This window comes from Pseudoclavibacter sp. Z016 (genome assembly GCF_002931215.1).
Classification (GTDB): Bacteria; Actinomycetota; Actinomycetes; order Actinomycetales; family Microbacteriaceae; genus Pseudoclavibacter.
Genome location: NZ_PSTU01000013.1, coordinates 55815 through 286500, shown reverse-complemented (window position 1 = coordinate 286500; position 230686 = coordinate 55815). Strand labels below are relative to the sequence as shown.

218 protein-coding genes, 1 tRNA gene, 2 pseudogenes and 2 riboswitches (2 of these 223 only partly in view) are annotated in these 230686 nt (G+C 66.8%); of the genes and pseudogenes, 165 read left to right on the top strand and 56 right to left on the bottom strand.

What is annotated here, in order from left to right; translation table 11 throughout:
- Positions 1–163: the beginning of a pentapeptide repeat-containing protein gene (locus C5B99_RS13170; RefSeq protein ID WP_104341462.1), read on the bottom strand. The gene continues 530 nt to the left of window position 1, outside the view; the window shows 163 of its 693 coding nt (coding positions 1–163); the start codon lies at positions 161–163; its stop codon lies off the left edge, out of view.
- A 77-nt stretch (positions 164–240) separates the two neighbouring features.
- A complete protein-coding gene (locus C5B99_RS13165) occupies positions 241–5154 on the bottom strand; it encodes a DEAD/DEAH box helicase (protein ID WP_104242776.1) in 4914 nt (1637 codons plus the stop codon).
- Between the two features lie 126 nt (positions 5155–5280).
- Here C5B99_RS13165 and C5B99_RS13160 point away from each other — a divergent pair, with 126 nt between their 5' ends.
- The gene (locus C5B99_RS13160) at positions 5281–5460 is read left to right on the top strand and encodes a PspC domain-containing protein (RefSeq protein WP_068479399.1); all 180 of its coding nucleotides are present in this window, start codon (positions 5281–5283) and stop codon (positions 5458–5460) included.
- Between the two features lie 13 nt (positions 5461–5473).
- On the opposite strand, the gene C5B99_RS13155 is transcribed toward C5B99_RS13160, so the two are convergent.
- Positions 5474–6172 carry an alpha/beta hydrolase gene (locus tag C5B99_RS13155; RefSeq protein WP_181065016.1) on the bottom strand — a complete coding sequence of 233 codons (699 nt, stop codon included), beginning with the start codon at positions 6170–6172 and terminating at the stop codon, positions 5474–5476.
- 31 nt (positions 6173–6203) lie between these two features.
- Here C5B99_RS13155 and C5B99_RS13150 point away from each other — a divergent pair, with 31 nt between their 5' ends.
- From C5B99_RS13150 to C5B99_RS13085, 14 genes are all read left to right on the top strand, one after another.
- Positions 6204–6740 carry a DUF4916 domain-containing protein gene (locus C5B99_RS13150; protein WP_104242772.1) on the top strand — a complete coding sequence of 179 codons (537 nt, stop codon included), beginning with the start codon at positions 6204–6206 and terminating at the stop codon, positions 6738–6740.
- Between the two features lie 36 nt (positions 6741–6776).
- Complete coding sequence (locus C5B99_RS13145) at positions 6777–7319, top strand: EVE domain-containing protein (RefSeq protein ID WP_104242770.1); 543 nt, start codon at positions 6777–6779, stop codon at positions 7317–7319.
- A gap of 132 nt (positions 7320–7451) precedes the next feature.
- Positions 7452–8126: a GntR family transcriptional regulator gene (locus C5B99_RS13140; protein ID WP_104242768.1), complete on the top strand. Its 675-nt coding sequence runs from the start codon at positions 7452–7454 to the stop codon at positions 8124–8126.
- Between the two features lie 150 nt (positions 8127–8276).
- Positions 8277–9476, top strand: a complete 1200-nt coding sequence (locus tag C5B99_RS13135) for a branched-chain amino acid ABC transporter substrate-binding protein (protein ID WP_104242766.1) — start codon at positions 8277–8279, stop codon at positions 9474–9476.
- A 57-nt stretch (positions 9477–9533) separates the two neighbouring features.
- Complete coding sequence (locus tag C5B99_RS13130; RefSeq protein ID WP_104242764.1) at positions 9534–10424, top strand: branched-chain amino acid ABC transporter permease; 891 nt, start codon at positions 9534–9536, stop codon at positions 10422–10424.
- 4 nt (positions 10425–10428) lie between these two features.
- Entirely contained in the window at positions 10429–11559 is a 1131-nt protein-coding gene (locus tag C5B99_RS13125) for a branched-chain amino acid ABC transporter permease (RefSeq protein WP_104242762.1), read from the top strand.
- On the top strand, positions 11556–12518 hold the full coding sequence (locus C5B99_RS13120; RefSeq protein WP_104242760.1) for an ABC transporter ATP-binding protein: 963 nt from the start codon (positions 11556–11558) through the stop codon (positions 12516–12518). Before C5B99_RS13125 ends, C5B99_RS13120 begins: the two co-directional genes overlap by 4 nt.
- Positions 12515–13225, top strand: a complete 711-nt coding sequence (locus C5B99_RS13115) for an ABC transporter ATP-binding protein (RefSeq protein WP_104242758.1) — start codon at positions 12515–12517, stop codon at positions 13223–13225. The genes C5B99_RS13120 and C5B99_RS13115 overlap by 4 nt, the downstream gene beginning before the upstream one ends.
- A gap of 106 nt (positions 13226–13331) precedes the next feature.
- Positions 13332–14516, top strand: coding sequence for an FAD-binding oxidoreductase (locus tag C5B99_RS13110; protein ID WP_104242756.1), 1185 nt, complete (start codon positions 13332–13334; stop codon positions 14514–14516).
- On the top strand, positions 14513–14773 hold the full coding sequence (locus tag C5B99_RS13105) for a (2Fe-2S)-binding protein (RefSeq protein ID WP_104242754.1): 261 nt from the start codon (positions 14513–14515) through the stop codon (positions 14771–14773). Before C5B99_RS13110 ends, C5B99_RS13105 begins: the two co-directional genes overlap by 4 nt.
- Complete coding sequence (locus C5B99_RS19775; protein WP_104242752.1) at positions 14770–16221, top strand: FAD/NAD(P)-binding oxidoreductase; 1452 nt, start codon at positions 14770–14772, stop codon at positions 16219–16221. The genes C5B99_RS13105 and C5B99_RS19775 overlap by 4 nt, the downstream gene beginning before the upstream one ends.
- Positions 16218–17159 carry a dihydrodipicolinate synthase family protein gene (locus C5B99_RS13095; RefSeq protein WP_104242750.1) on the top strand — a complete coding sequence of 314 codons (942 nt, stop codon included), beginning with the start codon at positions 16218–16220 and terminating at the stop codon, positions 17157–17159. Before C5B99_RS19775 ends, C5B99_RS13095 begins: the two co-directional genes overlap by 4 nt.
- A 206-nt stretch (positions 17160–17365) precedes the next feature.
- Positions 17366–18373, top strand: coding sequence for a proline racemase family protein (locus C5B99_RS13090; protein WP_104242748.1), 1008 nt, complete (start codon positions 17366–17368; stop codon positions 18371–18373).
- 13 nt (positions 18374–18386) lie between these two features.
- On the top strand, positions 18387–19904 hold the full coding sequence (locus C5B99_RS13085; RefSeq protein ID WP_104242819.1) for an aldehyde dehydrogenase family protein: 1518 nt from the start codon (positions 18387–18389) through the stop codon (positions 19902–19904).
- On the opposite strand, the gene C5B99_RS13080 is transcribed toward C5B99_RS13085, so the two are convergent.
- The 6 genes from C5B99_RS13080 to C5B99_RS13055 all read right to left on the bottom strand — a co-directional run bounded on the left by C5B99_RS13080 (position 19895) and on the right by C5B99_RS13055 (position 25496).
- Positions 19895–21280: an NtaA/DmoA family FMN-dependent monooxygenase gene (locus C5B99_RS13080; RefSeq protein WP_258063315.1), complete on the bottom strand. Its 1386-nt coding sequence runs from the start codon at positions 21278–21280 to the stop codon at positions 19895–19897. The two genes, C5B99_RS13085 and C5B99_RS13080, sit on opposite strands and share 10 nt — an antisense overlap.
- Positions 21273–22037 (bottom strand): energy-coupling factor transporter transmembrane protein EcfT, encoded by a 765-nt coding sequence (locus C5B99_RS13075; RefSeq protein WP_104242744.1) that lies wholly within the window; start codon positions 22035–22037, stop codon positions 21273–21275. Before C5B99_RS13075 ends, C5B99_RS13080 begins: the two co-directional genes overlap by 8 nt.
- Positions 22034–23743 carry an ABC transporter ATP-binding protein gene (locus C5B99_RS13070; RefSeq protein WP_181065015.1) on the bottom strand — a complete coding sequence of 570 codons (1710 nt, stop codon included), beginning with the start codon at positions 23741–23743 and terminating at the stop codon, positions 22034–22036. Before C5B99_RS13070 ends, C5B99_RS13075 begins: the two co-directional genes overlap by 4 nt.
- Positions 23733–24323, bottom strand: coding sequence for an ECF transporter S component (locus C5B99_RS13065; RefSeq protein WP_104242740.1), 591 nt, complete (start codon positions 24321–24323; stop codon positions 23733–23735). The genes C5B99_RS13070 and C5B99_RS13065 overlap by 11 nt, the downstream gene beginning before the upstream one ends.
- On the bottom strand, positions 24320–24994 hold the full coding sequence (locus tag C5B99_RS13060; protein WP_104242738.1) for a YkoF family thiamine/hydroxymethylpyrimidine-binding protein: 675 nt from the start codon (positions 24992–24994) through the stop codon (positions 24320–24322). The genes C5B99_RS13065 and C5B99_RS13060 overlap by 4 nt, the downstream gene beginning before the upstream one ends.
- Before the next feature lie 25 nt (positions 24995–25019).
- Positions 25020–25129, bottom strand: a riboswitch (TPP riboswitch).
- Positions 25130–25154: 25 nt separating this feature from the next.
- Complete coding sequence (locus C5B99_RS13055) at positions 25155–25496, bottom strand: VOC family protein (RefSeq protein WP_104242817.1); 342 nt, start codon at positions 25494–25496, stop codon at positions 25155–25157.
- 121 nt (positions 25497–25617) lie between these two features.
- Here C5B99_RS13055 and C5B99_RS13050 point away from each other — a divergent pair, with 121 nt between their 5' ends.
- Positions 25618–26811, top strand: coding sequence for an LLM class flavin-dependent oxidoreductase (locus C5B99_RS13050; RefSeq protein WP_104242736.1), 1194 nt, complete (start codon positions 25618–25620; stop codon positions 26809–26811).
- 24 nt (positions 26812–26835) lie between these two features.
- The gene (locus tag C5B99_RS13045) at positions 26836–28203 is read left to right on the top strand and encodes an NtaA/DmoA family FMN-dependent monooxygenase (RefSeq protein WP_308471592.1); all 1368 of its coding nucleotides are present in this window, start codon (positions 26836–26838) and stop codon (positions 28201–28203) included.
- 95 nt (positions 28204–28298) lie between these two features.
- On the opposite strand, the gene C5B99_RS13040 is transcribed toward C5B99_RS13045, so the two are convergent.
- Together C5B99_RS13040 and C5B99_RS13035 are read right to left on the bottom strand one after the other, a co-directional pair.
- Positions 28299–29303 carry a RimK family alpha-L-glutamate ligase gene (locus C5B99_RS13040; protein ID WP_104242732.1) on the bottom strand — a complete coding sequence of 335 codons (1005 nt, stop codon included), beginning with the start codon at positions 29301–29303 and terminating at the stop codon, positions 28299–28301.
- A complete protein-coding gene (locus C5B99_RS13035; RefSeq protein WP_258063307.1) occupies positions 29300–30712 on the bottom strand; it encodes a M20 family metallopeptidase in 1413 nt (470 codons plus the stop codon). The genes C5B99_RS13040 and C5B99_RS13035 overlap by 4 nt, the downstream gene beginning before the upstream one ends.
- Before the next feature lie 135 nt (positions 30713–30847).
- Between C5B99_RS13035 and C5B99_RS19700 the strand changes: the two genes are divergently transcribed.
- The gene (locus C5B99_RS19700; RefSeq protein WP_228496627.1) at positions 30848–31141 is read left to right on the top strand and encodes a hypothetical protein; all 294 of its coding nucleotides are present in this window, start codon (positions 30848–30850) and stop codon (positions 31139–31141) included.
- Here the strand turns inward: C5B99_RS19700 and C5B99_RS13030 are convergent.
- On the bottom strand, positions 31104–32150 hold the full coding sequence (locus C5B99_RS13030; RefSeq protein WP_104242728.1) for an NADP-dependent oxidoreductase: 1047 nt from the start codon (positions 32148–32150) through the stop codon (positions 31104–31106). The two genes, C5B99_RS19700 and C5B99_RS13030, sit on opposite strands and share 38 nt — an antisense overlap.
- A gap of 110 nt (positions 32151–32260) precedes the next feature.
- On the opposite strand from C5B99_RS13030, the gene C5B99_RS13025 reads away from it, so the two are divergent.
- Positions 32261–32839, top strand: coding sequence for a TetR/AcrR family transcriptional regulator (locus tag C5B99_RS13025; RefSeq protein WP_104242726.1), 579 nt, complete (start codon positions 32261–32263; stop codon positions 32837–32839).
- Here the strand turns inward: C5B99_RS13025 and C5B99_RS13020 are convergent.
- Complete coding sequence (locus tag C5B99_RS13020; protein ID WP_258063302.1) at positions 32836–33630, bottom strand: alpha/beta hydrolase; 795 nt, start codon at positions 33628–33630, stop codon at positions 32836–32838. The genes C5B99_RS13025 and C5B99_RS13020 overlap by 4 nt on opposite strands.
- 16 nt (positions 33631–33646) lie before the next feature.
- The gene (locus C5B99_RS13015; RefSeq protein ID WP_104242812.1) at positions 33647–34150 is read right to left on the bottom strand and encodes a GNAT family N-acetyltransferase; all 504 of its coding nucleotides are present in this window, start codon (positions 34148–34150) and stop codon (positions 33647–33649) included.
- Between the two features lie 188 nt (positions 34151–34338).
- Between C5B99_RS13015 and C5B99_RS13010 the strand changes: the two genes are divergently transcribed.
- A complete protein-coding gene (locus C5B99_RS13010) occupies positions 34339–34557 on the top strand; it encodes a hypothetical protein (protein WP_104242724.1) in 219 nt (72 codons plus the stop codon).
- A 34-nt stretch (positions 34558–34591) separates the two neighbouring features.
- Here C5B99_RS13010 and C5B99_RS13005 read toward each other — a convergent pair whose 3' ends face one another.
- The 3 genes from C5B99_RS13005 to C5B99_RS12995 form a co-directional block, all read right to left on the bottom strand.
- Positions 34592–36142 (bottom strand): HNH endonuclease signature motif containing protein, encoded by a 1551-nt coding sequence (locus C5B99_RS13005; protein ID WP_104242722.1) that lies wholly within the window; start codon positions 36140–36142, stop codon positions 34592–34594.
- A gap of 94 nt (positions 36143–36236) precedes the next feature.
- Positions 36237–36752, bottom strand: a complete 516-nt coding sequence (locus tag C5B99_RS13000; RefSeq protein ID WP_104242720.1) for a hypothetical protein — start codon at positions 36750–36752, stop codon at positions 36237–36239.
- 41 nt (positions 36753–36793) lie between these two features.
- The gene (locus tag C5B99_RS12995; protein WP_374953471.1) at positions 36794–37834 is read right to left on the bottom strand and encodes a threonine aldolase family protein; all 1041 of its coding nucleotides are present in this window, start codon (positions 37832–37834) and stop codon (positions 36794–36796) included.
- Positions 37835–37902: 68 nt separating this feature from the next.
- Here C5B99_RS12995 and C5B99_RS12990 point away from each other — a divergent pair, with 68 nt between their 5' ends.
- A complete protein-coding gene (locus C5B99_RS12990; protein ID WP_104242716.1) occupies positions 37903–38931 on the top strand; it encodes a pirin family protein in 1029 nt (342 codons plus the stop codon).
- A gap of 20 nt (positions 38932–38951) precedes the next feature.
- Here C5B99_RS12990 and C5B99_RS12985 read toward each other — a convergent pair whose 3' ends face one another.
- The 4 genes from C5B99_RS12985 to C5B99_RS12970 form a co-directional block, all read right to left on the bottom strand.
- The gene (locus C5B99_RS12985; RefSeq protein WP_104242714.1) at positions 38952–40157 is read right to left on the bottom strand and encodes a mechanosensitive ion channel family protein; all 1206 of its coding nucleotides are present in this window, start codon (positions 40155–40157) and stop codon (positions 38952–38954) included.
- Between the two features lie 136 nt (positions 40158–40293).
- On the bottom strand, positions 40294–40767 hold the full coding sequence (locus tag C5B99_RS12980; protein ID WP_104242712.1) for a SprT-like domain-containing protein: 474 nt from the start codon (positions 40765–40767) through the stop codon (positions 40294–40296).
- Positions 40768–40778: 11 nt separating this feature from the next.
- Positions 40779–41351, bottom strand: a complete 573-nt coding sequence (locus tag C5B99_RS12975; protein ID WP_104242710.1) for a hypothetical protein — start codon at positions 41349–41351, stop codon at positions 40779–40781.
- An 86-nt stretch (positions 41352–41437) separates the two neighbouring features.
- On the bottom strand, positions 41438–42334 hold the full coding sequence (locus tag C5B99_RS12970) for a spermidine synthase (RefSeq protein ID WP_258063301.1): 897 nt from the start codon (positions 42332–42334) through the stop codon (positions 41438–41440).
- An 84-nt stretch (positions 42335–42418) separates the two neighbouring features.
- On the opposite strand from C5B99_RS12970, the gene C5B99_RS12965 reads away from it, so the two are divergent.
- Together C5B99_RS12965 and C5B99_RS12960 are read left to right on the top strand one after the other, a co-directional pair.
- Complete coding sequence (locus C5B99_RS12965) at positions 42419–42883, top strand: Fur family transcriptional regulator (RefSeq protein WP_104242706.1); 465 nt, start codon at positions 42419–42421, stop codon at positions 42881–42883.
- 53 nt (positions 42884–42936) lie between these two features.
- Complete coding sequence (locus C5B99_RS12960; RefSeq protein WP_104242704.1) at positions 42937–44433, top strand: catalase; 1497 nt, start codon at positions 42937–42939, stop codon at positions 44431–44433.
- A 76-nt stretch (positions 44434–44509) separates the two neighbouring features.
- Here the strand turns inward: C5B99_RS12960 and C5B99_RS12955 are convergent, their stop codons facing one another.
- From C5B99_RS12955 to C5B99_RS12945, 3 genes are all read right to left on the bottom strand, one after another.
- On the bottom strand, positions 44510–45331 hold the full coding sequence (locus tag C5B99_RS12955) for a hypothetical protein (RefSeq protein WP_104242702.1): 822 nt from the start codon (positions 45329–45331) through the stop codon (positions 44510–44512).
- Between the two features lie 278 nt (positions 45332–45609).
- Positions 45610–47772: a lamin tail domain-containing protein gene (locus tag C5B99_RS19350; protein ID WP_181065014.1), complete on the bottom strand. Its 2163-nt coding sequence runs from the start codon at positions 47770–47772 to the stop codon at positions 45610–45612.
- Positions 47773–47949: 177 nt separating this feature from the next.
- Positions 47950–48237 carry a DUF1540 domain-containing protein gene (locus C5B99_RS12945; RefSeq protein ID WP_104242700.1) on the bottom strand — a complete coding sequence of 96 codons (288 nt, stop codon included), beginning with the start codon at positions 48235–48237 and terminating at the stop codon, positions 47950–47952.
- A 439-nt stretch (positions 48238–48676) separates the two neighbouring features.
- Here C5B99_RS12945 and C5B99_RS12940 point away from each other — a divergent pair, with 439 nt between their 5' ends.
- The 52 genes and pseudogenes from C5B99_RS12940 (at position 48677) to C5B99_RS12690 (ending at position 94476) form a co-directional block, all read left to right on the top strand.
- Positions 48677–52165, top strand: a complete 3489-nt coding sequence (locus C5B99_RS12940; RefSeq protein WP_104242698.1) for a DNA-directed RNA polymerase subunit beta — start codon at positions 48677–48679, stop codon at positions 52163–52165.
- Positions 52166–52213: 48 nt separating this feature from the next.
- Positions 52214–56092: a DNA-directed RNA polymerase subunit beta' gene (locus tag C5B99_RS12935; RefSeq protein ID WP_104242696.1), complete on the top strand. Its 3879-nt coding sequence runs from the start codon at positions 52214–52216 to the stop codon at positions 56090–56092.
- Positions 56093–56218: 126 nt separating this feature from the next.
- On the top strand, positions 56219–58009 hold the full coding sequence (locus C5B99_RS12930; RefSeq protein ID WP_104242694.1) for a hypothetical protein: 1791 nt from the start codon (positions 56219–56221) through the stop codon (positions 58007–58009).
- Positions 58006–58497: a hypothetical protein gene (locus tag C5B99_RS12925; protein ID WP_104242692.1), complete on the top strand. Its 492-nt coding sequence runs from the start codon at positions 58006–58008 to the stop codon at positions 58495–58497. The genes C5B99_RS12930 and C5B99_RS12925 overlap by 4 nt, the downstream gene beginning before the upstream one ends.
- 19 nt (positions 58498–58516) lie before the next feature.
- Positions 58517–59035, top strand: coding sequence for a hypothetical protein (locus C5B99_RS12920; RefSeq protein WP_104242690.1), 519 nt, complete (start codon positions 58517–58519; stop codon positions 59033–59035).
- Between the two features lie 261 nt (positions 59036–59296).
- The gene (rpsL, locus tag C5B99_RS12915; RefSeq protein ID WP_068479306.1) at positions 59297–59671 is read left to right on the top strand and encodes a 30S ribosomal protein S12; all 375 of its coding nucleotides are present in this window, start codon (positions 59297–59299) and stop codon (positions 59669–59671) included.
- Entirely contained in the window at positions 59671–60141 is a 471-nt protein-coding gene (rpsG, locus tag C5B99_RS12910) for a 30S ribosomal protein S7 (RefSeq protein ID WP_068479304.1), read from the top strand. The genes rpsL and rpsG overlap by 1 nt, the downstream gene beginning before the upstream one ends.
- 54 nt (positions 60142–60195) lie before the next feature.
- A complete protein-coding gene (gene fusA / locus C5B99_RS12905; protein ID WP_104242688.1) occupies positions 60196–62310 on the top strand; it encodes an elongation factor G in 2115 nt (704 codons plus the stop codon).
- A gap of 121 nt (positions 62311–62431) precedes the next feature.
- Positions 62432–63625 carry an elongation factor Tu gene (gene tuf, locus C5B99_RS12900; RefSeq protein WP_104242686.1) on the top strand — a complete coding sequence of 398 codons (1194 nt, stop codon included), beginning with the start codon at positions 62432–62434 and terminating at the stop codon, positions 63623–63625.
- 207 nt (positions 63626–63832) lie between these two features.
- The gene (locus C5B99_RS12895; RefSeq protein WP_104242684.1) at positions 63833–65947 is read left to right on the top strand and encodes an acyltransferase family protein; all 2115 of its coding nucleotides are present in this window, start codon (positions 63833–63835) and stop codon (positions 65945–65947) included.
- A gap of 369 nt (positions 65948–66316) precedes the next feature.
- On the top strand, positions 66317–66625 hold the full coding sequence (gene rpsJ, locus C5B99_RS12890) for a 30S ribosomal protein S10 (RefSeq protein ID WP_068479296.1): 309 nt from the start codon (positions 66317–66319) through the stop codon (positions 66623–66625).
- Between the two features lie 8 nt (positions 66626–66633).
- Entirely contained in the window at positions 66634–67287 is a 654-nt protein-coding gene (gene rplC / locus C5B99_RS12885; RefSeq protein WP_104242682.1) for a 50S ribosomal protein L3, read from the top strand.
- A gap of 6 nt (positions 67288–67293) precedes the next feature.
- Positions 67294–67941, top strand: coding sequence for a 50S ribosomal protein L4 (rplD, locus tag C5B99_RS12880; protein ID WP_104242680.1), 648 nt, complete (start codon positions 67294–67296; stop codon positions 67939–67941).
- Positions 67938–68237, top strand: coding sequence for a 50S ribosomal protein L23 (gene rplW, locus C5B99_RS12875; protein ID WP_068479290.1), 300 nt, complete (start codon positions 67938–67940; stop codon positions 68235–68237). The genes rplD and rplW overlap by 4 nt, the downstream gene beginning before the upstream one ends.
- 25 nt (positions 68238–68262) lie before the next feature.
- Complete coding sequence (gene rplB, locus C5B99_RS12870; RefSeq protein WP_068479288.1) at positions 68263–69102, top strand: 50S ribosomal protein L2; 840 nt, start codon at positions 68263–68265, stop codon at positions 69100–69102.
- An 11-nt stretch (positions 69103–69113) separates the two neighbouring features.
- Entirely contained in the window at positions 69114–69395 is a 282-nt protein-coding gene (gene rpsS / locus C5B99_RS12865) for a 30S ribosomal protein S19 (RefSeq protein WP_068479286.1), read from the top strand.
- A gap of 24 nt (positions 69396–69419) precedes the next feature.
- Positions 69420–69803 (top strand): 50S ribosomal protein L22, encoded by a 384-nt coding sequence (gene rplV / locus C5B99_RS12860; protein ID WP_104242678.1) that lies wholly within the window; start codon positions 69420–69422, stop codon positions 69801–69803.
- Positions 69803–70561 carry a 30S ribosomal protein S3 gene (gene rpsC / locus C5B99_RS12855; protein ID WP_104242676.1) on the top strand — a complete coding sequence of 253 codons (759 nt, stop codon included), beginning with the start codon at positions 69803–69805 and terminating at the stop codon, positions 70559–70561. The genes rplV and rpsC overlap by 1 nt, the downstream gene beginning before the upstream one ends.
- A gap of 2 nt (positions 70562–70563) precedes the next feature.
- Positions 70564–70980, top strand: coding sequence for a 50S ribosomal protein L16 (gene rplP, locus C5B99_RS12850; protein ID WP_068479279.1), 417 nt, complete (start codon positions 70564–70566; stop codon positions 70978–70980).
- Between the two features lie 2 nt (positions 70981–70982).
- Complete coding sequence (gene rpmC / locus C5B99_RS12845; protein WP_104242674.1) at positions 70983–71312, top strand: 50S ribosomal protein L29; 330 nt, start codon at positions 70983–70985, stop codon at positions 71310–71312.
- On the top strand, positions 71312–71608 hold the full coding sequence (gene rpsQ, locus C5B99_RS12840) for a 30S ribosomal protein S17 (RefSeq protein ID WP_104242672.1): 297 nt from the start codon (positions 71312–71314) through the stop codon (positions 71606–71608). Before rpmC ends, rpsQ begins: the two co-directional genes overlap by 1 nt.
- Before the next feature lie 39 nt (positions 71609–71647).
- Complete coding sequence (gene rplN, locus C5B99_RS12835) at positions 71648–72016, top strand: 50S ribosomal protein L14 (protein WP_068479273.1); 369 nt, start codon at positions 71648–71650, stop codon at positions 72014–72016.
- A gap of 3 nt (positions 72017–72019) precedes the next feature.
- Positions 72020–72364, top strand: a pseudogene (gene rplX, locus C5B99_RS12830) (50S ribosomal protein L24); the annotation flags it as partial.
- A 125-nt stretch (positions 72365–72489) separates the two neighbouring features.
- Positions 72490–73077 (top strand): 50S ribosomal protein L5, encoded by a 588-nt coding sequence (rplE, locus tag C5B99_RS12825; RefSeq protein ID WP_104242668.1) that lies wholly within the window; start codon positions 72490–72492, stop codon positions 73075–73077.
- A gap of 125 nt (positions 73078–73202) precedes the next feature.
- Complete coding sequence (gene rpsH / locus C5B99_RS12820) at positions 73203–73601, top strand: 30S ribosomal protein S8 (protein ID WP_068479267.1); 399 nt, start codon at positions 73203–73205, stop codon at positions 73599–73601.
- 6 nt (positions 73602–73607) lie between these two features.
- A complete protein-coding gene (gene rplF / locus C5B99_RS12815) occupies positions 73608–74144 on the top strand; it encodes a 50S ribosomal protein L6 (protein ID WP_104242666.1) in 537 nt (178 codons plus the stop codon).
- Between the two features lie 2 nt (positions 74145–74146).
- Entirely contained in the window at positions 74147–74518 is a 372-nt protein-coding gene (gene rplR, locus C5B99_RS12810) for a 50S ribosomal protein L18 (RefSeq protein WP_104242664.1), read from the top strand.
- Positions 74519–74550: 32 nt separating this feature from the next.
- The gene (gene rpsE, locus C5B99_RS12805; protein ID WP_104242810.1) at positions 74551–75228 is read left to right on the top strand and encodes a 30S ribosomal protein S5; all 678 of its coding nucleotides are present in this window, start codon (positions 74551–74553) and stop codon (positions 75226–75228) included.
- Positions 75228–75416, top strand: a complete 189-nt coding sequence (gene rpmD, locus C5B99_RS12800; RefSeq protein ID WP_104242663.1) for a 50S ribosomal protein L30 — start codon at positions 75228–75230, stop codon at positions 75414–75416. Before rpsE ends, rpmD begins: the two co-directional genes overlap by 1 nt.
- Entirely contained in the window at positions 75413–75886 is a 474-nt protein-coding gene (gene rplO, locus C5B99_RS12795; protein WP_104242661.1) for a 50S ribosomal protein L15, read from the top strand. Before rpmD ends, rplO begins: the two co-directional genes overlap by 4 nt.
- 72 nt (positions 75887–75958) lie before the next feature.
- Positions 75959–77317 carry a preprotein translocase subunit SecY gene (gene secY, locus C5B99_RS12790; RefSeq protein ID WP_104242659.1) on the top strand — a complete coding sequence of 453 codons (1359 nt, stop codon included), beginning with the start codon at positions 75959–75961 and terminating at the stop codon, positions 77315–77317.
- The gene (locus tag C5B99_RS12785) at positions 77314–77937 is read left to right on the top strand and encodes an adenylate kinase (protein WP_104242657.1); all 624 of its coding nucleotides are present in this window, start codon (positions 77314–77316) and stop codon (positions 77935–77937) included. Before secY ends, C5B99_RS12785 begins: the two co-directional genes overlap by 4 nt.
- 210 nt (positions 77938–78147) lie before the next feature.
- Complete coding sequence (locus C5B99_RS12780) at positions 78148–79320, top strand: acyl-CoA dehydrogenase family protein (RefSeq protein WP_104242655.1); 1173 nt, start codon at positions 78148–78150, stop codon at positions 79318–79320.
- An 8-nt stretch (positions 79321–79328) separates the two neighbouring features.
- The gene (locus C5B99_RS12775; protein ID WP_181065013.1) at positions 79329–80480 is read left to right on the top strand and encodes a CaiB/BaiF CoA-transferase family protein; all 1152 of its coding nucleotides are present in this window, start codon (positions 79329–79331) and stop codon (positions 80478–80480) included.
- A 139-nt stretch (positions 80481–80619) separates the two neighbouring features.
- Entirely contained in the window at positions 80620–81537 is a 918-nt protein-coding gene (locus tag C5B99_RS12770) for a hypothetical protein (protein WP_146082008.1), read from the top strand.
- 9 nt (positions 81538–81546) lie between these two features.
- A complete protein-coding gene (locus C5B99_RS12765; protein WP_146082007.1) occupies positions 81547–82506 on the top strand; it encodes a hypothetical protein in 960 nt (319 codons plus the stop codon).
- Positions 82507–82550: 44 nt separating this feature from the next.
- On the top strand, positions 82551–83390 hold the full coding sequence (gene map, locus C5B99_RS12760; RefSeq protein WP_104242649.1) for a type I methionyl aminopeptidase: 840 nt from the start codon (positions 82551–82553) through the stop codon (positions 83388–83390).
- A 150-nt stretch (positions 83391–83540) separates the two neighbouring features.
- A complete protein-coding gene (gene infA / locus C5B99_RS12755; RefSeq protein ID WP_066056559.1) occupies positions 83541–83762 on the top strand; it encodes a translation initiation factor IF-1 in 222 nt (73 codons plus the stop codon).
- A 69-nt stretch (positions 83763–83831) separates the two neighbouring features.
- Positions 83832–83945 (top strand): 50S ribosomal protein L36, encoded by a 114-nt coding sequence (rpmJ, locus tag C5B99_RS12750; protein ID WP_008361054.1) that lies wholly within the window; start codon positions 83832–83834, stop codon positions 83943–83945.
- A 191-nt stretch (positions 83946–84136) separates the two neighbouring features.
- Positions 84137–84511 carry a 30S ribosomal protein S13 gene (gene rpsM / locus C5B99_RS12745; protein WP_068479246.1) on the top strand — a complete coding sequence of 125 codons (375 nt, stop codon included), beginning with the start codon at positions 84137–84139 and terminating at the stop codon, positions 84509–84511.
- A gap of 42 nt (positions 84512–84553) precedes the next feature.
- A complete protein-coding gene (gene rpsK / locus C5B99_RS12740; protein WP_068479244.1) occupies positions 84554–84952 on the top strand; it encodes a 30S ribosomal protein S11 in 399 nt (132 codons plus the stop codon).
- A 149-nt stretch (positions 84953–85101) separates the two neighbouring features.
- Positions 85102–86097, top strand: a complete 996-nt coding sequence (locus C5B99_RS12735; RefSeq protein ID WP_104242647.1) for a DNA-directed RNA polymerase subunit alpha — start codon at positions 85102–85104, stop codon at positions 86095–86097.
- A gap of 45 nt (positions 86098–86142) precedes the next feature.
- Complete coding sequence (gene rplQ / locus C5B99_RS12730; protein ID WP_104242645.1) at positions 86143–86706, top strand: 50S ribosomal protein L17; 564 nt, start codon at positions 86143–86145, stop codon at positions 86704–86706.
- A 98-nt stretch (positions 86707–86804) separates the two neighbouring features.
- The gene (locus C5B99_RS12725) at positions 86805–87728 is read left to right on the top strand and encodes a tRNA pseudouridine(38-40) synthase TruA (protein WP_104242643.1); all 924 of its coding nucleotides are present in this window, start codon (positions 86805–86807) and stop codon (positions 87726–87728) included.
- A 35-nt stretch (positions 87729–87763) separates the two neighbouring features.
- A complete protein-coding gene (locus C5B99_RS12720; RefSeq protein WP_104242641.1) occupies positions 87764–88093 on the top strand; it encodes a hypothetical protein in 330 nt (109 codons plus the stop codon).
- A gap of 193 nt (positions 88094–88286) precedes the next feature.
- Positions 88287–88730, top strand: a complete 444-nt coding sequence (rplM, locus tag C5B99_RS12715; protein ID WP_104242639.1) for a 50S ribosomal protein L13 — start codon at positions 88287–88289, stop codon at positions 88728–88730.
- Between the two features lie 26 nt (positions 88731–88756).
- The gene (gene rpsI, locus C5B99_RS12710) at positions 88757–89242 is read left to right on the top strand and encodes a 30S ribosomal protein S9 (RefSeq protein WP_104242637.1); all 486 of its coding nucleotides are present in this window, start codon (positions 88757–88759) and stop codon (positions 89240–89242) included.
- A 15-nt stretch (positions 89243–89257) separates the two neighbouring features.
- Positions 89258–90622 carry a phosphoglucosamine mutase gene (gene glmM, locus C5B99_RS12705; RefSeq protein WP_104242635.1) on the top strand — a complete coding sequence of 455 codons (1365 nt, stop codon included), beginning with the start codon at positions 89258–89260 and terminating at the stop codon, positions 90620–90622.
- Positions 90623–90915: 293 nt separating this feature from the next.
- Positions 90916–91173: an HPr family phosphocarrier protein gene (locus tag C5B99_RS12700; protein ID WP_104242633.1), complete on the top strand. Its 258-nt coding sequence runs from the start codon at positions 90916–90918 to the stop codon at positions 91171–91173.
- A gap of 106 nt (positions 91174–91279) precedes the next feature.
- Complete coding sequence (locus C5B99_RS12695; RefSeq protein WP_181062982.1) at positions 91280–92827, top strand: PTS mannitol transporter subunit IICB; 1548 nt, start codon at positions 91280–91282, stop codon at positions 92825–92827.
- A 75-nt stretch (positions 92828–92902) separates the two neighbouring features.
- The gene (locus C5B99_RS19345; RefSeq protein ID WP_181059421.1) at positions 92903–93340 is read left to right on the top strand and encodes a PTS sugar transporter subunit IIA; all 438 of its coding nucleotides are present in this window, start codon (positions 92903–92905) and stop codon (positions 93338–93340) included.
- Positions 93337–94476 carry a mannitol-1-phosphate 5-dehydrogenase gene (locus C5B99_RS12690; RefSeq protein WP_104242631.1) on the top strand — a complete coding sequence of 380 codons (1140 nt, stop codon included), beginning with the start codon at positions 93337–93339 and terminating at the stop codon, positions 94474–94476. The genes C5B99_RS19345 and C5B99_RS12690 overlap by 4 nt, the downstream gene beginning before the upstream one ends.
- 159 nt (positions 94477–94635) lie before the next feature.
- Here C5B99_RS12690 and coaA read toward each other — a convergent pair whose 3' ends face one another.
- A complete protein-coding gene (coaA, locus tag C5B99_RS12685; RefSeq protein ID WP_104242628.1) occupies positions 94636–95586 on the bottom strand; it encodes a type I pantothenate kinase in 951 nt (316 codons plus the stop codon).
- Positions 95587–95646: 60 nt separating this feature from the next.
- Here coaA and glmS point away from each other — a divergent pair, with 60 nt between their 5' ends.
- From glmS to C5B99_RS12635, 10 genes are all read left to right on the top strand, one after another.
- Positions 95647–97497 (top strand): glutamine--fructose-6-phosphate transaminase (isomerizing), encoded by a 1851-nt coding sequence (gene glmS / locus C5B99_RS12680; protein WP_104242626.1) that lies wholly within the window; start codon positions 95647–95649, stop codon positions 97495–97497.
- A 6-nt stretch (positions 97498–97503) separates the two neighbouring features.
- Positions 97504–97878 carry a holo-ACP synthase gene (locus C5B99_RS12675; protein WP_104242624.1) on the top strand — a complete coding sequence of 125 codons (375 nt, stop codon included), beginning with the start codon at positions 97504–97506 and terminating at the stop codon, positions 97876–97878.
- A complete protein-coding gene (locus tag C5B99_RS12670) occupies positions 97875–99770 on the top strand; it encodes an alanine racemase (RefSeq protein WP_104242622.1) in 1896 nt (631 codons plus the stop codon). Before C5B99_RS12675 ends, C5B99_RS12670 begins: the two co-directional genes overlap by 4 nt.
- Complete coding sequence (gene tsaE, locus C5B99_RS12665) at positions 99754–100338, top strand: tRNA (adenosine(37)-N6)-threonylcarbamoyltransferase complex ATPase subunit type 1 TsaE (protein ID WP_104242620.1); 585 nt, start codon at positions 99754–99756, stop codon at positions 100336–100338. The genes C5B99_RS12670 and tsaE overlap by 17 nt, the downstream gene beginning before the upstream one ends.
- Before the next feature lie 10 nt (positions 100339–100348).
- Positions 100349–100957: a tRNA (adenosine(37)-N6)-threonylcarbamoyltransferase complex dimerization subunit type 1 TsaB gene (gene tsaB, locus C5B99_RS12660; protein ID WP_104242618.1), complete on the top strand. Its 609-nt coding sequence runs from the start codon at positions 100349–100351 to the stop codon at positions 100955–100957.
- Positions 100957–102537 (top strand): tRNA (adenosine(37)-N6)-threonylcarbamoyltransferase complex transferase subunit TsaD, encoded by a 1581-nt coding sequence (tsaD, locus tag C5B99_RS12655; protein WP_181065012.1) that lies wholly within the window; start codon positions 100957–100959, stop codon positions 102535–102537. Before tsaB ends, tsaD begins: the two co-directional genes overlap by 1 nt.
- Positions 102534–103070, top strand: coding sequence for a hypothetical protein (locus C5B99_RS12650; protein WP_104242616.1), 537 nt, complete (start codon positions 102534–102536; stop codon positions 103068–103070). The genes tsaD and C5B99_RS12650 overlap by 4 nt, the downstream gene beginning before the upstream one ends.
- A 142-nt stretch (positions 103071–103212) precedes the next feature.
- Complete coding sequence (locus C5B99_RS19340) at positions 103213–103836, top strand: DUF4190 domain-containing protein (RefSeq protein ID WP_104242614.1); 624 nt, start codon at positions 103213–103215, stop codon at positions 103834–103836.
- Between the two features lie 156 nt (positions 103837–103992).
- Positions 103993–104811: a DUF4190 domain-containing protein gene (locus C5B99_RS12640; RefSeq protein WP_104242612.1), complete on the top strand. Its 819-nt coding sequence runs from the start codon at positions 103993–103995 to the stop codon at positions 104809–104811.
- Positions 104812–104912: 101 nt separating this feature from the next.
- Complete coding sequence (locus tag C5B99_RS12635) at positions 104913–105644, top strand: hypothetical protein (RefSeq protein ID WP_104242610.1); 732 nt, start codon at positions 104913–104915, stop codon at positions 105642–105644.
- Between the two features lie 30 nt (positions 105645–105674).
- Here C5B99_RS12635 and C5B99_RS12630 read toward each other — a convergent pair whose 3' ends face one another.
- Positions 105675–106865, bottom strand: a complete 1191-nt coding sequence (locus C5B99_RS12630; protein ID WP_104242805.1) for a class I SAM-dependent methyltransferase — start codon at positions 106863–106865, stop codon at positions 105675–105677.
- A 138-nt stretch (positions 106866–107003) separates the two neighbouring features.
- On the opposite strand from C5B99_RS12630, the gene groES reads away from it, so the two are divergent.
- The 9 genes from groES to C5B99_RS12585 all read left to right on the top strand — a co-directional run bounded on the left by groES (position 107004) and on the right by C5B99_RS12585 (position 117556).
- The gene (gene groES / locus C5B99_RS12625; RefSeq protein WP_068479200.1) at positions 107004–107297 is read left to right on the top strand and encodes a co-chaperone GroES; all 294 of its coding nucleotides are present in this window, start codon (positions 107004–107006) and stop codon (positions 107295–107297) included.
- A 133-nt stretch (positions 107298–107430) separates the two neighbouring features.
- The gene (gene rarD / locus C5B99_RS12620) at positions 107431–108369 is read left to right on the top strand and encodes an EamA family transporter RarD (RefSeq protein WP_258063279.1); all 939 of its coding nucleotides are present in this window, start codon (positions 107431–107433) and stop codon (positions 108367–108369) included.
- 117 nt (positions 108370–108486) lie between these two features.
- A complete protein-coding gene (gene guaB / locus C5B99_RS12615; RefSeq protein WP_104242608.1) occupies positions 108487–109992 on the top strand; it encodes an IMP dehydrogenase in 1506 nt (501 codons plus the stop codon).
- Between the two features lie 81 nt (positions 109993–110073).
- Complete coding sequence (locus C5B99_RS12610) at positions 110074–111198, top strand: GuaB3 family IMP dehydrogenase-related protein (protein ID WP_104242606.1); 1125 nt, start codon at positions 110074–110076, stop codon at positions 111196–111198.
- A gap of 89 nt (positions 111199–111287) precedes the next feature.
- Positions 111288–113132 carry a glycerol-3-phosphate dehydrogenase/oxidase gene (locus tag C5B99_RS12605; protein WP_104242604.1) on the top strand — a complete coding sequence of 615 codons (1845 nt, stop codon included), beginning with the start codon at positions 111288–111290 and terminating at the stop codon, positions 113130–113132.
- A complete protein-coding gene (locus C5B99_RS12600) occupies positions 113132–114082 on the top strand; it encodes an SURF1 family protein (protein ID WP_104242602.1) in 951 nt (316 codons plus the stop codon). The genes C5B99_RS12605 and C5B99_RS12600 overlap by 1 nt, the downstream gene beginning before the upstream one ends.
- Before the next feature lie 5 nt (positions 114083–114087).
- A complete protein-coding gene (locus tag C5B99_RS12595; protein WP_104242600.1) occupies positions 114088–114627 on the top strand; it encodes a DUF3817 domain-containing protein in 540 nt (179 codons plus the stop codon).
- Positions 114628–114681: 54 nt separating this feature from the next.
- On the top strand, positions 114682–116271 hold the full coding sequence (gene guaA / locus C5B99_RS12590) for a glutamine-hydrolyzing GMP synthase (RefSeq protein WP_104242598.1): 1590 nt from the start codon (positions 114682–114684) through the stop codon (positions 116269–116271).
- A gap of 394 nt (positions 116272–116665) precedes the next feature.
- Positions 116666–117556 (top strand): hypothetical protein, encoded by an 891-nt coding sequence (locus C5B99_RS12585; protein WP_228496624.1) that lies wholly within the window; start codon positions 116666–116668, stop codon positions 117554–117556.
- Between the two features lie 74 nt (positions 117557–117630).
- On the opposite strand, the gene C5B99_RS12580 is transcribed toward C5B99_RS12585, so the two are convergent.
- Together C5B99_RS12580 and C5B99_RS12575 are read right to left on the bottom strand one after the other, a co-directional pair.
- Positions 117631–118509 carry a Bax inhibitor-1/YccA family protein gene (locus C5B99_RS12580; RefSeq protein WP_104242596.1) on the bottom strand — a complete coding sequence of 293 codons (879 nt, stop codon included), beginning with the start codon at positions 118507–118509 and terminating at the stop codon, positions 117631–117633.
- Between the two features lie 108 nt (positions 118510–118617).
- Entirely contained in the window at positions 118618–119037 is a 420-nt protein-coding gene (locus tag C5B99_RS12575; RefSeq protein WP_104242594.1) for a DUF3054 domain-containing protein, read from the bottom strand.
- A gap of 38 nt (positions 119038–119075) precedes the next feature.
- Here C5B99_RS12575 and C5B99_RS12570 point away from each other — a divergent pair, with 38 nt between their 5' ends.
- Entirely contained in the window at positions 119076–120101 is a 1026-nt protein-coding gene (locus C5B99_RS12570; RefSeq protein ID WP_104242592.1) for a glycerophosphodiester phosphodiesterase family protein, read from the top strand.
- A 122-nt stretch (positions 120102–120223) separates the two neighbouring features.
- Here the strand turns inward: C5B99_RS12570 and C5B99_RS12565 are convergent, their stop codons facing one another.
- The gene (locus tag C5B99_RS12565) at positions 120224–121180 is read right to left on the bottom strand and encodes an aldo/keto reductase (RefSeq protein WP_104242590.1); all 957 of its coding nucleotides are present in this window, start codon (positions 121178–121180) and stop codon (positions 120224–120226) included.
- A gap of 58 nt (positions 121181–121238) precedes the next feature.
- Between C5B99_RS12565 and C5B99_RS12560 the strand changes: the two genes are divergently transcribed.
- From C5B99_RS12560 to C5B99_RS12540, 5 genes are all read left to right on the top strand, one after another.
- Positions 121239–123698: an ATP-dependent helicase gene (locus tag C5B99_RS12560; protein WP_104242799.1), complete on the top strand. Its 2460-nt coding sequence runs from the start codon at positions 121239–121241 to the stop codon at positions 123696–123698.
- A 165-nt stretch (positions 123699–123863) separates the two neighbouring features.
- Entirely contained in the window at positions 123864–125033 is a 1170-nt protein-coding gene (sucC, locus tag C5B99_RS12555) for an ADP-forming succinate--CoA ligase subunit beta (RefSeq protein ID WP_104242588.1), read from the top strand.
- 32 nt (positions 125034–125065) lie between these two features.
- Complete coding sequence (sucD, locus tag C5B99_RS12550; protein WP_068479974.1) at positions 125066–125950, top strand: succinate--CoA ligase subunit alpha; 885 nt, start codon at positions 125066–125068, stop codon at positions 125948–125950.
- Between the two features lie 170 nt (positions 125951–126120).
- Complete coding sequence (locus C5B99_RS12545) at positions 126121–127986, top strand: ABC transporter ATP-binding protein (RefSeq protein ID WP_146082006.1); 1866 nt, start codon at positions 126121–126123, stop codon at positions 127984–127986.
- Entirely contained in the window at positions 127983–129803 is a 1821-nt protein-coding gene (locus C5B99_RS12540) for an ABC transporter ATP-binding protein (RefSeq protein WP_104242584.1), read from the top strand. Before C5B99_RS12545 ends, C5B99_RS12540 begins: the two co-directional genes overlap by 4 nt.
- Before the next feature lie 79 nt (positions 129804–129882).
- Here C5B99_RS12540 and C5B99_RS12535 read toward each other — a convergent pair whose 3' ends face one another.
- On the bottom strand, positions 129883–130215 hold the full coding sequence (locus tag C5B99_RS12535) for a chorismate mutase (RefSeq protein ID WP_104242582.1): 333 nt from the start codon (positions 130213–130215) through the stop codon (positions 129883–129885).
- A gap of 32 nt (positions 130216–130247) precedes the next feature.
- Between C5B99_RS12535 and C5B99_RS12530 the strand changes: the two genes are divergently transcribed.
- The 4 genes from C5B99_RS12530 (at position 130248) to C5B99_RS19695 (ending at position 135535) form a co-directional block, all read left to right on the top strand.
- A complete protein-coding gene (locus C5B99_RS12530) occupies positions 130248–131864 on the top strand; it encodes a DUF6350 family protein (protein WP_104242579.1) in 1617 nt (538 codons plus the stop codon).
- Between the two features lie 50 nt (positions 131865–131914).
- Entirely contained in the window at positions 131915–132523 is a 609-nt protein-coding gene (gene purN, locus C5B99_RS12525) for a phosphoribosylglycinamide formyltransferase (protein ID WP_104242578.1), read from the top strand.
- The gene (gene purH / locus C5B99_RS12520; protein WP_104242576.1) at positions 132520–134166 is read left to right on the top strand and encodes a bifunctional phosphoribosylaminoimidazolecarboxamide formyltransferase/IMP cyclohydrolase; all 1647 of its coding nucleotides are present in this window, start codon (positions 132520–132522) and stop codon (positions 134164–134166) included. Before purN ends, purH begins: the two co-directional genes overlap by 4 nt.
- 67 nt (positions 134167–134233) lie before the next feature.
- Positions 134234–135535 carry a dimethylarginine dimethylaminohydrolase family protein gene (locus C5B99_RS19695; RefSeq protein ID WP_258063274.1) on the top strand — a complete coding sequence of 434 codons (1302 nt, stop codon included), beginning with the start codon at positions 134234–134236 and terminating at the stop codon, positions 135533–135535.
- A 118-nt stretch (positions 135536–135653) separates the two neighbouring features.
- Here C5B99_RS19695 and C5B99_RS12510 read toward each other — a convergent pair whose 3' ends face one another.
- Entirely contained in the window at positions 135654–136130 is a 477-nt protein-coding gene (locus C5B99_RS12510) for a GNAT family N-acetyltransferase (RefSeq protein WP_104242574.1), read from the bottom strand.
- 86 nt (positions 136131–136216) lie between these two features.
- Here C5B99_RS12510 and C5B99_RS12505 point away from each other — a divergent pair, with 86 nt between their 5' ends.
- The 4 genes from C5B99_RS12505 (at position 136217) to C5B99_RS12490 (ending at position 142500) form a co-directional block, all read left to right on the top strand.
- Positions 136217–137434, top strand: a complete 1218-nt coding sequence (locus tag C5B99_RS12505) for an NADP-dependent isocitrate dehydrogenase (RefSeq protein WP_104242572.1) — start codon at positions 136217–136219, stop codon at positions 137432–137434.
- Positions 137435–137531: 97 nt separating this feature from the next.
- Positions 137532–138530 (top strand): malate dehydrogenase, encoded by a 999-nt coding sequence (locus C5B99_RS12500; protein WP_104242570.1) that lies wholly within the window; start codon positions 137532–137534, stop codon positions 138528–138530.
- Between the two features lie 16 nt (positions 138531–138546).
- Positions 138547–140325 carry a chromosome partitioning protein gene (locus tag C5B99_RS12495; protein WP_104242568.1) on the top strand — a complete coding sequence of 593 codons (1779 nt, stop codon included), beginning with the start codon at positions 138547–138549 and terminating at the stop codon, positions 140323–140325.
- Positions 140326–140349: 24 nt separating this feature from the next.
- Positions 140350–142500: an anthranilate synthase component I gene (locus C5B99_RS12490; RefSeq protein WP_258063272.1), complete on the top strand. Its 2151-nt coding sequence runs from the start codon at positions 140350–140352 to the stop codon at positions 142498–142500.
- Between the two features lie 212 nt (positions 142501–142712).
- Here C5B99_RS12490 and C5B99_RS12485 read toward each other — a convergent pair whose 3' ends face one another.
- Positions 142713–143609 carry a DUF559 domain-containing protein gene (locus C5B99_RS12485; RefSeq protein ID WP_181065011.1) on the bottom strand — a complete coding sequence of 299 codons (897 nt, stop codon included), beginning with the start codon at positions 143607–143609 and terminating at the stop codon, positions 142713–142715.
- A gap of 307 nt (positions 143610–143916) precedes the next feature.
- Positions 143917–144774 carry a formyltetrahydrofolate deformylase gene (purU, locus tag C5B99_RS12480; RefSeq protein ID WP_374953203.1) on the bottom strand — a complete coding sequence of 286 codons (858 nt, stop codon included), beginning with the start codon at positions 144772–144774 and terminating at the stop codon, positions 143917–143919.
- Between the two features lie 146 nt (positions 144775–144920).
- Here purU and C5B99_RS12475 point away from each other — a divergent pair, with 146 nt between their 5' ends.
- Positions 144921–146180: an MFS transporter gene (locus tag C5B99_RS12475; protein ID WP_181065010.1), complete on the top strand. Its 1260-nt coding sequence runs from the start codon at positions 144921–144923 to the stop codon at positions 146178–146180.
- Here the strand turns inward: C5B99_RS12475 and C5B99_RS12470 are convergent.
- A complete protein-coding gene (locus C5B99_RS12470) occupies positions 146095–147075 on the bottom strand; it encodes a LysR family transcriptional regulator (protein WP_104242791.1) in 981 nt (326 codons plus the stop codon). The two genes, C5B99_RS12475 and C5B99_RS12470, sit on opposite strands and share 86 nt — an antisense overlap.
- Before the next feature lie 83 nt (positions 147076–147158).
- On the opposite strand from C5B99_RS12470, the gene C5B99_RS12465 reads away from it, so the two are divergent.
- The 5 genes from C5B99_RS12465 (at position 147159) to C5B99_RS12445 (ending at position 154790) form a co-directional block, all read left to right on the top strand.
- Positions 147159–150632, top strand: a complete 3474-nt coding sequence (locus C5B99_RS12465) for a proline dehydrogenase family protein (protein ID WP_104242562.1) — start codon at positions 147159–147161, stop codon at positions 150630–150632.
- 314 nt (positions 150633–150946) lie between these two features.
- Positions 150947–151741: an AraC family transcriptional regulator gene (locus C5B99_RS12460; RefSeq protein ID WP_146082005.1), complete on the top strand. Its 795-nt coding sequence runs from the start codon at positions 150947–150949 to the stop codon at positions 151739–151741.
- Positions 151742–151843: 102 nt separating this feature from the next.
- A complete protein-coding gene (locus tag C5B99_RS12455) occupies positions 151844–152473 on the top strand; it encodes a Pr6Pr family membrane protein (protein WP_104242558.1) in 630 nt (209 codons plus the stop codon).
- 3 nt (positions 152474–152476) lie between these two features.
- Positions 152477–152561, top strand: a riboswitch (ZMP/ZTP riboswitch).
- A 49-nt stretch (positions 152562–152610) separates the two neighbouring features.
- Positions 152611–153906, top strand: a complete 1296-nt coding sequence (gene glyA, locus C5B99_RS12450) for a serine hydroxymethyltransferase (protein ID WP_104242556.1) — start codon at positions 152611–152613, stop codon at positions 153904–153906.
- Entirely contained in the window at positions 153903–154790 is an 888-nt protein-coding gene (locus tag C5B99_RS12445; protein WP_104242554.1) for a bifunctional methylenetetrahydrofolate dehydrogenase/methenyltetrahydrofolate cyclohydrolase, read from the top strand. The genes glyA and C5B99_RS12445 overlap by 4 nt, the downstream gene beginning before the upstream one ends.
- Before the next feature lie 151 nt (positions 154791–154941).
- Here the strand turns inward: C5B99_RS12445 and C5B99_RS12440 are convergent, their stop codons facing one another.
- On the bottom strand, positions 154942–155991 hold the full coding sequence (locus tag C5B99_RS12440) for a MauE/DoxX family redox-associated membrane protein (protein WP_104242552.1): 1050 nt from the start codon (positions 155989–155991) through the stop codon (positions 154942–154944).
- Between the two features lie 77 nt (positions 155992–156068).
- Between C5B99_RS12440 and C5B99_RS12435 the strand changes: the two genes are divergently transcribed.
- Positions 156069–157211 carry an acyltransferase family protein gene (locus C5B99_RS12435; RefSeq protein ID WP_104242550.1) on the top strand — a complete coding sequence of 381 codons (1143 nt, stop codon included), beginning with the start codon at positions 156069–156071 and terminating at the stop codon, positions 157209–157211.
- On the opposite strand, the gene C5B99_RS12430 is transcribed toward C5B99_RS12435, so the two are convergent.
- On the bottom strand, positions 157126–157557 hold the full coding sequence (locus tag C5B99_RS12430) for a DUF1801 domain-containing protein (protein WP_104242548.1): 432 nt from the start codon (positions 157555–157557) through the stop codon (positions 157126–157128). The two genes, C5B99_RS12435 and C5B99_RS12430, sit on opposite strands and share 86 nt — an antisense overlap.
- Positions 157558–157664: 107 nt before the next feature.
- On the opposite strand from C5B99_RS12430, the gene C5B99_RS12425 reads away from it, so the two are divergent.
- Positions 157665–157737: transfer RNA gene (locus C5B99_RS12425), tRNA-Lys, on the top strand.
- Here C5B99_RS12425 and C5B99_RS19830 read toward each other — a convergent pair.
- The gene (locus tag C5B99_RS19830; RefSeq protein ID WP_374953446.1) at positions 157699–158016 is read right to left on the bottom strand and encodes a helix-turn-helix domain-containing protein; all 318 of its coding nucleotides are present in this window, start codon (positions 158014–158016) and stop codon (positions 157699–157701) included. The two genes, C5B99_RS12425 and C5B99_RS19830, sit on opposite strands and share 39 nt — an antisense overlap.
- 94 nt (positions 158017–158110) lie before the next feature.
- On the opposite strand from C5B99_RS19830, the gene C5B99_RS12420 reads away from it, so the two are divergent.
- From C5B99_RS12420 to C5B99_RS12345, 15 genes are all read left to right on the top strand, one after another.
- Positions 158111–158311: a helix-turn-helix domain-containing protein gene (locus tag C5B99_RS12420; protein ID WP_104242546.1), complete on the top strand. Its 201-nt coding sequence runs from the start codon at positions 158111–158113 to the stop codon at positions 158309–158311.
- 127 nt (positions 158312–158438) lie between these two features.
- Positions 158439–159368, top strand: a complete 930-nt coding sequence (locus C5B99_RS12415) for a DUF2637 domain-containing protein (RefSeq protein ID WP_146082004.1) — start codon at positions 158439–158441, stop codon at positions 159366–159368.
- Between the two features lie 54 nt (positions 159369–159422).
- On the top strand, positions 159423–160373 hold the full coding sequence (locus C5B99_RS12410; RefSeq protein WP_146082003.1) for a hypothetical protein: 951 nt from the start codon (positions 159423–159425) through the stop codon (positions 160371–160373).
- 47 nt (positions 160374–160420) lie between these two features.
- Positions 160421–161719, top strand: a complete 1299-nt coding sequence (locus C5B99_RS19040; protein WP_146082002.1) for a hypothetical protein — start codon at positions 160421–160423, stop codon at positions 161717–161719.
- Positions 161716–162504, top strand: a complete 789-nt coding sequence (locus tag C5B99_RS12395; RefSeq protein ID WP_181065008.1) for a sigma factor — start codon at positions 161716–161718, stop codon at positions 162502–162504. Before C5B99_RS19040 ends, C5B99_RS12395 begins: the two co-directional genes overlap by 4 nt.
- Positions 162501–163307, top strand: coding sequence for a hypothetical protein (locus tag C5B99_RS12390; protein WP_104242534.1), 807 nt, complete (start codon positions 162501–162503; stop codon positions 163305–163307). The genes C5B99_RS12395 and C5B99_RS12390 overlap by 4 nt, the downstream gene beginning before the upstream one ends.
- Positions 163304–164026, top strand: coding sequence for a hypothetical protein (locus C5B99_RS12385; protein WP_104242532.1), 723 nt, complete (start codon positions 163304–163306; stop codon positions 164024–164026). The genes C5B99_RS12390 and C5B99_RS12385 overlap by 4 nt, the downstream gene beginning before the upstream one ends.
- A gap of 45 nt (positions 164027–164071) precedes the next feature.
- Positions 164072–164413, top strand: coding sequence for a hypothetical protein (locus tag C5B99_RS12380; RefSeq protein WP_104242530.1), 342 nt, complete (start codon positions 164072–164074; stop codon positions 164411–164413).
- Between the two features lie 34 nt (positions 164414–164447).
- Positions 164448–165695, top strand: coding sequence for a hypothetical protein (locus tag C5B99_RS12375; protein ID WP_104242528.1), 1248 nt, complete (start codon positions 164448–164450; stop codon positions 165693–165695).
- Between the two features lie 36 nt (positions 165696–165731).
- The gene (locus C5B99_RS12370) at positions 165732–167231 is read left to right on the top strand and encodes an SCO6880 family protein (protein ID WP_104242526.1); all 1500 of its coding nucleotides are present in this window, start codon (positions 165732–165734) and stop codon (positions 167229–167231) included.
- Positions 167228–168781, top strand: coding sequence for a hypothetical protein (locus C5B99_RS12365; RefSeq protein ID WP_146082001.1), 1554 nt, complete (start codon positions 167228–167230; stop codon positions 168779–168781). The genes C5B99_RS12370 and C5B99_RS12365 overlap by 4 nt, the downstream gene beginning before the upstream one ends.
- Positions 168778–169035: a hypothetical protein gene (locus C5B99_RS12360; RefSeq protein WP_104242522.1), complete on the top strand. Its 258-nt coding sequence runs from the start codon at positions 168778–168780 to the stop codon at positions 169033–169035. The genes C5B99_RS12365 and C5B99_RS12360 overlap by 4 nt, the downstream gene beginning before the upstream one ends.
- The gene (locus C5B99_RS12355) at positions 169032–170840 is read left to right on the top strand and encodes a type IV secretory system conjugative DNA transfer family protein (RefSeq protein WP_104242520.1); all 1809 of its coding nucleotides are present in this window, start codon (positions 169032–169034) and stop codon (positions 170838–170840) included. The genes C5B99_RS12360 and C5B99_RS12355 overlap by 4 nt, the downstream gene beginning before the upstream one ends.
- 2 nt (positions 170841–170842) lie before the next feature.
- The gene (locus C5B99_RS12350) at positions 170843–171235 is read left to right on the top strand and encodes a hypothetical protein (RefSeq protein ID WP_104242518.1); all 393 of its coding nucleotides are present in this window, start codon (positions 170843–170845) and stop codon (positions 171233–171235) included.
- Complete coding sequence (locus tag C5B99_RS12345; RefSeq protein ID WP_104242516.1) at positions 171232–171762, top strand: hypothetical protein; 531 nt, start codon at positions 171232–171234, stop codon at positions 171760–171762. Before C5B99_RS12350 ends, C5B99_RS12345 begins: the two co-directional genes overlap by 4 nt.
- 116 nt (positions 171763–171878) lie before the next feature.
- Here the strand turns inward: C5B99_RS12345 and C5B99_RS19035 are convergent, their stop codons facing one another.
- The gene (locus C5B99_RS19035) at positions 171879–174734 is read right to left on the bottom strand and encodes an NACHT domain-containing NTPase (RefSeq protein WP_146082000.1); all 2856 of its coding nucleotides are present in this window, start codon (positions 174732–174734) and stop codon (positions 171879–171881) included.
- 543 nt (positions 174735–175277) lie between these two features.
- Between C5B99_RS19035 and C5B99_RS12330 the strand changes: the two genes are divergently transcribed.
- The 3 genes from C5B99_RS12330 to C5B99_RS12320 are packed head-to-tail and all read left to right on the top strand — an operon-like array spanning position 175278 to position 177253.
- Entirely contained in the window at positions 175278–175700 is a 423-nt protein-coding gene (locus C5B99_RS12330) for a single-stranded DNA-binding protein (RefSeq protein ID WP_104242510.1), read from the top strand.
- 9 nt (positions 175701–175709) lie between these two features.
- Positions 175710–176117, top strand: coding sequence for a glutaredoxin domain-containing protein (locus C5B99_RS12325; RefSeq protein ID WP_104242789.1), 408 nt, complete (start codon positions 175710–175712; stop codon positions 176115–176117).
- Between the two features lie 11 nt (positions 176118–176128).
- On the top strand, positions 176129–177253 hold the full coding sequence (locus C5B99_RS12320; RefSeq protein WP_104242508.1) for a hypothetical protein: 1125 nt from the start codon (positions 176129–176131) through the stop codon (positions 177251–177253).
- A 654-nt stretch (positions 177254–177907) separates the two neighbouring features.
- On the opposite strand, the gene C5B99_RS12315 is transcribed toward C5B99_RS12320, so the two are convergent.
- The 3 genes from C5B99_RS12315 to C5B99_RS12305 form a co-directional block, all read right to left on the bottom strand.
- Positions 177908–178606, bottom strand: coding sequence for an RraA family protein (locus C5B99_RS12315; protein ID WP_104242506.1), 699 nt, complete (start codon positions 178604–178606; stop codon positions 177908–177910).
- Complete coding sequence (locus C5B99_RS12310) at positions 178606–179007, bottom strand: PaaI family thioesterase (protein ID WP_258063259.1); 402 nt, start codon at positions 179005–179007, stop codon at positions 178606–178608. Before C5B99_RS12310 ends, C5B99_RS12315 begins: the two co-directional genes overlap by 1 nt.
- A gap of 99 nt (positions 179008–179106) precedes the next feature.
- Positions 179107–179730: a LysE family translocator gene (locus C5B99_RS12305; protein ID WP_104242787.1), complete on the bottom strand. Its 624-nt coding sequence runs from the start codon at positions 179728–179730 to the stop codon at positions 179107–179109.
- 108 nt (positions 179731–179838) lie between these two features.
- Between C5B99_RS12305 and C5B99_RS12300 the strand changes: the two genes are divergently transcribed.
- Positions 179839–180294 carry an Lrp/AsnC family transcriptional regulator gene (locus C5B99_RS12300; RefSeq protein WP_104242501.1) on the top strand — a complete coding sequence of 152 codons (456 nt, stop codon included), beginning with the start codon at positions 179839–179841 and terminating at the stop codon, positions 180292–180294.
- Positions 180295–180351: 57 nt separating this feature from the next.
- Here the strand turns inward: C5B99_RS12300 and C5B99_RS12295 are convergent, their stop codons facing one another.
- Positions 180352–180786: a MerR family transcriptional regulator gene (locus C5B99_RS12295; RefSeq protein WP_104242499.1), complete on the bottom strand. Its 435-nt coding sequence runs from the start codon at positions 180784–180786 to the stop codon at positions 180352–180354.
- A gap of 97 nt (positions 180787–180883) precedes the next feature.
- On the opposite strand from C5B99_RS12295, the gene C5B99_RS12290 reads away from it, so the two are divergent.
- The 3 genes and pseudogenes from C5B99_RS12290 to C5B99_RS12280 all read left to right on the top strand — a co-directional run bounded on the left by C5B99_RS12290 (position 180884) and on the right by C5B99_RS12280 (position 184073).
- Complete coding sequence (locus tag C5B99_RS12290; protein WP_258063258.1) at positions 180884–181864, top strand: arsenic resistance protein; 981 nt, start codon at positions 180884–180886, stop codon at positions 181862–181864.
- Between the two features lie 228 nt (positions 181865–182092).
- Positions 182093–182314 (top strand): annotated as a pseudogene (locus C5B99_RS19690) (recombinase family protein); the annotation flags it as partial.
- Positions 182315–182975: 661 nt separating this feature from the next.
- Positions 182976–184073 (top strand): hypothetical protein, encoded by a 1098-nt coding sequence (locus C5B99_RS12280; RefSeq protein ID WP_104242495.1) that lies wholly within the window; start codon positions 182976–182978, stop codon positions 184071–184073.
- A 139-nt stretch (positions 184074–184212) separates the two neighbouring features.
- Here C5B99_RS12280 and mobF read toward each other — a convergent pair whose 3' ends face one another.
- Positions 184213–187428 carry a MobF family relaxase gene (gene mobF / locus C5B99_RS12275; protein WP_181065007.1) on the bottom strand — a complete coding sequence of 1072 codons (3216 nt, stop codon included), beginning with the start codon at positions 187426–187428 and terminating at the stop codon, positions 184213–184215.
- Between the two features lie 291 nt (positions 187429–187719).
- Between mobF and C5B99_RS12270 the strand changes: the two genes are divergently transcribed.
- The 4 genes from C5B99_RS12270 to C5B99_RS12255 all read left to right on the top strand — a co-directional run bounded on the left by C5B99_RS12270 (position 187720) and on the right by C5B99_RS12255 (position 192076).
- Complete coding sequence (locus C5B99_RS12270) at positions 187720–188217, top strand: hypothetical protein (RefSeq protein ID WP_104242491.1); 498 nt, start codon at positions 187720–187722, stop codon at positions 188215–188217.
- Positions 188218–189153: 936 nt separating this feature from the next.
- Positions 189154–190092 carry an ABC-three component system protein gene (locus C5B99_RS12265; protein ID WP_104242489.1) on the top strand — a complete coding sequence of 313 codons (939 nt, stop codon included), beginning with the start codon at positions 189154–189156 and terminating at the stop codon, positions 190090–190092.
- A complete protein-coding gene (locus C5B99_RS12260) occupies positions 190089–190337 on the top strand; it encodes an ABC-three component system middle component 6 (protein WP_104242487.1) in 249 nt (82 codons plus the stop codon). The genes C5B99_RS12265 and C5B99_RS12260 overlap by 4 nt, the downstream gene beginning before the upstream one ends.
- Before the next feature lie 323 nt (positions 190338–190660).
- On the top strand, positions 190661–192076 hold the full coding sequence (locus C5B99_RS12255) for an ABC-three component system protein (RefSeq protein ID WP_258063248.1): 1416 nt from the start codon (positions 190661–190663) through the stop codon (positions 192074–192076).
- A 418-nt stretch (positions 192077–192494) separates the two neighbouring features.
- On the opposite strand, the gene C5B99_RS12250 is transcribed toward C5B99_RS12255, so the two are convergent.
- Entirely contained in the window at positions 192495–192911 is a 417-nt protein-coding gene (locus C5B99_RS12250; protein WP_104242483.1) for a hypothetical protein, read from the bottom strand.
- Positions 192912–193039: 128 nt separating this feature from the next.
- On the opposite strand from C5B99_RS12250, the gene C5B99_RS12245 reads away from it, so the two are divergent.
- From C5B99_RS12245 to C5B99_RS12235, 3 genes are all read left to right on the top strand, one after another.
- A complete protein-coding gene (locus C5B99_RS12245; protein ID WP_146081999.1) occupies positions 193040–193579 on the top strand; it encodes an LPXTG cell wall anchor domain-containing protein in 540 nt (179 codons plus the stop codon).
- 77 nt (positions 193580–193656) lie between these two features.
- Positions 193657–195432, top strand: a complete 1776-nt coding sequence (locus tag C5B99_RS12240) for a hypothetical protein (protein WP_146081998.1) — start codon at positions 193657–193659, stop codon at positions 195430–195432.
- A gap of 95 nt (positions 195433–195527) precedes the next feature.
- Positions 195528–196181, top strand: coding sequence for a hypothetical protein (locus tag C5B99_RS12235; RefSeq protein ID WP_104242477.1), 654 nt, complete (start codon positions 195528–195530; stop codon positions 196179–196181).
- A gap of 1829 nt (positions 196182–198010) precedes the next feature.
- Here C5B99_RS12235 and C5B99_RS12225 read toward each other — a convergent pair.
- The 5 genes from C5B99_RS12225 to C5B99_RS12205 are packed head-to-tail and all read right to left on the bottom strand — an operon-like array spanning position 198011 to position 202871.
- A complete protein-coding gene (locus C5B99_RS12225; protein ID WP_146081997.1) occupies positions 198011–198784 on the bottom strand; it encodes a GntR family transcriptional regulator in 774 nt (257 codons plus the stop codon).
- Entirely contained in the window at positions 198781–199764 is a 984-nt protein-coding gene (locus tag C5B99_RS12220; RefSeq protein ID WP_104242471.1) for an FUSC family protein, read from the bottom strand. Before C5B99_RS12220 ends, C5B99_RS12225 begins: the two co-directional genes overlap by 4 nt.
- The gene (locus C5B99_RS12215; protein WP_104242469.1) at positions 199761–200492 is read right to left on the bottom strand and encodes a creatininase family protein; all 732 of its coding nucleotides are present in this window, start codon (positions 200490–200492) and stop codon (positions 199761–199763) included. Before C5B99_RS12215 ends, C5B99_RS12220 begins: the two co-directional genes overlap by 4 nt.
- A complete protein-coding gene (locus C5B99_RS12210) occupies positions 200489–201463 on the bottom strand; it encodes an aldo/keto reductase (protein WP_104242467.1) in 975 nt (324 codons plus the stop codon). Before C5B99_RS12210 ends, C5B99_RS12215 begins: the two co-directional genes overlap by 4 nt.
- A 46-nt stretch (positions 201464–201509) precedes the next feature.
- Entirely contained in the window at positions 201510–202871 is a 1362-nt protein-coding gene (locus tag C5B99_RS12205) for a cytochrome P450 (RefSeq protein WP_181065006.1), read from the bottom strand.
- Positions 202872–203302: 431 nt separating this feature from the next.
- Here C5B99_RS12205 and C5B99_RS12200 point away from each other — a divergent pair, with 431 nt between their 5' ends.
- The 5 genes from C5B99_RS12200 (at position 203303) to C5B99_RS12175 (ending at position 208241) form a co-directional block, all read left to right on the top strand.
- Positions 203303–204535 carry an FAD-dependent oxidoreductase gene (locus tag C5B99_RS12200; RefSeq protein ID WP_181065005.1) on the top strand — a complete coding sequence of 411 codons (1233 nt, stop codon included), beginning with the start codon at positions 203303–203305 and terminating at the stop codon, positions 204533–204535.
- On the top strand, positions 204532–204978 hold the full coding sequence (locus C5B99_RS12195; protein ID WP_104242461.1) for a flavodoxin domain-containing protein: 447 nt from the start codon (positions 204532–204534) through the stop codon (positions 204976–204978). The genes C5B99_RS12200 and C5B99_RS12195 overlap by 4 nt, the downstream gene beginning before the upstream one ends.
- 77 nt (positions 204979–205055) lie before the next feature.
- On the top strand, positions 205056–206504 hold the full coding sequence (locus C5B99_RS12190) for a sugar porter family MFS transporter (RefSeq protein ID WP_104242459.1): 1449 nt from the start codon (positions 205056–205058) through the stop codon (positions 206502–206504).
- Between the two features lie 102 nt (positions 206505–206606).
- Positions 206607–207371 (top strand): GntR family transcriptional regulator, encoded by a 765-nt coding sequence (locus tag C5B99_RS12185; RefSeq protein ID WP_181065004.1) that lies wholly within the window; start codon positions 206607–206609, stop codon positions 207369–207371.
- Between the two features lie 573 nt (positions 207372–207944).
- Positions 207945–208241: a hypothetical protein gene (locus tag C5B99_RS12175; RefSeq protein WP_104242453.1), complete on the top strand. Its 297-nt coding sequence runs from the start codon at positions 207945–207947 to the stop codon at positions 208239–208241.
- A 246-nt stretch (positions 208242–208487) separates the two neighbouring features.
- Here the strand turns inward: C5B99_RS12175 and C5B99_RS12170 are convergent, their stop codons facing one another.
- The 3 genes from C5B99_RS12170 to C5B99_RS12160 form a co-directional block, all read right to left on the bottom strand.
- Positions 208488–209147, bottom strand: a complete 660-nt coding sequence (locus C5B99_RS12170; RefSeq protein ID WP_258063243.1) for an IS30 family transposase — start codon at positions 209145–209147, stop codon at positions 208488–208490.
- On the bottom strand, positions 209123–209677 hold the full coding sequence (locus C5B99_RS12165) for a hypothetical protein (RefSeq protein ID WP_146081996.1): 555 nt from the start codon (positions 209675–209677) through the stop codon (positions 209123–209125). Before C5B99_RS12165 ends, C5B99_RS12170 begins: the two co-directional genes overlap by 25 nt.
- 67 nt (positions 209678–209744) lie before the next feature.
- Positions 209745–210704, bottom strand: coding sequence for a tyrosine-type recombinase/integrase (locus C5B99_RS12160; protein ID WP_104242449.1), 960 nt, complete (start codon positions 210702–210704; stop codon positions 209745–209747).
- Between the two features lie 501 nt (positions 210705–211205).
- Here C5B99_RS12160 and C5B99_RS12155 point away from each other — a divergent pair.
- From C5B99_RS12155 to rsgA, 8 genes are all read left to right on the top strand, one after another.
- Positions 211206–211577, top strand: coding sequence for a hypothetical protein (locus C5B99_RS12155; RefSeq protein WP_104242447.1), 372 nt, complete (start codon positions 211206–211208; stop codon positions 211575–211577).
- A 44-nt stretch (positions 211578–211621) separates the two neighbouring features.
- A complete protein-coding gene (locus tag C5B99_RS12150) occupies positions 211622–211885 on the top strand; it encodes a hypothetical protein (protein WP_146080572.1) in 264 nt (87 codons plus the stop codon).
- A gap of 131 nt (positions 211886–212016) precedes the next feature.
- The gene (locus C5B99_RS12145) at positions 212017–212313 is read left to right on the top strand and encodes a hypothetical protein (RefSeq protein WP_104242443.1); all 297 of its coding nucleotides are present in this window, start codon (positions 212017–212019) and stop codon (positions 212311–212313) included.
- Positions 212314–212919: 606 nt separating this feature from the next.
- Positions 212920–214065: a hypothetical protein gene (locus tag C5B99_RS12140; protein ID WP_146081995.1), complete on the top strand. Its 1146-nt coding sequence runs from the start codon at positions 212920–212922 to the stop codon at positions 214063–214065.
- A 21-nt stretch (positions 214066–214086) separates the two neighbouring features.
- Positions 214087–215028: an ABC transporter ATP-binding protein gene (locus tag C5B99_RS12135; RefSeq protein WP_104242439.1), complete on the top strand. Its 942-nt coding sequence runs from the start codon at positions 214087–214089 to the stop codon at positions 215026–215028.
- Positions 215029–215035: 7 nt separating this feature from the next.
- Complete coding sequence (locus C5B99_RS12130) at positions 215036–215779, top strand: ABC transporter permease (RefSeq protein ID WP_181065003.1); 744 nt, start codon at positions 215036–215038, stop codon at positions 215777–215779.
- On the top strand, positions 215779–216534 hold the full coding sequence (locus C5B99_RS12125) for an ABC transporter permease (protein ID WP_104242436.1): 756 nt from the start codon (positions 215779–215781) through the stop codon (positions 216532–216534). Before C5B99_RS12130 ends, C5B99_RS12125 begins: the two co-directional genes overlap by 1 nt.
- Entirely contained in the window at positions 216528–217544 is a 1017-nt protein-coding gene (rsgA, locus tag C5B99_RS12120) for a ribosome small subunit-dependent GTPase A (RefSeq protein WP_181065002.1), read from the top strand. Before C5B99_RS12125 ends, rsgA begins: the two co-directional genes overlap by 7 nt.
- Positions 217545–217735: 191 nt before the next feature.
- On the opposite strand, the gene C5B99_RS12115 is transcribed toward rsgA, so the two are convergent.
- Together C5B99_RS12115 and C5B99_RS12110 are read right to left on the bottom strand one after the other, a co-directional pair.
- A complete protein-coding gene (locus C5B99_RS12115) occupies positions 217736–217921 on the bottom strand; it encodes a hypothetical protein (protein WP_104242433.1) in 186 nt (61 codons plus the stop codon).
- A 1953-nt stretch (positions 217922–219874) separates the two neighbouring features.
- Positions 219875–220492 carry a LuxR C-terminal-related transcriptional regulator gene (locus C5B99_RS12110; protein WP_104242431.1) on the bottom strand — a complete coding sequence of 206 codons (618 nt, stop codon included), beginning with the start codon at positions 220490–220492 and terminating at the stop codon, positions 219875–219877.
- Between the two features lie 811 nt (positions 220493–221303).
- On the opposite strand from C5B99_RS12110, the gene C5B99_RS12100 reads away from it, so the two are divergent.
- The 6 genes from C5B99_RS12100 (at position 221304) to C5B99_RS12080 (ending at position 226705) form a co-directional block, all read left to right on the top strand.
- The gene (locus tag C5B99_RS12100; RefSeq protein WP_104242427.1) at positions 221304–221981 is read left to right on the top strand and encodes a hypothetical protein; all 678 of its coding nucleotides are present in this window, start codon (positions 221304–221306) and stop codon (positions 221979–221981) included.
- A 433-nt stretch (positions 221982–222414) separates the two neighbouring features.
- Entirely contained in the window at positions 222415–223395 is a 981-nt protein-coding gene (locus C5B99_RS12095) for an AraC family transcriptional regulator (protein ID WP_104242425.1), read from the top strand.
- Positions 223396–223618: 223 nt separating this feature from the next.
- Positions 223619–224329, top strand: a complete 711-nt coding sequence (locus C5B99_RS12090; RefSeq protein ID WP_104242423.1) for a hypothetical protein — start codon at positions 223619–223621, stop codon at positions 224327–224329.
- A 296-nt stretch (positions 224330–224625) separates the two neighbouring features.
- Positions 224626–225201 carry a hypothetical protein gene (locus C5B99_RS12085; protein ID WP_104242421.1) on the top strand — a complete coding sequence of 192 codons (576 nt, stop codon included), beginning with the start codon at positions 224626–224628 and terminating at the stop codon, positions 225199–225201.
- 203 nt (positions 225202–225404) lie between these two features.
- A complete protein-coding gene (locus C5B99_RS19335) occupies positions 225405–225578 on the top strand; it encodes a hypothetical protein (protein WP_181065001.1) in 174 nt (57 codons plus the stop codon).
- A gap of 233 nt (positions 225579–225811) precedes the next feature.
- Positions 225812–226705: an AraC family transcriptional regulator gene (locus C5B99_RS12080; protein ID WP_104242419.1), complete on the top strand. Its 894-nt coding sequence runs from the start codon at positions 225812–225814 to the stop codon at positions 226703–226705.
- Positions 226706–226755: 50 nt separating this feature from the next.
- On the opposite strand, the gene C5B99_RS19825 is transcribed toward C5B99_RS12080, so the two are convergent.
- Positions 226756–227439, bottom strand: a complete 684-nt coding sequence (locus C5B99_RS19825; protein WP_104242418.1) for a HEAT repeat domain-containing protein — start codon at positions 227437–227439, stop codon at positions 226756–226758.
- A 158-nt stretch (positions 227440–227597) separates the two neighbouring features.
- Positions 227598–229295, bottom strand: a complete 1698-nt coding sequence (locus tag C5B99_RS12070; RefSeq protein WP_104242416.1) for a ribonuclease J — start codon at positions 229293–229295, stop codon at positions 227598–227600.
- Positions 229296–230379: 1084 nt separating this feature from the next.
- Between C5B99_RS12070 and C5B99_RS19500 the strand changes: the two genes are divergently transcribed.
- On the top strand, positions 230380–230686 hold the 5' portion of the coding sequence (locus C5B99_RS19500; protein WP_104307116.1) for a hypothetical protein. The gene runs 47 nt beyond the window's last position; the window shows 307 of its 354 coding nt (coding positions 1–307); the start codon lies at positions 230380–230382; its stop codon lies off the right edge, out of view.

Below are 230686 nucleotides of genomic sequence, written 5' to 3'. Positions count from 1 at the left end.
CGAGCTCCTCGCCGCGCACCTCGGTGAAGTGCTGCAGCTCGTGCACCCGCGCCGTCGCGAAGTCCGCGGCGCTGGCATCGTCGAGTTCCGGCAGGTACGGGGCCTCGATCCTCGGCTCGGTGCCGCCTGCCCTGTTTCCTCGTCGTCCGCGTGCTGTCGCCACTGTGCCGCCTCTGCTGTCGGTTCTGCTTCTGGTCTGGTCTGGTCTGGTCTTGCTCTCGATGCGCGTCGCGGCGTGGCTCACTGGCCAGGCCGCATGCGCAGGCCGCGGGTGGTGAGCGAGAACCCGCCCTCCTGCAGCATGCTCGCGAGGGGCGTCTCGAGTACGAACGTGCCATCGACCCGTTCGATCACCAGGTTCGGGATGCGCGCCCGCCGGACCGTGTCGGCAAGGGACCTCGCTGCCGCCCGCAGAACGTCGTCGGAGTCGGTGAAGGTGAGGAGCGTCTTGCCGCCGCGTTCGACATAGAGCGCAAGGGCGCCGTCGACCATCGTCACGAGCCCACCAGCCTTCCTGCCGGGGCGGTGCTTGGTCTGCGAGTCCTCGTCGCTCGGCCACGCGAGCGCCGCCCCGTAGGGATTGGCGGGGTCGGTCGCGGCGAGCGTGAGCGTCTCGAACTGCTTCTCGGCGTCGAGCTCCTGCGTGAAGCCGCGGAGGCGATCGACGGCGCCGACGGTCGAGAACTGGGCGGCGCCGAGCTTCTCGATGAAGTAGCCGCGTCTGGCCTTCCCAGACTCCTCGAAGCGCGCGAGGACTCGGTAGACGAGCGCGAACCCGCCGAGGACCTCCTCCGCCATGACGCTGCCGCGGGTCACGATGCCGTAGCGGTCGAGCAGCAGGTCGCCGATGGCCAGGCCACGCTCGGTGGCGTCGCTCACGCCCTGCAGGCCGAGGGTCCAGCGGCCGCTCGTGTGGGGCTGCGAGGGCGCTGGCCGCTGGGAGGCGAAGGCGGAGGCGGTGGGGCTTCCGGCGGAGTCGCTCGGCGCCATGGCGACGCGGCCACGGTAGAGCCTGCCGCGTGCGGCTCGGCTGGGCGCTCGATGCGCTGAGGTGCTCGCCGAGCCGGGACCGCCGGAGATCAGCGCTCGGAGGGGCGAGAGCGTGTCGTTGGTCACGCGTCCCTGCCAGACGAGCGCCCAGAGGGCGTCGGAGAGTTCGCGGTCGCTGGTCGACTCGGGTTCGAGCATGAGCCGCACGTGCCGCGACAGCTGGGGGAAGAATCCCGGGCCGGAACCGGCAAGGGCGTCGAGGATGTGCCTGCCGCGCGCATCCGGTTCGCCCTCTGGCTGGTCGGGGAGCGTGAGGTGGGCCGTATCGGCGAGGTGCAGGCTGATCCAGCCGTCGCTCGAGCCGATCGCGCCGTGCCCGCGCCAGAGGACCTCGCCCGCCGTCGTGAGCTCATCGAGCATGCTCGGGTGGTAGTCGCGCACCCTGGCGGGGAGGATGAGGCTCTCGAGCGCCGAGGCGGGGACGGGCACGCCCGCGAGCTGGTCGATGACGGTGATCAGGCCGTCGATTCCACGCAGCTCGCCGCCGACGTGCTGCCAAGCCGGCAGGAACCGGGCGAACGCGGAGTGCTCGACGGGCTCTATCTCGCTGCGGAGCGCGGCGAGGGAGCGGGAGCGGAGGCGCTTGAGCACGGTCTCGTCGACCCACTCCGAGCCTTCACGGTCTGGTCGGAACTCGCCCTCGACCACACGACGGGCGAGCTCGAGTCTCGTGAGCGCCTCGCGCACGACCGCCTGGCCCGTGCCGTAGCGCTCGGCGACCTCGGCGACCGAGAACGGGCCGTGCGAGCGGGCGTAGCGGGAGACGAGGTCGCCGACCGGGTCATCCACCGGGTCGATGAACGCGACGGGGACGCCGATGGGGAGCGCGACGCCGAGGGCATCACGCAGGCGGCTGGCATCCTCGATCGCGGCGATGCGGTCGACTCCCGCGATACGAACCCGCAGCGCGCGCTTCGCCGTCACGAGCGCCGAGACGTGCTCTTCGGCGACGGCGGCGGTGGCTGTGGGCACGTGCTCGTCGGCGGGCTCGTCGCCGTCGCCGTCAGCGTCAGCCTGACCGTCAACGCCACCATCGGTGCCGAGGTCTTCGCCGCGCAGGCGCTCCGCGATCTCGTCGACGCTGAGCGGGCCGAGCACGCGCAGGAGGTCGGCCACCCCTTCGGCGTCGCGCGCGAGGCGGTCGGGGGCCGTGCGCTGCAGCTCGGCCTCGAGCCTCGAGATGACCTTCGCGTCGAGCAGCTCCCGCAGCTCGACCCTGCCGAGGAGGTCGGCCAGGAGGCTCGTGTCGAGCGCGAGTGCGGCAGCTCGTCGTTCGGCGAGCGGGCTGTCGCCTTCGTACATGAACGCGCCGACGTAGCCGAAGAGCAGCGTCCGCGCGAAGGGCGACGCCTGCTCGGTGGTCACATCGACGAGGCGCACCTCGCGGCCGGCGACGCGCTTCGCGAGATCGACGAGCGCGTCGAGGTCGTAGACGTCGTGCAGGACTTCGCGCACGGCCTCCAGGATGATCGGGAAGGTCGGATACTGCTTGGCGACGTCGAGCAGCTGGGCGGCCTTCTGCCGCTGCTGCCAGAGCGGCGAGCGCTTTCCTGGGTTGAGACGCGGCAGGAGCAGCGCACGGGCCGCCGCCTCCCGGAAGCGCGACGCGAACAGGGCCGAGCCGCCCACCTCGCGAGCCACGATCTGCTCGATCTCGTCGGCCTCCAGGGCGAACAGCTCTGCGCCGGGCGGTTCGGCGTCGCCTTCCGGAATTCGCACGATGATGCCGTCGTCGCTTGCGACGACGCCGCCGTCGAGGCCGTAGCGGTCGCGGATGCGCGCCGCCACGATGAGGCCCCACGGGGAGTGCACGGGGGAGCCGTAGGGGGAGTGCAGGATGATGCGCCAGTCGCCGAGCTCGTCGCGCGTGCGCTCCACGATGAGCGTGTGGTCGCTCGGGACCTGGCCGGTCGCGTCCTGCTGCTCGCGCACGTAGGCGACGGCGTTCTGCACGGCGTTGTCGTCCATGAGGGCGGCGAGTGCATCGGGCACCTGCCCCTTGGCGGCGATCTCCCTGGTGATGGCGCCGATGGCCTGGCCGAGCTCGGAGGGTCGCCCGAGCGCGTCGCCGACCCAGAAGGGCAGTCGTCCCGGCTGGCCGTAGGCCGGGGTCACGAGCACTCGGTCGAAGGTGATCTCGGCGATGCGCCAGCTGGTCGCCCCGAGCGCGAAGATGTCGCCGACGCGCGATTCGTAGACCATCTCCTCGTCGAGCTCGCCGACGCGACGCGGCCCTCGCTGCGCGTCGGCGTCTTCGGAACCGGCGAGGAACACCCCGAAGAGGCCCCGGTCGGGGATGGTCCCTCCAGAGGTGACGGCGAGCCTCGCCGCTCCGGGTCTTCCGGTGAGGGTGCCCTGGTCGCGGTCCCAGACGAGGCGTGGCCTCAGCTCGGAGAACTGGTCGGATGGGTACTTGCCGGACAGCAGGTCGAGGGTCGCCTCGAAGAGGGGTCGCGACAGGGACGCGAACGGCGCCGAGCGCCGGACCAGGTCGAACCACTCCTCGACGTCGAGGTCTTCGATGGCCGCTGCGGCGATCGTCTGCTGGGCGAGCACATCGAGGGGGTTGGCGAGCACCCGCATCCGCTCGATCTGTCCGGTGACCATGCGCGATGCGAGCACGGAGGAGTGCAGGACATCGGCGCGGTGCTTGGGGAAGATCGTGCCCTCGGAGGTCTCGCCGACCTGGTGGCCGGCTCGGCCAACGCGCTGGAGTCCGCTCGCGACCGAGGGAGGCGACTCGACCTGGACGACGAGGTCGACGTCTCCCATGTCGATGCCGAGTTCCAGGCTGGAGGTGGCGACGACGCAGCGGAGGGTGCCGCTCTTGAGGGCGTTCTCGACCTCGGCGCGAGACTCCTTCGACACGGAGCCGTGGTGGGCGCGTGCGAAGGAGAGCGGGGCGCCGGACGACTGGCCCGCCTGCCCCATGGATACTGCAGGCGGTCGCTGCGGCGCTGCCTTCGGGCTCGCGCTGTGATCGCCGGAGGACCAGCGCACGCCGGGGGCTGCGGCGCTGTAGGGGTCTGCTGCCTCCGTCGTGTCGGCCGCCGGGGCATCGGCCGACGCGCGCTCGTCGGCGATCTCGTTGAGTCGGGCCGTGAGCCGTTCGGCGAGGCGCCTCGAGTTGACGAACACGATCGTGGAGCGGTGCGACTCGACGAGGTCGGCGATGGCCTCCTCGATGTGCGGCCACACCGAGCCTGAGGCCTCTGCGTCGGCTGCGGGGTCGCGCAGTGAGCCGGCGGCGGCCCCAGCCTCGAAGTCCGCGAACGGGTCTGCATCTGCGATGGCTCCGGATGCGTCGGCCGAGGTCGGAGTCGCGGCCCCGGCTCGGGTCATGCCGATGTCGCTGAGGTCTTCGACGGGAACTCGCACCTCGAGCTTGAACGTCTTCGTGCTCGGCGGGGCGACGACCTTGACCGGTGCGTTGCCGGCCAGGAAGCGGGACATCTCGTCGAGGGGCCGAACCGTCGCGGACAGGCCGATGCGCTGCGCCGGCTTGTCGAGGAGCGCGTCGAGGCGCTCCAGTGTGAGGGCCATGTGCGCGCCGCGCTTGCTCGAGGCGACGGCGTGCACCTCGTCGATGATGACCGTCGTCACACCGGTGAGCGTCTTCCGCGCCTGAGACGTGAGCATGAGATAGAGCGACTCGGGCGTCGTGATGAGGATGTCGGGTGGGTTGCGGAGCTGCTGTCTGCGCTCGGTGGAGCTCGTGTCTCCTGAGCGCACCCCGACGCGGATGTCCGGTGCCACCGAGCCGAGCCGCCTGGCGGTCTGCGTGATGCCGACGAGCGGCGAGTGCAGGTTGCGCTCGACGTCGACGCCGAGTGCCTTCAGCGGGGACAGGTAGACCACGCGCGTGCGCCGCTCGGCCTTCGCCTGCTCGCTCTCGGCGCCGCGCTCGGCCGCGAGCTGGTCGATCGCCCAGAGGAACGCGCTCAGTGTCTTGCCGGAGCCGGTCGGCGCCACGACCAGGGTGTGGTGCCCGTCGGCGATCTCGCGCCAGGATGCCTCCTGGACCGCGGTCGGGCTCACGAATGCGCCGCGGAACCACTCCCGTGTCGCGGGGGAGAACGCGTCGAGTGCGGTCGTCTCAGGCATGACGACAACAGAACCACACACCACCGACATCAGCCTCCAGGAGGACCGGATCAACCTCCCGGGGGACGATCATCCAGCCGGCATGCGCGAAGCTGGATGCACCACGTTCTGAAGGAGTGATCTCACATGAAGCGTCTTGTTCGCCCCCGTAGCGGCCGCGTCATCGCCGGAGTCTGCGCGGGTATCGCGCAGCGATTCGGCTGGTCGCCGTTTGTCGTCCGCCTGCTGACCGTCCTGTCGGTCCTCATCCCGGGCCCGCAGGTCATCATCTACCTGGCGCTCTGGTTGCTCATCCCGAACGACTAAGGCGCTGGGGGAGCTACCCGAGCACACGCTCGAGGAACCCCGCCATCCGCACGAGCTCCTTCTCGGAGACCGCGTGACCGAGGCCCGCCTCGACGTAGATCTCTGCGTCGGCGTGGGCCTCGAGCCATGCTGCCGTGTGCTCGACCGCGAGCGAGGGGATGACCGTGTCGGCGTCGCCCCGCCCCCAGAAGACTGGCGGCCGGGCATCCGCGAGCTCGGCGTCCCCCGGAACGGTGCCGACGGCGACGAGGCCAGAGAGCAGCAGCGCTCCTCGGAATGCCGCGGGTCGCTGACGGAGCGCCTGCATGGCGACGATGCCGCCCTGCGAGTAGCCGAGCAGCGCGAGTGGCGCGCCCGAGTCGAGGACGCCGAGCGTGTCCAGGAGTGAGATGACGGCTGCCGCAGCGTCGTTCGCGCCCTGCTCGAGAGTGATCTGGGCGTCGGCGTCGACCGCGACCTCGCCCGTCATCGGGTCGGCGAAGCGCAGCGGGAACCACTCGCGGCCGCCCTCCGGCTGCGGGTGCGGGGCGGGCACGGAGACGTACCTGAAGCCCTTGGGCATCTGCCCGGTGAGGCTGAGGATGTCCGTTCCGTCTGCGCCGTAGCCGTGCAGTCCGACGACGAGCGGGAGCGTGCTCGTGGCCGCCGTCTCGGTGTCGCCGCCCCGCCAGAGGAGCGTCTTGGGATCGATACCTGTGGATGCTGTGCTCACCCGGGAAACATACATGGTCCACAATGGGGTCATGACGGTGCGCACTCCTGATCCTGAGTCCGGCTGGATGAACGACGACGAGCTCGCGCTCGTGCGGCGTCGCGTGCCGATGCTGTATGTCGAGGCCATCCCGGTGCGTGTCGACGCCTCGGGCAAGGTCGAGCACCTCGGCGTGCTGCTTCGGGCTGACAACGAGGGCGTCATGACGCGCTCGTTCGTCTCTGGGCGCGTGCAGTACGGGGAGTCGATTCGGGGCGCCCTCCTTCGGCACCTGGAGAAGGATCTCGGCACGATGGCGTTCCCGGCTCTGCCGCAGGCGCTCGCCCCCTTCACGGTGGCGGAGTTCTCGCCGATGCCCGGTTCCGGGCTGTTCGACTCGCGTCAGCATGCGGTTGCGCTCGAGTTCATCGTTCCGGTCGCCGGGGAATGCAACCCTCGCCAGGACGCGCTCGAGATCACGTGGCTGACTCCGCAGCAGGCACTCGATCCCGACCTCCTCGAGGAGCTCGAGGGTGGCCGCGGCCAGGTGCTTCGCACCGCGATCGGCCACCTCGGCCTCTGGCCCTAGGGGCGCCAGAGCCTCCAGTCCTTCGACCATCTGACCGTGGCCATCCGCTACTGGCTTGTCGTGCAGCCCTTTGATCGCGCCCTCGCGATGGTCGAGGGCGGTTTCGTGCAGGCACCGTGGGGTGCGCGCGAGGGGGTCGAGCAGATGCGCGTGTCCGATGGCGTGGCTCTCTACTGTCCGCGCAAGGTGAACCCGGACGGGGAGCCGCTTCGCAGCGTGGTGCAGGCGGGCTACGTGCTCGACGACGAGCCGTACCGCGCTGGCGGGAGGGGGTCGTCGCCGTGGCGCAGGGAGGTGCAGTGGATGCGTGAGGCGCGTCCTGCGCTCATCCGGCCGCTGCGCGATCTGCTGGATCTGACGCGGAACGACAAGTACTGGGGTGAGCGGCTGCGCGCGGGCTGGCTCGAGCTCTCTCGTCGGGACTTCGAGATCTTCGAGGACGCGGTCCGTCGGCCGTCTCCGGAGCCGAGTGCGCTCGGGATGGGGCTCATCCGTGAGACCGGTCTCGCGCAGTCGGAACCGTCCGGGGAGCAGCGAGATCGGGACCCAGGCGAGGATCCGTACGCAATCCGCTTCTGAGCGTCGGCGGACAGATTCGCCGAAGGCCGTGCTTTGCGGACGCATGTGACACATTATTGAGTGGAAGTGATGAACACCCCTGAGGTGTGCTTACGCTTTCCGACCAGAGCGAGCCTTACGAGCGGAGTGCCCATGATCGACGCGTTGGACTTCAAGCCGGCGGCGCAGCAGTCGAACCTGCGCGCCACCATCGAGGACTCCGTCGCCGCCGCGATCGTCTCGGGAGGGCTCGCGGCGGGCGAGCTCGTCTCCGTTCCAGCGCTCGCGGCTCGCTTCGAGGTGTCGGCGACTCCCGTGCGGGAGGCGATGCTGAACCTCGAGAAGCTGGGGTTCGTGGAGCCCGTCCGCAACAAGGGGTTCCGGGTGACGCACGTCTCCGTCGAGGAGCTGCGACAGATCGTCGAGGTGCGGCAGATGCTCGAGGTGCCGATCGTGCGCGAGCTGGCCGTCGAGTTCCCAGAGGCTCCTCGCGCCGAGCTGCGCGAGCTCGCGACCCAGATCGACGCGGCGTCCGCGGCGGGGGACCTTCCCCTGTACCTGGCGGTCGACATCGAGTTCCACGCGAAGCTCCTCGGGCTGTCCGGCAATGAGCGTCTCGTGTCGATCGTGACCGCGCTGCGCAGGCAGACGAGGCTGACGGGGCTGACCGAGATGCTCGGTTCCCAGGAGCTCACGGCATCGTCGCGTGAGCACGCGGATCTGCTGGTGCTGCTCGAGGCTGGCAAGGCGGATGAGGCTGCGGAGCTCATGCATCGGCACATCGGCCATGTCGTCGGCTGGTGGGCTGGGCTACCCGAAGAGGCTTAGCAAACCCTCCACACAGCGAAACACTTTGTAACAACTCTGTTTCAAGGCTGTGGAGGGGCCTTCTGCCGACCTCCGCCGAACAGTAATGTGTGACATCCCATCACCGGAGATGGTCCGGCGATTCTGACGTCTGTTCGGAAGGAACTCACCATGACTGCACGTCGTTCCACCAGCCCTCGGGGTGCTGGCATCTGGAAGAGAGTGCTCCTCCCAGGAGCTCTGCTCGCCACGGCCGCACTCGCCCTCACCGGATGCTCCGGGGGTGTCGCCGGAGGCGGAGACGCCGCGTCGGAAGACGGACCCATCAAGCTGGGCCTCGCGGCACCCTTCTCTGGGTCGGAATCGGCCTTCGGCCCGTACATGGAGAACGGCGCCCAGATGGCGATCGACGAGCTCAACGAGGCCGGCGGAGTCCTCGGCCGGCAGCTGGAGCTGGTCACCGCCGACGATGCGTGCGACGCGACAAGCGCGACCGCCGCAGCGAACAAGCTCGTCACCGACGGTGTCGTCGCCTCGGTCGGCGGCTACTGCTCAGGCGCCACGCTCCCGACGCTGCCGATCTTCAACACGGCAGAGATCCCCATGGTGATCCCGGCTGCCAACTCGAACCAGCTCGTCGCAGCCGGCCTCGACAACGTGTTCCTCATCAACGGCACGGGGACGCAGCAGGCTCAGGCGATGCTGAAGTACGCCGAGAAGCAGGGCGTGAAGACGCTGGCGCTCGTCGACGACAACACGGACTACTCGACGGACCTCGCGAAGTCGGCCTCCGAGCAGGCGAAGGAGCTCGGCATCGAGGTCGTGCTCGAGGAGTCGGTCAACGCCGGCGAGTCCGACTATGCGGCCAACGTCAACAAGGTCGTCTCGGCGAACCCCGACATGATGTATTGGACCGGCTACTACCAGGAGGGTGGCCTGATCACCCAGCAGCTGCGATCGGCCGGCTACACGGGCAAGATCATGGTCGCGGACGGATCGGTCGACGCGAAGTTCGCTGAGATCGCCGGCAGCGCCTCCGAGGGTGTGCTCGGCACGTTCACGCAGACCCCCGACATGCTCGAGGGTGCAACCGAGTGGATCGACGCCTACACCGAGAAGTTCGGCGCAGCGCCAGGACCCTACTCGACGCAGAGCTACGACGCCGTCCGCGTCGTCTCCCAGGCGATCGAGGACGCCGGCACCACCGAGGGCCCCGCGGTCATCGAGGCGCTCGGTGCCCTGGACGGCTTCGACATCTTCTCTGGCCCCCTCACCTTCACGGATGAGGGAACGCTCAGCGAGGGCGGCTTCGCCATCGTCACCGTCGGACCCGACGGCACCTTCATCCTCGAGGATGACCTGAAGAGCTAGTCAGCCACGGCGGGCGGGGAGGGAACTCCCCGCCCGCTTCTGCAGTCAGGAACCACTGTGATTCAACTCATCATCGACGGGCTCTTCGTCGGATCCTTCTACGCGCTCGTCGCACTCGGCTACAGCATGGTGTACGGCATCATCAAGCTGCTCAACTTCGCGCACGGCGACGTCTACATGGTCGGCGCGTTCGCCGGCCTCACCATCTTCTCGGCGTTCTCCGGACTCGCAGGCGGCGGCATCCTGTCGATCCTGCTGGTCATGCTCCTCGCGATGATCTTCACGGGCATCCTCGGCGTGACCATCGAGCGGGTCGCCTACCGCCCGCTGCGTTCGAGCCCCAGGCTCGCGGTGCTCATCACCGCGGTCGGCATGTCGTTCATCCTCGAGTACGGAGTGCGCCAGATCTTCGGCCCGGACCCCAAGGTCTACCCGACGCGTCTCGAAGGGGAGACGCTCGACCTGCTCGGCGGCCGCATCACGATGCCGCAGATCGTCATGATGCTCGTCGCGGCGGCGCTCATGTTCGCGCTCAACACGTACATCATGCGCTCCCGAGACGGCCGCGCCATGCGGGCCATCGCGCTCGACCCCACGGCCGCGCAGCTCATGGGCGTCAACGTCAACAAGGTCATCTCGCGCACCTTCTTCATCGGCTCGGCCCTCGCGGGCGCGGCCGGCGTCATGGCCGGCGCCTACTACGGCACCATCGACTTCCTCGCTGGCTTCGTCATCGGGTTGAAGGCGTTCACGGCGGCCGTCATCGGCGGCATCGGCAGCCTCTACGGCGCCATGCTCGGCGGCCTCGTGCTCGGTCTGCTCGAGGCGTTCGGCACCCATTGGCTCGGCGGGGAGTGGCGTGACGTCTTCTCGTTCGCGTGCCTGATCCTCTTCCTGTCCTTCAGACCGACCGGCATCCTCGGTGCACGCGTCGTGGAACGGATGTGATCCCATGACCGACATCAGACTCCAGGCGCCCGCGCCCACCGTCGAGCGGCCCACGCCGCGCAAGGGCATCCTGAACCCGAAGACGTTCATGAACCTCGTCGGGCTCGTGCTGTTCCTCTTCGCGTTCCTGCTGCCGTTCATCAACGCGACGCCGTACGTCATCTCCATCGGCACCTCCGCGATGATCTACATCATGCTCGCGATGGGCCTCAACATCGTCGTCGGCTACGCCGGTCTCCTGGACCTCGGCTACTACGCCTTCTTCGCCGTCGGTGCGTACACGGCCGGCGTCCTCAACACGCTGCTCGACATGCCCCTCATCGCGACGGTCCCGTTCGTGATCGTCGCGTGCATCCTCGCCGGGCTCATCATCGGCGGGCCGACCCTGCGACTGCGCAGCGACTATCTCGCGATCGTGACCCTCGGGTTCGGTGAGATCATCCGTCTCACCGCCAACAATCTCGAGGTCACGGGAGGCCCATCCGGCATCTCCGGCATCGACACGTTCGAGTTCTTCGGCTGGTCGTTCGCGGACGGCCTCACGATCGGCGGCATCGAGTTCAACGGCAAGATCCTGCTGTACTTCCTCTGCGTCATCATCGCCGGTGGTGCCGCGATCATCGCCGCCTCGAGGCTGGGCAAGGGCAAGATGGGTCGCGCCTGGCGCGCCATCAAGGATGACGAGGACGCCGCCGAGGCGATGGGCGTCAACACGTACACCACGAAGCTCGGCGCGTACGTGCTCGGCGCCGTCTTCGGCGGACTCGCGGGTGTGCTGATGGCAGCGCACCAGACGGCGATCAGCCCGACCTCCTTCGTGTTCCTCAACTCGGCCCTGCTGCTCATGGCGGTCGTGCTCGGCGGCATGGGCTCCATCCCGGGTGTCATCGTCGGCGCGCTGCTCGTGTCGCTGCTGCCCGAGATCCTGCGCGAGTTCTCCGACTGGCGCTTCCTGGTGTTCGGCGTGCTGCTCGTGATCATGATGATCTTCCGGCCGCAGGGCATCTGGCCGGCGACGGCGATCCTGCCGTTCCTCAAGTCGCGAGCCAAGGGCGAGGCGCCGTCTCCGAAGGACGGCTTCTCCGCGCACGAGGCGCCCGACGCCAACATCGACCTCTCGAAGGAGCAGGCATGAGCCAGGTTTCAGGCACGGGTGACGTGTACGGCACGGCGCCCATCGACGTGCCGAAGACGGAGTCGGTGACCGCGGTCGCCGAGGAGTTCAGGCGGGCGCATCAAGGGGAGCCGTTGCTCTCGGTCCGTGATCTTCGGCTGCAGTTCGGCGGTGTGAAGGCGGTCGACGGAACGTCGTTCGATGCGTACGCGGGTGAGATCATCTCGGTGATCGGGCCGAACGGGGCTGGCAAGACGAGTGCGTTCAACTGCATCACCGGCTTCTACCGGCCGACGTCTGGCTCGATCACCTTCGACGGCGAGAGCATCATGCGCAAGCAGCCGTCGACGATCACGCGCCTCGGGTTGAGCCGCACCTTCCAGAACGTCCGCATGTTCCGGGACATGTCGGTCATCGACAACGTGAAGACGGCGATGCACGCGCGCATCCGTCAGAACGTGTTCCAGACGATGCTGCACACGTTCGGCTACAAGAAGGTCGAGGCCCAGGCGCTCGAGGATGCGCGCGGCTGGCTCGACTTCGTCGGCTACTCGCTCGACGACGAGCTGCTGGCGTCGCAGCTGCCGTACGGCGAGCAGCGCCGAGTGGAGATCGCGCGGGCGCTCGCCACGCAGCCCAAGCTGCTGCTGCTCGATGAGCCTGCTGCTGGCCTCAACCACAACGAGAAGCAGGAGCTCATCGCGCTGATCCGCAAGATCAGGGACCTCGGCGTCGGAATCGTGCTCATCGAGCACGACATGGGTCTCGTGATGGAGATCTCGGAGCGCGTGATCGTGCTCAACTTCGGACGAGAGATCGCCGATGGTCTGCCCGCGGACGTCAAGAACGACCCTCGGGTCATCGAGGCGTACCTCGGCGTCGAGGATCCTGAGGACGAGCACGAGTCTGAGGACGAGCACGAGGGCGTGCCAGACGGCGGGCCCGAGAACCAGCGAGTGGACGAGGGGGACCGGTCATGAGCGTCGAGCTCGAGATCAAGGATGTGGATCTCTTCTACGGGCGCGTGCAGGCGCTTCGTGGGCTGTCGATCGAGGTCAACGAGGGTGAGGTCGTCTCGCTGCTCGGCAACAACGGCGCGGGTAAGACGAGCACGCTCACGATGCTCTCCGGGTTGGCCAGAGCGAAGCGCGGGACGATCATGTGGCGCGGCAAGGACATCTCGAATGCGAAGCCGTGGGACCTCGTACGCGACGGGCTCATCCACGTGCCTGAGGGCAGGCGCATCTTCTCGACGATGTCGGTGCACGAGAACCTCCTGCTCGGTGGCTACCAGGTGAAGGACCAGAAGGTCGTCGCTGAGCGTGTCGAGGAGTGCTACGAGCTCATGCCGCGGCTCCTCGAGCGACGCGCTCAGCAGGGCGGCACCCTGTCGGGCGGTGAGCAGCAGATGGTGGCGATCGCGCGAGCGTATGTCGGCGGCCCGAAGCTGATGCTGCTCGACGAGCCGTCGATGGGGCTCGCCCCGCTGGTCGTGAAGCAGGTCATGGAGCTCATCGGGCGCATCAACGAGCGCGGTGCCACTGTGCTGCTCGTCGAGCAGAACGCTCGCGCCGCGCTCAAGGTGGCGCATCGTGCCTACGTCATCGAGCATGGCCGCGTGACGCTCTCGGGCCTCGCTGCCGACTTGGCGAAGGACAAGGCGGTCATCGAGGCGTACCTGGGCTGAGCGCGCTCGCGGAGCTGGTAGCCCCCGCTGGCCCGTCCCGGATGAGGGGCGGGCCAGGCTTGCACCCATACATGGTGTGTGACATATTACTGACAGGAGGTGCGAGATGGTCAGGTACGACGTCGTGATCATCGGCGGTGGCATCATCGGAGCGGCCTGCGCTGCCGAGCTCGCCGGCCGTGGCCGGCGAGTCGCGCTCGTCGAGCGCGGCCGCGTCGCGAGCGGCACAAGCGCTCATTGCGAAGGCAACCTGCTCGTCTCCGACAAGGGGCCAGGCGCCGAGCTCGAGCTCTCGAAGCTCGCCAACGCAGCCTGGTCGACGCTCGCCGGAACCTTCCGCGACGAGCTCGGCCACGACTTCCCCGACATCGAGTTCGAGGCCAAGGGTGGCCTCGTCGTCGCGACGACCGACGGGGGAGCGGCCGCCCTCCTGGACTTCGCGTCCACGCAGCGCCACGCGCAGGTCGCTGCGGAGCCCGTCACGCACGCCGAGGCTCGAGAGCTCGAGCCGTGGATCACCGAGCGGATGACCGCAGCCGTCTGGTACCCGGGCGACAGCCAGGTGCAGCCCACCATCGCAACCGAAGCGCTCGTAGCCCTCGCCAGGGCGCGCGGGGCGAGCATCCTCGAGCATCACGACGTGGTGGGCGCGATCCGCGAGGCGGGCCGCATCGTCGGCGTCCGCACCTCGGCCGGCGACGTCCGCGGCGCCGAGATCGTCGTCGCCGCCGGCCCGTGGTCCGGCGAGGTCTCCGCGACCCTCGGCGTGCCCCTCCCCGTTCGTCCGCGCCGCGGAGTCGTCCTGGTCACGTCGAAGATGCCCCAGCGCGTCTTCCACAAGGTGTACGACGCGGACTACGTCGGTGCCGTCGGGTCCGGCGACGCGGTTCTCATGACCTCGAGCGTCGTCGAGTCGACTCCGGGTGGCACGGTGCTCATCGGCTCGAGTCGCGAGCAGATCGGATTCGACGACGCGTTCCGCGCGAACGTGCTCAGCCAGCTGGCGGTGAAGGCGATCTCGATCTTCCCCTTCCTGGCCCAGACGGCCGTCATCCGCAGCTACTCGGGCTTCCGCCCCTTCATGCCGGACCACCTGCCGCTCATCGGCCAGGATGCGCGCCTGCCCGGCCTCTGGCACGCCACCGGCCACGAGGGGGCCGGCATCGGCCTCTCGCTGCCCACGGCGTCGCTGATCGGGGATCTCATGGACGGCAGATCGACGCAGATCGATGCAGCCCTGTTCTCACCGACCCGCCCGACGCTCGCCCGAGAGCTGGAGGCGGTCGCATGAGCGAGCGCGCCGACAAGCCCGTGCGCATCACCGTCGACGGTGAGACGGTCGAGGGTCTCGAGGGGCAGAGCATCGCGGGCGTGCTGCTCGGCTCCGGCCGCGTCTCCTGGCGCGAGACCGCCGTCGCGGGAAAACCGCGCGGCCTGTTCTGCGGCATCGGCGTGTGCTTCGACTGCCTCGTCACGGTGGACGGCGTGCCGGACGTTCGAGCGTGCCAGAGGCGCGCGTGCGAGGGGGATGAGGTGAGCTCCCAATGAGATCGACGCGGACTGAGCAGTCGACGCCACGCCATGTCGCCGTCGTCGGGGGTGGCCCCGCAGGCCTCGCGGCCGCGCTGGCCGCAGCGGAGGCCGGGGCGCGCGTGACGCTCATCGAGTCGAGTCGGGAGCTCGGCGGCCAGTACTGGCGCCATCTGCCGGAGGAGCGCGACGGCGAGGGGCAGGCTGCCATGCACCACGGCTGGTCGACGTTCCTGGACCTCGACCGACGTGTCCGCTCGCACGCCCGGATCACGGTGCTCGGCGAGACGAGCGTGTGGGCCGTCGGGCTGCCCGCGCTGGAGCTGCTCACCGGCATGTCCGATGCGGCCGACCGTGTTCGATCGACCCTCGAGCCCGATGCGGTTGTCGTCGCGACGGGTGCTCACGACCGCACCCTCCCGTTTCCCGGCTGGGACCTCCCCGGCGTCTACACCGGGGGTGCTGCTCAGGCCTTCGCGAAGAGCGAGCGCATCGCGGTCGGCGACGCCGTCGTGGTGGCCGGCGCGGGTCCGTTCCTTCTCCCCGTCGCGGCCTCGCTCGCCCAGGTCGGCTCCAAGGTCGTTGAGGTCGTCGAAGCCAACCGCATCCCGCGTCTCGCTTCGGGCTGGCTGCCCAAGCCGTGGCAGCTCGCGGGCGCCCCTGGCAAGGTGCAGGAGCTCTTCGGCTACGTCGCCGGTCAGCTGCGGCACCGGATCCCGTACCGAGTCGGCGAAGCGGTCGTCGAGGCGCACGGGGAGGGGCGCGTCGAGCGCGTCACGATCATGAGCGTGGACGCTCAGTGGCGGCCCATCGCCGGCAGCGAGCGAGAGGTCGCGTGCGACGCCGTCTGCGTGACGCACGGCTTCACCCCGCGGCTCGAGGTGGCGATCGCGGCCGGCTGCGCGCTCGACGACAGCCGGTTCGTGATCATCGACGAGTCCTGCGCCACGAGCACCTCCGACGTCTACGCGGCGGGCGAGGTGACGGGCATCGGCGGTGTCGACCTCTCCCTCGCCGAGGGGCGCGTGGCCGGGCACTGCGCAGCGGGTGGTGCGTCCAGCGACCCTCAGATCAGCGGCGCCCAGCGCAAGCGCGCGATCTTCGGGTCGTTCGCGGCGCGCATCGAGGCGGCGCACGGCGTGCGGCCGGGCTGGCAGGAGTGGCTGCGCGAGGACACCATCGTGTGCCGCTGCGAAGAGGTGACCGCCGGTCAGCTGCGGCGGAAGGCCGCCGCCACGCACTCGCACAGTCTGCGCTCCCAGAAGCTCGCCACTCGTGCCGGTCTCGGCATCTGCCAGGCCCGCATCTGCGGCCGCAGCGCCGAGGAGCTCATCGAGACGGTGCTCGGGCGTGGTCTCGACGAGGGCATCGTCGACCGTCGCCCCATCCAGACCCCCATCCGGCTCGCTGAGCTGGCAGGAACCTCAGAAGAACAGCATCCCCTGACAGGAAGGCAACACCCATGACCGAAGCAGCCTCAACCCACCTCGACCTCGGCGGAGTCGTCGTCGCGACGGCCCTTCCCTACAAGGAGGACGCCTCTGCTCCCGCCGGCCTGGCCGTCGACTTCGAGGCGTACGCCGAGCACTGCAACTGGCTCATCGAGAACGGCTGCCGGGGCGTCGGCCCCAACGGCTCGCTCGGCGAGTACTCGTCCCTCACCGATGAGGAGCGCCGCAAGGTCGTGCAGGTCGCCGTCGAGGCTGTTGGCGACCGCGGCATCGTCGTCGCGGGCGTGCACGGTCCAGGTTGGCACCAGGCGCAGCACTGGGCTCAGCTCGCCAAGGAAGACGGCGCCCACGGCGTGCTCTGCCTCCCGCCCACCATGTACCGGTCGGCGGATGCGGATGTCATCGAGCACTTCGCGAAGGTCGCCGAAGTGGGGCTGCCCGTCATGATCTACAACAACCCGCTCGACACGAAGGTCGACCTCCGCCCGGAGCTCGTCGCGGAGATCGCGAAGATCGACGGCATCGTCGCCGTCAAGGAGTTCTCCGGCGACGTCCGACGCGCCTTCGAGATCCAGGAGGCCTGCGAGGCGGCCGGTTCGACGATCGACGTCATCGCGGGCAGCGACGACGTGCTCTTCGAGCTCATGATCGACGGTGCCACCGGCTGGTTCGCCGGCTACCCCAACGTCTTCCCCGCCGAGGCCGTGGCGATCTACGACCACATGGCAGCGGGCCGCTACGTCGAGGCGCGTGAGATCTACAAGAGCCTCATCGCGGCGTTCCGCTGGGACTCCCGTGTCGAGTTCGTTCAGGCCATCAAGCTCGGCATGGACATGGTCGGCCGCAACGGCGGGCCGTGCCGCCCGCCCCGCGCTGCGCTGACGCCGGAGATGGAGGCGCGCGTGCGTGCCGACACGCAGCGCGCCCTCGACGCGCTCGCCACCCTCAAGTAGGGTCGCAGCAGACACGGGGGTCGCTTTCCTGGCCCCTCTGCCGTCTGCTTGCGGGGGCTCTTCCCGCACCAATGCGACGCAATCCGGCAATAGCGCTGGTTGCGTCTGGCCCGCGGGGCGATCCCCCCTCATCCCGCTGGGCCGGCCGCCCGGGGCGTCCCCCCGCCCTGGGCGGCCCCTCACTCACGAACTTGAGGTCTTTTCGCATGCGAGCATCACGAGTCATCTCCGCCGTCGATTCCCACACCGAGGGCATGCCGACCAGGGTCGTCACGGGTGGGGTCGGGGTCATCCCCGGCGCCACGATGAACGAGAAGCGGCTGTACGTGCAGGAGCATCGCGACGACCTGCGGACGTTCCTGATGCGGGAGCCCCGCGGGCACTCGGCGATGAGCGGCAGCATCCTCCAGCCGTCCACTCGCCCGGACGCCGACTTCGGCGTCCTGTATATCGAGGTCTCCGGTCTGCTGCCCATGTGCGGACACGGGACGATCGGCACGGCGACGGTGCTGGTCGAGACGGGCATGGTGGAGGTCCACGAGCCGGAGACCGTGATCCGTCTCGATACTCCGGCGGGTCTCGTGATCGCTCGCGTCGAAGTGAGCGAAGGACGCGCTGTTAGCGTTACCATCGAGAATGTGCCCAGCTTCTGCGAACGCCTCGACGCCGTCGTCCCGGTGCCGGAACTCGGCATCGACGCGCTTCGCTACTCGCTGGCGTTCGGCGGGAACTACTACGCCATGGTCGACCTCGACGACGTCGACCTGCCCTTCGACCGGGCCCGCAAAGACGACATCATGCGCGCCGGTCTCGCGATCATGGACGCCATCAACACCCACGACGCGCCCAAGCATCCGACCATCGAGGGTGTCGACCACGTGCACCACGTCGAGTTCATCGCACCCGGCTCCACCGCCGCCCACTCGCGCCACGCGATGGCGATCTACCCTGGCTGGTTCGACCGCTCGCCCTGCGGCACCGGCACCTCCGCGCGCATGGCCGAGCTGCATGCCAGAGGTGAGCTCCCGCTGCACACCGACTTCGTCAACGAGTCGTTCATCGGCACGAGCTTCACCGGCCAGCTCATCGACGAAGTCCAGGTCGGCGACAAGCCGGCCGTGATCCCGACCATCACCGGCCGCGCGTGGATCACCGGCATGGGCCAGTACATGCTCGACCCGACAGACCCCTTCCCGGCAGGATTCGAATTCTAGATTGGACTCATCGATGAGCACACCCACCCCGCATACCAGCGACGTCGAGCTCGAGCAGATCCTCGCGGCAGCCGCCGTGGCCGCCCCCCTCTGGGCGGCGACCCCACCGACCCAGCGCGCCACCGCCCTCATCGCGGTCGCCGACGCGCTCGACGCAGCGGCGGGGGAGCTCATCCCCATCGGCATGCGGGAGACGGGGCTCGCGCAGGCGCGGCTCACGGGCGAGCTGAAGCGCACGACCGTGCAGCTCCGCCTCTTCGCCGACGTCATCCGCGACGGCTCGTACCTCGATGTCCGCCTCGACGAGGCCGACCCGGACTTCGTGCTCGGCCCGCGGCCCGACGTGCGGCGGATGCTCGTGCCGGTGGGAGTCGCCGTCAACTTCTCCGCATCGAATTTCCCCTTCGCCTTCTCCGTGGCCGGTGGCGACTCCGCCGCCGCGCTCGCGGCGGGATGCGCGCTCATCGTGAAGGGGCACTCGGGGCACCCGGAGCTGTCCGTGGCCACGGCCCGCGTCGTCGAGGGAGCCCTTCGCGAGTCCGGCGCCCCCGATGGCGTCTTCGCGCTCGTGATCGGCCAGCAGTCCGGGGTCACCGTGCTCGAGGACAACCGCGTCGACGTCGGGACCTTCACCGGCTCGATCCGCGTGGGCCGCCTGCTCGCCGACAAGGCCGCGGCCCGCCCCCGCCCCATCCAGTTCTACGGCGAGCTCGGCAGCGTCAACCCCGTCTTCGTGACCGGTGCTGCGCTCGCGGAGCGCGGCGAGGAGATCGCTGCGGGCTACGCGGCCTCGGTCGCCGGTTCGGCAGGTCAGCTGTGCACGAAGCCCGGCTTCCTCTGGGTTCCCGCGACGGATGCGGCCGCCGAGCTGCAGCTGCGCGTCTCGCAGGCGGCAGAGCAGGCCCCCGAGCACCGGCTCCTCAACCCGAGCATCGGCCGCGCGTACCTCGAACGTCGGGCGGCCGTGCTCGACGCGGACGGTGTGCGGGTCGTCGCCGAAGGTGCTGTGCGCAGCGATGACGACGGCAACGTGTGGGCGACGCCGACGATCGTGGCCGTGCCGGCGAGCAAGCTCGCGGCGGGCGACGAGACCCTGCTCGACGAGGTCTTCGGGCCGTTCTCGGTCATCGTCGAGTACGAGGACGAGACGTCGCTCGCGCCGAGTCTCGACGAGCTCTACGTCGGCAACCTCACGGGCACGGTGCACGCCGCCGCCGGCGAGCAGTCGCCAGCGCTCTCCGCGCTCGTCGCGGGGCTCGCGAGGAAGACGGGGCGAGTGCTCTTCGGCGGCTGGCCGACCGGCGTTGCCGTCACGCCCGCCATGCAGCACGGCGGGCCGTACCCGGCGACGTCGAACGACACCTCCACGTCGGTCGGCACCGCATCCATCTCCCGCTTCCTGCGCGGTGTCGCCTACCAGGGTGCGCCGCAGGAGGCGCTCCCGGAGCCGCTGCAGGACGCGAACCCGTGGGGTGTGCCGCAGCAGCGGGCCGCCGCGGGTCAGTCGGCCACCTGGGGCGCTCAGGGGTGAGCTCTCGGGGGTGACTGAGCTCTCGGGGCGTCCTTGGCGGCCAGGCGCGAACGCAGCGTCGGCGCCGAGGGCGCTGCGGCAGGTTCGCTGAGGCGGCCGCGCCTGCGCAGCTCGGGAACCACGTGCTCGACGAAGTCCTCGAGCGAGCCGGGCAGGAGGGCCGGGGTCACGACGAAGCCGTCAGCCGCCCCGGCATCCTGCCACTCGCACAGCTCGTCGGCGATGTCGGCGCCGCTGCCGAGCGGGGACGGCGTGAGCTGGTCGAGCGACTGGCGCAGGGCGAGGTCGCGGACGGTGAGGCCCTCCCTTGCGGAGACGGCCGCGAGCATGTCCTCGAAGCCATCGCTTCCCGTCGCGCCCCGGTGCGCGGCGAGGAAGCCTTCGGCGTCCCCGTCGAGTCGCAGTGTCGCGGCGTCAGCGTGCATGAGCCGCGCAAGCGAGCGCACGGCCGAGGCTTCGTCGATGTGCGCGAGGAGCGAGTCGCGGACGCCGACTGCATCGATACGCGTCGATCCAGCGATCGGCTGGATCGCAGCGCACACGCGGAGCTCGTCCGGATCACGCCCCGCGAGTCTGGCCCGCTCGCGAAGCTCGGTGCGCACCGCCCGGTTGCCGTCGATGCCGTCGGCCGCGACGAAGACCAGCTCCGCCCACTTCGCGGCGAACTGCATGCCGCGCGGCGAGGCCCCCGCCTGCATGAGCACCGGATGTCCTTGGGGGCTCCTCGGGAGGCTCAGCGGGCCGGGTGCCGCCGCACGTTCGCGCGGCGCCGGAGTGCGCGACACGAGGCTCGGGTCGGCGAACACGCCGCTCCGGGCGTCCTGCACCAGCGCAGCCGGATCCCACGTGCCCATGAGCTCGAGCACCTGCGCCACGACGCGGTCGGCGCGGTCGTAGCGCTGCCCCTTCGGTGGGATGCGGTCGAGGCCGAGGTTGCGCGCCTCGGCATCCGTCGTCGAGGTCACGATGTTCCAGGCCACGCGCCCCGCGGAGAGGTGGTCGAGGCTCGAGAGCGTCCGCGCTATGGCGTACGGCGGCAGGAACGTGGTCGACACGGTCGCCCCGAGTCCGATGCTCCGCGTCGCCCCGATGACGGCGCTCAGCACGGTGATGGGGTCGAGCGTCACGGCTCCCTTGCCGCCGCTGGCGAGGGTCGTCGCGACGTCGCCGAGGGCGTCTTCCGGGATCGCGAGCGCGTCTGGCAGGAACATGAGGTCGAAGCCGCCGCCCTCGAGGAGTCGCGCGATCTCGATGTACGAGCTGGCGCGCAGCCAGTCGCCGTTCGAGTCCGGGTGGCGCCAAGCGGCAGCGTAGCGCTGGGTCGGCGGGTTGACCATCCCGACGAGCGTGAGCCGACGCGTGCTGTTCTCAGACAAGCGACAGCCCCGTTCCCGCGGCGATGCCGAGCGTGGCCGCGAGTGCGAACGCGCAGAGTACGACGATGGCGAGTGCTGCGTCGCGGGCATCGAGCGCGACCGGGCGCCAGACGGTGCGGGGACCCGCTCCGAGGCCTCGCGACTCGAGGGCCTGGGCGATGCGCTCAGCGGAGCGGATCGAGACGACGAGCAGCGAGAACGCGGCAGCGCCGAACGCGGTGATCCCGGTGCGCGGCGTGCCGTCTCGTCCGAGCGGCGCCCGGACGGCCTGCGCGGCGCGGATGCTCTGCCACTCGCTCGGCAGGAGCTGCAGGAGGCGGAATCCGGCGAGCAGGGCGTACGCGAAGCGGGGGCTGAGCCTGGCGTGCTGTGTGAGGCTCGTCATGAGGTCACGGGGTGGAGTGCTCGCGATGAACGCGATCGACAGCATGCCGATGACCGTCGTGCGCAGCGCCAGGGCGAACCCGATGGCGAGGCCCTCGCTGGTCACCCGAACCGGCAGGCCTTCGAGGATCTCGCTCCCTGGACGGCTGAGCGCGTTGACCATGACCAGGCCGACCCCGAACGCGACGAAGGGGACGGATGCGGCGAGCAGTCTTCCCGGGGTGAGCCTCGTCGTCGTCAGCACGGCGATGATCGCGAGCACGGTCAGCAGGCCAAGGGTCAGCGGGTTCAGGATGAACAGCGTCGCGAGCGAGCAGGCGAACAGCACCGCGAGCTTGACGGTGGGGTTGCGGCGCTCGAGCGCGGGGCTCATGCCGCGACCCGTGTCGCGGCGTCGTCGAGCTCGCGCAGGATCGCGCGCGCCCGCTCGGCGGGGAAGCGCCGCGCCTGGAGCCAGCTCAGCAGCGGCGATCGCTCGAGGCCCGCTGCGGCGAGGAGGCCCTCGTCCTCGAGGAGCTCGAACGGCGTCGTCTCGGCGATGAGCCCGCCTTCGGCGAGGACCAGCACCCGGTCGGCGTACGTGCAGACGGCGCGCAGCTCGTGGCTGGAGAAGAGCACGCCGCAGCCGCTGCGCGCGGTGCGATCGAGGGCGTGCATCGCGGCGATGCTCGAACGGCGGTCGAGGCCGAAGCTGGGCTCGTCGGCGAGGAGGAACGGCCGGTCGTGGGCGAGCATGGCGGCGATGCTCACCCGCCGCTGCTGCCCGCCCGAGAGGCGGAATGGGCTGTGGTCAAGGTGCGCCGAGAGGTCGAAGCGGGTGACCAGCTCGGCGATGCGCCCCGCGTCATCCGCTCCGAGGCCGTGCTCGATCTCGCGCCGCACGGTCGGCTGGGAGAACTGGTGCTCCGGGTTCTGGAAGATGAGGCCGGGGCGGGGGCCGTGCACCTGGCCAGAGCGGGGCCGAGCGAGACCCGCGAGCGTTCGCAGCAGGCTCGACTTCCCGCATCCGTTGCGGCCGAGGAGCGCCACGACCTCGCCCGCTCTGAGCTGGAAGTTCACGCCTTGGAGGATCGCCTCCGAGGCGTTCTTGGCACGAGTGCGCTTCGGCGCCCCGCCAGCGACGACGTCGAGGCTGTCGACGCTGAGGGCCTCCGCCTCGCGGCTCGGTGCCGAGGGCGCCGTTGCAGCTGTCCGGGTCTCGGCGCGCGCCCCGAGCGCGGCGACCCGGTCCGCGACCTCGTCGTTCGCGAGTCCGCCCTCGAGGCCTGTGAGCGCGGCGAGTTCCGCGTCGAGCGGCAGCCAGCATCCGGCCTCCTGCAGGGTCGCCGCGTGCTCGACCAGGACCCGCGCGGTCGGGCCGTCGTGCGCGATGACGCCACCGCGCGCGATCACGACCGTGCGTCCCGGGAGTCCCGCGATGCCGCGCGCTCCCGCGTACTCGTCCAGCCGGTGCTCGACGAGCACGATCGTGGATGCTCGTGCAGAGGCCGCGTCGACCGCCTTGCGCACCGACGAGATTCCCGCAGGGTCGAGCATCGAGGTGGGCTCGTCGAGCACCAGGACACGGGGCTCCGTGACGATGGCCGCGGCGAGGGCCACGCGCTGGGTCTCACCGCCCGAGAGCGTCGCCGTGCGACGGTCGGCGAGCATCCCCGCGCCGACGAGGTCGAGGGCCGCGCGCACTGCTGGCCCCATCGCCTCGGGCACCCAGGCGTGGTTCTCGAGCGGGAACGCGATCTCGTCGGCGACGTCGGGGAGGCACACCGAGGAGCTCGGGTTCTGCGCGACGACGGAGAGGTGCCGGGAGAGGCGCGGCACGTCCGACTCCTGCGTCTCCACCCCGCAGATGCGGATGCGCCCGCTGACCTGGGCGGGGACGGTATGGGGGATGACCCCGCTGAGCGCCTGCAGCAGCGTCGACTTGCCCGCCCCAGACGGCCCGATGACGAGCACGTGCTCGCCCGGCGCCACGCGCAGATCCACTGGCCCGAGCCCGTCTCCAGAGGAGTGGATCGCCTCGAAGCCGACCGCCTCGATGTCGACCGCCTCGATATCGGCGCTCGAGCTGTCAGGCCGCACGGCGCACGGCGAGCGGCTTCGAGTCCTGCACGATCGCGAAGTTGTCGAGCACGCCGGTGCGCACGAGCGAATCGACGATGAGCTTCGCGAGGAGGCCGCCGAGGATGATGCCGGAGGCGAGCTGGATGCCGAAGCGCAGGAACAGGATCTCCTGGCCGTACCAGCCTGAGCGGAACGCCGAGTAGAAGAACACGAGGCCGGCGCCGAGCGCGCCGGAGATCGCATACCGCAGCCAGCCGTACTTCCGGTACCGGCCGAGCGCGAACGGCAGCTCACTGCCGATGCCCTGGATGGCGGCGGCGACGAAGAGCAGGGGGCCGACGGCCGAGCCGAGGAACACGACCTCGATGACGGAGGCGAGCACCTCCGCGATGACGCCGACGAAAGGCCGGCGGATGATGGCGATCGCGATGGGCGCGACGAGCAGCCAGCCGCCAAAGAGGAAGTGCTGGGCGAGGTCGCCAGCCGGCCCCATCGCGATGGAGAGCGCAGTCCACGCCTGCACGAGCGCCCAGTACAGGAAGCCGAAGACCGTGCCGAGCACGACCATGAGCACGATGTCCCGCAGCTTGAGGCTCATGCGCGAGCCTCGGCTCCCGAGTCGATTGCCGAGTCAACTGCTGTGTCTGCCTGGCTGCTTGCGTGGCTGGGGCTGTTCAGCGAGATCGTGAGGTGGCTCGTCACATGCTGCACGTGCGCTCCGACCCCCGCCCAAGCGACCGCGACCGTCTCGAGCACGCGCCCGAGGTCGCCGCTGAGCTTCGTCACGAAATGCTCGGAGGCCACGAACGTGCCGCTCGCCTTCGCCGTCTCGATGGCCGCGTAGATCTCGCGCATGTGGTCGGGCGTCCGCTCTGCCGAGCCCGCATCCTCGAGGGGGTAGAGCGCCCACTCCGCGCTCGCGAAGCTCCCAGACCTCCGTCCGCGGGGCGCGTCCACTCGCCTGGGGCCGGCGCCTCCCGGCAGATCGCAGACGGCCTCGCCGGGGCAGCCGCGAGACAGCAGCACCTGGATGGAGGCGTGCAGTCCCGTCGCCGCGATGTGCTGCGAGAGGTCGGTGAGCCAGCGCAGCAGTGACTGCTCGTCGCCGCCCGCGTAGGTGCTCACGTCGCCCGTCTCGAGCACGAGGCCGGAAGAGTCGGCGGCGTCGAGTGCGGCGAGGATCACGTCGACGTAGCGGTCGGACATGACCGAGACGGTGACTCGTGCGCCCACCCCGAATGCGAGCGGGTCTTGGGTGATGGTTTCCATGTGCGTGCCTTCCGTCGGAGCGTGACGGCACGGGTGAGTTGACTCCCTTCGCTGGCATTACCCAGATCAGGTTCAACGGTCGGAGTTCGAGTACTCCCTCTCAGCCCGACTCATCGGGCTCCCGTGCACGGCCACACTGTAGCCCCGGCGCCGTCCGCGCCTAGCTTCCCGCGCTCGTGAAGACCACGTGATTGCCTTCCGGGTCGAGCACCTGGAGGATCTGGAAGTGAGTGGCGTCTTCGATTCCACCGTGCTCGATCCTGGCCGCGTCGAGCCGTTCGGCGACACCGGCGAGGTCGTCCTCGGTGAACACCACCGTGGATCTGCCCGAGCGGCTCGAGTCGGCCCAGAGCTGCAGGCCGGCCTCGCTTGTGAAGTGCCACTCCAGAAGGCCCGGCATCGGATTCTCGTCGGGGCCGCGCCCGAAGAGCCTGCCGTAATATTCCGTAGCCTGAGCCAGGTCGGACACGGTGATCTGCGCAAGTACGCCCTTGATAGCCATGCCCCGATGATGCTCGACGTCGGTGCGAGGAGCCTCCACGAACATGTCGCCACGTTGCGACGCGTAACGGGGCGCGTCAGGTGCCGTGGCCTCGCCGCGTGGCGCCACCTAGCGTCAGATCATGACGAACCCACACCGAATCCACCTCGGCGTCGCACTCGATGGCGCCGGCATCCACCCGGCCGCCTGGCGGGAGCCGAGCGCCCGTCCGGACGAGCTCTTCACGCCCGACTACTGGGTGGGGCTCGTCCAGCTCGCCGAGCAGGGGCTCCTCGACTTCGCGACCATCGAGGACTCGCTGGCGCTGCAGTCGTCCGAGCGGCTGCACGACGACGATCGCACCGACGAGGTCCGGGGACGACTGGATGCGCTGCTCATCGCCTCGCGGGTAGCCCCCGTGACCCACAGCATCGGTCTCATCCCGACGGTCACGACCACGCACACCGAGCCCTTCCACGTCTCCAAGGCTGTCGCGACGCTCGACTACACGAGCGAGGGCCGCGCCGGCTGGCAGGCTCGACTCTCGATCGGGTCGGACCACACGCACTTCGGGCGCCGCGACCCGGCGGAGTTCCTGGAGACCCTCGAGCGTGCTTCGACCGCGGACATCGGCGACCTCTTCGCCGAGGCCAACGACTTCGTGGAGGTCGTGCGCAGGCTCTGGGACAGCTGGGAGGACGACGCGGAGATCCGCGACGCCTCCACGGACCGCTTCCTCGACGCCGCGAAGGTGCACCGCGTCGAGTTCGAGGGCAGATGGTTCAGCGTGCGCGGCCCGTCGATCACGCCGCGGCCGCCGCAGGGGCAGCCCGTGGTCGCCTCCCTCGGGCACGCCCAGGTGCCGTACGAGTTCGCCGCCGCGAGCTCCGATCTGCTCTTCGTCACCCCGTCGGATGTCGCCTCGGCCGTGAGCATCCTGTCGGAGGTGCGGGCCGCCGAGCAGAACGTGGGCCGTGCCGGCGAGCCGCTCTCCGTCTACGTCGACGTGGCGGTATTCCTCGACGGGCCCGAGGAGACCGGGGCTGCTCGTCTCGCTCGCCTCGACGCGAAGGGCCGCACGCTGGAGCAGCCGCCCGCGGTGTTCGCCGGTTCGGCCTCCGAGCTCGTCGAGCACTTCGAGACGCTCTCGGCGCTCGGCTACGACGGCTTCCGCCTGCACCCCGGGGTCGTGACGGACGATCTTCCCCGCATCGTCGCCGACGTCGTTCCCCTCCTCCAGCAGAAGGGGCTCTTCCGGGAGCGCTACGAAGCGCGTTCCCTGCGGGGCCTCCTCGGCCTGCCGACCACCGTCCCGAACCGCTACGCCGCCGTCTAGGCCCGACTCGATCAGGAGATCATCGTGACCAAGAAGCAGATCATCCTCGCCGCCTACGTCGGCGGAGTCAACGAGCACACCCTCTGGGAGCACCCGGATGCCGGGAGCCAGATCGAGTTCTCGACGTTCAAGCACGCCGCCCAGAAGGCCGAGGCGGGGAAGTTCGACTACTTCTTCCTCGCCGAGGGGCTCGCGCTGCGCTCGCGGCGCGGCGAGATCTTCGACCACGACATCGCGGGTCGCCCCGATACCATTCCCGTGCTTGCCGCCATCGCCGCGGTCACCGAGCACATCGGGCTCGTGGGCACGATCAACGCCACCTTCAACGAGCCGTTCGAGCTCGCGCGCCAGTTCGCCAGCCTCGATCATCTGTCCGGCGGGCGGGCGGGCTGGAACGTGGTCACGTCGTTCGACGCGTTCACCGGTGCCAACTTCCGACGCGGCGGCTTCCTTCCGCACGCCGAACGCTACGAGCGGGCAGAGCAGACGGTCAACACGGTCAGGGAGCTGTGGGATTCCTGGTCGGCGGATGCGATCGTCGCCGACAAGGAGTCTGGCCAGTTCCTGGACTCCGCCGACGAGGGACGCTTCGACGTCTCGACGAGTCAGTTCGATATCAGCGGTCGCTTCACGGTTCCCCGCAGTCCGCAGGGCAGGCCGATCATCGTGCAGGCAGGCATCTCGCCGCAGGGTCGCGACTTCGCGGCCGCCAACGCCGACGTCATCTTCTCCCCGTACTCGCGCCTCGAGGAGGCACGAGACTTCTACGCCGACATCAAGGGTCGGGTCGAGGGCTTCGGCCGCAACCGGGACGACCTCAAGATCCTCCCGCAGTCGAGCTTCGTGCTCGGCGACACCCTCGAGGAGGCGCAGGAGAAGGCGCGCTGGGTGACGGAGCAGCAGCTGAGCCCGCGCACCATCCAGGTGCGCCTCGAGCAGGTCTGGAACCGGGACTTCTCGGAGATCGACTTCGATGGTCCGCTGCCCGACTTCGACCCGGATGGGGAGAGCGCGCCGATCATCGAGGGCCGCGCCTTCACCTATGGCGACCGCCTCGCGACCGTGCGCAGGTGGCGCGAGAAGGCGGCGGAGAACGGCTGGAGCATCCGCGAGTTCGCGCGCCACGAGCTCGGCGGTGTGCGGTACGTCGGAACGGCGTCCCAGGTCGCCGAGGAGATCGACGACTTCGTGCAGAACGAGGGCTCGGACGGGCTGGTCATCGGCTCGCATCTCACGCCGGGCGGCATCGACGAGTTCGTGGACCACGTCGTGCCGATCCTCCAGGAGCGCGGCTCGCTTCGCGAGGAGTACACGGGGACGACGCTGCGGGAGAACCTCGGCATCCCCGTGCCCGAGCGAGGAACGCGCGCACCTTCGGCCTTCGCGCACTGACCCGGAACCCGCCCGAGGAGAAGAGGTGGGCGTCGGAGTTGAGCTCCGACGCCCACCTCTTCGCTGTCCGGCTGCGTGCGCGACGCTGCGTTCGACTACGAGTTCGGGTAGGTCTCGCGGAGGATGCGCCCGAGGAGGGCGGCGATGGCGCCCGGCCCGGATCCTTCGGCGACGCGCTCGACGTCGGCGTTGTAGTTGGTGTTCGTGTTGATGTCGTACACCACCTGACGGCCGTCCTCGGTCTCGATGAACTCGATGCCGGCGATCTCGAGGCCGATCTCCTTCGTGAACGCGATGAGGCGCTCGACGATCTCGTCGTGCCCGCCCTGTCGGAGCGAGAAGATCGAGGTGCCTGGCTCTGGCGCGAGCTCAGCACCTGGGGGCACGACCGGGCGCCCAGTGTCTGGGTCGATCGCGCAGGCATCCGCCGGGCAGAGCTGGAACCCGCCGTGGATGGTGTCTGCCGCGATCGAGTAGATGTGTTCGCCGCCGACGATCTCGACGCGGGTGATGAACCCGCCTGCCGGTCGCAGGTACTCCTGCAGGAGGGTGATGCCGTCGAGCGGCTCCTCGAACTCGGGGGAGTCGAGGTAGCTCTCGAAGTCGGCGAACGCGTCGAAGCGGCGCACGCCGAGGCCCTTGCCGCCCTGGTTGTGCTTCGTGATGAAGGGTGTCGGGAACTCCCTCGCCGCGTCCCGCAGTCCCTGCTTGCCGATGACGGCGACCGTGCGGGGTGTGTCGATGCCGGCGCGGCGCAGCAGCGTCAGCTGGTCGACCTTGCTGACCTCGAGCTCGATGGCCCGCCGGCCGTTGACGGTGCGCCGGCCGGCAGCCTCCACCCAGTTGAGCACCGAGCGTGCGTAGTCCTTCGAGAGTGCGTGGTCTCGGGTGTGCGACGAGGCGCTGATGCGGGACCAGAAGATGCCCTCTGGCGGGAGCGCGTCGATGTCGAGCACGCCCTCGACGAGCCGCCACTCGACGACCGGGACACCGGCCGCGTCGAAGGCGGCCTGGAACGGCGGCCACCATTCGGGGTTCTCGTGCAGGGCGTAGACGACAGGGCCAGCAGCTGCGGGCTGGGGGGAGGGGGATGCGCTCATGAGAAGAACCCTTCGACATCGAGTGCGCCGCCGGCCGCGTCGAAGTCGGCGCGTGCGGCGGCACGGAGGTTGGAGTCGGCGAGGAAATCGGCGGCCACGAGTGCGAGGCCGGTGCTCGCATCGGCGATGGCCGTGCTCGCCGCGTCGCTGGTCGCGTACTGAGCGAACTCACGTGTGTGCAGGCTCACATCCGGTGGGCTGATGGCGATGACGGGGTGGATGCCCGGCACGCGAACGCTCACGTTGCCGAAATCGGTGGAGGCGGCGAGGTGCGATGGCACGGACGCCTTCGTGAGGACGCGTCGGCCCCGCGCCTCCTGGTGCACCGCCCACCGCTCGGAGAGGGGCGTGTTGTAGCGCAGCGGCATCGTGAACGGCTGCGGGTCCCACTCGACCTCGACGCCCGTGCCGGTCGCGAGGGCGATGCCGTTGGCGATGTCCTCGAGGCGCAGGCTCAGCTCCTTCAAGGTCTCCGCCGCGTTCGAGCGGACGTAGTACTCGAGCTCCGCGAACTCCGGCACGACGTTGGGGCGCTGCCCGCCGTCGAGGATGACGCCGTGGATGCGGTCGCCGGGGTAGAGGTGCTGCCGGATGAGGCCCGTGGCCTGGTAGTTGAGGTTGGCGGCGTCGAGCGCGTTCCGGCCCTGGAACGGCGAGGCTGAGGCGTGTGCCGGGACGCCGTAGTAGCGCACACGCAGGATGCGTCGCCCGATGAATGGCTGGTCGGTGACGTCGTAGCCGAACGGGTGGATCATGATGGCGGCGTCGACGTCGTCGAATGCGCCGGCCCTCGCCATGATCTCCTTCCCGTTGCCGCCCTCTTCCGCGGGCGTGCCGTAGAGCACGATCCGGCCCGCGGGGAGTTCGTGGCGGCGGCTCGCCTCGACGAGCGAGAGGAAGGCGCCGACAGCGGAGGCGGCGATGATGTTGTGCCCGCAGCCGTGCCCGACGCCGGGCAGGGCGTCGTACTCGGCGAGGATCGCGACCGTCGGCGCCTCCGTCGAATCTGGTTTCGCTTCGCCGACGACGAGCTCCGCGACGAGCGCCGTGTCGAGCCCGAAGGCTCCCAGCTGTGCCGTGATGCCGTGCTCTGCGAGCAGTTCGGCGATGTCGGCGACGCTCTGCGTCTCCTCGAAGCCCTCCTCGGCGTATTCGAAGATGCGGTGGGAGAGCTCGACCAGCTCAGGCTGCAGGGAATCAGCGGCCGCGCGGATGGCTGACGTGTCCTCGATGGAGGCTCCGTCGTGCGGTGAGGTGATGGGCGGCGCGGCGGCCGCGGCGAGGGCGGTCTCTGCGGCCACGAGATCGAGGTAGGTGCTGCTGGGAGTCGTGGGAGATGCGCCCACCCGGATTCCGCGGGTCGCCCCTGTTGCTCGGGGTGCGCTGGTCGGGTCTGCTGCTTCGCTCACGTGGTGTGCTCCTTGCCGCCGGCAGCCCCGGGTGGGCCGTCCGCATCCATCGTGCCTCGATTCTCCGGGAGCGTGGTGGGCCGTGTCGGGGTCGCCGTCGTGGGCCGTAACGTGAAGCTGGATTACAGTGGCAGCGTGATGTTCATCCTCGGTGCCGTGCTGCTCGGGCTCAGCCTCGCGCTCACGACCTGGGCGCACTTCCTTGTCGGACGGGCGGGTGCCGGGCGCAGGCTGCCTATCTTCAAGGACCCGCCGGGGACGCCGAAGCTCGCGAGCTGGCTGCGCATGGGCGGGGCCCTCCTGGCCGTCGTCGCCGCCGGTCAGCTGTGGCACGTCATCGGGCTCTTCGCGATGCTTCCCGTCATTCTCGTTCTGTTCGTGCCGGGGCTCGTCATGCATACACGGCACGAGCGCGCGCTTCGCCGCTGAGATCCACGATCATCTTGCCCGTGTTGGCGCCGCGCATCATGTCGAGGAACGCCTGCACGGTGCTGTCCAGGCCGACGACGACCGTCTCGTCGTAGGCGATCTCGCCCGCCCGCAGCCACTCGACCATCCGCGGCTGGAACTCCCCGGCGAGGTGGCCGTAGCCTCCGACAGTGAAGCCCTCCAACCGCAGGGCTTGCTTGATGAGGTTGGCCATGTTGTCCGGACCCGCTGGCTTCTCGCGCTCGTTGTAGCTCGAGATGGCACCGCACAGCGCCGCTCGGCCGCCCCGGTTGAAGACGTCGAGGGCCGCCTCGAGGTGGTCGCCTCCCACGTTGTCGAAGTACACGTCGATACCGTCTGGCGCCGCCTCCGCGAGCTGCTCCCGCACGGGCCGTTCCTTGTAGTTGAAGGCGGCGTCGAAGCCGTACTTCTCCGTGAGGAGGGCCACCTTCTCGTCGGAGCCCGCTGAGCCGATGATGCGGCCGGCGCCGAGCTTGCGGGCGATCTGTCCGACCGCGGTGCCGACGGCACCCGCCGCACCCGATACGAAGACCGTCTCGCCCTCCTTGAGGCCCGCGATCGCGGTGAGGCCGACGTAGGCGGTGAGGCCGGTCATGCCGAGCATCGAGAGGTAGAGCGACAGCGGGACGCCGGGAATCTCGTCGACGACGCGGAACGACGCCGCGTCCTCCTGGGCGATGTCGCGCCACCCGAATGCGTGGAGCACGTGCGCCCCGACCGGGACCTCGTCACTGGCCGACTCGACCACGACGCCGACCGCGCCGCCGGTGAGCGTCTCGCCCAGGGCGTAGGGGGCGACGTAGCTCGGCGCGTCGGTCATGCGGCCGCGCATGTACGGATCGACCGAGAGGAAGAGGTTCTCGACGCGCACCTGACCTGGCTGCAGCTCGGCGTACTCGACCGTGACCGTGCGGAAGTCCGTTTCCTTGGGCCACCCCTTCGGGCGGGAGGCGAGCTGGATCTGCGTGCTGATGGCGGTTGAGGTCATCACGTCAGACAATCACAGCATTCTGACCAGACCGGTCGATGACTACATTCGTAGTGGATGCACTACGCCCGTAGTTTCTGTGTCGAGATCTCTGCGTCTAGAGTTCGGGGGTGCCCTCCACGCGTGATCGTTCGCTGACCGCCGCCCTCGAGCTCCTCGCATCTGGCGGGATGCGTGCGCTCACGCACGCGCGGGTCGACGCCGAGGCGGTGCTCCCGAGGGGGTCGACGTCGAATCACTTCAGGACACGTCAGGCGCTCATCGAGGGCGTCATCGGTCGCTTGGAGCGCAGCGACTACGCCGAGTGGCTGCTGAGCTACGAGTGGGGCGAGCCGAGCGTGGAGCGATTCTGCGCGGCGATCTGCGCTGGGGTGGACGACATGACGGGCGTCGGCCGCACGCAGACGCTCGCCAGGTACGCCCTGGTCCTCGAGGGAACCCACAACGCGGTGGTCGCCGAGGCGATCCGGGTGGGCCGCGATCGCCTGCGGGGCTGGGCGGCGGGTGCCATCGCAGGTCTCGGCGTCGACGATGCCGAGGCCCGTGCGTCTGCGCTGTTCGCGTTCATCGACGGGGTCGTCCTGCACCGGCTCTCCCTGCTAGAGGAGGACCTCCCCGACGCGTCCGTCGACGTGCAGCCGACCGTGCGGCGGATGCTCGCTTCGCCTGACGCCGTGCCTTCCGCCTAGGGCTGGAGCTCTGCCGCCCAGGCTGAGGTCGCCGCGGCGATCTGTTGGCGCCCGTCCTCGTCGGGGATCGTCGCGGTTCCGTCGCCGGACTGCGGGCCGTAGTTGCCGAACATCGCGTGGTTCGCGCCCTCGATCTCCAGGGTCTCGGCGTCGGCGGGGAGCAGGCCGCGTGCGTCCGCTGCCTTCTGCGGGGTGCTGAGCCCATCGGCGCTTCCTGTGATGCTGAGCACGTCGAGCGATTCGTCGTCGGCGAGGTCGTTGGCGCAGTAGCTGCCGAACAGCAGCAGGCCGGCGACGTCCGGCGACTCGGCGAGCTGGCAGGCGCGGACTCCGCCGAGGGAGTGCCCACCGACGGACCAGGTGGTGACCTCGGGGGCGGCGGTCGTGTAGTCGTCGAGCGTGCGGGTGTCGAAGAACGCGAGGTTGAGGAGCGGCTGCGGGATGACGACGGTCATGTTGTCGTCGGTGACCAGGCTCGAGAGCTTCGCGGCGTAGGCCGACGGCTCGACCTTGGCTCCGGGGATGAACACGAGTCCGGTGTCGCTTGGCTCCTCGCTCGGGCTCAGCACGAGGGAGCCGTCGACCTCGGTGACCGAGATAGCTGGGTTGTTCGTGACCGATGCGAGGGGTTCCGGTTCGGCTGCCATGACCCCGACGTTCGCCCAGATCAGGAATGCTGCGATGGCGACGACGAAGACCGCGGCGATGATCGAGAAGGTCCAGATCAGCGCGCGTCGCAGCCGGCTGCGTCTGCGTCGCGGTGGCTGCTGGTTCGGGGGAGTTGCTGGCACCCGCCGAGGATATCGCTCAGCTGTGGGAGGGGTGCTCGACGAGGGTGGTGCGGCCGACGGGCTTCTCGAACGCGAAGACGGGGAGGTCGAATTCCGGGATGCGTCGCTCGCCGCCTTCGAAGCCCGACGCTCGGTAGAGGGCGACTGCTTCGGGCTGCCGAGAGCCGGTGGTGAGGAAGATGCGGGTATAGCCGAGGTCTCCGGCTGCTGCGTCGAGTTCTCGCAGGACCCGCTGGGCGAATCCGCGGCGGCGGTGCGTGTCGCGTGTCCACATGCGCTTGACCTCTGCGGTGGTGGAGTCGTATCGGCGGATGGCGCCGGCGGCGACGAGGAGGTCACCCTCGAGGATGCCGATGAAGGCGCCGTCGGGGGACGTGAAGTCGGTGACGGGGTACGCGGTGATGTCGTCTGTGTAGAACTCCCGGTACCTGGTTCGGTACTCCGCGTCGAGGATGTCGAGCACTTCCGAGACCTCGGCGGAGGCGATGTCGAGGTGGCGGACGGTGAGCGCGTTTGTCATGCGCACATGTTGCTCCGCCTCCGGGCGTCTCGCTCTTCGTTCGGCCCCCAGGTGACGCCGTGTTTCGCCCCGCGAAGCGAGGTGTCGTCTCGTGTGCCCGTCTTGCGCAGGTTGCTGTTCCCCTGGACCGGGGATTCCTACGCTGACGGGACGACCTATCCAACCGGTGCCGCACGAGAGAGCAGATCATGAGCATCACACTCCGCATGACGCACGGCCAGTTGACCGACCAGCGCACGGCGGGCGGACGCACGACCGACGCACGCGCGTCTGATGGACATGCGGCCGGCGCTCCCTTGTTCGTTGTTCGTCTGCAGCAGGCGCTCTCGCGGGTCTTCCTCTCGGAGCGCGCAGGGGTTGGGGAGCAGAGGCTTCTGCTCCGCGGCGTCGGTATCGAAGAGGTCTAGCTCGGGGAATGAGGAGGTCTCGCTCGGTGAGGCCTCAGACCGGCGGAGGGTCGGTGCCCGCGTCGCGTTCTCGCCGGGCGCTGCTGCCCCGCTCGACGTCCGGTCCTGTACCTGTGCCTGTGCCTGATCCTGCGTCTGTCTCTGTCTCTGTCTCTGTCTCTGTCCCTGTCCCAGGCGCAGGCGCTGACCTTGACCTTGCATCCGCCTCACTCGTTGCCTTCGGCGGGCTGGTGCTTCCGGCATCCGCCGACGGCACGAAGCGAACGCCTTGCCTGTCGGGTCTGTCTGTCAGGACTTTTCCGCTTGGTGTCGTCCACTGGAGGACTCCGCCTTCGAGCTGCAGAACCGACCACGGCGTTGCGTGCCTCATGACGTGGTGGAACACGCAGAGGTGCTCCAAGTTGTTCGTGCAGGTTGCACCGCCGTGCTCCCACTCATGGGTGTGGTCGATGTGGCACCCGCGTGCTGGGAGTCGGCAGCCGGGGAATCGGCAGTGCACGTCGCGCGCCGCGAGGAATCGCCGCATCGCCGCTGTTGGCTTGTAGGTGTCGACGGCCTGGACGGTGCCCGTGATCGGGTGGGTGAGAATTCTCGTGAACATGGGGGCGTTGGCCGCGAGACGCTTGGCTTCGTCGAGCGGTACCGGTGTGAGGCCGTCGAGCAGAGCCGGAGGGTGGCCGGGGTCGCGTTCGTCGGCGAGCAGCGTGGTCGTGGGGATGACCAGGTGCACCTTCGCCTGGACCCCGGATGCCAGGGGTGCGGAGTTCGGTTCGCTCGTGAGGAGCTGGTCGCAGATGAGGTCGGCGCTGACCTCGCCGAGGGTGCGCTCGTCGGCGGCGCCGTGCGGCACCTCTCCCGTTGCTTGAGCCTTCTGCGCCCGTGATCGAGCTCGCAGGACGAGTGTCGCCTGCTTTCTGACTCTGTCCCGGACGGCGGTGAGGAGAAGGAGTGAGCCGCCGACGTGGAGCACTCCGTGTCCGTCACCGGAGTCGGTCACGGACACGAAGCCCTTCATGCGCGTCACCTTGCGCCGCTCGGCGAGTGGGACCCGCGTGAGTTCCTCTGCGATGCGGGCGGTCAGCCGCTTCAGTGCCGCGTCCGTCAGGATCTGGGTGCTTACCTCGCGGAGTGCGAGGTCGACGTAGCGGGCACGCAGGGCGGTCTGCTCGGCTTCGACCTCGTGGGTGACGAGGAGCCCTGAGCTGACGATGGCATCGAGGTGGCGACCGGAGATGCGCCCGTCGGCCACGGCGTCCACTGCGGCCGGAAATTCACGCACGGCGTTCCACGAACCGGCGAGCTGCCTCATGACGAAGCCGTGCTTCGCCTGCACCTCGATCGAGATCTCTGCCGAGATCGACCGGACGTGCATGCCCATCTCGGGATGCCCTTCGGCGAGGTCGAGGAGGTAGCCGAAGTTGTACGCACGAGCTTCGAGCAGGATCTGCTCGGCGTCGATCGCACGCTTGGCGGATTCGATGCGGGCGGTCTCGGACAGGATGGTGGCGCGTTCAGCGGCGACGGAAGCCGGATCGTTGACATCGAAATGCCACCGCTCCTCGAACTTCGCCGCCGCTTGGTACATGGCTCGATCGTAGCATCACTCGAATGTAGATTCGAGGAATTGTGCATAACATTCGAAGCGAGATCGCTGCGATCGACGCGTCCTCAGGCCTGCCTCAGGGCAGCTGCCTCGCGACGAAGCCGAGCGCGGCGGCCGTGTCGACGATCTCGGTGACGGACTCGCGCGGTACGACGACCAGCGGGTGGGCGTCGCCGTCCTCCTCGAGGAACACGAGTGCGAGCCCCACGGGCGCGAGGAGCGCATCAGCTGCGGCGGCTGCCGTCGGCACGTCGCCGTCCACGTCGCCGACCTCATCGGTGTCGAGGCCGAGGCGGACGATCAGCGGAACTCCGGCCAGGGCGTCTGCGAGCTCCATGCCTGTGTCCTCGGCGTGGAGGTAGGCCAGCGCTCCGCAGTCGTCGAGGGCGTCGATGAGCGCGCCCCAGGCCTCATCCGCGCCGTCGTCCTCCTCGACGCCGCTCTCGTCTCGGTCGTCGCCGGACTGGTCCTCGCCCTGGTCCTCGTCCTCGTCCCGAGAGTCGCCCTCGAGAGCCTGCTGGACGCTCGGCCAGATCTCGGGGTCGTCGTCGATGAGCGTGCAGAGGCGTTGCCAGGCGGTGTAGTCAGTCACGGCCCCGAGGGTACCTGCCCACCCGGGGCCGCGCGGCTGGCCTACGCTCCCGCGACTGCCGCGATGAGGGCATCCACGTCGTGCTCGGTGGTGTCCCAGGAGCAGAGGAAGCGGACGAGGCCGCGAGACGCGTCCCAGGTGTGGAACGCGTAGCTCTCGCTGACGCGCTCGGCGACCTCGCCGGGGAGAATGGCGAAGACGCCGTTCGCCTGGCGGGGGAGTGGCACTGAGCAGCCGTGGACGCCCTCGATGCCGGTGGCGAGGCGCGCGGCCATGGCGTTGGCGTGCTCCGCGTTCTCGCGCCACAGCTCGTCGCGGAACAGCGCGAGGAGCTGGGCGGAGATGAAGCGCATCTTCGATGACAGCTGCAGGTCGATCTTGCGGGCCTCTTCGGTGCCGTAGACGGCTTCCGGGTTGACGACGACAACCGCTTCGGCGGCCAGCGCGCCGTTCTTGGTGCCGCCCAGGCTGATGACGTCGGCCCCGGCCGCGCTGGAGACCTCGGCGAGCGTGCAGCCGAAGTGGGCGGCGGCGTTCGAGAGGCGCGCGCCGTCGACGTGCAGCCACATGCCGCTCGCGTGGGCGACGTCGGCGAGCGCCCGAACCTCATCTGGCGAGTAGGCGGTGCCGACCTCGGTCGCCTGGCTGATGCTCACGGCGAGGGGCGTGGCCCGGTGCACGTCGCGGCGCACGGCTGCGGCCCGCTCGATGTCCGCCGGAACGAGCTTGCCGTCCGCCGTCTCGACGGTGAGGAGCTTCACCCCGCCGACGCGCTCGGGGGCGGCGTTCTCGTCGGTGTTGATGTGCGCTGAAGCCGGGCATACGACGCCGCCCCAGCGCGGCACCATCGACTGCAGTGCGACGACGTTGGCACCGGAGCCGTTGAAGACCGGCAGGCCGATCGCCTCCGCGCCGAAGAGGTCCTTGCACAGCGCCTGGAGTGCCGCCGAGTAGGGGTCGCCCCCGTAGGCGCCGACATGCCCGCCGTTGGCGGTGACGAGCGCATCCAGGACCTGCGGGTGAGCGCCCGCGGCGTTGTCGCTCGTGAAGGTGCGGAGGTGGGGGTCGTGCAGCTGCGTGATCACCGATCCATTCTTCCGCACGTGCCACATCGATGAGAACTCATGGGTTCGCGTCTACGCTCTGAGCTATGAGCAACGCGGAGGCCAACCCCATCGAGGCACAGCTGCAGGCCGCCTACGAGACCGGGCAGGTGGTGGCCGGTATCGAGCTGCTCCTGCCGCGTGAGGTGCCGCTTGGTGGCCCGCGCTCGCTGCCTGTCCTGCGCTCGCTGCCCAACAAGTTCCGCCACTTCATCGGCGCCTGGTGCTTCATCGACCACTACGGCCCCGTGGACGTGCCGTCGGGTGCTGGCATGGATGTGCCCCCGCACCCGCACACGGGGCTGCAGACTGTCAGCTGGCTGTTCTCCGGCGAGGTCGTGCACCGGGACTCCATCGGCAGTTTCCATGAGGTCGAGCCCGGTGGCGTCAACGTGATGACCGCCGGGCGTGGCATCACCCACTCGGAGGTGTCCGCTGATCGCCCTGATCGGGCCCGCGTGCTGCATGGCGTGCAGCTCTGGGTGGCCCTGCCAGCTGCGCAGCGGGATATCGCGCCGGCCTTCGTCGGCCTGGACCGATGCCCATCGCTGCGACTGCCATCTCCCACGACGGCTGGGACCCCCGTCGAGGCGACCATCTTCATGGGGGAGTTCGCGGGCCTCCGCTCGCCTGCGCCCAGCTTCCCGCCGCTTGTCGGCGTCGAGCTCGCCTTCTCCGGTTGCGCGGAGGCGCAGCTCGACCTCGAGCCCAGCTACGAGCACGGCATCCTCGCGTGCTCTCCCGGCATCACGGTCGACGACGTCGAGCTTCCCGTCGGAGCCGTGGGCTACCTGCCCACCGGCACCGACCGCGCGATCGTGGGCGCGAGTGATGGCGGGCGCGCCCTGCTGCTCGGTGGAGCGCCCTTCGAGGAGAAGATCGTCATGTTCTGGAACTTCGTCGGTTCCTCCCACGACGACGTCGCGGCAGCTCGCGACGAGTGGCAGCGGAGCAGGTCGAGTGCCGGCACTGATGCCCGTTTCGGCCGCGTCGACAGCCACGAGGGCAGGACGCTCGCCGCTCCGACGCTCCCGAACGTCCGGCTCAGCCCGCGCGGGCGAACCCGCGAGGACTGAGCCGGCCCTGAGCGGGACCGCTACCGCGCGCGGTCCTCGGGGTCGATGATGGGGATGGCGTTCGTGAACACCGATGCCCGCTCCTGCGCCTGGACGCTCCCGGTGAAGAGCCCGGACCCGCCGGCGCTGTCGTCGTCGTTTCTGGTGTCCTCCGCCTGCGATGCCCGCGATGCGGCATCGCCAGGACCTGCCGACTCGGTGATGAGCACACGCTGCACGGGCAGCGCCGACGGCATGGTGCGCTGCATCCACGTCACCATGGCCTCGCGCACGAAGCAGCGCAGGTCGAAGAGGGTGGGCGCATCCACCGCGGTGACGAGGATGCGGATGCGGACGAGCCCGCCCGTCGCCTCGGTCACCTGGAGGACCTGCGCCCGCCCATCCCAGAGGTCGGTCTGCGTGAGCACCTCGGCGAGGCGCTCTCGCATGAGCGCCGGGGAGACGCGCCAGTCCACGTCGAGCTCCACGGAGCCGAGCAGCTCGCTGCCCTGCCTCGTCCAGTTCTGGAAGGGCTGGGTCGTGAAGTAGGTGCACGGCAGCACGAGGCGGCGGTCGTCCCACAGGTCGACGACGACATAGCTCAGCGTGATCTCTCCGATACGCCCCCACTCGTCTTCGACCACGACGACGTCGTCCACGCGCAGCGCCTCGCTGAACACGAGCTGCAGGCCCGCGAAGATGTTCGCGAGGACCGACTGGGCGGCGAGGCCCGCGACCACGGAGGCGATGCCAGCTGAGGCGAGGAGGCTCGCCCCGACGGTCCGCACCGCAGGGAACGTGAGGAGGATCGCCCCCAGAGCGATGACGATGATCACCGCGACTGCGAGCCGCCGAAGGATGAGGGTCTGCGTGCGGATGCGCCGAGCCACGCGGTTGTCCGCCACGTCGATGCGGTTGCGACCCAGCGTGATGTCCGTCGAGAAGGCGACGAGTCCCGCCATGAGCCAGGCGCCGGCGGCGATGATGAAGATCGTGAGCGCGTGGTCGATGAGGTCGCGCCAGGACCCGTCACCGTCGGACGGGAAGGCGACGGCGACTGCGGCCCAGAGCGCGATGATGAGCACGACGACGCGGAAGGGGCGCCGCGTGTGTCGCACGAGCGGCTCCGGCCAGCGAAGGCGCTTCGCGACGAGGCGGATGATGAGCGCGACGAGCGCGGTGAGCGTGACGGCCGCGACGACGGCGACGGCAATCGAGAGGGCGAAGTTCCACCAGGGATCGAGCACGTTCCTCCTCGGGGAGTGGAGGGCCCCTCCGTGCGGGAGTGGAGGGCTGGGGAAGCAACGCTAGTGAGCGAGCCTCCGTGCTGCCTGGCCTGCCCGCCAGCGCGCACATCTCCGCACCGGGGTTCAGCCCCGGGATTCAGCCCTGTCGCTCAGCCTCCGAGCGCTCCCGCCACTGGATGAGGTACCGCCGGTCGAAGGAAGGTGCGCACCGGAGGCAGGAGACGAGCCTGCCGCGCGTCGGGCGGCGGAACCTCAGGACCTCGTGCCCATTGGGGCAGACCCCGACCCACTTCGCGAACTCGGTCGCCACTTCGCCGTCGTGCGTGCGACCGCCGACGTAGCCGAGCTCGTCGGCGATGCGCTTCCATTCGGGGCCGTGCCCCGCCTTGTGCCCGGCGACGGCGTGGGCGACCTCGTGCAGCAGCGTCTGGTGCACCGTGTCGTCGTCGTAGCGGGCCGAGAGGTAGCGGGAGACGGTGATGCGCCTGTCTCGGAAGTTGCAGGCGCCAGCGCGCTTCTTCGCGTGATCGAAGCCGAAGCTCCAGCTCTCGTCGAGGTGCATGCGGATGAGCGCTTCCGCCCAGACTCGCACCTTGGCCAGGTCGGCCACGGGCCCCGCCCCTAGGAGTCGATCGAGGTGATCGGCTCGCTCAGCTCCGAGGAGGGCTCCTCGTCGCCCTCGAGGATCGCGCGGGTGACGCGGATCGCGAACTTCGAGGACTGCAGCTGGTCGGCCGCGACGCCCCTCGCAAGGCGAAGCTCGTGCGCGCGCTCGAAGTCGACGAGCGCGTCGGTGTACTCGCGCTGCTCGAAGCGCACTTTGCCTCGATGCTGCAGGGCGAAGGCCGCGAGCTCGTCCCATTCGTGGGTGAGGGCCTCGTCGACGCAGTTGTTCAGGTCCTGCAGCGCGACGTCGTGCTTGCCCTGGAACTGCTGGACCTGAGCCTTGCGGATGCGAGCGGCGAGGGCATCCTCGCGGGCTCCCGTGAACCGGGACTGCCGGTAGGCGGTCTGTGCGGTGTCGAACGCCTCGTCGAGCCGGCCGAGCATGCGCAGCAGCGCGACCTTCTCGTTGAGCGCGGAGAGGGACCGAAGCACGGCGATCTCCGCCAGGCGAGCCTCCGCGGCGTCGATGTCGATGCGCTCGCGGAGGGTCTCCGGGTCGTAGCCGAGGATGATGGGAGCGTCTGACACCCCAGCAGGTTAGCCGCAGCCGTGACGGAATAGGCGCATCCCTCGCCGCGTTGTGGAGAGCCGGTCGGTCGGCCTTCTGCTCCCGACTACCAGCCGCCCTTCCTGCGCTCGCGGAAGACGCTCTTCCCGGGCAGTGGAGACGCCGTCGCGGAGGCATCGCGCGCGGCCTCCGTGCCGCGCACGAACTCGCGAACCGCCTTGCCGCGCACGACGACGGCTGGCGGGAAGCCAGATGCGACGCGCCTCTCGAGGCCGGGCAGCGAGAGCGCTTCCGGCGAGCGGGAGGCGACCGCGGCGATGTTCCCGAAGCGGCGGCCCTTCAGCATTGCAGGGTCGCCGACGAGCGCGACCTCGCCGAATACCTCGATCAGGGTCGCGACCTCGGCCCGCGCGAAGGCGAGATCGTGGCCGTCGGCGATGTTGACGAGCACGATGCCGTCCGGGCGCAGGAACGGCTCGAGTTCGGCGAAGAACTCGACGCTCGTCACATGCGCCGGCGTCTGCGCGCCGGAGAAGATGTCGACGACGATCGCATCGACCGAGCCGAGGAGCCCCTGGGGGAGTCTGCCGAGCTGCTCTCGTGCATCCCCGTAGCGGATGCGGATGCTCGCGCCGGCGGGAAGCGGAACGACCTCGCGCACGAAGTCGACCAGGGACCGCTCGAGCTCGACGACCTGCTGCCTCGAGCGCGGCCGCGTGGCGTCGACGTAGCGCGGGATCGTGAGTGCTCCGGCGCCGAGGTGGAGGGCGGTGATCGCCTCTGCCTCGGGGAACGCGAGGTCGAGGACGTAGCCCATGTGCCGGATGTAGCCGAAGGAGAGCTCCCTGGGGTCGAGCGGGTTGACCGCGGACTGCGGGGTGCCGTCGACGATGAGGGTCCACTCCTCTCCGTCGCGCGAGAACCGCGCCTGAGCTCCGGAGTCGAGCGTCACGCTCGTCGCGGGGATTGCACTGCTTGGGGTCTTGCTGCTGGCTGGCGACACCTGGCAAGTCAAGCAGAGACACGCGGATTTCGAGCAAGGGTGACCTTGTTTGGAATCATTCAAAAGAACGGCCACGATGGTCTCATGACCACCAGCATCGAGCACGCGAGCAGAGAGCGGCGGGACGCCGCGTTCTGGCGGACCTCGCTGCGCCGGGCCGGTCTTCGTGTCACCCGTCAGCGGGTCGCGGTGCTCGAGCTGCTCGACGCCAGCCCGCACTCGTCCGCGGAGCGAATCTTCGCCGCGGCGACCCCCCAGCGCGCCGAGCTCGGCTCGCTCACCCTGCAGGCCGTCTACGGAATCCTCGACGACCTCGGCCGCACCGGCCTTGTGCGCCGCTTCGACGCGCCGCGCACCGCGGCCCGGTTCGAGACCCGTATCGGCGACAACCACCATCACGCCGTCTGCGACGAATGCGGCCGCATCGAGGACATCGACTGCGCCGTCGGCGAGGCGCCGTGCCTCGTTCCGGCTTCGCCGAGCGGCTTCGCGGTGCACACGGCGGAAGTCGTGTATCGGGGTGTCTGCGCCGACTGCGCGACGCCCTGACCCCAGATCCCCTTCCCAGTCCACTGCCCAGATGAATCCGACAAGGAGCGTTTATGACTGAGTACATCGACCCGACAGTCCCATCGACCGAGACCAACGGCTCGCCCACCGAGAGCGACCGCAACTCCCTCAGCGCCGGAGCAGACGGCCCCCTGATGCTCCACGACGTGCGCCTCGTCGAGACGCTCGCGAGCTTCAACCGCGAGCGCACCCCGGAGCGCAACCCGCACGCCAAGGGTGCCGGCGCGTTCGGCACGTTCACGGCGACGGAAGACGTGTCGCAGTACACGCGTGCCGCCGTCTTCCAGCAGGGTGCCGAGAGCGAGACGCTCCTCCGCTTCTCGACCGTCGCCGGCGAGCAGGGCTCCCCTGACACGTGGCGCGATGTTCGTGGCTTCTCGCTTCGCTTCTACACGAGTGAGGGCAACCTCGACATCGTCGGCAACAACACGCCGGTCTTCTTCCTCCGCGACCCGATGAAGTTCCCGCACTTCATCCGCTCGCAGAAGCGCCTCCCTGACTCCGGACTCCGCGACAACAGCATGCAGTGGGACTTCTGGACCCTCAACCCGGAGACCGCCCACCAGGTGACCTACCTCATGGGAGACCGCGGACTCCCGCAGTCCTGGCGGCACATGAACGGCTACGGCTCGCACACCTACGCGTGGATCAACGCGGCAGGCGAGCGCTTCTGGGTGAAGTACCACTTCATCTCCGAGCAGGGCGTCGAGGTGCTCTCGAACGATGAGGCGGAGAAGCTCGCCGGCTCGGACGCCGAGTTCCACCGCCGCGATCTCTTCGACGCGATCGGCCGCAAGGACTTCCCACGCTGGAAGCTGAGCGTGCAGGTCATGCCCTTCGAGGAGGCCAAGACGTACCGCATCAACCCCTTCGACCTGACGAAGGTGTGGCCGCACGCCGACTACCCGCTCATCCCGGTCGGAACGCTCGAGTTGAACCGCAACCCGGAGAACTTCTTCGCGCAGATCGAGCAGGCTGCGTTCTCCCCGTCGAACCAGGTGCCGGGAACCGGCATCTCGCCGGACAAGATGCTCCTCGGCCGCGTGTTCGCGTACCCGGATGCCCAGCGCGCGCGCATCGGCACCAACTACCAGCAGCTCGACGTGAACCGGCCGAAGAACGCGACGAACTCGTACACGTTCGACGGCAACATGACGGTGTCGCACTCCGGTGCGGCTCCCGTCTACGCGCCGAACTCGTTCGGTCGCCCCTACGCGGACCAGACGGGCCCGGTCGAGAACTCGTGGGAGACCGACGGCGATCTCGTGCGCAGCGCGTACACGCTCCGCCAGGACGACGACGACTTCTCGCAGGCCGGCACGCTCATCCGCGAGGTCTACTCGCCGGAGCAGCGTGACCGCCTCGTGGAGACCGTGGCGGGAGCCCTCGAGACGGTTGTCGAGCCCGTCCGCTCGAACGCCTTCCAGTACTGGACGAACATCGACGCCGAGACGGGTGCGCGCATCCGCGCCGCCGTCGAGGCGAACGCCGTGGACACCGACCCGGCACCCGTGGGCGTCGGCCACTAGTCGCTGACCCGCAGAGACAGGCGTGCCCCCTCGAGAGCTTCTCGAGGGGGCACGCCTTTCGTGATGGAGCCGAGGGTCAGGATGCTCGCCAGTATCCGCAGTTGCGGGACTCGAAGGTGCTGTCGCTCGCGTCGATCGTCACGACGATCTCTGCCTGGGGCTTGTCGTAGGACGACTCGATCCACTCGCCCTTGGCGTCGTAGCGGAACCAGCGGCAGGTGTCGCTCGGCATCTCCGGCTTGTACGTGCCCGGCTTGATGTCGCTGCCGACCTTCCAGACGCCATCGTTGAATCGCGTGCCGTCGTTGCCTGCCTTCACGTTCGCCTCATAGGTGCTGAGCGAGGTCTTGGTCGGGTCTGCATCAGGGTGATCTGGGCACAGGATGAGCGCGGCCGCGATCTGCGATGCCTGCTCATCGTTGGAGATGCCTGGCGAGACCGCGAAGTAGAAGCCGGGGGTCGCGCAGAGCGCGTAGACGTCCGCAAGACGGACGTCGTCGGCGCCCGCCTCCTCCTTGGCGTCATCGGTGGCGGCCTGCCCGAGGGCATCGAGCGCCTTCTGCTCGGTCTCCGTGAAGGTCGTCCCACCGTTGGACTTGCCTGTGCAGCGCGTCACGTCATCGCCGAGCGCCCAGATCTCCGCGAGATCGGAGGGTGCTTCGGTGAAGCTCCGTGAGTCGGCCATCCTGCACGAGTAGGTGACGGCGAAGGCCGCGGAGCCGGAGGATGTGGCCGACGGTGGCTCGCCTGGTCCCGAGGGTGTCGTCTCCGCCGAGGAGGTGGAGGTCGCCTCGACCTCAGGGGACTGGCCGCCCGTCGCCTGGTTGACGAGGGCGCATCCCGAGAGGAGGAAGAGGGCGGTGAGCGCGAGCGCCGACGAGCGCATGAGCTTCTTCACGGGGGTCTCCTTCGATGCGGGGCTTGGCGCGTCCGAGGCCAGCCGGTCGCTTCCTCGCGACCCGACGGAGCCGATCTGCTGGAAGACACGCTAACGGAACAGGACCATCCGGCGTGCATGCGGGGGAGTACTCCCCGCATCCGCGGCCGTGTCTGCGCACGCGCGTTCCTGGCGATGAGCGTGGCAGCGAGCGTCGCGAGAGCAGTGGGGGCAGCGGCACGAATGCCACTGCCCCCACTGCCCTCACTGCGACGAATGCGGTGCTCGTCGAGCCGCCGCTACGCGTCGCGGCGGCGTGCGAGCGCCAGGGATCCGAGCGCGAGTGCCGCGAGGGCGGTCAGCGTGACGATGACGAGATCCTCTGCGCCCGTCGTCGCGAGCGTCGTGCCACCTTCCTGGCCCTTCGCGCCGCTTCCGCCGGTCGAAGCGCCGTCCGAGCCCGTGGCCGTGCCTGGCGTCGTCGTGGTGCTCGGGGCCTCCGTGGTGACGGGCGTCTCCGTGGTGATAGGCGTCTCCGTGGGGCCGGCAGTCTCCGTGGGGTCGGCAGTCTCCGTGGGGTCGGGCGTCGCGAGCGGGGCACACGCGAGGGCACCCTGCTTGAGGGCATCCGTCTGCACCCCGTCCTCGAGCCAGTACGCAGCACGGGTGCCGTCGAGGCAGGTCTCGTTCGCAGCGATCGCGAAGCCCTCGTTGTTGGTGTCCGGCAGGCCGGCCGGGCGTGCGACGTGCGTCACGGAGTAGCCGGCGGAGCCGTCTGCCGCACCGAACTGGAAGAGCGCGCTCGTTCCGCCGCACCCGTTGTCGCACATGCCCCACAGGGTCTGCGTCGACTCGTCGTAGTCGAGGGCCATGACGCCGCCCAGGCCCGACTCGAGCGTCGCGACGCGGGCGGCGGTCCCGTCATCGAAGAGCGCGTAGGCGTACACCCCGGCGGTCTCCTCGACGGCGACGAAGAACAGGCCGTCGGCGCCCGGGTAGTTCGCGGCGTCGTATGGCGCTCCCGTGCGCTCATCGAGCAGGCGCCCCTCCAGCTCGCTGTCCGCGACCCACTCGATGGCCTCGATGCCCGTGTTGGCACCGACCTGCGGCAGGCTGGAGGTGAGGTCCCACTCGGCGGCCGCGACCACGTCGGGACCGCTCGCGTCGACGAGGTCGACCTTGAGGATCGTGTTCTCGTTCGTCGGCTTGTCCGAGTTGTCGCGCTCCGAGCCGATGTAGACCGACTCGGGGTGCGCGGCCGAGACCGTCACGCCCTCGGCGTCCGGGCCCGCAGCAGCGGGGTTGCCCGCATCCGCCTGGAAGCGAACCCGCTTGGGCGCCTCCCAGCCGGCCGCCGGGGTGACGCCGCCGTCGACCGCGACGTCGAAGCGGTACAGTCCGCCCGTGCCGTTGTCGACAGCCCAGAGCGTGCTGCCTTCTGCGGAGTACTGGTACTCGAGGCCGGACATGTCCTCGCCGAGCATGACGTCGCTCGCGATGGGAGCCACCTCGGGGGAGCCCGTCCAGGGCTCGGGCGCGGGAGCCGTGGGAGCTGGCGTCTCGACGGGCACGTCGGAGCATGTGTTCAGTGCGCCCTTGGTCGATGCCGTCGTCGCGCGGAAGTCGCCGTCGCCGTCGGCGCAGCGGGCCCAGCTGACATCGGCGTGGTCGATCCAGGTGGTCGAGTCGAGGATCGTTCCGGCGGAGTCGGCGAGCGTGGCGCTGTCCCCGCTGCCCAGCCCGAAGCCGAGGCTGCTCTCCTCGTAGACGTAGAACTCGCCGGGCGCGAGCACGGTGGATGCGGGAGCGGGCGCAGGCGTGTGGTCCGCGTTGTCGTCCACGATCGTCCAGCCGGAGATGTCCACCGTCTCCGCGCTGCGGTTGTAGACCTCGACCCAGTCTCCGGGGGTGCCGCCGTTCGACTCGACCTCGTTGATGACCACGGGGGAGGTGGGGTCGACGCCGGCGAAGAGGTTCTCGGTTCCCTTGGTGGGCTCCGAGGTCTCCGTGAAGGCGCCGGTGCCGTTCGGGGAGCGGCCGTAGCTGGTCGCCGCGTGCTGGGTCCAGGTGTGCTCGTCCACGAGCGTGGTCCCGTCCGGCGCGAAGAGCATGGCGCTGTCGCCGCCGCCCAGGCCGAAGGCGAAGTCGGCCTCCTCGATGACGAGGTAGTCGCCGGGCTGCAGGGTCGTGCCGTCCGCCAGCGTGTAGCGGTGCGTGGCGTCCTCTGGGGAGTTGTCGGTGAGGACGTAGCCGCTCAGGTCGATGGCGCCGATGCCCGGGTTGAAGAGCTCGACCCAGTCGCCCGGCTCGCCACCGGAGGATTCGACCTCGTTGATGACGACGCCGGTCGGGTGAGGTGCGGGGGTGGTGGCCGCGTTCGCCGACATGGGAACTGCCAGGGCCGCACCTCCGCCGATGATGGCGGCGACGAAGGCCGCCAGGGTGATTCGTTGTGCTTGCACGCACGCGCTCCTCTGCGCTCGGGAATGAAGCGAAGTGCGCTCGGGGCGAGCGCCAGCGCCTCGCCCATGGAAGCGGGAGCGGGTGCCGTAGCGGTAGCTGGCACCTGAACGGCAGGAGAACGCCGAAGCGCCGGCCTCCGTGCGGAGGTCGGCGCTTCGAGGTGAACTACGGCGCGGTCAGGCGGCTTCGTAGGTGAGGCAGTCGGCGGCATCGCTGCCCTGCGCGCCCACCCGGATCGCAGGAGCGGTGCAGGTGAGGTCCTTGTTGAAGCGGCAGTCGGTCGACTGGCAGGCGCCGACGCCGGCGATGACCTTGTCGAGGCCGCCCTTGCGGTCCAGCGGGATGAACGTGGCGCAGCCCTCGTGGCCGTCGATGGTCACCGCGGGAGCGTGGCAGCCGTCGTGGTTGAACGAGCAGCCGGCAACTGAACAGGTGCTGACGTTGGGGAGATCGAGCAGTGTCATGGTGTGCCTCCGATGTTGGGTTGCTCCCACGGTAGGAGCCGGAGAGGCCGGTACTCAAGCCGACACTGGACTCTGCGGCACCTTTCTGATAAGGCCAGGGTCCCCTTGCTGAGCAGAGCCTTGCCTGTCTCGGGTGGGTGAGTTCGGAGGCGAACGAACGTCGTCGGACAGCGCGTTATACCTGAGAATCCAGATTGAGGCAAGGTCGGGGTAGACATACCACCAAACGGCGCATACACTCGATGTTTGCGCTTCGTCTCACCATGCCTTCATATTGCGGTCGGCCTGGCAGTGCTTCTCTCACCAACTTCTTCGCGGGTCTTCATCGACTGCGTCCGTTGGCGATGGGCACGCCTTGTACATCGTGAAACGTGGCGGAACCTCACCGACGACACTACTGGCATCTCGCGCAATCCGCGGGATCGTGGAGGGAACTTCCTTGGCTGCTGCGCGCAACGCATCTCCGACGCCTACGACCGGTCGGAATGCACGCCGACTCTCATTCGCGAAGATCAGCGACACACTCGATGTCCCAGATCTTCTCGCCCTGCAAACCGAATCCTTCGACTGGCTCGTCGGCAACGACGCCTGGAAGCAGCGCCTCGCTCAGGCGCAGGCTGAAGGCCGCACCGACGTCGCTCTCCGTTCGGGCCTCGACGAGATCTTCGAAGAGATCTCTCCCATCGAGGACCTCGGCGAGACGATGCAGCTGAGCTTCACCAACCCGTACCTCGAGCCCGAGAAGTACTCCCTCGAGGAGTGCAAGGAGCGCGGCAAGACGTACTCCGCGCCTCTGTACGTCGAGGCCGAGTTCATGAACCACCAGACGCTCGAGATCAAGACCCAGACAGTCTTCATGGGCGACTTCCCGCTCATGACGAGCAAGGGAACGTTCATCATCAACGGCACCGAGCGTGTCGTCGTCTCGCAGCTCGTCCGCAGCCCGGGCGTCTACTTCGAGCGCACCCCCGAGAAGACCAGCGACAAGGACGTCTTCTCGGCCCGCATCATCCCGAGCCGCGGAGCCTGGCTCGAGTTCGAGATCGACAAGCGCGACCAGGTCGCCGTTCGCATCGACCGCAAGCGCAAGCAGTCGGTCACCGTCTTCATGAAGGCCCTCGGCCTCACGACGGAGGAGATCCGCGAGCAGTTCGCCGGATACGAGTCCATCGAGCTCACGCTCGAGAAGGACGACATCCGCACCAAGGAAGATGCCCTCAAGGACATCTACCGCAAGCTGCGTCCGGGCGAGCAGGTCGCGACGGAAGCCGCGCGTGCGCTCCTCGACAACTTCTACTTCAACTCGAAGCGCTACGACCTCGCGAAGGTCGGTCGCTACAAGATCAACCGCAAGCTCGGCATCGAGTCCGCGATCAGCGAGTCGGTCCTGACCGTCGAGGACATCGTCTCGACGATCAAGTACCTCGTCGCGCTGCACGCCGGTGACGAGAAGTTCGATGGCAAGCGCGGCGGCGAGCCGGCAGACATCCGCCTCGACGTCGACGACATCGACCACTTCGGCAACCGTCGCATCCGTGCCGTCGGCGAGCTCATCCAGTCGCAGGTCCGCACGGGCCTCAGCCGCATGGAGCGCGTCGTCCGCGAGCGCATGACGACGCAGGAGATCGAGGCGATCACGCCGCAGACCCTGATCAACGTGCGCCCCGTCGTCGCTGCGATCAAGGAGTTCTTCGGAACGTCCCAGCTCTCGCAGTTCATGGACCAGAACAACCCGCTTGCGGGTCTCACGCACAAGCGTCGCCTCTCGGCCCTCGGGCCCGGCGGTCTCTCGCGTGAGCGTGCCGGCGTCGAGGTTCGTGACGTCCACCCGTCCCACTACGGACGCATGTGCCCCATCGAGACGCCTGAAGGCCCGAACATCGGCCTCATCGGCTCGCTGGCGACGTTCGCGCGCATCAACGCGTTCGGCTTCATCGAGACGCCGTACCGCCGTGTCGTCGAGACCAAGGTCACGGAGCAGGTCGACTACCTGACCGCGTCCGAGGAAGACGAGTACGTCGTCGCGCAGGCCAACGCTCCCATCGGGGCAGACGGCCACTTCGTCGAGGACGAGGTTCTCGTCCGACGCAAGGGCGGTGAGGTCGAGCTCGTCCCAGCCGGCGAGGTCAACTACATGGACGTCTCGCCGCGCCAGATGGTGTCGGTCGCGACGAGCCTCATCCCGTTCCTCGAGCACGACGATGCGAACCGCGCCCTCATGGGCGCCAACATGCAGCGTCAGGCCGTCCCGCTCGTTCGCAGCGAGAGCCCTGTCGTCGGAACCGGTATGGAGGGCTTCGCGGCCATCGACGCCGGTGACGTCATCACGGCGAACCGCGCAGGTGTCGTGCAGTCGGTCTCGGCCGACCACGTCGTCCTGCAGCTCGACGAGGGTGGAACCGAGTCCTACTTCCTCCGCAAGTTCGACCGCTCGAACCACGGCACCTGCTACAACCACCGTGTTGTCGTCTCGGCCGGCGAGCGCGTCGAAGAGGGAATGGTCATCGCGGATGGACCCGCGACGGAGAACGGCGAGCTCGCGCTCGGCAAGAACCTCCTCGTCGGCTTCATGCCGTGGGAAGGCCACAACTTCGAGGACGCCATGATCCTCAGCCAGAACCTGGTGAAGAACGACACGCTCTCCTCGATCCACATCGAGGAGTACGAGGTCGACGCTCGCGACACCAAGCTCGGCAAGGAAGAGATCACCCGCGACCTGCCCAACGTCTCGCCCGAGCTCCTGAAGGACCTCGACGAGCGCGGCATCATCCGCATCGGTGCAGAGGTCCAGCCTGGCGACATCCTCGTCGGCAAGGTCACGCCGAAGGGCGAGACCGAGCTCAGCGCAGAAGAGCGCCTCCTCCGCGCGATCTTCAACGAGAAGAGCCGCGAAGTGCGCGACACCTCGCTCAAGGTTCCTCACGGTGAAGCCGGCACGATCATCCAGGTGAAGGTCTTCGACTCCGAGGAGGGCGACGACGAGCTCGGCTCGGGCGTCAACCAGCGCGTTGTCGTGTACATCGCCCAGGAGCGCAAGATCACCGAGGGCGACAAGCTCGCTGGCCGCCACGGCAACAAGGGCGTCATCGCGAAGATCCTGCCGGAAGAGGACATGCCGTTCCTCGCCGATGGAACTCCGCTCGACATCGTGCTCAACCCGCTCGGCATCCCGAAGCGCATGAACTTCGGTCAGGTGCTCGAGACGCACCTCGGCTGGGTCGCGAAGACCGGCTGGAAGATCGAGGGCGAGCCCGAGTGGGCGAAGAACCTCGTTCCCGAGGCCTACGAGGGAACGCCGGGCGTCAAGCTCGCAACCCCAGTCTTCGACGGCGCGACCGAGGAAGAGCTCACGGGCCTCCTCGACTCGACGCTCAAGACGCGCGACGGCGACCGCCTCATCAACTCGACCGGAAAGACCGTCCTGTTCGACGGCCGCTCCGGAGAGCCCTTCCCAGACCCGATCTCCGTCGGCTACATGTACATCCTGAAGCTGCACCACCTCGTGGATGACAAGATCCACGCGCGTTCGACGGGTCCGTACTCGATGATCACGCAGCAGCCACTCGGTGGTAAGGCGCAGTTCGGTGGACAGCGCTTCGGTGAGATGGAGGTGTGGGCGCTGTACGCATACGGTGCCGCGTACACGCTCCAGGAGCTCCTCACCATCAAGTCCGACGACATCGTCGGACGCGTCAAGGCCTACGAGGCCATCGTCAAGGGCGAGAACATCCAGGAGCCGGGTATCCCCGAGTCCTTCAAGGTTCTCCTCAAGGAGATGCAGTCGCTGTGCCTGAACGTCGAGGTCCTCTCGGCAGACGGAACAGCACTGAGCCTCCGCGACAACGACGACGAGGCCTACCGGGCCGCCGAAGAACTCGGCATCAACATCTCCAGCCGCTTCGAGTCCTCGTCCGTCGACGAGATCTAAGCCTCCCCGACACGACGAAGACTCATTCTTCACAAGGAGACAACAGCATTGTTGGATGCAACCAAGTTTGATGAACTGCGCATCGGCCTAGCCACGGCAGATGACATTCGCAAGTGGTCGTACGGCGAGGTCAAGAAGCCCGAGACCATCAACTACCGCACGCTCAAGCCCGAGAAGGACGGCCTGTTCGGCGAACAGATCTTCGGACCTTCCCGTGACTGGGAGTGCGCCTGCGGCAAGTACAAGCGCGTGCGCTTCAAGGGCATCGTCTGTGAGCGGTGCGGCGTCGAGGTCACGAAGTCGGCTGTGCGCCGCGAGCGCATGGGCCACATCGAGCTCGCAGCGCCCGTCACGCACATCTGGTACTTCAAGGGCGTTCCGAGCCGTCTCGGATACCTCCTCGACATGGCGCCGAAGGACCTCGAGAAGGTCATCTACTTCGCCGCGTACATGGTCATCTCCGTCGACACCGAGGGGCGTCGCGACGACCTCAGCGGTCTCGAGAGCGAGATGCGTCTTGAGCTCAAGAGCCTCAACGACCAGAAGGATGCGGCCATCGCGGCTCGCATGCTGCGGCTCGAGGAGGAGCTCGGTGCTCTCGAGGCAGAGGGCGCCAAGGCAGACCAGCTTCGCAAGACGAAGGACGCCGGCGAGAAGGAGATGGGTCAGCTCCGCAAGGGGTTCGACGAGGACATCACCCGCGTCGAGCGCGTCTTCGAGTCGTTCAAGAACCTGAAGGTCGGTGAGCTCAAGCCCGAGGACACCGACTTCCACGAGCTCGTCGACCGCTACGGCGACTACTTCGAGGCCTTCATGGGCGCGGAGTCGATCCAGAAGCGCCTGCAGAACTTCGACCTCAAGGCCGAAGGCGAGCTCCTGCGCACGCAGATCGCCGAGGGCAAGGGCCAGAAGAAGATCCGTGCCATCAAGCGACTCAAGGTCGTCTCGTCGTTCCTCGCGACGGGCAACAGCCCCGCCGCGATGGTCCTCGACGTCGTCCCGGTCATCCCGCCGGAGCTCCGCCCCATGGTGCAGCTCGACGGTGGCCGCTTCGCAACGAGCGACCTCAACGACCTCTACCGTCGTGTGATCAACCGCAACAACCGCCTCCGCCGCCTGCTCGACCTCGGTGCTCCCGAGATCATCGTGAACAACGAGAAGCGCATGCTCCAGGAGTCGGTCGACGCGCTGTTCGACAACGGTCGTCGTGGCCGCCCCGTCACGGGCACCGGCAACCGCGCTCTCAAGTCCCTCAGCGACATGCTGAAGGGCAAGCAGGGCCGCTTCCGCCAGAACCTCCTCGGAAAGCGCGTCGACTACTCGGGCCGTTCGGTCATCATCGTGGGCCCGCAGCTGCGCATGCACCAGTGCGGTCTCCCGAAGCAGATGGCGCTCGAGCTGTTCAAGCCGTACGTCATCAAGCGCCTGATCGACCTGCAGCACGCTTCCAACATCAAGGCAGCCAAGCGCGCCGTCGAGCGCGCGAAGCCCGAGGTGTGGGACGTCCTCGAAGAGGTCATCCGCGAGCGTCCCGTGCTGCTCAACCGCGCACCGACGCTGCACCGTCTGGGCATCCAGGCGTTCGAGCCGCTCCTCGTCGAGGGCAAGGCGATCCAGCTGCACCCGCTCGTCTGCGCGGCGTTCAACGCCGACTTCGACGGTGACCAGATGGCAGTCCACCTGCCCCTGTCGGTCGAGGCTCAGGCCGAGGCCCGCGTGCTCATGCTCGCGTCGAACAACATCCTCAAGCCGTCGGATGGCCGCCCCGTCACCCTGCCTTCGCAGGACATGGTCGCGGGTCTGTACCACCTGACGACGCTGCAGGACGATGTCGAGGGTGCTGGACGAGTCTTCTCGTCCACGGCCGAGGCGATCATGGCGTTCGACCAGGGCTCGCTCGACCTGAACGCACCCATCAGGCTCCGCCTCACGGGGATCACGTTCGAAGAGGGCAAGGCTCCGGAGGGCTACGTGCAGGGAGAGACCGCGCTCGTCGAGACGACGCTCGGCCGTGCTCGCTTCAACGAGCTGCTTCCTTCCGACTACCCCTACGTCGAGGACACGATGACCAAGGGACGTCTGTCCGGTGTCGTCAACTACCTCGCTGAGCGGTACTCGAAGGACGAGGTCGCAGAGACCCTTGACCGCATCAAGGACTCCGGCTTCTACTGGGCGACCCGCTCGGGCATCTCGATCGCGCTGAGCGACCTCGTGACGCCCGACTCGAAGCGCGAGATCGTCGAGCGCACCGAGGCTGAGGTCGCCGAGCTGCGCAACGAGTGGCAGGTCATGGGCGCGATCTCCGAGCAGGAGTACCGCGAAGAGGTCATCAAGAAGTGGGAAGCTGCAACCGCGCTCGTCGCCGACGAGATGCAGGCGGCCTTCCCGTCGACCAACTCCATCCACCGCATGGTCACGGCAGGTGCAAACGGAAACTGGCTGCAGGTTCGCCAGATCGCCGGTATGCGTGGCCTGGTCGCCAACCCGAAGGGTGAGACCATTCCTCGCCCGATCGTGCACTCGTACCGCGAGGGCCTGACGGTTGCCGAGTACTTCATCTCGACCCACGGTGCCCGCAAGGGTCTGGCCGACACGGCTCTCCGTACGGCCGACTCCGGCTACCTGACGCGTCGACTCGTCGACGTCTCGCAGGACGTCATCATCCGTGAGGACGACTGCGGCACCGCACGTGGTCTCGACATCCAGATCGCCCACATCACCGATGGCGGCGAGATCGTCGTCGACGACAACGTGGAGAACGCGGTCTACGCCCGCAGCATCTCGGTCGACGCAGTCGACGCCGACGGCAACGTCGTCGCAGCTGCAGGCACCGACATGGGCGACGTCGTCATCGACCAGCTCATGGATGCGGGCATCACCGAGGTCAAGATCCGCTCTGTCCTCACGTGCGAGTCCAGCGTCGGCGTCTGCGCGGCGTGCTACGGCCGCTCGCTCGCCACGGGCAACCTCGTCGACATCGGCGAGGCGGTCGGCATCATCGCGGCACAGTCCATCGGCGAGCCGGGCACCCAGCTCACGATGCGTACCTTCCACTCCGGTGGTGTGTCGAGCGCCGGTGACATCACGCAGGGTCTGCCGCGTGTCCAGGAGCTCTTCGAGGCCCGCACCCCGAAGGGCGCATCGCCGCTCGCCGAGGCCGCTGGTCGCATCGAGATCCAGGACACCGACAAGTCGCGCAAGATCGTCCTCATCCCGGACAACGGCGACGAGCCGCACATCTACCCGGTGCTGAAGCGCGCTGAGCTCCTCGTCGAGGATGGCCAGCACGTCGAGCACGGCCAGCAGCTGCACGAGGGTCCCATCGACCCGAAGGACGTGCTGCGCGTCAAGGGTGCTCGCGAGGTGCAGAAGTACCTCGTCAGCGGTGTGCAGGGCGTCTACCGTTCGCAGGGTGTGCCGATTCACGACAAGCACATCGAGGTCATCGTTCGTCAGATGCTCCGGAAGATCACGGTCATCGACCACGGCGAGACCGACATGCTGCCGGGTGAGCTGGCTGATGGACAGCGCTTCGCTTCCATCAACCGCGCAGCCGTCATGTCTGGCCGCAAGCCCGCGACCGGCCGTCAGGAAGTCATGGGAATCACGAAGGCGTCGCTTGCGACCGAGTCGTGGCTCTCGGCGGCTTCGTTCCAGGAGACGACCCGCGTGCTCACGCAGGCCGCCATGGAAGCGACGACCGACCCGCTGGTCGGCCTGAAGGAGAACGTCATCATCGGACGCCTCATCCCGGCCGGTACTGGTCTCACCAAGTACCGCGAGATGTCGGTCGAGCCGACCGACGAGGCTCGCGCCGAGCGGTACCCGTTCGGTGCCGATGAGGGCAGCTTCGACGAGAACGACCTCACCTTCGTGGACTTCGAGGCCTTCTCGAGCGACGACTTCGGCGGATCCAACTTCAGCTAGTCACTCGCTCGCGTCGACTCGACGCAGCTCCAGCGCGAACGCCCCCACCCGTCTCGGGTGGGGGCGTTCGTGCGTCTGCGGCTTGTCACCGACCCGATGCGTGCGGACGGCCCTAACGTTGGCCTCATGAGTGACGACACGCGCGCGCCTCGCCAGCCCTTCGATGACGGCCCGCAGCCGGAGGCCGGCGGAGGGACGGGCGAGCCCCGAGAGCTTCCGGACGCCCAGGACCAGCTGGAGGCCGCGCTTGCGCGCAGCCGAGGTATCGGCGAGGACGGCGACGTGCGCTCTGGCGACGTGCTCGCGGCGGACGACCTCGCGTTCGATGGGCGCGCTGAGGCACCGACCGATCCGGCGCTCGCCCCGCAGGACGACGTCGCGGTGGCATTCTCCGACCCGCTGGCCGCGGACGGCTCGACGGCTGCCGAGGCGGCAGACCCCAACGCCACGGTGGGCCTGGACCGCGAGGAGCTCGCAGCCGTGCTCGGCCACCAGCCTGATCGGGATGCCACTGAGCCACCTGCTGCGGAGTCCCACGCCGTCCCCGAGCAGACCGACGACGTCGACGTCGCCGCCCCGTCTCAGGATCTCGACCATGACATCTCGGAGCCGTCCGAGGCCGCTGATTCCGCGGACGTCCGCCCCGACGGCCGCGAGGGCCTCGTCGACTCGTACGGCTCCGTTCCCGTCGTCGACCGAGTGGTCGCCGAGGAGGATGATGCCGCCGACTTCCCGGTCACGGAGCCCGTGCCCGCACAGGAGCTGGCTGCCGACGCCATCGGCGCCGAATCCGTCGCCGCGATCACGGTGGACGCCGCCGGCTCGGCGACCGCCCCCGAGGACGAGCTCGACGCCCCGCGCCGGACCCTGGAGATCGACCGCACCGCTGCCCGCGTCGCGGCGGTGAACGCCGTCGCGCCTGTCGCCGCAGCAGCGCTCGACAGTGAACGAGCGGCTCAGAGGGATGCCGGCGATGCCGTGCAGGCGGAGGTCGTCGTCACGGAGACGGTGACCGAGCAGCTCGCCGACGACGGCGAGACGGTCGAGGCCGTCACCGTCACCGAGCGGGTCGATGTCGTGGAGGGCACCTCGGCCACGGACCCGGTTGTGCCCGCGGTGGCCGCAGAGACGTCAGGAGGGCTCGCTGAGGGTGACGGAGTCACGGAGGCAGACATCTCCTCGACCGAGGCTGAGGGCGACGCCACGGGCCCATCTGAGCGCCTGCGCGACGAGGGCGACGACGAGCGCGTCGCCGGAGCTGTCGCCACGACGTCCTCGACGGACGACGCGACCTTCGCCCCGCTGCGTCTCTCTGCCCCCACGGACAGCGACGACCTCGCGCCCGTGAAGCCGAAGAAACGCGGGAACCGGATGTTCGCCGTGTTCGTCGCGCTGGTCGCGGCCGTGGTGTTCGCCGCCCTGTATCTGCTGGCCTTCGCTGTGCTGCGCACGGCGTTCAACACCGGCCTCGACCCGATCGGCGAGGCTTCGGAGTTCGCCATAACGGCGGCCTTCACGGTGCCGGTGACGGTCTTCGCCGCGTTCGGAGTCATCTGGGCGCTCATCGTGAATCGCGCGGGCTGGTGGGCCTACGTGCTCGGGGGCTTCCTCGCTGCCGCGCTTGTCGTCCTCGGCTACTACTTCGGTGCCGCGCTGCAGCAGCACCTCGCGGATGGGCTGCCGCTCACGAACATCCGGATCGACGAGGTGATCGCGAAGTTCGGCGCCTCCGAGCACCTGCTCACGGCTCTGGTCGCGGCCATCGCGGCCCGGGAGGCCTTCACGTGGGTCGGAGGCATCGCGGCGGCACGCGGACGCCGGGTGTCCCGCGCGAACCGCAGGGCCAAGCTCAGCTACGAGAAGCGCATGGCCGATCGCGCCGCCGAGACTGCAGAGGCGAACGGAACGGCAGAGTGAGCGATGGCACGCAGCTCCGACGGCTGACGCTGCCGAGCGAGGAGTTCCCCGCTTTCCCAGCTGTGTCCCTCGAGGTCCCTGCCGGCTGGGAGCCGCTGCAGTGGGCGGGGTCGGTGCTCGGCGCCCGTCACCTGGTGGCGACCAACGGATTCAACCCGAACGTGCTGGTCACGATCGAGCGATGGCCTGGAACGATCTCGCCAGAGGATGCGCTCACCGTGCTCCGGCAGCGCATCACGCAGGGGGGTGGCAAGGAGCGATCCGCGGAGACGCTCGACCTGCCCCAGCTGTCCCACTACGTCGAGTCCACGCAGCGGGACCAGAGGCTGGGCGGACTCGAGGTCCGCTCGAAGATGGTGATCCTGCACCGTGGGCCTGTCACGGAGATCGTGACGGCTGTCGGGACGAGCACCGCAGGACAGTCGGCGCATATCGGCAAGGACATCGCTGGCATCGTCCGCGGCCTGCAGGTCGAGGTCACGTCCTGAGGAAGGCGGCTGCGAGCTCATGATCGAACGCTTCGATGCCGAGCTGCCGCCTGATCCCGGCTCCTCGTGGGGGAGGGCTGGGACGTGGGGTGCCGTCAGCGGCCTCGTGTTCGCGTCGCTCGTCATCGCGACGTGGGGATTCGTCTCCCTCGGCCTCGACAGGGACGTCATCGAGCTGCCAGGCGTCGGTGTCCTCGTGGCGCCATTGGCGGTGGCGGCCGCGACGGCCGTGGTCGCGCTCTCCGCGGCGGTTGCGCTCCGCAGGAGGTTCCTCGGCAAGCCGGGTTCGCTCTGGCTGTCGCTTCCGGGCAGCCTGCTCGCCTGGCTCGCGTTCGCGATCATGGCCGGCATCGCGGTATCGAGCTCCCGGCCGGAGCCGGGGGCGTCGGATGCGATCTCCACGCTTCCGAGCCAGGTCGCCGTGGGCCTCTCCACGAGTCCGTTCGGGATCGCGATCGTGCCGCTCGCGATCATCGTGATCATCGCCGTCCTCCTCTCGACGGCACGTCCGTCCGGACGCGATCGGGGTGTGGCTTGACCCTGCAAAACTGACGGGGTAGGATTTTTCGGTGCGCGCGCCCTGTCGCGCCCAAAACCGTGCGAACGTTGAAACTGTGTAAAACCGCAGCTCAGCGCGCAACTGTAAGCAACGCCAGTCGCCTCGACTGCGACCGCTTCACCAACCAGCGATACCAGAGATTTTGTACCGCCGGTCGGTTATCAAGAGGCAAACAGTGCCTCGTAGGCACAGGAATCGTGCTTACCACGATCACGCAGTACAAAACCAAGGAGATTATTCGTGCCAACAATTCAGCAGTTGGTCCGCAAGGGCCGCCGCCCCAAGGCGTCGGCGTCCAAGACGCCAGCCCTGAAGGCCAACCCTCAGCAGCGCGGGGTTTGCACCCGCGTCTACACGACGACGCCTAAGAAGCCGAACTCGGCGCTCCGCAAGGTTGCCCGTGTCAAGCTGTCGAACGGCACCGAGGTGACCGCCTACATCCCAGGTGAGGGCCACAACCTCCAGGAGCACTCGATGGTGCTCGTCCGTGGCGGCCGTGTGAAGGACCTCCCGGGTGTGCGGTACAAGATCGTCCGAGGTGCACTCGACACCCAGGCAGTGAAGAACCGCAAGCAGGCTCGCAGCCGTTACGGCGCGAAGATGGAGAAGAAGTAATGCCACGTAAGGGTCCAGCCCCCAAGCGCCCCGTGGTCGCCGACCCCGTGTACGGCGCCCCCATCGTCAGCCAGCTCGTCAACAAGATCCTTCTTGATGGCAAGAAGGGCCTCGCCGAGCGCATCGTCTACGACGCACTCGAGGGTGTCGCTGCCAAGTCCGAGCTCGACGCAGTCGCGACTCTGAAGAAGGCGCTCGACAACGTGCGCCCCACGCTCGAGGTTCGCTCGCGCCGCGTCGGTGGCTCGACCTACCAGGTCCCGGTCGAGGTCAAGCCTCACCGCGCCAACACGCTCGCTCTCCGCTGGCTCACGAGCTACGCGAAGAACCGTCGCGAGAAGTCGATGACCGAGCGCCTCACGAACGAGATCCTCGACGCATCCAACGGCCTCGGCGCCGCGGTGAAGCGCCGTGAAGACACGCACAAGATGGCCGAGTCGAACAAGGCCTTCGCGCACTACCGCTGGTAATCCAGCAGCTGGTAGCCCTCACCACTCTCGCTTCAATCCTTTCGGAGGACACCCGTGGCACAGGACGTGCTTACTGACCTGAACAAGGTCCGCAACATCGGCATCATGGCGCACATCGATGCTGGCAAGACGACAACCACCGAGCGCATCCTGTTCTACACCGGTGTCAACCACAAGCTCGGCGAGACGCATGACGGCGCCTCGACGACGGACTGGATGGAGCAGGAGCAGGAGCGTGGCATCACGATCACCTCCGCTGCTGTGACGTCGTTCTGGAAGAAGAACCAGATCAACATCATCGACACGCCTGGTCACGTCGACTTCACCGTCGAGGTGGAGCGTTCGCTCCGCGTCCTCGACGGTGCCGTCGCCGTGTTCGACGGCAAGGAGGGCGTTGAGCCCCAGTCGGAGACCGTCTGGCGTCAGGCTGACAAGTACGACGTCCCGCGCATCTGCTTCGTCAACAAGATGGACAAGCTCGGCGCCGACTTCTACTTCACGGTCGACACGATCATCAACCGCCTCGGCGCGAAGCCGCTCGTCATCCAGCTCCCCATCGGCGCTGAGAACGACTTCATCGGCGTCGTCGACCTGGTCGAGATGAACGCCAAGGTCTGGCCGAGCGACTCCAAGGGTGACACCACCCTGGGTGCTGCGTACGAGACCCAGGAGATCCCGGAAGACCTCAAGGAGCGCGCTGAGGAGTACCGCACGAAGCTGCTCGAGGCCGTCGCCGAGACCGACGACGCGCTCATGGAGCGCTTCTTCGCCGGCGAGGAGATCTCGATTCCCGAGATCAAGGCAGCCATCCGCAAGCTCACCGTCACGAGCGAGATGTACCCGGTGCTCTGCGGCTCCGCGTTCAAGAACCGCGGCGTCCAGCCGATGCTCGATGCCGTCGTCGACTACCTCCCGTCGCCGCTCGACGTTCCTGCCGTCATCGGCATGAACCCGCGTGACGAGTCGGAGGAGCTCACGCGTCGTCCGAGCGCCGACGAGCCCTTCGCGGCTCTCGCGTTCAAGATCGCCGTGCACCCGTTCTTCGGTCGCCTCATCTACACGCGCGTCTACTCGGGACACGTCCCGTCCGGCGCACAGGTCGTGAACTCCTCGAAGGGCAAGAAGGAGCGCATCGGGAAGATCTTCCAGATGCACGCCAACAAGGAGAACCCGGTCGAGTCGATGACCGCTGGACACATCTACGCCGTCATCGGCCTCAAGGACACCATGACCGGTGACACCCTGAGCGACCCTGACAAGCAGATCGTCCTCGAGTCGATGACCTTCCCGGACCCCGTCATCGAGGTCGCGATCGAGCCGAAGACCAAGGCCGACCAGGAGAAGCTCGGAACGGCTATCCAGAAGCTGGCCGAGGAAGACCCGACGTTCCGCGTCATGCTCGACCAGGAGACCGGTCAGACGGTCATCAAGGGCATGGGCGAGCTGCACCTCGACATCCTCGTCGACCGCATGAAGCGCGAATTCAAGGTCGAGGCGAACGTGGGCAAGCCCCAGGTCGCCTACCGCGAGACGCTCACGAAGGTCGTCGAGAAGTTCGACTACACCCACAAGAAGCAGACGGGTGGCTCCGGCCAGTTCGCCAAGATCCAGATCAAGCTCGAGCCGCTTGAGATGGACGCGGAGAAGACCTACGAGTTCGTGAACGCCGTCACCGGTGGTCGCGTGCCTCGTGAGTACATCCCTTCCGTGGATGCTGGCATCCAGGACGCCATGCAGGTCGGCGTCCTCGCCGGCTACCCGATGGTCGGCGTCAAGGCGTCGCTCCTCGATGGTGCTGCCCACGACGTCGACTCCTCGGAGATGGCGTTCAAGATCGCGGGCTCTATCGCGTTCAAGGAAGCAGCCCCCAAGGCCGGTCCCGTCATCCTCGAGCCGCTCATGTCGGTCGAGGTCCGTACTCCTGAGGAGTACATGGGCGACGTGATCGGCGACCTGAACTCCCGCCGCGGCCAGATCCAGTCGATGGAAGATGCCAGTGGCGTGAAGGTAGTGCGTGCACTCGTACCGCTGTCGGAGATGTTCGGATACATCGGTGACCTGCGCAGCAAGACCTCTGGTCGCGCTGTGTACTCGATGACGTTCGAAACCTACTCCGAGGTCCCCAAGGCCGTTGCCGAGGAGATCATCCAGAAGAACCGGGGCGAATAAGCCTCTACCGGCTCGGGTGACGCAGCGCGTCGCCCGAGCGGGTAACATTCATCACTGAAAACCCGGAAGTCCTTCTGCATCATTGGCGGATGGACACCAACGACGTCCTAGGAGGACCACAGTGGCCAAGGCCAAGTTCGAGCGGACCAAGCCGCACGTAAACATCGGAACGATCGGTCACGTCGACCACGGCAAGACCACGCTCACCGCAGCGATCTCGAAGGTGCTTGCTGACAAGTACCCTTCGGCGACCAACGTGCAGCGTGACTTCGCGTCGATCGACTCCGCTCCGGAAGAGCGTCAGCGCGGTATCACGATCAACATCTCCCACGTCGAGTACGAGACGCCCAAGCGTCACTACGCTCACGTCGATGCTCCGGGTCACGCCGACTACATCAAGAACATGATCACGGGCGCTGCGCAGATGGATGGCGCAATCCTCGTGGTCGCCGCAACCGACGGCCCCATGGCTCAGACGCGTGAGCACGTGCTGCTCGCCAAGCAGGTCGGCGTGCCGTACCTGGTCGTCGCGCTGAACAAGGCCGACATGGTTGACGACGAGGAGATCCTGGAGCTCGTCGAGCTCGAGGTTCGCGAGCTCCTCTCCAGCCAGGACTACCCCGGCGACGACGCTCCTGTCGTCCAGGTCTCCGGCCTCAAGGCACTTGAGGGCGACGAGGCTTGGGCCGAGAAGATCGTCGAGCTCATGCAGGCTGTCGACGACAACGTGCCGGAGCCCGTCCGCGACAAGGACAAGCCGTTCCTCATGCCCGTCGAGGACGTCTTCACGATCACCGGTCGTGGAACCGTCGTCACGGGTCGCGCCGAGCGTGGCACGCTCGCCATCAACTCGGACGTCGAGATCGTCGGACTCCGTCCGACCGTCAAGACGACCGTCACGGGTATCGAGATGTTCCACAAGCAGCTCGACGAGGCGTGGGCCGGTGAGAACTGTGGTCTGCTCCTTCGTGGCACCAAGCGTGAGGACGTCGAGCGCGGTCAGGTCATCGTCGCTCCCGGTTCCGTCACGCCGCACACGAACTTCGAGGGAACTGCCTACATCCTCTCGAAGGACGAGGGTGGCCGTCACAACCCGTTCTTCACGAACTACCGCCCGCAGTTCTACTTCCGCACCACGGACGTGACCGGCGTCATCACCCTGCCCGAGGGCAAGGAAATGATCATGCCCGGTGACACCACGGACATGACGGTCGAGCTCATCCAGCCGATCGCCATGGAAGAGGGCCTCGGCTTCGCAATCCGTGAGGGTGGCCGCACGGTCGGCGCCGGCACGGTGACGAAGATCAACAAGTAAGCTTCCAGCTCACTTCGCAGTGGGGTCGGACCTTCGGGTCCGGCCCCATTTCGTGTTTTCATCCGTTTTCACGGAGTCGAGATGCGAGCTACACTCGTCTCTCGTGTGCCGGGTCGAAGCCTGCCCCTTCCCTGGCGCTGATCGGTCGCCTCCGCATCCCCAGCCGAGGGCCATCCATCGCCTCAGTGCAGTCAGGGAGCACGACGTATGTCCGTACGCGCAGAACGCCCGACGAGCGTGCCAGCTCGGCCGGAGCCGAATCGCTACCGCTCGGACATCCAGGGCCTGCGCGCGATCGCCTCGCTGCTCGTCGCGTCGTTCCACATCTGGTTCGGCACGGTCTCCGGCGGTGTCGACCTCTTCTTCGTCCTCGGCGGGTTCCTGCTGGCGACGACGCTTGTCGGCGAGCTCGAGCGACGGGGGAGCATCCGCGCCTGGCAGTACGTCAAGCGCACGGCCACCCGGCTCTTCCCGATGGCCGGACTCGTCCTCATCGTGGTCTCAGCAGTGCTCCTCATGACCGAGTCGCCGCTGTCGTTCCAGCGCAACGTGACGGATATCTTCGCCGCCGCGACGTACTGGGAGAACTGGCGGTTGGCGGGGGACGCAACCGACTACATCTCCGCGGGGCACGACAAGTCGGCCGTGCAGCACTTCTGGGCGATGTCGGTCCAGGGGCAGGCGACGCTGCTGCTGCTCGCATTCGTGCTCATCCTGGGGGCCATTGCGAAGCTCGCGAAGTGGCGTGTGCGTCGTGTCGCTACTGCGGGATTCGCGCTCCTCACTGCAGCATCGCTCATTTACGCGCTCAACGGCGTCGCGAGCGATCCTGTGCCCACCTACTACAGCACCTGGGCCCGCCTCTGGGAGTTCGGCATCGGCGCCGTCGCCGCGCTCGTGATGACGCGTATCCACCTGCCGAAGACCGTGCGAGCGCTTCTCGGCAGCCTCGGCCTCGCACTCGTGCTCACCGCGGGTCTCCTCCCGAGCGAATGGCCGTACCCGGGCCTCATCGCCCTGTACCCCGTCGGGGGTGCGCTCCTCGTGCTCATCTCAGGTGCCTCCGGGGAGCTCTCCGGCGGGAATCGTCTGCTTACATGGCGACCGCTCGTCTGGCTCGGCGGCTTCTCGTACGGCCTGTACCTGTGGAGCTGGCCGATCCTCAAGCTCTTCGTCGAGCTCTTTCCCGAGCGCAGCGAGCCGGTGTCGTTCTTCGACGGTCTCCTGCTCCTCGCTGTGTCCATCGCCGTCGCCTGGGCGATGTCGCGCTTCCTCGCGTTCCTTGGCCGCGTCCGCAATCCGGTGGCCCAGGTGGATTCGACGGCACCGAGATGGAAGCGCAATCCCCGGCTGCTGACCTCGGTCAGTGTGCCGTTGATCGCCATCGTGGCCTTCGTGGGTGTGCAGCTCGCGCCTGGCCTGCGCCAGGAGGCCATCGCAGACCTCGGTCCCGGGCAGACCGTCACGAGCGAGCAGCAGTTGAGCCTCGCGATCACCGAGGCGCTCCTCGAGCCGACCGCGCTCAACGGCGAGGCGGTCTCGGGATGGGATGCACTCGGCCCGGAATGGTCGGTGAACGGCTGCCTGACGGTCACCGACGACAATCGAGCCAACTGCCGCTACGCACCCGAAGATGCCGATCAGGATTCCGGCGAAGAGCTCTGGATCGTCGGCGACTCGCAGGCTGTCTCCTGGGCACCCGGCGTCCGGGCAGCTGTCGGTGACGAGACGACCGTGCAACTGCTCGGCAAGAGCATGTGCCCCTTCACTCAGGGCGCAGCCCTCGACAGATCGGGCGACATGAAGGACGAGTGCGCCGCCCACAACAACTGGGTCATGGAGCTCGCTGCTGCGGACCGACCGGACACGGTGATCATCTCCTATGGCGGCTGGTGGGTGGGGGAGCAGTTCGGTGACCTCGCGTGGAACAAGGGAACCACGCTCGGCGAGGGCTCCGTTGAACTGGTCCGCGAGCTCACCGAGATGGGAATCGACGTCATCTGGCTCGACGCAGTGACTCCCGCCAACTCCCTGGACGCCTGCCTCGCCGCATCGACGCGACAACAGGCCGAGGAATCCTGCACGAGCGCCTTCGGGCCGGAGTTCGTGGAGCGTCGCGATCACCAGGCCGAGCAGATGGCGGCAGGCGGAGCCGCGGTCGTCCGGACTTCTGACTGGTTCTGCGACGTGGAGCTCGGGCTCTGCCCCCTCGTCGTCGCTGGGATCTCCGTGCATTCGGACCCGACGCACGTGGGTCGCGAGTACTCGGTGTTCCTCGCCGATGTCATCGCGCAGGGCCTCGCGGACGCGCGCGCCGAGTGACCAGCGAAATCCGCGACACGCCCGGGTTGCAAGAACAGGCCTCCCCGGTCTAAACTCGGTGAGTTCAGTATTTCGGGGCACGGCGCTAGTCGTGTGTTCGAATCACTGCCCGGAGTGTGCATAAGCGCCCCGCGTCGCAAGACGCCTGGTGTGCAGCTTAGGCCGCCGGCAGCAGAGCAAAGCTCCGGCCAAAGGAAGACACCTCACCGAGGTCGAATCCCGAAGGCCGTCCATCAGCTTGAGTACACTCCTGTGCTCCGAGCAGGTGAACTTGACAGAAAAACAGTGGTGCGAATCCCGGCGTGAAGACGCCACGGGGTTGCATGCGAAGCCGCAATGGCGGCACGTCATTGAGAGAGAGAGTCAACCATGGCGGGACAGAAGATCCGCATTCGACTGAAGTCGTATGACCACGAGGTCATCGACAGCTCGGCGCGCAAGATCGTCGACACCGTAACCCGTGCTGGCGCCTCCGTCATCGGTCCGGTGCCCCTGCCTACCGAGAAGAACGTGATCGCTGTGATCCGTAGCCCTCACAAGTACAAGGACAGCCGCGAGCACTTCGAGATGCGCACCCACAAGCGTCTGATCGACATTGTCGACCCGACGCCGAAGGCCGTCGACTCGCTCATGCGCCTCGACCTTCCGGCCGATGTCAACATCGAGATCAAGCTCTAGGGAAACACATGTCTACCGCTACCAAGACGTTCAAGGGTCTGCTGGGCACGAAGCTCGGCATGACCCAGGTCTGGGACGCTGAAAACCGTCTCGTCCCCGTCACGGTCATCCAGGTGAGCACCAACGTCGTCACCGAGATCATGACCGTCGAAAAGAACGGCTACGAAGCCGTTCAGATCGCCGCAGGCGCGATCGACCCGCGCAAGGTGAACAAGCCGGCAGCCGGCAAGTTCGCAGCAGCGGGCGTCACGCCTCGCCGCCACATCACCGAGCTCCGCACCGCTGATGCAGCCTCGTACACGATCGGTCAGGAGCTCGGCGCAGACACGTTCGAGCCCGGCACCAAGATCGACGTCGTCGGCACCAGCAAGGGCAAGGGCTTCGCCGGTGTCATGAAGCGTCACAACTTCTCCGGTGTCGGCGCATCTCACGGTGCGCACAAGAACCACCGTCGCCCCGGCTCCATCGGTGCCTCCGCGACCCCCAGCCGTGTCTTCAAGGGCACGCGCATGGCTGGCCGGATGGGTGGCGACCGCGTCACCGTCCAGAACCTCACGGTTCACGCAGCCGACGCCGAGAAGGGCATCCTCCTCGTCAAGGGTGCTGTCCCCGGCCCCAAGGGTCGTCTCGTTTTCGTTCGCAACGCAGTGAAGGGGGCCTAGTTTCCTATGGCAACCAAGATTGACGTCACCGACGCAGCCGGCAAGAAGTCCGGCTCGGTCGAACTGCCTGCCGCCATCTTCGACGCGCAGACCAACGTCCCGCTGATCCACCAGGTCGTCGTCGCACAGCGTGCGGCTGCTCGTCAGGGCACGCACAAGACGAAGAACCGTGGAGAGGTTTCCGGCTCCGGTCGCAAGCCGTTCAAGCAGAAGGGCACCGGCCGCGCCCGTCAGGGTTCGGTCCGCATGCCGCAGCACAAGGGTGGTGGCGTCGTCCACGGACCGACGCCGCGCGACTACTCGCAGCGCACCCCCAAGAAGATGATTGCCGCCGCCCTCATCGGCGCACTGAGCGACCGCGCACGCGGTGGCCACCTGCACATCGTCGACTCCCTCGTCACGGGCGAGAAGGCCTCGACCAAGGTCGCAGCCGCAGCAATCGCGAAGGTCGCGGCGGGACGCAACATCCTCGTCGTCCTCGACCGCAGCGACGAGCTCAGCCTGCTGAGCGTCCGCAACCTGCAGGCACTTCACGTGCTCTTCGTGGACCAGCTCAACGCCTACGACGTCCTCGTCTCGGACGACATCCTCTTCACGAAGGCTGCTTACGACGCGTTCGTCGAGAGCAAGACCAGCAAGGAGCAGGGCGCATGAGCGCAAACAACAAGGACCCGCGCGACATCATCTTCGCGCCGGTGATCTCCGAGAAGAGCTACAGCCTGATCGACCAGGGCAAGTACACCTTCGAGGTCGACCCCCGTTCGAACAAGACCGAGATCAAGCTCGCTATCGAGCAGATCTTCGACGTCAAGGTCGACAAGGTCAACACCTTGAACCGCACGGGCAAGACGCGCCGCACCCGCTTCGGGCTCGGCAAGCGCAAGGACACCAAGCGCGCCATCGTCTCGCTCAAGTCCGGCACCATCGACATCTTCTCGAACGCCGGTTAATCGAGAGCACAGAGGACGAATTCACATGGCTATTCGCAATTACAAGCCCACGACGCCAGGTCGTCGTGGAGCCTCGGTGTCCGAGTTCACCGAGATCACGCGCTCGACTCCCGAAAAGTCGCTGCTCCGCCCCCTCACCAAGTCGGGTGGACGCAACAACCAGGGACGCATCACGACCCGTCACATCGGTGGTGGCCACAAGCGCCAGTACCGCGTCATCGACTTCCGTCGTAACGACAAGGACGGCGTGAACGCCAAGGTCGCTCACATCGAGTACGACCCCAACCGCACCGCTCGTATCGCGCTGCTGCACTTCTTCGACGGATCCAAGCGCTACATCCTGGCTCCCAACAAGCTCAAGCAGGGCGACATCATCGAGTCGGGCGCTGGCGCCGACATCAAGCCGGGCAACAACCTCCCGCTTCGCAACATCCCGACCGGTACGGTCATCCACGCCATCGAGCTCCGCCCAGGCGGCGGCGCGAAGATGGCGCGCTCGGCCGGAGCCTCCGTTCGCCTCGTTGCGAAGGACGGCCCCTACGCCCAGCTGCGTCTGCCGAGCGGCGAAGTCCGCAACGTCGACGTGCGCTGCCGCGCGACGATCGGCGAGGTCGGCAACGCCGAGCAGTCGAACATCAACCTGGGCAAGGCCGGCCGCAAGCGCTGGCTCGGCGTTCGCCCGACGGTCCGTGGTGTCGTCATGAACCCGGTCGACCACCCGCACGGTGGTGGTGAGGGCCGCACATCCGGTGGACGTCACCCGGTGAGCCCCTGGGGTAAGCCAGAAGGCCGCACCCGTCGCCCCAACAAGGAGAGCGACAAGCTCATCGTCCGCCGTCGCCCTGCCGGCAAGAAGCGTAAGTAGGAGATCAGAAGATGCCTCGCAGTCTCAAGAAGGGCCCCTTCGTCGACGAACACCTCTTCCAGAAGGTGGTCAAGCAGAACGAAGCTGGCTCGAAGAACGTCATCAAGACCTGGTCGCGCCGATCGATGATCGTGCCGGACATGCTCGGCCACACCATCGCCGTGCACGACGGTCGCAAGCACATCCCCGTGTTTGTCACCGAAACCATGGTCGGCCACAAGCTCGGCGAGTTTGCACCGACCCGCACCTTCCGTGGACACGAGAAGGACGACAAGAAGGGTCGTCGCCGCTAACGCGGCGACGTGAAGGAGGAAAATATGGTGGAGTCAACCGCACGCGTGCGGCACATCCGCGTCACCCCTCAGAAGGCTCGTCGCGTCGTCAACTTGATCCGCGGCAAGCAGGCGCTCGAAGCGCTCGCGATCCTGAAGTTCGCACCTCAGGGTGCCTCTGAGCCGGTCTACAAGGTCGTTGCATCCGCAATCGCCAACGCACGTGTCAAGGCAGACAAGGAAAGCCAGTTCCTTGACGAGCGCGACCTCTACATCGCCAAGGCGTTCGTAGACGAGGGTGCAACCCTCAAGCGCTTCCGTCCACGTGCACAGGGACGAGCATTCCGCATCAACAAGCGCACAAGCCACATCACGGTTGTGCTGGCGACGCCGGAGCTCGCCGAGGCCGAGAAGGGGAGCAGCAAGTAATGGGCCAGAAGATCAATCCGTACGGCTTCCGTCTCGGAATCACGACCGACCACGTCTCCCGCTGGTACGCAGACTCGACCAAGCCGGGTCAGCGCTACAGCGACTACGTCAAGGAAGACATCCGCATTCGCGAGTATCTCCAGAAGACACTCGACCGTGCAGGCGTCTCCCGCATCGAGATCGAGCGCACGCGTGACCGCGTTCGCGTCGACATCTACACGGCACGCCCCGGCATCGTCATCGGACGACGCGGAGCAGAGGCCGAGCGCATCCGCGCCGACCTCGAGAAGCTCACGGGCAAGCAGATCCAGCTGAACATCCTCGAGGTCAAGAACCCCGAGGCTGACGCTCAGCTGGTCGCGCAGGGCATCGCCGAGCAGCTCTCTGCTCGTGTCGCCTTCCGCCGTGCGATGCGCAAGGGCCTCCAGGGCGCTCAGCGTGCAGGTGCCAAGGGCATCCGCATCCAGGTCTCCGGCCGCCTCGGCGGTGCTGAGATGAGCCGCTCGGAGTTCTACCGCGAGGGACGCGTTCCGCTGCACACGCTCCGCGCCAACATCGACTACGGCTTCTACGAGGCCAAGACCACTTACGGTCGCATCGGTGTCAAGGTGTGGATCTACAAGGGCGACATGACCAACAAGGAACTCGCCCGCGAACAGGCCAACCAGAAGTCGTCCCGTGGGGACCGTAACGACCGCTCACGCCGTGGCCCGCGCCGCGACAACGAGAAGCAGGTCGCCGCAGGAGTTGAGGCGTAACCATGTTGATTCCACGTCGAGTCAAGCACCGTAAGCAGCACCGCCCGGACCGTAGCGGCATGTCGAAGGGTGGCAACACCGTATCGTTCGGCGAGTTCGGCATCCAGGCGCTCACCCCGTCCTACGTGACCAACCGTCAGATCGAGGCAGCTCGTATCGCCATGACGCGTCACATCAAGCGTGGCGGCAAGGTCTGGATCAACATCTACCCGGACCGCCCGATGACCGCTCGCCCCGCCGAGACCCGCATGGGTTCCGGTAAGGGTGCAGTCGACTCCTGGGTTGCGAACGTCAAGCCCGGCCGCGTCCTCTTCGAGGTCGCCGGCGTCAGCGAGGAGCTCGCTCGCGAGGCCCTCACGCGCGCCATCCACAAGCTGCCGCTCAAGGCACGCATCATTTCGCGCGAGGAAGGCGAGTAATCATGGCGATTGGTACCAAGGAGCTCGCCACCACCGAGCTCGACAACTTCGAAGACGGACGTCTCGTCGAGGAGCTCAAGAAGGCCAAGGAAGAGCTGTTCAACCTGCGCTTCCAGGCCGTGACCAACCAGGTCGAAGAGCGCGGACGCATCCGTCAGGTCAAGCGCGACATCGCGCGCATCTACACGGTGATCCGCGAGCGTGAGCTCGGGATCCGCGCAACCCCGGCCCCGGTCGAGAAGCCGGCCAAGAAGTCGAAGGCCGCCAAGGCTTCGAAGAAGGCCGAAGCCTCCGAGGCTGCGCCCGAGGCTGAGAACGAGGAGACCAAGTAATGGCTGAAAGCACGACACAGCCCGAGGCAACGGAAGAAGCGCACGAGCGCAACTACCGCAAGACCCGGCGCGGCTACGTCACGAGCGACAAGATGGAAAAGACCATCACCGTCTCGGTGGAAGAGCGCGTCAAGCACCCCCTCTACGGCAAGGTGCTCCGCCGCTCGAGCAAGGTCAAGGCGCACGACGCCGACAACCAGGCCGGCATCGGCGACCTCGTCCTGATTGCAGAGACCCGTCCCCTCAGCGCTACCAAGCGCTGGCGCCTGGTCGAGATCCTGGAGAAGGCGAAGTAGGCCTCGCCTCTTCGACCACTCAGCGAAGGAATTTGACAGATGCTTCAGCAAGAATCACGAGTCCGTGTCGCCGACAACACCGGCGCCAAGGAACTCCTCACGATCCGCGTACTCGGTGGCTCCGGCCGCCGCTACGCGGGGATCGGTGACGTCATCGTCGCGACCGTCAAGGACGCGATCCCCGGCGGAAACCTCAAGAAGGGTGAGGTCGTCAAGGCCGTCATCGTTCGCACAGTCAAGTCGACCCGTCGTCCCGACGGTTCGTACATCAAGTTCGACGAGAACGCAGCCGTCATCCTCAAGGGTGACAACGAGCCGCGTGGCACTCGAATCTTCGGACCGGTCGGTCGCGAACTCCGCGACAAGAAGTTCATGAAGATCGTGTCGCTCGCGCCGGAGGTGATTTAACCCATGGCAACGATCCGCAAGGGCGACCTGGTCCAGGTCATCTCGGGCCCGAGCCAGGCTCGTGGTGGAGACCGCGGCAAGCAGGGCGAAGTGCTCGAGGTGCTCCGCGAAGAGAACCGCATTCTCGTTCAGGGAATCAACTTCGTGACCAAGCACGTTCGCGTCGGACAGACGCAGCGTGGCACGAAGACGGGTGGCATCGAGACCGTCGAGGCCCCCATCCACATCTCCAACGTCGCACTCGTCGACCCCGAGACCAAGCAGCCGGCTCGCACCGGTGTGCAGGTCGAAGAGGTCACGAAGGACGGCGTGACCAAGACGGTGCGCACGCGCGTCTTCAAGCCATCGCGCCGCGCTGCGAAGCCGGCCAAGGTCGAGAAGGCCGCCAAGGCCGACAAGGCTGAGAAGGCTGAGAAGAAGCCCGCGACGAAGGCCAAGGCCGCCGCACCGAAGAAGAAGGACGACGAGTAGATATGACTGACATCGCCACGGAGGCTGGCAAAATCCAGCCCCGTCTCAAGCTGAAGTACCGCGACGAGCTCAAGGCTCAGCTGCAGGCAGACCTCGGCGTGAGCAACGTCCACCAGGTTCCCGGTCTCGTGAAGATCGTCGTGAACATGGGTGTTGGCGAAGCAGCTCGCGACGGAAAGATCATCGAGGGTGCCATCACGGACCTCACGGCGATCACCGGTCAGAAGCCGAAGGTCACGAAGGCCACGAAGTCGATCGCACAGTTCAAGCTGCGCGAAGGACAGCCGATCGGCGCGCACGTCACACTGCGCGGCGACCGCATGTGGGAATTCCTCGACCGCCTGCTCTCGCTCGCTCTTCCCCGTATCCGCGACTTCCGTGGTCTCAACGACCGCCAGTTCGACGGAAACGGAAACTACACCTTCGGCCTCACGGAGCAGGTAATGTTCCATGAGATCGATCCAGACAAGATCGACCGCACACGCGGTATGGACATCACCGTCGTCACGACGGCGAAGAACGACGAAGATGGGCGCGCTCTCCTGGGCAAGCTCGGCTTCCCGTTCCAGGCCGGTCTCCAGCAGAACTAGTCTGAACACCCGAGGGTCACGGCGTATGCCGTGACCCCATCGGGCTGTTGCAACCGCAATGGCCCGTCCACCACAGGTCGCGGGGCCGTGTACGGCCCCGCGAAACCAGGCGAAAGGCACTCATCATGACGATGACAGATCCCGTCGCAGATATGCTGACGCGACTGCGCAACGCGAACTCGGCGCACCACGACTCCGTGTCGATGCCGAGCTCGAAGCTCAAGTCCCACATTGCCGACATCCTCAAGCGCGAGGGTTACATCACCGACTGGACAGTCGAAGATGCACGAGTGGGCCAGACCCTCACTCTCTCGCTGAAGTTCGGTCCGAACCGCGAGAGGTCGATCGTCGGCATCAAGCGCGTCTCCAAGCCAGGTCTCCGCGTGTACGCGCGCTCGACCGAGCTGCCAAGCGTCCTCGGCGGCCTCGGCATTGCCATCCTGTCCACCTCCTCCGGTCTCCTCACGGACCGTCAGGCCGAGCAGAAGGGCGTAGGCGGAGAAGTCCTCGCCTACGTGTGGTAATCCGTCATGTCACGAATTGGTCGTCTCCCGATCAGCGTCCCAGCAGGCGTTGACATCAAGATCGACGCGCAGAACGTCACCGTCAAGGGACCGAAGGGCGAGCTCGCGCTCGTCGTCGCGAACCCCATCGAGGTCAAGCTCGAAGACGGTCAGCTTCTCGTCACGCGTCCGAACGACGAGCGTGAGTCGCGTGCACTGCACGGCCTGACCCGCACGCTCATCAACAACAACATCATCGGCGTCACCGAGGGCTACACGAAGAAGCTCGAGGTCGTTGGAACCGGTTACCGCATCGTTTCCAAGGGCACGGGCGTCGAGTTCGCACTCGGCTACTCGCACCCGATCAACGTCGAGCCCCCCCAGGGCATCACGTTCCAGGTCGAGGGCAACAACAAGCTCACGGTCGTCGGAATCGACAAGCAGGCTGTCGGCGAGGTCGCAGCGAACATCCGCAAGCTCCGCCTCCCCGAGCCCTACAAGGGCAAGGGCGTGCGTTACGAGGGCGAGCAGATCCGCCGCAAGGCCGGAAAGTCAGGTAAGTAACCATGGGACTCGGAACTCGAGGAAAGAGCAAGCAGGCAGCGACCCGTCGCCGCCACGTCCGCCTTCGCAAGAAGGTCTCCGGCGACGCACAGCGTCCCCGTCTCGTCGTCACGCGCTCGGCGCGTCACGTCTTCGTCCAGGTTGTCGACGACACCAAGGGCATCACGCTGGCTTCGGCATCCACCATGGAAGCCGAGCTGCGTGAGTTCGACGGTGACAAGTCGGCCAAGGCGAAGCGGGTCGGCGAGCTCGTCGGCGCACGCGCCAAGGACGCCGGCATCGAAAGCGTGGTCTTCGACCGCGGCGGCAACAAGTACGCCGGTCGCGTCGCGGCCATCGCTGATGGAGCACGAGAGGCAGGGCTGAACCTGTGACCGAGAAAATCGACACCAACACGCCCGACAACATGACCGACACGCCCGTTGAGACGGCCGCGTCGAGTGAGTCGGCACAGCGCGACGGAGGTCGCGACAACAACCGCCGCGGTGGTCGTGGCGAGCGTGGCCAGGGCGGCCGCGACCGCAACTCGCGCGATGACAAGAACCAGTTCCTGGAGCGCGTCGTCACCATCAACCGCGTCTCCAAGGTCGTCAAGGGCGGTCGTCGCTTCGCGTTCACCGCGCTGGTCGTCGTCGGCGACGGCAACGGACTCGTGGGCGTCGGCTACGGCAAGGCCCGTGAGGTCCCGCTGGCCATCGCCAAGGGCGTCGAAGAGGCGAAGAAGAACTTCTTCCGCGTTCCTCGCGTCCTGAAGACGATCCCGCACCCCGTGCAGGGCGAGGCAGCAGCAGGCGTCGTCCTGCTCCGTCCCGCCGCTGCAGGTACCGGTGTTATCGCCGGTGGCCCCGTCCGCGCCGTGCTTGAGTGCGCGGGCATCCACGACGTCCTGTCGAAGTCGCTCGGTTCGTCGAACACGATCAACATCGTGCACGCAACCGTCGCGGCGCTGAAGCAGCTCGAGGAGCCGCGCGCAGTCGCAGCTCGTCGTGGCCTGCCCGTCGACCAGGTCGTTCCGCAGCGCATTCTGCGTGCCGAGGCCAACGCGGCCAAGGCCGCAGCCGAAGCACAGAAGGTCGGTGCCTGATGGCCAAGAGTCTCAAGGTGACCCAGATCAAGTCCAAGATCAGCGAGAAGCAGAACCAGCGCGACACACTGCGCTCGCTCGGCCTCAAGCGCATTGGCCACACCGTCGTCAAGCCGGACAACTCGGTGAACCGCGGCTACGTCAAGACAGTCGCTCACCTGGTTTCAGTTGAGGAGATCTCCGAATGACCAAGAACGAGAACGAGAAGGATGTGACCTCCGAGCCTCAGCTCAAGGTCCACCACCTCCGCCCCGCTCCCGGTGCCAAGAAGTCCAAGACGCGCGTTGGTCGCGGTGAGGGCTCCAAGGGCAAGACCGCCGGTCGCGGCACCAAGGGCTCGAAGGCGCGCACGACAGTGCGTATCGGCTTCGAGGGTGGCCAGATGCCGCTGCACATGCGTACGCCGAAGCTGCGCGGGTTCAAGAACCCGTTCCGCGTCGAGTACCAGGTCGTCAACCTCTCCAAGCTGGCCGAGCTCTTCCCCGAGGGCGGCGATGTCACCATCGCGAACCTCGTGGCAAAGGGTGCGGTTCGCAAGAACGAGCCCGTCAAGGTGCTCGGCAATGGTGAGATTGCGGTTAAGCTGAACGTCGCGGTCGACAAGGTCTCCAGCTCAGCAGAGCAGAAGATCGTTGCCGCCGGCGGTTCCGTCAAGTAGCAACTCCAAGCGGGGGTCGGCGGTTGCCGACCCCCGTTTGTCTCTTTCACGAGAAATGAAAGCAGGAACGTAGTGTTCAGTGCCGTCGCACGAGTGTTCAAGACACCGGATCTTCGTCGCAAGATCCTCTTCACGCTCGCTATGGTCGCCATCTACCGGATCGGCACCACGGTTCCTGGCCCATTTGTGAACTACGTCAACGTGCAGCAGTGTCTCGACACTGGAACGCAGATGGCCGGTCTCTACGACATGGTCAACCTGTTCTCCGGTGGCGCGCTGCTGCAGTTGTCGATCTTCGCGCTGGGCATCATGCCGTACATCACGGCCTCGATCATCACGCAGCTGCTGCGTGTGGTCATCCCTCACTTCGAGGCGCTCCACAAGGAGGGTCAGGCGGGTCAGTCGAAGCTCACGCAGTACACGCGCTACCTGACCATCGCCCTCGCGATCCTCCAGGCGACGACACTCGTGACGGTGGCGAAGTCGGGAACGCTCTTCGGCACGGGCAACCCTGCCTGCGAGAACGTCCTCGACATGCTCAACGAGTCCGCCGCGACCCCGGAGAACGCCGTCATCAACATGGTGCGCGTCGTGCTCATGGTCGCAGCCATGACAGCTGGCACCGCGGTCATCATGTGGATGGCCGAGCTCATCACCGAGCGCGGCGTCGGCAACGGCATGTCGCTCCTGATCTTCACGTCGATCGCAGCCTCGTTCCCGTCCGCCTTCGGCGCCATCGCCGCCGGTACCGGTGGAATGACCACGCTCGTCATCGTCATCGCGATCGGGCTGCTCATCATGATGGCCGTCGTCTTCGTCGAGCAGTCGCAGCGTCGCATCCCCGTCCAGTACGCGAAGCGCATGGTCGGACGCCGCACGTATGGCGGCAACAGCACGTACATCCCGATCAAGGTGAACCAGGCAGGCGTTATCCCTGTCATCTTCGCCTCGTCGCTGCTGTACCTTCCCGCGCTCGTCGCCCAGTTCAACCAGCCTGCCGCGGGGGAGACCCCGCCAGAGTGGGTCACCTGGGTCATGAACAACTTCACGACGGGCGACCACCCGCTCTACATGGCGGTCTACTTCCTCCTCATCATCGGCTTCACGTACTTCTACGTCGCGATCGCCTTCAACCCTGAGGAGGTTGCCGAGAACATGCGAAAGCACGGTGGCTTCGTTCCCGGCATCCGTGCCGGACGCCCCACCGCCGAGTACCTGAACTTCGTGCTCACGCGAATCACCTTCCCCGGTTCGCTCTACCTCGGCGTGCTCGCGCTCATCCCGCTCATCGCGCTGTCCACGGTCAATGCAAATGCCAACTTCCCGTTCGGCGGCGCATCGATCCTCATCGTCGTGGGCGTCGGACTCGAGACGGTGAAGCAGATCGACGCTCAACTCCAACAACGCAACTACGAGGGGCTTCTCCGATGACACATCACGACCAGACCTTCCGCCTGCTCATCGTTGGTCCCCCCGGGGCCGGCAAGGGAACGCAGGCCGTCGGCATCGCCGAGGCCTTCGGTATCCCAGCCATCTCGACCGGTGACATCTTCCGTGCCAACATCAAGAACGGCACGAACCTCGGCATCCAGGTCCGCGAGATCATCGAGAGCGGCAACCTGGTTCCCGATTCGCTGACGAACGAGCTCGTCCGCGACCGCCTCACGGAGGCCGACGCCGCTGGCGGCTTCCTCCTCGACGGCTACCCGCGCACACTCGAGCAGGTCGCGTTCCTCACGCAGCTCCTCGCTGACCAGGGCACGGCGATCGATGCCGTCATCGAGCTCAAGGTCGAGATCGACAGCGTCGTGGAGCGCCTCCGCCGCCGCGCGCTCGAGCAGGGCCGCGCCGACGACACGGAAGAGGCCATCAGGCACCGTCAGAACGTGTACCTGCAGGAGACCGCGCCGCTTCTCGAGACGTACTCCGCTCGCGGATCGCTCGTGAGCGTCAACGGCTTCGGCACCGTCGAGGAAGTCCGGAACCGCATCTTCGCTGCTCTCGAGCAGCGGGGCCTGCGTCATCCACTGCACCGCCTGAGCGGCAAATAGGACTCACCCGGCAAGACAAGCAAGGACCCGAGCGGATTTCTCCCGCTCGGGTCCTCTTGCGTTTGCCGGAATGCACGCCGCGGAGACACCGCAGGGCCGTTCGCACCTGGTTCTGTGCTGTCTTCGTCGGCTAGCGTTGCCCTGTCGGCGCCTCCAGCTCGGAGAGCCGGAGAACCCTGTTGACGCAGTCGTCCAGGAACGGAGACACAGATGTCCTCACTCTCAGCTGAGCCCCATGACCTCATCGACTTCGACGTGCTCTTGAGCGAGGAGGAGCTGGCGCTGCGCAGCCGCGTCCGACTCCTCGTCGACGAGCACGTCAGGCCGCACATCGCGTCCTGGTACGAGGACGCCGTCTTCCCGATCGACCTCGTGCCGATGCTCGCGAGCGAGGGGCTGCTTGGCATGCACTTGAGCGGCTACGGGTGCGCTGGTCGCAGCGCCGTCGAGTACGGCATCGCCGCGGCGGAGCTCGAGGCGGGAGACTCCGGTATTCGTACCTTCGTCTCCGTGCAGGGCTCTCTGGCCATGAGCGCCATCTGGAAGCACGGGAGCGAGGAGCAGAAGGTCGAGTGGCTGCCGCGCATGGCGGCTGGCGAGGTCATCGGCTGCTTCGGGCTGACCGAGCCCGCTGCCGGATCCGATCCGGGGACGATGGGCACCTTCGCGCGTAGAGATGGCTCGGACTGGGTGCTCAGCGGCACCAAACGCTGGATCGGCCTGGCGTCCCTCGCCCACATCGCGATCATCTGGGCGCAGACGGACGATGGCATCAGGGGGTTCATCGTGCCGACGGCTTCCGCCGGCTTCTCGGCGACCCCCATCGGCCCGAAGCTCTCGATGCGCGCGTCCGTCCAATGCGACGTCGTCCTCGACGAGGTCCGGGTCCCCGCCGCTGCGATGCTGCCCGGTGCCCGCGGGCTGCGTGGGCCGTTCGAGTGCCTCAATGAGGCCCGCTACGGTATCGCCTGGGGGGTCATGGGCGCTGCCAGGGACAGCTTCGAGGACGCGCTCGCGTACGCGGGAGAGCGGCAGCCGTTCAACCGTCCGCTGGCAGGCTTCCAGCTCACGCAGCAAAAACTCGTGGACATGGCCCTCGAGATCAACAAGGGCTTCCTGCTCGCCCTCCAGCTCGGGCGGCTGAAGGACGCGGGCCGCATCCAGCCGCACCATATCTCCGCTGGCAAGCTCAACAACACCCGCGAGGCGATCGCGATCGCTCGCGAGGCGAGGACGATCCTCGGCGGCAACGGCATCACCCTCGACCACTCGCCGCTCCGCCACGCCAACAACCTGGAGTCGGTCCGCACCTACGAGGGGACCGACGAGATCCACACGCTGGTGCTTGGCAGCAAGCTCACTGGCATTCCGGCGTTCCGGTAGGGGCACCGGTGCTCTCGGATCGCGAACGCGACGGCGTGCTGAGCGGCGTGCGGGTCGCGGATTTCTCCCGCGTGCTCGCCGGACCGTACGCGACGATGATGCTCGCCGACTTCGGCGCCGACGTCATCAAGGTGGAACCCCCGGGCGGTGACGACACGAGAGCGTGGACTCCACCGGTGGATGCGCGCGGTCAGTCGACGTACTTCTCCGGCGTGAATCGCGGCAAGCGATCCCTGGTGCTCGACCTCACCCGCGACGAGGACGCTGCGGCCGCGCGCCGACTCGCGCGGGAGGCGGACATCGTCGTCGAGAACTTCCGGCCCGGGGTCATGGCGCGCTTCGGGCTCGACTTCGACTCGGTGCGGGCCGAGAACCCGTCGGCGATCTTCTGCTCCATCACCGGTTTCGGCGGAGGCGGGGGAGCGGCGCTGCCAGGTTACGACCTCCTCGTGCAGGCCGTCGGCGGACTCATGAGCATCACGGGCCCGGTGGACGGTGAGCCGAGCAAGGTCGGCGTCGCGCTCGTCGACGTGCTGACTGGGCTGAACGCGGTCACGGGCATTCTGCTCGCCCTGCGCGAGCGCGAGCGGTCTGGGACGGGTCAGCGCGTGGAGGTGGACCTGATGACGAGCCTGCTGTCGGCGCTCGCCAATCAGGCATCGAGCACGCTGGCGACGGGCCGGGCTCCCGCACGGCTCGGCAACGCGCATCCGAGCATCGCCCCGTACGAGCTGTTCGACGCGAGCGACCGTCCGCTCGTGATCGCCGTCGGCAACGATCGGCAGTTCGCAGCACTTGTCGGGGTCCTCGGCGGTCCTGGCCTCGCTGGAGACCCGCGCTTCAGCACCAACCAGCTCCGCGTGCACAACCGCGAGGCCCTCCGTGCGCTCATTGCGGCGAGGCTGGGGGAGCGCGCGGCCAGCGAATGGGTCGAGCTCCTGACGAGTGCACGCGTGCCGGCCGGCCTCGTGAACGACGTCGCCGAGGCGTTTGCGTTCGCAGAGGGCCTTGGCCTTGAGCCTGTCGTGGAACTGGGAGCAGGAGCTGGGGAATCGGTGCGGTTGACGGCCAACCCCATTCACTTGTCACGGACGCCGGCGGTGTACGGACAGCAGCCACCAGATCTTGGCTCCGCGGGCACGTCCGTCGACTGGCGATAGCTTCCCGGTTACGCAACCGTGACCCTCGCAGAGCCGCTGTTGCAGAAGCGTTGTCGCTGGTTGGGGGGTCCGCATCCCGGTGTCGGGCTAGCGTCACAGGACCGCACATCATCGAGTGCGGGACGAACACGGAGGCCCTATGAGACCGTCGACCGTCGAGCACAGTGTGCGGGCGAGCACGCCACCCGCAGACGTGCCGGGGACCACACCACGTCCCGCCTGGTGGCTCAAGTTTCTCGCCATCGCGACATTCGTCGCCGCCCTTCTCGTCGGCATCACACCGTGGCATGCGTTTGCACTCGTGCCGTGGGAGCCAGGGCCTTCTCTGCCCGAGCCAGGAGCGTTCATGGACCGGTACGTCCGTCCCGGATTGCTCCTGGCGCTGTGGCCGGCCGGAGTTGTCGTGGCGGCGGTGTGCATGGTGGTGGCGCTGCGTCGCACACGGTCCGTGTCGCTGGCGATGGTGAGTGTGGCCGCGGTGATCGCCGCCACCCATCTCGGCTTCACGTTGCTCTGGACGCTTGAGGCGGGGCGCACGATCGTTGCTCAGGTGGAGGTGCAGACGGAGGCCCCTCAGGCAGAACCCTCCGCACCTCCAGCTCAGACCTACTGGCCAGGTGAGGAGCCGTTGGATGAGCCCGGCGCCGTGACCTCGCTGTCTGCCGACCAGCTGCGGGCCGGCGTCCTCGACCTGCGTGACGCGACCGTGGCGACCATGGAGAGTCCCGTCCCCAACCTCATGGTCGGGCCCCTGAATGCCGAACCGGTCGAGATCGCCTGCGTGCCGGGCGGAGAGACGGGCGACTACCCGGACGAGACAACGTCGCGTGGAGTCGCGTACGAGGTGCAGTTGAGTGTGAGCGGCCCCGACACCGTCACGGACGAGCAGAACATCATCGAGCTCTGGAAGGCGCGGGGACTGACATACGACCGGGCCATGGGCACGAACTACGCGGTCGGCTCTACCGCACAGGCGATCGACCAGGTCAGGATGCGGGGCGACGCCCAAGGCTGGCTCAACATCACCGTCACCAGCCACTGCTCGCCAAGCGACTGAGGGGCAACGATGAATCCGAAACTCGACGATCGTACGGATGCACGCAGTCGGCATTCCTCCGGGGACGTGCAGATTGCGAAGACCGTCATCGTGCTCGCGCTGTTGACGCTCTGCATTCCGCTGTTCGCCGCCATCTGGCTCGTGCTCCTCTCACCGGGGGCCATGCCGCAGCCGCTCGGTGTCGCGCGGTTGCCGTCGTGGGTCGGTTGGTTCCCCGTTCCCGAACCGCAGTCCTTCCTCACGATGCTCGGTGCGCTCGGCGTTCTCGTTGCCGCCGCTGCCGTCCCTGCTGTGCTGTCGAGCCTCGCGAAGCATCTTGCCGTCAAGCTGCGGAGCCAGGATGCGCAGCTCCTGTCCGGCACGCTGGTCACCGCACGCGCGGTTGCGCGCGTCTCTGCCATGGCGACGCTGCTCGTCGCGTGCCTGTTCATCACGGCCGCTGCTGCGGCCCTTCTCGGACCTCGAATGTCGGCGCTCGGGACGACCTGGCCGTCCGGAGCCGACGAGGAGTATGCGGGCAGCGCCGACGAGGATGGCGGTGACGGGGCATTGATCGCGGACACGGCGGAGGGTGACGCGGCCTACGCGCTGACGCGGGTGACGCCGGAGCAACGGCAGGGAGTTCTCGCGCTCGCGGAAAGCACCATGGCGCTGATCCCGACGGCCGAGTACGTGCGGGACTCCGCGGGTACCGAGCCGCTGCTCGTCACGGCGACCACTTGCGGTGCTGGTGATGAAGCGGGCGTCGCCGTCAACGTGACCTCGTACTTCCAGACCGATGGGACTGCCTTCGATGGTGAGGCGGTTCGCGCGTTGTGGGCTGAGCATCCGCTGGTCGTGCGGGGCACGATGAGCGAGATCATCGGGGAGTCCGAGTCCGCCTCGAACGTGCGCTTCGCGATTCTCTATTACGACACCGATGGGGTCTACGTGCTCAGCTTCTCGGGAGCCTGTCGCGCCCTCGAGTGAGCGCCCTCGGCGGCGAGAAGGAGCCGGGCGCGTAGACTCTCCTGATGCGCAAGAGCATCTACAAGACACCCGCCGAGCTCGCGGCGATGGTGCCAGCCGGCCGGATCACGGCCCTCGCCCTCGATGCCGTCGCCGAGGCGATCCGTCCGGGGGTGACGACGCTGGAGCTCGACGGCATCGCCGAGCGCGTCGTCCGCGAGAGGGGCGCAGTGCCGAACTTCGCGTTGGTTCCGGGGTACCGACACACGATCTGCGCCTCCGTCGACGACGCGGTTGTCCACGGTATCCCGGACGACAAGCCGCTCACGGCGGGCCAGCTCGTCTCCATCGACGCCGGGGCCATGTTCGAGGGCTGGAACGGCGACTCGGCCCGAACGTTCGTCGTCCCCGGCGAAGCAGCGGACACGAACGCGGTGGCTGACGGGTCGCGTCTCAGCGAGGCCTGCGAGCGCTCGCTCTGGGCGGGCATCGCGAAGCTGGCGACCGCTCGGCACCTCGCCGAGGTCGGAGCTGCCGTCGAGGAGTCCATCGAACAGTCCGGTGACTACGGCATCCTCGAGGACTTCGCGGGGCACGGCATCGGCCGCAGCATGCACGAGGAACCGACCGTGCACAACATCCGCGTCTTCGGGCGCGGGCCGGTGGTCAAGCCTGGCCTGGCCATCTGCATCGAGCCCATGATCACGCTCGGGGGCCCTGACGTCGTCATCGATGACGACGACTGGACCGTTCGCTCAGCGGACGGCTCGCTCGGGGTCCATTGGGAGCACACGATCCTGGTGCACGCCGACGGCATCTGGGTCTCCACCGCCCATGACGGGGGAGCGGCGGGTCTCGAGCCGTTCGGAGTCGTCCCCACCCTGCCGGCCGGCGCAGGAGCCTGACCTCCATCGGCGGTGCATCCCCGCACTTGCACTCCACGGGGAGACGGCCTAGAGTTGACGCTTGGTGTCTTTTGCGTTGCGTTTTCGCGCGCGTCGTCACCGTCCATCCGCACGACCAGCGTGCATTCAATAGCAAACGACAGTGAGGCTATGGCCAAGAAAGACGGCGTCATCGAGATCGAGGGTTCGGTTGTCGAGGCATTGCCAAACGCAATGTTCCGCGTAGAACTCTCGAACGGACACAAGGTTCTTGCTCACATCTCGGGCAAGATGCGTCAGCACTACATCCGCATCCTTCCCGAGGACCGCGTGATCGTGGAGTTGAGCCCGTACGACTTGACCCGCGGCCGCATCGTCTACCGCTACAAGTAGGCACGCTGTAAGGAACGGCTGGGCAGACGTCTGCCCAGCACGAGGCCAGCGATCACAGAAGGAACTTCAATGAAGGTCAACCCCAGCGTCAAGAAGATCTGCGACAAGTGCAAGGTTATCCGCCGCCACGGTCGCGTCATGGTCATCTGCGAGAACCCGCGCCACAAGCAGCGCCAGGGCTAATCGCTCGGGACTCACCTCGCCGGCCAGTTCAGGCGCGCGAGACGTCCCATGGGTGCACACGCGCCCGACGTCACAACTGAATACGAAACAGCACCAGTAAGAACCGCCGGGCTCAGCCCAGGCGGGGACACCTTCGGACCGAGGCCGGGGCCCATCCGGTGCATCACACCTCAACCCACAGGAGAAATCCCATGGCACGTCTCGCAGGCGTCGATCTCCCACGCGAAAAGCGCGTTGAGATCGCACTCACCTACATCTACGGCGTCGGCCGCACGAGCGCCCTCAAGGCACTCGAGGACACCGGCATCGACGGCAACATCCGCGTCAAGAACCTCGACGACGAGCAGCTGGTTCAGCTCCGCGACTACATCGAAGGCAACTTCAAGGTAGAAGGTGACCTCCGCCGTGAGGTCGCAGCTGACATCCGCCGCAAGGTCGAAATCGGCAGCTACGAGGGTCTCCGCCACCGCCGCGGCCTTCCCGTGCGCGGTCAGCGCACGAAGACGAACGCTCGTACCCGCAAGGGCCCGAAGCGCACGGTCGCCGGCAAGAAGAAGGCACGCTAGTCGCCGCCGCGACAGCGCCCGCAGATTTCGTAGGAGAGAAAAATGGCTACCCCAAAGAGCGCCGCTCGTAAGCCGCGCAAGAAGGACAAGAAGAACGTCGCAGTGGGCCAGGCTCACATCAAGTCGACCTTCAACAACACGATCGTGTCGATCACCGACCCGTCCGGCGCTGTCATCAGCTGGGCTTCCTCCGGTGGAGTCGGCTTCAAGGGCTCGCGCAAGTCGACGCCCTTCGCCGCGCAGCTCGCAGCCGAGGCTGCAGCTCGCCAGGCGCAGGAGCACGGCATGAAGAAGGTCGACGTCTTCGTCAAGGGACCGGGCTCCGGTCGCGAGACCGCGATCCGCTCGCTTCAGGCCGCAGGCCTCGAGGTCGGCTCGATCAACGACGTCACCCCTCAGGCACACAACGGCTGCCGCCCTCCGAAGCGTCGCCGCGTCTAGCCTCCCGTCCGCCGCGAGGCTCTCCCGCGAGGGAGGGCCTCGTGGCGGATGTTCGGCGTCCCCGCTCGAACTCCACACCCGGTCGACGACGTGCGTCGGCTGAATCGCCAAGTGTCATATAGCGGACACTTTGCCGAAAGGAACCCATAGTGCTTATCGCACAGCGTCCAACGCTCACCGAGGAAAGCCTCTCCGAGAACCGCTCGAAGTTCACGATCGGACCACTCGAGCCCGGCTTCGGCTACACCCTCGGCAACTCACTGCGTCGCACCCTGCTGTCCTCCATCCCCGGAGCAGCAGTCACGAGCATCCGTCTCGACGGTGTCCTCCACAAGTTCACCACCATCCCTGGTGTGAAGGAAGACGTCACCGAGATCATCCTCAACATCAAGCAGCTGGTCGTCTCCAGCGAGCACGATGAGCCGATCACGGCCTACCTCCGCAAGACCGGGGCGGGCGAAGTGACGGCGGCTGACATCTCAGCACCTGCCGGTGTCGAGGTGCACAACCCGGAGCTCGTCATCGCGACGCTCAACGACGACGCCAAGTTCGAGCTCGAGCTGACGATCGAGCGCGGCCGCGGCTACGTCTCGGCGACCCAGAACCGCAACGAGTTCTCCGAGGCCGGTCAGGTCCCGATCGACTCGATCTACTCGCCGGTCCTCAAGGTCACCTACCGCGTCGACGCGACCCGTGCCGGTGAGCGCACCGACTTCGACAACCTCGTCGTCGACGTGGAGACGAAGCCGGCCATCTCGCCGCGCGACGCGATCGCATCTGCCGGTCGCACGCTCGTCGAGCTCTTCAGCCTCGCTCGCGAGCTGAACGAGCAGGCAGAGGGCATCGAGATCGGCCCAGCGCCGGTCGACGCCGTCCTCACCAACGAGCTCTCGATGCCGATCGAAGATCTCGACCTCTCCGTGCGCTCGTACAACTGCCTCAAGCGCGAGGGCATCAACACGGTTTCCGAGCTCGTCGCTCTCAGCGAGACGCAGCTCATGAACATCCGCAACTTCGGTCAGAAGTCGGTCGACGAGGTGCGCGACAAGCTCACCGAGCTCGGCCTCTCGCTCAAGGACTCGGTTCCCGGGTTCGAGGGTGCTCACTTCTACGGTGCCGGCGACGACACCGGCGAGTACGTCTAAACAGACCTGCCCGCCAGACCGACTTCACACGAAAGAGAATGACGAATGCCTAAGCCCAACAAGGGTCCTCGCCTCGGAGGCGGCCCCGCACACGAGCGCCTCATGCTCGCTACGCTCGCGGCGCAGCTGTACACGCACAAGCGCATCCAGACGACCGAGACGAAGGCCAAGCGCCTCCGTCCGCTCGCTGAGCGCCTGATCACCTTCGCGAAGCGCGGAGACATCCACGCTCGCCGTCGCGTGCTGCAGATTGTCACCGACAAGACCGTCGTGCACGAGCTCTTCACGGAGATCGCGCCGCAGATGGAAGGTCGCGAAGGCGGGTACACCCGCATCATCAAGACCGGCTACCGCAAGGGCGACAACGCCCCCATGGCAGTCATCGAGCTCGTCCTCGAGCCCGTCACGCCGAAGGCATCCGCAGTGAAGACGGCTCCGGCCGCCGCACCTGCAGAGCCTGAGGTCGACGAGCCCGCGACCGACGAGGTCGACGCAGCCGCAGGCGACACGGAGGCTTCCGAGCCCACGTCCGACGGCGGAACGCAGCCTTCCGAGGCTGCAGACGCCGCTGAGTCGGACGCTGACGCGAAGGCCGACGACGCCAAGTAGTCGAAGCTGATCGTCGAAGCCCCCGAGCAATCATCGCGATTGCTCGGGGGCTCCGTCGTGTCGTCGATAAACCGGCTCGGGTGAGGGAGGATGGGCGCATGGGGCACGGACGAGGCAGCACACGGTTCCGTCTGGACATCGCCTACGACGGGTCCGCGTTCAGCGGGTGGGCGGCGCAGCCGGAACTGCGAACGGTGCAGGGCGCCCTCGAGGACGCCATCAGGCTCGTCGCACGAGAGCTTCCCGATGGTCCGCTGCTCACGGTCGCGGGCCGAACCGACGCTGGGGTCCACGCGACGGCGCAGGTCGCGCACCTCGACCTCGACGACCTCGGGGTCGAGAACGTCCGACGTCGGTCCAGCGACGAGGTGTCCGACATCCTGCTCCGTCGGGTGAACGGGGTCCTCGGTCGAGACACCGACGTCGTCCTCGCGGCGGTGGCGCCTGCGCCGGAGGGGTTCGACGCTCGGTTCTCGGCGATCTCCCGGAGCTACGAGTTCCGCATCGCAGATCGCCGAACGCCTCCGAACCCCATCGAGCGGCACCGCACGGCCGTCGTCCCGCGAGAGCTCGACGCGGGCCTCATGCAGGTGGCCGCAGACAAGCTCATCGGCCTCCACGACTTCGCCGGCTTCTGCCGACCGCGCCCGAACTCGACGACGATCCGGACCCTGCAGCGCTTCGACTGGGTCCGCGACGAGCAGGGCGTCGTCGTCGCGAAGCTCGAAGCGGATGCCTTCTGCCACTCCATGGTCAGGTCCCTCGTCGGCATGTGCGCTGAGGTCGGTGCCGGGCGCATCCGGCTCTCGGACGTGCCTTCGCTGCTCCAGGCGACGGAGCGAAGCAGCGCCTTCCCCGTCCTGGCGGCGAAGGGGCTCACGCTCACGGGAGTGGGCTACCCGGCGGACGCTCATCTCCGTGAGCGCCAGGCCGTGACGCGGGCGCAGCGGCCCGCCCTCCGTCTGGTGGAGCCACTCACCTCGCCTGCGGGCATCGCTGACCGATCTACATCTCTCGACTGATTCCCAGGAATCCTCCGAGGGTCCAGACTGGGGTCATGGTCGACCTCATCAGCTACGCGGCGCTGGCCCTGCCTGTCGCCGTCTTCGCCGTGCTGAGCGTGGTCGGCAGGCTGTGGCCCCGAGCCATCGTGCCTGCGGCTTGGTCGGCTCTCGGGGTTGCAGTCCTCGTTCTGGCGTACGCGCTGCTCAGCATCCTGATGCCGGCACTGGACCCAACCGACCCCGACGTCTTCCTCGGCTCCTTCTTCTTCTCCGCGTCGCTCATCGCTGGGGGAGTTGGGACAATGCTCATGGTCGGCGTCTTCGGTGCGGCCGCCCGGTTCAGGACGGTTCGAGCGCGACGCCTCGCCGCTCCGTCGGTTTGAGATTGCGCCCAGGCGACCACTGACGTAAGCTACTCAAGTTGTCTGCACTCCGGTGTCGGCTTCGAAGTTGAGCCCTCGACGGTGACGTTCGTGGTGAGGCCTCCCCGGGAGAACCCTTCCCGGAGGCTCAACCGCAACCATCACGACCGAGTGGGATTCACGACCTCCTCATTTCGACGAAAGGTGCACATCCATGCGCACGTACACACCAAAGGGCGGTGACATCACCCATGACTGGGTGGTCATCGACGCGACTGATGTCGTTCTCGGCCGGCTCGCAACCCACGCGGCAGCTCTGCTCCGCGGCAAGCACAAGGCAACCTACGCTCAGCACGTTGACATGGGCGACTTCGTCGTCGTCATCAACGCAGAGAAGGTCGCGCTGACGGGCTCCAAGCTCCAGAAGAAGCTCGCCTACCGCCACTCGGGCTACCCGGGTGGACTGACGGCGACCTCCTACACGGAGATGCTCGAGAAGCACCCGACGCGCGCCGTCGAGAAGGCGATCCGCGGCATGCTCCCCAAGAACACGCTCGGACGCAACCAGCTCAAGAAGCTCAAGGTCTACGCAGGTGCAGAGCACCCGCACGCAGCCCAGCAGCCGAAGCCGTACGTCTTCGACCAGGTTGCCCAGTAGCGGCCCGAGCTAGGAAAGAGAACACAGTGGCAACCATCGCAGAGTCCATCGAGCAGCCGCAGAGCTACTCGACCGAAACCCCCGAGGCAGAGGCGGCCGTCCAGGCTCCTCGTCCGGCGCTCACCGTTCCCGGTGCAGCCGTCGGCCGTCGCAAGCAGGCAATCGCCCGCGTGCGCCTCATCCCGGGAACCGGCACCATCACGGTCAACGACCGTGACATCGCCGACTACTTCCCGAACAAGCTGCACCAGCAGCTGATCAACGACCCGTTCACGATCCTGAGCCTGGGTGGCGCATACGACGTCATCGCACGCATCTCGGGTGGCGGACCTTCCGGTCAGGCCGGCGCGCTCCGCCTCGGCATCGCACGCGCTCTCAACGAGATCGACCGCGAGAACAACCGCCCCGAGCTCAAGAAGGCTGGCTTCCTGTCACGCGACGCTCGCGTCAAGGAGCGCAAGAAGGCTGGACTCAAGAAGGCCCGTAAGGCGCCTCAGTACTCGAAGCGCTAAGTCCAGACATTTCGAATGCCTAGGCTTTTCGGAACGGACGGGGTTCGTGGGCTTGCGAACGACCACCTCACGGTCGAGCTCGCCCTCAGCCTCGCCCAGGCCGCTGCCATCGTGCTCGCGACATCAGCTCGCGAGCACGGGCGGCGGCCTCGTGCTGTTTTAGCCCGCGATCCGCGGGTTTCAGGTGAGTTCATCTCTGCTGCCGTGGCGGCGGGACTCGCCTCCTCTGGTGTCGACGTACTCGACGCGGGAGTCATCCCGACGCCGGCCGCGGCGTTTCTCACCGCCGAGATCGGGGCCGACTTCGGCGTCATGATCTCGGCGTCCCACAATCCTGCGCCCGACAACGGCATCAAGTTCTTCGCTCGCGGCGGTCGCAAGCTCGCCGACGACCTCGAGAACCAGATCGAGGCGCTCCTCGGCGGGGAGAAGCTGACCCCGACGGGAGCTGGGGTCGGAAGCATCGAGCGTTTCGCCGATGCCGAAGACCGCTATGCCCTGCACCTGCTCCGCAGCCTGCCGCTCCGCGAAGACGGCACCTCGCCGCTGCGTGGACTCCACGTGGTCCTCGACTGCGCGCATGGTGCTGCCGCCGGCGTCTCGCCCGAGGTCTTCACCGACGCGGGCGCTCAAGTCACGGTCATCGGCAACGCGCCGAACGGACTCAACATCAATGAGGGTGTCGGATCGACGCACCTCGGCGAACTCGCTCGCACGGTCACGGAGCTCGGGGCGGACCTGGGCATCGCCCACGACGGAGACGCAGACAGGTGTCTTGCCATCGACGCCGACGGCAAGGTCGTCGACGGCGATCAGATCATGGCCATCCTGGCCGTCTCCATGCGTCGGCGCGGCGCGCTGCGCGAGGACACCCTCGTCGCCACCGTCATGTCGAACCTCGGCCTCAAGATCGCGATGCGCGAAGCCGGCATCCGCATGATCGAGACCAAGGTCGGTGACCGGTATGTCCTCGAGGAGCTCAACGAGCGGGGGCTCGCCCTCGGCGGGGAGCAGTCCGGACACGTCATCCTCACCGACTACGCCACGACGGGAGATGGCATCCTCACCGGTCTGCACATCGCGGCCGAGATGCGGCGAACCGGCAAGACGCTCGCCGAGCTCGCGTCCGTCATGCGCGTGTACCCGCAGGTGCTCATCAATGTGCCCGGCGTGCGCAAGGAGGACTGCGCTAGCGACGAGCCGCTGCAGGCTGCAGTCGCCCAGGTCGCCCTCGAACTCGGTGAGACCGGACGTGTCCTGCTGCGGCCATCCGGAACGGAGCCGCTCGTGCGCGTCATGATCGAGGCGGGGGAGCAGGAGACCGCACAGCGTCACGCGGAGGCCCTCGCCGCAGTCGTCCGCGAGCGGTTGGCCCTCTAAGGTCAGCGCTCCGCGAGGTCTCTGATCTCATGCCGCTCGGACCGAGTCTCAGAACGAGGTCCCGCCCCACCGTCATCTGGTGGAGCGGGACCTCTTTCTCGTTCTGCGGGACACCTCTTGCCCTGCCAGCTTCGAAGCGGCGAACCTCAGAGAGCCTCTCGGTCAGGGTTACCACCCGAGTGTGAGAAAGAAACAAGCGCCGAGGCAAAGTTTTGGTGACAATCTCGCATCTGGGGCTTCTCGCGTAGATAAGCTCAACACGCGGAAATCCCGCCACACCTAAGGAGCTCTCCATGATCGAACGCAAGATCACCGTCGCCTCGGAGCACGGACTTCACGCACGTCCCGCCGCGATCTTCGTGCAGGCTGCCACCGAAGCCGGCGTCCCGGTGACGATCGCCAAGGGCGACAAGAGCGTCAACGCGGCCAGCATCCTCGGCGTGCTCTCGCTTGGCGTGTCCAAGGGTGACGAGATCACCCTCTCCGTCGACGGCGACGAAGCTGTCGCCGACCAGCTCGTGACTCTCCTGGAGACCAACCACGACGCTTGAGCCGCCGCGCGCGCTCATGGCCGTTCGGCCAATTCTTGAAATCCGGGAACGGTCGCACTGACCCCACCCCTCCTATCCCCGCGCATGGGGATTGCTTGGAGCAATAATGACTGCAGAAGCCACAACGACTGAACGCAAGGGTGCCCGCGTCGGCGTCCAGAAGTTCGGTGCGTTCCTCTCCGGCATGGTCATGCCGAATATCCCGGCGTTCATCGCCTGGGGCCTCATCACCAGCCTCTTCATCGAGACCGGCTGGCTGAACGAGCTGTTCCCCGCCAACGGCCAGCTCTGGGGCACCCTCGGTGGCTGGGCGATCGACCCCGCGACCATCACCGACGAGACCCCGGATGGAACGCCGTTCATGGGGCTCGTGAGCCCGATGATCACGTACCTCCTGCCTCTCCTCATCGCCTACCAGGGCGGCAAGATGGTCTACGACACGCGTGGTGGCGTCGTCGGTGCCATCGCGACCATGGGCGTCATCGTGGGCGCGGGCATCCCGATGTTCATCGGCGCCATGATCATGGGTCCGCTTGCAGCGTGGATCATGAAGAAGGTCGACAGCATCTGGGACGGCAAGATCCGTGCCGGCTTCGAGATGCTCGTCAACAACTTCTCGGCCGGCATCCTCGCGATGCTGCTCGCTCTCGGCGGGTTCTTCGCGATCGCCCCGGTCATCACGTGGCTCACGGAACGCCTCGGCGAGGGCGTCGATGCGCTGGTCAACGCAGGGCTCCTGCCCCTCGCGAGCATCCTCATCGAGCCCGCGAAGATCCTCTTCCTCAACAACGCGATCAACCAGGGAGTGCTCACGCCTCTCGGTGTCGCGCAGTCGGAGGAAGCCGGGAAGAGCATCCTGTTCCTCCTCGAGGCGAACCCGGGCCCCGGCCTCGGTCTGCTCCTCGCGTTCTGCTTCTTCGGCGTCGGCGTCGCTCGCGCGAGCGCACCCGGCGCAGTCGTCATCCAGTTCCTCGGCGGCATCCACGAGATCTACTTCCCGTACGTGCTCGCCAAGCCCGCTCTGATTCTCGCCGTCATCGGTGGTGGCGCGACGGGTGTGCTCACCAACGTCATCTTCGACTCGGGCCTCGTCGCTCCGGCATCTCCCGGCTCGATCTTCGCGATCATGATCATGACCGCCCAGGGCAGCCACCTCGGTGTCATCCTGTCGGTCCTGTTCTCGGCGGCGGTCACGTTCGCGATCGCCGCGGCGATCCTGCTCAGCTCACGCAAGAAGGACCTCGCTGCAGAGGCCGCCGGAGGCAACGGCTTCGCCGATGCCGTCGCCAAGACCGAGGCCAACAAGGGGAAGAAGTCCGACGCACTGTCGGGTCTCTCCTCGCAGGCCGCTGGCAGCTCCGTCGACACGAGGGTCATCACCAACGTCGTCTTCGCCTGCGATGCCGGTATGGGGTCGAGCGCGATGGGAGCGTCCGTCCTCCGCAACAAGATCAAGAAGGCGGGAATCGAAGGGGTCAACGTGAAGAACGTCTCGATCGCGAACCTCGACGCGACCCCCGACCTGATCGTCACCCACCAGGACCTCACCGACCGCGCGAAGCAGAAGTCTCCAGACGCCATCCACGTGTCCGTGGAAAACTTCATGAACAGCCCAAGGTACGACGAGGTCGTGGAACGGCTCTCCAACCAGTGAGTCGCACCTTCGACTGACCCAGGCCCCGAGCTGGACCATCCAGCTCGGGGCCTCCTATCGGAAGGAACGCAGAAAATGGCAGAAGTACTGAGCCTCGACAGCATCCGCCTCGGCGGAACCGCGCGCACGCGAGAAGAAGCCATCACGGAAGCGGGCGAGCTGCTCGTCGCGGCTGGCGCCGTGACGCAGGACTACATCCAGGCGATGCACGACCGCGAGCAGAGCGTCTCGACGTTCATGGGCAACTACCTCGCCATTCCGCACGGCACGAACGAGGCCAAGGACTCGATCCTCGGCTCCGCGCTCTCCGTCGTTCGGTACGACGAGCCCATCGACTGGGGCGGAAACGAGACCCGCTTCGTCATCGGCATCGCAGGCAAGGACGGGGGCCACCTCGAGATCCTCTCGAGCGTCGCCATCGTGTTCAGCGACGAGGACAACGTCGAGGCGCTCCTCAAGGCGGAGACGCCGGAAGAGCTGGCTCAGCTCCTCGGGGACGTGAACGAGGAATGAAGGCAGTCCACATCGGCGCGGGCAACATCGGTCGCGGCTTCATCGGGCTCGTCCTGCATGAAGCCGGGTACGACCTCGTCTACGCCGACGTCAACGCCGACCTCATCGGCGCGCTCCAGGCCGTCGACACCTACACGGTGCACGAGGTCGGGCCGGCAGCCAAGAGCCACGTCGTCGATCGCTTCAGGGCGATCAACTCGGCGACGCACGAGGACGAGGTCGTGCAGGAGATCGCCACTGCCGACGTCGTCACCTGCGCTGTCGGTCCGAACGTGCTCCGCTTCATCGCGCCCGTCATCCGCAAGGGCCTCGCGGCCCGCGCAGCTGACGCGCCGAAGCTGGCTGTCATGGCCTGCGAGAACGCGATCGGTGCCTCCGACACGCTCAAGGGGCTTGTCCTCGAGGGTGCCGAGGAGCTCGACGCCCGCGCGGTCTTCGCCAACACGGCAGTCGACCGTATCGTCCCGGAGCAGGCGGTCGAGGGCGTCGACGTCACCGTCGAGGACTTCTTCGAGTGGACGATCGACCGGACACCGTTCAACGGTGCCGAGCCGAGCATCCCGGATGCCCACTTCGTGGACGACCTGAAGCCGTTCATCGAGCGCAAGCTCTTCACGGTGAACACGGGCCACGCGACGATCGCGTACCACGGCTTCGTGGCGGGCGCGACGAACATGCAGGACGCGCTCGCCATCTCGGCGGTCGCGTCCGAGGTCGAGGCCGTGCTCGGTGAGACGAGTCGCGTGCTCGTGACGCAGTTCGGGTTCTCGGAAGAGGACCACGCCGAGTACGTCGCCACGACGCTCTCGCGCTTCGCCAACCGCGACCTGCCGGACCAGCCCGCGCGCGTGGGCCGTCAGCCGTTGCGCAAGCTCTCCGCGAAGGAGCGCTTCGTGCGGCCCGCTTCGGAGGCCGAGGCCGCGGGACTCCCGTACGACGCGCTCGTACGAGCGATCGGTGCGGCCCTCCGCTTCGACTTCCCGGCCGATCAGGAGAGCGTCGAGCTGCAGCAGAAGCTCGCGACGCTCGACGCGGAGACGTTCACGCGGGAGGTCACCGGCCTCGAGGGCGGCGCGCTCTTCGCGGCGGTCGTCGCCGAGGTCGCGCAGGCGCAGGCCGAACGCGTGGCAGCGTGATGCTCTGACAGCTCGCCTGTCGTGACGAAGCCTCTCCCGGGTTCACTCGGGAGAGGCTTCTTCAGGTTTTCTCGGCAATACCGGGACTGACGGGTGGCAGCTGAGAGCACGGCGCGGCGCCAGCTGTGGCGGGGGAGGGGCGCACGGGCCCCCGGCCGCTCAGACCTTGCGGAGCAGGACGCTGCGGACCGTGTGGTCGCTCGACTTCCGCAGCACGAGCTGAGCCCGTGACCGAGTCGGCATGACGTTCTCGCGCAGGTTCGGGCCGTTGATGCGCGACCAGATGCTGCGGGCGTGCTCGATGGCCTCGTCCGTGCTCAGATCGGCGAAGCGACGGAAGTACGAGCGCGGGTTGGTGAACGCCCCTCGCTGCAGCGAAAGGAAGCGCTGCTCGTACCAGCGTGCGATGTCCTCTGATCGGGCGTCGACGTAGATGGAGAAGTCGAACATGTCGCTCACCGCCAGCGAGTGAGCGCGGGGCGGCTGGAGCACGTTGAGGCCCTCGACGATGAGGACGTCCGGGCGGTTGACGACGATCTCAGCATCCGGCACGATGTCGTAGCTCAGGTGCGAGTAGAACGGCGCTCGAGCCTCCGCCGCGCCGCTCTTGACCTTCGTGATGAATCGCAGGAGTGCACGCTGGTCGTACGACTCGGGGAAGCCCTTGCGCTCCATGAGCCCGCGTCGCTCGAGCTCGGCGTTCGGGTAGAGGAAGCCGTCCGTGGTGACGAGCTCGACCCGGGGTGTGTCCTCCCAGCGTCGGAGGAGCTCGCGAAGCAGCCTCGACACGGTCGACTTGCCGACGGCGACCGAGCCGGCGACGCCGATGACGAAGGGGGTGGAGGCGCTGCGCTCGCCGAGGAAGCCGCTCGTCGCACGGTGCAGCGAGCGAGCGTTCGAGACGTACAGGTTGATGAGGCGGGAGAGCGGCACGTACACGTCGCGCACCTCGTCGAGGTCGAGGTGGTCGCCGAGGCCGCGCAGCCTGATGAGGTCCGATTCGTCGAGCGCCATCGGCGTCGACGGTGCGAGGTCGGCCCAGTCCTGGCGGAGGATCTCGACGAAGGGCGAGTCTCCTCCGCTGCGCGGAATCTGACCAGTTGCGGACATAGAAGGCGAGTCTAGTGCGGTGTCCGACCCCGCAAGAGCGGTGCCCCTAAGATGGCCCGTATGTGCGGAATTGTTGGTTACGTTGGTCCACGAGAGAGCCTTGACATCCTGATGGGCGGCCTCGCAAGACTCGAGTACCGGGGGTACGACTCCGCAGGTGTCGCGGTCATCGACGACGAGGGACGGATCGAGACCCGCAAGCGTGCGGGCAAGCTGAAGGTGCTGCGCGAAGACCTGGAGCGCAACGCGCTGCCGGACGGTCACACGGGCATCGGCCACACCAGGTGGGCGACGCATGGCGGTCCGACGGACGCGAATGCGCATCCGCACCTCGCAGATGACGGCAAGCTCGCCGTCATCCACAACGGCATCATCGAGAACTTCGCCGAGCTGAAGACCGAGCTCGTGGAGCTCGGCTACACCTTCGAGTCGGAGACCGACACCGAGGTCGCGGCCGTCATGATCGGCCACGTCTACCGCGAGGTGGGGAGCCTCGAGCAGGCGTTCCGCGCAGTGGTCCGCCGTCTCGACGGAGCCTTCACGCTCCTCGCGGTGCACGCCGATGAACCGGGCCTGATCGTCGGTGCGCGTCTGAACTCGCCGCTTGTCATCGGTCTCGGCGACGGAGAGAACTTCCTCGGCTCGGACGTGGCCGCGTTCGTCGAGTACACGCCCCGCGCGCTGGCCGTCGGCCAGGAGCAGATCGTGCTCGTGCGCCCTGACTCCGTGACCATCACGACGTTCGACGGAGAGCCCGCTACCGCAGAGGCCTTCGAGGTCTCGTGGGACGCGTCAGCTGCCGAGAAGGGCGGCTGGCCGAGCTTCATGGCCAAGGAGATCGACGAGGATCCCGAGGCCGTGGCGAACACGCTTCGCGGCCGGATCGTCGAGGGTCGCGTGCACCTTCCCGACCTCGACGCACTCGGGGAGGACTTCTTCAACGACATCCACCGCATCATCATCGTCGCGTGCGGCACTGCCGCCTACTCGGCCCAGGTCGGTGCGTACGCCATGGAGAAGTGGGCACGCGTGCCCGTCCAGGTCGAGCTCGCGCACGAGTTCCGCTACCGCGACCCGGTGCTCGACTCCCGCACGCTGATCGTGTCGATGAGCCAGTCCGGCGAGACGATGGACACGCTCATGGCGGTCCGCTACGCGATGTCTCGCGGCGCGAAGACCCTCTCCATCTGCAACACGCAGGGAGCGACCATCCCGCGCGAGTCCGATGCGGTCGTCTACACGCACGCCGGGCCGGAGGTCGCTGTCGCGTCGACGAAGGCGTTCCTCGCCCAGATCACGGCCCTCTACCTGCTTGGCATCTACACGGCGACGATGCGCGGCACCATGGCGGCTGAGCGGCGCGAGGAGCTCCTGACCGAGTTCCAGACGATCCCGGAGAAGGTCCGCACGGTCCTCGGCGTCCGGGAGCGCATCCACGAGCTCGCGAACTGGATGGCGGACACCCGCTCTGTGCTCTACCTGGGTCGCAACGTGGGCTACCCGATCGCGCTCGAGGGTGCGCTCAAGCTCAAGGAGATCGCGTACATCCATGCGGAGGGCTTCGCCGCCGGCGAGCTCAAGCACGGCCCGATCGCGCTCATCGAGCCCGGCCAGCCGGTGTTCGTGATCGTGCCGAGCCCTCGCCACGACGACACGCTGCACCCGAAGATCGTGTCGAACATCCAGGAGATCCGCGCGCGCGGCGCCCGTGTGCTCGCGATCTGCGAGGTCGGCGACGCGGCCGTGCTGCCGTACGCGGACGAGGTCATCGCGGTTCCGCCGACGGAGCCCTTCTTCGAGCCGCTGCTCGCGGTCGTGCCGCTCCAGATCTTCGCGATCGAGCTCGCCACGGCGAAGGGGCTCGACGTGGATCAGCCTCGCAACCTGGCGAAGTCCGTCACCGTCGAGTAGCTGAGCGTGATCGTCGGTATCGGTGTCGACACGGTGGAGCTCGCGCGGTTCGCGCGGGCTCTGCAGCGTGCCCCGCGCCTCCGCGAGCGTCTCTTCGCGCCGGCGGAGCGCGACAGGTCGCTGGCGTCGCTCGGCGCTCGGTTCGCCGCTCGGGAGGCCGCGGTGAAGGCGCTCGGCGGCATCGGCTCGCTCAGCTTCCTCGACTTCGAGGTCGAGAGCGGGCCAGCTGGGCGTCCGGAGTTCGCCGTGACGCCCGCGCTGCGGGCGCACCTCGAGCTGGTGGGGGTCGATCACCTGCACCTCTCGCTGACACACGAGCGCACGACCGCGACGGCGTTTGTGATCGCCGAGCGTGCGGCAACGGCTGGGGCAGGCTCGTGAGCGGTGCTCGCGTCGATGTCGACCTCGACGCGGTCCGGGCCAACGTCCGGGCGATCGCCGATCTCACGCGCACGCCGCTCCTCGCGGTCGTGAAGGCGAATGCGTACGGTCACGGGGCGTCCGACGTGGCTCGTGCCGCGCTCGAGGGAGGTGCCGTGCGCCTCGGCGTCGTCGACCTCCGGGAGGCCCTCGCGCTCCGGGAGGCGGGCATCGCCGCGCCGATCCTCGCGTGGATGCACGGGGCTCGCACCGACTGGCTCGCCGCGCTGGATACGGAGATCGAGCTCGGCGTCTCCTCGCTCGCGCAGCTCGAGCTCGTCGATATCGGTCTGGGTCGTCTCGAGCACTCCGAGCGCTGCGTGGTCGTGCACCTCAAGCTCGACACGGGCCTCGGGCGCAATGGGATCAGCCCGGCGGAGTGGGAGTCGGCGTTCACGAAGGCCGCGGAGCTCGAGGGGCGTGGGCTCATCCGCCTCGAGGGATTGTTCAGCCATCTGGCTGGTGCGGGTCCTGACGCCGATCGTGCGCAGCTGGCTTCTTTCGAGCGTGCGCTCGAGCTCGCGGCTCGGCGTGGACTGACCCCGTCGGTGCGTCACCTCGCCGCGACGGCCGGTTCGATGTCGCTGCCGGAGGCGCGCTTCGATCTCGTGCGCCTCGGAGTCTCCCTGTACGGCCTCTCGCCGTTCTCCGCCGACACGGATTGCCCGGTCGAGTTGAGGCCCGCCCTGTCGCTGAGCGCCCCGATCTTCGAGGATCAGCGCGGCTTCAGGGTCGACCTCGGGCACGCTGCGGGTCTGCCGCCGATCGAGCCTGGCTCGCTGGAGCTCGCGGACGACACCGGTGCTCGCTGGAATGTCGTCGCCCTCGACACCCTCGAGCTGCGAGTCGAACCGCTCGAGGGAACCGTGTCGGCGTCCGCACGCCTGGACCGCAGCGACGAGCCGCCTCGGCTGCTGGTCATCGACGCCGCACGCTCGGCGAGTGCGGACGCCTGGGCCTCGGCCGCCGGGACCATCAACTACGAGGTCGTCACTCGGCTGAGCTCCCGCATCCCGCGCCGCTCCTCGGGCGCGAGCTCTCCCGTCGAGCCTCACCGGGTGGCTGCGGTCGCCCCGGACGAGTCGGCGGCGCTCGCGCTCGCGCCCCGCCGCGAGCTCTGGGTCGACGTGGACCTGCTGCAGGCCCGCATGGGCGAACGGGCTCGCGAGCTCGCGGCGGCGCTGGGGAACGGCATGGGTGCGCGGCACGCGGCCAGGCTCTTCAGCGTCGACGTCTCCGCCGACGCGTACGGACTCGGTGGTGCTCTCGTCGCCGGTCTGGCGCTCGAGCACGGCCTGCTGCCGCTCGTCGCGGCGAACGCGGACCTCGCGCACGTCGGGCAGGCGGCACGGTCGAGCACGCTCGTCGACCACGAGCGGACCAGGGATCCTGGCAGCCGCGGAATCTACGGCTTCGACGAGCCGAGCGCGCCGCTTCCTGTCGCGCTCACGACGGAGCTCGTGCACGTGAAACGGGTGACGGCCGGCCACGGCGTCTCCTACGGCTACGACTGGGTGGCCGAGGAATCCACGACGCTCGGGCTCGTGCCCCTCGGCTACGCCGACGCCATCCCGCGCAGGGTCGCGGGGCGGGGTGAGGTTGTCGTCGGCGGCCAGCGTCGGCCGATCGTCGGCCGGGTCGCGATGGATCAGGTGGTCATCGACCTGCAGGACCAGGAGGCGTGGATCGGCATGCCGGTCTCGGTGTTCGGGCCCGAACCGGGCGATATCCACCTGCAGGAGTGGGCATCCTGGTCAGCAGTGTCACCGCAGGCGTTCGTGGCTGCGCTCGGGCCGCGCGTCGTGCGTCGGGAACGACGCGATGAGGAAAGGGCGGATGGGTGTGGGCACTGACCTGACTCCGAGCATCACGGTGGAGCTCGCGACCGCGGAGGACATGGTCCGCGCGGGAGAGCTCATCGGCGGGCTCCTGCTCGCGGGCGATGTGCTCGTGCTGACGGGGCCGTTGGGTGCGGGCAAGACGACGTTCGCGAGGGGTCTCGGGAGTGCGCTCGACGTGCGGGGTCCGGTCACGAGTCCGACGTTCGTGCTGGCGCGCACGCATCCTTCCCTCGGAGCGGGGCCCGAGCTCATCCACGTGGATGCGTACCGTCTCGGCGATCCGGCCGAGCTCGATGATCTCGGCCTTGATCTGGCAGCCAGCGTCACCGTCGTCGAGTGGGGGCGCGAAGCGGTTCCGCTGATCACCGATCGCTGGCTGGAGATCACGATCGACCGTTCCGCGGCATCCCCGCCGCTCGAGCCCGGGGTCGTCGAGGGGCCAGGTGGTGTCGACTGGAGCGACGAAGAGCCGTTGGACCCGCGCCGCGTCACGCTCACGGTCGCGGGCACGTGGGATCGCCCGGTAGCCGCCGCTCTCGTGGACGCGCTGCGGACCGAGTTCGGCGCAGCTCCCGCGTAGAATCACTCGCATGCTCTTAGCGATCGATACGTCAGCGGGCACGGATGTCGCGATCGTCACCCCGCACGGCCGGGTGCTCGCAGAACGGCGCACCGCCGACACCCGACACCATGCTGAGGTGGTCGGCGTGGCGATCGCGGAGGTGCTCGCAGACGCCGGGCTCTCTCCGCAGCACGTCACGCAGGTCGTCGGTGGAATGGGTCCGGGCCCCTTCACGGGGCTGCGTGTCGGCGTGGCCGCCGCGCGCACGTTCGCGTTCGCACGCGCCGCGCGTTTCATCCCGATGCCCAGCCATGATGCCGCGGCCCACGAGTGGCGCGCGGAGCATCCGGAGGCTGGCGGCGATCTGCTGGTCACGACGGATGCCCGCCGGGGGGAGCTCGCCTGCTCGCGGTACGAGCAGGGGCTGCTCGTCGCGAGCAGCTCCGAGCTGCACCGGCCTGATGCCGTCCCCGCTGCCGACCACCGCTTCGATACGAGGACCATCTCGGCCGCACACCTCGCGCTCGCCTGGCTCGACCGCGAGGTCCAGGGGCTCGAAGCCGAGGCCAATACGATTCTGTACCTGCGGGGTGCCGACGCGGTGCCGTCGAACGGCCCGAAGCGGGTGACCGGCTGATGCGCGCCGTGCTGCGCGATGCCTCGCACGAGGACTTCCCCTCGATGGTGCGTCTCGACGAGGCCGCCTTCCCGCTCGACCCGTGGTCGCCCTCGATGCTCGCGGGCGAGGTCAAGAGCGAGCACACGCGATATGTGGTCGTCGAGGACGCCGCGAGCGGCGAGATCCTGGCCGCTGCTGGCGTCATGGCTCTCCAGGGTGGTGGTGAGGCTGATCTGCAGACCATCGCCGTCGATGAGCGGCTGCGGCGCGGCGGATGGGCCACCCGGATGCTGGCCGAGCTCTTCGCGTGGGCCGAAGGGCGAGGCGCGAAGCAGGTGTTCCTCGAGGTGCGCGAGAACGGCGAGGCGGCTCGTGCCCTCTATTCGCGGCTCGGCTTCGAGGAGATCGGGCGCCGACCCAAGTACTACCCGAGAGAGGGCGTGGATGCGATCGTGATGCGCGGACAGCTGCCGAGCGTGCGGGTGTCCGCCGAGGCTCGTGTCGCGGCCGGTGCTCGCAGAGAGCCGCTTGTGCTCGGCATCGAATCGTCGTGTGACGAGACGGGTGTCGGCATCGTCCGCGGTCGGGTGCTGCTCGCCAACGAGGTCGCCTCCTCGATGGACGAGCACGCCATCTTCGGTGGCGTCGTTCCCGAGATCGCCGCACGTGCCCACGCCGACGCAATAGTGCCGACCATCTCGGCGGCGCTCGAGACGGCCGGAGTCTCGCTCGAGGACCTCGACGCGATCGCCGTCACCCAGGGCCCTGGCCTCGCTGGTGCGCTCATGGTCGGAACGGCTGCGGCGAAGGCCCTGCACGTCGCCACCGGCATCCCGCTCTACACCGTGAACCATCTCGTGGGTCACGTCGCCGCTGACGTCCTGCGCGACGACGTGGGTCAGCTCGAGCTGCCAGCGGTGGCGCTGCTCGTCTCGGGTGGGCACACGTCCCTCCTGCACGTTCGCGACCTCGTCGACGACGTGGAGCAGCTCGGCGAGACGATCGACGATGCGGCTGGAGAGGCGTTCGACAAGGTGGCGCGACTGCTGCGCCTGCCCTACCCGGGTGGACCCGAGATCGACAAGGCCGCTGCCGGAGGGGATCCGAAGGCGATCCGGTTCCCGCGCGGGCTCACGAAGCCGAAGGACCTCGAGCGGCACCGCTACGACTTCTCCTTCTCGGGGCTCAAGACCGCCGTCGCCCGCTGGGTCGAGGCGAAGGAGGACGCGGGGGAGCCGGTGCCGGTTGCCGATGTCGCGGCGAGCTTCCGCGAGGCCGTCGCCGACGTGCTGACGGCGAAGGCGGTGGCGGCCTGCACGGCCCTCGGCGTGCCTCGGCTCGTGCTCGGCGGGGGAGTGGCCGCGAACGCGCGCGTGCGTGAGCTCGCGGAGGAGCGGTGCGCTACCGCCGGCATCGAGTTGCGCATCCCCCCGCTTCGGCTCTGCACCGACAACGGGGCGATGATCGCAGCCGTCGGCGCGATGCTCGTCGCTGCCGGCAAGCCTCCGTCCCCGCTCGGCTTCGCGGCGGACTCGACGCTTCCGGTGGCCACGCAGCCTGCGCCGCAGGAGAGACCAGCTCTGGGGGAGCACCGATGACAGCACCCGATCAGCCGAAGCTGCCGCCGCGCAAGCCCGTGGAGCTTCCCCCGATCGACCGCACCCCGGTCGATGACACCAGCAACGCCGCCTACTCGGCTCTCACCCCGCGCTCACGGGGTGAGGAGAAGTCGGCTCCGGCCGTGGAGAGCTCTGCGCCCCGGTCCGAGGAGCGTCGGAGTCCGGAGAACGACCGGGACATCGACCCGGCCGTCGCGCACGTGCAGGAGACCGCGATGGCTCCTGCGTCCGCTCGCGCCGCGACGGCACCGGCGCCTCCTGCGCTCGGGCTCAGTCGCCTCGCGGTCATCGTCTCCGTGCTGCTCTCGCTTGCCGCGGCGGTCCTGGCGCTCGCGCTCTCCGCATCCGTGACCCCCTCGCCGCTCTGGCCCCTGTACCTCGGGGCGAGTCTCGGCGCGGTCGCACTCCTGCTCGCGGTGCTGGGGCGGCGCCACCGCGGTTGGGTGCTCGCGCTCGTGCTCGCTGTGGCGGCGGTCGCGGGCTGTATTGGCTTCGCCTTCGTCGTCGCCTGAGTCCGCGCTCCAGGAACCGCCGTGCCCCGCGAGGTTGGAAGTCATCCTGCGGGATGACGAGGCCGAGGCCATGGGGATGACGTGCCGTTGAGCAGGTCGCCGTAACGTTGGAGCATCTCATCACCTCTCGAAAGGAGCGGACATGACCTGGTCGACACCAGATGGCCCCGTCGAGCGGATACCGGCCCCGAACGTCGCCGCGCAGCCCGTCGGCGAGCCGTGGGAAGCGCGAGGCGACACCCCCGGGGCCGGCAACGGGAACGGCTCCGGGCACGACTCGGGCTACCGGCAGGATCCGGGCTACGGGCAGGGTTTCGGCTACGGCCAGGATTCGGGCTACGGCCAGGACGCCGGCTACGGCCACACCGCGCCGAGCGACAGCTGGGGCCCTGGCGGCAACGCGGCGCAGGCGGCCCCCTCGCAGCACCTCGCCTATCCGGTGACGCCCTACGTCCAGGCGCCGTACACGGCACCTCGACCGGCCGGTGCCGGGACGCTGACCTTGAGCGTAGTGGCCCTGTGTCTGAGCGGAGGGTCGTTCTTCGTCTCGCTGATCCCCATCCTCCAGTTCGTCTGGTGGATGGTCGGGATCGCTGGCATCGTGTGCGGCTTCATCGCGCTGCGTCGCGAGCCGCGCGGACGGGCGCTCGCCATCACCGCCATCGTGCTCGGCTTCATCTCGGTCTTCGGGCTCCTGCTCCTGCTTGTCCTCGCCCTCCTCTTCTTCGGGGGAATCGGACTGCTCGGAGGCCTCAGCTCTTACTGAGCGTGGTCTTTCCTGAACCTTGTGTGACGGTTCCCAGTCAAACCCTGGGAACCTAGGACATGGGCGTGCGCCACTGAAGGCGTCGCCGCTTGCTCCACGCACGTGAACACCAGCCTCAACCGCCGCGAAATCGGCTGAACCGGAAGGAGCTCCGCAATGAGCGACAGCAACGCAACCCCAGGTGACAAGCCACGGCTCCCGGAGGACGACAGCACACCTCCCCAGTACGAGGCACCGGCCGCCTACACGCCGCCTGCTGAGTCGGTCGACTACTCCGCCCCGGCAGCCACCGGCACCGACTACACGCCGCCCTCCGTCTCGGGCACCGACGCTTCGACCCCGGCCGCGCCGTACTCCGACTCCTCCGCACCCTCAGCGTCGGGCAGCGGGTACACGCCGCCGGCCGCGCCTGGCTCTGGTTCCGACTACTCGGCGCCTTCGGCATCCGGCATCGACTACTCGGCTCCCTCGTCATCCGGCAGTGGCTCCACGCCGCCCGCAGCATCCGGTTCGGTGAGCTACACGCCGCCGAGCGAGCCAGCCGCGGCACCGGGCGCAGCTCCCTACGGTCAGGCTCCATCCGCGAGCCAGGCTCCCGCCGGCGCAGCTCCGGCATATGGCGCTCCGCAGTCGCAGGGGCAGCCGCAGGGCTATGGGGCGCCGCAGGGGTACGCGACGCCCGGCTACCCGGCGCAGTCCGCTGCTCCCAAGCGCACGCTCAGCATCGTCGCGCTTTCCCTCGGCGGTGCGGGCATCCTGCTCACCTTCGTCACGGCGTTCCTCGGGCTTCCCCTCGGTATCGCAGGTCTGGTCTGCGCCATCATGGCCAAGTCGCGGGAGCCGCAGGCCGGCCCGCTGCGCGTCTGGGGCCTCTGGGTCTCGATCGCAGCCATCGTGCTGTCGGTGATCGTGGCGATCATCGGCATCGTCGTCGCCGCCATGTTCATCGGCGACATGTCGTCCTACGGATACTGACCACCCGCTGCAAGAACTGGCAGGAGTGCGGGTGGATGCATCCGCCCGCACTCTAAGCTTGTTCAGCACCTGCAGCCTTGTCGACGACTGAGAAGGACACCATGTCTGACCCGAACGGCCCCCAGTACCCGCAGCAGCCCCACCAGAACGGCCAGTCGCAGACCGGCCAGCCCCCTTTCGGCGCGCAGCAGCCCGGCCAGGGCCAGTACGGCCAGGGGTCGTACGGGCAGTCTCAGCCGCAGTACGGGCAGCAGAACGATCAGCAGTACGGCCAGCAGCAGCCCGGGTATGGCCCGACTGACGGCGGTTACGGCCAGCAGCAGCCTGGGTACTCTGGCTATGGCGCTCAGCAGCCGTCCGGTCAGCAGCAGGCTCCTGCGCAGCAGGGCTATGGCCAGCCGCAGCAGAACCAGTTCGGGCAGCCGCAGTACGGTGCCCCGCAACAGGATCAGTTCGGGCAGCCCCAGTACGGCGCCCCGCAGCAGGGGCAGTACGGGCAGCCGCAGCACGGTGCTCCGCAGCAGGGGCAGTTCGGGCAGCAGCCCGGCCAGCAGTTCGGCGTGCAGGGATACGGCCAGCAGCCGAAGGCTCCTGCGCCGGTGCTCGGGATCATCGGCGTGGCGCTCGGCGCGCTCTCGCTGCTCCTCCTCCTGCTTCCCGGGTGGGCGTACATCGTGGCCCTGGTGCTCGGTCTCGGCGCCGTCGGGCTCGGAATCGCCGGGCTTCGCGCCCCGAAGGGCCTCGGACGCACCCTTGCCGTCGTGGGCCTCGTGGCGGGTGGCCTCGCGGTCCTGCTCGCCATCGTGACGCTGGTCGTGGTGCTGGTCGTCTAGGCACGAGACGCGCCGACGGCTCGGCTGGCCTCAGCTGAGCCGATCGGCGAGGATGGCGACGCGCTTGTCGCCGATCCTCGTGAGGATGAGCACCGCGGACGCGTCTCCCTTGAGCGAGAGCTTCCGCCTGAACTCCGCAGGGTCGATGTCGACCCCCCGTTTCTTGATCTCGAGCACGCCGATGCCTCGCTTCCGCAGCTCGCCCTTGAGCGACGATGCATGCAGGGGCAGCACCTCTCGGACCGAGAACGCGCTCGCGAACGGCGTCGGCGTGAAGTGCTCGGCGGTCATCCACGCGATGCTCTCTGAGATCATCGACGCTTCGAGCGACCGTGCGAGGTCGCCGATGAGGCGAGCGCGGATGATCGCCGCGTCCGGCTCGTAGAGCACGGCACCCAGCGCAGCGACGTCCGCGTCCCGGACGTCCTCGACGGTCGTCAGCTCGGCGGTGCCATGCCTGCTGATCACGAGGGCCGAGCGGCGGATGCCCGCCCTCGCCGTGCCGTGCATCCACACCGTCGCCTCGACGAGGTCGCCGTTGGAGGACACCCACTGCGTCTCCGCGTCCTCCGGAAGGTACGCGTGGTCGATCCCCGGTCCCAGCTTGATACCCGTCGGGCGCTCGCGGCCTGCGGCGAAGACGAAGTCGAGGGATGGGCTCCAATCCGCCGGATCGAAGTGGCGTGCCGTGCTCCCGCCGTTTGTGGTCCTGCGGGCCGGATCGAACCAGAGCGCATCGAAGGCATCCAGGTCCACCTCCTCGGCGCGGTCGTGCCTGACCTGCGCGTTCGGAAACGGGGCCAGGTTGTGGGCCGCGATAGCAGCCGTGACCTCGTCGACGTCGAACGCGGTGACCTCGAGCCCGAGCGATGCGAAAGCCATGGAGTCCGCGCCGATCCCGCAGCCGAGGTCGGCCACGCTCACGGCGCCGGCCTGCCTGAACCGGTTCGCGTGGTGCGCCGCGACTTGCAGACGCGTCGCCTGCTGCAGGCCAGCGTCGGTGAAGAGCATCCGCTCGGCGAACGGGCCGAACTTGGCGGATGCCCGCCGCCGGAGCTTCGCCTGCGTGACGACGGCGGCGACGACGTCCGCGGACCCTCCTGCCGCGCGCAGCCTCGTCACCAGGGCGAGCGCGTCTCCCGCCGACTCGACGGGCGGCGCGTCGTCGAGCAGGGTCATCGCCTCCGGTGTGAGGAGGGCCAGGAGTTCGTCGCGTTGCACCAGCACTACGCTACCGGCGTACGCCACGAGACGTCGCCGCGTTGCAGTCGTCGCCGCCTGGCCCCTACACTCTGAGTTAGCACTCTCATGGGGAGGGTGCTAATTCTGAACTTCCTATCGCTGAGAAAGAGGTCAACCGTGTCGGTGAACATCCAGCCGCTCGAGGATCGCATCGTCATCAAGCAGGTCGAAGCCGAGCAGACCACGGCTTCGGGTCTTGTGATTCCGGACACCGCCAAGGAGAAGCCCCAGGAGGGCGAAGTCGTCGCAGTCGGCCCCGGCCGCATCGATGACAACGGAAACCGCGTGCCGCTCGACCTCGTGGTCGGCGACAAGGTCATCTACTCCAAGTACGGCGGAACCGAGGTCAAGTACGGCGGCGAGGAGCTCCTTGTGCTCTCCGCTCGCGACATCCTCGCGAAGATCGTCTAGTCTCCTGACCTTCTGAGGCCGAGCCGGTTCGGGCGGTCTCATCTGCAGGAGCAGCATCGCGCATGGCGCCCACCCCTCGAGGTCGGGCGCCATTCGTGTTCCAGGGGCCCGACGTCGGGCGTACGATCTCGAGGTGACGGAATCTCCTCGGTCCGGCCTCTGGCTGGCGTTCAGCGCGTACGCGCTCTGGGGCTTCATGCCCCTCTACGTCGTGGCGACCGCTCCCACGACGCCCGTGGAGCTCATCGCGTGGCGCATCATCCTGAGCGTCGTGTTCTGCCTGCTCGGCGTGCTCGTCATGCGGGCCTGGCGTCCGTTCCGGGAGCTCATCTCGAAGAAGCGGGTCGTGCTCGGCCTCGGCGTCGCCGGGGTCCTGGTGTCGGCGAACTGGCTGTTCTACGTGCAGGCGGTCGCGACAGGCCACACCCTCGACGCCGCGCTCGGCTACTTCCTCAACCCGATCGTGTCCGTCGCGCTCGGGCTGGTCTTCCTCCGCGAGAAGCTCAGGCCCCTGCAGTGGGTCGCCGTCGGGCTCTCTCTCCTCGCCGTGCTCGTGATCTCGCTCGGCTACGGCCGCATCCCGTGGCTCGGCCTGGGCGTCGCCATGACCTTCGGGCTGTATGGGCTCGTGAAGAAGCGGGTGGGGGTCCAGGCGGATGCGCTCTCCGGACTGGCGGTCGAGACGACGCTCATCATGCCCATCGGCGCGATCTGCCTGCTCTGGACGGTGCTCTTCGGCGGCGGCATCACCTTCGGCTCCGTGTCGGCGGTCAACACGGGCGTCCTGCTCTTCGCGGGCGTCGTCACGAGCGTGCCGCTCCTGCTGTTCGCGGCGGCCGCCAGGAGGCTGCGCCTCATCGAGCTCGGACTCATGCAGTACATCGCGCCGATCCTGCAGTTCGTGCTCGCCGTGGCGGTCTTCTCGGAGCCCATGCCGCTCGAGCGCTGGATCGGGTTCGCGATCGTCTGGGTCGCCCTCATCCTCTTCACGATCGACCTCGTGCGCACGGCTAGACTTGGCGCCAAGATTCCCTCGGTCGCGGACGAACTCGGTCCACCGACACGAGGCTGATGAGCTGAGGGTCCCGGGAATGCGTCCGGGGTCCTCGCTGTTCCATCACCACTGAGCTGTTTCCCGATGCACGAGGATGCCGCCGAACGGCGCATCCCAGATACCTCCTGGAGCGTAATGACCGAGTCGGACCCCTTTGGCTTCACCGGATTGACCTACGACGATGTGCTGCTGCTTCCCGGGCACACCGACGTCATCCCGTCTGAGGTCGACACGACGACACGGCTGACGCGCGGCATCACCCTGCGCGTCCCGCTCGTCTCGGCGGCGATGGACACGGTCACGGAGGCCCGCATGGCGATCGCCATGGCGCGCCAGGGTGGCATGGGCATCCTGCACCGCAACCTGTCGATCGACGACCAGGTCGAGATGGTCGATCGCGTGAAGCGCTCCGAGTCCGGCATGGTGACGAATCCGGTGACGACGACTCCCAACGCGACGGTCGCGGAGGTCGATGAGATCTGCGGGCAGTACCGCGTCTCCGGCCTGCCGGTCGTCGACGAGGAGACGGGCAAGCTCGTCGGCATCATCTCCAACCGGGACATGCGATTCGTGCCCGAGTCGGAGAAGCGCACGACCCGCGTGCACGAGGTCATGACGGGCGAGGGCCTCGTGACCGGTCCCGTCGGGATCTCCGGTGACGACGCCTACAAGCTCCTCGGCAAGCACCGCATCGAGAAGCTGCCGCTCATCGACGACGAGGGCAAGCTCGCCGGCCTCATCACGGTGAAGGACTTCGACAAGAGCGACAAGTACCCGAACGCGACGAAGGACGACGCCGGGCGCCTGCGCGTGGGCGCGGCGATCGGCTTCTTCGGCGACGGCTGGGAGCGCGCGGAGCGCCTCGTGGCTGCCGGTGTCGACGTCCTCGTCGTCGACACGGCGAACGGCCAGTCGGCCGGCGTGCTCGACATGATCCGCCGCCTCAAGAGCGACCCGGTCATGGGCCACGTGCAGGTCGTCGGCGGCAACGTCGCGACCCGCGAGGGCGCCCAGGCGCTCGTGGATGCGGGTGCCGACGCCGTCAAGGTCGGCGTCGGTCCTGGCTCCATCTGCACGACGCGCATCGTCGCGGGAGTCGGCGTCCCCCAGATCACGGCCGTCTACGAGGCGTCGCTCGCCGCGACCCCGGCTGGCGTGCCGGTCATCGCGGACGGCGGCCTGCAGTACTCGGGCGAGATCGCGAAGGCGCTTGTCGCCGGCGCATCCGCAGTCATGGTCGGATCGCTGCTCGCGGGCACCGACGAGTCGCCGGGCGACCTCATCTTCGTCAACGGCAAGCAGTTCAAGAGCTACCGCGGCATGGGATCTCTCGGCGCCCTGCAGTCGCGCGGCGAGCGCACCTCGTACTCGAAGGACCGCTACTTCCAGGCGGACGTGCCGAGCGATGACGAGCTCATCGCCGAGGGGATCGAGGGCAAGGTCGCGTACCGCGGCTCGATCCGCCAGTCGGTGTTCCAGCTCACGGGCGGCCTGCGCCAGTCGATGTTCTACGTCGGCGCTCGCACCGTCGCCGAGCTCAAGGAGAAGGGCCGCTTCGTGCGGATCACCCCGGCAGGGCTGAAGGAGTCCCACCCGCACGATGTGCAGATGGTCTCGGAAGCCCCCAACTACCGTCGCTAGCAGCCTGATCGGCGCGGCGGGTCGGGGTCTCCCCGCCGCCGCGCCGCAGCAGCGAGCACCGCGGAGGGCTAGGCTAGGCAGGTGACTGAGATCGAGATCGGCCGCGCAAAGCGAGCCCGCCGCGTGTACTCCTTCGACGATGTGGCCATCGTGCCATCGCGGCGAACCCGTGACCCGGAGGACGTGTCCATCACGTGGAAGATCGACGCATTCACGTTCGATATCCCGCTCATCGCAGCCCCTATGGACTCGGTGATGTCGCCCGAGACCGCGATCGGCTTCGGCAAGCTCGGCGGCCTCGGCGTGCTCGACCTCGAGGGCCTGTGGACTCGCTACGACGACCCGGCCCCGCTGCTCGCGCAGATCGCTGATCTGCCGGCGAAGCAGGCGACGGCCAAGCTGCAGGAGATCTACCGGGAGCCGGTCAAGGGCACGCTCATCAAGGAGCGCCTGCAGCAGATCCGCGAGGCCGGAGTGCCGGCCGCCGGCGCACTCTCCCCGCAGCGCACGCAGCAGTTCATGAACGATGTGCTCGAGGCCGGCACCGACCTGTTCGTCATCCGCGGCACGACCGTCTCTGCAGAGCACGTGTCTCGCAACCAGGAGCCGCTCAACCTCAAGCAGTTCATCTACGAGCTCGACGTTCCCGTCATCGTCGGCGGTGCGGCGACCTACACGGCAGCGCTGCACCTCATGCGCACCGGTGCCGCTGGAGTGCTCGTCGGCTTCGGCGGGGGAGCGGCCTCGACCACCCGTCGGGTGCTCGGCATCCACGCACCCATGGCGACGGCCATCGCCGACGTCGCTGGCGCGCGCCGCGACTACCTCGACGAGTCCGGCGGACGCTACGTGCACGTCATCGCCGACGGCGGCATCGGCACCTCCGGCGACCTCGTGAAGGCCATCGCATCAGGCGCGGACGCCGTCATGATCGGTGCCGCGCTCGCGCGTGCCACCGACGCTCCGGGTCGCGGCTGGCACTGGGGTGCCGAGGCACGCCACGAGAAGCTCCCGCGCGGCAACCGCGTGCAGGTCGGCCAGGTCGCGCCCATGGCGGAGATCGTCGCCGGCCCCGCCGAGAGCGCCGACGGCATCTCGAACCTCACCGGCGCGCTCCGCCACTCGATGGCGACGACCGGCTACTCGGGGCTCAAAGAGTTCCAGCGAGCCGAGATGGTCGTCGCGCCCTACACGCCGACCGCCTGATCAGGACGACTGAGCCGCCTGACGGCTTGGCCGAAGGTTGAGCGTCCAGACTTCCCCCACAAGCAGCAACTGAGAACGAGGAGCAGGTTATGGCGAACAGCGTCTCTCGAAGCGACAAGCTCGGCCCCCAGGAACGCGCGGCGGCTATCGAGTCCCTCAAGACCAAGAACCTCGACGTGCTCGTCGTCGGTGGCGGCGTGGTCGGCGCAGGTGCGGCGCTCGACGCCGTCACGCGCGGCCTGAGCGTCGGCATGGTCGAGGCGCGGGACTTCGCGTCCGGCACGTCCAGCCGCTCGTCGAAGCTCATCCACGGTGGCATCCGCTACCTCGAGCAGATGGACTTCGGGCTCGTGCGCGAGGCGCTCCTCGAGCGCGGGCTGCTGCTGCAGCGCCTCGCGCCGCACCTGGTCAAGCCCATCCGCTTCCTCTACCCGCTGAAGAACCCGCTCGAGCGGTTCTACATCGGGGCCGGGATGCTCATGTACGACCTCTTCGCGAAGACCGGCGAGGTGCGTCCCGGTGTGCCGATGCACCGCCACTACACCCGCGGCCAGGTCGCGAAGATGTCGCCTGGGCTCTCCAAGAACGCCTTCTCCGGCGGTCTCACGTACTACGACGCCGGCGTCGACGACGCTCGCTTCGTCGCCGTTCTCGCCCGCACCGCATCGTTCTACGGGGCGCACGTCGCTCCGCGAGTGCGCGTCGAGGGCTTCCTGAAGGTCGGACAGCGCGTCGTCGGCGCGCAGGTCGTCGACCTCGAGACCGGCGAGCGGTTCGAGATCCGCGCCAAGCAGGTCGTCAACGCGACCGGCGTGTGGACCGATGACACGAACAAGATGGTCGGCGAGCGCGCGTCGTTCCGCGTCCGCGCGTCCAAGGGCGTGCACCTCGTCGTCCCACGCGACCGGTTCCAGTCCGCGTCAGGCCTCCTGCTGCGCACGGAGAAGAGCGTGCTCTTCGTCATCCCGAACGGCCGTCACTGGATCATCGGCACGACCGACACCGACTGGAAGCTCGACAAGGCGCACCCGGCAGCGACGGCCGCCGATATCGACTACATCCTCGAGCACGTCAACGAGGTCCTCGCGGTGAAGCTCACGCGTGCCGATGTCGAGGGCGTGTACGCCGGGCTCCGCCCGCTGCTCTCCGGGGAGTCGGAGGAGACGTCGAAGCTCTCGCGCGAGCACATGGTGGCGCACTCGGTGCCGGGCCTCGTGCTCATCGCCGGCGGCAAGTACACGACCTACCGCATCATGGCGCAGGACGCCATCGACGCCGCGGCCGACGCCCTCGACGGCAAGATCCCCGCCTCCACGACGAAGGACATCCCGCTGCTCGGCGCCGTCGGCTACAAGGCCGCCTGGAACCGCCGCGGCAAGATCGCCCGCGCCTTCGGCCTCCACCGCGTGCGCATCGAGCATCTCCTCAACCGCTACGGAACCCTGACGGACGAGATCCTCGACCTCATCCGCCAGAACCCGCAGCTGGCCGAGCCGATGCCGGGCGCCGACGACTACCTGCAGGCGGAGATCACGTACGCCGCGACGCACGAGGGTGCCCTGCACCTCGACGACGTGCTCGCGCGACGCACGCGCATCTCGATCGAGGCGTGGGACCGCGGCATCTCGGCCGCGCCCGTCGCCGCGCGGCTCATGGCGGAAGCCCTCGGCTGGGACGAGGAGCGCACGCAGCGCGAGATCGACACCTACGTCGAGCGCGTCGCAGCGGAGCTCGCGAGCCAGGAGCAGCCCGACGACGAGTCGGCGGACCGCATCCGCCTCGAGGCGCCTGACATCGACTCCGTGCTGGGTCACGCCGGCGACAACACGCCGTTCGGCACGGCCCCGTCGCTGCCGATGATCGAGGTCGACGAGACCGTCGACGTCGAGGCGGCAACCGTCAAGGCGGAGTCGAAGGACGCTCAGAAGTCGTAATGTCCGCAGCTGTCCGCGCCCAGGCCGCGCCGCCGTCGATGGGTCGAGTGCTTGTACGCCCCAAGTGGCTGGGTGTCCTTGCGCTCGCCCTCGTCGTCGCGTCGATCTTCGCGTGGCTCGGGCGCTGGCAGCTGGAGTCCGCGTTCCTGTCGCTGGAGCACGGTCGCACCGTCGCCGAGGAGGCCACGCAGCCTCCCGTCGGCCTCGGTGAGCTGGCTCAGCCCCAGGAGCGGGTGGCCGATGCCGCCGTCGGGCGTCAGGTGACGTTCGAGGGCACTGTGGACGCGCGCGACTTCGATGTCGTCGCCGATCGTCTCCAGGGCGAACTGCTCGGCTACTGGGTGATCGGGCACGTCGCCGTCACCGACGACGAGGCCGGCGCATCCTCGGATGCCGCTGTCGCACCGGGTCTCGCCGTCGCGCTCGGGTGGACCGAGGACGAGGCCTCCGCTCGAGAGCTCGTCACGGCGCTGCAGGGCTCGGGGCGAGGCGCAGAGCTTCCGCTCTCCGGCAGGCTCGAGTACGGCCAGGCGCCGCAGGTGAATCGCGGCGAAGACGCGCAGGCACTCATCTCCATGGCCCCGACGCACCTCATCAACCGCTGGGTGGAACCGGCGGCCCAGAACTACGGCATCTACGTGAGCCTCGACGAGGCGTCGATGCAGGCTGTCCTCGGGGAGTCCGCGAGTGCCGCCCCGCTCGACGCGATCACGCCGCAGGCGCTCGAGGCCCCGCAGCTGAACTGGCTGAACATCTTCTATGCCATCGAGTGGGTGCTCTTCGCGGGGTTCGCGATCTTCATGTGGTGGCGCCTCGCTCGCGACGAATACGAGAAGGAGCGACGTGAAGCCGCCGAGGCTCCCAGTGTGCTGGCCGAGCAGCTCAAGCGCGACCGGCTGAAGGCCATGCTGGACGAGCGAACGAAGCGCGAGGCCGTTCGCCTAGACTAGAGGTCATGCCTCACGACGCCCTCCTGACTGCCAACCCCGGTTTCCGACGGGCGCTCCGTTTCTATCAGGTGACGGCCTACGTGACCGGCATCCTTCTCTTGCTGCTGTGCGTCGAGATGTTCCTCAAGTACGTCTTCCACCTCGAGGTCGAGGCTTTCGGCCCGTTCGGGGTCATCGCGCTGGTCCAGGAGGACACGACGACGGCGCTCAACCTGAGCCTCTGGGTGCTCATCGTCCACGGCTGGTTCTACGTCGTGTACCTCATCGCCTCGTATGTGCTGTGGCAGCAGATGCGCTGGCCCATCGTGTGGCTGATCGCCATGGCTGCCGGCGGCATCGTCCCGTTCCTGTCGTTCATCACGGAGTGGTTCATGTCGCGCCGGGCGAAGCGCGACCTCGTGCTCCGCGAAGAGCAGCGACTCGCCGAAGCCGGCGAGGAGCAGCAGCTGCGTGCGTTCGAGGCGAGCCTGAGCGAGGCAGAACGCGAACAGCTCGACGCCGATGTGCAGCAGTCGCTCTCCGAGCACCAGCGCCGCACGAAGTAGCCCCACACCACCGCAGTCGCACCGAGTTCTCTCCGCACCACCCGAAAGGTGTCCATGGCAACCACCGACCAGCAGGCCACAGACCAGCGCCCAGTGCTCGTCGTCGATTTCGGCGCGCAGTACGCGCAGCTCATCGCGCGGCGCGTCCGCGAGGCGAGCGTCTACTCGGAGATCGTGCCGCACACGATCTCGGCAGAAGAGGTCGCCGAGAAGAACCCCGTCGGCATCATCCTCTCCGGCGGCCCCTCCAGCGTGTACGCGGAGGAGGCGCCCTCCCTCGACTCCGGCATCCTCGAGCTCGGCGTTCCGACGCTGGGCATCTGCTACGGATTCCAGGTCATGGCGACGCAGCTCGGCGGCGAGGTCGCGAAGACTGGCCGTCGCGAGTACGGCTCGACGGCGGTCAAGCTCGAGGCCGGAGCTTCGACGCTCCTCGACGGCCAGCCGGGCGACCAGACCGTCTGGATGAGCCACGGTGACTCGGTGGCGCGCGCCCCCGAGGGCTTCACGGTGCTCGCGACGACCGAGGACACGCCTGTCGCGGCCTTCCAGAACACCGAGCGAGGGCTCTACGGCGTGCAATGGCACCCCGAGGTGCTGCACTCTGAGCACGGCCAGGCACTCATCGAGGGATTCCTGCACCGTGCGGCTGGCATCCCGAGCGACTGGACGCCCGCCTCGGTCATCGACGAGCAGGTCGCGCGCATCCGCGAGCAGGTCGGCGACGCCAAGGTCATCTGCGGGCTGTCCGGCGGTGTCGACTCGGCAGTCGCAGCCGCCCTCGTGTACAAGGCCGTCGGCAGCCAGCTCACGTGCGTCTTCGTCGACCACGGCCTTCTCCGTCAGGACGAGCGCCGCCAGGTCGAGGAGGACTTCGTCGATGCGATCGGCGTGCGCCTCGTGACCGTGGATGCGCGAGAGCAGTTCCTCACGGCGCTCGCGGGCATCACGGATCCCGAGGCGAAGCGCAAGGCCATCGGGCGTGAGTTCATCCGCAGCTTCGAGCAGGCAGAGGTCGACCTCATCAAGGAGGCCCAGGAATCGGGGGAGCGCATCCGCTTCCTCGTCCAGGGAACCCTGTACCCCGACGTGGTCGAGTCGGGCGGCGGCACCGGAACCGCGAACATCAAGAGCCACCACAACGTCGGCGGTCTCCCCGAGGACATGCAGTTCGAGCTCGTCGAGCCGCTGCGCACGCTGTTCAAGGACGAGGTGCGTGCGGTCGGCCGCGAGCTCGGTGTTCCCGAGCCGATCGTCGCACGTCAGCCATTCCCTGGCCCTGGCCTCGGCATCAGGATCATCGGCGAGGTCACCCAGGAGCGGCTCGACCTGCTCCGCGAAGCCGACGCGATCGTGCGTCAGGAGCTGACGGCCGCGGGCCTCGACACGGAGATCTGGCAGTGCCCGGTCGTCCTGCTCGCCGATGTCCGCTCGGTGGGCGTGCAGGGTGATGGGCGCACCTACGGCCACCCGATCGTGCTGCGTCCCGTGTCGAGCGAGGACGCCATGACGGCCGACTGGACCCGCCTGCCGTACGACCTGCTGGCCCGCATCTCGAACCGCATCACGAACGAGGTCGACGACGTGAACCGGGTTGTGCTCGACGTGACGTCGAAGCCGCCGGGGACCATCGAGTGGGAGTAGCTCTCGACGAGGGCTGAGGCGGACGGGGATGCACCATGTGCATCCCCGTTCGTTCATTTTGTGCCATCTGGTGAGAGATCTGCGCACTTTTGTGGCGGCGTTCGTCGAGCCCACGATGGTGACCCTCCGAGGGCGATACGCGGGGTGAAAAACCTCCGGGCAATTGTGCCCGGACATAAATGCCTGGTAGTAGAGGTCAAAAACGGAGTAGACGAAAGGTTTTCGGTTTTTCGGTGGTCGATTCCGGATTTTCGAATCGGGATTTTTCGGCTCCACGCTCGTGAAAAGGCACACTCCACGGCGAAAGATGTTGCTGGCCAAGGTCGTTGGGTAGTGGCATGGTTGGGGTAATTCACGACTGGCAAGTTCCCCTTCAGTTCAGAGAGTTCGCGACATGGCGCCACGATTCCCCACCGATCCGCACCCCCAGGTACCGGCAGAGACGGGCGTGCTCCCATCCCTGCCACGAGAGGAGCTGCCGTCCGGCCACCTCGTGGACCACGCGCTCCTCCAGGACGCCGCGAATCAGCTCGCAGAGGTGAATCCCGATCACGGTGTCTCCGTCGAGTACCAGGGTCAGTGGGTCTCCGTCATGCCCGGGGAGCACATCGAGATCGGTCGCGACGCCGACATCCGGCTCGACGCCAACCCGTTCCTGCACCGCAAGCTCCTCCGCATCGCCGCGAAGGACGGGCTCTGGTTCGTGGCCAACATCGGCACGAGGATGACGCTCAGCGTCGTCGACGGCTCTGGGCGAGTGCAGGCCAGGCTCCTCCCTGGCGGGCGGATCCCGGTCGTCTTCGAGCGCACGAGCATCCACTTCTCGGCGGGCGAGCGCCACTACGAGGTGAAGATCCACGCGGTCTCACCTGTCTACATGGACCTTCCCGCAGGCTCCGGCTCCACGGTGGAGGCTCCAGGACGCGAGGCCAGCCACATCGCGCTGACGCCCGCGCAGCGGCTCCTGCTCCTCGCCCTCTGCGAATCGGTGCTGCTTCGAGGTGAGAAGGGGCTCGGCGACATCCCCACGAGCGCCCGAGCAGCTGAGCGGCTCGGCTGGACCGTCACCGCCTTCAACCGCAAGCTCGACAATGTCTGCGAGAAGCTCGACCGCGTCGGCGTCGAGGGGCTCCGGGGAGGGGCACGCTCGTACGCGACCAACCGGCGCGCTCGCCTCGTCGACTACGCCGTGCGCAATCGTCTCGTCTCCGAGGACGAGCTCTACCTCCTCGACATCGACCCGGAAGCGGGGATCGACGACCGGACGCTGCCTGCGCGGCGGTAGCCGCAAGCCCGCCCGAACGACAGAATGGCCGCTCCGGAAGGAGCGGCCATTCTGTGTTTCGACGACGTGCTGCGCTAGTTGTTGCCGCGCAGGATCGCGAGGACGCGGATGATCTCGACGTAGATGAAGACGACGGTCGAGACGAGGCTGTAGGCACCGATCCAGCCGTACTTGCGGGGAGCTCCGCCTTCGACGCCGTTCTTGATGAGCTCGAAGTCCATGACCAGCATGTACGCGCCCATGAGGACAGCGAAGATGCCGAGGATGACGCCGAGCGGGATGCCGAAGACCTCCATGGAGCGCATGCCCCAGGGGCCGGCAGCGCTCTGGAAGCCGAACATCATCATGCCGAAGTTGATGAGCGAGAAGAGCGCGTAGCCGAGCATGGCGACGAGCACGATCTTCGTCATACGGGGCGAGGTGCGGACCTTGCCGAAGCGGAACAGCACGAGCGTCACGGCGACCACGGAGAACGTCGCGAGGACGGCCTGCATGGCGATGCCCGGGTACAGCTGCTCGAGGATCGAGGAGAGCCCGCCGACCAGGAGGCCCTCAGCCGCCGCGAAAGCGAAGATGAGGCCGGTCTTCGGCTCGCGCTGGAACGCCAGCACCAGCGAGAGCACCAGGGCGCCGATGGCGCCGATGATCATCAGCATGGGGACGAACCACGCGACCGCTGCCGCGACGAGCACGATGCCGAAGAGGCCCGCGGTCTTGGCGATGGTGTCCTCGTAGGACATCCGGTCCATCTGGTCGGGGCTCGCAGGGGGCGCCTGGAACTGCGCGTTCAGCTGCTCGGCCGTGAGGGGCGCGGGAGGCTGCTGACCGTGAGTTGGCGCGGACTGCGCCCTCCCGAATTGGGGAGCGGTGGGCGCCTGGCCGAACTGTTGGCCGTGCTGCCTGCGTGCCTCCCCGTTGAAGTAAGGGTTGCGTTCTAGCGCGGAATTCGCCATGGCTGTCCGTGAGTCCGTTCTGTCTCGAAGGTCAAGATGCCCGCCGTAGACGGGGTTGCCGGGATTCTAGCGAAAGAGTTCGTGAATCCAGCCTGGAGCTGTGCGCCGTCAGCGGACACTCGGCGAGCGAGGTGCGCTCGCGCGTGCATCCCGGCCGGTGCCGAGGAGGATGCGCGGAAGCAGCAGGAACGCGCCGAGCACGATCGATGCGACCACGACGAACGCCGTCTCCGCCGTGTCTCCGACGAGGAGGCGGAGCAGCATGCCGCCACCGACGGTGACGACCCAGATGAACGCTCCAGACGGGAGCGGACGCCACGGCCTCCACCTGAACAGCGTCACGAGCACCCAGCCGACCAGGAGCGCGAGCACAAACGGCCAGCCCGTGGTCACGATGCCGGCCAGGGACAGCCCCTCGGAGTGACTCATGCGCCCGATGACCGCGAAGACCACGACGAGCAGGAGATCCACGATGAGTGGGAGCGCGTAGCCGCCGCCAGCGCGATAGATCGAACGTGTACGCCGCATGACACCAACGGTACGCCGGGGTACGACATACTGCGCGCGTGAACGCGCCCATTCACCAGACCTCGCCCCTCCTCATCGGCCACAGAGGGGCTCCAGCCCATCTCCCTGAGCACACCATCGACGGCTATCTCCTGGCCCTGCGGCAGGGGGCCGACGCGCTGGAGCCGGATGTGGTCCCGACCCGCGACGGGGTGCTCCTCGTGCGGCATGAGCCCCTGCTCGGCGAGAGCACCGACATCGGGGCGAGAGCCGCCGAGTTCGGCCCCGCTCGGCGAGCGTGGACGCCGGACGGCACGGTCACCGACTGGTTCGCCCACGACTACACGTGGGAGCAGCTGCGCACGCTGAACGCTGTGGAGCGAATCCCGGGCCTCCGCCCTGCGAACACCGCGTTCGACGGGCAGCTGCCGATGCTCCGGCTCCGCGAGCTCGTCGAGCTCCTCGCCGAGCGGCGGACGAACGCGGGCCAGCGGCCTCGCCTCGTGATCGAGCTCAAGCACGCGAGCTGGTTCCGTGCGCTCGGCTTCGACCTCGTCGAGCTCCTCGACAGGGAGCTCGCCGGTCTCTGGGGCTCGCCCGTGCTCGACGCCCTCGTGCTCGAGAGCTTCGAAGGGGAGGTGCTGCGCGAGGTGCGGCGACGCGGCGTGGCCGAGGGCGCATCCCTCGTCTATCTCATCGACAGCGAGGGGGTTCCCGACGACCGGCGGGTCCGAGACGGCGCTGTGGCTCTCGACTACGCGAGCGATCTCACCGACCGGGGGCTGGATGCGGTCGCGGAGTGGGCGGACGGCATCAGCCCAAGCCACCTGCTGCTCGGGATCGCGGATGAGGCAGGCGCGGTGCATCCGGAAGCGGGGCTGAGCCTGGTCGGCCGCGCCCACGCGAGGGACCTGCGGGTGTTCACGTGGACGCTGCGGCCAGAGGACCACTTCCTGCCTCCCGCGCTCGCGGGCAGACCGGAGGCCTACTGGCGCGGCATCCTGCGGACCGGCGTCGACGGGGTCTTCGCGGATGCGCCCGGTCGTGTCCGGGCGCTGATCGACGAACTCCACCCGACTCGGTGAGGCAGCCCAGACGAGAGAAGCGCCAGGCGACAGAGGTGCCAGACGACAGAGGTGCGAGAGATGCAGGCTCCCGGTGCGGGGAGCCTGCATCTCTCGCACCTCTCTGGCGCTCGGGTCGGGAGTCAGGCCTTCGCGGAGACCCTGTCGAGCGTCTTCAGCTCGTCGTCGCTGAGCTTGAGCGTGAAGGCGTCCGTGATGAGCGGCAGCTGCGCGGCCGTGCGTGCGCTTGCGATCGGCGCCACGACGCCGGGCTGAGCGGCGAGCCACGCGAGCGCCACGGTGCCCGGCTGGGTGTCGTGGCTCTTCGCGATGGTGGCGACCGCATCCGCGATCGCGTAGCCGTGGTCGTTCCGGTACTGCTCGACGGAGCTCGCGCGGGCCGACTCGACCTCGACGTCCCTGCGGTACTTGCCGGTCAGGAAGCCGTGCGCCAGCGCGAAGTACGGGACGACGCCGATGCCAGCCTCGCGGGCCAGCGGCAGCAGCTCGCCTTCGATGTCGCGCTCGAGGAGGTTGTACTCGGGCTGCAGGGCCGTCGGCTGGTGCAGGCGACCGCTCTCGACCGCCGCGAGCCACTCGCGCAGCCGAGGCGGCGAGTAGTTCGAGACGCCGATGGCCGTGATCTTGCCGGCGTCGACAAGCTCGGAGAACACGGCGGCGGTCTCGGCGATGGGCGTCTCCGGGTCGTCGCGGTGCGCGTAGTAGAGGTCGATCCGCTCGACACCGAGGCGCTCGAGGCTGTCGTCCACGGCAGCGCGAACGTTGTCGGCGCTGAGACCCGGCCGCTTCGCGAACTGCGCGACCTTGGTCGCGATGACAAGATCCTCCGGGCGACCGCGCGAGCGGAGCCACTCGCCGATGATGGTCTCGGATTCCGCGCCTGAGTTGCCAGGAACCCAGGCAGAGTAGACGTCGGCGGTATCGATGAAGTTGCCGCCGGCCTCGACGTAGGCGTCCAGGATCGCGAACGACTCGTCGCGGTCGGCCGTCCAGCCGAAGACGTTGCCGCCGAGGGCGACGGGAGAGACGGAGAGCGTCCCGCCGAGCGCGCGACGGGCGGGGGAGAGCTGCGTGGTCAAGGTGATTCCCTTCCGCGGCCTCCGCGATGTCGGTGGCCGCACCTACAATCAACGAGTCATGACGCTACTGCCACCTGTCTTCGATCCCTCTGAAAACGACCTCCTCGACGGACTCAATCCGCAACAGAAGGAAGCCGTCACCTATCGCGGCCCCGCGCTGCTCATCGTGGCGGGCGCGGGCTCCGGCAAGACGCGGGTGCTCACCCACCGCATCGCCGGTCTCATCGCCTCCCGTGAGGCCTGGCCGAGCCAGATCCTCGCGATCACCTTCACCAACAAGGCCGCCGCCGAGATGCGCGAGCGCATCCAGCACATCGTAGGAGGTGCGGCGGATGGCATGTGGATCTCCACGTTCCACTCGGCCTGCGTGCGCATCCTGCGCCGGGAGGCCGACAAGTTCGGCTTCACGACGAGCTTCACGATCTACGACTCGGCCGACTCGAAGGCCCTCATCAAGCGCATCGTGAAGGCCCTCGAGGCCGACGTGCTCGGCTTCACCGTGTCGAGCGTGCAGTCGCGCATCTCGAAGCTGAAGAACGAGCTCACCGATGTCGACGGCTTCGCCCGCCAGGCCAACATGAGCGACCCGCGCGACGCGATGTTCCTCGACATCTACCGGCAGTACACCCAGTCGCTGCGTCGCGCCAACGCCTTCGACTTCGACGACCTCATCTCGCAGACGGTGTGGATGCTCCGCGCCTTCCCCGACGTCGCGGCCCAGTACCAGCGCCGGTTCCGCCACGTGCTGGTCGACGAGTACCAGGACACGAACCACGCCCAGTACTCGCTCATCCGTGAGCTCACGCGCTCGGTGGAGCCGCAGCACGTGCCGCACGACACCCGGATGGAACTCGACGCGAACGGCGGCATCCCTGGGGCCTCGCTCACGGTCGTCGGCGACTCCGACCAGTCGATCTACGCCTTCCGCGGCGCGGACATCCGCAACATCAGCGAGTTCGAGCGCGACTTCTCCGACGCGAAGGTGGTGCTCCTCGAGCAGAACTACCGCTCCACGCAGAACATCCTCTCGGCCGCCAACGCGGTCATCCGCAACAACTTCGACCGCGTCGACAAGAAGCTGTGGTCCGACGGAGGCGAGGGGGCGAAGATCGTCGGCTTCACTGGCTTCTCCGCCCACGACGAGGCGCAGTTCGTCGCGGATGAGATCCACAAGCTCCGCGACGCCGGCCAGAGCTACAACGACATGGCCGTCTTCTACCGCACCAACGCGCAGACGCGCGCGCTCGAGGAGATCTTCATCCGCTCCGCCGTGCCCTACCGCCTCGTCGGCGGCACGAAGTTCTACGAGCGCGCCGAGATCAAGGACCTCATCGCGTACCTCACGGCCCTCGTCAACCCGGCCGACGAGATGTCGACGAGGCGCATCCTGAACTCCCCGAAGCGGTCGATCGGACCGGCGACGGAGACCGCGATCTGGGACTTCGCGAACCGGTACGACATCACGTTCCGCGACGCCATGCGCCGCGCGGGCGAGCTCGGGCTCGGGCCGAAGGTCACGGGTGCCATCGCGCAGCTCGCCAAGCTGCTCGACGACGCGACCGCCGGCCTCGACATCGACGCGCCGACCGGACGCAAGACGGTGAGCCAGACGCTGAAGACCATCGTCAAGGGCACCGGCTACCTCGAGAAGCTCCTGCAGACCGGCAACCCCCAAGACGAGGCCCGCGCCGAGAACGTCGAGGAGCTCATCTCGGTGGCCGCCGAGTTCGACAAGAACAACGCGGGCGGCTCCGTCATCGACTTCCTCACCGACGTCGCCCTCGTCGCAGCCGCCGACGACCTCATCGACGAGTCCGGGGCCGTCGTGCTCATGACGCTCCACACCGCGAAGGGGCTCGAGTACGACTCGGTCTTCATCACGGGAGTCGAGGAGGAGCTGCTGCCCCACCGCATCGCCGCAGACGAGCCAGGCGGTCCAGCTGAGGAGCGACGCCTTTTCTACGTCGGCATCACGCGTGCACGCAAGCGCCTGCACCTCTCCCTCGCCATGATGCGCTCGCAGTTCGGTGAGACGGCAGCCGCGCTGCCGAGCCGCTACCTCCAGGAGATCCCGTCCGAGCTCATCGAATGGAGGGTCTCGCCGGGATCCGCCGCAGGCAGGGGCGGCTTCGAGCAGCGATCGGTGGCCTCCGCTCGCAAGCCGCTCGGCAGCGAGGGGTACGGGACCGCGGGCGGCTACGGGCGCAGCGCCGCCGACGCCGGCAGTGCGGGCTTCTCCAGCGCCGTGCGCTTCCGCGACTCCGACGCGGGTCGCGAGACCGCCCCGAAGGCCAAGCCGAAGCAGAAGTGGATCAACGAGGTCACCGGACAGATGCGCGACAACAGCGGCATGGAGCTCGTCGCCGGCGACCGCATCACGCACGTCGACTTCGGTGAGGGCACCGTGCGCGCGATCCTCGGCAGCGAGGCGAAGCGAATCGCTGAAGTCGACTTCGACAGCGCCGGCCGCAAGAAGCTGCTCGTGAAACTCGCTCCGATCGAGAAGCTGGGCAACTGAGGCCCCCGCTGGCACTAGGCTGGACGACGGACGTGTTTTGCCGGGCGGCGGGCACACACTGCCTGCCGGCGATGCGGTCCGCTCTGCAAATTCTGAAGGCTCGAGCGCGAGAATCCGAAGGCTCGGGCGAACGAACGCGACGACGCGTCGCGGATGGGATGAAACGTGGATCTCTTTGAGTACCAGGCGCGAGATGTATTCGACGCCCACGGTGTTCCAGTTCTCCAGGGACTCGTGGCCTACACGCCCGAGGAGGCGAAGGCCGCAGCCGAGAAGATCGGCGGCGTCACCGTCGTCAAGGCACAGGTCAAGGTCGGAGGCCGCGGCAAGGCTGGCGGCGTCAAGCTCGCTAAGACCCCCGACGAGGCGTTCACCGCAGCCGAGGCCATCCTGGGCCTCGACATCAAGGGCCACATCGTCGAGAAGGTCATGATCGCGCAGGGCGCGGACATCGACCAGGAGTTCTACTTCTCCGTGCTCCTCGACCGCGCCAACCGCTCGTACCTCGCCATGGCGAGCGTCGAGGGTGGCATGGAGATCGAGCAGCTCGCCGTCGAGAAGCCAGAGGCGCTCGCTCGCGTGGCCGTCGACCCGATCCGCGGCATCGACGCAGCCAAGGCCGAGGAGATCGCGCGCGCCGCGAACTTCCCGGAAGAGCTCGTCGCCAAGGTCGCTGACGTCTTCGTCAAGCTCTACGAGGTGTACAACCAGGAAGACGCGACGCTCGTCGAGGTCAACCCGCTTGTCCTCACCAAGGGCGGCGACATCGTCGCTCTCGACGGCAAGGTCACGATCGACGAGAACGCCGAGTTCCGTCACGCCGACCACGTCGCGCTCGCCGAGGCAGCAGGCGGACTCGACCCGCTCGAGGTCAAGGCGAAGGCCCACGACCTCAACTACGTGAAGCTCGACGGCTCCGTCGGCATCATCGGAAACGGCGCTGGCCTCGTCATGTCGACGCTCGACGTCGTCGCCGGCGCAGGCGAGAAGCACGGCGGACAGAAGCCCGCCAACTTCCTCGACATCGGAGGCGGAGCATCCGCCGAGGTCATGGCCGCTGGTCTCGACGTCATCCTCGGCGACGAGCAGGTCAAGTCGGTCTTCGTGAACGTCTTCGGCGGCATCACCTCCTGCGACGCCGTCGCCAACGGCATCGTGGGCGCGCTCAACACGCTCGGCGACTCGGCCACGAAGCAGATCGTCGTCCGCATCGACGGCAACAACGTCGAAGAGGGTCGTCGCATCCTCGCCGAGGCGAACCACCCCCTCGTGACCGTCGTCGCCACCATGGACGAGGCAGCCGACAAGGCCGCCGAACTCGCCGCCCGCGCCTGAGTCGCCCGAAGAAAAGCAGAGAAGGAACAACAATGTCGATCTTCCTCGACGAGAACTCCAAGATCATCGTTCAGGGCATCACCGGCTCTGAGGGCTCGAAGCACGCCACGCGCATGCTCGAGGCCGGCTCCAACATCGTCGGAGGCACCAACCCCCGCAAGGCCGGGCAGACGCTCGAGCTCGCGGGCAAGGAACTCCCGATCTTCGGCACCGTGAAGGAGGCCATCGAGGCCACCGGCGCGAACGTCACCGTCATCTTCGTGCCGCCGGCCTTCGCCAAGGACGCCATCATCGAAGCCATCGACGCCGAGATCCCGCTTGCCGTCGCGATCACCGAGGGCATCCCGGTCAAGGACTCCTCCGAAGCCTGGTCGCACGCGCAGAGCGTCGGCAAGACGCGCCTCATCGGCCCGAACTGCCCAGGCATCATCTCCCCGGAGAAGTCGCTCGCCGGCATCACGCCCGCGAACATCACGGGTGCCGGCCCCATCGGCCTCGTCTCCAAGTCGGGCACGCTCACGTACCAGATGATGTACGAGCTCCGCGACCTCGGCATCTCGACCGCGATCGGCATCGGCGGCGACCCCGTCATCGGCACGACGCACATCGACGCCCTCGAGGCGTTCGAGGCCGACCCCGACACGAAGGCGATCGTCATGATCGGCGAGATCGGCGGAGACGCCGAAGAGCGTGCCGCCGAGTACATCAAGGCGCACGTGACGAAGCCCGTCGTGGGCTACGTCGCCGGCTTCACCGCCCCTGAGGGCAAGACCATGGGACACGCGGGCGCGATCGTCACCGGGTCCGCTGGTACCGCGCAGGCCAAGAAGGAGGCCCTCGAGGCTGCAGGCGTCCGCGTCGGCACGACGCCCACCGAGACCGCCAACCTCCTCCGCGAGGTCTACGCAGCGCTCTAGCGAGCAGCCGCAGAGCACGGCTCTGCACACGACGAAGTGGGCTGCAGCCCCGTGGAGACACGGGCTGCAGCCCATTCGTCTCACCGACGCGATGATCCCCCTCTCGCGGCGGGCACGTGAACCTGGCACCGCCGAGCGGTCGCCGTACCGAGATCTGAGACAGGATGCCCGTGACTCGACCCGAGTCGGCCCCAGCACGACAGAACGGTCACCCCGGCGCGCAGCCGGGCTCGAAGCCCGGAGGGCGTCCCGCGGCCCACTCCGGTGGACACCCGGGCGGCCGCCCTGGCGGCCATCCGGGTGCCGCGGTTCCGCTCGACGCGCGCGTCGTCGGTGCGACCCCGAGGGCGAGGATCGCAGTGCCCCTGGCACTCGGCTGGCTGCAGGCCCTGGCCCTGGCCGGAGTCCTGCTGCTCGTCGGAGGAGCACTCGACGGCATCCTCGCGGGGGAGGTGCCGAACGCGAGCAGCGTCATCCTCATGAGCGCTCTGGTCGTGGCGACCGCCGCTGCCGCCGCGGTCTCGACGGTCCTGGTCCAGCGCAGCAAGAACTCGACCGAACGTGCCCTGCGCCGGCTTCTTGTCGGCCAGCTCTTCGCCGTCGGGCCGCTGGCCCTCGGCCGGGAACGCACTGGCTCCCTCGTCAGCACGGCCACCGCCTCGATCGACCGGGCATCCGCCTACCGGGCTGGATTCCTCGGGCCGATCATCGCGTCGCTCACGACGCCGCTCCTCGTGCTGGCGGTCATCGCCGTCGCCATCGACCCGCTCACCGCTGGCCTCCTGCTGCTGCTCGTGCCGCTCATCCCGCTCATCATCATCGGGGTCCAGCGCGCGTTCCGTTCATCGACTGGCGCGTACCGGCGCAGCGCGGGTCAGCTCTCGGCGGCTTTCCTCAGCGCCATCCAAGGCCTCACGACCCTGACCCTCAACCGAGCCGCCGCGCGGACGGGTGAGGACCTGCGCGAGCGAGGTGAGCAGAACAGGCGCCGGGTCATGCGGCTGCTCGCCGGCAACCAGGTGCTCATCCTGGCGGTCGACGCCGTCTTCTCGCTCGCCATGATCACGGGCGCGGCGGGTCTTGCCGTCTGGCGACTCGGGGACGGCGCCATCACGCCGGGTCAGGCCGCGGCCCTGGTGCTGCTCTCGACCCTGCTGACGGGGCCCGTCGATATCGTCGGCCAGTTCTTCTACATCGGCATGACGGGTCGCAACGCCGAGCGGGAGCTGAGCGCCGCGGTCGCCGCTCGGCCCGTGTCCGACAGCGCGGCACCGGCTCCCGTCGGATCAGGCGGGGCGGCCGCGCTCGAGCTGCGCGGCGTCACCGCAGGCTACGAGCGAGGGCAGACGGTGCTCTCGGAGTACTCGCTGCGCATCGAGCCCGGGGAGCGGGTCGTCGTCACCGGCCCGAGCGGTTCGGGCAAGTCGACGCTCCTGACCCTGGCCCAAGGGCTCCTCGCACCTCGCGAGGGCATCGTGCTCGTCGGGGGAGAGCCAGCAGGCAGCTCACCGGCGCGGGCCGCGCTCGCCGTCGTCGAGCAGACCACGTTCCTCTTCACCGGCACCGTCGCCGACAACCTCCGAGTCGCGAAGCCCGATGCCAGCGACGACGAGCTGTGGGCTGCCCTCGCCGCGGCGGAACTCGGCGAAGACCTCGAGCGGTCCCCGGACGGCCTCGCGACGCAGGTCGGCGAGAGCGGTCTCTCGATCTCGGGCGGGCAGGCGCAGCGCGTCGCCATCGCCCGGGCGTTCCTGCGCGATGCGAGCGTGCTGCTCCTCGATGAGCCGACCGCCCAGGTCGACCTGCGCTCGGAGCGCCTCATCACGCGTGCGCTCGCGAAGCTGGCCGAGGGGCGAACGGTGGTCATGGTCTCGCACCGGCCGACCAGCATCCTGGCAGCCGACAGGGTCGTCACGCTCGAGGCGACAGCGACAGCGACAGCGACCGCATCGAGTCATTCTGCGGCCGCCGACGGTTCCCCCTCGGGGCTACCGCAGCACCCTGGCCACCCACACGTAAGGGGAGCGCGACGATGACCGCCGCATCCACTGCGCTCGACACTCGCCAGCCCACCAGGCCCCAGCTCGTCACCTGGCTGCTGCGCCAGACGGCGCCGCTGCTCTGGCCGCTGGCCCTCGCCACCGTGCTGCGGATCGTCGGCCAGCTCGCTGGCATCGCCATCCTGGTCGTCGCGATGCTCGGCGTCTCCGGGGTGCTGTCGCTTGCCGGCACGATCTGGACGATGGTCGCGCTCGCGCTCGGCAAGGCCGTCCTGCGCTACCTCGAGCAATTCAGCGGCCACTTCGTGGCCTTCGCCGCCCTCGCGCGTCTCCGGAACCTGTTCTACGCCAGGCTCGCGCCGCAGGCTCCCGCCGCGACCGAGGGCGCGGGCAGCGGCGAGCTGAGCGAACGCGGCACGCGCGATATCGACCGTGTCGAGGTGTTCTTCGCGCACACGGCTCCACCGGCGATCTCGGCCGTTGCTGTCCCCGTCACCGCGCTCATCTGGCTCGGCACCACTCAGGGCGCGGCGCTGGCCCTCGCCATCGCGCCGTTCGTCGCCTTGGTCGTGCTGGTCATCCCACTGATCGGGGGTCGAGCAGGCTGGCGCGCCTCGCAGGAGACCGTCGCCGCGAAGGGCGTCGTCGCCCAGCACGTCAGCGACTCCGTCCAGGGCGTGCGCGAGGTGCTCGCCTTCGAGCACGCCGAGGCTCGCCTCGCGGACATGGATGCGCGCGGTGAGTCGGGGGCTCGCGCCTCCGCGTTCGCCTCCCGCGTCGCCGCGCTCCGCGGTGGACTGGTCGTGCTGCTCCAATGGGCCTCAGTGCTCGCGGTGCTGCTCGTCGGGGGCACTGGCGTCGTGACCGGGAGCCTCGGCTACGAGCAGCTGCTCGTCGCGCTCGCGGTCGCCGTCGGGCTCTTCGTGCCGACCCGCGCCGTCGAGAGCTTCGTGACCGACCTCAACGCGTCGTTCGCGAGCGCCGCTCGCCTGTACGAGGTCATCGAGCGGCCGCCCTTGGTGACGGATGCGCTCGCCGACAATGCGTCGAAAGTCCAGCCCGCTCGAACCGACGTCGATGAACCCCAGCCGAATTCGGTGGCGCTCGCCTTCGAGGGCGTGACGTTCGCGTACCCGGTCACGGGCGGCTCGACCTCCGCTGCACCGAGGACGGTGCTCGATCGGGTCTCCTTCGAGCTGCGCGCGGGCGAGCACCTCACCGTGGTGGGGCCGTCCGGCAGCGGCAAGTCCACGATCGCGTCGCTCGCCCTCCGCTTCTGGGACCCGGATCTCGGGTCGGTGTCGCTGGCCGGCAGTCGTTACGGTGCTCCGCGACCCCTGCAGCGCATCCCGCTCGACGAGCTGCGCACCCGGATCGCACTCGTGCCGCAGCGTCCGTACCTGAGCGACGGCACGGTAGGGGAGAACGTGGCGCTCGCCCGACCTGACGCGAGTGACGACGAGATACTCAAGGCTCTGCGCGTCGCGGCCCTCGACGAGTGGGTGCGCGAGCAGCCGAAGGGGCTCGACACCCCGGTGCGGGAGCGCGGCGGCGGACTGTCTGGCGGGCAGCGGCAGCGCGTCGCGATCGCACGCGCCGTGCTGGCGAACCCGGAAGTGCTTGTGCTCGACGAGGCGACGAGCGCGCTCGACGGTGCCACCGAGCGCACCGTCCGCGCGCGCCTCGCTGAGTGGGCAGGGCAGCGCAGCATCCTCGAGATCAGCCACCGGCTCGACACGCTCGACGACACCGCTCGGGTCATCGTGCTCGACGCAGGTCGGGTCGTGGAGGAGGGGGCGCCCGACGGTCTCCGTGCCGCGGGAGGCCCGTTCCAGCAGCTCCTCGAGCGCTGACCTCCGCGCCGCCGAAACGCGCGGCAGGAAGCACCTGATCGCTGTCAGCGCGAGGATGCGGGCCGTCTGATCTCGGAGGTCAGTCGGGCCGGCCCGTGTCCGTTCGACCCGTGTCGTTGTCGCCGTGCTGCCGCAGCTCGAGCTCGATGAACGCCCCGATCATGGCGCGATAGCTCGCTTCGACGACCGCAGGGGAGCTCCCGCCCTGTTCCGCCAGCGCCCGCACCTTCGCGATGACCTGCTCGACGCGCGCTGGAGCACGCACCGCGCCAGTGTCCTGACCGCGCTTGGCGACCGCCGCGCGCTCCACCCAGCGCTGCCGCTCGCCGATGAGCTCCACGATTCGGGCATCGAGCGCATCGATGGCGCGTCGGATGTCCGTCATCTCGTGCGGGCCTGTTGATTCAGTCATTCCGGCAGGTTAGCGGCTATCGTCGGGGTGCTATGCCTCGCCCGATCACGTACCTGTACTCGGCCGTCGACGCGCTCGTCGCGGCTGCGGTCGGCCTCGGCGTCCCGCTGATCGCGGTCGTCGCGGTGCAGCTGGCGACGACGGGCTTCGGCAGCGACTTCGCCGCTGGCTTCGAGTATGCGGCGGCCATCTGGGCTCTCTCGCTCGGGGGTTCCGTGGGGGCGGTGCTCGACCCGAGCTCGGGTCTCCTGCCTGCCGGGAGCGAGGCGGTGAGCTTCACGCTGCGGGTCATGCCGCTGGGCCTCACGCTCATCACGGTGTGGCTGGCACACGTGGCCGGGGTCCGCGTGCGTGCGGCCTCCGATCTCATCTGGCCCGGCCTCCTCCTCACCGCAGCGGTGTTCGGCGCCGCCGCCGCCGGGGTCTCGCTCGCGGCGAGCGCCCGTGGCCTGGACGTCGGCGTCTGGCAGACCGCCATCGTGGGTGCGGTCGTCTTCCTTGGCGCCGCGTTCGTCGGGGCGCGCGGATGGCAGGTCGCACCGTTCGGCTCGATCCTCTCGAACCTCGAGGAGCGCACACGGGCGTCCGTGTCTCAGGGACTGAGGGCGGCCGGCCTCATGGTCACCGGCATCCTCGGTGCTGGGGCGGTACTGCTGCTCATCGCGGTCCTTCTGGGGCTCGCGAGCATCCTGGCGCTCTTCCAGTCGCTCCCGCTCGATGTGACGAGCGCGATCGTGGTGGGTCTCAGCCAGCTCGTGATCGCCGTGAACGGCATCGTCTGGTCTGCGGCGTGGATGCTCGGCTCGGGATTCGCGATCGGCACCGGTTCGCAGGTCACGCCCGTGGAGACGCTGGTCGGTCCCATGCCGGTTCTCCCGCTTCTCGGCGCCATCCCGTCTTCGCCGCCGGTGCTCGCGGTCTCGATCATCGCCGTTCCTGTCCTGGTCGGGCTTGCCGCGATGGTGGGGGTGCGGATGCACGCCCCGGCTGGTGCAGCCCGTGGCGTGTGGGCTCGCGTCTCCGTCGCGGTGATGGCGGCGGCGCTCGCAGCCATCGCGATCGGGATCCTCGCCCTTGCAGCTGGCGGCTCGGCCGGCCCTGGTCGCCTCGCGGAGATCGGCCCCTTCCCCCTGCTCACCGGCGCGAGCGCGTTCGGCACGCTTGCCCTCGGCGCCCTTGTCGGGGCGCTGGTGCCGCTCTCTGCCGAGCAGCTCGAGAACGACGACGAGGTCGACGAAGACGACGCCGAGGAAGTCGGCAGGGGCGAACGTGACGGACGAAAGAAGCACAGCCGCGCATCCGCCGGCACGCCGACTTCGACGCCGATGGGACGTGACCAGGCGAGCAGACCGCAGCCACGCGAGAAGGAGAGCACGTCACCGGCACGCGCAAGTGCTGCTTCCTCCAAGCGACGCTCACGACGGGATGGCACCGACGAACGCACCTGGGTCGCCGACGCCGTCTCGAAGCGCTTCGAGGACCCGGGTGAGGTCGAGAAGAAGCCCGGCACCGCACTCGAGGTGCGCACCGACGATCAGCCGGCCGAGCGGCAGACGTCCGAGATCCGCCGGGCGAAGCGGCTCAAGGTCGAGAATCCGCGCTACGACGACGAGCCGGACATCTACGCCGACATCGACCTCGACGACTGAGCGGGTCTGACCCGGGAGCCCCGACCGTGCGCAGCGATTAGACTGACCCGGTGCTCAAGGTAGTCGTCCTCATCTCCGGCGCGGGTTCGAACCTGCAGGCGCTGCTCGAGACACTCCGGACCTCCGCCGATTCCGCGTCGCCCTTGGGCGCCGAGATCGTGGCGATCGGCGCCGATCGGCCTGCCGCAGGCCTCGCCCTCGCGCAGGAATTCGGCATCCCGTCGTTCGTGGTGCGGCCGAAGGACTTCGCCGACCGTGAGGCCTGGGGAGCGGAGCTGCTCGCGCAGATCCAGAGCTTCGAGCCAGACCTCACGCTGCTCTCCGGATTCATGCGGCTCGTGCCACCCGCCATGGTGGATGCGCTGGCCCCGCGCCTCCTGAACACCCACCCCGCGTACCTGCCCGAGTTCCCAGGCGCCCACGCCGTGCGCGACGCGCTCGAAGCCGGCGTGGCAGAGACGGGCGCCTCCATCATCATCGTCGACAACGGCGTCGACACCGGTCCGATCGTCGATCGCGTCCGCATCCCCGTACTCCCCGGTGACACCGAGGAGCTGCTCCACGGCCGCATCAAGGTCGCGGAGCGCCGTCTGCTGGAAGACACCGTCAGAGGCGTGGCCTCCGGCGAAATCGCACTCGAGGAAAGAGCCAACGCATGAGCAGCCCCGCTTCACACGAATCGCTGACCACCCTCGAGCGGATCGAGCCCAAGCGCGCGCTCGTGTCCGTGAGCGACAAGAGCGGCCTGCTCGAGCTGGCCTCAGGACTGCAGGCAGCCGGGGTCGAGATCGTCTCCACCGGCTCGACCGCGAAGACCATCCGCGAGGCGGGCTTCGACGTCACCGACGTGCAGCAGGTGACCGGGTTCCCCGAGTCGCTTGACGGTCGCGTCAAGACGCTGCACCCCGGCGTGCACGCCGGGATCCTCGCCGACCGGCGGATCGCCGACCACCTCCGCCAGCTCGAGGAGCTCGGCATCGAGCCGTTCGAGCTCATCGTCGTGAACCTCTACCCCTTCGTCGAGACGGTCGCCTCCGGGGCGGATGCTCCGGCGATCATCGAGCAGATCGACATCGGCGGTCCCGCCCTCGTGCGCGCCTCCGCAAAGAACTTCGCGAACGCCACGATCGTCACGTCACCGAGCGACTACACCAGGGTTCTCGACGAGATCTCTGGCGGAGGTGTGACGCTGTCGACGCGTCGCGCGCTCGCCGCGGCCGCGTTCCAGCACACGTCGAGCTACGACCAGGCCGTCGGCGCGTGGTTCGCGTCGCACATCCTGGAGGTCGAGGCCGCTGGAGCCGCGGAGCCCGCCGCCGGCTCGGCGTCCGACGCGCTCCCGAGCTCCTTCACGATCGAGGGCGACCAGCTCGCCGTCCTCCGCTACGGCGAGAACTCGCACCAGGTCGCGGCCGTGTACGGGCGCGCCGACGGCCGGGGCATCGCCCAGGCCGAGCAGCTCCACGGCAAGGAGATGTCGTACAACAACTACGTCGACGCCGACGCGGCCCTCCGCGCGGCGTTCGACCACACCTCGCCGGCTGTCGCCATCATCAAGCACGCCAACCCGTGCGGCATCGCGATCGCGCCTGAAGGCCTCGCGTCGGCCGAGGCCATCGCCGAGGCCCACCGTCGTGCGCACGCCTGCGACCCGGTCAGCGCCTACGGCGGCGTCGTCGCCGCCAACCGCGAGGTCTCGCTCGAGATGGCGCAGACGCTCGCCAAGATCTTCACCGAGGTCGTCATCGCGCCGAGCTTTGCGCCAGAGGCGCTCGAGGCGCTGCGCGCGAAGAAGAACATCCGCCTCCTCCAGCTTCCCGCGGACCCGGCTCCAGAGGAGCGTGAGGTGCGCCAGATCTCCGGCGGCTTCCTCGTCCAGAGCGCAGACCGCTTCGAGCCGAGCGTGTCGCTCATCGAGAGCTGGACGCTCGTAGCCGGGGCCCCCGCCGCTGGGCAGACCGTCGAGGACCTCGAGTTCGCGTGGCGAGCCTGCCGCGCCGTGAAGTCCAACGCGATTCTCCTCGCCGCAGACGGAGCCTCCGTCGGAGTCGGCATGGGGCAGGTCAACCGCGTCGACTCCTGCCACCTCGCCGTCTCGCGGGCGGGGGAGCGGGCCGCAGGGTCCGTCGCCGCGTCCGACGCGTTCTTCCCGTTCGCGGACGGCCTCGAAGTGCTGCTCGAGGCCGGCGTGAGCGCCGTCGTGCAGCCGGGCGGATCCATCCGCGACGAGGAGGTCATCGCGGCCGCCGAGAAGGCGGGCGTGACGATGTACTTCACGGGCGAGCGCCACTTCTTCCACTGATCCGCGCTGATCCGCGCGACTCGCGCGATCTGAGCGTGTCCGCAATCGAGACCCACGAGAGCAGCAATTGAGCACCAAGAACTCCCAACCCGTCACCCGCGTCAGCGAGCTCGACGGCGGAACGCGCTTCAACGCGGCACTCGTCGCGGCGATGGGCGTCGCGTTGGCGACACTCCTCACCTCGCTCGTCGTCATGAACGAGCGAGACCTCACCGGGGTCATCTCGCCGCTCACGACGCTTACCGACACGTTCGACTTCTACTCGCTGCCGGTGCTCCTCCTGCTGATCCTCGTCACGCTCGTCGGCTGGCTCGGGTGGCTCCGCAACTGGTGGATCGCCGCGATCGCCGGATTCGTGCTCGCGCTCATCGCGGGCACGGTCGGCTACGTCGTCCGGCTCGCGACGGGTGGCGCTGAGTTCACCAGCGAGACGTGGTCGGCGATCTTCACGGAGTTCTTCGGGCTCAACTTCGTATTCCTCGTCTCCGGCACCGTGTTCACAGCGCTCATCGGGCCGACGCTGTTCCGCCGGCAGGTCGCCGAGATGCTCCGGGAGGTGTCCTCTCGCGTCGCGCACGCGGGGGAGCTCCGCCGGTTCGCGGAGTCGAACAGCAAGCTGGCGCTCGTGCGCATCCCCGCCGCGAACCCGCAGGATGCCCAGGTCACCTTCCAGGAGCGCGCGGCGGTCGACCGCGATCGCGCCAACGAGCAGTGGGAGTCCTACGTCGCGCTGCTGGACGAGCACGGGTGGGAGACCCGCGAGGTGCCAGCGGCTGAGACCATGCCGGACTCGGTCTTCACCGAGGACCAGGTCATCGTGCTCGGCCAGGTCGCGATCCTGGCTCGCAGCGGGGCGGCGTCCCGTCGCGCCGAGCTGCCTGGCGTCCGGGCGGCGCTCGCCGAGACCGAGTTCGTCACGATGGAGATCGAGGCCCCGGCAACCCTCGACGGGGGCGACGTTCTCCTCGCGGGCGACACCGTCTACGTCGGCGCGTCCACCCGCACGAACGCCGAGGGCATCCGCGCGCTGCGCGAGATCGCGCTCGATCTCGGCTACCGCGTCGTCGCGGTGCCCATCACCGGGGCGCTGCACCTGAAGACGGTCGCGACCGCCCTGCCCGATGGGACCGTCCTCGCCTGGACTCCCGCGCTCGAGCAGCCCTCCCTGTTCGGTGGCTACATCGAGGCACCCGAGCTGCTCGGTGCGAGCATCCTGCCGCTGGATGCGGACACCGTGCTCGTCTCCGCTGCCGCGCCGGCGACCGCGAAGCTCGTGAAGCGCCTCGGCTACAACGTCGTCACCCTCGACGTCTCGGAGTTCGAGAAGCTCGAGGGCGGGGTCACCTGCCTGTCGGCTCGCGCCTACTAGACGCGACCGCATCCCCGACCACGCCACGATCGCTGCCCGGCGTTTCACCCTCTCGCAGTCCCGCAAGAGGGTGAGACGCCGGGCAGCGATTTCGGTCGAACGGCTCTATCGAACTGCTTTACAGCGAGCCGGTTCCGTGCTGGCTGAGCTCCCGCTCGCCGATCGTCTCTCCGTACTGGGTCTCGCCGGTGACGACGAACCCGAGGCTTCGGAAGAAGTCGCCCGGCCCGAGGTCGCCCTCTTCCCAGATGGTGGTCACCTTGTCGAAACCGCGGCGTGCAGCCTCATCGAGGATCGCCGTCACCGCGAACGACCCGACCCCACGGCGCTGGTAGTCGGCATCGACGTTCATGCGCATGATCGTTGCCCGGAACAGCTCGTCGGGAGCGTCCTCGTCGAAGTTGGCCATGATGAAGCCCACGACTCGACCATCGAGCACGACGACCCTCGGCCACGACGTCGACTGGCTGACGTAGGCCTCCGAGATGGAGTGCGAGACAGGCGCGACGAACGCCTCCTGGCCTGGTTTCAGTGTGAGCGTGTTGGCGGCGACGATGTTGTCGGCGGACAGCTCTTCGATATACAGCTCGCTCATGGATGCAGAGTAGCGCTCCGTCTGAGTAATCCTCCGAATGCGGCCCCGGTAAGCTGGAGGCAAACCGCGCTCAGAAGGAGAACTCTATGGCGAAGATCAAGGTCGAAGGAACGGTTGTCGAGCTCGACGGCGACGAGATGACCCGCATCATCTGGCAGAAGATCAAGGACACGCTCATCCACCCGTACCTCGACGTGAACCTCGAGTACTACGACCTGGGCATCGAGAAGCGCGACGAGACGGACGACCAGATCACGGTCGACGCGGCGCACGCGATCCAGAAGCACGGCGTCGGCATCAAGTGCGCGACGATCACCCCTGACGAGGCACGCGTCGAGGAGTTCGGCCTCAAGCAGATGTGGCGCTCCCCGAACGGCACGATCCGCAACATCCTGGGCGGCGTCATCTTCCGCGAGCCCATCATCATCTCGAACATCCCGCGCCTCGTGCCGGGCTGGAACAAGCCGATCATCGTCGGCCGCCACGCGTTCGGCGACCAGTACCGTGCCACCGACTTCCGCTTCGCGGGAGAGGGCAAGCTCACGGTCGAGTTCACGCCGGACGACGGCTCGGAGCCGCAGAAGTTCGAGGTGTTCCACTCCCCGGGCGATGGAATCGCGCAGGTGCAGTACAACCTCGACGCATCCATCACCGACTTCGCCCGCGCCTCGCTCAACTACGGCCTCACGCGCGGCTACCCCGTGTACCTGTCGACGAAGAACACCATCCTCAAGAAGTACGACGGTCGCTTCAAGGACATCTTCCAGGAGATCTTCGAGGCCGAGTTCAAGGAGAAGTTCGACGCAGCAGGCATCACCTACGAGCACCGCCTCATCGACGACATGGTCGCGGCGTCGCTCAAGTGGGAGGGCGGCTACGTCTGGGCCTGCAAGAACTACGACGGCGACGTCCAGTCCGACACCGTCGCGCAGGGCTTCGGCTCGCTCGGCCTCATGACGAGCGTCCTCACGACTCCCGACGGCAAGGTCGTCGAGGCCGAGGCGGCGCACGGCACGGTCACGCGCCACTACCGCCAGCACCAGCAGGGCAAGCCCACGTCGACGAACCCGATCGCCTCGATCTACGCCTGGACGCGCGGCCTCGCGCACCGCGGCAAGCTCGACGGCAACCAGGAGCTCATCGACTTCACGCAGGCCCTCGAAGAGGTTGTCATCGAGACCGTCGAGTCGGGCAAGATGACGAAGGACCTCGCCGCGCTCGTCGGCGAGGGCACGCCCTTCCAGACGACCGACGACTTCATGAACTCGATCGCCGAGAACCTCGCAGCACGAGTGTCCGCGTAAGCGACACCCGACCGCACACGAGGCTCCTGCCTCGGAAGCCCCGCATCCTGCCTCGGCAGCATGCGGGGCTTCTGCGTTGTCCGAATAGGGTGGAGACATGAGCACCACGCCAGTCCGCATCACCGTCACGGGAGCAGCCGGGAACATCGGCTACTCGCTCCTCTTCCGCATCGCATCGGGCGCCATGCTCGGCGATACTCCGGTCGAGCTCCGGCTCCTGGAGATCCCGCAGGCGGTCAAGGCGGCGGAGGGAACGGCTCTGGAGCTCGCCGACGGCGCCTTCCCGCTGCTCCGATCAGTGGATGTCTTCGACGATGCGGACGCGGCCTTCGAAGGGACGAACATCGCCCTCCTCGTCGGGTCGATGCCGAGGCGCGAGGGCATGGACCGCGCCGACCTGCTCGAAGCGAACGGCGGCATCTTCGCGCCCCAGGGCCGCGCGATCGGGAAGCACGCCGCCGATGACGTCCGCGTGCTCGTCGTCGGCAACCCCGCGAACACGAACGCCGCGATCGCGCGAGCCGCGGCGCCGGACGTCCCGGGCGACCGCTTCACGGCCATGATGCGTCTCGACCACAACCGCGCGATCGCTCAGCTCGCCGCGAAGGCCGGCGTCGGCGCCGGAGAGGTCTCTCGGATCCACGTCTGGGGAAACCACTCGAACACGCAGGTCCCCGACGTCGATCACGGCACGATCGCAGGTGTCCCGATCCGTGAGCGCATCGCCGACGACGCCTGGGTCGATGGCGAGTTCGTCACGACGGTTGCCACGAGGGGAGCCGCGATCATCGCGGCGCGAGGTGCTTCCTCTGCCGCCTCGGCGGCATCCGCCGCGGTCGACCACGTCCGTGACTGGGTGCTCGGGACCCCCGAAGGCGACTGGACGACGGCCGCGCTCCCCTCGAAGGGCGATTACGGCATTCCCGAAGGGCTCGTCGCGGGTGTCCCGGTCACGTCCAGCGGCGGCGACTGGCAGGTCGTCCAGGGGCTCGAGCTCGGCGAGCTGACGCGAACGCGCCTCGCGGCGACGGTCGAAGACCTCGAAGCCGAACGCGATACCGTTGTCAGTCTCGGATTCGTTCCGTCGACGTCCTGAAGTGAGAAGAGCTGCAATGACCAATGCCGAACCGGACATCCTCGCGCTCGAGGTGCTGATCCGCCGCGACGGCGTCGGCGAGATTCGGGAAGGCGACTCGGTCGAGCGCATCATCGCGGCCGACGCGGACGAGCTCCGCTCGGCGATCATGACGCGCGTCGTCGACCGTGCGACGCGCGACGAGATCGTGATCGACTTGCGCACGATCGACATCGACGGTGTCTTCCCGCTCCGCGTCTCCCCGGACGGGGGCCTCGTCGAAACGGGGGACGTCGCAGAGCTGGCGCCCGGCGAGGACGAGCTCACCGACCGACTCGCCCCTGGCGCGACAGCGCCCGAGCCTTCGGGCGACCCCGCCACCCAGGACCGCCACGACGAGACGTCCGCAGCGAACAGCGACGGGTTCCTTCCGCAGGGCAACGTGCACGAGACCGTGCGCATCCCGAGGGTCGAGATGATGCACCACGCCCTCGACCAGGAAGCGGAGGTCGCGCAGCCAGCGCCAGTGCTCGAAGCGGGGCTTACCGAGACCGGACCCGCGCCCGAGAGCCCCGACCAGCATGAGGACGAGGCAGGCTCCCCGACCAACGCGGAGACACCCCCAGTCTGGTTCGAGGACCGGATCGACGAGGACGGCCTCGAGGACACGCAGCCGTGGCAGCCGAGATTCCCGCGGGACGCGCGTCAGATGCGCGAACTCGAGGAGCTCGAACGCGCCGAGTCGGCAGCGCGTGAGCTGGCTCGTCCGAGCACGGCGCCAGAGCCGGCGAACCCGGCCCCGGTCGCAGCATCCGCCACCGCAGGAGCGGTCGCCAGGGCAGCATCCGCGACCGCCCCGGAACGCCGGAAGAGCGACACCTCCGCCCCGACGCTCGCCGACCTGCTCGCCGACAAGCAGGCGGCACCGGAGGCACCGGCGCAGCAGGGATGGCGCAGCGCCCTGCGCCTCGGAACGGGCGGACTCATCAAGCTCGGCCCAGGCGAGGCAGAGCGAGTCAAGCGCGACGAGATCCGACGAGTGCAGCGGCAGTTCGACGGCTCGCGCACCGTGGTTGTCATGAACCCGAAGGGCGGCGCGCACAAGACCACCGCGACCCTCATGATCGCCGCCACGTTCGGTGAGATCCGCGGCGGCTACACGCTCGCCTGGGACAACAACGAGACCCGCGGCACCCTCGGGTGGCGCTCGCACGCCGGCAGCCACCGCAACACGGCCGTCGACTTCCTGCGGCAGCTGCCGAGGTTCGAGGTGTCGGGAGGCGCGACCATCGCCGATGTCGACCGATTCGTGCGACCGCAGGGTGACGCGCAGTTCGACGTGCTCGCATCCGATGACGACGCGGCCTCCGCGGCGATCATCGACGCAGAGGCCTTCTCGCGCATGCACCGCACCCTGAGCCGCTTCTACCGAGTCCTCGTCGTCGACACCGGCAACAACATGCGCGCCAGCAACTGGGAAGCGGCCCTCGACGTCGCCGACCAGCTCGTCATCGTCTCCACGGCCAGAGAGGACACCGCCGCGTCCGCAGCCTGGCTCGCGGACGGGCTCCGCGAGCGAGGTTTCGGGGAGAAGCTCGAGAACGCCGTCACGATCCTCTCCAGCCCCTCCGCGAAGGAAGACCAGGCGCTCAAGGAGCGCCTGCACCACCACTTCGAGCGCCTCACGCGGGCCGTCGTTGAGGTACCGTACGACCACGCCTTCGTCGGCGGCGGCGAGCTCAGCGTCTCGAGCCTCAAGCCGGCCACGCGAGATGCGTGGCGCACCGCGACCGCCGCCATCGCGGAACGCCTCTGACCGAACTCCAGACCTAGGAACCCAGTGCTCACGATCTCCCACACCTCCCGTGCTGCCAGCCCGGAAGAGATGGATGACATCCAGAACGGTCTCAACGACCGCTACGGCGTCGTCCTCTCGTCCGGCGTCGAGTACCCGGGCAGGTACACGCGATGGGACATCGGGTTCATCGATCCGCCGCTCATGATCGAGGGGCGCGGGTTCGCGCTGCGCATGCGCACGCTGAACGAGCGCGGGAACATCCCGCTGCGCGCATTCACCGACGCCTTCGAGCGCCTCGACGGCGTCAGCGTGCGAATGCTCGCCGACGGCGACGTCGAGATCGACGTCACCTCGCAGCGTGACGAGATCATCCCTGAGGAGCAGCGCACCCGCAGGCGGTCGAGCTTCAGCGTGCTGCGCGCCATCATCGAGACCATGCCGGACGACATCCCGCACCTCGGGCTCTACGGCTCGTTCGGCTACGACCTCGTCCGGCAGATCGAGGCCCTCGAGGCGCCGAACGGCGGAGACCAGCGCGACCTCGTCGTCTTCCTGCCCGACTCCGTGCTCGCCGTCGACAGACAGCGCGGCGATGCCACCAGGCACGACTTCGAGTTCTCTGACGGCACGACCTCGACCGAAGGGATGCCCCGCACCGAGGTGCTCAGCCCCTTCGTCTCGCCCGCAGCATCCGCCCAGTCGTCCCGCGATCACGAGCCGGGGGAGTACGCGGCCCTCGTCGAATCTGCCAAGGCCTCGTTCGCACGCGGCGACCTCTTCGAGGTCGTGCCAGGCCAGGCCTTCCGCCGTCCCGTGCGCACAAGCCCCGCCGATGTCTTCGCCTACCTGAAGCGCAACAACCCGGCCCCCTACGGAGCCCTCATGAACCTCGGCGGCCAGGAGTTCCTCGTGAGCGCCAGCCCGGAGATGTTCGTCCGGGTCGCCGGCAGCCGCGTCGAGACCGTGCCGATCTCGGGCACCATCGCCCGCGGGGCCGACGCGATCGAAGACGCCGACCGCATCCTCGAACTGCTCAACAGCGACAAGGACCGCTCCGAGCTCACGATGTGCACCGACGTCGACCGCAACGACAAGTCGCGCGTCTGCGAGCCAGGATCGATCAAGATCATCGGCAGGCGGCAGGTCGAGCTGTACTCGAAGGTCATCCACACGGTCGACCACGTCGAGGGCAGGCTGCGGCCCGAGTTCGACGGACTGGACGCGTTCGCCACGCACATGTGGGCGGTCACCGTCACCGGGGCCCCGAAGATCTGGGCCATGCGCTTCATCGACGAGCACGAACGCAGCCCCCGCACCTGGTACGGCGGCGCCATCGGCGTGCTCCTCGCCAACGGCGACGTCAACACGGGCCTCACGATCCGCACCGCGATGATCCGCGACGGCATCGCCGAGGTTCGCGCGGGAGGCACCCTCCTCATGGACTCCACCCCGGCAGCCGAAGAGCTCGAGACGGAGATGAAGGCGTCCGCGCTCCTCGAGGCGCTCGACGCCTCCGCCGAGAGCGCCGCCCCCGAGCCCGTCGCAGAGGTCGAGCCAGTGCGCTCCGGAGTCGGGCACCGCATCCTCTTCCTCGACCACGAGGACTCGTTCGTGCAGATGCTCGCCGGGTACATGCGCGAGACGGGCGCGGAGGTGCGCACGGTCCGCATCCCGAAGGGGGGCATCGAGCGCGCGGAGATGGCGCGCATCCTCGACGAGCAGCAGCCGTCGCTGGTCGTCATGTCGCCAGGGCCCGGCGCTCCGAGCGACTTCAGGTCCGCGGAGCTGCTCGACGAGATCGTCGACCGCTCGCTGCCGGTCTTCGGCGTGTGCCTCGGACAGCAGGCCATCGGGGAGTACTTCGGCGCGTCCCTCGGGCAGCTCGGGTACCCGCTGCACGGCCAGGAACGCGAGGTCGTCGTCACCAACCCGGGCTTCCTGGACGCACTCCCCGAACGGTTCGTCACGGGCCGGTACCACTCGCTGCACATCGACCCCGCGACGATGCCCGAGAGCCTCGTGCTCGTCGCCTCCGACGACGACGGCATCCCGATGGCCATCCAGCACCGTGAGCTGCCGATCTTCGCCGTGCAGTTCCACCCGGAATCGCTCATGACCCTGCGCGATTCTGCCGGGAAGCGCATCATCGAAGCCGTCATGGAGCGCATCCCGGCCCGAGTCCCCGCCGCCTGAGGCGGATTCGGGGGCGGTGGCGACCTCCCGTCTCGCCGCCGCCGCCGTCTCGCCGCCGCCGCGCGGTGGCGTGAGCGGCGACGTTTCGCGCTCGCCCCTGCCGCCGACGTGTTTTCTGGGACCCAGAGGCTCCGGTCTGTCCAACATCAGTGCAGATCTCGGTGTTCTCGGTGTCTCACGCGCTCTGGCACCGGATATCGCACTCAAGATGGTCACGCGCGACGCCGCCGGGAACCGGAAGCCAGGTGCGCACCAGTCGCGAGGAGCGCGAGCAGTGCTCCCTCGACCTCTGGCCATCGGTGCATGATCTGCTCGTAGGTGAGTCGCAGCACCCGATAGCCGAGGGACTTCAGCACCAGGTCGCGTTCCCGGTCTGCCCGATACCGGTCTTCATCGGCGTGGAACGCGCGGGAATCGCACTCGATGACCAGGCGCTCCCCGACGACGAGGTCGACGAACCCGACCCCAGAGATCCACATCTGCGGTCTCGGTGTGAAGCCCCGGAGCTGGCACCAGAGACGCACGATGCTCTCGGTGCCGGACTGGCTGCTCCCGTCCACGAAATCGAGCTTCTTCCTGGCGTGCGCTGGCTGGCCATCCGCGAGTGCCATCAGTGAACTGTGGTCGATCTTGCCGAGTTGGATCGCCGAGTCCGCGACGATGACGAGGTCTCGGGTCGGCAGGCACGTGAGCGCGCAGCTCAGGGAGACGCTGACGCCGTCGACAGCGCGCAGGGCGAGGGCTTCGCCGCGCCCGCGGACGCTTCGGTGCCAGAGGATCGTCGGTTCGCCATGTCCGTTGCGTGAGCTCGTCACACCGCGGGCTCCCGTGGCGATTCTGGCGTGGAGATTCTCATCTGGCGGTGTCCAGACTCCGGAGACGCTGAGTGCACTCAGGCAGGTGAGGCGAGCGCCGAGTCGCACAGCTTGGATCGCCGGCTGGGAGGCTCCGGTGATCGCGTACCAGCCGGGTGCCGGGCGCTGCACTGAGCCGTCTCGGACAAGTGACTCGAGGGAGCGACGCGTATTGCCGCTCTCATTCCACTCCCGCCTCGAGAACACGCCTCCGGGTGGCGGAGTGAACGGCTGGGGTGGCAGCTTCTTCGGCATGACCCCACTGAACGACACCGGGCGCATCGTTGAGGTGACGGATGCAGTGCTTGTGGACAGCGGCCTCTCCTCAGACCAGCAGTGCAGAAGTCGATTGACCAACATCAGTGCGATTTCGACGCCATCTGGCGCTCAGGTCAGGGAATGCGGCCATGGTGCACTGATGTTGGACAGCGGCAGCGGCAGCGGCAGCGGCAGTGGCGGTGGCGGTGGCGGTGGCGGTGTCGCAGGCGCGTGCCGCCGCCTCGGTTTCAGCGCGGGCCGCCCGCAGCGCGCGATTCGGCGTGACCGGAGCGATCCGCTCGGATCAGTGGAAGATGATCGTGCGCTGCCCGTCGAGGAGAACGCGGTGCTCCGAGAACCACTTCACGGCCTGCGTGAGGGTGCGAGATTCCTCGTCCTGGCCGATGGCCATGAGCTCCTGGGGGGCCCGCGTGTGGTCGACGCGCACGACGTTCTGCTCGATGATCGGGCCCTCGTCGAGGTCGCTGGTCACGAAGTGGGCGGTGGCTCCGATGAGCTTCACGCCGCGCGCGTGCGCCTGCCGGTAGGGGTTCGCGCCCTTGAAGCCGGGGAGGAACGAGTGGTGGATGTTGATGGCTCGGCCGGCGAGTTCCGCGCACAGCTCGGGGGAGAGGATCTGCATGTAGCGAGCGAGCACGACCAGCTCGATCTGCTGCTCCTCCACGACCTGCAGGATGCGCGCTTCGAATGCCGCCTTCTCGTCGGGTCCGGTGACGGGCAGGTACTCGAACGGCACCTCGTAGAACTCGGCGAGGCCCTTGAGGGCTTCGTTGTTGGCGAGCACAAGCGGCACGTCGATCTGCAGGTGGCCGGAGCGCTGGCGGAAGAGGAGGTCGTTGACGCAGTGACCGGCCTTGGTCGCGAGGACCAGGGTGCGGACGGGGCGGCCGGCGTTGTCGAGGGAGACCTCCGCGCTGAACCGCTCGGCGACGGGCTCGAGTCGCGCGAGGAGCTCCTCGCGGCTGGCGTCGGTGCGCACGTCCACGCGCATGAAGAAGCGACCAGTGTCGATCGACGAGAACTGCTGGAGCTCCTCGATGTTGCCGGCGGAGTCGACGATGGCTCCCGTGACGGCGTGGACGATGCCTGGCTGGTCTGGGCAGTTGAGGGTGAGCACCCATCGAGTCGCTTCTGGAATCACGAGTTCAGGGTAGCCGTCTTGACGCCACCGTATAGAATCGGACGTGGTCGAGCGGATCGCTCGGCCCCCGGCGTGCCGGTATGCACGCAGTCGACTCCCTGACGAGGTTTCCCGCTCGTCCGGAGTGCGCCGTTCGGATCCTGCGAATGACTTCTCTCACTTCATCTCCGCTGACGTCTGCCCCCAAGCTGCCGCTCGTCCCTCTCATCGCGCTCGCGTTCTCGACGTTCATCAGCGTCACGATCGAGATGCTCCCGACCGGGCTGCTCGAGCTCATGACGGTCGATCTGGGCGCGACTCGCGCGGAGATCGGCTGGCTGATGACGATCTTCGCGTTCACGGTCGTGTTGACGAGCACGCCGCTGACGGCACTCACGAAGCGTGTTCCGCGTCATGCCCTGCTGGTCGTCGTGCTCGCGGTGTTCGCGATCGGCTCGATCGCGTCGGCGTTCGCGCCCACGTATGCGTGGCTCGTCGTGACGCGTGTCATCACGGGCCTCGCGCACGGCGTTTTCTGGGCGGTCGTCGCCTCGTACATCTCGCTCATCGCCCCGAGGGAGCTGCTCACGCGCGCTGTCTCGATCACGCTGGGCGGCGGGGCGATCGCCTACGTCCTCGGCGTTCCGATCGGCACGGCGCTCGGTCAGGCGTTCGGCTGGCGCTTCGCGTTCGGCTCGCTTGCGGTCATCACGCTGCTCGTCGCGGTGCTCCTCTGGTTCCTGCTGCCTCGGGTGAACCACCTCGACGACTCGTTCTCCACGCGGCCCATCGCGCTTCCGGATGACTCCGACGGGCCTGCGGTGCCGGTGAAGCGCATCCGCTTCGCGCAGCGTTCCCTGCTGACGGTGATCCTGCTGTGCGTCATCACGCTGATCACGATGACCGCCCAGTACGCGTTCTACTCGTACATCTCGCCGTACTCGCTCGACGTCATCGGCTTCCCGGTTGCGACGCTGAGCCTCGTGCTCTTCGCGTACGGCATCGCGTCGGCGGGTGGCACTGCGCTGGCCGGTGTCGTGTTCACGGCGCGGCCGCGGGTGGGGCTGGCGACGGGCTACCTCTTGATGCTCGTCGCGGTGACCCTGCTGCTCTTCGCGCACGACACGACGGTCGCGCTCATCGCGCTGGTCATCTGGGGTCTCGGGATGGGCGTGCTGCCGCCGCTGCTGCAGTCCCGCATCCTGAACGCAGCCCCGTCTCGCCACCGCGACCTGTCGAGCGCCCTGTACACGTCTGGCTTCAACTTCGGCATCGGCTCGGGTGCGCTGGTCGGCGGTCTGCTGCTGGATGCCGCAGGGCTCGTGGCGCTGCCCGTGTTCTTCATCGCGATGGTCGGCTTGGGGCTCGTGAGTGCCCTGGTGCTCGACGCGGTGCTGGCTCGGCGCCCGCTCCAGCAGTCGAGCTGAGCTCGCTCGAACTGAGGTCGTCGGCGACCCGCTGCAGTCCGTCGCGGACGGCGGCGATGGTCGGCGATGCGGCGCTCGCGGTGCGGATGGACGTGAAGATCTCGCGTCGTGGGACGCCCGTCAGCGGCAGGAAGCGCACGTTGGGGGCGGCGTGCGCCCAGGTGAGGTCGTTGAGGATGCCAACTGCGTGCCCGGTCTCGATGAAGCGCATCTGCGCCTGCAGGTCGGCGGTCTCGTAGCGGACGTCCGGCTCGAAGCCGGCGACGCGGCACTGCTGCTCGCCCCAGTGGCGCGACGCGGAGCCCTGCGGTTCCATGACCCAGGCGAGGTCTCTGGTGTCGGCGAGCGTGGTCACGGGGGAGTCGACGGGCACGGCGAGACGGAGGGCGTCGTCGGTGAGGAGGCGCTTGTCGAGGCCGGGGTGGTGCGGGGCGGCGTGGCCCGGGTACTGCTCCGCGACGACGACGTCGAAGTCGCCGGCGAAGGTGTCGAACAGCGCCGACTCCGGTTCGTGCTGCACCATCTCGATGCGGAGCCCTGGGTGCTCTTCGGCGAGCACGCGAAGCAGCGGCGGGATGAGTGTGAGCGCCGCGGATTGGAAGACGGCGAGGCGGACGGTGCCGACGGCGCTGGTGAAGGAGGCGAGCACTTCCTGCTCGGCGATCTCGAGGCGTTCGAGGATCTCTGCGGTGTGTCCGGCGAGGATCTCGGCCTGCTGGGTGAGCTGCACACGGCGCCCGTGCTTGCGGAGGAGTTCGACGCCGAGCTCCGCCTCGAGGGCTGAGAGCTGCTGGGAGACGGCCGACGGCGAGAAGTTGAGGGCTTTGGCGACTTCGGCCAGGGTGCCGCGCAGCTGCACTTCGCGGAGGAGTCGGAGCTTGCGTACGTCGAGCATGATCAATCATCACACGCGCTGATGGAAACGCGTCAATTTCCTTCACTTTACCTAACGGAAGTCCGGTGCTGATACTGGGTCACATGACCGCCACCGTGACGCCTGTCTTCCCCGCAGATTCCCTCACCGACCTCGCGCCGGAGGCCGTCGCACTCGTGCGTCGCTGGCTCACGGAGGCCGCCGAGATCCCGGTGGATGCATCCGCCGCTCAGCTCGCCGGAGTGCTCAAGGACCCGCGGGGGCTCGACTTCACGGTCGGCTTCGTCGACGGCGTCGTACGCCCCGAGGATCTCAAGGTCGCCGCGCGCAAGCTCGGCTCGATCGCCGACGAGGTGCCCGGCTTCCTGCCCTGGTACATGAAGAGCGCCGTGCGCGTCGGAGGCGCCGTGGCCCCGATCCTCCCCGGGGTCGTCGTGCCGGTGGCCCGCAAGGTGCTCCGTGACATGGTCGGCCACCTCATCATTGACGCGACGGACGCGAAGCTGGGGCCGGCCATCGAGCAGATCCGGGGCAAGGGCGTGCGGCTCAACCTGAACCTGCTCGGCGAGGCCGTGCTGGGCAAGAAGGAGGCGGCCCGCCGCCTCGAGGGCACCACGAAGCTCCTCGCGCGCGACGACGTCGACTACGTCTCGATCAAGGTCTCCTCGACGACGGCACCGCACCAGCCGTGGGCGTTCGAGGAAGCCGTCACCGACGTCGTCGAGGAGCTCACGCCCCTGTACCGCCTCGCGGTCGAGAGCCCGAACCGCAAGTTCATCAACCTCGACATGGAGGAGTACAAGGATCTCGAGATGACCATGGCGGTCTTCACGCGCATCCTGGACGCCCCCGAGTTCCTGAACCTCGAGGCCGGCATCGTGCTGCAGGCCTACCTGCCAGACGCGCTGTCGGCGATGATGCGCCTGCAGGAATGGTCGGCGGAGCGCGTCGCCCGCGGCGGCGCCCCCATCAAGGTGCGCCTCGTGAAGGGCGCGAACCTGCCGATGGAGCGTGTCGAGGCGTCCCTGCACGGCTGGCCCCTCGCGACCTGGGGGACGAAGCAGGACTCCGACACGAGCTACAAGCGCGTGATCGACTACGCCCTCACCCCGGAGCGGGTGAAGAACGTGCGCGTCGGCGTCGCGGGCCACAACCTCTTCGACGTCGCCTTCTCCTGGTTGCTCGCGAAGCGCCGGGGAGCGACGGACGGCATCGAGTACGAGATGCTCCTCGGCATGGCGCAGAGCCAGGCTGAGGTCGTCAAGCGCGAGGTCGGCGGGCTCCTCCTCTACGTGCCGGTCGTGCACCCGCAGGAGTTCGACGTGGCCATCGCGTATCTCATCCGTCGTCTCGAGGAGGGGGCGAGCCAGGACAACTTCATGTCGGCGGTATTCGAGCTGGCCGACAACGAGGAGCTGTTCGAGCGCGAGTCGCAGCGGTTCGTCGCCTCCCTCGATGCGCTCGACCGCGTCGTCCCTCCCAGCAACCGAGTGCAGGACCGCACTGCCGAGCCGGTGGCGCTGCCGGCCGACCGCTTCGAGGAGACGCCGGACACGGATCCGTCGCTCCCCGTGAACCAGGCCTGGGCGCGCGGCATCCGCGAGCGTGCGCAGACTTCGACCCTCGGCGCGGAGACGATCGACGCCAACACGGTCGGCACGCTCGGCGAACTGGATGCACGGGTCACGCGTGCCGTCGCGGGCAGCCAGTCGTGGGGTGCGCTGTCCGGCGCGGAACGCGCGGAGGTGCTGCACCGGGCTGGTGACGCGCTGGAGCGTCGACGCGCGGACCTCATGGAGGTGGCTGCGTCGGAGGCCGGGAAGACGCTCGACCAGTCGGACCCGGAGATCTCGGAGGCGATCGACTTCGCCCATTACTACGCGGAACTCGCGCGCGGTCTCGACGCCGTCGACGGTGCGTCGTTCGTGCCGTCGAAGGTCATCGTCGTGACGCCGCCCTGGAACTTCCCCATCGCGATTCCCGCGGGGTCGACGCTCGCCGCGCTCGCGGCCGGCGCGTCCGTCATCATCAAGCCCGCGCGGCCAGCTGCGCGCTGCGGCGCCGTCATGGTCGAGGCGCTCTGGGAGGCGGGGGTGCCGCGTGAGGTGCTGCAGTACGTGCAGTTCTCGGACCGTGAGCTCGGCAGTGAGCTCATCAAGAACCCCTCGGTCGATCGCGTCATCCTGACGGGCGGCATCGAGACCGCTGAGCTGTTCCGCTCGTTCCGCCCCGAGCTGCCGCTGCTCGCGGAGACGAGCGGCAAGAACGCCATCATCGTCACGCCGAGCGCCGATTACGACCTGGCTGCGAAGGACGTCGTCGCCTCGGCCTTCGGTCACGCCGGCCAGAAGTGCTCCGCATCGTCGCTCGTGGTGCTCGTCGGGCAGGCGCAGCGTTCGCGCCGCTTCCGCGAGCAGCTCCTCGACGCGGTGCGCTCCCTCACGGTCGGCTATCCGTGGGATGCCGCATCGCAGATGGGGCCGATCATCACCCCAGCCTCCGGGAAGCTGCTCGACGGACTCACGAATCTCGGGGCGGGGGAGCGGTGGGCGGTGGAGCCGAAGCAGCTCGACGACAGCGGCAAGCTCTGGAGTCCTGGAGTGCGGGTGGGCGTGGAGCGCGGTTCCGAGTTCCACCTCGTCGAGTACTTCGGCCCGATCCTCGGCATCATGACGGCCGACACGCTCGAGGAGGCCATCGAGATCGTCAACGAGGTCGACTACGGACTGACCTCGGGCATCCACTCGCTCGACCGCGGCGAGGTCTCGCAGTGGCTCGACACCATCCAGGCGGGCAACCTCTACGTCAACCGCGGCATCACCGGCGCCATCGTGCAGCGTCAGCCGTTCGGCGGCTGGAAGAAGTCGGTCGTGGGATGCACGACCAAGGCGGGCGGGCCGAACTACCTCGTCGGTCTCGGCACGTGGCAGCGGTCGGCCTCCGCCCTCTCGGCTCCCATCGTCGACGCCGGCGCGCAGTCGCTGCTCGACGCGGCGAAGGCGGTCGCGAAGGCGAACCCTTCTGCGCTCTCCGACGCCGACACGGTGATGCTCGAGCGTGCGCTCGGCAGCGACGCCCGCGCCTGGGCTGAGGAGTTCGGACGTGACCGCGACGTGCAGGCGCTGTATGCGGAGCGAAACGTGTTCCGCTACCTGACGTTCCCCGGCGAGATCGTCGTCCGGCTCTCCGAGGATGCCCGGGTCGCGGATCTCCTTCGGGTGATCTCGGCGGGTCTCGTCGCGAGTGCTCGTCTGCGCGTGTCGACGGGTGTTGCCCTGCCGTCCTCGGCGAAGGCCGCCCTCGCCGGCGCCGGCGTGCCGATGCGAACCGAGAGCGATGCTGAGTTCCTCGGCTCGGCTGGCTCGCTGCATGCCGGGCGCATGCGCATGATCGGCGGCGATCCCGTGGCGCTTGCACGAGCCGTGGATGGCCGTGTCGACCTCGCCATCTATTCGGGAGAGGTGACCGAGGCCGGCCGCGTGGAGCTGCTGCCGTTCCTGCGAGAGCAGGCTGTCTCGATTACCGCGCACCGTTTCGGAACGCCGAATGGGCTCACGGAGGGGCTTCTCTCGCGCTGAACTGACGTCGCTGAATTCGCCTCCAGTTCGACCGTCGGGTAATTCTCGGTATCCTGGCGTGAAGTTCGGGCGGTTGTTTTCGGGGGTATTCGGTGCTTGAGAGTTCGAGGCAGGATCTCAGTGCTTGGATCGCGAGGATCGCGCACACGGGGGAGCCGTTCGCGCATTTCTCGACGGATGATCTCGTTTCCGGCGCATTCCGAGAATTCCACGGGGAATCCGGGATTGCCGAATTCTTCGGCCTCTCCAAGCCGGTGAATTCGTCCGCTGCCGCAGCGTTCCACGCATACACTCTCGAAGCCTTCGTTGGTTCGGTGCATCTCTACGGAACGCTGCGCACGAGCTCCGGCGTCGAGCGCGGCGGGGAGGACTTCACTCGGGATGCGCACGAGAAGCTCATCGCGATCGGCATGCTGCGGGGTTCGTTGAAGTACCGGAATGGGAAGCACACGGGCGTGCTGGGGCCGGGGGACGTGCTTGTCGTGAACTCGACGCATCCGCTCGTCACCGCGAGCATCGGCGTGGTCGAGACGCTCGGCATGGCAGTCCCCATCGACGACATCTCGAAGGACTCGCGGGTCACGGGCGGCCAGTGGCCGGTGCGTCTGCCCGAGAGCGCGCTCACGTCCGCCTTCCTGGCGTTCGTCGGTCGCTACCTCGTCGAGGACGCCACCGCGGAGGGCGGCGGGCAGGTGTCGTCGGGGCTCGCCGAGCCGGTGCTCTACGACCTGCTCCGCTCCGCCCTCTTGCAGGTCGTGCCGGTGACGATGACTCCGGCCCAGCAGTCGCTGCGCCTGCAGGTCGCCGTGCACGACCTCATCGAGAAGTACCACGTGCTGCAGGGCTTCGATGCGGACAGCATCGCGCGAGCGCTGCACATCAGCCGCCGCAAGCTGTACCGCGACCTCGCGGAGCACGGCGAGGGTGTCGCCGGGCTCATCGCCGCGCGCAGAGTGAGATCTGCCGCCGCGATCCTCCTCGAGCAGCCGGCCATGCCGCTCAGCGAGGTGTCGGCTGCGGCTGGATTCGGAGACGCGACAACGATGCGGCGGCATTTTCTCTCCAAACTCGGCGTGACACCCGCCGACTACCGCAGAGAGAACGTCTGACCGCGTAGCCTCATCCCTGCGACTCCCGCACGCACGGCGGCTCTCCGTCGAATGCGGAGAACCGCGATCAAGGATTCCCCGCCGCCGATCAAAGGACGCCTCGTGGCTTCGTCGATTCACCGCCCCGCGCTGGTCACCGCCAAGATCGGGCTCGGTCTGCTCGCCTTCTCCTCCATCGTGTCGGAGATAGCGACGATCGTGGAACGCGGAACCTGGGTGCCGGATCAGTTCTTCGCGTACTTCACGATCGAGACGAACATCCTCGTTGTCCTCTCGCTGCTGATCAGCGGGGTCGCGACCGCCGCGAATGCGCAGGGCGCGCGGATCAACGCCTTCCGTGCGGCAGTGGCGGTCTACATCCTCATCGTCGGCATCGGGTTCTCCCTGCTGCTCTCCGGCCTGAGCGACGTCGACTTCACGGCCGTGCCGTGGAACAACACCGTGCTGCATTACGTCATGCCCGTCGTCATGCTGATCGATCTCCTCATCGACCGGCCGACCAAGCGCATCCGCTTCGCGCCCGCGCTCATCTGGCTCATCTTCCCCGCCGGATATGCGGCGTTCTCCCTCATCCGCGGCAACCTCACCGGCTGGTACCCCTACCCGTTCCTGAACCCGACGAACCAGGGCTACGCGCCCGTCGTGCTGACCATCATCGGCCTCGTCGCACTCGGCCTGGCGTTGACCTGGCTCGTGACACTGCTCTCGCGGAGGCCAGCCAAGTCGCGGTAGACTTATCGCGGCCGCGACTGGCGTTCAGGTGGGTCACCACCAGGGAGCGGCTCTTCGGGTTCTCGAGCCGTTCGCCTGGGCTCGCCGGTTCACGACCACATGTTCGCCGTGCCATCCGGTTTCCTGAAGGAGTCTTCGTGACCGATACGTTCAACGCCCCTCTTGATGCATTCAACGCGCCGCTGAGTGAAGTAGACCCTGAGATCGCTGCGGTTCTCGAGCAGGAGCTCGACCGCCAGCGCTCCACGCTCGAGATGATCGCCAGTGAGAACTTCGTTCCGCGCGCCGTCCTCGAGGCAACGGGCAGCGTTCTCACCAACAAGTACGCCGAGGGCTACCCCGGACGTCGCTACTACGGCGGCTGCGAAGTCGTCGACGTGGCTGAGAACCTCGCCATCGAGCGTGCGAAGTCGCTGTTCGGCGCGGCCTTCGCGAACGTGCAGCCGCACTCCGGCGCGACGGCCAACGCCGCCGTCATGCACGCCCTCGCCCGTCCCGGCGACACGCTGCTCGGCCTGTCGCTCGACCACGGCGGACACCTCACGCACGGCATGAAGATCAACTTCTCCGGCCGCCTCTACAACATCGTCGCGTACGGCGTCGACGCCGAGACCTCGCAGATCGACATGGAGCAGGTGCGCGAGCTCGCACTCGAGCACAAGCCCAAGGTCATCGTCGCCGGCTGGTCGGCGTACCCCCGTCAGCTCGACTTCGCGAAGTTCCGCGCGATCGCCGACGAGGTCGGCGCCTACCTGTGGGTCGACATGGCGCACTTCGCCGGACTCGTCGCCGCTGGCCTGCACCCGAACCCGGTGCCCCACGCGCACGTCACGTCCAGCACGGTGCACAAGACCATCGGCGGGCCGCGCTCCGGCTTCATCCTGACGAACGACGCCGACCTGGCCAAGAAGATCAACACCGCCGTCTTCCCCGGCCAGCAGGGTGGCCCGCTCATGCACGTCATCGCCGGCAAGGCGACCGCGTTCAAGCTCGCCGCGAGCGACGACTTCAAGGACCGCCAGGAGCGCACGCTGCGCGGCGCGAAGATCGTCGCCGACCGCCTCCAGCAGGCAGACGTGGCCGAGGCCGGCATCTCGGTCCGCTCGGGTGGAACCGACGTGCACCTCATCCTCGTCGACCTCCGCAACGCTGAGATCGATGGCAAGCAGGCCGAGGACCTCCTGCACGAGGTCGGCGTCACCGTCAACCGCAACGCGGTCCCCAACGACCCGCGCCCGCCGCTGGTCACCTCGGGTCTGCGGATCGGCACGCCCGCTCTCGCGACGCGCGGCTTCGGCGACGCCGAGTTCACCGAGGTCGCCGACGTCATCGCGCTGGCGCTCCTCCCCGACGCCGACGTGCCGGCTCTGCGTGCCCGCACCAAGGCGCTCGCCGACGCGTTCCCGCTCTACCCGGGCCTCGGCGAAGCATGACGGCTGCCTCACTTGACGGCAAGAAGGCCGCGGCCGAGATCAAGGCCGAGCTGCGGGAGCGCGTAGCCGCGCTCGCGGGGCGAGGCGTCGTCCCCGGACTCGGCACGATCCTCGTCGGAGAAGACCCCGGGTCGAAGTGGTACGTCGCGGGCAAGCACCGCGACTGCGCTGAGGTCGGCATCGAGTCGATTCGCGTCGACCTCCCGACCGAGACCACGCAGGAGGAGCTCGAAGCGGAGATCGACCGCCTCAACGCCGATCCCGCGTGCACGGGCTACATCGTGCAGCTGCCGCTGCCGAAGCACATCGACCAGGACCGTGTGATCGAGCGCATCGACCCGTCGAAGGACGCGGACGGGCTGCATCCCACCAACCTGGGACGTCTGGTGCTGAACGCCAACGACCCGATCACGACGCCGCTGCCCTGCACGCCTCGCGGCGTGATCGAGCTGCTCCGCCGCAACGACATCTCGCTCAACGGCAAGCACGTGCTTGTCATCGGCCGTGGCGTGACGGTCGGCCGCTCGATCGGTCCGCTCCTCACACGACGCGAGAACAACGCGACGGTCACGCTCACCCACACGGGCACGCCCGACATCGGCGTGCTGGCACGTGAGGCTGACGTCATCGTGTCGGCTGCCGGTGTCGCCGGCATCGTGCGCCCCGAGTGGGTCAAGCCGGGGGCCGCGGTCCTCGACGTCGGCGTCAGCCGCATCGAAGACCCGGAGACGGGCAAGTCCAGAGTCGCGGGCGACGTCGACCCGGGAGTCTGGGACGTGGCCGCCTGGGTATCGCCGAACCCCGGCGGTGTCGGCCCCATGACGCGGGCGCTGCTCCTCGAGAATGTCGTCGAGCAGGCCGAGCGCCTGAACCCGGCGGTCTGACAACCGGTTTCGTGCCAAGGGTGCGGGCAGTTCATCGAACTGCCCGCACCCTTTTGCGTATCAGCTTCTCCGCAACCCGCAGTCCGCCGCCACGAGCCACCAGCAGGCGAGCGTGTGCGCCAACTGGACCAAGTCAGTCGCGACCTGAGGCTCAGCCGTGCGGCTGAGACTGGCGCTGCGCAGCGAACGAGGCGACCAGCTGCTCGACGCGATCCGCAATGATGTCGCCACCGAACTCGGGGGGCGATGCGATGGTGCCGTCGGCCGCGAGCAGGATCGCCGCGGGGGTCGCGTGAGCTTCGAAGAACTCCGTGGCGGCCTTCGCGCCGAAGTAGGTGTGGGGCAGCGCGCTCGGGTAGCTCTTCTTGACGGATGCGCGGCTCGACGAGGTGGCGACGATGATCTGCGCGTCGTCGCCCAGCCGCCGCGACCAGTCGCCGACTTGGCTGAGCACGGGTCCGCAGGAACCGCAGCCGACGCGGGCGAAGATGAGGATCGTCGTCTTCTGGGGAACGACGACGAGGTTGTAGAGCAGTTCCGGCGCCCCGTCCCCGGAGACGAGTTCAAGGGTGTGGGGGATGGCATCCCGAGCGGCTGGGTCGGAGATGAGGTCGGGACCCTCGACGAGTTCGAAGTCCTGACCAGCCGTCGCGTCGCGAGTCGTCGTCGGCGCGGAGACGGGAGGCTTCACGATGCCGGCGACGATGCCGACGAGTGCGACGGTCGTGGTCGCGGCGAGCCACAGCCAGTCGTCGACCGAGAAGAGCGCAAGCTGGGTCGGGACTCCGAGCGCCATGCCCGGGAGGAATATCGCGAGGAGCGCTGCGAGCGTGAGGCCCGCGTTCCGCCAGATCGTGATCTGGCTGACCGGCTCGGTGCTGAGCGCCCCGAAGCAGTTGCAGTCGACGGCCTGTCGCTTGGAGACGCTGCGTGCCACCAAGACCAGGTAGGTCGCCATGAGGGCGGCGGCGAGGGCGGCCGCGAACAGGTAGGCCGGTCCGCTCAGGAGCAGCAGCGCGGCTCCCAGGATGATCTCGCCCACCGGCAGTGCGACTGCGGCCCACGGCTTCCGGAGCGGGGCGGGGACGCCGAACGCGGCCAACGACTGCAGGGTGCGGGAGCGCTGGGGGAGCTTCAGCGCGCCGCTGGCGATGAGGACGCAGGCGATCAGCGCGGGAAAGATCACGAAGGTGGGAAGCACTCGTTCATTATCGCCCTTGGGCGGCGCGTCGTCTCGCTGAGCTTGACCGGTGGCGCGGGGCCGTCGAAGATCGACGCATGCGCCTGAATTCCCTCGATGTGGTGCGCGGCTTCGCGATCTTCGCCATGATCATCGCCCACACGGTCGTGTTCCTGGACGACCGCGAACCGCGCGCGCTGCAGGTGCTCTTCCAGTTCCTGAACGACGCCGCGTCACCCCTGTTCGCGCTGGTCATCGGCGTGACGGCCGGCTATCAGCTGCGGGATGCGGCGCGGTGGGATTCCCGACGGAAGAGCTTCTTCGCGCTCTCGTGGGTCATCAAGGCGATCGTGCTCATCTTCGTGGGACTGCTGCTGAGCATCAACTTCTCTGGCGTGCTCATCGTCTTGGATTTCCTGGGCATCATGATGCTCGTGGCCACGCCGTTCCTTTTCCTACCGGCGGCCTGGTCGGCCGTGGCGGCGCTGCTCTTCCTCGCGCTGGCGCCCATCGTGAACGAGGCAGCCCGGGCCTGGGCGCTGACGTCCGCGTTCTCGCCGTCGTCGATGTTCGACCCAACCGCCCTCCTGCTCGACTGGACGGTCCTCGGATCCGCGTACCGCCTGACGAACCTGCTGCCGATGCTGCTGATCGGGTTCCTCCTGGCCCGCTGGCAGCTCGGCAACCGGAGCCGAACGGCGTGGGCGTTCGGCGGGGGAGCGGTGCTCCTCGGGGTGTCGCTGTTCGCGCGGCGGTGGGAGGAGATGGCGACCGGTGTCACCCAGTCGGGGTCCTACGGCGACGAGGCGCGGGATCTCGGGCTCGCGCTGCTCGCGTACGCGGGCATCCAGCTGCTCGGGGACTTCTCTGGCGAGCGGATGCGCACCTGGTTCGCCCGCCTGACAAGGCCGCTGGCCGACATGGGCACCATGGCGTTCACCGTCTACTGCCTGCACGTGCTCATCCTCACGGCGATCTGGTCGCAGCTGCTCCTCGGGGAAGAGAACTGGCTCGCGGGCCCCGGCCTCGTCTACCGGCAGCCGCAGGGCCTGCTCACGATGGTCGCCATCATGGTCGTGTGCCTGCTGTTCGCGACCCTCTGGCGCCGGTACCTCGGAGTCGGCCCGCTCGAGCGGGCCATCGGAGTGCTCTCGCTCAGGCATCCTCCGGGAACATTGCTTGCAGGTCCTCCCGCCGCGACCAGGCGAGTCGAACCAGCTCTTCGAGCACCTCAAGATTGAGCGACGAGAACCGCCCCACCCAGATGCAGTCCTTGCCGAGCTTCGCCTTGCCGAGCTGCTCGAGGAGTCCCTCTGAGGCCCACATCTGGAGTCCGTAGATCGACATCGAGGCTTTGCGTGGGGCGAATCCGAGGATCATCGCCTCGCCGGAATGGCCGCTCTCGTACGTGTAGCGATAGCGGCCGTAGCCGATCATCGTGGGACCCCACACGACGGCTTCCTCGCCCGTGACCCGATCAATGATCTCCTTCAGGATGCGCGCGTCCTCGCGTCGCCCCGCGGGCTCTGCCTGATCGATGAGGAGATCGGGTGAGACGTCGGACGGCTTCGTCTTCGTATCTGCCATGACGAGAGTATGACCCCGGCCGCCGACAAATGGGGGCCGCCTGAGCAGAGGCGAGGTCTCGATTCGCGATAGGATTCCCCACGGTCGCCGCACGCCAGGCGACTGTGGGGCCTGTAGCTCAGTTGGCAGAGCATCGGACTTTTAATCCGCGGGTCGTGGGTTCGAGCCCCACCGGGCCCACCCTTCTCCCTGCTGGTCAGCGGTCGAACGCAGCGGCGCGTCGTCATCCGTCTCACCGATGAGATACGCGACGGACGTGCCGAGCGCTTGCGCGATGCCAACGATCTCAAAGAGGTACCAGCGACGAGCACCACGCAGCTTCGCGCTCAGGTTCGGCTGGGCAACGCCGATTGCAGCTGACAGATCGATCTGTCGCATCCGCTTTCGCCATAGCAGTGCCACGATTCGTTCGGACGTCAGGTCGCGTTCGTCTAGCTGAGGCTCATTTGCGATGCTCATAGCTCGAATCGTACCGTATTGCCTCCAGGCGCGGGAGTTTAGATGCGCATGCGCCTCTGCATATCAATCTGATCTTTTGTGTTAGCTTGCATCTATGCCTCAGAACTTGACCGTCGCCCAGGTAGCGGCGCTCCTCGAAGTCACACCCATCACGGTGCGCCGCTGGATCAACAGCAAGAAGCTCCCTGCTAGACAGCTCTTTGGCGGCAACTGGCGCATCTCGCGTCAAGAGCTCGAGCGCGCGCTCAACATCGAATTCACAGATGAGCAGATCAGCGCGGCGAAGCAGGCATGAGCCCCCGCACCTGCCTCGTTTCGAATGAGGTCGCTCTGGCTGCGGCTTCCTTCGAGTCTCTGGCCGCTGTTGGTGCGGATGGAAGCGTCGAGAAGCACCGTCCTGCTGGCGCATCGGCGGCGCTGCGGTGACCGGAGTGAGCGTCCGTGCGTCGTCGCCAGTGCTGGCGTGGACGGTTGCCGCGGGAGTCATGGTGTTAGCCGGGTCGAGCTTCGCCCTGTCGTTCAGCGCACTGGCAGAGCTTGCCGTGGCCTCGGGCGTGCCCGAGCACCTTGCGTTTCTGTGGCCGGTCATCGTCGACGGCTTCATCGTCGTTGGGACGCTGGCGGCGTTCTCATTTAGCGCCCGGCCCGGACGCGTGCAGCTGTACCCCTGGATGGCGCTTGGTGTGTTCGCGGTCGTCTCGGTCGCGGGGAACGCGTTGCACGTGCAGACGCTCGCGCCTGGGATCGTCGTAGTTGCGGACTGGATCGCGGTCACCGTGGCGTCCGTGCCGCCGGTGGCGCTGCTCATCGCATCGCATCTCCTCGTGGTCATGATCTCCGGACATCCTGACTCGCGCGAGGTCGCCCCTGCCGTGGAGCAGAACGTGGCCCGGGTTCCAACCCTGAGCGACACCTCGCACATCCCGGTGTCCGTGACACCCAGCGCTGTCGAGCAAGAAGCACCCAGGGCCAGCCTCGGGTTGAAGGCCAGCCAGGCAACTGTGACCGCGCCTGACCCCGACTCAACCGAGGCTGCCGGCGAGGCACCGTTGCCAGATCTGGCGGATTTCCTGCAGGTGCCCGAGCGCTTCTCTGCTCAGGGCAAGCGCCAACCCGCACTCGTCGAACCGGCCAAGTCCGGTGACGAACGTGCGCCGATCCTCGCGCAGACGCTCACACAGGTCAGGGCCACCCGCATCGAGACCACACCATCCCCGGACTTGGAACTGATCCGAGCTCACGAGGAGCAGGGCGGGGAGCTGACGGCGAAGGCCGTTGCGGCGCTGCTCGATGTGTCGGAGCGCACAGGGCGCCGAAAGCTCGCGCAGTACCGCGAACTCTCTGCCTCCTAGGGCACGGCCAACTACAGCCGCACGCGCCGCGTCCGGCACCAATGAGGGGGCGTCATGACCACTGCAACATCCATTGCGACCGCGCCAAGCGAACTCCCTGGGCTCGCAACGCTTGGCGATACGCGCGGCTCGTCGCCCGGCCCGGCGTTAGCCGTGTCCACGCATCTCACCAACGTCACCAAGTCCTGGGAGGCTCCAATGATCCGATTCGCCCGCGCCGACAAGCCTGAACCGGCACGTACTAGGGCCGAGGCCGACGGACGCGCGCTCGAGCTGGCCGACGTGCACGAGGTCGCCAACGTGCTCGAGCCCATCGAGATCCGGCCCGCCATTCTCGCGAGCGATCCGCGTCCGCGGCATGTCGATGTCCTCCGGTGCATTCCCGCTGCGGGAACCGCGCACGCCGATGCGACCTGGGTGCTCGAGCAGGAGTCCTCTCATCGCAGCCGCGTCCAGACGGAGGGCCGGCTGCCGTGGGTGGCCCGCCGTCTCGCGCAGCTCGTCGCCCGAACCGTGGCCAGCAGTGAAGCGATCAGTCAGCACGAGGTGGTCACCATCGCAGTCCGCAGCGACGTGGACTTGATCTGGGCGCAGGGCACACCGCAAGACATCGAGACGGAGGAGAACCACCGACGTGCAGGACGCCCCTTGAGCGCATCTCAGCACGACCTCGTAGCGACCGTCCGTCACAACTTCTTTGACGACGAGACCGCCGTGCGCCGCCTCGTTGACGGTGTGCAGATCACGTTCGCCTGGTCGACCGGGGAAGTGCTCACCGGTCGCATATTCCTGCCCTCGCGGACCTGGATGGGCCTCACGAACCCGCTGCGCGGCATGGACGTAATCGAGCACTCCATCCGGGTGCTGCGCGCCTCCCCATATCGGCTCCGTACAGACCGACGCGACGCTCGACGGCTCTTGGCCGCGGTACGCCGCACCGAGCCCGGAACCATCGCTCTGCAGCGTCACAGTTTGCGCCATCGAGCGTCAATCGCCAGCCGCTGACGCCAGCCGAATGCCACCGCATCCATCGACTCAACAAGGGATAGACAGTGACCGAAGAACCCCTGCAGGGAGAGTTCCTGCGAGAAGAGCTCGCGATCGACCGCGAGTTCTCCCAGGTGCGTAACTGGTGGGTGCGGTACCCGAAGATTGTCGGCAACCCGCTCTCTATCTACCTCTTCATCCGCTCACACAAGGCCGGCTACCGCCTTACGCAAACGTCGGTCCGTGAGCAGCTCGGACTAGGCAAGGACGCGTTCCTCAAAGCCCGTCGCTGCCTCGAGGAACAGGGGTTCCTCGAGGTGCTGGACTACGTCTACCCGGCAGGCTCGAGAGACGCCCAAGGGCGCTCCATCGGTGGCCATCGCCTCAAGCAGTTTCGCCTGCTCGACCCACCCAAACCCGCCGAGCTGAACGCGAAAACGGCGTCGACTGAAGCCAAGGAGGATTTTCCTCCAAGGGGCCACGCAGCCTGTGGACAAGCCACGGAGGATTTTCCGCCAAGGGTTGCCGCGACGACCTCACGTGAAGCCACGGAGGAAAACCCGCCAAGGCTTGTTCCGCACCAGGGCGGGGCAGAAGCCTTGGAGGAAAATCCGCCGAGGGTTGCCGCGGCCTGTGGACAACCCAAGGAGGGAAACCCGGCGTCGGGTTTCCCGCCTCTTAAAGAAGACCAAGATAAAGAAAACCAAGATCGATCATCATCAGTTCACGACGCAACTCCAGGAGCCGTCGCGGCTTCGCCGGATGATGATGATTCGGGTCTGAGCTCGTGGTTCGTGGATGTTACTGCTGGCCGGGCGCAGCTCGCCGGAGTCCGGGTTGATGCCCGTGCCGTGCTCGAGCGCATCGCTCGCCAGCACCCCAGCGTCCCTGGCTTCGACCTGGCCGCAGCGACCGTGGAGGTCCTCAAGCGAGCACGCATCTCGGGAACGCCGATCAAGCACCGCGACGGCTACGTGGCGTCCGCGCTGTCCGCGGACCTCGCCACGTTTGTTCGCAACTTCCCGGTTACCGCAGCACCCGTCGCAGTTCTGGGTCCGAGACCCGTGCAGACCGGTTTTGGTACGACCGCGAACGCCGCCGTTCGGACCTGCGAGGAACGTGGCCACCGCTTCGTCGTCGGTGCGGCCCATGACCGCTCCTGTGACCGCTGCGGTGTCCGCGAGGTTCACCTGCAGGAGGCACGCACCGCGGCCCAAGCCGAGGCCGCGGAGATCTGCGAGGCCTCCGGGCATGACTGGGCACTGCCGACTCCGTACCGGGTCGGGACCATCGCTGCAGGAACGATCCTGTGCCGCCGCTGCGACGTGGCCGCATCCGCGAACCGTCAGGCGGTGTCCCGGTGACGCTCGCACCCGAACGGCCGAGCGTGGTCGCACCCAGCGTGGAAACCCTGCAGCGGGCCGTCGAGGAGTGCCGTGGGCGAGTTGGTGCGCGGGTGCCGGACCACCTGGTCGACGATGTGCTCTCGTTGACGCTGATCGAGGCGTGGAAGAAGCTCGCCACGTTCGACGCGATCCGCGGCCAGGTCGAGGCGTGGGTGTGGGGTATCTGCCACAACATGATCCGCAAAGTGCTGGCAGACGCGAGCCGCGCTCGCCGTATCTCGGACGCTGCGGAGACGAACCGCATCCACGGCCAGCGCACCTCGACCGACCCGCAGCAGCTGCTCGCGGATCGCTACGACCACGTCGACTGGATGCAACGCGTCGCCGGGTTCGTGGGCGACGAGGACTGGGACGTGATGCTCGATCTCGCCCTCACCGATGAGCATCCCAGGGATGTTGCTGAACGCCACGGCCTCTCGCTGCGCAAGGTGCAGGCCGTACGCCAGCGCTGCGAGGCCATCGGACGCGTTGTCCGCGCCGCGCAGGACGTGCCCCTGCCGACGTCGCCAGCGGCGCTGCGGGCTACTGCGGCGACGTGTGTCCCGCTGGACGTGTTCGACGCGGATCGAGTGCTCCCACTGCTGTTGCGCGTCGAGCTGGAAGCCGCGTCCATGGACGCCCTCGGGGCAGAACTCGACGTGTCCGCGTCATCCGCCTATCGCCTCATCAAGCGCGTCCGAGAACTTCTCGACATTGCCCTCACCGTCCTCGACCAACGCTCACTAACTCGGGAGTTCTCATGACTTCGCCCACCACTTTCCGCGACCGCCTGCGCGAGCTTCGCCGCTCCCGCAACGTGCAGTTGCTGTTCGTCGCGCTTGCCGTGTCGCTCATCATCGCGTTGGCGGCGCTGCTCATGAACTGGAACCGCACCAGCGACGAGGTGGCCCCGCAAGGCACACCGACGGCGACGGTAACTCCGGCACCGGAGCCGACCCCCATCGGTGTGCGAGCGACGCCCGATGCGCCCTCGGCGGCGCCCTCGGGGGAGCTGCAGCGCACGGTCGACGGTCTCATCATGCCGCCCCTCACGGGAGACCCCGCAGCATACGCATCGGCGGCGGCGCTGGCGCTGACGAACTACAACACGGGCCAGGCAACACGCGACCGGGTGCTCGAGAACTTCGCCACCTTCACGCAGCCCACGGACTCCTACGTCGGCCCCACTGCCCCCAGCGGTGCTCAGAGCTTCGTGGATGCGGCCTTCCGGGAGAAGTCAGCGCTCAATCGCGGTGGCAAGTTCCTGCCGGCGGAATCGGCGTTCGAGCAGATGTGGCAGAACGGCGGGTGGATGACCTCTGAGGTGCGTTCGGTGCGCGTGGACGGCCAGCACGTGTCCTGGCCGAGCTGGGAGCCGAGCTACAACGACGCCGATGCCGGCTATGCCCTCGTGACCGTCGAGCTCGCGACGCTCGTGGGGAACGCGAGCGGTCTCACCACGGAAGGCGCTCAGTGGGTGAGCTTCGAGCTCGACTGCGACGAGGACACCGCAGGCCAGCGCACCCAGTGCGGCGTCGTGCTCCTGGCCAACGAGGTCGTGCAGTGAAGCTCATCGTGGCCGCGAAAGCGGCCCAAGCGCTGAGCTCGCCCACCACGCGCCGCGCGGTGCTCGGTGCCGGATTCGTCGGCCTCGTTGGACTCCTCGGTACGGGTTCGATGCTCGCGCAGGCTGTGCAGGCCGGGATCACGGTTCCCTCGCTGCCAGGGGCACCGGCAGCACCAGGTGGTGCCGCTTGTGCGCCCGGTGCGTGTGTGGTGTCGGCGTCCGAGCAGGAGGCGGCGCAGCAGCTCGTCGCAGCGATGGACGCCGGTCGCCTTGTGTTCCTCTACGGTCCCAGCGATCCGTACGCGATGCAGATCCGCGGCATGGCCGACGGCTCCGGGTCCTGCCGTATCCAGCTCCCGGCGCTGCAGCTGATCCAGATCGCGCTCAACATGTTCGATTCCGTCGGGATCAGCGACCTCAACCGCGCCTGCACGGGCGACCTGCCCGGCTCTTCCGGGTACTCCGCGCACTGGGTCGGGCGGGCCATCGACTTCTACGCCTTCAACGGCACCCCGCTCACGGGCGGGGACTCGCTCAGCGTCTCCTACGTCAACGCGGTCGCCGGGGTGCTGCCAGCAGGCAGCCAGATCGGGCAGATCGACGCTCGCATCGCCAACGGCACCTACTTCGATATCGCGGACGTCTCGCAGATCAGCGATGCGCACAACCACCTGCACGTCGACGTCGGACGCTCCGTCACCGACGGCCTGCGCCTCTAACCAGCTTCACCTCACCACCACCTACCGCCGAGAAAGGCACCAACAATGTTCGAACTCCTCACCGGAATCTCCGACCTCGCCCTCACCGCTTCAACAGCAGGCACTGGTTGGGCATCCGTCATGTCCATTCCGGACGTCAAGCCAGACCTGAGCAGCTCGTTCGCGCAGGCGGCGTTGCGCCTCACGACGATCGTCGCGGGTGTGGCCGTGATCCTGTGCATCCTCGCGCTCGCCGTTTGCGGCGTCCTGATCGCCAGCAAGGGGCTCGGCAACGCTCGCGTGCAAGAAGGGGCTGCAACGGCATCGCTGTACGTGCTGGGTGGGCTCGTGATCCTGGGCTCGCTCACGGGCATTGCCGGGTTCGCCATCGGCTTCAAGATCTTCTAGCCCACCCCTTCTTCAAGCCCGGAAGGGGCAACGCATGGACTGGCTTTGGAACCCCGACGGGGCACTGACCTTCATCTGGGACGGCACCCGCGACATCATGGAGTGGACCCTCGACTGGGGCAGCGTCAGCCCAGGGACCGCCGGGTGGGCCGCAGCCAGCGAACTCGCCGGGTTCTGGATCGGGCTGACCGCATTCTTCGTCACCACCGGAGTGGGCGCGTTCGGCATCGCGCGAGGCGTGATCACGAACAAGCACGATGAAGCCTGGCGTGCCGCCCTCGGTATCGCGTTCGGTGTGCCCGCCGCTCTCGTCACGATCTGGTTCATCGCGGAGATCCTGAAGCTGCTCGAGCTCATCTCGGGCATGCTCACCGACCTCAACGGTGACGTCCCGGCCGTGGAAGGCATCATCCAGTACTTCGGGCTGAACGAGGACTCCGATCTGCTGCTCGATATGACGGCCGGGAACATGTTCGCGGCGGGTTTGAACGGGGTGCTCGCGTTCTTCGGTTTCTTCACCCTGGGCGCGGTCCGGATCGTGCGCGGGCTGGGCGTCATGGCCATGGTGGCGTTCGCGCCGTTCGTGTTCACGATGCTCCCCATCCGTGAAGGCTCGGACGTCCACCGCAACTACACGATCCTCCTCACCGGCCTGTTGCTGACGGATCCGATCCTGCTCGGCATGATGCACATGCTCAGTCGCATGGCCGCGATCATCGAGGACCCGTGGAGCACCGACGGCCTGATCATCTCCTTCGGTCTGGCCATCCTCGGCGTCGCACCGATGGCGGTGCTCGGCATGTTCACGTGGGCGGGAGTGGACCGAGACGCGGGCGGGCATGCGACCATGCGGGGCCTCGAGCGCGGTGGGCGCAGCGCGGGACGTGGGGTCCGGCAGGCGGCTCCGGCGGTGGGACGCGGAGCAGCCGCCGCGGCAGGAGCCGCCGGTCGTGGCGCGCGATCGCTCGCGACTAAAACGAAGTCCGGCATCGGACGCCTCCGTTCCAGCGGCACCGGAAGCGGCGGACGCTCTGGTGGACGAGGTACCCCCGGCACGCCCGGATCCGGGGGCAAGTCCGGCGGGGACGGTGGCAGTGGAAAGCGCCCTTCGCCCGGCCATTCGAAGCCCGCTCCGTCACCGGGCGGCGGCAGCCCGGGGCCTCGAGGCGGCTCCCCGGGGAACGGCCCGAGTTCGCCCGGGGGAGGCAAGCGAGGTCGAGGCAGCGGCGGACAGCGCCCGTCGCCACCAACACCGCCATCTCCGTCTCGTCCGAAGCCCTAGTCGGGCTCATCACCAGCAGCTCGAGGGGGCATCACCGTGTACGACGACTACGAGGAGCGCAAGTTCGCGTTCCCACGCCTACCGAAGCAGGGCATCATCCTGCACCTCCAGATGGAGAACCTCATCGTCACCGCAGTGGGCATCGTGCTGCTGCTCACGTGCGTGTACGGCACCGGTCAAGGCCCGCTCGGTGCGCTCATCGGGTTCCCGCTCTGGTTCCCGTTCGTCGCGATTGGGCTCGTGACGATCCGATCAACCCCATTGCCCGTCATCGTGTGGAGGGAATTCATGTTCCAGTTCAGGAAGCTGCGCGGGCGCAATACGTACGTGCTGCGCCCCGACGTGCCAGTGCTGTCCGAGATGCGCCGAGAAGGGACGCTGCTGCTCCCGGGGCGCCTGCAGAACGCGCGCCTGTTGGAAGCCGACGGCATCGCGATCGTGCACGACGCGGGGCAGCGCACCGCGACGATGATCGCCACCGTCGTTGCCCCGTCCTTCACGTACGCCGCACCCCGCCGCCAGGATGCGATGGTCGCGGGGCTGTCGTCCGTGCTGCGCGGTTGGACGCTCCGCCCCGGCATCAAGCGGTTCACGCAGATCGCACGCACCTCGACGGGATCCGTCGCGGCTGAACGGGCGCACGCGCGGGATCGAGTCTCCTCGCGCTCGAGCCTCGATGAGGTGCGCGAGTCGTACGAGGAGATGCTGACGTTGGCGGGCAACATCGTTCGCTCGCACGTCACCGAGATGGCCATCACCCTGGATCTGTATGCCCTCGCGGGGCAGATCAAGAACTCGGGAGGTGGCGTCGACGGGCTGCGCCGCGTGGCGCTGCTCGAGGCTGAGGCGATCCAGGCTGCACTGCGCGGGGCTGGGTTCGTGCGCGTCGAATGGCAGAGCCCCGCGGGGATCCGTATGAGCATCCGCAGCCTGCTCGACCCGGTGATGCAGCCGCAGCTCATGGAGCGCGCCTCTCGGGATACCGAAGCCGGTGTCGAGGCGGGCGGGGAGGCGGTCATGTACTTCGAGGAGCACCGCGACTTTGTCCGCACCGACAGCGCGGTGCACCGCGTGTTCTGGATCGGCCAGCTCCCCGCATTCGAGGTCCGGCCGGGCCTGTTCGACTCCATCATCTTCGGACAGCTGCCGGACGGTCGCCCCGTGCGGCACATCGCGAGCATCACGTCCGCGCCCGTGTCGATCGCGCGGGCCATGAAGCGCATCGAGAGCTCCAAAAAGTCGTGGATCGCGTCCGAGGGGCTGCGGCAGAAGCGCAACCAGATCACGTCCGAGGCGGACAAGCACGAGTGGGAGCTGCTCATCGAGCAGGAGCAGGCGCTTGTGGCTGGTCAGGGCGAGTTCGAGCTGTCCGTCTACATCGCGGTGTCCGCGACGGACATCGACGAGCTCGATCAAGCGTCGTCCGCGCTGCGCACGCACATCTCGAACGCGGGCATGGAACCGCACGTCCTGGTCGCCCAGCAAGGGGAAGCGCTCATGATGTGCGCCATCCCAACCGGGGAGGGACTGGCATGAGCATGCGTGGTCAAGAAGCACGCCGCCAGGCAGTCGGCCACATCGACGGGGACACCAAATCCCAGCGCCAGTCACGTAAGGAGATCCGCGACCGGCTTCGGCAACCGGTGCAGCTCGAACGCCGCTCCTGGACGAACTCCGAACTGCCGACAGTCGCTCACGGAGCCAAGCACGGCCCCAAAGCCACTCAGCCCGAGTCGGGTGGCTTCCGGTCGACGCTGCGCATCAAGCCGCCCTCGCACCGGCTCACGTCGGAAGAGGTGGCCGCGTTCTGGCCCTACTTGACCGGCCAGCCATGGCCGACCATCGGACCGGCTATGGGCATTGACCTCGAGACGGAGCAGCTGTGGTGCTTCGACCCGTGGGAGGCATACAACCGTGACCTCATTCCTTCGACGGGCGTGCTCATCATGGGCGGCTACCGGAAGGGGAAGTCCTGGTTCCTCAAGCGGTTCATCGTGCTGCTGGTCCTCTTCGGGCGCCAGGCCATCAACACGTCCGACTCCAAGGGCGAGCACGTCCGCGTCGCGCACGCGGTCGGCGGCACCGTCATCCAGGTCGGCGCCCCCGGCTCGCGGCTCCGCATCAACGCGCTCGACGGTGGCCACCGGCCACGCGGGTGGGACGCGGACCAGTGGGCGGACGCTGTCCGGACACGGCGCAGCCTCGTGCTGCAGCAGATCGTGACCATCCTCAACTCGGGACTGCGCGCGATGACCTCCCACGAGCGCAACGTCCTCGACGTTGCGCTGGCCAACGTCGTGACCGCGACCGATGACCGGCCAACGATTCGCCTCGTGTGGCTGGAGCTGGCCGCGATCGCTCGCGGTGAAGTCCTCGACGAGGAGATGGGCGACATGCGGGAAGCTGGCCGCGAATTGTGGTCCACGCTGCGCCGCCTGACCGTCGGCAACCTGTCCGGCATGTTCGAGGACGAATCGACCGTGGAGTTCGACGTCGACAGCCCCTACACCGTGTTCGACACGGAAGCGATGGCCATCCGCGGCGAGGACGCGCTCGCGATCGCGCAAGCCGTCACGCAGGCGTGGGTGATGTCAGTGCTCTCGGACAAGAAGTCCGGACGCAAGTTCGTCGTCGCCCGTGAGGAAGGGTGGCGAGACATGAACTCCGTCACCGCGCTTGAGGCGCAGCGCGCGCAGCAGAAGCTCGCCGGGGAGCTCGGCATCGTGCAGCTGCTCGTCGTCCACGAGGGCGGCGACTTCGACGCGGTCGGCCCGGCAGGGTCGAAAGAGCGGGAGCTCGCGCAGCAATTGGCGAAGGGCTTCGCGGTCAAGATCAGCTTTGCGCAAGAGATCGGCCAGCTCGCCGCGTCTGCAGCGTCCGTGGGTCTCACCCGAGAGCAATCCGACCTGATTGCGGATCTCGAGGTCGGGGAATGCGTCGTCGCGATCGGCTCCACCTCGATCGTGCTGAACACCACCGAGCTCACCACCGACTGGGAGCGCACCTACTTCGACACGTCGGGCTCCATGCGCGACAGCCCGGCAACAGACAGCACGCCCACCGCGTCCGAGGAGATCCACGCATGACCCCTTCGACCTCCCCGCGTGCGCCACTAAATCAGTGGCAAACCGGCATGATCATCCTCAACGCGCTGCTGCTCGTCATGGGCTTGGGCCTCCTGATCTGGGGCGCACCGATGGAGGACCGCCGCGACCAGCTCGTGACCCTGGGAGCGGCTCAGGGGCTCCTGTTCGGTTGGGGCTTCTCCACGATGTTCTTCCTCGTTGAGGGCTTCTTCGCGCTTCGCACACACCTGATCAGAAGAGGCCTCCGCGCATGAACGGCGGGGGAGAAACACCCTGGGTGCGCGTCTTCGTGTTCGTCCTTGCCGGTGCAGGAATCGTCGCCGGCCTCTGCGTGGCGTCGGTGTTCGTCGCCGCGCTGCTCGCGTGCGGGCAGGCACCGGTCTGGCCGTCGATGTGGTCGGGGCTCGGGTTCCTGATTCACGCTGACGGTTCGAGTCTTGAGCTGCCGGAGGCTTGCCATGGTGCGGCTGCCGGGTGGGGTCGCGGTCTGATGATCGGCGTCTTGGTGCTCATTGGCGCGGGGACCCTCGTCGGGTTCCTGCTGTGGGGGTCATGGAAGCAGTCGGATGCGTACTTCGTGAAGCAGCTGCGGGGGCGCGATGGTCTCGCGCGGGGGCGGGAGGTGCGCATCACGTTTGGTGCGAAGACTCGGCTCAAGTCCGCGGTGACGGTGCGCCCGATGCTGAAGAATCCGCGTCCCGAGGACGTGGCGATCCACATCGGCCTGGGGCATGGCCGCAGCGTGTACCTGTCGGTCGAGGACTCCGTGGTGGTCGAGGGATCTCCGCGTTCGGGGAAGGGGTTCCGCCTCCTGATTGGCGTCATCATCGACTGGCCGGGGCCGCTGATCACGACGTCGACGCGCAACGACAACCTGGCCGCGACCATGAAGCGCCGCGCGAAGCTTGGCACGGTGACCGTGTTTGACCCGCAGGGCCTGTCAGGGATCGCGAACTCGATGAAGATCAACCCGATCCGTGGCTGCGACGATGCGCTGGTGGCGAGGCAGCGTGCCGCCGCACTCATCGGCGGCACGGAACTTGGCATGTCGAGCTCGAACTCGGAGTGGGCGCAGGAAGCCGAGGTGCTTCTCTCTCGTCTGCTGATGGCGTGCGCGCTGGGCAAGAAGGACGTGAACACGCTTCGGGACTGGGGTGCGTCTCCTGACCTCGCGCGGCCGGCGGTCAAGATCCTCGAGAACCAGGGCCCTCCCGGTTGGGCGTCCGCGCTCAAGACCGTGCTCGACGGCGACCCCAAGTTGCTCGGCTCACGATGGATGGGCGTCGCTGCCGCGACCGCCCCGCTGCAGCTGCCGAGCGTCGCGGCGGCGATGTGCCCCACGGGAGGTGACGACGAGTTCGACGTGCAGGCGTTCCTGTCCGGGCAGAACACGCTCTACCTCATCGGCACCCGGTCGGGCGCTGGAGCCGCTGGCGGGTTCCTCGGCGCCCTGCTGGACGACATCGTGGAACAAGCTCGCCGCAAGGCGCTCACGTCGCGTGGGAGTCGTCTCGATCCGCCGCTGGGGTTGGTGCTGGACGAGATCGCGAACATGTTCTCGTGGAAGGCGCTGCCGACGGTGCTGTCTGACGGTGGGGGCATCGGGATTTGGACGCTCGTTGTGTTGCAGGGGTTCTCTCAGGCGCGCACGGCGTGGAGTGCGGACGAGGCGGACACGATCTGGACGTCCGCGATCGCGAAGATCCTCTACGGCGGCGGCAGCGACGAATCACACCTGAAGGGTCTGGAGTCGATCCTCGGCACGCGGGAAGTGCGCACGAAGTCGCGGTCGGTGTCGCTGCAGGGCAACTCCACGCAGCTTGGCATCGAACGCCTGCCCGTGCTCAGCGTCGACGAGCTGCACCGCATCCCCACCGGGTACGGCGTGCTCGCCTACAAGAACAAGCGCGGCGTGCTGCTGGAGATGCCCGGGTGGACGAAGCGAGCGGACGCTGACGAGATCTCGGCGGGCAAGAAGCAGACAGAGGCGGAGCAGGCGGACGAGTTCCGCAGGCAGGGCCGGCTGATGCCGCAGCCGCTGCAACTGGAGGTGTCGTAGCCATGTCCAACGGTCGAGCAGGAACCGCGTCACGCGCGTACCGCCTCCAGTACCTGAAATCGAAGCAGTGGCACGCCAGACGCGCCCGGTGGTTCGACCAGAACCCGGCCCGGCATCAATGCTGCGTGTGCAAGCGGATGGAGCCGCAGGCGAAGCGTCGCCTCGAGCTGCACCACATCGACTACCGCGGTGTGACGCAGCTCCTCAACGGTGCGTGGCTGGCGAATGAGCGGGACGAGGATCTGTTGCCGATGCATCCGCTCTGTCACCGATTGGTGCACGAGCTGATGGACAACGATGGCGCGCTTCGCTACATGCGCAGCCGCAAGGAAGCCACGCTGCTGGCGATCGCCAAGGTGCGATCCCGGTTGCGCAGCCTGATTGGAGCACGATGACCAGCGACGACCACAACCCGGACGAGCCAGACGTGGACGACGGGGACTTCGAGTTCGACGATGACCTGTTCCCGACCGACGTAGATCCGGGCAATCGCGGCGAGGCTGTGCCTGGCTTGTACCCGACGGTCCTGGCCTGGCAACGCTTCGCCGTCGAGAACGCCGCCGTCGACGGGGAATGGACGGAGCTCGCGAAGTTCGTGCGCTGGGTAGTCGTGCGCTACGAACTCGACATCATCCCCGGGTGCTGGCACCTGCACGGCGCTCTCGTGGAAGAGCTGTCGGCGTTGAAGTCGGCGCACGTCGCGTTCTTCGACGCTGGGGACTCGGGCATCGGTCCAATCGGGTGGCACGAACGGTTCCACCTCGCGCAGCAGCGCATCAGAGAGTGGTACCGCGGCGACTGCCGAGACGGTCACATGCCTTCAGTCAAGAAGTGGGCCGAGCTCGGCACCGACGAATGGGCGACGTGGGTGAACGGTGGGTGGCGAGAGCTAATCGAACCGGCCGTGGTCTCTCCTCGATAGAGGGAGTTGGGCAATTGCAGGTGCATGCCTCGAGTGCAGATGCTGTCTGTCGCCCCGGCCTGAAGACGAGCTGTCCGGCACATACGGATTGCGGATAAGGAAATCCTGAATTTCAGCTAGGCGTCGCGAAGTCGGGGGGCGGCATCGGTCAAATCGGTTCCGCGCGTTGAATAGAAGTGAGAGTAGTGGCGCATAGTGCGCTGCGCTTTCTGGTCGTGGCGGATCAGCGCTTCTCGGAACGCAATCGGAGCGAGTGCGTCTTTGAGTGGCACATGAGCGGCAATCTTGAGCAGAGCGGGAATCGCGCCTTCCTTCCCCAACGCCGTAGAAAGCCAGATGGTCGATTCATGCGAGTTCGACCTGGAGGCGTGTGTAGTCAACTGCTCTATCGTCTCTGCGACGGGTAGGCGAGTCTGATGGAGGAGGTTGCTGATGCTCTCGTAGTTCGCTGCTTCCTCTACGGTTAAGTCCGCGTGGGGTGCTGCGGCATCGAACAAATCCCCTACACTTGTTGACCCCGGCAGAGCTCGATCAACGTTGTCCCACTGTTGATCGCGGGTCTGCGCGAGTGTTCGCTTAGCGAACGCTCGCGACTTGCCCTTGGTGCGCAGCAGGTTCTTGAGGATGATGTTGGCACTGAGATGTGCTGGCGCCGACGATGATATCGCTTCCCGCAGCTTTGCCTCAACCAGAGTTGCAGCCTCGGAGTCACCACCCGTTAGAACAACCCTGCAGAGACTCGCGAGGTGGCGATGGTCGTCAATGGGCCAAAGCTGCAATTGTGACAGGGCGTGCGTTAGCAAGAGTCGTCGATGAAGGGGTTTCGAGATCGCGAAGTCGTCACGCAACAGGTCAGTCGCAATTTGTGCGCCATAGCCAAGGAATCGCGAACGTTGGTCATCAGAATCCAAAGACATGAGAGTGGTGACGAGGGCGTCTCTGTCTTGGGTGCGCTGGGAGTAGACTCGCCCTAAGGTCAGTCTTAGCGTATGACGCCAGTATGCCGATGGAGCCAGAATTCGAATCCGGTCGAGGACGGACTCGATGTTTCCGTCAGACAGTGCCCGCGCGGCCATGTATTCCTGTAGGGACTGGACTTCGAACGTGACATCCTCGATGCCAGACGGAACCAGGAGGACAAGGCGGTGTCGGGATGCTGTTTCCAGCTGGCTCGAGATTCTCTCGCTATTTTCCTCGGAGTACCCGTCGTTACTGAGGCGTGCTACAAACATCTCGGTTACGGCCGTAGCTGGGATCTTGGTTTGGCGTTTTCCATCGATTTCTGCCAGTTCCTGAAGTGTGAAGGCTACTCGTTCGTGAACCCAATCGACCTGCTCATGGTAGGTTTTGAGGCTTTGCCCGAGTGCTCCAGGTCGGATACTCTCACGCCCGTAGATCGCGCGGTAGTATCCATCGAATAGCTCGTGACGAGTTGAGGGAACTTCGTTTAACTTTTCAAGGAGTACCGTCATGATGGTTACTTGTAGCGGAGTTGTCATGAGGCGAACAACGTGCGGAGTCTTCGCGGAGGTCCGAAGTTTAAGCAGGATCTGATCTATCAACTCTTTGTCTTCGGCATATCTGACTCTTACGAGATTCCGAGCGTAGGAGATCGCCCTATCTAGAGTGAGTGGTCGCAACTCAAGTGTTGTGGGCGAGAATTCGCTAAACTCGTCCGTGTATCCCTGTGGTCGCGTCGTGCAAACGACAAGGACGTCCCAATCCTTGAGGCGCACTTCGGTAATGAAGGCGTTCAACTGAGATGTGACCAGGTCTCTATTTCCACTGGCTGGTACCTCGTCCAGCCCATCCAAGACGAGGACCCATGGCCAGCTTGATATCCACGACCATACCTGTGCACTTGTAACCCTTGCGCGCTGAGCAATAAGCTGAGATGCGATGAACTCTGTCACTGTGACGCTGGGGTCATCGGCTAGATGTTTAGCGTAGCTCGCCAGTTCAAGGAAGAATGGCCATCGGCGATTGTTTGGTGTGGAAAGACCCAGGGTCTTCAATCGGGCTGCTGTCCTAGAAATTGCTAGGTCGATGTTGGGTGTACTCCGTGAAATGTCTGAAAGTAGAGCATAACGGTAGGATTGGCAGAGAATCTGCCCAAGCGTGCTCTTGCCTTGCCCAGGTCCTCCGATAATCAAGTAAGCACTCGTGGGTGCGTTTTCGTGGCTTCCCCTCAGAGATCTATCGCCCGCCTCAAGTAGCTTTTTCACGACATCAACATGTTTGCCGTCCGCGTTGGTTGCTGAAAGGTCGATGCCGACAAGACTTAGGGAAGTTTCCGTCCTGCCGTCCAAGTCTGCAGACTCAAGTTTGATCTTTTCTCTCGCAGCGATCTGCAATGCGGCATGGTTCTTGAGGACGGGTGCAATGCTGGCTGCACTGCCCTCGCCCAACATCTCCATCACTCGGTCGAGTACGTCGCCCGGGGTGACGAAGCTGGCGTAAGCTCGGCGGACCGAGCCGTGTTTTTCGAGTAGCCGACATATTTTTTCGTAGTGCCAGACCGCGTAACCCTTGAGGCTGACTTCGTGATTCCTGAGCGTAGATTCAACAATATCGAGCGTTCCGGTGCCAGACGCAGCAGTCAACCGGACGTTGGTAGCGATCACGTAGAAGTCGGGTTTCGGCTTCCTCAGTGGCTCATCCTGGCCATGCTGAATCAGAAACTTGTTCAGTTCCGATTTTGTTGCCGTGTCAATGTCTAAGCCGGCTTCACGTGTGTCTGTTGCCCAACGCAGGGACTTTGCCTGCACTATCCCGTAGGGCTGGATTGTGTCTGCAACAATCGGCGAAACGAAATCGAGACCAGGTACCTGTCCGTGGAAGGTGGCCTCGCGTCCGCCATCTTTCCCAGCCCCAAAGACGGACACCGAGACGCCAAACTCTGCACCCGCTAGGGCTTGAATCATGTGTTCGAACTCGAGTGGGCCTAGACGGTTCAGGTCGTAGTCGGTCATGCTTTCATCATGACACTCGTCCGGCCCGACGCGTTCTCGAGCGTTAAATCTCAAGCGAGGCGTGAACGAGCCCGTCTGTGCACGGTCAGCTGGACCTTGTCGTTGCCCAGTGGGTCCAGGAATGCGGGCGCTGGGCCATGTCTTTTCAGGGCGGCGTACAACGCCAAGCCTTCGCGGGTGTCGACGTGGACGAGGTGGTCTCGATCGTCCAGGCGGATCGCCAGCTTCCCGTAGCTGGTGTACGAGCTTTCAACGGGGGGTGCTGCGGCTCGGACGATGCAGGGGATGCTCCTAGTGGCGTCCGCCTGGACGGCGAGGTGCACAGTCACGGGAGGGACGGCTTCGCGGAGGGGGCGAACGCGCCGTGCTCTCCTGATGTTGCTGCGCACCCGGACAGCCTAGGAGCCGCGTTTCCCTTGTCGTGGGGATTGCCTGCACGGTTCCTGATTCGTGCGTTCTCCGCGCGGTTCCGGGGTGGTTGCGGGCAATAGCTACTAGAGGGTGACACGGGAAGCGTGCCCCGCCAGTAGGAAGGGGCAGCTCATGCCCGCGTTCGAGACAGACATGGCCATCGAGGGGAACATCACCACCACCCCCGAGTTGAAGAGGAAGGGCGAGCAGGTTTACACCCGGTTCCTGCTCGCAAAGAACGATCGCAACAAGGTCGACGGGGCCTGGGTGAACGGGGAGCGCACGTCGGTTCCCTGCGTCGCGTACGGGCAAGAGGCGGAGATGATCTGCCGGACGTTCCAGAGCGGCGACTTGGTTGTTGCCGCGGGCCGGTATGTGATGGGCACTCGCAACGGGAAGCCCAGCAACCAGTTGATGGTCAAGCTCGTCGGTCCTTCGCCGCGGTTCGCGGCGGTGCACATCGACCGTGAACGCCGCGGCGCGCCCGAGACCGGCCCGGTCGTGGAAGCCACGACGACATGGGCGACGAAAACGCCCGGCTCGGGCCTGGAGTAGGTGGCCGTCATGGAGCGAACAGTTGAGCTGGTCTCCACCCCGGACTGCCAACAATGCAAAGCCACGGAACGAGCCTTCGAGAAGGCGGGCGTCGAGTACGAGAAACGCGACGCGAGCGTGGATCCCGAAGCAGCAGCGGAGGTCAACGCGCTCGGCTACTTCCGCGCTCCGGTTGTGCTCGTGAAGGTCGACGGCAAGCTCATGACCCACTGGGGCGGTTTTCGGCCGGACAACGTGAGCGTCCTCGTCGCCTCCCAGAAGCCACGCGACGTCGAGTTCCAAGCCCTCAACAAGAACCTCGCCCGCGAAGTACCGCGCCCCAAGACCCCTGAAGAGCGCACCGCTCGCCCGGTCGACATCCGCGCCGACCACACCCACACCCGACCCTCTAGCGGCCCCGCTGGCGCGTCGATCTGAGAGGAACACTCATGATCACGAAAGCCAACGCTGCCGTCGAACGAACGGTGCGCAGCTATTTCACCGATGGCCCCGCCGTCGAAGGGTTCGACCGGGTTGAGGACCAGGACCGGTTCCTACACCACGCCGCGTGGAGTGCGACCCGGGAGATGCGCGCGCATGCCGTCGAGTACGTTGCACGACGAGGGCAGACCGGAGATCTCAAGGACGTAAAGCGCAGCGCCGGACGTCGCGCGCTGCGCCTCGCCGTTCCCATCTGGCTCGAGTCCCGCTACCCGAGGTTTGACCCGGCCCGGAAGGCGCTCCCCACACAACTGCGGCAATCGGAACGGGAGGGCGGCGTCCCCTCAGAGCGGCTGCTCCAGCTGCGGCACGAGCTGCGCATCGAGCAATTCACGTACAACGAGCGGACGCTGTACACGCTGCCACCCACGAACGCATTCGGGGCTCGACCAGGCTCCTACGCGATCGGCAAACGCGAACATCACGGCCTCACGATCGACTGGCTCGAAGGCGCGTACGAGTCTGAACTCACATCCGTGCGGTTCCTGCGCGACCTCGACGTGACTCAGTGCTCGGACCTTTCCGGTCTCGTGCGCTTCTCCAGCGGCCGCGACCGGCCCGAAACCGCGCCCTGGTCGACGTACGCGCACGTCCTACAGGAAGAACGCGCGCGAGGAGGCCTCGCCGCCTACCTCATCTCCCGGATTCCCGAAGTCGCACCCGTGCCCCCGACAGTGAGGGCACTGGCGGAGGATTTCCGCGCATACGCGCACAACACCAGCCTCGCGCGGGTCGCGCTCGTCAACAACAATGCGCGCATCGAGAACCGCGAAGCGACACAGGTGGAAACGATGAACAACGCTCGTAGATACGGCATCCTCCAGTTCGAGCTGAACGGCCCGGCCCGCTCCATCGCCATGGGCAACAAACTGCTGCGCCAAGACAAGGCCGAATCGGACCGTCTCCGCGACGTCCTCCGCACGCCGTTCGTGCGAGCAGAGGAGCTACGTCAAACAACTAGAGGCCTCGACCTCAACAAGCTCGTCAAAGCGTCGACGGGTATCCGGTTCCGCGATGACGCGCGGTCACCCGTGCCCACAGCCGCCGCTGGACACGCAGGAGCGTCCATGTAGGTGTTGTGCGGGCGCATGCGTCCGTTGCCCAGTTTCCGATGCAGTCGCACGACCACACGCGGCCCCGAAAGCGCCACGGTTTCCGGGCTGCGTTGTCGTTGGACCGCGAATGTCGGTGCTGACTCCTAACGTGTCGTTGTGGACACTCAGGGGGAATCGCTGCTCACATGGTCTTCACTGCGATGGGCGAGCGGACGTGCCGCTGTCGTGGCCGGACCGCTTTCTTGGTGCCCTGTCGTTGCTCTCAAGGCTGATGGGCGGGATCGTGGTCAAGCTGCTGGGGAGTCCCTGGATGGTGGCTCTACAGGGCAGGCGTCGCCGCGCTCGTGTGCGGGGGCGTCAGTGAGGTCGCGATGTGGCCCACCAGCGCTCGCGCTGGCTCCGGTGGTCATCGTGATGCGAAAGCTCGTCGAACTCGTGGGCATGTTCGTGGTCGTGCGCCTCCTCTCGAGGGGCACGCCAGAACGTGAAACCAGTGCCGCATAACCCATGTGTTTTGAGATGTCTCACCGGTGTTCGCGTGATCGTTAGCGGAGGAGGGAGCCGGTTGGCATGACGTAAGCATGGTGTGGTGACCGCATTCGGGACCATAGGAGTGCAGTGAACTTGGCTACCGATAACGCGATGAACGCGAGTCGTAGAGCGTGTTTCGCTTCACTCTTCGATGGCCCCACCGATGGCGCGGAGGTGTTCTCGGAAGCCAATCCCCTCTGCGCGGCGACGGTCAAGGTAGTCCGAGAAATGCATCTGCTCACGCAACGTCGTCCCGGTGTGCATGAGGGCCGCCTGACGCCGTTCGGTGTCACGGATGGCGGTGGCGAGTTCCGCCAGCTCGTCCGCGTGACTTAGGGGCAGGAAGAGTGCTCCGTCATCGTCCGCGAGCACGAAGTTGTCAGTGGTGACCGTGTGCTCGCCAACCTGCGCGCTGTGCAGTGCGTCGTTACGCTGAGGCTCCACGGCCGCGGGCCCGGGAGGCAATGCCCCAAGGCTGAGGATCGGGAGTCCGATAGTGCGAAGCTCTGAGGTGTCGCGGTGCAGTCCCCAGATCAGGATTCCGGCAAGCCCCGCACCGGCTGCTTCCAGAGTGATGAGGTCACCCACGCATGCTTCGTCCAAACGTCCTCCGTTATCGACCACGAGCACGTCCCCGGGGGCGGCGTTCTCGAAGGCCTCGAGGAACACATCCACGCTACCGGCGTGGCGGGCAGGCCGGACCCGACCTACGAGGTGTGTATCCGGCGACAGTGGGCGCAGCCCAGCCGGGGCCGAACGCACAGCAATACCCAGTCGCATGCAGGCATCAGCAACATGGGGCGTGGTCAGTCCGTGGTACGGAGTGAGGTCAACAAACATCAAGATTCTCCTTCGGTTGGGTGCGCGTCGGACTCTGGAGCCTCGACGCGGATGAGGGTCTGTTGCCCCGTGGCGATGTGTGTCCGCTCGGTGGCGTCGACCGCCCACACGTCCAAACAGCAAACGGTCAGGGTACGGCCAGCGCGAATGACAGCACCGACCGCTTGGAACTCCTGGCCACGGGCCGGAGCGAGCAAGTTCAGGCTGTACTCGACGGTGAGCACCTCAGAACCTGCCGGCAGGAGCGTCAGCGCGGCGTACCCGCCGGCACTGTCAGCGATCGCGCTCGTAGCGCCCGCATGAACGTACCCGTGCTGTTGCGTCAGCGTTGAATGAGCGCGGAGCGCGATGGAAACGCGACCGACCTCGATCGACTCAAGCCGCGCACCGAGATGATGCATGAAACCCTGCCGCCCAAAACTCGTTCGCACACGCGCAGCGGTTACGTCATCGACTGGTTTGCGGGTTTGGGTCGCGGAACGGGGATACGGACCAGACATTCACACCACCAATTTCTCGACGACCAAGACGATACCGATGAGGATCATGGCCACCCCGGACACGCGAGTGACGACGAACGCTGCTCTCGGGCGCGCCCGCAGCACCTTGCGTGCGCCATACCCCACCAGGAGATACACCACCGCGCAGCTCGCGAGATGAATCAATCCCAACACCGTCATCTGGACTGCCACCGGCCACGGCTCGGCCGCATCCGTGAACTGCGGCAGCAGCGCGAGGAAGAGGAGAAACACCTTCGGGTTCAGGCCACTTATGCCGACCCCCTTCGCCGCCTGGGCAAAGGGAGAGCTCGTGATGGCAACCCCATCCTCGGCCTGCGGGACCGCAGCCGGCGCGCGCAGCAGGCCGATACCGAGCCACACCAAATACAGCGCTCCGGCCACGGTGATCACTGTCAGCAAGCCCGGAACACGAGACACGAGAACTCCAACGCCAGCGGCCACCACCAAAGTCGCGATCAGGTGACCAGCGAGCATGCCCAACACCGCAGGCAAGGGGGACCGATCCCGCAATCCAGCAGTGATCGCGTACGCCCAATCCGCACCCGGAGTGATGACGAACAGTATGGATACAACCCAGAATGCTGCGATCAGCCCTATGGACACACCCACCACCCCTCGCGCGGAAACATAGGTGCAAGAATATGTTGGATTCCGTGACACAAAGCACCTAAGTTTGCATATCCAGGGCGCGATAGTGGGAGACTTGCCATCATGGATGACATCGACCGAGAGATTCTTTCAGCTCTGCAATCGGACGCGCGACTCACGGTCACCGCCCTCGCTGCGCGCGTCAACACCAGCCTGTCGTCCTGCCATCGACGACTCAGAGAGCTGGAGCGCTCAGGTGCCATCTCCGGATACCACGCCAGGCTCGATCCTGCCGCGGTCGGTCTGAGCTTCCAGGCACTGCTGTTCATCACCATGCGCGAAAGTGCCACTGACACCCTTAAACGACTCGAAGGTGCTCTCCAGGGCCTCCCCGAAGTCATCGACGCTCAGCGACTCTTCGGCGATCCTGACTACATGGTGCGCGTCGCCACACGGGACCTGGAGTCGTTCCAACGCCTCTACGACGAGCACCTCGGGAACCTCCCGGGAGTCCAGCGATTCAGGACCACGCTCGTCATGAAAGACATCGTCAGCGACCGCCCACTACCGATGCGCTGACGCCGCGACCACCTCGTAGCACATGCACTTCTCGAAAGCAATGCGTTTTGAGCTGTCTCACTCCAGGACGGTGGGGCAGGTTCCAGCCCTCTCGTCGTAAGTGCGGAAGATGCACTCCGTGGAGCACCTGTCGTCGCGGTCAGGACACTCAGCAAGGCCGTGATTGGCCGCGGTGAGCCGTGCTCTCAGCTCGTCCAGCCGTGCCCGCTTTTCATCGATCTGTCGTACACGTTCAGCGAGGAGTGGCCGAAGCTGCTCGCGCACCTCGGTGCAGGAGTCGACCTCCAGGGAAGCGAGGTGTCTGCTGATATCCGCGAGGGGGAGTCCGAGCTCTTTGCTCGCTTCGATGAGATCGAGTCGGTGCAGGGTGGCGGCGTCGTAATCCCGGTAGCCGTTGCTGGAGCGGTGGGGTGTGACGAGGCCGATGCTCTCGTAGTAGCGCAGCGCGGTCGCGCTGATCCCGCTCCGCCTGCTGACCTCAGAGATACGCATGCCGGGAGCTTACGAGCGCGGAACGGGCTTGACCTTCGAGCGGGACGAACGTTTACCGTCAAGCCGTGCCCATCAACTTCACCTCGAACCCCGTCTCGTGACGCGCCTCGTCGCAGTCCTGGAGCGCCGCCAGATCGCCTTGTACCTCGCGGCAATCGCCGCTGGCGGCGCGCTCGGCCTCCTCGTGCCCGGGGTGCACCATCTCGAACTCGCGATCGAACCGGTGCTCGCGCTGCTGCTGTTCGCGACGTTCCTGGGCGTCCCGTTCGCTGCCATCGGCACGTCACTTCGCGATGGCCGCTTCCTCGGGGCCGTGGGGGTCGTGAACTTCGTGATCGTGCCACTCGTCGCCTACGCACTGTCGAGGCTCGTGGCGGACGAGCCCGCGTTGCTGTTCGGAGTGCTGCTGGTGCTGCTCACGCCGTGCATCGACTACGTGATCGTGTTCGCCGGCCTCGCGGGCGGCGCGTCCGACCGACTGCTGGCAGCTGCCCCGCTCCTGATGCTCGCGCAGATGCTGCTCCTGCCGCTCTACCTGCTGATCTTCCTCGGCCCGGATGAGGTGGCCGTGGTGGACGTCGCCCCGTTCGCGCGCGCCTTCCTGCTGCTGATCGTGGTGCCACTCGGTGCCGCAGCCCTCGTCCAGCTCCTCGCGAAACGACACCGCAGCGGCCAGGTGATCGAGCGCACCATGATGAACCTGATGGTGCCGCTCATGATGGCGACCCTCTTCACGGTCGTGGCATCCCAAGCTGGAGCGGTCGGTGCTGCCGGGTCGGTGCTGCTCGTGCTCGTGCCGATCTACGTGGCATTCCTCACGATCATGGTGCTCGTCGGGCTCCTGGTCGGCCGAGCCTTCCACCTCGACGTTCCCGCGACCCGAGCGCTGGCCTTCAGCGGTGCTACTCGCAACTCCCTCGTCGTGCTGCCGCTCGCGCTCGCCCTGCCACCCGCGTTCTCACTGGCTCCGGTGGTCATCGTGATGCAAACGCTCGTCGAGCTCGTGGGCATGGTCGCGCTCGTGCGCTTCCTCCCAAGGATCACGCGAGAACGAAAGGCCAGTGCCGCGAGACCCTAGGATTTCGAGACGTCGCCACTGAGACACAGAGGCGGGGGAGCTGGGGGCCGGAGTTTCGGGACGCGCAGTTCTCACAACTATCTGGCGCAACTGCGCACTTCGGCTCGTGTCTCCGGCGTTGGTTTTGCGACAGGAGAACTGTGCCCAAAACTCATCGGCCACGCCTGAGTCTCAACTACACGCCAGGACGCCGACTGGCTAAAGGTTGGCCTTCGAGGTGCCGGCGTCCGCGCCGAAGATCTCTGCGTCGACCGAGGAACTTCAGGCGGGCACGCATCGCGCCCTGCGCTAGACGCAGCACTGCGCTCACTTGTCCAGGGCAGCGATACGTTCGTCGTAACCACCCTCGATCGAATCGGACGCTCAACCGGCAACGTGCTGACCTTGGCCAAAGAGCTGCGTGCAGAGGGAGTGCACGGCGCGTATTCAACCTCGGCGAGGAGATGTTGACACCTGGACGCCCAAGGTATCGATGGTGGTCACCGCGATGGCAGCACTCGCTCAAGTGGAGCTCAAGATCAAGCGCGAGCGCGTCTTGGACACCGAGAGCAGGCGTCGAGCTGCCGGGGCTCGGAGGTCGACCACCGGAGATCGCGGACAGTTAAGTGCGCAACCCAGCGCAGCTGAACGCCGTCGACGTGCCGGTGGCGGACTCGTCGGAAACCTAGGCATCTCGCGCGCAACGCCGTACCTGAGACTGCCAGAGTCCAAGCCATCAGCCACGGAGCTCCCGGAAGCTGAAGAGGGGGCGGGCCCTCCGGGGCTTCACTATCTGACTGTCCTGAACAAGCGCCTGTTGCTGCGACATAACGCGAACGCTTGCCGCGTCGTCGACCTGCTCCTCGGTCATGAGCCGTTGCGATCGACACTCCATACTGTGTGTCTCAAGACCTCGTCGCCTACGAGGCACGTGAAAGCAGGCTCCAGTTCGCATTAGCTTGCGTGGGGGCAAGCGGTCGTCGGCCGCCCGAGGCGTCTGTATCCGGAGCGGCCTCGGGCTTTTAGACTGTCTTGGGTCCGGTGTCGAGCACTGCCTGGCGCCGAAACTGGGCGACGGCACAGGCCGAAAACCGCCGCGCAGAAGGCGTCGTTCGCCACTGAAGGGGAGACTTTGGACCTCGAAGAGTTTGATCTCACGCTGAAGTGGCCGAAAGAGCTGTTCCTGTGGGAGGCGGACCGTCTGCTCCGGCGTTCGAGTGAACCGGGCTTTGACAACGCGGTCGCGATGCTTGTTTCAGAAGCGATCGCGGACGATGACCTGGCGGATCAGCTGGACGATAACGGCTTGCTCGGCTCGTCAGATGCGCGCTACTTTCTGACCAACGTTCTTCGGGACCCGTCTTTGCTCACACCTTTCGAGCCGCGGCGGTATTTTCACACCAGGCACGGGAGGCGGTCTGAAGTCGCTGCCAGAGCTTCGTTGGGTAGAGAGTTCACTCAGCTCATCGGCATGTTGTCGGAATGGAACTACTTCCCCCGGGTCGTTCCGCGGGAGTGCGTCGACGATCGTTCCGAGTCGCCAGATGTGAGCGCGATCTTGACTCGCGAGTTCAGCACGGTGGTCGCCTGGCCTCACGATTTCGAGGAGAACTTGATTCCCAGAGAGATTCTCTTCTCGACTATGGAGTACTTCCACGACCAGGCTCGCAGACCTCGATCGCGCTCCTACCATTCGTATAGCGACTGTGGGTACCACTACGCAGACCACAACAAGCAGTCAGGCGCCGCGGTGTACCGATGGCATGTCAACACACTTCTGGAACGCCACGGTGTGGAACTCAAGATCTCGAATTCGGCCGCCGACGTGGGAAACCTGGTGCGACGCTCGAACGTCGGACTCGATCTTCTGGCGGATGAGCTGGTGGAGGCTTCTGCGCCAGGCGAAACATCAGAAGATGAAGTCGTGGCCGAAGCGATCCGCATGTACCGGGATCGTTCTGCGAGTGTCGTCCAGCGCAGGGCCGCCGTGACTCAGCTGGCCGGATATCTAGAGCGACACAAGCAAACCTTCAGAGATCTCCAGTTCACCAGTAAAGATCAGAGCGACCTCTTCCAGATCTACAATAACTTCTCGCTGCGACACAACAATGCTACGCAGAAGAGCGAGTACGGTGACGAATACCTCGATTGGATCTTCTGGGTGACCCTAGCGGCCATCCAACTCCTGCAAACGCAATCACCGGCTCGAGACTCGCCCGTCTCTCCGTGACCTGCCCGGTTCGGCAAGTCTAGCCGTCTCGCGCCGGAACGACCGATCCGTGGCCCGCATGGCATCGACGCGCGGAGTGCGGGCCGACAGCGACGACGACCAGCACCAGCAGAGCAACGCCAGTCCCCCCGCCCTGGAGCTAGAAAGAGGGGCCAGCTGGGTCTCTGTCCCGCCCCGGACCGGGGCAGGCGAAGTGTGCATCCACGGAACGTGTGCCTCGCCCACTACGTGCGGCGGTCAAGCGTTCCTGCTGTTCGTACGCCGCCTTTTCTGGAACAAGCAATTGAGCTCGGGTGACGCGCTCGGCGTGGAGTGCGTCGAGCTTGCGGAGGTCTAGCATCGAGGCCTTGTTCGCTTCTCGCTCTTGAAGCCGAACCTCATTTGCCTGGCTCTGAAGCTCGTCGATGTCCTCGAGCTTCGGCCCGGGGCCGCTGCGCGGATCCGCGATGACGTCATTGTGGGCTCGGCGGAGCTTACGCAGCTCGTCTTCGAGGCGGTCGGCGTGGTCTTTGATTGCCTGCAGCTCCCGGTGCGTGTGCGTGGGGTGGATCTGCGCTTCTGCTACGTCGAGGTCGAGCAGGTGTCCGGCTGGGCGTTGCTGCCAGGGAGCGGGCGCAAAGACACCCTCGCGGGCCGAGATCCCCAGCTCACGATGCAGCGCCCGGTGATTGTCCTGCAGGCTCGCTTCGAGGTCTCCGCGGCGCAGCGACTCCACGAGCTGCCCCTCCGCGGTCGCATCATCGCTCGCGACGAGGAACGCTTCATTGACGCGTTTCCCGCGGGTCAGCCCCACGTAAAGGCCGGCGGCGTCGACGCCGGGGCCAACGATGGAGCCGTGCACGGTTTCGCCCTGGATGCCGTGAATCGTAGACGCGTAGGCGAGCTCGAGCTTTTCAGCCGCGTAGTCCGCGTCGACCGTAGTGGTCAGGCCCTTCTGGTCAACGGACTCGAGGAGCAGCTGGCCGGTCAGTGTCTTCTTACGGACGGTCCACACCTGGCGGTTCTCCACGTTCTGTTCGCTGTCGTTCTGCCTGGTCTGGACGAGGTCGCCCGCGTAGATGACCGACCCGTCCGTGGTGCTGGCCAGCACCTTGCCGGTCACCTGTCCGCGGACAATACGCTCTTCTTGGATGAGGTCGTTGAGGGTGACCGCTTCCTCGTTCGTGGCCACGCACAGGGCGGCCCGATCCTTGTGTCCGGCCAGCTCGAGGTAGCGGTCACGCATGGCCGCGTGCAGCTCGGTCATAGTGGCCGCTGTCCGGACGTGACCACCTGTCACGAGCTCGTGCGCCACCTCGTCCGGGGCATCGCCCGCGCGCATGCGCAGCGTCAGGTCCGCGTAGGCCGTGTCTGTCTCGCCCCCTTGGGTGCGGAAGCGGTGCACGGACTCGAGATCGACGTGCGTGTCCGCGTAGCGCTGGCCGAGCGCCATCGCGCCGGTGTGGCCGACGGGGTTGACCTGGGCGGGGTCGCCGACGAGCGCGAGTCCGGCGCCCGTCTCAGCGGTCACCTGCAGGAGCGCGTGCATGGTGTGGAGGTCGACCATGCCCGCCTCGTCCACGACGATGCGCGTCTTCCGGTCAACGACGGCGCTGTCCTTCGGCCCCCGGTAGGTAAGGCCGTCCTTGGACGTCGGGTCTTTCTGGCCGATGGCCAAGCGCTGCCAGACGGGCCGTCCCGTGTCCTTGTCCGCGCTCCACCGGAACCCGTACTGGAAGAGCAGCGCGTGAAGGCTGGTCGCGTCCGCGCCGGTCTCGCGTCCGGCCACGGACGACGCCTTCTTCGTCGGCGCGACGATGAGCACCTTTCGGCCCTGGCCGGACAATGAGGCCCCGGCCACTTTCAGCATGGTCGTCTTGCCCGCACCCGCTGGGCCGATGACCGTGACGAGACGGGAAGAGCCAGCGATCGCGCACGCTGCCGCGGTCTGTTGTTCGTCGAGGCCGTGCTCACCGCCGATCCTCTTGTTGCTGGCGAGCTGGTCAATGAGGTGCGTGGCCACGTTCTTTCCGCGCTTGGCCTGCGCCTTCATGCCTTCGTCGACGTCGCGCTTGAGCGTTGCGGTTTCGGCCAGCATGTATCGGCCAACACCACCGGGCACGTCGAGAGTGTCCGCGGCCAAGTCGATCAGGTAGTGGCCGCGTGCCCGGTCGAGGGCAGCGTCCACCGCGGAGGTGAGCACGTCGCGGTTGCCGGTGGCCACGACGCGAGCGACCGCGCGGACCGCGCCCGCACGCAGCGTGAAGTCCGAGAACCGGCCACTGGACGAGGTCGACCGGGAGTCGGCGTCCGCGATGGCCAGCCTGGCCACGCGGTCAATGTCCGCCCCGGATACGTGGACAGCCCGGTCGGTGACCGGGGGAGTGACCGGCTTCCGCTGCTTGAGCAGGGCCGGGTCGAGGTCCGTGAGCTCGCGGCGGACACTGTCCGCCCAGTCCGCCTCGGACACCATGTCCGGCTTCTCGGGACGTCCGACCGCCCACGCGCGCCGGTCAACGGCCATCTGGTCATTGACCGTCGGCTCCTGTCCGGGGTGGTCAGCCTGCCAGTCGGCCAAGAAGCTGGCCTTGGCCGCTTCGATCTGGTTTGACCGCTTCGAGAACGACCGGACAAGATGCTGCAGCTGCTCGACCTCACCCGTGGTCGGGTCGATCGTGAAGCCCTTGGCCGCGAGCGTGGCCACCCATTCAGTGTCCGTGACCGCTGCCAGCTGACCTTCCGCGTTGACGAGTGTCTGGAACCGCAGCATTGTCCGGGAGTCGAGGTTTGACCAGCGGCCATCCTGGCCGAGGACACGAGCGTTGAGCCACATGTGGGTGTGGGCGTGCGGGTCGAGGGAACGCGACCGGGCGTGCTTCAGCTCGACCACCTCGATCTGCGCGAGGTCCATGCTGATGCGCCCTTGCCCGCCGCGGCGCGCGTTCAACTCGGTGCGCCACATGTCGATGGTGCGATCGCGGATCCGCTCCTGCAGAGCGTCGAACGCGGCCGCGATCTCCGGGTCGAGCATCGCCGCGAGCGACAGCGTCTTGGGTGCGTTCACGGTCACATCGAACAGGAGATCCGCGTCAGGCCCCTGCATCTGATAGCCGCGATGCACGCCCGTGGCGGGGTCGCTGCCCGCGACCCAGGCTTTCAGCTGCTCCACGCCCAGCTCATCGACGGCGATACCCGCCTCGGTGGCGGTGAAGCGGGTCACGGTCGATCCCGCGTGCGCGTATCCGATCGCCGCGTCGACCGACGCGAGCCGATCGGCTCGAGCGCCGTCGCAGACGCCATCGAAGGCGTAGTGGACCGCGGCTCGCAGGCCGTGGCCTGCGACGCCTCGCTTCCACCTTGCTACTCCGCCGCGCACGGAATGAGCGTAGCTCACACTAAAAGTGCCTGCGTGCCTACCATTTTTTCTCTCTTCGTGTCCGTCACGTTTCTTCCCCCCTGTTTCCCTCGTCCCCTCGACTCATCTCTCCCTCAGTCCGTCATTCCTCGTTCTGTCTCCTCACCCTCATTCGTTCGCTGCTCTTGGTCCTTGGTGTCCTCTCTGCGTGACGTTGACCGTTCATCTCTCGACGCGAATCGAGGCGCTTAACTCGTCGCCAACGCGTTCCGGCCGAGCTCACGCAAAGGAGGGATAGGGAAAGCACACGGTTTGCCCTCCGGGAACGCTCAGCGCCGACCCGGGAACACTGTCGGGGGCGGCAACGCGGCCCGGCGAGGAGAGGTCAGTCATGACACGCACGAACCGCACCGCACCGCAGGGAACCAGCTCCGCAAGCTCGACCAGCAGTGGGCAGCCGAAGACCACCAGGCGCTCGTCGCCTGGTTCACGGGGAACCCGGACATGGCCGCACGGGAACTTCCCGAGCTCGAGGAACTTGTGACCGCGGCCACCGAGTCCGGACACCCACCAGCGGCCGCACTCCTGGGCATGGCCGTGCTCGTCACGGACGCCACCATCCGCATCGCGGACGCGGCCACCCTCGACCCGGTGACCGGTCGACTCGACCGTGCCGCAGCCGAGGGATACCTGGCAGCTCTCGACCTCTGGATCGGACCGCCGCTGGACGGCGCTGACCGCAAACCGGTCAAGCGAACACAAGACCTGTTCGGCAACGAGACCGGACGCGCGCACCGGATCGAAGAGTGACCGCACTGAATTGCGGTCAGTGACCGGCTACTGGCCATGCTGAGACCTGTGTCCGGACATGCGGCCACCCGGGTGCGGCCACGAGTCGTCCGGCCACGGTCCCCGTGGTCGGACAGGCGATCGTCTGTCCAGTCCCTGGCCGGTCAACAGCTTGACCGTAGGGCGGCCACCGGGGCCGTGTCCGGGGTTCTGGGCCGATCCGGTCGCTGGCCGGCATTGAACCGTGACCGGACGTGGCGACGGACGGTGTGACATCTCGGGATGAAACACCGTCCGGATCCGCCCAATTCACCCCGGGGTCTCCGGGCCTGGAACGTCGGTGGCCCCTGCGAGACTTCACCCATGTTCCTTGCGTTCGATCCCGGTGCCAAGGTTCCCGCTGCGGACCTTGTCGAGGTTGAGCTTGCGCTAGCTGCGCTCACGCTCCGGTGCGCGCGAATCGAATACAGCGGCTCCAAGGGGTATGTGCACCAGAGGGACGTCTACTGGGTGCCTCTGGCCGTACGCCCGCGTGACGGCTCATCGTGGCTCCTGTGGGAAAAGGTGCCGCCGGTCTACCCAGACACTTCCGGCGTCCTTCCGGTGCGTGGGCTGAGCTCGTCAGCGGTGTCAATCGACCGCGAGGTGTACCGCGCTGAGCGCTTCAATTACCTCGACGTCCCGAACGTCGAGACGCTTCGGCCAGGTGGCTGGATGGCCTCACAGGGTGCGGGGCGGGTCCAACCGCATCTCACTCAGCTCACGCGTTGCAACAGTGATGCGGTCTGCATGCGCGCTATTGGAGTTTGTACTACTTTTGCAGCAGCCTCCGGCGCCGGCGCCGGCGCCTTCTCCAAGCGACGCGGCGGTCGCCGCGGGGCGCGCGGGGCAGGACTGTCTTCCGTTATCCCCTAGCCTGGACCTACTAACTGCCTGGAATCGAGGAGGGAGGTCGACGTGGACTTCTACGAGCGCCTTTCGCTGCGCGGTGTGCTCTGGGCGCACCTTCATGACCTGCATGGGAACGCGTTTCAGGCCTTCTTCGACGACCTCATGTCGCTGTGTTTCCCAGGCTTCCTGGATGTTCGTACGCACGGGAACTTGGGCGATATCGCCAGCGACGGCCTCGACCTGCATGACGGGAAGCTCTACGCCTGCTACGCCCCTGAGGCGGTCGATGCGGGTGCCACGATCAGGAAGTTCAAGTCCGACCTCGCCGGCGCGATAGAGAAGCGCTCGGGACAGTTCACGATTTTTGTGTTTGTCCACAACGACGTGCGCGGTGTGCACCCGGAGATATCCGAGTCCCTCGCCGAAGCGCGGACGGCCCACTCGGGCATCTCGTTTGAGGTCATGGGTATGCGGCACTTCCGTGACCTGCTCGGGAGGCAGGACAGCCAGGACGTCGAGGCGTTGCTCAGGACTCAGTTGCCCATGCAGCAGCACTCGGTCGCTGTCGGGCTGCAGGAGATGGAGGAGCTGCTGGCCGACCTCGCGTCCCTGCGTCTAGCTGACGTTTTCTCACCGTCAATCGAGACCGTGTCCGTCCATAAATTGCGATACAGCGAACTTACGGAGGATACCCAGGCCGAACTGCGTGATGGCATGCGTCACTCGACCATGATCTCCGACTACTACCAGCGCCGCATCGACATCACCGAGCGCGACGACGTCGCAGCCCGCTTCCACACCGAGTACCTTGACGCGGTCCGCAACAGGCTCGAGCCCGAGGATGTCTTGCTGCGGTTACGGGAGTTTCTCGCAGGTAACCGAACGCGCTCTATGCCGATGTACCGAGCGCAGACCGCTGTCCTCGCCTACTTCTTCGAGAGCTGCGACATCTTCGAGAACGCACCCACAGGATGGGAGCCGACCATGGGAGTGATCGCATCGTGATCACGCCGACCAAAGGGATAGCCCCGCAACAAGCGTTGCTCACCGTCGGAGCGCAGATCTCCATGATCCTCAACGAGCCCATGACAGTCAGCCAGGTGTGGACGACGCTGAAAGCATGGCGTGCTCGCCACAAGAATGACGCCGTGCTGCCGTACTCCTGGTTCGTGCTAGCTCTCGATTCGTTGTACGCGCTCGGCGCCTTGCACTACGAGGACGGCATCCTGTATCGAAAGTCGGTCTCCTGATGCTCCGGGAAATTCGATCCAGCGACGAGCGTTTCAAGTCAATCACTTTCGGGCCAGGGCGCAACATCCTGATCGCGGACAAGACCGACCGTTCCAGTACAACCGACAGCCGAAATGGTGCGGGAAAATCCTCGCTTATCGAGATTCTGCACCTACTTCTCGGTATGAGGAGCCTAACTGACTCGGTTCTCGAGAACGCGGCACTTCAACCGGATACCTTCTCCGCGCGTTTGGACTGGCCCGGCGTCCCCAATGGGCTCACAGTCTGGCGGTCCCTAGCTAAGCGCAGCCGAGTCACGTTGGAACCGAACGTTACTGCAGGCATGCCCCTCGTCCAGGCCACAGGACAGGCTACGGTGCCAGAGTGGGTGGCGGCCATCGGGCGAGACCTCTTTGGGTTCCCCGACGAGCACACTGGGATTAGCGCGCGTGCACTCCTCGGGCTATACATTCGTCGGGTTAGTCAGCACGGCATGGACGATGCGGTGCAAACCTTCCCCAGACAGTCCGCTGCAGAAGCGACCGCCAACATTGCCTATCTCCTCGGTCTGGACTGGCGACTTGCCGCGAGCTATCAACAACTCGCCAGCCGTGAGTCCCTGCGCAGAAAGCTGAAGTCCGCTGCAAAGGATCCCGCATTCGGTCTTGTCGTTGGAACTGTCTCAGAGCTGCGCGGCCAGGTCGCCGCGCACACCGTTCGGGTGCGTCGTCTCGAAGAGCAAGTCGCGGCTTTCCGAGTCGTACCTGAGTATGAGCTTCTGCAAGCACGCGCAGATGAGGCGGACGCACGCATTCGACGTACTCGGGCAGAGGACGCTGCCGATCGCCGCAACCTACAAGACCTGCAGGATGCCCTACGGGACGAACACGAACCAGACACGCATTACCTCGTACGCGCATACCGAGAGCTCGGAATAGTGCTACCCGACGCTGTGCTCCGGCGGTACGAAGACGTCCAGTCGTTCCACGAGTCCGTTCTCACGAATAGACGTGTATACCTCGAAGAAGAGATCGCGAGCACCGAGGCCCGCCTCGAAGGGCGCCAGGCGGAACGTCAGCAGCTCGGCGAGGAGCAGGCTGGCCTGCTCCGTGCCCTCCACGAAGGTGGGGCTCTCGATGCGTTTACGGCTCTGCAGGACCAGCTCTCGCGTGCTCGTTCTGATCTACAGACAATCAGTACTCGGTTCGAGACTGCCAAGCAGCTCGAGGCAACTCAAGCTGAGATCAAGTTCGAGCGCAGCAGGCTCCAACAAGAAATCAGCCGAGACCTCATCGAACGCGAGCAGCACATCGCAGAGATCAACATCCTCTTCCAGCGATTTGCGACTGCGCTCTACGGACCCGGGCGAGACGCGTACGTCGAGATAGCTGCCCTCGACACCAGCTTGCGCATCTCTCCACATATCGGCGGAGAGAACAGTCAGGGCATCGGCAAGATGGTCATTTTCTGCTTCGATCTGACTTGCGCCGTCCTAGCCCACCGGAGCGGACGTGGCCCGGACTTCCTTGTCCACGACAGCCACCTCTTTGACGGGGTAGACGAACGCCAAGTTGCCGAAGCGCTCAAACTAGTCGCCAATGTCGCTGAAGAGGAAGGCCTCCAGTACATCGTGACCATGAACAGCGACGATCTGACAAAAGCCGAGCAGTACGACGACGGGCTGTCAGCAGACGTCATCAAGCCCCGCCTCACGGATGCCTTTGACGACGGTGGCCTTTTTGGTTTCCATTTCGAGTAGTGGCTGTCTTAAGAGCAGACTCGCCTCAGCGTGCGTCAGCCGTTGGTACGCAGGTCGGGTCAACGCTCAATGCCGCGTCGACGGTTCCGGATAGCGAGGAACTCACGAGTGTCCCTCATGATCATTCCTAGTGGGCCTTCCTGGTGATGCCGTCGAGTCGAGATTCCGCTGCTGATTCCCGTACAGACGTATTTTTGGGGTCAAGCCTCGAACTCACATCCTTGAATAGCGCCCGGCTCGACTCCACCCCCACCACCTCGGAACCCGAGCCTGCGGTGACTGCCATTCCGGGAACACCACCACCTCGAACAGTTAGGCAACCTCCCCCTGGCGGCGTGGGATCGTTCGGAGCGCAGCGGAGAGCGATCGCGCGGCAACCCCAGCCGAAGGCTGTTTGTCGGGAACCGAGTCCTGCGCGCTAGGAAATGCGCTGGGCACGTTCCAGATCGTGTGTTTCCCAAGCGACCGCACCTTCGCGTTGCTCCCGCGCGAACTCCGCCCGCTCTCGTTCAGGGCGTGCGATCGGCATGCTGCGACGCCACTGACGTCGGATCCTTGCCGTTCCATGCTGTCGACGCACGAGCCAGGCGATCAGCAGCACCCAGTTGAGGGTCATGATTCCCGTCCACCACCACAGGGGCTCGGAGAACGTGAACGTTCCAGGGTGCTGGAGGTACTCGTTTGCCCAGAACCGCGACAGGACGAATGTCGCGATGAGGGACTGCCCGAGCCAGAACGTGCATAGCCACAAGATCGTGATCAAGATCGCGGGCATCCATGCGAACGGGTTGAACAGGACGGCACTGATGCTGAACGGGTGGCGGATCCGAGGCATGTCTGCACGCTACTGGGGACCTCGGACATTCGTGAATGGAAGTTCCTGAATTCGTGCGCGTTTCGTGCGTGATCGGTCGGTGTCCAGGCAATGGGTAGTGAACATGTTCGTTACCTTAAGGGGCACCCTTGCAGTCCAAACGAGAATTGGCCGCCGCTGCGGCTCTTGCGTGCGGAATCGGCGTTGCGCTGATCACCGCCCCCGTGGCCCAAGCCACGGAACTCACCGAACCGCCCTCACCTCCCGCATCCGATTTCCAGGTCGCACAGGTCGACGGTTCCGCGACGCTCGATGTCGAGGACGCCGACGGCGCGGGCGAGGCGCCCGAGGAGCCGTCGACTCCGGAGCCTTCTCCGGAGCCCGAACCGACCACAGGACCTGAGCCCACGGTCGATCCCGAACCGACATCCGACCGTCCCGAACCTGCTCCCGACGTCGTGCCGGATCTCATTGTCCCGGCAGTGAACTCGGCGGATGCGATCAGCGCCACGTCTACGTCCCCCGAATCGTTCGAGAGCGACGCTCCAGCGGTCACTCAGACGGAATCGGTCCCACTCGCAGCGACCGGGAGCGACACCCAGTCGGCATCGCTCGTTGCAACCGGAGCCGCAGCGCTCGTGGCTGGACTCGCCGCGCTCGGTATCGGACGACGGGTACGCCGCTCATGACCCCTCATTCCATCAGCAACGAGCCGAACAGCGCATCCGCACCGGCTGTCACAGCGAAGAGAAAGAACTCACTCACCATGACCACCACCATCAAGCTTGGCTCGCACCGGGCAGGAACTCGCGCCTTGGCACTCGGTGCGCTCGGCGCGGTCGCACTTTCGACCGGGATCGCCGGACTCACTGCCCCGTCGGCGTTCGCTGCGGACGACAACGCGAACACGTGCTCGATCAACTGGGTGGGCACGCAGGACATCACGTTCTCGTTCTCGCCGGAGAATCTCCAGCAGTCCAAGAGCGAGTTTGCCTCGGCGGTTAGGTCGTTCGAGGGCATCGGGATCCCGGTCACCGCGGGCATCACCTCGTTCGGGCGGACAGCTCCACTGCCCTCGGCTCCGGAACTGCTGAACCAGGACATCAACTCGGCAGACGGTAATGCCGCGCTTGTCGACCAGATCGAGTCCTACACCTATGACCAGGAGCTCTCCGGTTCCACGAACTGGCAGGCCGGCCTCCAGGCGACGCTGGCTTCCGCGCAGGCGCAGGGCGCGAAGACCGCGATCTTCGTCACCGATGGTGTTCCGAACACGTACACCGACGGATCCGGAACCCTCGTGGGCGACGGCGGCGCGGACGACGCGACCAAGGACGCGGCAATCGCAGCAGCAGCTGCGGTCGCGCAGCAGTTCAAGGACGCGGGCATCTCGCTCAAGACCGTGTTCGTCTACACCGACGCGACAGGCGGCGGTGGGCTCGGGGACGCGATGTTCCCGGCCGACCCGGCGAAGGTCACGCAGGCCATGCAGGCGCTCGAGCCCGGGTGGAGCATCGACAAGGTCGTGTCGTTGAAGAATCTCGCTGCCAACATCAAGCAGAGCGCCCTTTCGCACTGCACGCCGGGCACCGAGCTGACGAAGACGGCCGACCTCTCGAAGCTTGTGGACAACGACGGCGATGGGGAGATGTCGGTGGGGGACCAGTTCCCCTACAACTTCGTCGTGAAGAACACCGGCAACATCCCGCACACCGAGGGGCTGATCAAGGACGACAAGCTGAATGGCCTGAGGATCCCGCTGACGAACGGCGGCAAGTACGGGCACCTCGCCCCAGGTGGGACCACGTCGCTCGCGTCCGAGCTCTACACGGTCACGCAGGCGGACATCGACCTTGGCTACATCGACAACGTCGCTCTGGTCATCTCGCAGACCCCGAAGGGGCCGGTCGAGGACGAAGATCCCGAGCGCGTGCCCACGCCCGGCAACCCGGATGTCCTCATCGAGAAGAAGTCGGACCTCACGAAGTGGGTCGACAACAACGAGAACGGCATCGTCGATGAGGGTGACCAGTACCCGTACATCCTCGACGTGACGAACACCGGCAACACGACGCACACCACGGGCATCGTCGCGGACGAGCTGCTGAAGCAGTTCAACGTCGAGATCGCAGACAAGGGGCTCTACGAGGGCCTGGCCCCTGGTGGCAAGATCACCCTCACGACGGGCCTCTACACGGTGACTGCTGCGGACCAGGCCAATGGCAAGGTGCACAACGTCGCCACCGTTCACGCGGAGACCCCACGTGGCCCGGTCAAGGACGATGACGACGACACGGTCCCGCTCGAGGAGCTGCCAGCGACCACGCCTCCCGCGACCACGCCCCCTGCTGCGACCACGCCCCCTGCTCCAGGCAAGGTGACGCCTCCCGCGTCGCTCGCGACCACTGGCGTCGACGGCGACCTCGCTCCGTGGCTCGCCGGTGGCACAGTCATCCTCGCTGCTGGCGCAGCTGCAGTGCTGATCGCCCGCAAGAAGGGCAAGGGCCAGGCGGCGGAGGCCGATGCTGCGGAACTGAGCTAGCCCGCTTCCTCACATGACTGACGGCCCACACCCCTGTGACCCCGGGGTGTGGGCCGTCACCCGTTAACCGTCCGCGCATCGCATCGGAGCTGACCATGATCGATCCACGCCCCTCGTTCGAGGGCAACCTGCTCACCCCAGAACTCCCCATCACCCGACGCGCAGCACGGCAGGCTCGACGACGAGTTCGACGCCGGCAGCGCGGAGGGACAGCCCTCACCGCAGCGGGCATCATGCTCGCAGCTACCGGCATCGCGCTCGCCGTTTTCCCGACGCTTGCTCCCGAGGCCGCGGACCGGGCCTACGGGCAAGCGCGCATCGCGGCGAACGAGGTCACCGCGCATGTCGCCGCGAGCGGTTCGCCCACTGGCGAGCAGCTGCCGGAGCTTCGGCTTGGCGTGCTCGGCCCGGAATCGCTCATGGACGTGTGCGATGGCACCTTCCCGCAGCTCGAGCAGTACGCCACCGACCCCGCCCTGCAGCCCATGTACGCCGCCCACAACGGGTGCGGGGGAGACGTCATCCTCCCGCTCGACCTCGGCGACGCCGTGACGGTTGCGGCCGCGGACGGCTCGAGCAGTCAGTATGAGGTCACCGACCTCCGCGACGTCGCCAAGCACGGCAGCACGACCAACGACGCTCACGGCATGACCGGCGCGATCGTCCTCCAAACCTGCCACTGGGGAGAACCCCTGATGCGCCTCACCGCCCTCACGGCGTCGCCAGCCACCGGCCCAGCCGAACGCTGAATCCAGTCCAGACACCTGAACAGACTCCATGCACCGCACACAGCTCCAGCTGCTCACCAGCCTTGCCCTTGCCCTTGCCCTGACGAGTTCCACGCCGAGCGCTGGCTCATTCGGACCAACTCCTCCTACGGCAACGGCGACGCCCCTGCCGGAGGGCCCGCCAGAACTGGCCCCGACGACGTCCTACGAGATCCCAATCCTCGGAGCCGCTCTTGCGCGGCTCGAAACCCGTCGAGGGCAAATCGCATCACGTGATCGCCGCGAACCGCGACTCCCCATGCCTGCAGTCGTTCGGTATCCCTCGCAAGCACGCGTCCGGGTAGCCGCCGGCTTCTTGAAGGGCACGCACTCGATGTGTGCCGTCGCCATCGATTACGACACCAACATGACTAACCTCGGCTGCAGAGATTTCGCAATCCAATGACGGGGACACTGACAGGAGGCGACGGGATCCGTCGTTTTTGCGACAGTCGCCGGGTGTTCACGTGTTGCAGCGTGAGCCCAGGCGTTTCATCTCGTAGGTTCGCTGGATTATGAACCGCTCCAGAAGGCTGGCTACAACGTCGGCGGTTGGTGTATTGATCGTGACCTTGGTCCTGGCTATCGGCTTCTGCGTCAGGCAACAGCTCCCAATCCGCGACAGCACCAGGACCTGCGTTGTGACGGCGAAGAGTTCGGCGCCCTGGGTCGAGGGAGGTGAACAGCTGCGGGTTCAAACCGCGAACTGCGGGGAATTCACCGTCGGAGGCCTGCAGCTGCGAGGTAAGCGCGCCCACTATTTGCATGCCTCGCTCGAGGTGGGAGTGAGCTACCAGTTCGTCTCCCGCGGGGACAGCCTGCCCGCTCTCGGCCTCGCCCCGAACATCGTTGGGGCCACTCGCGCAGATTGATCTCGCTAGAACACCTGCTGGTGCTTAACGTGCGCGGACACCCTGTCGTTCCTTGCCAGAGTGTTCGACCGCAGCGCGCCTTTTTGGGGTCACGGCGGCGCCTTGGGTGCGCGTCAGCATGTCAAATTGGATGTGCGGCGAGCTCATGCGGCGAAACTTGAGTTGAGGAACAGGCGCAGACGCGGCGAGGGAGTCTCACCAGACGGTCTGTCTCCGAAAGTCAGCGACTCACTTGGATCGAGACGAATCCTGCTGAGACGAGTTTTCGAGACAGGCTGGGTCCCGGATTTGTGTGGGGGGGGGAGTGGGTACATCACGGACAGGTTGCCCCAGTGTCTCGAAAACCTAATGCTTATTGATACGGAACTGTCTGCGCGTTCTCGACTGTTTGTGTGGGCCACTGGTTCGGAAGAAGCTCAGGCGATTCCGGACTTCGTGGCAATCGAGTCGACTGCCGTCTGGCGCGTCTGCGCAGATAGTCGACATCGATGTTCACGAGCTCGCCGTCGCGCGCGTGCACCGCGCCATCGATCAGCACATCGCTCACGTTGTCGGGATGGGCTGAGTGTGTGAGCAGCGACGCGGGACTCGCGGATGGCGCGTGTCGATGTCGTCGGCACGCACGGTGATGAGTTCGGCTCCCATTACGATCTCGAGGGGTGCCGACTCGGACGTCGACGCCGAGGATGCTGGCACCGTTCTGCGTGGCTAGTCGAGGGTTGTCGCGTCGGCGATCAGGCTCTACTGCGCGTATTCAACGCACCAACCTTCGTGGTCCGTGATACCGCGACTGAGCTGCAGAACCCATCCGTCGTCGTCGAGTCATACTCAGCCTCAGGCACTCGCCGCAATGTGACCCGGTCGAGCGCCTGGATATCGGCGTGCGCGTGTTGGGCTTATGCAACGTCCCGCGACATCACCAGATCGGTATAACAGAACTCAGTCCAGCTCCAGAAATTCGGTCATATCTATCTGATCTACAGTGAGCTCCCGGTTGTAGATGAGGCGTACCCGACTGCCCAGCCAGGACGTTCTTGAGAATTCAACGGGTTCGCCCGTGGCCGCCAGGCTGCTTCGGGTGATGACGACGATCAGTGGGATATCGATGAACGACCGCAGGAGTTCGGCTTGATGTTTGTTGGTCGATCCGATCTCCACGAAACCGCGGGCATGCACGATGGGCTCGGCCGGATGCGGTGGGTGCAGCTCGCGGCCGGAGAACTCGGAGTACCAGGATTCTGTGATGCCGATTGGAGTCGAATCGACGGTTTGGATGTGTCGACCAAAGGTGATCGCGCGTTGTGACACAGTGCGGGGAAAACGGCGAGCGATGTCATCGGGAAGGGCATCGATCGGGTGCGTCTCCACGAGCCGTGTAGCCGCTTCATGGCCTGTGGACACGATCTGCTCTCGCCATGGATGGGAGAGGTCGAGATCGCAGCGCACGTCTCGACGATCGGTTACGTAAGTTCCGGAACCCCGCTTGCTAACCACGTACCCGTCGTCGGCCAGCGCTTTAGTGGCTCGCCGGATCGTGATCCGGCTCACCCCGTAGGCCTCGATGAGGTCGACTTCCGTGGGGATCTTGTGGCCGGCAGTGAACTCGCCGGTGTCGATCCGTCTGCGCAGATCTCGGTGCACCTGCCCCCATGCGGTGAGGGCGGACTCTGGCTCGATGAAGGACACTGACACATCTCTATCTTGCTGGGTCATGCTGGGCGCCTCGGCGCCCAAAGCGGGAACGCGGCGACGCAGATTCCGACAGTGGCCCCGAGGGCTGTCTGCAGCGCTCGATCTGCGATGAGCTCCAGAGAGCTGACGGGGCTCGCGAGCTGCGTCATGAGGAGGATGAGCGGCGTGAAGAAGAACAGGGCGACGCCGTAGTTGCGGATCATGAAGAGCTCTGTCGGGAACTGGAGGACGATGATCAGGAGGACGAGGACAGCTGGCGCTGGCGATCCGAAGGGCAGCAGGATCGCACCGGTCAGAACCAGCCCACCGAGGGTGCCGATGATGCGGTGGGTTCCTCTCCTGACCCGGTTGCCCGTGCCGGAAACGGCGAGTGGCACGGCGGCAGCTGCCATCGCCCAGATCGGGTGCTCGAGCCCGAGTGCCGTGCTCAGGGCGCCTGCGATCGTGACCGCCGCGAGGTAGGCGACTGCCCGGCGCATGGAGAGGTCAGCGGTGAGAGCGGCGTGTCCCTCCGCGACCCGACCGAACGCGCCGATCCCGATGCCGATGAGCGCGGCTCCGAGAGCAACCGCGAGAGCGAGCCACGGGGCCACGGTGCTCGCGACTGACGCAGACGCTCCCAGTGCGAACATCCCAAAGAAGGGACCGGCCGGGGTGAGCCCGCATCTGTCGGCATAGAGCGACCCCGCGAATGCGAACGCGCCCTGCACCGCCACGAGCCCCCACGGGCTCACGCCGAGGTGAGCGGCCGTGACGCCGACAGTGACGCCGCCCACGAGCAGGAGCGCCGCCAGCAGCTGATGTTGGACGCGGCGTGGCTCGTTGCGCCCGTACATTCCGGTGAACGCACCGAAGACCGCATATATCGTGAGCTCCGGCCATCCCATCAGGAGCAAGAGGCCCGTGGGAACGGCGACCCCGACGGCGAGGCGGACTGCCGACGCGCGATCGTTCGCCGCTGGACCGAATTCGGCGAGTGATCGAACGTGCGCGAGGGTCACGGACGTTCGAGCGCGACTTCTGAGCTGAGCCACCCGACAAGGGACTCGAGGAGCTCGTGGCCGCGCGTGAGGTCGGCCGCTCTCGGGTCAGGCCCGAAGATCCCCCAGAGCGGATGGTTCGGGTCGTGTCGCTCGACTCCCATAGAGTCGCCGCCCGGATCCGGGAAGTCGAGGGGGTCTGGCAGGCGATCGAGGTGCACGAGACCCGGTTCGAGTCCGGAGAGGAGCGTCGCCTCGAAGACCCCGGCGTGGTCGGGGGTGATGGGTGCCGTGCTGCGGTTCACGCTCGTGGCCAGGACACGGAGGCCGTTGGGCGCGGCGTTCCAGTCCGCGGCGATGCCGTCGATCATGGCGAGCTGTTCGTCGGCGAAGTGACCGGTGAAGATCACGGCGAGGTGCACGCCGAAGTGCTGCAGTCGCCCGAGCGTCTGCTCGAGGTGGGAGCGGATGCCGTCCGGGGTCCGCATCATCATCGTCCACGGATAGTCTGAGTGGCCGCCTCCGAGCCCTTGGTAGAGCGGGGGAAGCACAACGCCCCCCGTTCTCCCGGCCGCACCGAGGCATACGCCGTGTGCGTTGAGCGCGTCAAGCCCGATCGGCAGATGCGGTCCGTGGAACTCGAGGCTGCCCAGCGGGAGATAGGCGATGGGTGACGCGTCGATGGCTGCGTCGAGCTCGGACGGCGTGAGCAGCTCTGCGTTGACGACGCGCGCGTTCTGGGCGGTCATTTGTAGTAGTTCCTTGGCCAGTTGTGCGCGGCGAGCTCCGCGCGGAGCTCCTCGGGGAACGGCTGCCCATCCGAGTAGGAGACGTTGCGCGCGACGTTCCTCCGGCTGCTCATGCCGGCGATGACGGTCGAGACCTCCGGAGAGGAGAGGACGTACCGCACGGCTGCTTCCGCCAGGGTCGGGTAGTAGGGCGCGCAGATGCGCTTGAGCGCCTCGACGCGCTGGAGCGTTTCCGTGAAGCGCTCGCCCCGGAACATCTCCTTCTGCTGCGATCCCTCTTCCCAGGCGTCGTACGTCTCGGGGGTCCACATCCCGCTGAGCGCACCGGAATCGAAGGCGACGCGGTCGATGATCGCTGTGCTGGTCTGTGCGCTCGCCGGGAATAGCGCTTCGGTGGGGCGCTGCTCGAACATGTTGAAGATCACCTGGATCGAGTCGACGAGGCCGAGGGCTGCGAGGTCGACGCCCTCATCCGGTCGGTAGTCGCGGATGGAGACGCCGATCTTGTCGATCTTCCCCTCGAGTCGGAGTGCGTTGAGCGTCTCGAGCCAGTCGAGGTTGTTCACGCCGTCCTTGAACCAGCCGTGGAGCTGCAGGAGGTCGAGGCGCTCCACTCCGAGGCGCTCGAGCGCGAGCTCGACGCCGTGCCGCAGGTGCCATTCCGGGTAGCGGCCGCTCATGAGCGGCTCGTCCTCGTCGGCGCTTGGCCACACGGTCGGCTGGATCTTCGTTGCGACGTAGATCTTGTCGCCGTCCCAACGGCGCAGCGATTCACCCACGACCTTCTCGCTGTGTCCGGCTCCGTAGAGTTCGGCCGTGTCGACGAAGTTGATGCCTTGGCTGTACGCCTCCAGGAGCGTGCCGATCGAGTCCTCGTCGTCGACGGTGCCCCACTGGCCTCCGAGCTGCCAGGCCCCGTAGGAGATCTCGCTGATGTTCCAGCCGGTGCGGCCGAATGGTCGGTACTGCATGTCGTTGCATCCTTATCGTTCGAGTGGTGCGCGGTCGCGCACGGGATCACTTGCTGCCGTGTAGCTTCGCGAGCGTGAAGTGCTGGTGGGGTACTGGAGCCCCGGGGTCGGCGAACTCGACGGGGAGCTTTGAGAAGCCGCGCACCATCTGCTTGACCCAGCGCTCTGGGCTGCCGACGATGCGCAGCTCAGGGCCCTTGAGGAGCTCTTCGACGGTGATCTTCGCCGCGAGTCGCGCGAACGGTGCACCCATGCAGGCGTGGATGCCCTCGCCGAACGACATGCTGCGGTTCTTCGGCGTGAACTCTCGGTCGATGTCGAAGGTGTCCGGGTCTGCGTAGACGCGCTCATCTCGGTTGGCTGATCCTTGCAGGAACATGACTCTGCGGTCGGCGGGGATGGTGACCCCGCCGATCTCGACCTCGGCAGTCGTCTGGCGGGTGAGGTTCTGTCCTGGAGTCTCGTACCGCAGGGTCTCCTCCACGAAGTCTTTGATGCGGTCCGGGTTGTCGCGCAGGAACCCCCAGAGCTTCGGGAACTTGTCGAGGACGTAGACGATGTTGGTCAAAAGCGCGGCAGGTGCGTCGCTGGCCGCCGAGAGCACGAGGTGCGCAAGCCCGTCCTGCTCGCTCTCGAACACCTTGCCCTTCTGGGACGCGAGCAGGATCTGCGTGTACGCATCCGAGGTGGAGGTGTCGGCCCCGGCCTCGATCTCGGCCCGGCGCGCGGCGAAGCGCATCGCCAGGAGCTCTTCCGTCTCCTGGTTTGCGGCAGCCGCGTCCTCTGGGATGCCGAACTTTCCGACGGTGCGCGCCATCGCACGCCACAGGTGCTCGACGATGACGCCGTTGTCCTCCGCAGGGGAGCCGATGAGGGAGATGCCCATGCCGATCGACATCGGAAGGGCGAAGTCGCTCGCGAAGTCGCCGGAGTCCTTCGCGTACATATCAGCGAGGAGCTGTTGCGCGAACGCTCGTGTGCCGTCCTCGCGAGCCAGGATCTCCTTGGCGGCGAAGGTGCGTCGGACTGCCTGGCGGAGGTTGGTGTGGCGCGGGGCGTCCTGCGCGACGAGGATGCCTTCGCCGTAGGAGTCGTGCGTGCCGTCGACGTCGTTTCCGAGCCCGTTGACCAGCTGCTCGTGGTTGGCGAGGCCGGCGCGGACGTCGGCGTACCTGGACACGACGTAGAGCTCGCGTTCCTGGCTGTAGAACACGGGCGCAGCATCCCGCAAGCGCTTGTAGGTGTCGTACGGGTAGTCGTACACCGCGTAGGAAAGGGGATCGTAGGAGACGGTCAGGTCAGCCGGCGCCGAGGTCGCAGTCGGTTCTGCGGCTGCGGTCTGCTGTGTGCCTGCCGCTGCCCCGGCTGGCGGCGCGGTGGTCGCCGCATCGCGGTGGGCGGCAAGCATCGCCGAATATGCTTCCTCGCCCAACTGCGCTTTGAGTTGTTCATGAGGAAAAGGGCAACCTGCCCCGGGTGTTGAATCTGAATTTGTGGCCGAAGTGCCGAGAGACATCATTGTTTCCTTCCGGGAGAGCTGAGGAAATCGGTATGCGGACTCGCCAGCTGATTGGATCGTATGTCACAAGTACACGAAACGGCAATCCAAGAAGTGGCGAGCAAATAGTCTTGCAATCAGGACTTTTCCTTGCTGCGAGTGTCTATTCATTCTGCTTTGATGACAACTTGCGGACCATTGGTCATGGATGTATGACCTATTTTCGAAGTTTGTCAAGACAATTCCCTGTGATGTGTCCACCGAAAGGATTTTGCGTGCTAGCGTCACCGTCGCATGGTCGAAAAAGACCACAATTCTTACCCCTGCAAAGGAGCAGCGAAATGGCAGAGCGGAATGCAGACACGGCGGCTCCGACCGTCGCGATCGTCGGAAGCGGGCCATCCGGTTGCTACATCGCCCAGTTCCTCCGGAAGCGCTGGCGAGACGCGGAGATCACGATCTTCGACCGCCTCCCCGTGCCGCACGGACTCATCCGCTACGGCGTTGCCCCCGACCACCACGGCACCAAGGCGGTCGCCCGCCAGTTCGACCGCCTTTTCGAACGAGACAACGTCCGATTCGTCGGCGAGGTCGAGGTCGGCGAACGTTCACCGCTCACCCTGGAGCGCCTGCGGGCGGCCTTTGACATCGTCGTACTGGCAACCGGCCTCTACGCCGACCGTCCTCTCGGCGTGCCCGGCGCTCAGCTCCCGCAGGTGTACGGCTCGGGGCGGATCACGCGGCTCATCAATGGGCACCCGGACGAAACTGTCGAAGATGTGACCTTCGGCACGCGCGCCGTCATCGTGGGGCACGGGAACGTGTCGATCGACCTCGTGCGCATCTTCCTGACCCAGCCGGAGACGCTTGAGCAGCTGGGTGTCGACCCTGCTCTCGTTGCAGCACTGAGCCAACTGGACCACCTCGATGTCGTCGGGCGCTCCCTTCCCCATTCCGCCAAGTTCGACACCGCGATGGCTCGAGAGCTCAGCAAGGTCGGCGACGTCCGGTTCCGAGCGGACGGCATCGGCGAAGACAGCGGTGCCAACGATCCGGCGGCGCAGGCCAAGCAGGACGCCATCATCGAGCTCGTCGAGAACTCCCCGGCGGAAGCCCGCCGAACCGTGCACTTCCACTTCGGCTGGACACCAGCACAGGTCTCCGGCACAGAACGGGTCGAGGGGATTCGGTTCACAGCGACAGACATCAGCGGGGCTGAGCTTCGGCTGGACGCCGACTCGATCTGCACCGCAATCGGATTCAGCGAGGCCGCGAACGCGCCCCTCAGGAGAAGCGAGCACGAATCGCCCGCCGCGAACCTGGACACCGGGTATCTCGACCAAGGCCTGTACTGCGTCGGCTGGCTCCGCCGAGGGCCGCGCGGCACCATCCCCGAGAACCGCGCCGACGCGCGCATGGTGGCCGATATCATCGCGGGCGCCGTCGGCACCGGCGACCTCACGATCGGCAAGCCCGGATTCGCCGACATCGAAGACCTCATCAGCGGAGCAGTGCCCAGCGTGCCCGTCTCCGACCCCGCCACCCTCCACACCCTCGTAAAGGAGCTCTCATGAGCCGCACCGTCGTCCTGTTCGGCACCGAATCCGGTAACGCCGAGATGGTCGCAGAAGATCTCGAGCTCGAGATCGAAGGGGAAACGGCCGTCGAGGACATGACGGACTTCGACCTGGACGACCTCACCCCAGACGACTTCTACATCATCGTCTGCTCCACACACGGTGACGGCGAGCTCCCGACGGGCGCCAGGCCGTTCGCCGCGTCCCTCGCGGAACGCCGACCGGATCTCACTGGATACGTCTACGCGGTGTTCGGGCTCGGTGACTCGAGCTACGAGACCTACAGCCACGGCAGCGAGCTCATAGACGAACAGCTCACGGCGCTTGGTGCTCAGCGCGTCGGCGTGTACGGACGCCACGACGCGAGCGACGGCTCACTCCCGAACGACACGGCCACCGAATGGGTCAAAGCCCTCCTCGCCAGCCGCGTTCCCGCTTAGACCTTCACCTCTACCCGCGGGCCACCGCGCCCAGCGTCCGTCACTCACGGCACGCATGTACTGACAAAGGAGTCATCATGACCGCAACTAAACCCGCAATCGGGGGCGCAACCGCGATCCCGCTGCCCAAGCTCACCAACGGACCGCACTCGAAGCGCCTCGGAGTCGTCGCCCTCATCGCGACCTTCGGCGGTCTCCTGTTCGGATACGACACCGGCGTCATCAACGGTGCACTCGCGCCGATGTCGGAAGAGCTGGGGCTCACCCCGCTAACTGAGGGTGTCGTCACCTCGTCGCTGCTTTTCGGCGCGGCAGCCGGCGCCATGATCGGAGGGCGCCTCTCGGACGGATGGGGTCGCCGGAAGTCGATCATCCTCCTCGCCGTGCTCTTCTTCGTCGGGACGCTCGCTTGCGTGTTCGCCCCGTCGTACCCCGTCATGGTCGTGGGCCGAGTGCTCCTCGGGCTCGCCGTCGGTGGCGCATCCACCGTCGTCCCTGTCTTCCTCGCCGAGCTCGCTCCCTACGAGATCCGCGGGAAGATCGCCGGACGCAACGAGCTGATGATCGTCATCGGGCAGCTCGCGGCCTTCGTCGTGAACGCCATCATCGGCAACCTCTGGGGTGAAGGCGACGGCGTCTGGCGAGTCATGCTCTCCATCTGCGCGCTGCCCGCCATCGCCCTGTTCATCGGCATGCTGCGGGTTCCGGAGTCGCCACGCTGGCTGATCTCCAAAGGACGCACCGACGAAGCCCTCGCCGTCCTCAAGACCATCCGCTCCGTCGAACGTGCCGAAGCGGAGATGGAAGAAGTGCGGCTCCTCGCAGAAGAGGAGAAGGAATCCAAGACCGGCGGGTGGGCGTCGCTCAAGAACAAGTGGATCCTGCGCATCGTGCTCGTCGGCATCGGACTCGGCGTCGCCCAGCAGCTCACCGGTATCAACTCGATCATGTACTACGGCCAAATCGTGCTCATCGACGCCGGATTCGACAAGCAGGGCGCGCTCATCGCTAACGTTGCACCAGGCGTCATCGCCGTCATCGGTGGACTCATCGCACTGCGCCTGATGCAGACCATGAACCGACGAACGACACTGCTCATCGGCTTCGCACTCACGACATCCATGCACTTCCTGATCGGGATCGCCTCGATTCTCCTCCCGGCTGGCAACCCGGCTCGCCCATACGTGATCCTCCTGCTCGTGGTGCTGTTCGTCGGGTCCGTGCAGACCTTCCTCAACATCGCCATTTGGGTGATGCTCTCGGAGATTTTCCCGCTCTACATTCGTGGCTTCGCGATCGGTATCTCGGTGTTCTGCCTCTGGATCGCCAACGCATTCCTCGGCCTGTACTTCCCCTCGCTCGTCGATGCGGTCGGCATCACCGGCTCGTTCTTCATCTTCGGAGGCATCGGAATACTGACGCTCATCTTCATCTTCTTCTGCGCCCCGGAAACCCGCGGCCGCAGCCTCGAAGCGCTTGAGGAAGACGTCACGACCGGCGCGATCTACACGATCCACAAGTCCTAGCTGGACACCCACGTCGCATCCGACCCCATGCAACAAGTCATGGGGCCGGATGCGACCACATACCCAAGACCAGCACATCTTCCAAAGAGTGGGATCGCCGAGATGAGTGTCTCGAAAGAACGCAACAACACAGCTTTCCCGGAAAACATCGCGCACGAGCTCAACACCGCATGCCTTCAGTCTTCAGCCGAGCCGCTGTACTCCCGTGTTGCCGCCGTGTTGGCCCATGCGATCCGAGACGGACGCCTGGCCCCCGAAACGTTGCTCCCCAGCAACGCCGTGCTCGCGGAACGCACCCGCATCGCACCGAGCAGAATCAACGCCGCGATCTCTTCCCTCGTCACGCAGGGCCTCGTCGTTCGTGCACCTGGCGTCGGAACAATAGTCCTGGACGCTCGCGAATCCACCAACCCCACTGGCATCTACGAGGAGCTACCCCCCAACGCGGGAGACGACATCACACGTCGAGTCGCGGTGGTCACCTCCCCTCTTCACGACGAGGGAGGCGAGCGTGCAACAGAACCAGCGAGCATCATCAACCGGACACTCTTCCGCAAGGGGCAATGCATCGCGCATCTCAGCAGCGAGGTCCCGATCTCCGCAGCACTGTTGGAAAAACACGATGTGTCGTCCATCGGGTTGTATCGAACGCTCGAGTTCCTCAGGCTCACACCTAAGCGCGTCACCCAGAGCATCGTGGCTCGCGCCGTGCGTCCGCACGAGCGTCTCGAGTTCGCCGTATCCTCCGAGGCCTGCATCCTCGAACTCACACGCGTCACGACAACACAGAACGGGAAGTGCGTCGAAACAGCCACACACCGCTACCTCGCCGACCACTTTAGCGTGCGCTCGACGCTCCTGCAGTAGCAACTCGAGACACAGATCCGGCGCGACTTTGACAAGCAGATGTCCCACGCCTTCAGTCCCCGAAGCCACTCACAGTGTCTCAACCACTCGGTAGAGACTGCGAGTCAATAGGGTTGACGGGTCCCAAAAAGGGGAGGAGGGTAATGACTGTAACGAACACCAGCCCCTCCTTCGTTTGCTCGGGCATTCATAGAGTTACTGGGCGAATCAGTCGCCTCGCTTCCTCATAACCGCTGTCTGGCGGTGTCTCATGCGATTTTTCTACTTCGGAGCACAAGCACAAGCACGCGAGATCGAGGACCGGCCCCTGGCTCACCTCAAGATCGCGGTTCTCTCCCTGCTGCGTGCCGGTCACAGCACGGCCCTCACCCTCGCTCGCCCTAACAGCCTCGGCGGGGGACGGGAAACCCTCTGGATGACACCAATGACGGACGTCCGCTTCCGGTTCATTGCCAGTCGTGCCATCAGCGTCGACGAGGCGTGGGTTCGTTCCATCATCGAGACCGCGAGTATTCCGAGCAGGCTCCGCTTGTGTTCACCGCCGTATCTCACCCGAACGCCAGTCCTCGCCTGATGATCGGGCATCCCTTCACCGGCATCACTGCTGGTGAGGTGGGGGTGAGCTGGACCGCCGATCTCGTCATCGGAGCGAGCTTGCTCGGTGCGGCAGCCCTCTTGGTTGCGGGAGCCTGGGTGTTCGTCACCCTCCGCGCCCGCTCGATGCGCAAAGCCCACATCGGGGCACCCACGAGACTCGCCCAAACTGCGACACTCAACCGCGTCGCAACGACGATCACGGCCGTCACCCTCACCGGCGTCGTAGCCGCGCTCGCCTGGCGACTCCTCCTGCAACTCGCGCAACACCCCTGACCCTCGCGGAACTCATCACCAACGTCATCGCCATCCACGCAGCCCCACTCGGCGTTTGCCTCCTAGGAGCCGGAACCGGCCACACATACCGGAAGCACCGCGCACGCAGGAACAGCGCCGCATAACCCTAGGGTTTCGCGACAATCCACTTGAAGCACCAGGCCCGTGGAGTGGGAGGCGGAATCTCGCGGCGGGCAGATTCTCAAAACCATGTTCCATAACCAACTCGCTGCGGACCTGGCGGATTCAGGTGGTGGTCGCAACACCGGACTGGATTGATGCCATCGAGAGTATCTCGGTGAGCACTTCGATGGGCGTGCGGTAGCCGTGGCGCTTGCGTGGTCGTCGGTTGAGTTCTGCGGCTACGTTCTCGAGGACCCCAGGCCCGTGAAAGCTCAAGTCCGTGCCCTTCGGGAAGTATTGCCGCAGCAGACCGTTGGTGTTCTCGTTCGAGCCGCGCTGCCAGGGCGAGTGTGGGTCGCAGAAGTAGGTCGGCATGCCGGTCGCGAGGGTGATCTCTTGGTGACGGGCCATTTCTCGCCCTTGATCCCAGGTCACTGAGCCGCGCAGGCGCTCAGGTAGCGTCTTCATGGCCGCGATCATCGCGTCCGCGACGTACCGGGCTCGGCGGGTTTCGAGGTGCAGTGCGGTGCCGAGCCTGCGTGTGGCCGCCCCGTTAGCCGTAGGTTCTACTTGTGTCCGGCCCTTATGGAGCCGATGGAGGAGTCCGTGGGCGCGAAGTGTGCGCAGAGCTGCGCGGGTGCGGGATGCGTCGAAGCTGCGCCTACGTGTGGCCTCGTCAGCAGTGACCACGTCTGAAATCAACTGAAAAGACCAGAGGGCCCCTCCGGATGAGGGGCACTCTTCGTGATTGCTGCCGGTTACGTTGCAGCGCGCATGCGCCATCGTCGCGCGACCGGAACCTCCTCGCGGATCCACGACGTTGTCGTGTTCACACCTGTCGGCCAGTAGACATCGCGTACTTCGCGACCATCCTCGGTGGAGCTGCAGTACACCTGCACGAGTGGGGTAGGAGTCTGGGCGGCGCGCTCGTTGACCCACAATCCGGAAGTGAGAGCGGGGGGAGCTGCTGTTGCTAGGAGCTCCTGACGCTGGGCGGGCTGCAGCTGCACCCAGCCCTGCATGTCAGCGCTGAGGGACGCGAAGACCTCGGCGCGTGCCAGTGCTTCCACTGGCGCTCGCACTGCTTCGAGCGACTCTCGCAGTGTCGCGGCTGCGGCCATGGCCAGTGCTGATCGGTCGCCCTCAGTGGGCGCAGACCGCAGGCGCTCGAGCTGCAGAACGAGATGTTCGGTGATGGCATTGAGTCGCCCCGCGACGTCGAGAATGGCGTTCTCGACCTCAACTGGCGAGTGGAACAGGTGAAGGTGGCCGTGCTCGTCCACGCCAGCTGGATCCAGAACGGTGCCGGTCATCGAATGAACCCCTGCCTGGAACGGTGGTGCTGTGACTGTCATGTGTTTCCTCTCGAGGTGTCGAGGCCTAGCCGGCCTTTTCTTCGCGGACCGGGATGCTGGACTTGATGACGTCGATGCTCCAGCCATGCTGGGCGAGCTTCCCAGCGAGCAAGGTGGCCTGAGATAGCAGCTTGTCGAGCGGTTCACTTGAGCCGCCCTCGCGTGCGTTCGCGAAACTTGTTGCCTCGGTGATGGCTGCGGTACTTCGTCGATCAAGCTCCACGTAGACCTCGGTGGTCGCGAGCGAGGAATGCCCCAAGAACTCTTGCGTTGCTCGGATGTCCTTCGTGCGTGTGTACCCCGTTGTGCCGGCTCGATGCCGCAGCGTGTGAAGGCACTCCTGCGGCATCATGCGCTTCACATACATGTAGACCGTCTGCGGGTGGAGATGTGAATCGGCCCACCGCCCAGGGAAGTAGAAGCGCACACCGGGAGCAGTCTCGGCTTCGATCGCGCGCAGGAGGTGCAGGGTGATGTCATCCAAGATCAGGACGCGTTCGCGTTGGCCCTTGCCCACGACGGTGAGTTCTCGATCATTCCGAGCCATGAGTTTGAGGGTGGCAATTTCGTTGCGTCTGAGTCCCATCGTTGCAGCCAGTGCAAGGATCGCACGCTCCCGCATGGAGGCCTTCTCGAACGCATCCAGTACCAAGTCGTCAGGAGCAGGGCGGCGGTGTCTCTTCTTCGGAATCTTGACGCTCGGAAGATCGCGGCTGGCGTCGGCTGCGCCCGGCACGGTCAAGGCGCGCCATTGGAAGTAAGACCGGAAGCTAGCCCGGATGCGCTTGCTGTACTGGGGTGCCCAGGTTGCATAGTGGTCGGCCATGTACTCCAGCAGGATGGCCGGCGTGGCTTCCTCGACGTCTGAGCCCGTTGATCGCTCGAACCGTTCGAGGTCCCCGACTCGCTGCGCGATTGTTCCAGGGGCTTTCTGGCCCGCAAAGAGGTATTGCCGATAGCTCGTAAACTTATCTTTCACCAGCATGTCCTACCGTGCGGTCGGTCACGAACACGTCTCGAACGCTGTCGTGACGCAAAGTGGGCCATCTGCGTCGCGTCAGCGCCTGAAGCTCTCATGACTGAGGACCGCAGACAGGACTAGCGCTACCGTGAGGAGGGGGAGTGTTGGACCGGCTGGAGCTGGAGGCGACTCCAGGGAATCTGAAATGACATAACCCGCGGGTCGTGGGTTCGAGCCCCACCGGGCCCACCCTTCTCCCTGCTGGACAGCACGCAACGGCGCGTCGGAAGCTCCACCCGCATCGGGTGCGGACTTCCCAGCGAGTGACGCACCTCGCGTGGAGTTCGCCCCGACCGAGCACGATGAAGCCAGACCTTGGCTTGCCGTGCAGTTCTATCCGACGCTCGAAGCTGCGCTGCGGGACTCTCTGCCTGCGGAGGATCGAGAGAAGACCACGGGGTCGGTCGCCTCATGAGTTGTGGCAGTGTCCTGCGTCGATCCACGTCGGGCGGTTACGATCGGCGCATGAAGGTCGATCAACGGGTACACGTCAGGGACTTCCGCCCTTTCGCGGTCGTCGATGACCTGTGCGAGCTCCGCGGGCCAGCATCAGGCGTGGTGACGCTCTCGCACGCGATCTACTGGGGACCGAACCGCGACTTCGACATTGGTGACAACAACCGGGCCGCGGACGCCTACACGGCGATCTTGAACGAGGGCACGCGCACGGACGTAATCGAACTGATGAACGCGCACCGGCTCGAGCGGGTGTGGTCCGTGCTGACATTGCCGTGGCGAGTGCTCGATGAGTGGCAGACTCGTCACCCGGTTCTGCACCAGGATGACGCCGAGCTCCTCGTTCGACTGGCCGCCTTCGCAGCAGTGCCGAGCGCATGAGCTCCCACAAACCGAACGACCTGCCACCGGAACCCTTCCCGTGGATGAGCACGAATCGACCCTCCGGGCCGTATCGGATGACCCTGAGGACTCCGCTCAGTGAGGCGCTGCTGGGGTCGTTCCTGCTGGTGATGGCTCTCCTCTTCTTTGTGACCGCGATAGATGGTGACTCCACCGGCGTCGTGGTGGTGGGCCTCGGCATCGTCGTCATCGCGGGCGGCGCCGGAGTATTCATGCTCATTGTCGCGATAGCGCGTGCGCGCTGGTTCCGGGCCTTTGAACGAGCCCACGGCCGTCGACCGTTCTGACCACCGGTCGCCGAACGGGAGTCGCTGAGTGAAGGATCGCCCGCACCAGATCCCCGTCCGAGGCGAACGCTTGCCGCCTCACACGCAAAGACACCAAGTAGTCATTCACGGCTTCTGCACCGGGACTGGGCGTGAACGAGCAAGTCGCACGCCAGCGACGCATCACGACAGCGCTCCTCGACGCGCTCGGACCGCACGGGTTCGCCTTGAGCGGGGCCGGAGCGCTGCGCGAACATGGCATCCTCGAGCGCCCGACCGAGGACGTCGACCTCTTCTGCGAGCAGAAGAGCGACGCCGACTTCGCGGCCGCAACCTCACGCGTCAACCACCCGCTCAGAGACACCCAGTTCTCAGCGCAACGCGTGACCGACGTCCTGGGATCTCCTCGCTTGCGCGTGACCAGCGCTGACGACAGGCCGGACCGATGAAGCCCAGGTACAGCAGCCCGCACCCGTCTAGCTGGCCCATCTGAGGCGAGGGAAAGGCTGGAGCTGCGCCTGGCATGCACTGGGTAGTGATCCGGGGCGGACGCGGAGCTCGATGGCTGCCGCGATAGCCCACGCAAGACGGGATCATCATTGCGCAGATGTGGTCGGCCTCTCGACACGTGCGTCGGTCGAGGATGGACCGCGTGCATCGGGGCACACATCCGACATTCATGGACCTGATGCAGGAATCCCGACCGAACGGTTTGGACCGGGACGGAGCCTACTCCGGACGCGGGTCGCTAGGCAAGAACGCGCCGAGGGGTGCAGGAAGGTCTGAGCACATTTAGGAGAAACTTGATGAACTTCTCGAGGGTTGCTATCTTTCTCGAAGCGAGCACAAGTTCGCAGTAAGAAAGGGGAAACAAGTGAAGACACGCATGGATGATTCCATCAAGGAACTCGACGAGCTTCAGCCCGTCGTCTTCGGTCAGATCCTCGCCGCATGGGCGCACGGGGGCAAGGTCATCTAGTCAAGTCGGGACGGGGGTCTGTGGTTTTCCACGGACTCCCGTCTCCTCATTCGAGAACGAACAGCTGGGAGATGCTTTGCATTTTGAACAAGCTGCTGGTCACCTGCTTGAGGTGTTGCCAACAGTTCAGCCCGCCATGCGCGAACGCGCTGAAATTGTGCTTAGGCTTCACGAAAGAACTCTAGTGGCATTGCCGCCACGGACACTTTCCGCGCCGTACTATCTGACCGACCTCGGCGTTCGTCTCTTCGAAGACCCTGCGATTTATTTCCGTGCATATCTCTCCAGGTCAAGACTGGTTGAAGAGTATTCCATTCAAGAAAGCCACAGCCACCTTCGCGCCGTGGATACCCAGGAGTTGGCAGAGCACCTGGACGCCTTTATTCTTCTCACGGGAGATTACGACACCGTCGCTGATGTCGTGCGTCTCAGGTACGCCCAAATTCTCGCCTCATCCGACTACCACTTGCAGATGTACGCCGCCACGGCCCTAGCGGCTGCAGGTGACTCAGGGTGTTTGCGGCTATACGACGAAGCGGAGCTCAGTTCGAGCTCCAGCGTCAACAAGATCGCTTGTCGGCACCGTAAGGCAGTCGCTTTGGTCAAGCGATTTGGCGATCCAGGGCGTGCTCGCGGGATTCTTGAGCAAGTACTTTCGGACCTGGACGAAGGGAACGAGAGTCTTCTGCTCACGACCAATGAGCGTCGGGGGCTTCGCTCCTTGGCGCTGAATGCGCTCGGCTTGGTGAGTGTGAGAGAGCGCAGCTTCCAGCGCGCACACACAGAGGTGCTGTCCGCGCTCCAAGAGGCGAAGCTGATCGCGGACGTGGCCGGCGAGACCGATGGCGAGCTGGCCAGGTACGTTGCGCAGGAGCACATCAACCTCGCCCAGCTCCTCGCTGGTGCGGGTGACCACCGAGGTGCGGTCGAGACTCTGGAGCAGAACGTCGAGTTCTGTGCCGACCTCGCGCCGAGCTACCTCGGAGAAGCCCGTGGGACGCTCGCCTACGCGCTCTATCTCGCAGGCGACTACGAACGCTGCCAGAAAGAAGCCCTGAGTTCCGCGATTCTTGCTCGAGACCAAGGCAGCCCGACGCGCATCCGGGTAGCGCGTAGAGTGCTCGTCGGCGCGCTCTACAAGTCAGGATCACTCAAGCAAGCGCGACTTGCGCACGACCGCATGGAGGCTGATGTTCTGGGTGAAGACCTCGTGCCGGTCTAGAAGTTTCTATCGGGGGTTCTCGTGATCAAAATCGATCGTGTCTCACGCTCATTCGGCGCAGATCAGGCGCTCAAAGCTGTGACACTTGAGATCGCAGGCGGTGAGCTGCACAGTCTTTTGGGGCCAAACGGTGCTGGTAAGACCACGCTGTCCAAGATCGTCTCTGGTCTCTTGCTGCCCGACTCGGGTTCGGTGGCGATCGGGGGTCACGACATGGCTACTGATGCGCGATTGGCAAGAGCCAGCGTGGGCCTGGTCCTAGGTGGGGACGGGGGCTTTTACGGGCGCGCGACTGCGCGCGACAACTTGCTCTTCTTCGCCGACGTGGCCGGCCTCAGCTCGCAAAGAAGGCGTCCACGGGTTGAGGCTGTCCTTGAATCCGTGGCGTTAGCCGACCAGGGGCACAAGCGTGTGCGCGAGTACTCCAGAGGCATGAAGCAACGCCTGCATCTCGCTCGGGCGTTGCTTGCCGAACCGCCCGCGCTCGTGCTCGATGAAGTGACCAGCGGCCTCGACCCTGAGGTTGCCGTCGAGATCCGGTCGCTCATTCGGTCGCTGAGGACGAACGGTACAGCCATTCTTCACACCACCCACCTCCTGGGCGAGGTCGAGAGTCTGGCGAGCAAGGTGAGCCTCCTGAGGGCGGGTGAGGTGGCGTTCTCTGGCACGGTTGACGATCTCGTTGCGATCTCGGGCGTGGGATACGTGACGACTTTTTCGTCTCCCGATCGGTTTGAAGCTGTTCAGGCGCAGTTGGCCCCCTTGCCTCGAACAAACCTTGCGTCAGAGGTGAGAGAGTCCATGCGCTTCTTCACGTTGTCATGGACCGACAAGCCGGATGAGGAGGGCGTCGTCAAGCTTCTTGGGCATCGCCCCGCCGATCTCGTTTCAAGAGCAGCGACGCTTGAAGAGGCTTATCTGGTTCTCGTGCAAGCGAGAGAAGATTCGGTGTCTGATGCGTGATGTTCGGATGCTGTTCTTCCAGCTAAGACAGTTCGCCGCGAACTCGTACTTTCTCCAGCTAATGCTCACCGCCACTATTGTCTCTGTCGTCATGCAGTACCTGGTTCTGGCCGGTTCTGCCCAAAGCCCAGGGGGCGAAGAGTTGGTTTGGCTGCGGGCGGGGCTCGTGGGTGCTTGGACCGTTGCCACCAGTGCAGCCGGAATCCTCGGCTTCCAACGCTTTCAGGGCGTGCTTGTCCCTTTGTTTCAGTCGCCTCTTGGTGAATCTCGTGCGCTGTTTCCAGTGATCGCTGCGACTGCTTCGTTCGGTGTCTCCGCTGTCCCTGTTGCTGTGGTTATCTCGCTGATTTTCGGCCTCCCAGTGGTGGTCTCGGACGTGGGTGTCTTCCTCTTGGGTATGGTGTTGTTTGCGCTGGGGGCGGTTTCAATGTCGCTTGTGGTTGCACTCCTCTTTGTGCTCACTCCGAATGCGATCACCTATGAGGGTTTTTTGGCTATTCCCATTATCTTGCTCTCGGGAATTTTCGGGTATCCGGCCTCGGTTGCACCGGCGCTCGAAGGTGTCTCGACCTTGATCCCGATAGCCCCGGCCATTCGGGTGCTCGAGAGTTCACTTGCAGTCCGTGAGTTCGGCGCGCTGGACGCGATAGCGTCCGCTGTTTGCTCGATAGTTTGGTTGATGGCTTCAGGCTTCGCGATGCGGAGCGTTGCACGACGGGTGCGGCGCGATGCGAGCGTGGAGGTCTCCTGATGGCTCGCCTCATGCATGCGCTCCGTATGGCGCGGATCAACTCAGTTTCACTCGCTACCCCCGGTACTGCAGTCACCTCGCTTCTCCTCGTCCCCGCCTTCGAGGTGGTGCTTCTTGTGGTCGTGGCGCTTGGGCTGTCTGGTCGAATCGAGGTAGATACGGCCTACGCCTCAGTCGTGGTCGTGTGCGGAGGAACGATCATCGCGGGTGTCGTCGGCGAAATCACGAGAGACCGGAACATCGGCGTCCTGAGCGCGGTCATCAACCAGGGACTGAAGCAACCGCTCTACTTCCTATCGAAGGTGCTCGTGCCCGCCGTGAGCGGAATCGCAGTCGCTACGCCCGCCATTCTCCTTGTCTTTGTGGTTTCAGGGGGCGACGACTGGAACAAGCTGCTGTCGGTTCTCGTCATCCTTCTCGCGCTCATGGTGAGCGCTTCGTTCGTGGGCGTCGGTGCCGCGCTGCTCACCCTCGGGGGAAACGATCCCTACGCTGTGGGCAATGTTCTTCAGGCGGTGCTCGCAGTGGGTACCGGGGTGCTCCTACCGATCGGCCAGTACCCCATGGCACTCCGTATTCTCAGTGAAATCTTGCCGTTCACCGCGCTGGTACAGGGCATCCGCGACGGCCAGGTGCTCAGCGCCGTAACTCGCGAGGCGTTGACCGTCGGGGCATGGTCGGTTGTCGCGGCTTGTCTCGCGGGTTGGGTGCTTCATCGCTGGCGCTCCGGAAAGGTGAGGGAACTCTTGTGGTGAAGCTTGAAGCGCTGGGTTGGGATGCGCGCTGGCAGTTCCAGCTCGACACCTGGAGCGAGGCTCCGGGGGTCAGGGCTGGTCGAGTGTCTCGTGTTGATCGGGATGCTGTGTCGGTCCTGTCTGCCCGCGGAGCCGAACGCATGCAGGTGAGTGGTGCCGTGGTTGGGGATTGGGTTGCGATCGCTTCCGACGCAATCGAGATCCTGCCAGCGAGGACCGAGCTGCGACGAGGTGGCGACGCGCGTCGTGTGTCCGACTTGGCCATTGCCGCGAACATCGACACCGTGGTCGTCGTGGAGCCACTTGCACCGGATGCGAACAGGAACCGCATCGAGAGATTCGCGGTCCTCGCGACAAACTCTGGCGCGAAGACGCTGGTACTCCTCACCAAGCGTGATCTTGTCTCAGATCAGGCTGCCCAGGACGCCGTCCAACTCATCGCAAGCCTGGGACTGGAAGCTGTGGCTCTGAACGCCACTGATGTTGACGAGGTGCGCGCGTTCTCAGCCCGCATGTCCCCAGCAGAGACGTACGTATTCGTCGGCAGCTCGGGCGCCGGCAAGAGCACGTTGCTGGGCAGCGTTGTAGCTGGGCAGGAGTTGGCGACCGGTGAAGTCAGGGGGGACGGCCGCGGGAAGCACACGACGACGTGGCGGGAGCTTTTCCTGACCGACGCGGGAGCACTCGTTATCGACACTCCCGGTGTTCGTAGCGTTGGAATGACGGGGGACATCGAGGGAATCGAGGCGTCGTTCGAGGACATCCAGGAACTCGCAGGGTTGTGTCGCTTCTCCGACTGCACTCACGAAGTCGAACCGGAGTGTGCGGTCCAGAGAGCCATCGAGCAGGGGGACCTGGACGAGGACCGACTTCGCAGATATCTGAAGCTGCGGAAGGAAGCCGAGTCGCACGCTGCCCGCGCAGCGGAGCAGGGGCGCGGCGGCGAGCGCGCGGCTACCAAGGGGCGCAAGCATGCCATGGGCGTTCTCATGCGCGCCAAGGGGCGGTAGGGCGGTACCCGGGGCTGCGCGAGCGCCTCGACGCCTGCCGGTACCGTCACGGCCGCCAACCGTCGATGCGCGGAGACGCGTGACCCTCCCGTTGCGCTCGCAAGACCCGGAATCGAACGGGTGTCGAAGCGACCTTATCGAAGCTGCGGCTACTGCCTAAGCTGCCTTCTGCCGGTTTGATCCGACTGAGTTCATGCTTTCAGCCACGCGTTCCCGTCCCCAGGGCCGTAGGTGATCGGGCCGTCGCTGCGTCCGTTTCCCGTGCCCGCGACGGTAAAATTCTGACCTGCGTTGTTGATCGTCAGTGTCCCCATGTCGTTGCCGAAAATCCATTCGAACTCGATGTAGAACTCTACGAGCCCACTGTCGAGATCCATGAAGGTGCGGAGCAGTAGCGGTTTCCCGGCTTCGACTGACCAAGCTGGGTCAACGCTCGGGGGTGTTTCGGCCGTGCCATATCTCGATCACCCTGCGGTCGTGGATCTCGCGAAGGGGCATCCCACTCCATCCGATCTCGCAAGGCTCGGCCCGACGCTTCTCGCCAACTGGCTCGTCGACGTGCCCCCTCCTCGCCGACTGACGAGCATGCCGAAAGTCGGCGTTAGAGCACCTAAACGAAGAAAAGGTTCCCTTTAACGACACCAGTGTGACATCGAGGCAACGGGTCGCTATGACTGTTGATGTTTGAACAGATGAGCATCACGGATAAGGGGACTACTCAATGAACGACAACGACAGATCGGTACCGCGGCGAACTCTTGTGCACGGGGCAGCATGGTCAGTGCCTATCCTTGCGATGACAGCCGCGGCGCCGGCCTATGCGGCTTCACCACGTTGCGCCGTCCCGATTCGGTCAGTCAGTGCGACTGCGACGGTAGCGAATCTGAACTCGGCTCTGGCCGCCGTCCCAGATTCTGTTCCGACCGGGGCCAGACGGATGCATTTCGTCGTCGTCGGCGGGCAAGGTGGCGGTCCTTTCGGGCTAGGCGCGCGCGTCGAAGGCGACATTCAGGTGACTCCCGGCCAATCCGTCAGCCTCATTGCTGGAGCGGGAGGTGAGACTGGCTCATCCGGACGTGGAGGCAAATCTGCGTACGGAAACGGCGGCGACGGAGGGACTGGGTTCGAAGGGCTCAGGGGGTCCGGCGGAGGTGGAGCAAGCGCGCTCCTCCTCGGCGGGGGGCCGATCGTCGTCGCGGGTGGTGGGGGAGGAGCCTTCTACAACCGAGGACCTTTGAACGGCACTCCACAAGCCGGTCTGTATTCCGGCACTCTCTTCCAGAACTTCACCGCCACGTCCGGCGGATCATCGGCAACATCAAATGGCGGTTCTTCTTATGCCGGGACCACAGCCACAGGACTTTCCGGAAGTACCGGAGCGCTGGGGTGGATGGGCCAACGGCCCTCGACGAGCACTCCACCTACCTCGAATCAGGTAGTCCTGATGACTGGTGGAGGAGGTGGGGGCAGCGCAACGGCACCGGGTGGTTCTGGAGGTCCGAACTGGGTCAGTGGGCCAAACTTCACCGTTTCCTCATCTGTGTCCGGCTTTTCAGGAAGCGGCAGCAACGGTGGCAATGGTGCTATCGACAGTGCATCGATCGGGGGCAGTGCTGGCGGTGGTGGCGGTGGTTACCGCGGTGGCGGTGGCGGCGGTTCAGCTGCGGCAACGTGGAACCAACCCCCAGCTCCTTACAATGGTCCGTATGGAATTGGCTCTGCTGGTGGAGGTGGCAGCAGCTACAGAAATGGCTCCTTCACCAACCTCACAATCGTGAGTGACCCTCGGAGTGCGCCATCGACAGGAACCGGGAACATGGGCTTCGTAGAGGTCACCTTCTACCCCTGCTAATGGACCGTGCTCACACCCGCCGGCGGCCGTAATACTGGGTGGGCATGGCCGTGCTCGTCACGGACACCACGATCCGTCTCGCGGACGCGGCCACGAGATCGGACGTCCGCACCGAGCGTCATTTGTTTGTGCGGGTGAGATTCAGCTCAGCGGACGAGTCGATGGGCCCATGACACAAGGCTCTCGGCGAACCCTCACGTCAGTGATCGCCTCGAGTGGCGAACGACTATCGGCGACGATGACGTTCTGAATCCGGTTGGCGACTTCATCTTCAACCTCACCGAGGCAGGCTGGGCGGGGAAGCGGTGGAGATTGGTGTGTTGGTGCGGACCCGATCGTTCTTCACTTGGATGCCGTTTGAGGTGACGAGCCTCTGGAAACGTGACCCTGGACCGCACCGTCCGGGGGTCACATCTTCGGCCGCGCTGCGTGTGGACACCGGGCGCAAGCTCCTGGAGCAGTTCCGGATGCCCCCAGATCAGACCTCTTCCACCAGGTAGCCCGCGGCGAGGAGCCCAGAGCGCAGCTCCTCTCTGCTGGAAACCACCAACCCGTGGGCACCGAGGCGGTGGCGTGCTCGCTTGAGGTGGGTTCGAACAGTGCCGGGCCCCAAGGCGAGGAGCTCAGCGATCTGTTGTGTTGTTGGTGCCGCCCGGCTTGCGAAGAGCGCGGCGATCTGCAGCTCGCGATCTGTGAGCCCTGGGCGAGGGAAGTCGTTGGAAGAACTCGGCGGGCTTGCGAGTGCGGCCCGGAGTGTCCCCAGGAATTGCTCCCAAGTCGTGGTCGTTCGGCGAGCCACGAAGGATGCGCCCTCGAGACGCAGCCGCGACTCGATAGTGGTGTCTTCGGAGTTCACCAACACTCCTACTCGAGTTCCCAGGCGGGTAATCGCTCGAACTTTCAGAACGGCAGGGACGTGATCGATTAACTCGGCGGAGAGCACGACCAGATCCGCGACCTCGGCGCGAGCCGCCGAGAAATTCACCCATGTCTTTGTTCGGACACCCACCTCCCAGCTGCTGTCGGATGCCTCAGGCGAGTGGCGCAACGCATCCCAAATAAAAATACTCTCATCAATGACCTCAATCAGGGTCATTCGCAATACACTTCAGCATCGGTTCATTCATCCATCGAGATACCCGGGGGTTTGCGAAGATGCGGCGAGAGGGTCGAGTGGAAATCGAGGTCACTCCGCGCTGGCTTGTCTGCACTGACCAGCGACTCGAAGGTGAGTGCCTCGGGCAGGTGCTGAAACGGCGCATGCCTTTCTTGCGTGATCCACTGGTCGCAACCGTGCCAGCTGTCGCCCTTGAAGGGCCTCCTGTCCACTTTGCAGTTGTGAGTTCGAGTTTCACGACCCAGAATGCTCTCCCTCGATTCATCCGTGAACTCTCGTCCCGCGGGACCAGGGTTCTTCTCTCTACGAAAAACAGCACTTCAAGTGCCGCAGATGCCGCGGCTCTCGCAGGTGCCGCCGCCATCTATGACACCAACGGGGGAGTAGGTGAGTTCCTCGATGCAGTCAGGTCCACGTTGGCGAATCCCAGCCCGAGTCCGGAGCCGATCGGCTCCACGTGGGGTGGCTCGGTCCCGGCGCGGAGCCTTGCACTCACCGTCGCTGAGCAGCGCGTCGTCGACACGCTCTTCACCCCTGGCGCAACCACCGCGTCTACTGCGCTCACGCTGGGTCTCAGCGTGCAAACCGTGCGCAATCACTTGACGAACATACGAGGGAAGCTCACTGGCACCCCGACAAGCAATCTCACATCACTTCGTTTCGCACTTATCGATGCTGGCTTGATCGACCATTACCCTAGGTCTACTAGTAGGACTGGGGTAATGCGCGATCTGACGTAGGCGCAGGTGGTTTTCTTCAGGTGAGAAGGTTCACCTAGCGAAGGAAGCCCGTGTCTGAGAATCAGGGTCCAACATCACCATCTCGGCGAAAGGTGATTCAAGGTGTCGCGTGGTCGGCACCAATCATCGCAACTGCCGTGGCCGCACCATTGGCGGCCGCGTCTGAGCGCTGGAATGTGGCGGTCGGTCAAGGGTGCCTCATCGGAATCGTCGGCCTCGATCTGCTTCCTGGATTCCGCATTACGGAGACCACCAATACACTGCCGCCCGCAACCCTGACGTTAACGCAGTCAATTGTCTACTCCGGTTCTTACAACTTCGTCTTTTCGGCCGGCGAGGGTGTCCAACGCACTGCAGCGCAAGCGATCGGGACGACAAACCTCGGCCTGTACTTCGTCGCCGGAATCGTGAGTTCTCTTAGCAGCAATGCAACCGCGACCGCTTTCAGCGGAAGCTTGGCGAGCTCCACCTACCAGGAGACCGGTCGAGGTTCGAATGGTCTCGGCGGAACCCGAGTGGACTTCACGATGACCCGGAGCCGCACCATCACCGTCACGAATCTGGGTGCAGGTGGATCTGCAGGTATCGGCTACCTGATCAGCGCCGGCGTCACGCTTCCAGGAGCGTCTGTCCGGAACGTACTCACCGCCAACCCTGGTTCTGGGGGTCTCATCACCACGGACAACTCCGCGACACTCGACTGGGATCTCCTCAGCCTCGGCTGCTGACCAGGTCTTCGGTCTCCGACGCCGCGGCTGACGCACGCAGGCCGCCCTCGGGCGGACGCGGGCGAGTCCAGCTCGGGTCGGCCCGGCTTGCCGCGTGCCGTCTCGAGCCAGGGGACGCGTGGGTCGGAGGCCTGCCGGATGAAACATATGCACTGGTTTCCGCCGGGTTCTGGGGGAGAGTTGCTGCGCATTTTCGACCGGCACCACGACGGTAGGCATCAGGCTGTCGAAACGCACTCCGGACGGAATGTTCTGGCGCACATCGGGCTGATTTGACCAGGCCCGGATCAGTCGAGCGACTCGGTGCCCGCTGTGGCCCAGCTCTTGCCGAGGACGGCGACCGCGTGAGTCCGGGCATAGCATGATCATCTCCGCGCCGGGGCTCTACGGCACGACAGTCAACCCACGCGGGGAGCAGGGGAGCACCTGAGGCATGGATACCTATGATCAGCGCGGCGCCCGAGGTGTCAGCCTGGCTGGCGATGCAGCCCTGGCCTGGTTCGCTCGCGGGCAGTGCGACGCCTTCCCACAAACTCTGCCGCTGCGCCTGCACGCCGACTACTCGCATGTGCACGGGTTCCTGATCACTCGTATCTGGCACACACCGGTCCGTCTCGACCTGGTCGCGGACCCGGTGCCTGATGACCGATTGACCGTGATCGTCCCGGTAAGCGGAGTGCGAGTGCTGACGACGCAGAAGGGCCGCTTCGAGATAGCGCCCGGACAAGTCGTCCTCAGTCGGCGGAGGCAGATGCTCTCGTTGGAGACCAGCGCGCCCTCCTCGATGATCACGCTGGCCACGGATGCTGCGCGTCTGCCGGGGCTCAGGGGCATCGACGCGCTCATGGACACCACGCTGACGGCAGATTCTGGCCTCGTGTCCGTCCTGGTCTCTGCCGTGAACGCCACGCTCAAAGCGCCCCAGGAGACAGAAAGCAACGCATTCGCACCCTGGCGACGCAGCCTCGAGTACATGCTCACCGCTGTCATCGACTCCACGCTCGATGAGTGCAGCAACCCCCTCGATCAACCCACCACGAGCATCCTCGAGCGCGCCTTGCGAGCCATCGACGACCGAGCGCACGATCCTGCCTTCGGCGTTGCCGCCCTCTGCGAGGACCTGCACGTCTCGTCCACCAGTCTGCACCGGGCCTTCAAAAACGTTGAGATGAGCCCAGGTGTGTATCTTCGAAACGTTCGGACAGGGCTTGCTGTCGATGTGCTCACCAGACAGGGCTCCCCGATTACCGAGTCGATGCTGCGCATGGTCGCGCCGGGTGTGGGCTTCGGAACGAGCCGATCACTGAGAAGAGCGCTGCAGGCCAACGAAGAGGGGCGACGGCTCATCAGCGGCACCGGCCAGCACCGCGAGGATGGGAAAGAAGCTCTCGAAGCGCATCCTGGTTCGAGCTGACGCGGTCGATCGCCGTGCAGCGTCGCCGACCGGCCATGCGACCTGCGATGTGAAGTGCATGCATACGCATTCAACGCGGTTGTAGCTTCAACAGGTCATAGACCCCCACCCTGCGCAGCGCGGGTGAGTGCGGATTCTGTCTCTGCCACGTCGTAGAGCACCCACTCCAGAACCCTGCTGCAGCGCCCTGTGGCCGTCACCGCAGCCTGAATCCGGAGCACCCATGTCATCCCGCACCCCCGAGCCCACGTCTTCCGCTTCGACCAGCCGCCGCACCGTCCTCAGTGCCGCCGCGTGGAGCGTTCCCGTCATCGCCCTCGCAGTCGCCGCCCCAGCTCGTGCAGCGTCGACGCTCGCTCCCGTCCCGGGCATCAACGGATGGATCCAGTTCGGCTACCCCACCTCGAGCAGGGGGACCGCGCGGGTCACGCTGGACGCCCGAGGTCGGTACCCGGAGCGCGGCCTCTGGATCAACGACACCACCGCGGCGACGAAGGTCACGGACATGCACCTTGCCTTCCACTTCCCGAGCGCCGCCGGCGACCTGTCGTTCGCGGAGGAAGGAACCTCGGCCTGGTCGCCGCTCGTGAAGGTCGGGACGATTGCCATCGACGGCGTCCGATACAACAGCTACCGCTCCGACTACACCGCGAAGCTCCCGCTCTCGCCCGGCCGAACGCTCATCCCCAACGACTTCTCCTTCCGATCCACCAGGAACGTGGCCTGGAGTGGAGCCCGTCCCTATATCGACCGGTTCGTCACCATCGATGGCACTGCGCAGTCCTTCCGTCGCCAGGTTGGCGGCAACGGTGACGTGCTCGCCACGGCGCCCTACTCCGGGACGCGACAGACGCGTCTCTCGCAGGCCGAGGTGGCTCCTGCATTGGTCGATGGTGCCCTCGAGGATGCGGAGATCGCCAGCGTCGTCGCGTGATCTGAAGACGGCGGGGTTCGGGTCGGCGCAGGTGCGCGGGGCGGCTGGTTCGTCCCCGCGAACGGACGGGAACGAACCAGCGTCGAGCATCATCTCGCCCCAACGTGATGCTGCTCGAACTCGGGCCTACTCCCCAAAGCGCCCGAGAGGTCACCGCAACGCTGTCGCGTGTCGCAGGTGCGTGGCCATTGTGGCGTGGAGGCGACTGCAGCGCGGGGCCGGATCACATCCGATGTCGCATCGGCGATACGTCGCCGTTGGAAACGGGTCTGGCTGTCACGCACCACAATGGGTGAATGTCGACGAAGCGCAAGCGCAGGCCCAAGAGGCGCACGGTCCAGGCTCCGGCCGACCAGCCGACCTACCGCATGAGCGCCCGGCGCATGGTGGGCATCACCGGCTCCTTGGTGGCGCTGATGGTCCTTCTGCTCCTGGCCGCGGTCGCGAGCCTCCTGGCAAGTGACGGGTCCGGGTCGAGCACCGGCGAGATGTGGGGCGTGGTCGCACTCGTGGCGGCGTTCGGTCTCCCCGTTGCCGCCGCAGCGATTTTCGGGGGTCTGGCGATTTCGCCCTGGGGTTGGGTCCCTGGCACGATCTTCGGCGTTGGGTGGCTGGCGCTGCTGATCCACATCACGAACGATTCGTTCCATCTGCTCTCCGACGGTCAGGCTGTTGGGCCGCTGATCTATCGGGAGCTGGCATGGCAGGCGACGGGGATCGGCGGGCTGGTCGTCGGCGGCGCGCTGTATTTCGTCGCCGGCTGGGCGAGCGACGTCCCGATGTGGATCGGCGGGACAAGCGGAGGCATCTCGGTAGGCAGGCGTCGGAGCAAGAGGCATGGCGCACCTGCAGAGCCATTCGACGAGTCGTGAGGACTCGGAATGACGAGTCGATCGACACCGCTGCACTGGAGACCTCACCCATCGAATGGACCTTCCTGAAGTAGGGAACTGTTGCCGCCACCTTCAGGACGCTCGGGCTGATCCTCAGCCTCACGAACATGGCCCTCGCAGACTGGGTTTCGCGTGGTTGTCAAGGGGTTGGGCGGATATATATAGCTAGCTAAACTAGCTATATGACTTCGGAGACGATTGATCGCACGGCAGCGGTGGCACCGACCCCTCCTGCTTCTGAGGACTATTGGGCGTCGTACGAGCGCCGCGTGATGCCGCGTGAGTTCTTGGCTCTCGGTGCAGTAGGCATCACCATGAGCATCGGTATCGCCGTTGCGATCGCTGCATTCTTCTGACATCCAGCAGCAGCTCGAAACAAGAGTGCTCAGGAACCACCCACAAACGCGAGGCGGCGCTCGCCCGAGACCGTGACGACACAGCCGTTCTTCGCGATGACACACCGGCCACATTCGGGGTGAGTACGGACGTCGAGCTGTTTCCATGCCGCGGAAATATATGGTTTGGCCCAGCAAGTCCCGACTACCGGCGCGGGATCTTCACGGCGTCGTGGGCACGGAGGCTTCTCAGAATGAATGCGGAACTCGACATTGCTCTGTCTGGCGATCATGCGGGCGAGTGGCTGGAAGCTCATGGCGTGCAGCCGATAGCACTCGGCGAGGACTTCCGGCTCTTCGCGGATCTGATCTCCAGTCCCAGCATCAGCGTCACCCGGATCTGGCACACGCCCATGGAAGTCCGGGTCCGCCCGACGCACGAGACCGGCCTTGATCGCGTCTATCTGAGCTTCATGATGCGCGGAACCCTCAGCGTCATCGAAGAAGAAGCAGCAGAGTCGCCGCAGACTGGAACACCTCCGATCTTCGTCCACGACACGGCGCTTCCCGCCGGGATCCGCACCGAGGAGGAATCGAGCAGGTTCGTCTTCGGTATCCGGCGATCAAAGATCGAGGCTGTTCTGGGGGCGGATATCTCCGACGGCCGCCCGCGTATCCCGGACGCGAGCCTGCGACGCGTTGCTCTCGCCGCCGCTGCAGCTTCCTTCGATGGCCAGCTCGAGGAAGACACACTTCCCTTCCTGGCCTGGCGAAACGCGATCGAGACGCTGGTTATCGCCGCTCTTCGGTCGACGATGCAAGCTGCCGGCCCATCGGGGGCGCTCCTGCAGCGTGCACAGCAGCTCATTCTGGACCACGCGAGCGAACCCGATTTCTCGGTCGCCGAGCTCGCCAGCCGGGTGGGAATCTCCACTTCGCACCTGCACCGCGTCTTTCGCACCATCGACACGACTCCGGCGACGGCCCTCCGCGAAAGGCGCCTCAGCCTTGCTCGCGACCTCATGACTGCTCAAGCAACCCCTCAGGATCTGAAGGCGATCGCACTTCAGGCTGGCTTCAGAAGCCTGCGCATGCTCCAGTACGCGAGGCGGATGTACGCACACGAGAATGCCGTTGCTGGCCGGTAGCAGTGCTCTTGCTCCCCGTTCGCGCCGTTCGGGTCCGGTCCACTGCTCGGTCAGAGGAGCGCGGAGAGGCGCTTCTTGCGGCGGTTCTGACTGACGATCCAAGCGATATCTCGATCCGCGGGGTCGAGTGCGAGGAACGCCGTCAATCCCGTGGTGGGGCTCGCTGCGACGGCGATGCTCCAGCAGTATCCGAGTGCCTGACGCAAGGTTCGCGCGTCTGCGTTCCTCCTCCGAGCCCCTGACAACGCCGCGTACTGCTCGGTGACGTGTTCGCAGGCCGTGAGCGCCGCATCGGCGACCTGCGGATTCTTGAGGAGGCGGGGCTCGCAGATAGCGGCGATGGCGGCTCGCTGCCTGAGTGGGTGGGGGTCGTCGGCCCAGTCCTGCACGATGCGCACGAGGGTTTCCGGATGCTCGTCTCCAAGCAGTTGGAGTCCGATCGCCACGCCTTCTCTCACCCTCCACCGTTCGTCCGTCGCCAGTGTCCGGGCGCGAGCTTCGAATTCCGGTTCGCTGGAGCCGTAGGAGAGGGCGGCCGCCGCACACATCGCCGTGTATTCACTCCCATCCCTCAACAGGAGCTCGATGGTGAGGGCGTCAGCCGTGCTGGCGACCGCAGAGGCGAGTGAGAGGTTGGCCCGAGGCCCCGGAAGCCCGGAGTTTTCCTCAAGGAACGCAGGCCAGTCTTCCCGCGCGAGTGGGCGAAGCTGGGAGGTCCATGTCGGTGCGGCCATGGTCTGACACTACGAGGCGAGAGAGCCATTGCCCCACGCGAGCAGGGGTTAGAAAAGCGACCGATGAGATGGGGAACCCCCATCTCATCGGCCAGGGGGCGGGGAAGCTCGATTCGAGCCCTCTCGGGGTCGGTCGGGTGCAGCCGCCAGGGAACGGATCAGGCGTCGACGACGATGGCCGTGACGATCGGCTCGCGGCGATGGCGGCGCAGGAGCCACTGGGAGACCGCCCGCGTGATCAGCTTCTCGAGCCCCTCCGGGGTCAGGCGAGCACCGTTGGAGCGGGCCTTCGTGATCGCTGCAGAGATAGTGTTCCGGGCGTTGCTCTGCCAGCCGGGCTCTTCCACGAAGCCCTTGGCGAAGAACTCGAGCTCTTCGACGAGTTCCTGCGTGCGCCCGTCGTAGATCGCGAGAATCGTGAGCGCGCCTTCTTCCGCGAGTACCCGTCGATCATCGAGAGCGGCGTCGGTCGCGACGCCCATAGTGGTGCCGTCGACGAAGATGTGGGGTGCCGGGATCCGGCCGCTGACGCTCGTCACGCCGCGTCGGAGATCGACGGAAACCCCATCCTCGATGATGTGGACGCGGTCCCGCGGGATCCCGGTCCGAACGGCGATCTCAGCGTTGGCCGTGAGGTGACGCCACTCGCCGTGCACGGGCAGGACCGCGGTTGGCGAGAGGATGTTGTAGCAGTAGGCGAGCTCGCCGGCGCTGGCGTGTCCGGAGACGTGCACCTTCGCATTGCCTTTGTGTACGACCGTCGCGCCCCACCGGATGAGTGCGTTGATGACGCCGTAGATGGCGTTCTCGTTGCCCGGGATCAGCGAGCTCGCGAGCAGGATCGTGTCGCCTTCACCGACCGTGATGATGTGCTCGCGGCGCGCCATGCGCGAGAGCGCCGCCATGGGCTCACCCTGCGAACCAGTGCACACGAGGACGGCTTGCTGGGCGGGTAGCTTCTCCAGGCGCTTGAGGTCCACGATGATGCCCGCCGGCACCTTGAGGTACCCGAGACGCCCCGCGATCTCCATGTTGCGCACCATGGAACGCCCAACGAACGCGACCTTGCGGCCGTGCCGTTCCGCGGCATCCAGAATCTGCTGAATGCGATGGATGTGGCTCGCGAAACTCGAGACGACGATGCGCTTCGGCGCGTTCCGGAACACCTCGTCGATGGCGGGCGCGAGGTCCCTCTCGGACGTCGTGAAGCCCGGAACGTCAGCGTTCGTGGAGTCGACGAGGAACAGGTCGACCCCCTCATCAGCGAGGCGGGCGAATCCACCGAGGTCAGTGAGCCGGTTGTCGAGCGGGAACTGGTCCATCTTGAAGTCACCAGTGTGGAGGACGAGGCCCGCTTCCGTGCGGACCGCGACGGCGAGACCATCCGGAATGGAGTGGTTCACGGCGAAGAACTCCAGATCGAATGGCCCCATCTTGACCCGGTCATTGGCCTCGACCTGGGACGTCGGGGGCTTGATGCCGTGCTCGGCCAGCTTTGCGGTGATGAGCGCCAACGTGAGCTGCGATCCCACGATCGGGATATCCGCGCGCTCCTTCAGCAGATACGGGACACCGCCGATGTGGTCCTCGTGGCCGTGCGTGAGCACGATCGCCACAACATCGCTCAGGCGATCTCGGATCGCGGCGAAGTCCGGGAGGATCACGTCGATGCCCGGCTGATTCTCCTCGGGGAACAGCACACCGCAGTCGATGATGAGGAGCTTGCCGCGGTATTCGAAGACCGTCATGTTCCGGCCGATCTCCCCGAGGCCTCCGAGTGGAGTGATACGCATCGCATCACCGGGGAGGCGCTTCGGTGCTGAGAGTTCGAGGTTGTGCTTCGAAGTGTTCTTCATGGGTACTTTCTACAGAGTCTGGGCGGGCGGTGACCCGGTGTGGGGCCGCACGCAAGGTGTGGGTCGAGCGAAGTCGGTTGCCGGCGAGCCGCGAGCTACGACCAACACCAGGCACGTTCGACCAGGAGGAGGACATTGGCACTCCGGCCGCTTCGTTGCTGGCGAAGATAGCTCTGCGGCTGGCTTGAACGCCGTTCGATTTCCGTGCTCACCGCGGGGAATCGCCGTGGCACAGCTGGGCGGCTGAACCGTTGCTCGCCCCTACAGCCTAGGCGCGCCTGCTGAGTCCGCGGGTCATGAGTGCTGCACCTGGACGCAGCGATCTGCGCCCCGAAAGCCGTGCGCCTGTCTGGCGGCGGCAGTACAGGTGAAGCGACTGAGCGCGCCTGGCAGCGGGGAGAGGCGGCGTCAGAGCTCGCAACATCGGTTTCCCGAGAATCTCTGGTCGCGCGGATCGACGTCGACGACCAACCTCAGGCCGCCAGTTCGTGCTTGCTCAACTCGGTAATCTCGGATCACTTCTTGCGTTTTCGGACCATTTGCGCACGTTTCGGTCACGCAGGTCGAATCCGGGATCTCAGCTGGCCGCGATCGCTGGCACCGCCGTTAGGTTCGCTCGAGAAGACAGCGGGTTTCCCGAGACACGGGGGTAGAGATTTCGCTGGAGGGGTTAGGAAGAATACACATGCAGAACTCGTCTCAAAAAACCGGTGACAGGCTCATCGGCCGTCGAAACGTCGTGCAGGGGGCGGCGTGGGCGGCGCCAGTCGTGGCCTTCGCGGTCACTGCCCCACAGGCGGTGGCTTCACCCTGCGATCCGATCGATGCAACGCTCACCGCGACGTGGGCGCAGCTGCAGCCCGAGGTGCCATTCTTCACGGAAACGCTCTCAGGAGCACCGTGGGGCACGCGGACCAACGATTCCCAGACGTACGGCACCGTGTATACATCGGTTAACTTCTCGAATACTGGCGTCGATGCCGTTCCAGCGGGTGGACTTGTCGTCTTCGTGGGGCTTACCTCCAACCCGGGGACTCGGAATGCGGATGCTACGCCCTTCTCAGGATTCGAGAGTTCCCCCTTCGTGAGCGACGACTGGGAGTACATGGACACCACGATCAGTGACGGCCCATCGGAGATGGGGGGATACCTCAGTCGATTCGACGTCAAGCAGTACCGATACAAGAAGCCCCTGGCCCCCGGCGCTACGACCTCGGGCATCCAAGCCTGGGCGATCCCGTCTTCGCCGCGGCCCAAGCGCGAGGATTACGGCTCCAACTGGACGGATTCGCCCCCAGCGATCGGCGCAAACTACGGTCAGGTCTTCGGCGCGGGCGGGAGCTATTTCACCTGCCGAGATGGGTCGTCGAGCCCTGTGAACGTCTCCAGCG

Bases quoted from the DNA above. Each gene is read 5' to 3' on its own strand.
- C5B99_RS13165 (WP_104242776.1), bottom strand. From the start codon at position 5,154: ATGCCTGAGACGACCGCACTCGACGCGTTCTCCCCCGCGACACGGGAG.
- C5B99_RS13160 (WP_068479399.1), top strand. From the start codon at position 5,281: ATGAAGCGTCTTGTTCGCCCCCGTAGCGGCCGCGTCATCGCCGGAGTC.
- C5B99_RS13150 (WP_104242772.1), top strand. From the start codon at position 6,204: ATGACGGTGCGCACTCCTGATCCTGAGTCCGGCTGGATGAACGACGAC.
- C5B99_RS13140 (WP_104242768.1), top strand. From the start codon at position 7,452: ATGATCGACGCGTTGGACTTCAAGCCGGCGGCGCAGCAGTCGAACCTG.
- C5B99_RS13135 (WP_104242766.1), top strand. From the start codon at position 8,277: ATGACTGCACGTCGTTCCACCAGCCCTCGGGGTGCTGGCATCTGGAAG.
- C5B99_RS13125 (WP_104242762.1), top strand. From the start codon at position 10,429: ATGACCGACATCAGACTCCAGGCGCCCGCGCCCACCGTCGAGCGGCCC.
- C5B99_RS13120 (WP_104242760.1), top strand. From the start codon at position 11,556: ATGAGCCAGGTTTCAGGCACGGGTGACGTGTACGGCACGGCGCCCATC.
- C5B99_RS13115 (WP_104242758.1), top strand. From the start codon at position 12,515: ATGAGCGTCGAGCTCGAGATCAAGGATGTGGATCTCTTCTACGGGCGC.
- C5B99_RS13110 (WP_104242756.1), top strand. From the start codon at position 13,332: ATGGTCAGGTACGACGTCGTGATCATCGGCGGTGGCATCATCGGAGCG.
- C5B99_RS13105 (WP_104242754.1), top strand. From the start codon at position 14,513: ATGAGCGAGCGCGCCGACAAGCCCGTGCGCATCACCGTCGACGGTGAG.
- C5B99_RS19775 (WP_104242752.1), top strand. From the start codon at position 14,770: ATGAGATCGACGCGGACTGAGCAGTCGACGCCACGCCATGTCGCCGTC.
- C5B99_RS13095 (WP_104242750.1), top strand. From the start codon at position 16,218: ATGACCGAAGCAGCCTCAACCCACCTCGACCTCGGCGGAGTCGTCGTC.
- C5B99_RS13090 (WP_104242748.1), top strand. From the start codon at position 17,366: ATGCGAGCATCACGAGTCATCTCCGCCGTCGATTCCCACACCGAGGGC.
- C5B99_RS13085 (WP_104242819.1), top strand. From the start codon at position 18,387: ATGAGCACACCCACCCCGCATACCAGCGACGTCGAGCTCGAGCAGATC.
- C5B99_RS13075 (WP_104242744.1), bottom strand. From the start codon at position 22,037: ATGAGCCCCGCGCTCGAGCGCCGCAACCCCACCGTCAAGCTCGCGGTG.
- C5B99_RS13065 (WP_104242740.1), bottom strand. From the start codon at position 24,323: ATGAGCCTCAAGCTGCGGGACATCGTGCTCATGGTCGTGCTCGGCACG.
- C5B99_RS13060 (WP_104242738.1), bottom strand. From the start codon at position 24,994: ATGGAAACCATCACCCAAGACCCGCTCGCATTCGGGGTGGGCGCACGA.
- C5B99_RS13055 (WP_104242817.1), bottom strand. From the start codon at position 25,496: ATGGCTATCAAGGGCGTACTTGCGCAGATCACCGTGTCCGACCTGGCT.
- C5B99_RS13050 (WP_104242736.1), top strand. From the start codon at position 25,618: ATGACGAACCCACACCGAATCCACCTCGGCGTCGCACTCGATGGCGCC.
- C5B99_RS13040 (WP_104242732.1), bottom strand. From the start codon at position 29,303: ATGAGCGCATCCCCCTCCCCCCAGCCCGCAGCTGCTGGCCCTGTCGTC.
- C5B99_RS13030 (WP_104242728.1), bottom strand. From the start codon at position 32,150: ATGACCTCAACCGCCATCAGCACGCAGATCCAGCTCGCCTCCCGCCCG.
- C5B99_RS13015 (WP_104242812.1), bottom strand. From the start codon at position 34,150: ATGACAAACGCGCTCACCGTCCGCCACCTCGACATCGCCTCCGCCGAG.
- C5B99_RS13010 (WP_104242724.1), top strand. From the start codon at position 34,339: ATGAGCATCACACTCCGCATGACGCACGGCCAGTTGACCGACCAGCGC.
- C5B99_RS13005 (WP_104242722.1), bottom strand. From the start codon at position 36,142: ATGTACCAAGCGGCGGCGAAGTTCGAGGAGCGGTGGCATTTCGATGTC.
- C5B99_RS12990 (WP_104242716.1), top strand. From the start codon at position 37,903: ATGAGCAACGCGGAGGCCAACCCCATCGAGGCACAGCTGCAGGCCGCC.
- C5B99_RS12965 (WP_104242706.1), top strand. From the start codon at position 42,419: ATGACCACCAGCATCGAGCACGCGAGCAGAGAGCGGCGGGACGCCGCG.
- C5B99_RS12960 (WP_104242704.1), top strand. From the start codon at position 42,937: ATGACTGAGTACATCGACCCGACAGTCCCATCGACCGAGACCAACGGC.
- C5B99_RS12945 (WP_104242700.1), bottom strand. From the start codon at position 48,237: ATGACACTGCTCGATCTCCCCAACGTCAGCACCTGTTCAGTTGCCGGC.
- C5B99_RS12930 (WP_104242694.1), top strand. From the start codon at position 56,219: ATGAGTGACGACACGCGCGCGCCTCGCCAGCCCTTCGATGACGGCCCG.
- C5B99_RS12920 (WP_104242690.1), top strand. From the start codon at position 58,517: ATGATCGAACGCTTCGATGCCGAGCTGCCGCCTGATCCCGGCTCCTCG.
- rpsG (WP_068479304.1), top strand. From the start codon at position 59,671: ATGCCACGTAAGGGTCCAGCCCCCAAGCGCCCCGTGGTCGCCGACCCC.
- C5B99_RS12895 (WP_104242684.1), top strand. From the start codon at position 63,833: ATGTCCGTACGCGCAGAACGCCCGACGAGCGTGCCAGCTCGGCCGGAG.
- rpsJ (WP_068479296.1), top strand. From the start codon at position 66,317: ATGGCGGGACAGAAGATCCGCATTCGACTGAAGTCGTATGACCACGAG.
- rplC (WP_104242682.1), top strand. From the start codon at position 66,634: ATGTCTACCGCTACCAAGACGTTCAAGGGTCTGCTGGGCACGAAGCTC.
- rplD (WP_104242680.1), top strand. From the start codon at position 67,294: ATGGCAACCAAGATTGACGTCACCGACGCAGCCGGCAAGAAGTCCGGC.
- rplW (WP_068479290.1), top strand. From the start codon at position 67,938: ATGAGCGCAAACAACAAGGACCCGCGCGACATCATCTTCGCGCCGGTG.
- rplB (WP_068479288.1), top strand. From the start codon at position 68,263: ATGGCTATTCGCAATTACAAGCCCACGACGCCAGGTCGTCGTGGAGCC.
- rpsS (WP_068479286.1), top strand. From the start codon at position 69,114: ATGCCTCGCAGTCTCAAGAAGGGCCCCTTCGTCGACGAACACCTCTTC.
- rplV (WP_104242678.1), top strand. From the start codon at position 69,420: ATGGTGGAGTCAACCGCACGCGTGCGGCACATCCGCGTCACCCCTCAG.
- rpsC (WP_104242676.1), top strand. From the start codon at position 69,803: ATGGGCCAGAAGATCAATCCGTACGGCTTCCGTCTCGGAATCACGACC.
- rplP (WP_068479279.1), top strand. From the start codon at position 70,564: ATGTTGATTCCACGTCGAGTCAAGCACCGTAAGCAGCACCGCCCGGAC.
- rpmC (WP_104242674.1), top strand. From the start codon at position 70,983: ATGGCGATTGGTACCAAGGAGCTCGCCACCACCGAGCTCGACAACTTC.
- rpsQ (WP_104242672.1), top strand. From the start codon at position 71,312: ATGGCTGAAAGCACGACACAGCCCGAGGCAACGGAAGAAGCGCACGAG.
- rplN (WP_068479273.1), top strand. From the start codon at position 71,648: ATGCTTCAGCAAGAATCACGAGTCCGTGTCGCCGACAACACCGGCGCC.
- rplE (WP_104242668.1), top strand. From the start codon at position 72,490: ATGACTGACATCGCCACGGAGGCTGGCAAAATCCAGCCCCGTCTCAAG.
- rpsH (WP_068479267.1), top strand. From the start codon at position 73,203: ATGACGATGACAGATCCCGTCGCAGATATGCTGACGCGACTGCGCAAC.
- rplF (WP_104242666.1), top strand. From the start codon at position 73,608: ATGTCACGAATTGGTCGTCTCCCGATCAGCGTCCCAGCAGGCGTTGAC.
- rplR (WP_104242664.1), top strand. From the start codon at position 74,147: ATGGGACTCGGAACTCGAGGAAAGAGCAAGCAGGCAGCGACCCGTCGC.
- rpsE (WP_104242810.1), top strand. From the start codon at position 74,551: ATGACCGACACGCCCGTTGAGACGGCCGCGTCGAGTGAGTCGGCACAG.
- rpmD (WP_104242663.1), top strand. From the start codon at position 75,228: ATGGCCAAGAGTCTCAAGGTGACCCAGATCAAGTCCAAGATCAGCGAG.
- rplO (WP_104242661.1), top strand. From the start codon at position 75,413: ATGACCAAGAACGAGAACGAGAAGGATGTGACCTCCGAGCCTCAGCTC.
- C5B99_RS12785 (WP_104242657.1), top strand. From the start codon at position 77,314: ATGACACATCACGACCAGACCTTCCGCCTGCTCATCGTTGGTCCCCCC.
- C5B99_RS12780 (WP_104242655.1), top strand. From the start codon at position 78,148: ATGTCCTCACTCTCAGCTGAGCCCCATGACCTCATCGACTTCGACGTG.
- C5B99_RS12770 (WP_146082008.1), top strand. From the start codon at position 80,620: ATGAGACCGTCGACCGTCGAGCACAGTGTGCGGGCGAGCACGCCACCC.
- C5B99_RS12765 (WP_146082007.1), top strand. From the start codon at position 81,547: ATGAATCCGAAACTCGACGATCGTACGGATGCACGCAGTCGGCATTCC.
- map (WP_104242649.1), top strand. From the start codon at position 82,551: ATGCGCAAGAGCATCTACAAGACACCCGCCGAGCTCGCGGCGATGGTG.
- infA (WP_066056559.1), top strand. From the start codon at position 83,541: ATGGCCAAGAAAGACGGCGTCATCGAGATCGAGGGTTCGGTTGTCGAG.
- rpmJ (WP_008361054.1), top strand. From the start codon at position 83,832: ATGAAGGTCAACCCCAGCGTCAAGAAGATCTGCGACAAGTGCAAGGTT.
- rpsM (WP_068479246.1), top strand. From the start codon at position 84,137: ATGGCACGTCTCGCAGGCGTCGATCTCCCACGCGAAAAGCGCGTTGAG.
- rpsK (WP_068479244.1), top strand. From the start codon at position 84,554: ATGGCTACCCCAAAGAGCGCCGCTCGTAAGCCGCGCAAGAAGGACAAG.
- rplQ (WP_104242645.1), top strand. From the start codon at position 86,143: ATGCCTAAGCCCAACAAGGGTCCTCGCCTCGGAGGCGGCCCCGCACAC.
- C5B99_RS12725 (WP_104242643.1), top strand. From the start codon at position 86,805: ATGGGGCACGGACGAGGCAGCACACGGTTCCGTCTGGACATCGCCTAC.
- C5B99_RS12720 (WP_104242641.1), top strand. From the start codon at position 87,764: ATGGTCGACCTCATCAGCTACGCGGCGCTGGCCCTGCCTGTCGCCGTC.
- rplM (WP_104242639.1), top strand. From the start codon at position 88,287: ATGCGCACGTACACACCAAAGGGCGGTGACATCACCCATGACTGGGTG.
- glmM (WP_104242635.1), top strand. From the start codon at position 89,258: ATGCCTAGGCTTTTCGGAACGGACGGGGTTCGTGGGCTTGCGAACGAC.
- C5B99_RS12700 (WP_104242633.1), top strand. From the start codon at position 90,916: ATGATCGAACGCAAGATCACCGTCGCCTCGGAGCACGGACTTCACGCA.
- C5B99_RS12695 (WP_181062982.1), top strand. From the start codon at position 91,280: ATGACTGCAGAAGCCACAACGACTGAACGCAAGGGTGCCCGCGTCGGC.
- C5B99_RS19345 (WP_181059421.1), top strand. From the start codon at position 92,903: ATGGCAGAAGTACTGAGCCTCGACAGCATCCGCCTCGGCGGAACCGCG.
- C5B99_RS12690 (WP_104242631.1), top strand. From the start codon at position 93,337: ATGAAGGCAGTCCACATCGGCGCGGGCAACATCGGTCGCGGCTTCATC.
- coaA (WP_104242628.1), bottom strand. From the start codon at position 95,586: ATGTCCGCAACTGGTCAGATTCCGCGCAGCGGAGGAGACTCGCCCTTC.
- glmS (WP_104242626.1), top strand. From the start codon at position 95,647: ATGTGCGGAATTGTTGGTTACGTTGGTCCACGAGAGAGCCTTGACATC.
- tsaE (WP_104242620.1), top strand. From the start codon at position 99,754: ATGGGTGTGGGCACTGACCTGACTCCGAGCATCACGGTGGAGCTCGCG.
- tsaB (WP_104242618.1), top strand. From the start codon at position 100,349: ATGCTCTTAGCGATCGATACGTCAGCGGGCACGGATGTCGCGATCGTC.
- tsaD (WP_181065012.1), top strand. From the start codon at position 100,957: ATGCGCGCCGTGCTGCGCGATGCCTCGCACGAGGACTTCCCCTCGATG.
- C5B99_RS12650 (WP_104242616.1), top strand. From the start codon at position 102,534: ATGACAGCACCCGATCAGCCGAAGCTGCCGCCGCGCAAGCCCGTGGAG.
- C5B99_RS19340 (WP_104242614.1), top strand. From the start codon at position 103,213: ATGACCTGGTCGACACCAGATGGCCCCGTCGAGCGGATACCGGCCCCG.
- C5B99_RS12640 (WP_104242612.1), top strand. From the start codon at position 103,993: ATGAGCGACAGCAACGCAACCCCAGGTGACAAGCCACGGCTCCCGGAG.
- C5B99_RS12635 (WP_104242610.1), top strand. From the start codon at position 104,913: ATGTCTGACCCGAACGGCCCCCAGTACCCGCAGCAGCCCCACCAGAAC.
- guaB (WP_104242608.1), top strand. From the start codon at position 108,487: ATGACCGAGTCGGACCCCTTTGGCTTCACCGGATTGACCTACGACGAT.
- C5B99_RS12605 (WP_104242604.1), top strand. From the start codon at position 111,288: ATGGCGAACAGCGTCTCTCGAAGCGACAAGCTCGGCCCCCAGGAACGC.
- C5B99_RS12600 (WP_104242602.1), top strand. From the start codon at position 113,132: ATGTCCGCAGCTGTCCGCGCCCAGGCCGCGCCGCCGTCGATGGGTCGA.
- C5B99_RS12595 (WP_104242600.1), top strand. From the start codon at position 114,088: ATGCCTCACGACGCCCTCCTGACTGCCAACCCCGGTTTCCGACGGGCG.
- guaA (WP_104242598.1), top strand. From the start codon at position 114,682: ATGGCAACCACCGACCAGCAGGCCACAGACCAGCGCCCAGTGCTCGTC.
- C5B99_RS12585 (WP_228496624.1), top strand. From the start codon at position 116,666: ATGGCGCCACGATTCCCCACCGATCCGCACCCCCAGGTACCGGCAGAG.
- C5B99_RS12580 (WP_104242596.1), bottom strand. From the start codon at position 118,509: ATGGCGAATTCCGCGCTAGAACGCAACCCTTACTTCAACGGGGAGGCA.
- C5B99_RS12575 (WP_104242594.1), bottom strand. From the start codon at position 119,037: ATGCGGCGTACACGTTCGATCTATCGCGCTGGCGGCGGCTACGCGCTC.
- C5B99_RS12560 (WP_104242799.1), top strand. From the start codon at position 121,239: ATGACGCTACTGCCACCTGTCTTCGATCCCTCTGAAAACGACCTCCTC.
- sucD (WP_068479974.1), top strand. From the start codon at position 125,066: ATGTCGATCTTCCTCGACGAGAACTCCAAGATCATCGTTCAGGGCATC.
- C5B99_RS12540 (WP_104242584.1), top strand. From the start codon at position 127,983: ATGACCGCCGCATCCACTGCGCTCGACACTCGCCAGCCCACCAGGCCC.
- C5B99_RS12535 (WP_104242582.1), bottom strand. From the start codon at position 130,215: ATGACTGAATCAACAGGCCCGCACGAGATGACGGACATCCGACGCGCC.
- C5B99_RS12530 (WP_104242579.1), top strand. From the start codon at position 130,248: ATGCCTCGCCCGATCACGTACCTGTACTCGGCCGTCGACGCGCTCGTC.
- purH (WP_104242576.1), top strand. From the start codon at position 132,520: ATGAGCAGCCCCGCTTCACACGAATCGCTGACCACCCTCGAGCGGATC.
- C5B99_RS12510 (WP_104242574.1), bottom strand. From the start codon at position 136,130: ATGAGCGAGCTGTATATCGAAGAGCTGTCCGCCGACAACATCGTCGCC.
- C5B99_RS12505 (WP_104242572.1), top strand. From the start codon at position 136,217: ATGGCGAAGATCAAGGTCGAAGGAACGGTTGTCGAGCTCGACGGCGAC.
- C5B99_RS12500 (WP_104242570.1), top strand. From the start codon at position 137,532: ATGAGCACCACGCCAGTCCGCATCACCGTCACGGGAGCAGCCGGGAAC.
- C5B99_RS12495 (WP_104242568.1), top strand. From the start codon at position 138,547: ATGACCAATGCCGAACCGGACATCCTCGCGCTCGAGGTGCTGATCCGC.
- C5B99_RS12485 (WP_181065011.1), bottom strand. From the start codon at position 143,609: ATGCCGAAGAAGCTGCCACCCCAGCCGTTCACTCCGCCACCCGGAGGC.
- C5B99_RS12475 (WP_181065010.1), top strand. From the start codon at position 144,921: ATGACTTCTCTCACTTCATCTCCGCTGACGTCTGCCCCCAAGCTGCCG.
- C5B99_RS12470 (WP_104242791.1), bottom strand. From the start codon at position 147,075: ATGCTCGACGTACGCAAGCTCCGACTCCTCCGCGAAGTGCAGCTGCGC.
- C5B99_RS12465 (WP_104242562.1), top strand. From the start codon at position 147,159: ATGACCGCCACCGTGACGCCTGTCTTCCCCGCAGATTCCCTCACCGAC.
- C5B99_RS12445 (WP_104242554.1), top strand. From the start codon at position 153,903: ATGACGGCTGCCTCACTTGACGGCAAGAAGGCCGCGGCCGAGATCAAG.
- C5B99_RS12435 (WP_104242550.1), top strand. From the start codon at position 156,069: ATGCGCCTGAATTCCCTCGATGTGGTGCGCGGCTTCGCGATCTTCGCC.
- C5B99_RS12430 (WP_104242548.1), bottom strand. From the start codon at position 157,557: ATGGCAGATACGAAGACGAAGCCGTCCGACGTCTCACCCGATCTCCTC.
- C5B99_RS19830 (WP_374953446.1), bottom strand. From the start codon at position 158,016: ATGAGCATCGCAAATGAGCCTCAGCTAGACGAACGCGACCTGACGTCC.
- C5B99_RS12420 (WP_104242546.1), top strand. From the start codon at position 158,111: ATGCCTCAGAACTTGACCGTCGCCCAGGTAGCGGCGCTCCTCGAAGTC.
- C5B99_RS12410 (WP_146082003.1), top strand. From the start codon at position 159,423: ATGACCACTGCAACATCCATTGCGACCGCGCCAAGCGAACTCCCTGGG.
- C5B99_RS12390 (WP_104242534.1), top strand. From the start codon at position 162,501: ATGACTTCGCCCACCACTTTCCGCGACCGCCTGCGCGAGCTTCGCCGC.
- C5B99_RS12380 (WP_104242530.1), top strand. From the start codon at position 164,072: ATGTTCGAACTCCTCACCGGAATCTCCGACCTCGCCCTCACCGCTTCA.
- C5B99_RS12375 (WP_104242528.1), top strand. From the start codon at position 164,448: ATGGACTGGCTTTGGAACCCCGACGGGGCACTGACCTTCATCTGGGAC.
- C5B99_RS12365 (WP_146082001.1), top strand. From the start codon at position 167,228: ATGAGCATGCGTGGTCAAGAAGCACGCCGCCAGGCAGTCGGCCACATC.
- C5B99_RS12360 (WP_104242522.1), top strand. From the start codon at position 168,778: ATGACCCCTTCGACCTCCCCGCGTGCGCCACTAAATCAGTGGCAAACC.
- C5B99_RS12355 (WP_104242520.1), top strand. From the start codon at position 169,032: ATGAACGGCGGGGGAGAAACACCCTGGGTGCGCGTCTTCGTGTTCGTC.
- C5B99_RS12350 (WP_104242518.1), top strand. From the start codon at position 170,843: ATGTCCAACGGTCGAGCAGGAACCGCGTCACGCGCGTACCGCCTCCAG.
- C5B99_RS12345 (WP_104242516.1), top strand. From the start codon at position 171,232: ATGACCAGCGACGACCACAACCCGGACGAGCCAGACGTGGACGACGGG.
- C5B99_RS19035 (WP_146082000.1), bottom strand. From the start codon at position 174,734: ATGACCGACTACGACCTGAACCGTCTAGGCCCACTCGAGTTCGAACAC.
- C5B99_RS12330 (WP_104242510.1), top strand. From the start codon at position 175,278: ATGCCCGCGTTCGAGACAGACATGGCCATCGAGGGGAACATCACCACC.
- C5B99_RS12325 (WP_104242789.1), top strand. From the start codon at position 175,710: ATGGAGCGAACAGTTGAGCTGGTCTCCACCCCGGACTGCCAACAATGC.
- C5B99_RS12320 (WP_104242508.1), top strand. From the start codon at position 176,129: ATGATCACGAAAGCCAACGCTGCCGTCGAACGAACGGTGCGCAGCTAT.
- C5B99_RS12315 (WP_104242506.1), bottom strand. From the start codon at position 178,606: ATGTTTGTTGACCTCACTCCGTACCACGGACTGACCACGCCCCATGTT.
- C5B99_RS12310 (WP_258063259.1), bottom strand. From the start codon at position 179,007: ATGCATCATCTCGGTGCGCGGCTTGAGTCGATCGAGGTCGGTCGCGTT.
- C5B99_RS12300 (WP_104242501.1), top strand. From the start codon at position 179,839: ATGGATGACATCGACCGAGAGATTCTTTCAGCTCTGCAATCGGACGCG.
- C5B99_RS12295 (WP_104242499.1), bottom strand. From the start codon at position 180,786: ATGCGTATCTCTGAGGTCAGCAGGCGGAGCGGGATCAGCGCGACCGCG.
- C5B99_RS12255 (WP_258063248.1), top strand. From the start codon at position 190,661: ATGCCCCTCGTCCAGGCCACAGGACAGGCTACGGTGCCAGAGTGGGTG.
- C5B99_RS12250 (WP_104242483.1), bottom strand. From the start codon at position 192,911: ATGCCTCGGATCCGCCACCCGTTCAGCATCAGTGCCGTCCTGTTCAAC.
- C5B99_RS12240 (WP_146081998.1), top strand. From the start codon at position 193,657: ATGACCACCACCATCAAGCTTGGCTCGCACCGGGCAGGAACTCGCGCC.
- C5B99_RS12235 (WP_104242477.1), top strand. From the start codon at position 195,528: ATGATCGATCCACGCCCCTCGTTCGAGGGCAACCTGCTCACCCCAGAA.
- C5B99_RS12225 (WP_146081997.1), bottom strand. From the start codon at position 198,784: ATGACCCAGCAAGATAGAGATGTGTCAGTGTCCTTCATCGAGCCAGAG.
- C5B99_RS12215 (WP_104242469.1), bottom strand. From the start codon at position 200,492: ATGACCGCCCAGAACGCGCGCGTCGTCAACGCAGAGCTGCTCACGCCG.
- C5B99_RS12210 (WP_104242467.1), bottom strand. From the start codon at position 201,463: ATGCAGTACCGACCATTCGGCCGCACCGGCTGGAACATCAGCGAGATC.
- C5B99_RS12205 (WP_181065006.1), bottom strand. From the start codon at position 202,871: ATGCTTGCCGCCCACCGCGATGCGGCGACCACCGCGCCGCCAGCCGGG.
- C5B99_RS12200 (WP_181065005.1), top strand. From the start codon at position 203,303: ATGGCAGAGCGGAATGCAGACACGGCGGCTCCGACCGTCGCGATCGTC.
- C5B99_RS12195 (WP_104242461.1), top strand. From the start codon at position 204,532: ATGAGCCGCACCGTCGTCCTGTTCGGCACCGAATCCGGTAACGCCGAG.
- C5B99_RS12190 (WP_104242459.1), top strand. From the start codon at position 205,056: ATGACCGCAACTAAACCCGCAATCGGGGGCGCAACCGCGATCCCGCTG.
- C5B99_RS12185 (WP_181065004.1), top strand. From the start codon at position 206,607: ATGAGTGTCTCGAAAGAACGCAACAACACAGCTTTCCCGGAAAACATC.
- C5B99_RS12175 (WP_104242453.1), top strand. From the start codon at position 207,945: ATGATCGGGCATCCCTTCACCGGCATCACTGCTGGTGAGGTGGGGGTG.
- C5B99_RS12170 (WP_258063243.1), bottom strand. From the start codon at position 209,147: ATGGCGCATGCGCGCTGCAACGTAACCGGCAGCAATCACGAAGAGTGC.
- C5B99_RS12165 (WP_146081996.1), bottom strand. From the start codon at position 209,677: ATGACCGGCACCGTTCTGGATCCAGCTGGCGTGGACGAGCACGGCCAC.
- C5B99_RS12160 (WP_104242449.1), bottom strand. From the start codon at position 210,704: ATGCTGGTGAAAGATAAGTTTACGAGCTATCGGCAATACCTCTTTGCG.
- C5B99_RS12155 (WP_104242447.1), top strand. From the start codon at position 211,206: ATGAAGGTCGATCAACGGGTACACGTCAGGGACTTCCGCCCTTTCGCG.
- C5B99_RS12150 (WP_146080572.1), top strand. From the start codon at position 211,622: ATGAGCACGAATCGACCCTCCGGGCCGTATCGGATGACCCTGAGGACT.
- C5B99_RS12130 (WP_181065003.1), top strand. From the start codon at position 215,036: ATGCTGTTCTTCCAGCTAAGACAGTTCGCCGCGAACTCGTACTTTCTC.
- C5B99_RS12125 (WP_104242436.1), top strand. From the start codon at position 215,779: ATGGCTCGCCTCATGCATGCGCTCCGTATGGCGCGGATCAACTCAGTT.
- C5B99_RS12115 (WP_104242433.1), bottom strand. From the start codon at position 217,921: ATGGATCTCGACAGTGGGCTCGTAGAGTTCTACATCGAGTTCGAATGG.
- C5B99_RS12110 (WP_104242431.1), bottom strand. From the start codon at position 220,492: ATGACCCTGATTGAGGTCATTGATGAGAGTATTTTTATTTGGGATGCG.
- C5B99_RS12095 (WP_104242425.1), top strand. From the start codon at position 222,415: ATGGATACCTATGATCAGCGCGGCGCCCGAGGTGTCAGCCTGGCTGGC.
- C5B99_RS12090 (WP_104242423.1), top strand. From the start codon at position 223,619: ATGTCATCCCGCACCCCCGAGCCCACGTCTTCCGCTTCGACCAGCCGC.
- C5B99_RS12085 (WP_104242421.1), top strand. From the start codon at position 224,626: ATGTCGACGAAGCGCAAGCGCAGGCCCAAGAGGCGCACGGTCCAGGCT.
- C5B99_RS19335 (WP_181065001.1), top strand. From the start codon at position 225,405: ATGACTTCGGAGACGATTGATCGCACGGCAGCGGTGGCACCGACCCCT.
- C5B99_RS12080 (WP_104242419.1), top strand. From the start codon at position 225,812: ATGAATGCGGAACTCGACATTGCTCTGTCTGGCGATCATGCGGGCGAG.
- C5B99_RS19825 (WP_104242418.1), bottom strand. From the start codon at position 227,439: ATGGCCGCACCGACATGGACCTCCCAGCTTCGCCCACTCGCGCGGGAA.
- C5B99_RS12070 (WP_104242416.1), bottom strand. From the start codon at position 229,295: ATGAAGAACACTTCGAAGCACAACCTCGAACTCTCAGCACCGAAGCGC.